The sequence below is a fragment of the Brevibacillus agri genome (genome assembly GCF_004117055.1).
GTDB lineage: Bacteria > Bacillota > Bacilli > Brevibacillales > Brevibacillaceae > Brevibacillus > Brevibacillus agri.
The window spans coordinates 2,211,217-2,441,902 of the sequence record NZ_CP026363.1 but is presented as its reverse complement, the minus strand read 5'-3'; the positions used below and the strand labels follow the sequence as shown (position 1 = coordinate 2,441,902).

218 protein-coding genes, 7 tRNA genes, 9 pseudogenes, 3 riboswitches and 1 other annotated feature (2 of these 238 running past the window's edge) are annotated in these 230,686 nt (G+C 53.5%); of the genes and pseudogenes, 56 read left to right on the top strand and 178 right to left on the bottom strand.

The window, feature by feature from the left end; translation table 11 throughout:
• The 20 genes from BA6348_RS12245 to BA6348_RS12150 form a co-directional block, all read right to left on the bottom strand.
• On the bottom strand, positions 1-735 hold the 5' portion of the coding sequence (locus BA6348_RS12245) for a dihydroorotase (protein ID WP_005833373.1). 546 nt of this gene lie to the left of the window's left edge; only the first 735 of its 1,281 coding nucleotides appear in the window; it begins with the start codon at positions 733-735; its stop codon lies beyond the left edge, outside the window.
• Positions 702-1,643, bottom strand: a complete 942-nt coding sequence (locus BA6348_RS12240) for an aspartate carbamoyltransferase catalytic subunit (RefSeq protein ID WP_007784290.1) — start codon at positions 1,641-1,643, stop codon at positions 702-704. The genes BA6348_RS12245 and BA6348_RS12240 overlap by 34 nt, the downstream gene beginning before the upstream one ends.
• Before the next feature lie 184 nt (positions 1,644-1,827).
• Complete coding sequence (locus tag BA6348_RS12235; protein ID WP_005833377.1) at positions 1,828-3,162, bottom strand: solute carrier family 23 protein; 1,335 nt, start codon at positions 3,160-3,162, stop codon at positions 1,828-1,830.
• Positions 3,163-3,343: 181 nt separating this feature from the next.
• The gene (gene pyrR, locus BA6348_RS12230) at positions 3,344-3,883 is read right to left on the bottom strand and encodes a bifunctional pyr operon transcriptional regulator/uracil phosphoribosyltransferase PyrR (RefSeq protein WP_005833379.1); all 540 of its coding nucleotides are present in this window, start codon (positions 3,881-3,883) and stop codon (positions 3,344-3,346) included.
• A gap of 210 nt (positions 3,884-4,093) precedes the next feature.
• Positions 4,094-5,398, bottom strand: a complete 1,305-nt coding sequence (locus BA6348_RS12225; RefSeq protein WP_242507498.1) for a DPP IV N-terminal domain-containing protein — start codon at positions 5,396-5,398, stop codon at positions 4,094-4,096.
• A gap of 182 nt (positions 5,399-5,580) precedes the next feature.
• Positions 5,581-5,943 (bottom strand): VOC family protein, encoded by a 363-nt coding sequence (locus tag BA6348_RS12220; RefSeq protein ID WP_122952803.1) that lies wholly within the window; start codon positions 5,941-5,943, stop codon positions 5,581-5,583.
• Between the two features lie 18 nt (positions 5,944-5,961).
• A complete protein-coding gene (locus BA6348_RS12215; protein WP_025844996.1) occupies positions 5,962-6,891 on the bottom strand; it encodes an RluA family pseudouridine synthase in 930 nt (309 codons plus the stop codon).
• 58 nt (positions 6,892-6,949) lie between these two features.
• Positions 6,950-7,402 (bottom strand): signal peptidase II, encoded by a 453-nt coding sequence (lspA, locus tag BA6348_RS12210; RefSeq protein ID WP_005833386.1) that lies wholly within the window; start codon positions 7,400-7,402, stop codon positions 6,950-6,952.
• A 74-nt stretch (positions 7,403-7,476) separates the two neighbouring features.
• The gene (locus BA6348_RS12205; RefSeq protein WP_005833387.1) at positions 7,477-8,118 is read right to left on the bottom strand and encodes a serine/threonine-protein kinase; all 642 of its coding nucleotides are present in this window, start codon (positions 8,116-8,118) and stop codon (positions 7,477-7,479) included.
• Between the two features lie 155 nt (positions 8,119-8,273).
• On the bottom strand, positions 8,274-9,704 hold the full coding sequence (locus BA6348_RS12200; protein ID WP_007784279.1) for a phosphoglucomutase/phosphomannomutase family protein: 1,431 nt from the start codon (positions 9,702-9,704) through the stop codon (positions 8,274-8,276).
• Between the two features lie 11 nt (positions 9,705-9,715).
• Positions 9,716-11,677 carry a glycoside hydrolase family 15 protein gene (locus BA6348_RS12195; protein WP_007784277.1) on the bottom strand — a complete coding sequence of 654 codons (1,962 nt, stop codon included), beginning with the start codon at positions 11,675-11,677 and terminating at the stop codon, positions 9,716-9,718.
• A 49-nt stretch (positions 11,678-11,726) separates the two neighbouring features.
• Entirely contained in the window at positions 11,727-14,102 is a 2,376-nt protein-coding gene (locus BA6348_RS12190) for a sugar phosphate nucleotidyltransferase (protein WP_026557374.1), read from the bottom strand.
• 49 nt (positions 14,103-14,151) lie between these two features.
• The gene (locus tag BA6348_RS12185; RefSeq protein ID WP_122952804.1) at positions 14,152-17,004 is read right to left on the bottom strand and encodes a 1,4-alpha-glucan branching protein domain-containing protein; all 2,853 of its coding nucleotides are present in this window, start codon (positions 17,002-17,004) and stop codon (positions 14,152-14,154) included.
• Between the two features lie 14 nt (positions 17,005-17,018).
• Positions 17,019-17,663 (bottom strand): DUF4912 domain-containing protein, encoded by a 645-nt coding sequence (locus BA6348_RS12180; RefSeq protein ID WP_005833397.1) that lies wholly within the window; start codon positions 17,661-17,663, stop codon positions 17,019-17,021.
• A gap of 405 nt (positions 17,664-18,068) precedes the next feature.
• Positions 18,069-18,848, bottom strand: a complete 780-nt coding sequence (locus tag BA6348_RS12175; RefSeq protein WP_007784270.1) for a DUF4247 domain-containing protein — start codon at positions 18,846-18,848, stop codon at positions 18,069-18,071.
• 12 nt (positions 18,849-18,860) lie between these two features.
• The gene (locus BA6348_RS12170) at positions 18,861-19,367 is read right to left on the bottom strand and encodes a DUF4178 domain-containing protein (RefSeq protein ID WP_005833401.1); all 507 of its coding nucleotides are present in this window, start codon (positions 19,365-19,367) and stop codon (positions 18,861-18,863) included.
• 27 nt (positions 19,368-19,394) lie between these two features.
• Positions 19,395-19,799 carry a DUF350 domain-containing protein gene (locus BA6348_RS12165; protein ID WP_005833403.1) on the bottom strand — a complete coding sequence of 135 codons (405 nt, stop codon included), beginning with the start codon at positions 19,797-19,799 and terminating at the stop codon, positions 19,395-19,397.
• 119 nt (positions 19,800-19,918) lie between these two features.
• Complete coding sequence (locus BA6348_RS12160; RefSeq protein WP_025845011.1) at positions 19,919-20,584, bottom strand: PspA/IM30 family protein; 666 nt, start codon at positions 20,582-20,584, stop codon at positions 19,919-19,921.
• Between the two features lie 115 nt (positions 20,585-20,699).
• On the bottom strand, positions 20,700-22,880 hold the full coding sequence (locus BA6348_RS12155; RefSeq protein WP_122952805.1) for a DNA topoisomerase III: 2,181 nt from the start codon (positions 22,878-22,880) through the stop codon (positions 20,700-20,702).
• A gap of 97 nt (positions 22,881-22,977) precedes the next feature.
• Positions 22,978-24,120, bottom strand: a complete 1,143-nt coding sequence (locus tag BA6348_RS12150) for a DUF2515 family protein (RefSeq protein WP_122952806.1) — start codon at positions 24,118-24,120, stop codon at positions 22,978-22,980.
• Between the two features lie 118 nt (positions 24,121-24,238).
• On the opposite strand from BA6348_RS12150, the pseudogene shc reads away from it, so the two are divergent.
• Positions 24,239-26,157, top strand: a pseudogene (gene shc, locus BA6348_RS12145) (squalene--hopene cyclase).
• Between the two features lie 9 nt (positions 26,158-26,166).
• Here shc and BA6348_RS12140 read toward each other — a convergent pair.
• Complete coding sequence (locus BA6348_RS12140; RefSeq protein ID WP_005833411.1) at positions 26,167-26,364, bottom strand: hypothetical protein; 198 nt, start codon at positions 26,362-26,364, stop codon at positions 26,167-26,169.
• A 161-nt stretch (positions 26,365-26,525) separates the two neighbouring features.
• Here BA6348_RS12140 and BA6348_RS12135 point away from each other — a divergent pair, with 161 nt between their 5' ends.
• Genes BA6348_RS12135 through BA6348_RS12110 form a run of 6 tightly spaced genes read left to right on the top strand, consistent with a single transcriptional unit; the run spans position 26,526 to position 28,468 of the window.
• Complete coding sequence (locus BA6348_RS12135; protein ID WP_005833413.1) at positions 26,526-26,786, top strand: spore germination protein; 261 nt, start codon at positions 26,526-26,528, stop codon at positions 26,784-26,786.
• Complete coding sequence (locus BA6348_RS12130; protein ID WP_122952807.1) at positions 26,783-27,007, top strand: spore germination protein GerPB; 225 nt, start codon at positions 26,783-26,785, stop codon at positions 27,005-27,007. The genes BA6348_RS12135 and BA6348_RS12130 overlap by 4 nt, the downstream gene beginning before the upstream one ends.
• 34 nt (positions 27,008-27,041) lie before the next feature.
• On the top strand, positions 27,042-27,656 hold the full coding sequence (gene gerPC, locus BA6348_RS12125) for a spore germination protein GerPC (protein WP_005833417.1): 615 nt from the start codon (positions 27,042-27,044) through the stop codon (positions 27,654-27,656).
• Position 27,657: 1 nt separating this feature from the next.
• Positions 27,658-27,843: a spore gernimation protein gene (locus tag BA6348_RS12120; protein WP_122952808.1), complete on the top strand. Its 186-nt coding sequence runs from the start codon at positions 27,658-27,660 to the stop codon at positions 27,841-27,843.
• Between the two features lie 14 nt (positions 27,844-27,857).
• Positions 27,858-28,250: a spore germination protein GerPE gene (locus BA6348_RS12115; RefSeq protein WP_122952809.1), complete on the top strand. Its 393-nt coding sequence runs from the start codon at positions 27,858-27,860 to the stop codon at positions 28,248-28,250.
• Between the two features lie 2 nt (positions 28,251-28,252).
• Entirely contained in the window at positions 28,253-28,468 is a 216-nt protein-coding gene (locus BA6348_RS12110) for a spore germination protein (RefSeq protein ID WP_005833423.1), read from the top strand.
• Between the two features lie 114 nt (positions 28,469-28,582).
• On the opposite strand, the gene BA6348_RS12105 is transcribed toward BA6348_RS12110, so the two are convergent.
• A complete protein-coding gene (locus tag BA6348_RS12105; protein ID WP_005833425.1) occupies positions 28,583-29,182 on the bottom strand; it encodes an Hsp20/alpha crystallin family protein in 600 nt (199 codons plus the stop codon).
• 88 nt (positions 29,183-29,270) lie between these two features.
• Complete coding sequence (locus BA6348_RS12100; protein WP_005833426.1) at positions 29,271-30,626, bottom strand: LCP family protein; 1,356 nt, start codon at positions 30,624-30,626, stop codon at positions 29,271-29,273.
• A 226-nt stretch (positions 30,627-30,852) separates the two neighbouring features.
• On the opposite strand from BA6348_RS12100, the gene BA6348_RS12095 reads away from it, so the two are divergent.
• Together BA6348_RS12095 and BA6348_RS12090 are read left to right on the top strand one after the other, a co-directional pair.
• Positions 30,853-31,776, top strand: coding sequence for an NAD(P)/FAD-dependent oxidoreductase (locus BA6348_RS12095; protein WP_005833428.1), 924 nt, complete (start codon positions 30,853-30,855; stop codon positions 31,774-31,776).
• 21 nt (positions 31,777-31,797) lie between these two features.
• Positions 31,798-32,283 carry an NUDIX domain-containing protein gene (locus tag BA6348_RS12090; protein ID WP_122952810.1) on the top strand — a complete coding sequence of 162 codons (486 nt, stop codon included), beginning with the start codon at positions 31,798-31,800 and terminating at the stop codon, positions 32,281-32,283.
• 99 nt (positions 32,284-32,382) lie between these two features.
• Here the strand turns inward: BA6348_RS12090 and BA6348_RS12085 are convergent, their stop codons facing one another.
• The 36 genes from BA6348_RS12085 to BA6348_RS11910 all read right to left on the bottom strand — a co-directional run bounded on the left by BA6348_RS12085 (position 32,383) and on the right by BA6348_RS11910 (position 72,272).
• Positions 32,383-33,771, bottom strand: coding sequence for an MFS transporter (locus tag BA6348_RS12085; protein WP_007784246.1), 1,389 nt, complete (start codon positions 33,769-33,771; stop codon positions 32,383-32,385).
• Positions 33,772-33,786: 15 nt separating this feature from the next.
• Positions 33,787-34,926, bottom strand: coding sequence for a mandelate racemase/muconate lactonizing enzyme family protein (locus BA6348_RS12080; protein WP_005833433.1), 1,140 nt, complete (start codon positions 34,924-34,926; stop codon positions 33,787-33,789).
• On the bottom strand, positions 34,913-35,674 hold the full coding sequence (locus BA6348_RS12075; RefSeq protein WP_007784242.1) for a TraR/DksA C4-type zinc finger protein: 762 nt from the start codon (positions 35,672-35,674) through the stop codon (positions 34,913-34,915). The genes BA6348_RS12080 and BA6348_RS12075 overlap by 14 nt, the downstream gene beginning before the upstream one ends.
• A 565-nt stretch (positions 35,675-36,239) precedes the next feature.
• The gene (locus BA6348_RS12070) at positions 36,240-37,322 is read right to left on the bottom strand and encodes a YncE family protein (RefSeq protein ID WP_122952811.1); all 1,083 of its coding nucleotides are present in this window, start codon (positions 37,320-37,322) and stop codon (positions 36,240-36,242) included.
• Between the two features lie 248 nt (positions 37,323-37,570).
• A complete protein-coding gene (ileS, locus tag BA6348_RS12065; RefSeq protein ID WP_122952812.1) occupies positions 37,571-40,357 on the bottom strand; it encodes an isoleucine--tRNA ligase in 2,787 nt (928 codons plus the stop codon).
• 47 nt (positions 40,358-40,404) lie between these two features.
• Positions 40,405-40,668, bottom strand: a binding site (T-box leader).
• Positions 40,669-40,739: 71 nt separating this feature from the next.
• Positions 40,740-41,225 (bottom strand): DivIVA domain-containing protein, encoded by a 486-nt coding sequence (locus BA6348_RS12060; RefSeq protein WP_007784235.1) that lies wholly within the window; start codon positions 41,223-41,225, stop codon positions 40,740-40,742.
• Positions 41,226-41,324: 99 nt separating this feature from the next.
• Positions 41,325-42,098: a YlmH family RNA-binding protein gene (locus tag BA6348_RS12055; RefSeq protein WP_007784233.1), complete on the bottom strand. Its 774-nt coding sequence runs from the start codon at positions 42,096-42,098 to the stop codon at positions 41,325-41,327.
• Between the two features lie 10 nt (positions 42,099-42,108).
• Entirely contained in the window at positions 42,109-42,372 is a 264-nt protein-coding gene (locus BA6348_RS12050; protein ID WP_005832947.1) for a YggT family protein, read from the bottom strand.
• Between the two features lie 29 nt (positions 42,373-42,401).
• On the bottom strand, positions 42,402-42,827 hold the full coding sequence (locus BA6348_RS12045) for a cell division protein SepF (protein WP_005832949.1): 426 nt from the start codon (positions 42,825-42,827) through the stop codon (positions 42,402-42,404).
• Between the two features lie 42 nt (positions 42,828-42,869).
• Positions 42,870-43,571 carry a YggS family pyridoxal phosphate-dependent enzyme gene (locus tag BA6348_RS12040; protein ID WP_122952813.1) on the bottom strand — a complete coding sequence of 234 codons (702 nt, stop codon included), beginning with the start codon at positions 43,569-43,571 and terminating at the stop codon, positions 42,870-42,872.
• Between the two features lie 6 nt (positions 43,572-43,577).
• Complete coding sequence (gene pgeF, locus BA6348_RS12035) at positions 43,578-44,414, bottom strand: peptidoglycan editing factor PgeF (RefSeq protein WP_122952814.1); 837 nt, start codon at positions 44,412-44,414, stop codon at positions 43,578-43,580.
• Positions 44,415-44,489: 75 nt separating this feature from the next.
• Positions 44,490-44,774: a YlmC/YmxH family sporulation protein gene (locus BA6348_RS12030; RefSeq protein ID WP_005832955.1), complete on the bottom strand. Its 285-nt coding sequence runs from the start codon at positions 44,772-44,774 to the stop codon at positions 44,490-44,492.
• A gap of 160 nt (positions 44,775-44,934) precedes the next feature.
• Positions 44,935-45,714 (bottom strand): RNA polymerase sporulation sigma factor SigG, encoded by a 780-nt coding sequence (gene sigG, locus BA6348_RS12025; RefSeq protein WP_005832957.1) that lies wholly within the window; start codon positions 45,712-45,714, stop codon positions 44,935-44,937.
• A gap of 147 nt (positions 45,715-45,861) precedes the next feature.
• Positions 45,862-46,584 (bottom strand): RNA polymerase sporulation sigma factor SigE, encoded by a 723-nt coding sequence (gene sigE, locus BA6348_RS12020; protein WP_005832959.1) that lies wholly within the window; start codon positions 46,582-46,584, stop codon positions 45,862-45,864.
• A gap of 2 nt (positions 46,585-46,586) precedes the next feature.
• A complete protein-coding gene (spoIIGA, locus tag BA6348_RS12015) occupies positions 46,587-47,549 on the bottom strand; it encodes a sigma-E processing peptidase SpoIIGA (protein ID WP_005832960.1) in 963 nt (320 codons plus the stop codon).
• Between the two features lie 261 nt (positions 47,550-47,810).
• Complete coding sequence (gene ftsZ, locus BA6348_RS12010) at positions 47,811-48,959, bottom strand: cell division protein FtsZ (protein WP_007784216.1); 1,149 nt, start codon at positions 48,957-48,959, stop codon at positions 47,811-47,813.
• Between the two features lie 148 nt (positions 48,960-49,107).
• The gene (gene ftsA, locus BA6348_RS12005; RefSeq protein WP_005832964.1) at positions 49,108-50,361 is read right to left on the bottom strand and encodes a cell division protein FtsA; all 1,254 of its coding nucleotides are present in this window, start codon (positions 50,359-50,361) and stop codon (positions 49,108-49,110) included.
• A 270-nt stretch (positions 50,362-50,631) separates the two neighbouring features.
• The gene (locus BA6348_RS12000) at positions 50,632-51,777 is read right to left on the bottom strand and encodes an IS4 family transposase (protein ID WP_005837477.1); all 1,146 of its coding nucleotides are present in this window, start codon (positions 51,775-51,777) and stop codon (positions 50,632-50,634) included.
• A 181-nt stretch (positions 51,778-51,958) separates the two neighbouring features.
• Positions 51,959-52,306 (bottom strand): small basic family protein, encoded by a 348-nt coding sequence (locus BA6348_RS11995; RefSeq protein WP_005832967.1) that lies wholly within the window; start codon positions 52,304-52,306, stop codon positions 51,959-51,961.
• 2 nt (positions 52,307-52,308) lie between these two features.
• On the bottom strand, positions 52,309-53,055 hold the full coding sequence (locus BA6348_RS11990; protein WP_005832969.1) for a DUF881 domain-containing protein: 747 nt from the start codon (positions 53,053-53,055) through the stop codon (positions 52,309-52,311).
• A gap of 24 nt (positions 53,056-53,079) precedes the next feature.
• Entirely contained in the window at positions 53,080-53,790 is a 711-nt protein-coding gene (locus BA6348_RS11985) for a DUF881 domain-containing protein (RefSeq protein ID WP_005832971.1), read from the bottom strand.
• Between the two features lie 21 nt (positions 53,791-53,811).
• Positions 53,812-54,609: a cell division protein FtsQ/DivIB gene (locus BA6348_RS11980; RefSeq protein WP_005832973.1), complete on the bottom strand. Its 798-nt coding sequence runs from the start codon at positions 54,607-54,609 to the stop codon at positions 53,812-53,814.
• A 144-nt stretch (positions 54,610-54,753) separates the two neighbouring features.
• Positions 54,754-56,010, bottom strand: a complete 1,257-nt coding sequence (gene murA / locus BA6348_RS11975; RefSeq protein ID WP_005832975.1) for a UDP-N-acetylglucosamine 1-carboxyvinyltransferase — start codon at positions 56,008-56,010, stop codon at positions 54,754-54,756.
• Positions 56,011-56,025: 15 nt separating this feature from the next.
• Positions 56,026-56,931, bottom strand: coding sequence for a UDP-N-acetylmuramate dehydrogenase (gene murB / locus BA6348_RS11970; RefSeq protein WP_005832977.1), 906 nt, complete (start codon positions 56,929-56,931; stop codon positions 56,026-56,028).
• A gap of 105 nt (positions 56,932-57,036) precedes the next feature.
• Entirely contained in the window at positions 57,037-58,140 is a 1,104-nt protein-coding gene (gene murG, locus BA6348_RS11965; RefSeq protein WP_005832979.1) for an undecaprenyldiphospho-muramoylpentapeptide beta-N-acetylglucosaminyltransferase, read from the bottom strand.
• Positions 58,141-58,194: 54 nt separating this feature from the next.
• Positions 58,195-59,292 (bottom strand): stage V sporulation protein E, encoded by a 1,098-nt coding sequence (gene spoVE / locus BA6348_RS11960; RefSeq protein ID WP_025845057.1) that lies wholly within the window; start codon positions 59,290-59,292, stop codon positions 58,195-58,197.
• A 66-nt stretch (positions 59,293-59,358) separates the two neighbouring features.
• Positions 59,359-60,723: a UDP-N-acetylmuramoyl-L-alanine--D-glutamate ligase gene (gene murD / locus BA6348_RS11955; protein ID WP_007784206.1), complete on the bottom strand. Its 1,365-nt coding sequence runs from the start codon at positions 60,721-60,723 to the stop codon at positions 59,359-59,361.
• Complete coding sequence (gene mraY, locus BA6348_RS11950) at positions 60,720-61,691, bottom strand: phospho-N-acetylmuramoyl-pentapeptide-transferase (RefSeq protein WP_005832983.1); 972 nt, start codon at positions 61,689-61,691, stop codon at positions 60,720-60,722. Before mraY ends, murD begins: the two co-directional genes overlap by 4 nt.
• 44 nt (positions 61,692-61,735) lie before the next feature.
• On the bottom strand, positions 61,736-63,214 hold the full coding sequence (locus BA6348_RS11945) for a UDP-N-acetylmuramoyl-L-alanyl-D-glutamate--2,6-diaminopimelate ligase (protein WP_026557385.1): 1,479 nt from the start codon (positions 63,212-63,214) through the stop codon (positions 61,736-61,738).
• Positions 63,215-63,359: 145 nt separating this feature from the next.
• A complete protein-coding gene (locus BA6348_RS11940; RefSeq protein WP_007784200.1) occupies positions 63,360-65,288 on the bottom strand; it encodes a stage V sporulation protein D in 1,929 nt (642 codons plus the stop codon).
• A gap of 66 nt (positions 65,289-65,354) precedes the next feature.
• Positions 65,355-67,808, bottom strand: coding sequence for a penicillin-binding protein (locus BA6348_RS11935; RefSeq protein ID WP_026557386.1), 2,454 nt, complete (start codon positions 67,806-67,808; stop codon positions 65,355-65,357).
• A 103-nt stretch (positions 67,809-67,911) separates the two neighbouring features.
• Entirely contained in the window at positions 67,912-68,325 is a 414-nt protein-coding gene (gene ftsL, locus BA6348_RS11930) for a cell division protein FtsL (protein ID WP_005832993.1), read from the bottom strand.
• Positions 68,326-68,362: 37 nt separating this feature from the next.
• Positions 68,363-69,307, bottom strand: coding sequence for a 16S rRNA (cytosine(1402)-N(4))-methyltransferase RsmH (rsmH, locus tag BA6348_RS11925; protein WP_026557387.1), 945 nt, complete (start codon positions 69,305-69,307; stop codon positions 68,363-68,365).
• Positions 69,308-69,324: 17 nt separating this feature from the next.
• On the bottom strand, positions 69,325-69,756 hold the full coding sequence (gene mraZ / locus BA6348_RS11920) for a division/cell wall cluster transcriptional repressor MraZ (protein ID WP_025845067.1): 432 nt from the start codon (positions 69,754-69,756) through the stop codon (positions 69,325-69,327).
• 151 nt (positions 69,757-69,907) lie between these two features.
• Entirely contained in the window at positions 69,908-71,167 is a 1,260-nt protein-coding gene (locus BA6348_RS11915; protein ID WP_007784192.1) for an adenosylhomocysteinase, read from the bottom strand.
• Between the two features lie 166 nt (positions 71,168-71,333).
• Positions 71,334-72,272: a LysR family transcriptional regulator gene (locus BA6348_RS11910; protein ID WP_122952915.1), complete on the bottom strand. Its 939-nt coding sequence runs from the start codon at positions 72,270-72,272 to the stop codon at positions 71,334-71,336.
• A gap of 127 nt (positions 72,273-72,399) precedes the next feature.
• On the opposite strand from BA6348_RS11910, the gene BA6348_RS11905 reads away from it, so the two are divergent.
• The 4 genes from BA6348_RS11905 to BA6348_RS11890 all read left to right on the top strand — a co-directional run bounded on the left by BA6348_RS11905 (position 72,400) and on the right by BA6348_RS11890 (position 76,468).
• Positions 72,400-73,677, top strand: a complete 1,278-nt coding sequence (locus BA6348_RS11905; RefSeq protein ID WP_122952916.1) for an APC family permease — start codon at positions 72,400-72,402, stop codon at positions 73,675-73,677.
• Positions 73,678-73,828: 151 nt separating this feature from the next.
• Positions 73,829-74,530, top strand: a complete 702-nt coding sequence (locus BA6348_RS11900) for a FadR/GntR family transcriptional regulator (protein WP_005833002.1) — start codon at positions 73,829-73,831, stop codon at positions 74,528-74,530.
• Entirely contained in the window at positions 74,527-75,738 is a 1,212-nt protein-coding gene (locus BA6348_RS11895) for a CynX/NimT family MFS transporter (RefSeq protein WP_122952917.1), read from the top strand. The genes BA6348_RS11900 and BA6348_RS11895 overlap by 4 nt, the downstream gene beginning before the upstream one ends.
• Positions 75,739-75,877: 139 nt before the next feature.
• Positions 75,878-76,468 (top strand): hypothetical protein, encoded by a 591-nt coding sequence (locus BA6348_RS11890; RefSeq protein WP_122952918.1) that lies wholly within the window; start codon positions 75,878-75,880, stop codon positions 76,466-76,468.
• Between the two features lie 61 nt (positions 76,469-76,529).
• Here BA6348_RS11890 and BA6348_RS11885 read toward each other — a convergent pair whose 3' ends face one another.
• The 10 genes from BA6348_RS11885 to BA6348_RS11840 all read right to left on the bottom strand — a co-directional run bounded on the left by BA6348_RS11885 (position 76,530) and on the right by BA6348_RS11840 (position 87,113).
• Entirely contained in the window at positions 76,530-77,591 is a 1,062-nt protein-coding gene (locus BA6348_RS11885; protein WP_026557390.1) for an S-layer homology domain-containing protein, read from the bottom strand.
• A 225-nt stretch (positions 77,592-77,816) separates the two neighbouring features.
• Entirely contained in the window at positions 77,817-79,436 is a 1,620-nt protein-coding gene (gene bshC / locus BA6348_RS11880) for a bacillithiol biosynthesis cysteine-adding enzyme BshC (RefSeq protein ID WP_005833010.1), read from the bottom strand.
• Between the two features lie 113 nt (positions 79,437-79,549).
• Complete coding sequence (locus tag BA6348_RS11875) at positions 79,550-80,107, bottom strand: helix-turn-helix domain-containing protein (protein ID WP_122952919.1); 558 nt, start codon at positions 80,105-80,107, stop codon at positions 79,550-79,552.
• A 52-nt stretch (positions 80,108-80,159) separates the two neighbouring features.
• Entirely contained in the window at positions 80,160-80,558 is a 399-nt protein-coding gene (locus tag BA6348_RS11870; RefSeq protein ID WP_005833013.1) for a DUF3397 family protein, read from the bottom strand.
• Entirely contained in the window at positions 80,559-81,521 is a 963-nt protein-coding gene (locus tag BA6348_RS11865) for a ketopantoate reductase family protein (protein WP_007784179.1), read from the bottom strand.
• A 704-nt stretch (positions 81,522-82,225) separates the two neighbouring features.
• The gene (locus BA6348_RS11860) at positions 82,226-83,764 is read right to left on the bottom strand and encodes an acyl-CoA carboxylase subunit beta (RefSeq protein WP_005832704.1); all 1,539 of its coding nucleotides are present in this window, start codon (positions 83,762-83,764) and stop codon (positions 82,226-82,228) included.
• A 16-nt stretch (positions 83,765-83,780) separates the two neighbouring features.
• Positions 83,781-84,554 (bottom strand): enoyl-CoA hydratase-related protein, encoded by a 774-nt coding sequence (locus BA6348_RS11855; protein ID WP_025845088.1) that lies wholly within the window; start codon positions 84,552-84,554, stop codon positions 83,781-83,783.
• A gap of 14 nt (positions 84,555-84,568) precedes the next feature.
• Positions 84,569-85,483: a hydroxymethylglutaryl-CoA lyase gene (locus tag BA6348_RS11850; RefSeq protein ID WP_005832709.1), complete on the bottom strand. Its 915-nt coding sequence runs from the start codon at positions 85,481-85,483 to the stop codon at positions 84,569-84,571.
• A 52-nt stretch (positions 85,484-85,535) separates the two neighbouring features.
• Complete coding sequence (locus BA6348_RS11845; protein ID WP_005832711.1) at positions 85,536-85,748, bottom strand: biotin/lipoyl-containing protein; 213 nt, start codon at positions 85,746-85,748, stop codon at positions 85,536-85,538.
• A gap of 18 nt (positions 85,749-85,766) precedes the next feature.
• A complete protein-coding gene (locus tag BA6348_RS11840; protein WP_005832712.1) occupies positions 85,767-87,113 on the bottom strand; it encodes an acetyl-CoA carboxylase biotin carboxylase subunit in 1,347 nt (448 codons plus the stop codon).
• Positions 87,114-87,387: 274 nt separating this feature from the next.
• Between BA6348_RS11840 and BA6348_RS11835 the strand changes: the two genes are divergently transcribed.
• Positions 87,388-87,855 (top strand): N-acetyltransferase, encoded by a 468-nt coding sequence (locus tag BA6348_RS11835; protein WP_005832713.1) that lies wholly within the window; start codon positions 87,388-87,390, stop codon positions 87,853-87,855.
• A 69-nt stretch (positions 87,856-87,924) separates the two neighbouring features.
• Here the strand turns inward: BA6348_RS11835 and BA6348_RS11830 are convergent, their stop codons facing one another.
• The 3 genes from BA6348_RS11830 to BA6348_RS11820 form a co-directional block, all read right to left on the bottom strand.
• The gene (locus BA6348_RS11830; RefSeq protein WP_005832715.1) at positions 87,925-88,569 is read right to left on the bottom strand and encodes an RsfA family transcriptional regulator; all 645 of its coding nucleotides are present in this window, start codon (positions 88,567-88,569) and stop codon (positions 87,925-87,927) included.
• A gap of 141 nt (positions 88,570-88,710) precedes the next feature.
• Complete coding sequence (locus tag BA6348_RS11825) at positions 88,711-89,469, bottom strand: enoyl-CoA hydratase/isomerase family protein (RefSeq protein WP_025845094.1); 759 nt, start codon at positions 89,467-89,469, stop codon at positions 88,711-88,713.
• 182 nt (positions 89,470-89,651) lie between these two features.
• Positions 89,652-90,029 (bottom strand): Spx/MgsR family RNA polymerase-binding regulatory protein, encoded by a 378-nt coding sequence (locus tag BA6348_RS11820; protein WP_005832718.1) that lies wholly within the window; start codon positions 90,027-90,029, stop codon positions 89,652-89,654.
• Between the two features lie 323 nt (positions 90,030-90,352).
• On the opposite strand from BA6348_RS11820, the gene BA6348_RS11815 reads away from it, so the two are divergent.
• On the top strand, positions 90,353-91,051 hold the full coding sequence (locus BA6348_RS11815) for a helix-turn-helix transcriptional regulator (RefSeq protein WP_007784168.1): 699 nt from the start codon (positions 90,353-90,355) through the stop codon (positions 91,049-91,051).
• 160 nt (positions 91,052-91,211) lie between these two features.
• Positions 91,212-91,478 carry a DUF2626 domain-containing protein gene (locus BA6348_RS11810; RefSeq protein ID WP_005832721.1) on the top strand — a complete coding sequence of 89 codons (267 nt, stop codon included), beginning with the start codon at positions 91,212-91,214 and terminating at the stop codon, positions 91,476-91,478.
• 32 nt (positions 91,479-91,510) lie between these two features.
• Here the strand turns inward: BA6348_RS11810 and BA6348_RS11805 are convergent, their stop codons facing one another.
• On the bottom strand, positions 91,511-92,647 hold the full coding sequence (locus BA6348_RS11805) for a class I SAM-dependent methyltransferase (RefSeq protein ID WP_005832723.1): 1,137 nt from the start codon (positions 92,645-92,647) through the stop codon (positions 91,511-91,513).
• A gap of 112 nt (positions 92,648-92,759) precedes the next feature.
• Here BA6348_RS11805 and BA6348_RS11800 point away from each other — a divergent pair, with 112 nt between their 5' ends.
• Positions 92,760-93,833 carry a hypothetical protein gene (locus BA6348_RS11800; RefSeq protein WP_007784163.1) on the top strand — a complete coding sequence of 358 codons (1,074 nt, stop codon included), beginning with the start codon at positions 92,760-92,762 and terminating at the stop codon, positions 93,831-93,833.
• A gap of 13 nt (positions 93,834-93,846) precedes the next feature.
• Here the strand turns inward: BA6348_RS11800 and BA6348_RS11795 are convergent, their stop codons facing one another.
• Both BA6348_RS11795 and BA6348_RS11790 read right to left on the bottom strand, forming a co-directional pair.
• Positions 93,847-95,136, bottom strand: a complete 1,290-nt coding sequence (locus BA6348_RS11795; RefSeq protein ID WP_122952920.1) for a CapA family protein — start codon at positions 95,134-95,136, stop codon at positions 93,847-93,849.
• Between the two features lie 94 nt (positions 95,137-95,230).
• Positions 95,231-95,878: an MBL fold metallo-hydrolase gene (locus BA6348_RS11790; RefSeq protein WP_005832728.1), complete on the bottom strand. Its 648-nt coding sequence runs from the start codon at positions 95,876-95,878 to the stop codon at positions 95,231-95,233.
• A 60-nt stretch (positions 95,879-95,938) separates the two neighbouring features.
• Between BA6348_RS11790 and BA6348_RS11785 the strand changes: the two genes are divergently transcribed.
• Positions 95,939-96,439, top strand: a complete 501-nt coding sequence (locus BA6348_RS11785; RefSeq protein ID WP_005832730.1) for a hypothetical protein — start codon at positions 95,939-95,941, stop codon at positions 96,437-96,439.
• A 137-nt stretch (positions 96,440-96,576) separates the two neighbouring features.
• Here the strand turns inward: BA6348_RS11785 and BA6348_RS11780 are convergent, their stop codons facing one another.
• Complete coding sequence (locus BA6348_RS11780; protein ID WP_005832732.1) at positions 96,577-97,113, bottom strand: hypothetical protein; 537 nt, start codon at positions 97,111-97,113, stop codon at positions 96,577-96,579.
• A gap of 76 nt (positions 97,114-97,189) precedes the next feature.
• A complete protein-coding gene (locus BA6348_RS11775; protein WP_005832734.1) occupies positions 97,190-97,636 on the bottom strand; it encodes a hypothetical protein in 447 nt (148 codons plus the stop codon).
• Positions 97,637-97,770: 134 nt separating this feature from the next.
• On the opposite strand from BA6348_RS11775, the gene BA6348_RS11770 reads away from it, so the two are divergent.
• Positions 97,771-98,250 (top strand): DinB family protein, encoded by a 480-nt coding sequence (locus BA6348_RS11770; protein WP_005832736.1) that lies wholly within the window; start codon positions 97,771-97,773, stop codon positions 98,248-98,250.
• 360 nt (positions 98,251-98,610) lie between these two features.
• On the opposite strand, the gene BA6348_RS11765 is transcribed toward BA6348_RS11770, so the two are convergent.
• A complete protein-coding gene (locus tag BA6348_RS11765; protein ID WP_007784152.1) occupies positions 98,611-99,945 on the bottom strand; it encodes a PhoH family protein in 1,335 nt (444 codons plus the stop codon).
• Between the two features lie 199 nt (positions 99,946-100,144).
• On the opposite strand from BA6348_RS11765, the gene BA6348_RS11760 reads away from it, so the two are divergent.
• The gene (locus tag BA6348_RS11760; RefSeq protein ID WP_005832742.1) at positions 100,145-100,765 is read left to right on the top strand and encodes a YhcN/YlaJ family sporulation lipoprotein; all 621 of its coding nucleotides are present in this window, start codon (positions 100,145-100,147) and stop codon (positions 100,763-100,765) included.
• A 92-nt stretch (positions 100,766-100,857) separates the two neighbouring features.
• Here BA6348_RS11760 and BA6348_RS11755 read toward each other — a convergent pair whose 3' ends face one another.
• The 3 genes from BA6348_RS11755 to BA6348_RS11745 all read right to left on the bottom strand — a co-directional run bounded on the left by BA6348_RS11755 (position 100,858) and on the right by BA6348_RS11745 (position 103,992).
• A complete protein-coding gene (locus BA6348_RS11755) occupies positions 100,858-102,066 on the bottom strand; it encodes a trans-sulfuration enzyme family protein (protein ID WP_025845106.1) in 1,209 nt (402 codons plus the stop codon).
• A complete protein-coding gene (locus tag BA6348_RS11750) occupies positions 102,063-103,226 on the bottom strand; it encodes an aminotransferase class I/II-fold pyridoxal phosphate-dependent enzyme (protein ID WP_122952921.1) in 1,164 nt (387 codons plus the stop codon). The genes BA6348_RS11755 and BA6348_RS11750 overlap by 4 nt, the downstream gene beginning before the upstream one ends.
• Positions 103,227-103,321: 95 nt before the next feature.
• Positions 103,322-103,447, bottom strand: a riboswitch (SAM riboswitch).
• An 89-nt stretch (positions 103,448-103,536) separates the two neighbouring features.
• Positions 103,537-103,992, bottom strand: coding sequence for a pyridoxamine 5'-phosphate oxidase family protein (locus tag BA6348_RS11745; protein ID WP_003843022.1), 456 nt, complete (start codon positions 103,990-103,992; stop codon positions 103,537-103,539).
• A 175-nt stretch (positions 103,993-104,167) separates the two neighbouring features.
• On the opposite strand from BA6348_RS11745, the gene BA6348_RS11740 reads away from it, so the two are divergent.
• Positions 104,168-104,476, top strand: a complete 309-nt coding sequence (locus BA6348_RS11740) for a DUF5665 domain-containing protein (protein WP_051353908.1) — start codon at positions 104,168-104,170, stop codon at positions 104,474-104,476.
• Between the two features lie 6 nt (positions 104,477-104,482).
• On the opposite strand, the gene BA6348_RS11735 is transcribed toward BA6348_RS11740, so the two are convergent.
• From BA6348_RS11735 to BA6348_RS11725, 3 genes are all read right to left on the bottom strand, one after another.
• On the bottom strand, positions 104,483-105,865 hold the full coding sequence (locus tag BA6348_RS11735; RefSeq protein ID WP_122952922.1) for a hypothetical protein: 1,383 nt from the start codon (positions 105,863-105,865) through the stop codon (positions 104,483-104,485).
• 243 nt (positions 105,866-106,108) lie between these two features.
• Positions 106,109-106,381 carry a hypothetical protein gene (locus BA6348_RS11730; RefSeq protein ID WP_122952923.1) on the bottom strand — a complete coding sequence of 91 codons (273 nt, stop codon included), beginning with the start codon at positions 106,379-106,381 and terminating at the stop codon, positions 106,109-106,111.
• A gap of 10 nt (positions 106,382-106,391) precedes the next feature.
• A complete protein-coding gene (locus tag BA6348_RS11725; protein WP_005832756.1) occupies positions 106,392-106,709 on the bottom strand; it encodes a YlaH-like family protein in 318 nt (105 codons plus the stop codon).
• 244 nt (positions 106,710-106,953) lie between these two features.
• Here BA6348_RS11725 and BA6348_RS11720 point away from each other — a divergent pair, with 244 nt between their 5' ends.
• Positions 106,954-107,427 (top strand): glutathione peroxidase, encoded by a 474-nt coding sequence (locus BA6348_RS11720; RefSeq protein WP_005832758.1) that lies wholly within the window; start codon positions 106,954-106,956, stop codon positions 107,425-107,427.
• An 87-nt stretch (positions 107,428-107,514) separates the two neighbouring features.
• On the opposite strand, the gene typA is transcribed toward BA6348_RS11720, so the two are convergent.
• Positions 107,515-109,356, bottom strand: coding sequence for a translational GTPase TypA (gene typA, locus BA6348_RS11715; RefSeq protein ID WP_005832760.1), 1,842 nt, complete (start codon positions 109,354-109,356; stop codon positions 107,515-107,517).
• A gap of 137 nt (positions 109,357-109,493) precedes the next feature.
• Between typA and BA6348_RS11710 the strand changes: the two genes are divergently transcribed.
• Complete coding sequence (locus BA6348_RS11710; RefSeq protein ID WP_005832762.1) at positions 109,494-110,108, top strand: YhcN/YlaJ family sporulation lipoprotein; 615 nt, start codon at positions 109,494-109,496, stop codon at positions 110,106-110,108.
• A gap of 77 nt (positions 110,109-110,185) precedes the next feature.
• Here BA6348_RS11710 and speD read toward each other — a convergent pair whose 3' ends face one another.
• The 4 genes from speD to BA6348_RS11685 form a co-directional block, all read right to left on the bottom strand.
• On the bottom strand, positions 110,186-110,590 hold the full coding sequence (gene speD, locus BA6348_RS11705) for an adenosylmethionine decarboxylase (RefSeq protein WP_005832764.1): 405 nt from the start codon (positions 110,588-110,590) through the stop codon (positions 110,186-110,188).
• A gap of 236 nt (positions 110,591-110,826) precedes the next feature.
• Entirely contained in the window at positions 110,827-111,423 is a 597-nt protein-coding gene (locus tag BA6348_RS11700; protein WP_005832766.1) for a hypothetical protein, read from the bottom strand.
• Between the two features lie 347 nt (positions 111,424-111,770).
• Positions 111,771-112,277, bottom strand: a complete 507-nt coding sequence (locus tag BA6348_RS11690) for a DUF4446 family protein (RefSeq protein WP_005832768.1) — start codon at positions 112,275-112,277, stop codon at positions 111,771-111,773.
• Between the two features lie 223 nt (positions 112,278-112,500).
• Entirely contained in the window at positions 112,501-113,100 is a 600-nt protein-coding gene (locus BA6348_RS11685; RefSeq protein ID WP_007784134.1) for a hypothetical protein, read from the bottom strand.
• A 224-nt stretch (positions 113,101-113,324) separates the two neighbouring features.
• Here BA6348_RS11685 and BA6348_RS11680 point away from each other — a divergent pair, with 224 nt between their 5' ends.
• Positions 113,325-113,951: a YktB family protein gene (locus tag BA6348_RS11680; protein ID WP_005832771.1), complete on the top strand. Its 627-nt coding sequence runs from the start codon at positions 113,325-113,327 to the stop codon at positions 113,949-113,951.
• 148 nt (positions 113,952-114,099) lie between these two features.
• Here the strand turns inward: BA6348_RS11680 and BA6348_RS11675 are convergent, their stop codons facing one another.
• Positions 114,100-115,062, bottom strand: coding sequence for an NAD(P)H-dependent flavin oxidoreductase (locus BA6348_RS11675; protein WP_005832773.1), 963 nt, complete (start codon positions 115,060-115,062; stop codon positions 114,100-114,102).
• A 160-nt stretch (positions 115,063-115,222) separates the two neighbouring features.
• Here BA6348_RS11675 and BA6348_RS11670 point away from each other — a divergent pair, with 160 nt between their 5' ends.
• Both BA6348_RS11670 and BA6348_RS11665 read left to right on the top strand, forming a co-directional pair.
• A complete protein-coding gene (locus tag BA6348_RS11670; RefSeq protein ID WP_122952924.1) occupies positions 115,223-116,695 on the top strand; it encodes an aminotransferase class I/II-fold pyridoxal phosphate-dependent enzyme in 1,473 nt (490 codons plus the stop codon).
• 130 nt (positions 116,696-116,825) lie between these two features.
• Complete coding sequence (locus BA6348_RS11665; RefSeq protein ID WP_122952925.1) at positions 116,826-118,862, top strand: dihydroorotate dehydrogenase; 2,037 nt, start codon at positions 116,826-116,828, stop codon at positions 118,860-118,862.
• Between the two features lie 26 nt (positions 118,863-118,888).
• Here the strand turns inward: BA6348_RS11665 and BA6348_RS11660 are convergent, their stop codons facing one another.
• The 5 genes from BA6348_RS11660 to BA6348_RS11640 form a co-directional block, all read right to left on the bottom strand.
• The gene (locus tag BA6348_RS11660) at positions 118,889-121,030 is read right to left on the bottom strand and encodes a hypothetical protein (protein WP_005832780.1); all 2,142 of its coding nucleotides are present in this window, start codon (positions 121,028-121,030) and stop codon (positions 118,889-118,891) included.
• 109 nt (positions 121,031-121,139) lie between these two features.
• Entirely contained in the window at positions 121,140-121,265 is a 126-nt protein-coding gene (locus tag BA6348_RS11655; RefSeq protein ID WP_005832781.1) for a GapA-binding peptide SR1P, read from the bottom strand.
• 137 nt (positions 121,266-121,402) lie between these two features.
• The gene (locus BA6348_RS11650) at positions 121,403-122,206 is read right to left on the bottom strand and encodes an alpha/beta hydrolase (protein ID WP_005832783.1); all 804 of its coding nucleotides are present in this window, start codon (positions 122,204-122,206) and stop codon (positions 121,403-121,405) included.
• A gap of 137 nt (positions 122,207-122,343) precedes the next feature.
• Complete coding sequence (locus BA6348_RS11645) at positions 122,344-122,643, bottom strand: DUF3055 domain-containing protein (protein ID WP_005832784.1); 300 nt, start codon at positions 122,641-122,643, stop codon at positions 122,344-122,346.
• Positions 122,644-122,747: 104 nt separating this feature from the next.
• Entirely contained in the window at positions 122,748-123,272 is a 525-nt protein-coding gene (locus BA6348_RS11640) for a MarR family winged helix-turn-helix transcriptional regulator (protein ID WP_025846343.1), read from the bottom strand.
• A 178-nt stretch (positions 123,273-123,450) separates the two neighbouring features.
• Between BA6348_RS11640 and BA6348_RS11635 the strand changes: the two genes are divergently transcribed.
• Complete coding sequence (locus BA6348_RS11635) at positions 123,451-123,879, top strand: DUF1885 family protein (protein ID WP_005832788.1); 429 nt, start codon at positions 123,451-123,453, stop codon at positions 123,877-123,879.
• A gap of 223 nt (positions 123,880-124,102) precedes the next feature.
• Positions 124,103-124,741, top strand: a complete 639-nt coding sequence (locus BA6348_RS11630; protein WP_005832790.1) for a glycoside hydrolase family 73 protein — start codon at positions 124,103-124,105, stop codon at positions 124,739-124,741.
• 151 nt (positions 124,742-124,892) lie between these two features.
• Here the strand turns inward: BA6348_RS11630 and BA6348_RS11625 are convergent, their stop codons facing one another.
• The 5 genes from BA6348_RS11625 to dapD form a co-directional block, all read right to left on the bottom strand.
• Positions 124,893-125,159: a DUF4912 domain-containing protein gene (locus tag BA6348_RS11625; RefSeq protein ID WP_005832791.1), complete on the bottom strand. Its 267-nt coding sequence runs from the start codon at positions 125,157-125,159 to the stop codon at positions 124,893-124,895.
• A gap of 209 nt (positions 125,160-125,368) precedes the next feature.
• Complete coding sequence (locus BA6348_RS11620) at positions 125,369-125,965, bottom strand: hypothetical protein (protein WP_005832793.1); 597 nt, start codon at positions 125,963-125,965, stop codon at positions 125,369-125,371.
• Positions 125,966-126,257: 292 nt separating this feature from the next.
• The gene (locus tag BA6348_RS11615) at positions 126,258-127,391 is read right to left on the bottom strand and encodes an N-acetyldiaminopimelate deacetylase (protein ID WP_005832795.1); all 1,134 of its coding nucleotides are present in this window, start codon (positions 127,389-127,391) and stop codon (positions 126,258-126,260) included.
• Between the two features lie 3 nt (positions 127,392-127,394).
• A complete protein-coding gene (locus tag BA6348_RS11610; RefSeq protein WP_007784118.1) occupies positions 127,395-128,609 on the bottom strand; it encodes an aspartate aminotransferase family protein in 1,215 nt (404 codons plus the stop codon).
• 14 nt (positions 128,610-128,623) lie between these two features.
• Positions 128,624-129,334, bottom strand: coding sequence for a 2,3,4,5-tetrahydropyridine-2,6-dicarboxylate N-acetyltransferase (gene dapD, locus BA6348_RS11605; protein WP_005832798.1), 711 nt, complete (start codon positions 129,332-129,334; stop codon positions 128,624-128,626).
• Between the two features lie 117 nt (positions 129,335-129,451).
• Positions 129,452-129,641: riboswitch (Lysine riboswitch) on the bottom strand.
• 155 nt (positions 129,642-129,796) lie between these two features.
• On the opposite strand from dapD, the gene BA6348_RS11600 reads away from it, so the two are divergent.
• Together BA6348_RS11600 and BA6348_RS11595 are read left to right on the top strand one after the other, a co-directional pair.
• The gene (locus BA6348_RS11600; RefSeq protein WP_005832801.1) at positions 129,797-130,240 is read left to right on the top strand and encodes a flavodoxin; all 444 of its coding nucleotides are present in this window, start codon (positions 129,797-129,799) and stop codon (positions 130,238-130,240) included.
• Positions 130,241-130,342: 102 nt separating this feature from the next.
• Positions 130,343-130,888, top strand: a complete 546-nt coding sequence (locus tag BA6348_RS11595; RefSeq protein WP_122952926.1) for a GNAT family N-acetyltransferase — start codon at positions 130,343-130,345, stop codon at positions 130,886-130,888.
• Here the strand turns inward: BA6348_RS11595 and BA6348_RS11590 are convergent, their stop codons facing one another.
• Genes BA6348_RS11590 through BA6348_RS11580 form a run of 3 tightly spaced genes read right to left on the bottom strand, consistent with a single transcriptional unit; the run spans position 130,889 to position 133,930 of the window.
• A complete protein-coding gene (locus tag BA6348_RS11590; RefSeq protein WP_007784115.1) occupies positions 130,889-131,707 on the bottom strand; it encodes an EcsC family protein in 819 nt (272 codons plus the stop codon). It lies immediately after the preceding gene.
• A 29-nt stretch (positions 131,708-131,736) separates the two neighbouring features.
• Positions 131,737-131,931 (bottom strand): hypothetical protein, encoded by a 195-nt coding sequence (locus tag BA6348_RS11585; protein WP_005832807.1) that lies wholly within the window; start codon positions 131,929-131,931, stop codon positions 131,737-131,739.
• Positions 131,932-131,989: 58 nt separating this feature from the next.
• A complete protein-coding gene (locus tag BA6348_RS11580) occupies positions 131,990-133,930 on the bottom strand; it encodes a hypothetical protein (RefSeq protein WP_242507484.1) in 1,941 nt (646 codons plus the stop codon).
• A 299-nt stretch (positions 133,931-134,229) separates the two neighbouring features.
• On the opposite strand from BA6348_RS11580, the gene BA6348_RS11575 reads away from it, so the two are divergent.
• A complete protein-coding gene (locus BA6348_RS11575; protein WP_007784112.1) occupies positions 134,230-135,030 on the top strand; it encodes a class I SAM-dependent methyltransferase in 801 nt (266 codons plus the stop codon).
• Positions 135,027-135,704, top strand: a complete 678-nt coding sequence (locus tag BA6348_RS11570) for a hypothetical protein (RefSeq protein WP_005832815.1) — start codon at positions 135,027-135,029, stop codon at positions 135,702-135,704. The genes BA6348_RS11575 and BA6348_RS11570 overlap by 4 nt, the downstream gene beginning before the upstream one ends.
• Before the next feature lie 84 nt (positions 135,705-135,788).
• Here BA6348_RS11570 and BA6348_RS11565 read toward each other — a convergent pair whose 3' ends face one another.
• From BA6348_RS11565 to BA6348_RS11555, 3 genes are read right to left on the bottom strand one after another with little or no spacing between them, the layout of a single operon-like run.
• Positions 135,789-137,309: an HlyD family secretion protein gene (locus BA6348_RS11565; protein WP_005832817.1), complete on the bottom strand. Its 1,521-nt coding sequence runs from the start codon at positions 137,307-137,309 to the stop codon at positions 135,789-135,791.
• 19 nt (positions 137,310-137,328) lie between these two features.
• Positions 137,329-138,780, bottom strand: a complete 1,452-nt coding sequence (locus BA6348_RS11560) for an ABC transporter permease (RefSeq protein ID WP_005832818.1) — start codon at positions 138,778-138,780, stop codon at positions 137,329-137,331.
• Positions 138,781-138,805: 25 nt separating this feature from the next.
• Positions 138,806-139,507 carry an ABC transporter ATP-binding protein gene (locus BA6348_RS11555; RefSeq protein WP_005832820.1) on the bottom strand — a complete coding sequence of 234 codons (702 nt, stop codon included), beginning with the start codon at positions 139,505-139,507 and terminating at the stop codon, positions 138,806-138,808.
• Positions 139,508-139,704: 197 nt separating this feature from the next.
• Between BA6348_RS11555 and BA6348_RS26675 the strand changes: the two genes are divergently transcribed.
• Positions 139,705-139,875, top strand: a complete 171-nt coding sequence (locus BA6348_RS26675) for a hypothetical protein (RefSeq protein ID WP_005832822.1) — start codon at positions 139,705-139,707, stop codon at positions 139,873-139,875.
• A gap of 170 nt (positions 139,876-140,045) precedes the next feature.
• Positions 140,046-140,858: a pyridoxine/pyridoxal/pyridoxamine kinase gene (pdxK, locus tag BA6348_RS11550; protein ID WP_005832824.1), complete on the top strand. Its 813-nt coding sequence runs from the start codon at positions 140,046-140,048 to the stop codon at positions 140,856-140,858.
• An 80-nt stretch (positions 140,859-140,938) separates the two neighbouring features.
• Here pdxK and rarD read toward each other — a convergent pair whose 3' ends face one another.
• Positions 140,939-141,847, bottom strand: a complete 909-nt coding sequence (gene rarD, locus BA6348_RS11545) for an EamA family transporter RarD (protein ID WP_005832826.1) — start codon at positions 141,845-141,847, stop codon at positions 140,939-140,941.
• A gap of 261 nt (positions 141,848-142,108) precedes the next feature.
• Between rarD and BA6348_RS11540 the strand changes: the two genes are divergently transcribed.
• The 3 genes from BA6348_RS11540 (at position 142,109) to BA6348_RS11530 (ending at position 143,979) form a co-directional block, all read left to right on the top strand.
• Complete coding sequence (locus BA6348_RS11540) at positions 142,109-143,017, top strand: EamA family transporter (protein WP_026557402.1); 909 nt, start codon at positions 142,109-142,111, stop codon at positions 143,015-143,017.
• Positions 143,018-143,149: 132 nt separating this feature from the next.
• Positions 143,150-143,614 (top strand): DinB family protein, encoded by a 465-nt coding sequence (locus BA6348_RS11535; RefSeq protein ID WP_005832830.1) that lies wholly within the window; start codon positions 143,150-143,152, stop codon positions 143,612-143,614.
• Positions 143,611-143,979 carry a glyoxalase superfamily protein gene (locus tag BA6348_RS11530; RefSeq protein WP_005832832.1) on the top strand — a complete coding sequence of 123 codons (369 nt, stop codon included), beginning with the start codon at positions 143,611-143,613 and terminating at the stop codon, positions 143,977-143,979. Before BA6348_RS11535 ends, BA6348_RS11530 begins: the two co-directional genes overlap by 4 nt.
• Before the next feature lie 284 nt (positions 143,980-144,263).
• Here BA6348_RS11530 and BA6348_RS11525 read toward each other — a convergent pair.
• The 3 genes from BA6348_RS11525 to BA6348_RS11515 form a co-directional block, all read right to left on the bottom strand.
• A tRNA-His gene (locus BA6348_RS11525) sits at positions 144,264-144,339 on the bottom strand.
• 20 nt (positions 144,340-144,359) lie between these two features.
• A tRNA-Met gene (locus tag BA6348_RS11520) sits at positions 144,360-144,433 on the bottom strand.
• Positions 144,434-144,441: 8 nt separating this feature from the next.
• Positions 144,442-144,515 (bottom strand) — tRNA-Gly (locus BA6348_RS11515).
• Between the two features lie 419 nt (positions 144,516-144,934).
• On the opposite strand from BA6348_RS11515, the gene BA6348_RS11510 reads away from it, so the two are divergent.
• The gene (locus tag BA6348_RS11510; protein ID WP_005832834.1) at positions 144,935-145,750 is read left to right on the top strand and encodes a hypothetical protein; all 816 of its coding nucleotides are present in this window, start codon (positions 144,935-144,937) and stop codon (positions 145,748-145,750) included.
• Between the two features lie 154 nt (positions 145,751-145,904).
• On the opposite strand, the pseudogene BA6348_RS11505 reads toward BA6348_RS11510, so the two are convergent.
• The 3 genes and pseudogenes from BA6348_RS11505 to BA6348_RS11495 all read right to left on the bottom strand — a co-directional run.
• A pseudogene (locus tag BA6348_RS11505) lies at positions 145,905-146,204 on the bottom strand (LysR family transcriptional regulator substrate-binding protein); the annotation flags it as partial.
• A 53-nt stretch (positions 146,205-146,257) separates the two neighbouring features.
• Positions 146,258-147,274 carry an ABC transporter substrate-binding protein gene (locus BA6348_RS11500; RefSeq protein ID WP_122952928.1) on the bottom strand — a complete coding sequence of 339 codons (1,017 nt, stop codon included), beginning with the start codon at positions 147,272-147,274 and terminating at the stop codon, positions 146,258-146,260.
• A gap of 123 nt (positions 147,275-147,397) precedes the next feature.
• Entirely contained in the window at positions 147,398-148,921 is a 1,524-nt protein-coding gene (locus tag BA6348_RS11495; RefSeq protein WP_242507483.1) for a helix-turn-helix domain-containing protein, read from the bottom strand.
• Between the two features lie 540 nt (positions 148,922-149,461).
• Here BA6348_RS11495 and BA6348_RS11490 point away from each other — a divergent pair.
• Positions 149,462-149,966: pseudogene (locus tag BA6348_RS11490) on the top strand (IS3 family transposase); the annotation flags it as partial.
• Positions 149,967-150,029: 63 nt separating this feature from the next.
• Here the strand turns inward: BA6348_RS11490 and BA6348_RS11485 are convergent.
• The 6 genes from BA6348_RS11485 to BA6348_RS11460 form a co-directional block, all read right to left on the bottom strand.
• Positions 150,030-151,889, bottom strand: coding sequence for a UvrD-helicase domain-containing protein (locus BA6348_RS11485; RefSeq protein ID WP_122952929.1), 1,860 nt, complete (start codon positions 151,887-151,889; stop codon positions 150,030-150,032).
• Complete coding sequence (locus BA6348_RS11480) at positions 151,882-153,966, bottom strand: ATP-dependent nuclease (protein WP_122952930.1); 2,085 nt, start codon at positions 153,964-153,966, stop codon at positions 151,882-151,884. Before BA6348_RS11480 ends, BA6348_RS11485 begins: the two co-directional genes overlap by 8 nt.
• Before the next feature lie 383 nt (positions 153,967-154,349).
• A tRNA-Leu gene (locus BA6348_RS11475) sits at positions 154,350-154,436 on the bottom strand.
• 11 nt (positions 154,437-154,447) lie between these two features.
• Positions 154,448-154,523 (bottom strand) — tRNA-Val (locus BA6348_RS11470).
• 101 nt (positions 154,524-154,624) lie between these two features.
• Positions 154,625-154,698, bottom strand: a tRNA-Glu gene (locus BA6348_RS11465).
• Between the two features lie 4 nt (positions 154,699-154,702).
• Positions 154,703-154,795 (bottom strand) — tRNA-Ser (locus tag BA6348_RS11460).
• A gap of 286 nt (positions 154,796-155,081) precedes the next feature.
• Here BA6348_RS11460 and BA6348_RS11455 point away from each other — a divergent pair.
• Positions 155,082-155,366 (top strand): phospholipase A2 family protein, encoded by a 285-nt coding sequence (locus BA6348_RS11455; RefSeq protein WP_007784666.1) that lies wholly within the window; start codon positions 155,082-155,084, stop codon positions 155,364-155,366.
• Positions 155,367-155,983: 617 nt separating this feature from the next.
• Here the strand turns inward: BA6348_RS11455 and thiM are convergent.
• The 3 genes from thiM to BA6348_RS11435 all read right to left on the bottom strand — a co-directional run bounded on the left by thiM (position 155,984) and on the right by BA6348_RS11435 (position 158,716).
• Positions 155,984-156,796: a hydroxyethylthiazole kinase gene (gene thiM, locus BA6348_RS11445; RefSeq protein ID WP_122952931.1), complete on the bottom strand. Its 813-nt coding sequence runs from the start codon at positions 156,794-156,796 to the stop codon at positions 155,984-155,986.
• Between the two features lies 1 nt (position 156,797).
• Positions 156,798-157,304, bottom strand: coding sequence for a hypothetical protein (locus BA6348_RS11440; RefSeq protein WP_237716657.1), 507 nt, complete (start codon positions 157,302-157,304; stop codon positions 156,798-156,800).
• A gap of 230 nt (positions 157,305-157,534) precedes the next feature.
• Entirely contained in the window at positions 157,535-158,716 is a 1,182-nt protein-coding gene (locus BA6348_RS11435; protein WP_007784671.1) for an RtcB family protein, read from the bottom strand.
• A 219-nt stretch (positions 158,717-158,935) separates the two neighbouring features.
• Between BA6348_RS11435 and BA6348_RS11430 the strand changes: the two genes are divergently transcribed.
• The 3 genes from BA6348_RS11430 to BA6348_RS11420 all read left to right on the top strand — a co-directional run bounded on the left by BA6348_RS11430 (position 158,936) and on the right by BA6348_RS11420 (position 162,259).
• Positions 158,936-160,243: a helix-turn-helix transcriptional regulator gene (locus BA6348_RS11430; protein WP_122952932.1), complete on the top strand. Its 1,308-nt coding sequence runs from the start codon at positions 158,936-158,938 to the stop codon at positions 160,241-160,243.
• A complete protein-coding gene (locus BA6348_RS11425) occupies positions 160,230-161,036 on the top strand; it encodes a WYL domain-containing protein (protein ID WP_122952933.1) in 807 nt (268 codons plus the stop codon). Before BA6348_RS11430 ends, BA6348_RS11425 begins: the two co-directional genes overlap by 14 nt.
• Before the next feature lie 101 nt (positions 161,037-161,137).
• Positions 161,138-162,259, top strand: a complete 1,122-nt coding sequence (locus tag BA6348_RS11420) for an N-acetylmuramoyl-L-alanine amidase family protein (protein WP_122952934.1) — start codon at positions 161,138-161,140, stop codon at positions 162,257-162,259.
• Here the strand turns inward: BA6348_RS11420 and BA6348_RS11415 are convergent.
• From BA6348_RS11415 to BA6348_RS11375, 8 genes are all read right to left on the bottom strand, one after another.
• On the bottom strand, positions 162,256-162,642 hold the full coding sequence (locus tag BA6348_RS11415) for a hypothetical protein (RefSeq protein WP_242507482.1): 387 nt from the start codon (positions 162,640-162,642) through the stop codon (positions 162,256-162,258). The genes BA6348_RS11420 and BA6348_RS11415 overlap by 4 nt on opposite strands.
• A gap of 242 nt (positions 162,643-162,884) precedes the next feature.
• Positions 162,885-163,544, bottom strand: a complete 660-nt coding sequence (locus BA6348_RS11410) for a YitT family protein (RefSeq protein ID WP_007784680.1) — start codon at positions 163,542-163,544, stop codon at positions 162,885-162,887.
• A 277-nt stretch (positions 163,545-163,821) separates the two neighbouring features.
• Positions 163,822-164,388 (bottom strand): bifunctional adenosylcobinamide kinase/adenosylcobinamide-phosphate guanylyltransferase, encoded by a 567-nt coding sequence (gene cobU, locus BA6348_RS11405; protein ID WP_122952935.1) that lies wholly within the window; start codon positions 164,386-164,388, stop codon positions 163,822-163,824.
• 13 nt (positions 164,389-164,401) lie between these two features.
• Positions 164,402-165,178: an ABC transporter ATP-binding protein gene (locus BA6348_RS11400; RefSeq protein WP_005829098.1), complete on the bottom strand. Its 777-nt coding sequence runs from the start codon at positions 165,176-165,178 to the stop codon at positions 164,402-164,404.
• 7 nt (positions 165,179-165,185) lie between these two features.
• Positions 165,186-166,223 (bottom strand): FecCD family ABC transporter permease, encoded by a 1,038-nt coding sequence (locus tag BA6348_RS11395; protein ID WP_122952936.1) that lies wholly within the window; start codon positions 166,221-166,223, stop codon positions 165,186-165,188.
• 2 nt (positions 166,224-166,225) lie between these two features.
• Positions 166,226-167,203 (bottom strand): ABC transporter substrate-binding protein, encoded by a 978-nt coding sequence (locus BA6348_RS11390; RefSeq protein ID WP_122952937.1) that lies wholly within the window; start codon positions 167,201-167,203, stop codon positions 166,226-166,228.
• Positions 167,204-167,353: 150 nt separating this feature from the next.
• Positions 167,354-167,502, bottom strand: a riboswitch (cobalamin riboswitch).
• A gap of 135 nt (positions 167,503-167,637) precedes the next feature.
• On the bottom strand, positions 167,638-168,585 hold the full coding sequence (locus BA6348_RS11385; protein ID WP_007784686.1) for an MBL fold metallo-hydrolase: 948 nt from the start codon (positions 168,583-168,585) through the stop codon (positions 167,638-167,640).
• Between the two features lie 408 nt (positions 168,586-168,993).
• Positions 168,994-170,280, bottom strand: a complete 1,287-nt coding sequence (locus BA6348_RS11375) for an IS110 family RNA-guided transposase (protein ID WP_174768841.1) — start codon at positions 170,278-170,280, stop codon at positions 168,994-168,996.
• 187 nt (positions 170,281-170,467) lie between these two features.
• Here BA6348_RS11375 and BA6348_RS11370 point away from each other — a divergent pair, with 187 nt between their 5' ends.
• The 4 genes from BA6348_RS11370 (at position 170,468) to BA6348_RS11355 (ending at position 173,829) form a co-directional block, all read left to right on the top strand.
• Positions 170,468-171,064, top strand: a complete 597-nt coding sequence (locus tag BA6348_RS11370) for a hypothetical protein (protein WP_242507481.1) — start codon at positions 170,468-170,470, stop codon at positions 171,062-171,064.
• Positions 171,065-171,287: 223 nt separating this feature from the next.
• Entirely contained in the window at positions 171,288-171,800 is a 513-nt protein-coding gene (locus tag BA6348_RS11365; protein WP_007780564.1) for a hypothetical protein, read from the top strand.
• Between the two features lie 105 nt (positions 171,801-171,905).
• A protein-coding gene (locus tag BA6348_RS11360; RefSeq protein WP_423734673.1) for an IS3 family transposase occupies positions 171,906-173,056 on the top strand; the annotation gives its coding sequence in 2 pieces (ribosomal slippage) (positions 171,906-172,164 and positions 172,164-173,056; 1,152 coding nt in all).
• A 149-nt stretch (positions 173,057-173,205) separates the two neighbouring features.
• Positions 173,206-173,829: a hypothetical protein gene (locus BA6348_RS11355; RefSeq protein ID WP_007781300.1), complete on the top strand. Its 624-nt coding sequence runs from the start codon at positions 173,206-173,208 to the stop codon at positions 173,827-173,829.
• A gap of 398 nt (positions 173,830-174,227) precedes the next feature.
• Here BA6348_RS11355 and BA6348_RS11350 read toward each other — a convergent pair whose 3' ends face one another.
• Both BA6348_RS11350 and BA6348_RS11345 read right to left on the bottom strand, forming a co-directional pair.
• A complete protein-coding gene (locus BA6348_RS11350) occupies positions 174,228-174,605 on the bottom strand; it encodes a molybdopterin-dependent oxidoreductase (protein ID WP_157179517.1) in 378 nt (125 codons plus the stop codon).
• A gap of 480 nt (positions 174,606-175,085) precedes the next feature.
• The gene (locus BA6348_RS11345) at positions 175,086-176,576 is read right to left on the bottom strand and encodes an IS5 family transposase (protein ID WP_122953404.1); all 1,491 of its coding nucleotides are present in this window, start codon (positions 176,574-176,576) and stop codon (positions 175,086-175,088) included.
• Between the two features lie 174 nt (positions 176,577-176,750).
• Between BA6348_RS11345 and BA6348_RS11340 the strand changes: the two genes are divergently transcribed.
• Positions 176,751-178,628 carry an exo-beta-N-acetylmuramidase NamZ domain-containing protein gene (locus BA6348_RS11340; RefSeq protein WP_122953462.1) on the top strand — a complete coding sequence of 626 codons (1,878 nt, stop codon included), beginning with the start codon at positions 176,751-176,753 and terminating at the stop codon, positions 178,626-178,628.
• A 53-nt stretch (positions 178,629-178,681) separates the two neighbouring features.
• Here the strand turns inward: BA6348_RS11340 and tnpC are convergent, their stop codons facing one another.
• The 7 genes from tnpC to BA6348_RS11300 all read right to left on the bottom strand — a co-directional run bounded on the left by tnpC (position 178,682) and on the right by BA6348_RS11300 (position 184,250).
• On the bottom strand, positions 178,682-180,262 hold the full coding sequence (gene tnpC / locus BA6348_RS11335; protein WP_007781077.1) for an IS66 family transposase: 1,581 nt from the start codon (positions 180,260-180,262) through the stop codon (positions 178,682-178,684).
• Between the two features lie 69 nt (positions 180,263-180,331).
• Positions 180,332-180,685 (bottom strand): IS66 family insertion sequence element accessory protein TnpB, encoded by a 354-nt coding sequence (gene tnpB, locus BA6348_RS11330; protein WP_025848874.1) that lies wholly within the window; start codon positions 180,683-180,685, stop codon positions 180,332-180,334.
• Positions 180,679-180,996, bottom strand: coding sequence for an IS66 family insertion sequence element accessory protein TnpA (tnpA, locus tag BA6348_RS11325; protein ID WP_007781084.1), 318 nt, complete (start codon positions 180,994-180,996; stop codon positions 180,679-180,681). The genes tnpB and tnpA overlap by 7 nt, the downstream gene beginning before the upstream one ends.
• Positions 180,997-181,404: 408 nt before the next feature.
• Positions 181,405-182,691 (bottom strand): IS110 family RNA-guided transposase, encoded by a 1,287-nt coding sequence (locus BA6348_RS11315; RefSeq protein ID WP_207212838.1) that lies wholly within the window; start codon positions 182,689-182,691, stop codon positions 181,405-181,407.
• Positions 182,692-182,884: 193 nt separating this feature from the next.
• Positions 182,885-183,016 (bottom strand): YbaK/EbsC family protein, encoded by a 132-nt coding sequence (locus BA6348_RS27685; protein WP_005829104.1) that lies wholly within the window; start codon positions 183,014-183,016, stop codon positions 182,885-182,887.
• Positions 182,994-183,263, bottom strand: coding sequence for a cupin domain-containing protein (locus tag BA6348_RS11305; protein WP_007784689.1), 270 nt, complete (start codon positions 183,261-183,263; stop codon positions 182,994-182,996). The genes BA6348_RS27685 and BA6348_RS11305 overlap by 23 nt, the downstream gene beginning before the upstream one ends.
• Positions 183,264-183,491: 228 nt before the next feature.
• Positions 183,492-184,250, bottom strand: a complete 759-nt coding sequence (locus tag BA6348_RS11300; protein ID WP_122953226.1) for a MerR family transcriptional regulator — start codon at positions 184,248-184,250, stop codon at positions 183,492-183,494.
• A 120-nt stretch (positions 184,251-184,370) separates the two neighbouring features.
• Between BA6348_RS11300 and BA6348_RS26670 the strand changes: the two genes are divergently transcribed.
• Complete coding sequence (locus tag BA6348_RS26670; protein ID WP_005829110.1) at positions 184,371-184,541, top strand: hypothetical protein; 171 nt, start codon at positions 184,371-184,373, stop codon at positions 184,539-184,541.
• A 158-nt stretch (positions 184,542-184,699) separates the two neighbouring features.
• Here BA6348_RS26670 and BA6348_RS11295 read toward each other — a convergent pair whose 3' ends face one another.
• The 5 genes from BA6348_RS11295 to BA6348_RS11275 form a co-directional block, all read right to left on the bottom strand.
• On the bottom strand, positions 184,700-185,632 hold the full coding sequence (locus BA6348_RS11295) for a manganese-dependent inorganic pyrophosphatase (RefSeq protein WP_005829112.1): 933 nt from the start codon (positions 185,630-185,632) through the stop codon (positions 184,700-184,702).
• A gap of 190 nt (positions 185,633-185,822) precedes the next feature.
• The gene (locus BA6348_RS11290) at positions 185,823-186,389 is read right to left on the bottom strand and encodes a PepSY domain-containing protein (RefSeq protein ID WP_005829114.1); all 567 of its coding nucleotides are present in this window, start codon (positions 186,387-186,389) and stop codon (positions 185,823-185,825) included.
• A 91-nt stretch (positions 186,390-186,480) separates the two neighbouring features.
• The gene (locus BA6348_RS11285) at positions 186,481-187,062 is read right to left on the bottom strand and encodes a PepSY domain-containing protein (protein ID WP_005829116.1); all 582 of its coding nucleotides are present in this window, start codon (positions 187,060-187,062) and stop codon (positions 186,481-186,483) included.
• A complete protein-coding gene (locus BA6348_RS11280; protein WP_005829117.1) occupies positions 187,059-188,432 on the bottom strand; it encodes a sensor histidine kinase in 1,374 nt (457 codons plus the stop codon). Before BA6348_RS11280 ends, BA6348_RS11285 begins: the two co-directional genes overlap by 4 nt.
• Before the next feature lie 6 nt (positions 188,433-188,438).
• Positions 188,439-189,131: a response regulator transcription factor gene (locus tag BA6348_RS11275; RefSeq protein WP_005829119.1), complete on the bottom strand. Its 693-nt coding sequence runs from the start codon at positions 189,129-189,131 to the stop codon at positions 188,439-188,441.
• Positions 189,132-189,434: 303 nt separating this feature from the next.
• Between BA6348_RS11275 and BA6348_RS11270 the strand changes: the two genes are divergently transcribed.
• Both BA6348_RS11270 and BA6348_RS11265 read left to right on the top strand, forming a co-directional pair.
• Positions 189,435-190,085 (top strand): TetR/AcrR family transcriptional regulator, encoded by a 651-nt coding sequence (locus tag BA6348_RS11270; RefSeq protein ID WP_005829121.1) that lies wholly within the window; start codon positions 189,435-189,437, stop codon positions 190,083-190,085.
• A gap of 567 nt (positions 190,086-190,652) precedes the next feature.
• Entirely contained in the window at positions 190,653-191,174 is a 522-nt protein-coding gene (locus tag BA6348_RS11265; RefSeq protein ID WP_122953227.1) for a GrpB family protein, read from the top strand.
• A gap of 38 nt (positions 191,175-191,212) precedes the next feature.
• Here the strand turns inward: BA6348_RS11265 and BA6348_RS11260 are convergent.
• Positions 191,213-191,389, bottom strand: a pseudogene (locus BA6348_RS11260) (acetamidase/formamidase family protein); the annotation flags it as partial.
• Positions 191,390-191,889: 500 nt separating this feature from the next.
• Here BA6348_RS11260 and BA6348_RS11255 point away from each other — a divergent pair.
• The gene (locus tag BA6348_RS11255; RefSeq protein ID WP_005829127.1) at positions 191,890-193,101 is read left to right on the top strand and encodes a sigma-54 interaction domain-containing protein; all 1,212 of its coding nucleotides are present in this window, start codon (positions 191,890-191,892) and stop codon (positions 193,099-193,101) included.
• Positions 193,102-193,160: 59 nt separating this feature from the next.
• On the opposite strand, the gene BA6348_RS11250 is transcribed toward BA6348_RS11255, so the two are convergent.
• From BA6348_RS11250 to BA6348_RS11225, 5 genes and pseudogenes are all read right to left on the bottom strand, one after another.
• On the bottom strand, positions 193,161-194,075 hold the full coding sequence (locus tag BA6348_RS11250; protein WP_122953229.1) for a phosphotransferase: 915 nt from the start codon (positions 194,073-194,075) through the stop codon (positions 193,161-193,163).
• Positions 194,076-194,789: 714 nt separating this feature from the next.
• Positions 194,790-196,319: pseudogene (locus BA6348_RS11240) on the bottom strand (endonuclease MutS2); the annotation flags it as partial.
• 477 nt (positions 196,320-196,796) lie between these two features.
• On the bottom strand, positions 196,797-197,240 hold the full coding sequence (locus BA6348_RS11235) for an HD domain-containing protein (RefSeq protein WP_122953230.1): 444 nt from the start codon (positions 197,238-197,240) through the stop codon (positions 196,797-196,799).
• Positions 197,241-197,360: 120 nt separating this feature from the next.
• Positions 197,361-197,672: a hypothetical protein gene (locus BA6348_RS11230; protein ID WP_242507479.1), complete on the bottom strand. Its 312-nt coding sequence runs from the start codon at positions 197,670-197,672 to the stop codon at positions 197,361-197,363.
• Between the two features lie 17 nt (positions 197,673-197,689).
• On the bottom strand, positions 197,690-198,289 hold the full coding sequence (locus BA6348_RS11225; RefSeq protein WP_005829137.1) for a putative glycolipid-binding domain-containing protein: 600 nt from the start codon (positions 198,287-198,289) through the stop codon (positions 197,690-197,692).
• A gap of 131 nt (positions 198,290-198,420) precedes the next feature.
• Between BA6348_RS11225 and BA6348_RS11220 the strand changes: the two genes are divergently transcribed.
• Positions 198,421-199,905: a flavin monoamine oxidase family protein gene (locus tag BA6348_RS11220; RefSeq protein WP_122953231.1), complete on the top strand. Its 1,485-nt coding sequence runs from the start codon at positions 198,421-198,423 to the stop codon at positions 199,903-199,905.
• Between the two features lie 42 nt (positions 199,906-199,947).
• Here BA6348_RS11220 and BA6348_RS11215 read toward each other — a convergent pair whose 3' ends face one another.
• From BA6348_RS11215 to BA6348_RS11190, 6 genes are all read right to left on the bottom strand, one after another.
• Positions 199,948-201,180, bottom strand: a complete 1,233-nt coding sequence (locus BA6348_RS11215; protein ID WP_005829141.1) for a restriction endonuclease subunit S — start codon at positions 201,178-201,180, stop codon at positions 199,948-199,950.
• Complete coding sequence (locus BA6348_RS11210; RefSeq protein WP_005829142.1) at positions 201,173-202,660, bottom strand: type I restriction-modification system subunit M; 1,488 nt, start codon at positions 202,658-202,660, stop codon at positions 201,173-201,175. Before BA6348_RS11210 ends, BA6348_RS11215 begins: the two co-directional genes overlap by 8 nt.
• A gap of 247 nt (positions 202,661-202,907) precedes the next feature.
• Positions 202,908-204,059 (bottom strand): SEC-C domain-containing protein, encoded by a 1,152-nt coding sequence (locus tag BA6348_RS11205; RefSeq protein ID WP_005829144.1) that lies wholly within the window; start codon positions 204,057-204,059, stop codon positions 202,908-202,910.
• A gap of 109 nt (positions 204,060-204,168) precedes the next feature.
• Complete coding sequence (locus BA6348_RS11200) at positions 204,169-204,480, bottom strand: hypothetical protein (protein WP_007784717.1); 312 nt, start codon at positions 204,478-204,480, stop codon at positions 204,169-204,171.
• A gap of 143 nt (positions 204,481-204,623) precedes the next feature.
• Positions 204,624-205,421 carry an HAD family hydrolase gene (locus tag BA6348_RS11195; RefSeq protein ID WP_007784720.1) on the bottom strand — a complete coding sequence of 266 codons (798 nt, stop codon included), beginning with the start codon at positions 205,419-205,421 and terminating at the stop codon, positions 204,624-204,626.
• 131 nt (positions 205,422-205,552) lie between these two features.
• Positions 205,553-206,056: an Lrp/AsnC family transcriptional regulator gene (locus BA6348_RS11190; RefSeq protein ID WP_005829150.1), complete on the bottom strand. Its 504-nt coding sequence runs from the start codon at positions 206,054-206,056 to the stop codon at positions 205,553-205,555.
• Positions 206,057-206,266: 210 nt separating this feature from the next.
• Here BA6348_RS11190 and BA6348_RS11185 point away from each other — a divergent pair, with 210 nt between their 5' ends.
• Positions 206,267-207,172, top strand: coding sequence for a DMT family transporter (locus tag BA6348_RS11185; RefSeq protein ID WP_035317401.1), 906 nt, complete (start codon positions 206,267-206,269; stop codon positions 207,170-207,172).
• 101 nt (positions 207,173-207,273) lie between these two features.
• On the opposite strand, the pseudogene BA6348_RS27830 reads toward BA6348_RS11185, so the two are convergent.
• The 9 genes and pseudogenes from BA6348_RS27830 to BA6348_RS11140 form a co-directional block, all read right to left on the bottom strand.
• A pseudogene (locus BA6348_RS27830) lies at positions 207,274-207,429 on the bottom strand (nuclear transport factor 2 family protein); the annotation flags it as partial.
• A gap of 62 nt (positions 207,430-207,491) precedes the next feature.
• The gene (locus tag BA6348_RS11175) at positions 207,492-207,908 is read right to left on the bottom strand and encodes a DinB family protein (protein ID WP_007784725.1); all 417 of its coding nucleotides are present in this window, start codon (positions 207,906-207,908) and stop codon (positions 207,492-207,494) included.
• A complete protein-coding gene (locus tag BA6348_RS11170; RefSeq protein ID WP_122953232.1) occupies positions 207,905-212,350 on the bottom strand; it encodes a coiled-coil domain-containing protein in 4,446 nt (1,481 codons plus the stop codon). Before BA6348_RS11170 ends, BA6348_RS11175 begins: the two co-directional genes overlap by 4 nt.
• Entirely contained in the window at positions 212,351-213,082 is a 732-nt protein-coding gene (locus BA6348_RS11165; protein WP_005829158.1) for a DUF6063 family protein, read from the bottom strand.
• Positions 213,075-214,577 carry a hypothetical protein gene (locus tag BA6348_RS11160; protein ID WP_005829160.1) on the bottom strand — a complete coding sequence of 501 codons (1,503 nt, stop codon included), beginning with the start codon at positions 214,575-214,577 and terminating at the stop codon, positions 213,075-213,077. The genes BA6348_RS11165 and BA6348_RS11160 overlap by 8 nt, the downstream gene beginning before the upstream one ends.
• The gene (locus BA6348_RS11155; protein ID WP_005829162.1) at positions 214,567-215,619 is read right to left on the bottom strand and encodes a Wadjet anti-phage system protein JetD domain-containing protein; all 1,053 of its coding nucleotides are present in this window, start codon (positions 215,617-215,619) and stop codon (positions 214,567-214,569) included. Before BA6348_RS11155 ends, BA6348_RS11160 begins: the two co-directional genes overlap by 11 nt.
• A 277-nt stretch (positions 215,620-215,896) precedes the next feature.
• A complete protein-coding gene (locus tag BA6348_RS11150) occupies positions 215,897-216,088 on the bottom strand; it encodes a hypothetical protein (protein WP_007784731.1) in 192 nt (63 codons plus the stop codon).
• Positions 216,089-216,216: 128 nt separating this feature from the next.
• Positions 216,217-216,555: a hypothetical protein gene (locus tag BA6348_RS11145; protein ID WP_005829166.1), complete on the bottom strand. Its 339-nt coding sequence runs from the start codon at positions 216,553-216,555 to the stop codon at positions 216,217-216,219.
• The gene (locus BA6348_RS11140; RefSeq protein WP_235694703.1) at positions 216,552-216,800 is read right to left on the bottom strand and encodes an SDR family NAD(P)-dependent oxidoreductase; all 249 of its coding nucleotides are present in this window, start codon (positions 216,798-216,800) and stop codon (positions 216,552-216,554) included. The genes BA6348_RS11145 and BA6348_RS11140 overlap by 4 nt, the downstream gene beginning before the upstream one ends.
• Positions 216,801-217,031: 231 nt before the next feature.
• Here BA6348_RS11140 and BA6348_RS11135 point away from each other — a divergent pair, with 231 nt between their 5' ends.
• Positions 217,032-217,235 (top strand): ABC transporter substrate-binding protein, encoded by a 204-nt coding sequence (locus tag BA6348_RS11135; RefSeq protein ID WP_242507478.1) that lies wholly within the window; start codon positions 217,032-217,034, stop codon positions 217,233-217,235.
• A 512-nt stretch (positions 217,236-217,747) separates the two neighbouring features.
• Here BA6348_RS11135 and cas2 read toward each other — a convergent pair.
• The 10 genes and pseudogenes from cas2 to BA6348_RS27330 all read right to left on the bottom strand — a co-directional run.
• A complete protein-coding gene (cas2, locus tag BA6348_RS11130; RefSeq protein ID WP_025846424.1) occupies positions 217,748-218,038 on the bottom strand; it encodes a CRISPR-associated endonuclease Cas2 in 291 nt (96 codons plus the stop codon).
• Positions 217,920-219,044 carry a type I-C CRISPR-associated endonuclease Cas1c gene (cas1c, locus tag BA6348_RS11125; RefSeq protein ID WP_005829172.1) on the bottom strand — a complete coding sequence of 375 codons (1,125 nt, stop codon included), beginning with the start codon at positions 219,042-219,044 and terminating at the stop codon, positions 217,920-217,922. Before cas1c ends, cas2 begins: the two co-directional genes overlap by 119 nt.
• Before the next feature lie 208 nt (positions 219,045-219,252).
• A pseudogene (locus BA6348_RS11120) lies at positions 219,253-219,345 on the bottom strand (helix-turn-helix transcriptional regulator); the annotation flags it as partial.
• Positions 219,346-219,358: 13 nt separating this feature from the next.
• On the bottom strand, positions 219,359-220,492 hold the full coding sequence (locus tag BA6348_RS11115; RefSeq protein ID WP_005829175.1) for a DUF6155 family protein: 1,134 nt from the start codon (positions 220,490-220,492) through the stop codon (positions 219,359-219,361).
• Between the two features lie 283 nt (positions 220,493-220,775).
• Positions 220,776-221,524, bottom strand: a pseudogene (locus BA6348_RS11105) (transposase); the annotation flags it as partial.
• Positions 221,525-221,973: 449 nt separating this feature from the next.
• Positions 221,974-223,695 carry a M56 family metallopeptidase gene (locus BA6348_RS11100; RefSeq protein ID WP_005829177.1) on the bottom strand — a complete coding sequence of 574 codons (1,722 nt, stop codon included), beginning with the start codon at positions 223,693-223,695 and terminating at the stop codon, positions 221,974-221,976.
• Positions 223,696-223,699: 4 nt separating this feature from the next.
• Positions 223,700-224,812, bottom strand: coding sequence for a LolA family protein (locus tag BA6348_RS11095; protein ID WP_122953024.1), 1,113 nt, complete (start codon positions 224,810-224,812; stop codon positions 223,700-223,702).
• A complete protein-coding gene (locus tag BA6348_RS11090; protein ID WP_122953025.1) occupies positions 224,809-226,281 on the bottom strand; it encodes a HAMP domain-containing sensor histidine kinase in 1,473 nt (490 codons plus the stop codon). Before BA6348_RS11090 ends, BA6348_RS11095 begins: the two co-directional genes overlap by 4 nt.
• Positions 226,278-226,979, bottom strand: coding sequence for a response regulator transcription factor (locus BA6348_RS11085; RefSeq protein ID WP_005829184.1), 702 nt, complete (start codon positions 226,977-226,979; stop codon positions 226,278-226,280). Before BA6348_RS11085 ends, BA6348_RS11090 begins: the two co-directional genes overlap by 4 nt.
• A gap of 217 nt (positions 226,980-227,196) precedes the next feature.
• Positions 227,197-227,598 (bottom strand): annotated as a pseudogene (locus BA6348_RS27330) (multidrug ABC transporter ATP-binding protein); the annotation flags it as partial.
• An 87-nt stretch (positions 227,599-227,685) separates the two neighbouring features.
• Here BA6348_RS27330 and BA6348_RS11080 point away from each other — a divergent pair.
• Positions 227,686-228,279 (top strand): site-specific integrase, encoded by a 594-nt coding sequence (locus BA6348_RS11080; RefSeq protein WP_242507477.1) that lies wholly within the window; start codon positions 227,686-227,688, stop codon positions 228,277-228,279.
• A gap of 332 nt (positions 228,280-228,611) precedes the next feature.
• Here the strand turns inward: BA6348_RS11080 and BA6348_RS11075 are convergent, their stop codons facing one another.
• The 3 genes in view from BA6348_RS11075 to BA6348_RS11065 are tightly spaced (at most 59 nt apart) and all read right to left on the bottom strand, a layout consistent with a single transcriptional unit that may run on beyond the window.
• Positions 228,612-229,745, bottom strand: coding sequence for an Ig-like domain-containing protein (locus BA6348_RS11075; protein WP_165328985.1), 1,134 nt, complete (start codon positions 229,743-229,745; stop codon positions 228,612-228,614).
• Positions 229,746-229,756: 11 nt separating this feature from the next.
• Complete coding sequence (locus BA6348_RS11070; RefSeq protein WP_122953028.1) at positions 229,757-230,107, bottom strand: hypothetical protein; 351 nt, start codon at positions 230,105-230,107, stop codon at positions 229,757-229,759.
• Between the two features lie 59 nt (positions 230,108-230,166).
• Positions 230,167-230,686, bottom strand: partial view of a copper amine oxidase N-terminal domain-containing protein gene (locus BA6348_RS11065; protein ID WP_122953029.1) — the 3' portion only. 512 nt of this gene lie beyond the right edge of the window; the window shows 520 of its 1,032 coding nt (coding positions 513-1,032); the start codon falls outside the window, past its right edge; its stop codon occupies positions 230,167-230,169.

Genomic DNA, 230,686 nt, shown 5'->3' with positions numbered 1-230,686 from the left:
TCCGTCGCGCACCAGGCGCACGGATTCTTTGGCACTGATGTGGCACACGTGGTAGTGCACACCTGTCTGCTCCGCCAGCAAAATGTCGCGTCCGACGTGGATGGACTCCGACTCGGAAGGAATGCCAGGCAGTCCGTGGCGCGCTGCGACCACGCCGTCGTGCAGGGCGGCTCCCGGGATCAGCAGATCATCGTCTTCGCAGTGAGCCACGATGGACAGCCCCAGCTCGGCTGCTTTTTTCATCGCTTTTTTCATCATCGCGGTCGACTGCACGCCGACACCGTCATCGGTCAGGGCAAAAATTCCCGCTTCTTTCAAGGCTGCGAAGTCCGTCAGCTCTTTGCCCAGTTGGCGCACGGTGATCGCGCCGTACGGAATCACGCGAGCCAGTCCTGCTTCGCGCGCTTTGTCCAAGATGTACGTCACCGTGTCCACGCTGTCGATGGACGGGCGCGTGTTCGGCATGCAGGAAATCGTGGTAAAGCCGCCGCGCACCGCCGCTTTTGCTCCTGTCTCAATCGTTTCTTTATGCTCGAAGCCTGGCTCGCGCAAGTGGACGTGGACGTCGATCAGTCCCGCGCTAATCATTCCGCCTTTGCAATCTACCCATTCATGGCCGTCGCGGGAGAGCTTTTCGCCCATCGCCGCGATCCGTCCATCTTCTACCAATATTTCTACCGGAGTGAGTTCCCCCGCCTGATTTAGTACGTTGCCGTTGCCAAGGATGATTCCCATTTTGTTTCGCTCCCTTTCAGCAGAGTTTCCAGCACAGCCATTCTAGCTGCGACTCCGTTGGTTACTTGTTTTTGAATCAAGGATGTTTCGCATTCTACCAGATCGGTGTGAATCTCAACTCCGCGATTGACCGGGGCCGGATGCATGATGACCGCGCCTGGCTTCATCATTTTGGCCCGCTCAAGCGTGAGGCCGAACGCCTTGTGATACTCTTCCTTGGAGATGTAGAGCGATTCGGTGTGGCGCTCCAGTTGCACGCGGAGCATCATGACGACGTCCGCTGTCTGAACCGCTTCCTCCATGCCGACGACTTTGACGCCTTGCGGAATTTGCGCTGGCATCATCGTCGGCGGGCCTGCGAGCAGCAGATTGATCCCGAGCTTCGGCATGGCGTGCAGGTGCGATCCCAGTACGCGGCTATGGCGCAAGTCCCCGATAATCGCTACCGTCAAGCCCTCCAGCATCCCAAACTGCTGCTTCATGGTCAGCAGGTCGAGCAGGCATTGGGTCGGATGCTCGTTTGTCCCGTCGCCCGCATTGACCAGCTTCAGGTCGACGCTTTGGGCGAGCTCTTGCAGCAGTCCTTCTTTTTTCGTGCGGATCACGGCTGCTTCCACGCCCATCGCTTCCAACGTGCGGATCGTGTCGTACACCGTCTCGCCTTTTACGGTTGAGGAGGTTTCCGGAATGAAGTTCAACACATGTGCGCCGAGTCTTTTTTGTGCCACCTCGAACGAAAAGCGGGTTCTGGTGCTGGCTTCAAAAAACAGATTCGCCACGAAGCGGCCGTGCAGAATGTCTGCCTGCTCGCCCGGTCTCTCGGCCCAGTAATGCGCGCGGTCCAGGAGCTGGACGATCTGTTGTTTGGACAAGTCTTTCAAGCCAATCAGGTGCGCTAGGTTGTTCATCGAAATCCCTCCGATTACTCTGTTTTTTCCTGTTTTATCGAAAGAAAAAAGCTTCTTGGCTCACGTTGCCTGTCGCAAGGCAAGCGAGACAAGAAGCCGATCCGGCGCCATTTCTGGGCAGCCAAAACGACGTTCTATGCCTTGCCAGCCTCTCGGGACTGGATTTAAAGGAATGAGGAACGTTTTAGGCAATTTGTTTTTCGTCTTCGCGGGACGCTTCCCCCATCGCCGACTCTTTGCCCGGCAGGATGAGGTGCAGGAAGATTCCCAGGAAGGTGGAGAAAGCGATATTGTCAATGGTCAGGTCGCTTAGCAACCCGACACCGGCAAAGCTGATTTTGTATCCGCCAATTCCCGTTACCAGGATGGCAGCCGCGACGATCATGTTGCGCTTGTTGGCAAAATCCACTTTGTTTTCTACGTACATCCGCAAGCCTTGCGCTGCGATAATCCCGAACAGGATGATCGAGACGCCGCCAAGCACCGGAGTCGGAATCGTCATCAAGAGAGCGCTGATCTTGCCGTTGAAGGCGAACAGGATGGCGAATACCGCAGCCAGGCCGATGACCACTCTGCTGTAAACGCGGGTGATCGCCAGAACCCCGATGTTTTCGCCGTATGTCGTCGCAGGCGGTCCGCCGATGAAAGCCGCCAGGGAAGTGGCGATCCCGTCCCCGAGCAGGCTGCGGTGCAGACCCGGATTTTTCATCAGGTCGCGATCCATGACCTTGCTTGTAACCAAGAGGTGGCCCAGATGCTCGGCCAGGGTTACGAACGCGACTGGCGCGATGACGAGCGCCGCGATCCAGGCAGAACCGTCACTGATGACACTCATCACTTCGCCCACCTTGAGCGGCGGAGCGGCAAACACTTTTGCTTGCACAACCTTTTGAAAATCAATCAGTTCAGGGTGACGAACGAGCGAGTACGCATAACCGACGATAATTCCGATCAGAATGGGGATCAGGCCAAGGAAACCGCGCAGCATCACCGCTGCCAGGATGGTCACCAGCATGGTCACCAGCGAAATTTCAATCGAAGTCAGCGACATTTGCGACTGGCCGTCTACCGTCACCTTCGTCGCCATGTCTACCGCTACGCCAGCCAGGCTCAGCCCGATGACGACGATGACCGAAGCGATGACGACCGGAGGCAGCACTTTGTCCAGCCATTTGACGCCTGCCTTTTGCACGATGCCTGCGACGATGATGTACACGATCCCTGACAGGAAGCAGCCGAGCAAGGCCGTTCCGACTCCGTGCGACGCCGTCACTGCGATAATCGGACCGATGAAGGCGAAGGACGAGCCGAGGTAGTTCGGAATTTTCCCTTTGGTGATCCAGAGGAACAAGAGCGTCCCGATCCCGCTTGTCAAAAGGGCGGTAGCGACATCCAGCCCGGTCAGGATCGGCACCAGAACGGTTGATCCGAACATCGCGAACAAGTGCTGAATGGACAGTGGCAGCAGTTTGGAAATATGTGGTGTTTCATCGACGTCGACATAGTTTTTTTGGCTCATGACTTTATCTTCCCCCTGTGTTTCTTTATTCTTCCCTCTCGTCGCTGTTGTTTTCGCTCTTTCGGCAAACAAAAAGCCTCTTTGTGCGGACACAAAGAGGCCAGCTTCACCATATGCGCATGGGAAGATTCCTGCCTCTTGTCGACCTCACGGGATCGCTTATTAAAGAGGATTCATTCAATTAGATGAGCTGACGGATGGACACGATATCCATCACGTCTACCTCCGACAGTTGCACATCGACGATTTCTGTGCGTGCCGTCGGCAAATTTTTTCCAACGAAGTCCGGGCGAATCGGCAGCTCGCGATGACCGCGGTCAACGAGTACCGCCAGTTGAATCATCCGCGGACGCCCGCTGTCGATCAACGCATCCAAAGCGGCGCGTACCGTCCGTCCGGTATAGAGGACGTCATCCACGAGAATGACGGTCTTTCCGGTGATCTGCTCCGGAAGCTGCGAACCTTGCAGCACCGCATCCTCCGACTTGTGCTGGAGATCATCGCGGTAAAACGTAATGTCCAGCTCTCCGACCGGTACTTTGACGTTTTCGATCATCTCGATTCTTTCGACCAGGCGCTTCGCGAGGTAAATCCCTCTGGTCTTGATGCCAACGATGATACAATCCTCGACACCCTTGTTTCGCTCGATAATTTCGTGAGCGATACGAGTAAGCGCGCGGCGGATGGCCGCTTCATCCATGATGACACTTTTGTTAATCATCTCGATCCCTCCTCGACGGGAACAGTGGCTTTACGAAAAAAGGCTCCTTGTCAGGAGACAAGAAGCCGTCGGACAAAGAGGCCAGCTCGCGCTATGCCTGCTTGTCATTCCGTGCCCTTGCCAGCCTCACTGGACTGGATTTAAAGGTTCCATTCGTCAATTAGGATTATGTCACGAAACAAGCCCGGTGTCAACGCAATGGAAAGAAATCTAACTATTCCAATAGACAGCGATCCATTCCGGCAAGTAGTTGGCGTAGTAGCCAATATCGCCTGTAATGCCTTTGACCAGCTCGCTTTCTTTTCCGTCTGCCTGATAGAATAGCGAACCGTGCTCGGCCCGATCGAGTCGCAGGAACAAAAGCTTGCTGCCGTCCGGTGACGGGGACGGATAATAATCAGCCGTTTGCTCCGCGCCTTTTGTCCAAGGCTGTTCCGCACCGTTCGCGTCCCTCGCCCAGATGCGCTGGCCGGGAACCATCACCTTTTTCGGATCAAACGCATAGTTTGTCGCTTTTCCTCTGGAAAAAAACAGCGTGTACGGCGGCTTTGCCGTCCAGACCGGATACGTATCCACGCTGTCAGCCGGGCTCGCCGAGACGACTTTGCCGTCGCGATTTGCCAGCTTCAGATGTTTGTTTTGCGTCGCCATCCGGTCCGTCCCGTCGATGAAGGCGAGCTGCTGGCTGTTCGCCGTCCAAGAGAGCCACTGCGGGTAAGCCAGACCTGTGCCCGGCTCGATCGGCTTTTTCGCTGGCTGCTTCAGGTTGAACAACTGGATTGGCACGCCGTCCGCAGACAGCGAAGCGGCGTTGTATCGCACGTAGTAGGCGACGAGCTGGCCGTCGGGCGATACGTTCATCCCTGTGGCTGCCAGGGCGTAAATGCCTTCTTCGACATTGGGCGGTTCCGCGAGCGGATAAGTAGCCAATGGCTGTCCGGCCAGATTTTGCAGGACGAACGTCATCGGACGGTTTTTCCCCGCCTCTGTGGAAGTCAAAATCGCTTCTCCGTCCGGCATCCAGGTGAAGTCGAAGAAAGCGGCAGGCGTCGCAGCTCCTGCGGCCACTTCTCCGTTGTCGCGGACTTCCTTGAGCACGAGCACGCCTCGAGGCTGCTCGCTGCTGCCTGCATTGACGATATAAGCCACCTGGTTTCTTTTCGGCGACCATTTCGGCACTCCCGTGACGGGCCTGTCGTCGAGCTGAACCGCTCCGCTGCCATCCGCGCGAACGAGCCACAAGTAGCCGGGGGCGGAATAACGGTCGGCTCCTTTGTATTTCACGAACAAAAGCCATTGGCCATCACCGGACCAGCCGACGATTTCCGCCAGTCCGTCTTTCGTAATCGGCTTTGGCGCTCCATTTTTGTCCTGTAGGTCCAGCAAAAACAACTGTTGGTTGCTCGTAAAAGCGATCTGCGCCGGAACGGTCACTTCCTTGTTGCTTCTGACCGGGAGCTGCCCCTGTTCGGCTGCCATGGACTGTCCACCCGCAAGCGCCAGCATGCCGAGCATCGCCGCCACAGAGACCGCTTTGCGCCATATTCGGTTGATGAGTATCCCCTCCCCGCCAAACTCGATTGAAAAAACGCCAGAAAAAAACGGCTGCCCTCTTCTAGCGTTTTCGAATCCCAAAGCCTTTATGCCTTTATGTACGATCACAAGCTCGCAGGTGCAAGCAGCAAAAAGCGATTGCCCTACAAATCCTCAAAAATCGCTTCCATGCCGTAGACGACTTCGACAGGCTCGCTGACAAACTTCACGCCGCGCTGACGCATCGTTTCATACGTCTGCCAAAAATCGTCCGTCTCCCACACCCACATCGGGTTTTTGCCGACGGCCGCGAGCATCTCCCGTGCGATCTCCTCCCGGTGCCAGTGGGTCGGATCATGCAGCACGATTTCCAGCTCCTGGCCGGGAAGGCCGACCGTCAGCCAGCGCGAGCCGTCGTCCATGCGCGTGTCCATCCGTTTTTCAAAGCCGAGCTTTTCCGTGTAAAATTGCAGAGCTTCCTCGCAATCGCGAACGTACAGCGTCACATGCGCCAGTCTTTTCAGCACTTGCCTTCCTCCCGTCTTTTACGCCTGTCTGAGAAAGTCTACGAGATCGCTCAAATCTTTCGGCATGGGCGCCTCGAACTCCAGCCGCTCCTGCGTGCGCGGATGAGTAAAGCCGAGCGTCTTCGCATGCAGAGCCTGTCCGTCGATCTCCAGCGTGTTTTTCGGTCCGTATTTCGGATCGCCCGCCAGCGGATAGCCGATGTATTTCATGTGGACGCGAATTTGGTGCGTTCGGCCCGTCTCCAGTTTCAACTCCACCAGCGTGTATTCCTTGAAGCGCTCCAGCACGATAAAATGCGTCACAGCAGGCTTGCTGTTTTCAAAGACGACCGCCATCTGCTGGCGATTTTTCGGGTCGCGTCCGATCGGCGCGTCGATCGTGCCCATCTCGTGCGGAATGACCCCGTGGACGATCGCGATGTATGTGCGCGTCACAGAGTGCTCCTTCAACTGTTCAGCCAGGCCGACATGCGCCTTGTCGTTTTTCGCTACCATGAGCAGCCCTGACGTGTCCTTGTCGATGCGATGCACGATTCCCGGGCGAAGGACGCCGTTAATGCCGGACAAATCTTTGCAGTGCGCCAAAAGTCCGTTGACGAGCGTACCGCTGTAATGCCCCGGAGCAGGGTGAACCACCAGTCCGCGCGGCTTGTTGACGACGACGACGTCGCTGTCCTCGTAAACGATCTCAAGCGGCATCGGCTCCGGCTTGATTGCCATTTCTTTTGGCGGCGGAACGCGCAGCGTAACCTCATCTTCTGCCTGCAGCTTGTAGTTGCTCTTGATCGGCTCCCCGTTTACCGTTACGCGACCTTCCTTGATCCACGCCTGTACCTGCGAGCGCGACCAGTCTTCATTTTGCAGCGTGATGAACTTGTCGATCCGCTCGTTTGCGTCCTCAGGCTCCACGTTCCAATCATAACGTTCGAATAATTGCGTGTCGTTCATGTTTGTCTCCTCACAAAGTTACTGTCCGTACCCCGTTTCGTATCACCCGAAACGGGCATTACCGTCCGCTTTTCCTGCCTTCCAGGAAGACATCCAACAGCAAAATGCCGACGCCGATCGTAATCGCCATGTCCGCGACGTTGAAAATCGGGAAGTTAATCAGGGTGAAATCCAAAAAGTCCACGACTTGTCCGGTCGTTGCGCGGTCGATAAAATTACCGATGGCCCCACCCAACACGAGGGACAATGCGAAAGAAGCGCGCGGCTGTTTTTTGCCGAGGCGGATCAGCGAATACACGATGCCGACGACGACGGCAACTGTAATGACAATAAAGAGCCAGCGCTGATTTTGCAAAATGCCGAACGCGGCCCCCATGTTGCGGTGCGAGGTGAGATGAAACACATCCGCGATCAACGGGATGGATTCTCCCCGCTCCATATGGTTCACTACAAGGTGCTTGGTCCACTGATCCAGTCCAATAATCACAGCCGCAATAAGAAAATACAACAATGGAACGTCCTCCTTCATCTGCTTCGACCAGCCATGAAAACACAATGTCAAATGCTCATTTTACCAGAGTGCGCTCACGTGAACAAGCGCCTCGCCTTTTTGTACAGCCGATACCCTTTGCGCACCCCGTTGAGCACCCACAACGGAATTTTCCAGCCACGGTCCTTCAAAAACGGAAGGTATATCTTGTAGTACGCCTTGCGCAAATCCCGCCATTTGCTGTCCGGAACGTTCTTGTAGTAGTCCGAGACGTCAATGAGGTACCCCCGCCCCTGGTCCATCAGCACGTTTTTGCCGTGGACGTCGTGCGGAAACAGCCCCTTTTCGCGCGCTTCCTTCAGTGCCCGCTCCACGTCCTCGATCACCTGAGGCGGGATGGGGATGCCAAAACGAGCGCAGTCAAACAAAGAAATGCCGTTGATTCGTTTAATGACCAGATAGCCTTCGCCATAGTCGTACATCATCGGGAACGAGCGCGTCTCCCCGAGCTTTTTGTACACCTCGATCTCCTGCTCCCAGCCTGGTCTGCCTGGGGCGTACAGCTTGATGACCACACGCGGATAATCGGGATGGGCAAAGACGGCGGCGTAGTTGCCGGTGCCGACCAACTCCCACGGATAGGGGATGTGCAGGGCGACGACAGGATCGTCAGGCGACTGGCTTTCTATCTTTACTTCTTTCAAAAAAGCTTGCAACACTTCTCGGTCAATGCGCATAGGTCCCCATCTTTCATTCCATACCGGCTTCTTTATGTTGATTCTAGCAAAATGAATTTTTTTTAAAAACCCCGTAAGCAAAAAAACTCCCAAGCGGCCGAAAACGCAAAAAGAAGAACGAGGCAGCTATGTGCCCGCTCTTCCTTGCTATTGGCTCATACATTGATTTCCGAAAACCAGTCCCGAATCGCTTCTTGCAGCTTGGAAAGCGAAGTCGCATTCGTCGCCTCGCAGTAGATGCGCACCAGCGGCTCCGTGCCCGAAGGACGGATGAGCACCCAGTGCCCTTCTTCCAAAAGCAGCTTGATCCCGTCCATCCGGTTGATCCCTTGCACCGCGTACGGACCGATCCGTTCCGGCGGCGTGGTCACCATCTGCGAAATCCACTTGTCTTTTTCCGCAAGCCGCATGTCGATGCGCGTATGGAACAGCTCGCCGAACTGATCGTACACATCGCGCAAAATCTGGTCGATCTCCTTGTTTTCATAGGCGACCAGCTCTGCGAGCAGCAGATTAATCAGCACCCCGTCTTTTTCCGGGATATGGCCGAGAATGCTCGCGCCTCCGCTCTCCTCGCCGCCGATCAGGACGTCTCCCTTGCGCATTTGTTCCCCGATGTATTTGAAGCCGACCGGCGTCTCCACCAGTTCCAGCCCGTAGCGCTCTGCCATATGGTCGAGCAAATGCGTGGTCGCTACCGTGCGCACGATGCGCCCGGTCAGCTTGCGGTTTTTCACCAGGTGATAGGTCAACAGGACGAGCACATCGTTTGGCGGAATGTATTGTCCAAACCGATCCACGACGCCGAAGCGGTCAGCGTCGCCGTCATTGGCAAGCCCGAGTGTCGCCTTGCGTTCCAGCACTTCTTTTTTCAGCAAGCCGAGATGCTTGTCATTTGGCTCAGGCAAATCCCCGCCGAAAGCCGCGTCCGGCGTCTCCCGGATGCCGATCGTCTTCACCCCGGCTTCTGCCAAAAGCGAGCTGACATACCCCTTGCCTGCCCCGTGCATCGCATCCACCACCACGTGCAGGGACGACCCGCGCAAAATGTCCATGTTGACGATGCGCCGCAGATGCGCCTCGTAATGGGGCCGCAGCACGATCACTTGCAGCAGCCTGTCGCGGGTCGCATCTGCCAAAGAAACCGTCGGCACCTCTTTGGCGGATGCGATCTCGCTGATCCAAGCTTCCAGCCGGGCGGTAATTTCCGGCGTCGCCGGACCTGCGTACTCGGGAATGTATTTGATGCCGTTGTACTCAGGCGGATTGTGGCTGGCGGTGACCATGATCGCTCCGCTGGCGGCAAAATGCTTGACCCCGAAAGCGACAGCAGGCGTAGGGGCCGCCTCATTGACCAGGTAAGAGCGTATCTGGTTCGCGGCCAGCACGCTGACGATTTCCTCGGCGAATCGCCGACCGAGAAAACGCGTGTCGTGCCCGACCAAAATCGGCTGCTCCTGTTGGCCGATTTCTTTTGTATAGCTGGCGATAGCTTGCGCGACTATGCGGACATTTTCCATCGTAAAGCCGTCCGCCACGATGTCGCGCCAGCCGTCCGTACCGAAACGGATTGCGGTCATCTCCATCTCTCCCCTCGTTAGCGCAACTCATTCACTTTTTCCAAATAACGCAGAACAGTAGCTACGAACGTAGCATGAGACCAGGTCAAAGGCGCAACCGATACGGGAGCACCCGAATACGGGTCAAGCTGCTCGGACAGCACGCCGCTTTGCAGCGAATGGCGCACGACCCACAGAAGCCTGTTTTTCGGCTCTTGCAATTCTTCGAGCGATTTTGCCTTGGCGATCTCCCAATCCGCCACCCATAGCGTGCAGATGATCCACGGGTTTCCCGGCACTCTGGCAATATCGTGCGACTTTTTGAAGTAGTAGTCGCCCTGGTAGCGGGCGAAGCCGCCTACTTCCGTGTCGACCCGCAGGCTCTTTTTCACAGCCTCCATCGTGCGCTGCACGCGCGGATCGTCCACCGGGAACACTTCGAGGGCAAACAGCGCGTACAGGCTGCTTTCCACCGTAAAGTCTTTTTCCACGCCTCCGTCCGGGCGCAAGTAAATGCCGCGCAAAAACCGGCCGATCCCCGGGTCGTACAAATGCTTTTCCATAGCGGCGCGAATGCTTTTCGCCCCGTCCTCGTAGCGCTTGTGGCGGCGGTCGTCGCCGAACAGTTGCGCAAACCGCGCCGCAGCCATCAAGCCCGCGTACACCGTGGCGCTCGTGAACGTGAAGATGCCGCGCCGCTCCTCCCACAAGTCATAGCTCGGCTTCGGCAGCTCCAGGGTCGGGTGAACGTATTCCAGCAAAAAGCGGGCAGCCGGGCGAACGAGTGTCGCATACAGCGCCTGGCAGTCTTCAATCTGCTTGCCGCTCTTGTACTGCTCCCAAAGGGCGTACAGCACCAAAGCCGTCTCATCCTCCTGAATCGGGAGCTGGACTTCGCCGTCTACGACGTACGGATGCCAACTGGAGCCGACAGAGCCGTCCGGGTTGTATTTGTGCTGCAAATAGCCGTCTTCGTTCAAGGCTTGCGCGCAAAACGTAAAAAACGGAGCGACCGTTCCCGTGTAGCCGGCCTTCGCCATGGCGCTTGCGATCAGCGCCCCGTCCCGCGGCCACATGTAGCTGTAGTGGTCGCGGTTAAACTGGAGGATGTCGGAGTCGTTCGCGGCGAGAATCGCTCCGTTCTGGTCGATCTGCGTCCGCACGAGAAGCAAGCTGGTCTTGTACAGATGGACGACCTCCGGGGGAAGGTCGGCGAAATCCCGCTCTTCCTTGTTCACCCAGCGCCGCCAGTACACGGCTACCCGGCCCAGCAGCCGATCCGGGTCGTTGTCCAGCACGTACTGGTTCAGCGTTCTCACGGCGTCGTACGAATCCCCGACGCACAGCCAGTAGTACATCGTTTTTTCCTCGTGCGGCTGCAGCAGCAAGCGAAACGAAATCGTGCTGTCCACAGAGCCTTGCGCGATCGGATTGCCGGCGAGCAGCCCATCTTCCGCGTCGCGCCACGTTCCTTCCGCATAGTTGAACCGCTTGATGCCGACGCTGAACTGGTCGATTCCGCCCTCCGGTGTTTTGCCGTTGGCCATCATGTACACGTTGCGTTTGTAGTGATAGACAGTGGAGAGAATCGGGTCGTACACGGCGGTGTCCCCGACCTCCGTCTCGTTCAGGCTGAAGTCGTGGTTGAAAAACAGCCGGATCTCCCGCGCCTCGTTGGCATGATTGCGGACGCACACTTTTTTCAAATAAATCGGATCGCGCTGGTGCACGCCATCTGCCATCTGCAAGGAGACGGCCAGATGCTCATGATGGGCATGAACATCTGTCACCAGCGACTCCCGGTCATAGCCAAGCTGCCGCTTCCAGCCATCCTCATCGAGCCAGGAGAACCGTCCCTGTACCCAGATTCCCAGCTTACTGAAATGTCCGCCGACATGATTCAGTTGGCCTACATACGGATAGTAAAGATCGCGCATGTGCAGCCTGTCGTCAAAATTAATCAAAAGTTTCCCGTTCCCGACGACGAGCGGTCTCGGCATGCCTTCACATCCTTCCTTCCCGTACTCAGGCTGTCGATTCTCTTTTTCCTCATTGATACTCCGCAATCCGTCTGGCGTAGGAGGAGGCGAGCGTTGCCGCCGTTTCTGCCGTCGCTCCTTGCGAAATGACCTTGACGTGCGAATCTTCCGAGTCAGGCAAAATCAGCACCCAGCCGTTCGTATCGTAAACCTTGATTCCGTCCATGAGTTCAAGCAGCTTGCCTTTGTTTTCCTCCAGCACTTTGCGCATCACTTTGCCTTTCGCTCCCCATGGGCAAAAGACCGTTTTGCGCTCCATATGGCACGCAGGCAGAAGCTCCAGCAGCACGCTGAGCGGCTTTTCCTCCTGGGCTAGGTAGGACAGAATGCTCATCAGGCTGTACACCGCGTCAAACAGCGGATGGAAACGCTCGTCGGACGCTACCTCCATCATCGCGCGCGGCGCTACTTTCGTCCGCACGACCTCGATTTGCAGCAGTTGGGCGAGGTGCTCCAGCTCGGCTGGCGCGCTGACTGGCAAGCCGATCCGCTTGTGGCGACCGCTGCAAGCCAAAAGCTGCAAGGCCAGCAGTTGCTCCGTCGACAGCTTCGCGCCTTCCTCGGTGAACAAGGCGAACGCTTCTCCGTTTTTGTCCAGGCGTATGCCGAGATCGGCTTTCTTTTTGCTGATGCCGTCCTGGATCGCTCCATACGTGACCGTCACGCCCAGATCGTGAAGCAGCGGGGCGAGAAAAGTCGGGAAAAACCGCGTTTCGCTGTCGATCAACAGGTGAAAACGCTGGCGCTGGATGGATGGCACATCAAGCTGCTCGGCCAAGGCGCGCAAGTAAGCTTCCTGGACCTGATGCTCGACGTGCAGCTCGCCCAAATGGTGCAGGTTGCGCACATACGTCTCCTGCCAGTAGGCATTTTCGATTTTCCGCTCCATGTCGCGCGAGATCGGCAACCCTTTCTGGTCGATGAACTGGAGGACGATCTCTTTTTCGTCTCCGTTTTCATTCATGAATACATGGATGCCGCCGATGCACGCGAGCGAGCGGACGCCGTAGCGGATGAGCGGGGAGTTGCCAACGCCGAGATCCACCGTGTCAATGCCCGAGGAGCACAAGCTCGTCATGATGCTGTGCTTGAGCAACTGGGCAAAAGGATGCGAGCACGCAGACAGCGCGATTTTGCTGCCGGGCTTTTGCAAATAGGCATATGCGGCAGCGAGCCGCGTCACGAACTCCGGCGTGATGTCTATATTGCCGATGCCTTTGATCCCGCTGTTTCCGAACAAATTTTTCGTCTGCTTCATGCCGTAGATGAGAGAAGTCGTCACGATCGCGCTTTCTCCCACTTCCTTGTCCGGCCAAATCTTGACGCCTGCCTTCACGACGGATTTCGCGCCGATCAGGCAATTGTCGCCGATGACCGCACCGTCTCCTGTCTGCACGCAATCGGCAATGCGGACATTGCGGCAGAGTGTGGTCCCGGTGATTTCCGTCTTTTTCCCGATGACGTTGTTCTCCCAGAAGATCGCTCGCGACAGCTTGCTTCCCGAGGAGACGACGGTGTTGTCTCCGAGCACGGTATAAGGCCCGACCTCCACTCCCGCCTGCAGGTGTACATTTTCACTTATATAAACCGGCCCCTCCAGCCGCACGGAAGAGTCGACACGGACGTGATTTTCCAGAAAAATGCGCGGGGCAATTTCCTGGGCTTTGATCTCCAGGTTGACACGGCCGTCCAGCAGGTCAAACTGTGCCTGGCGATATACTTCCAGAGAGCCGATATCCGACCAGTACCCGCTCGCTTCGTAGCCGTAGAGCGGTTTTTGCTCCTGTAAAAAGTACGGAAAAATTTCTTTGCTGAAATCGACTTCTTTTTTTTCTTCTATATAAGACAGCACTTCCGGCTCGCAGACGTACATCCCGGTGTTGACCGTATCGCTGAACACTTCCGCCCAGCTTGGCTTTTCCAGGAAACGGGTGATTCGCCCGCGTTCGTCCGTCATGACGACGCCGAACTCCAGCGGCGTCTCCACACGGGTGAGAATCAGCGTAGCCAGGGCGTCATTCTGCTCATGAAAGCGAATCGCCGCCGTCAGATCAATGTCTGTGAGCGTATCCCCGCTGATGACGAGAAACCGTTCATCGAGAAAATCGGCGCAGTTTTTCACGCTGCCCGCCGTTCCGAGCGGCGTCGTCTCTTCAAAGTACACGAGGGAAACACCGTAGCGCGAACCATCGCCAAACGTATCGCGGATGACATCAGGCAGATACTGGAGCGTGACTGCAATCTCTGTAATTCCGTGCTTTTTCAACAGATCGATCGTGTACTCCATGCACGGCCGGTTCAAGAGTGGCACCATTGGTTTTGGAGTATGGGACGTTAACGGACGTAGACGTGTACCTTTACCACCAGCCATAATTACTGCCTTCATCTTTTTTCCTTCCTCCTTCATCATCGTTGCGAGCATGCGCTGTTTGTGCTTATTTCTCCGATAGCGCCAGACGGTTTACGCCAAGCGATCGGTACTCCTCTATGGTCTGGGTCGCCAAAGCCGTCCAGTTGTAATGGTGCAAGACGTCGTTTTGCGCTGTTTGCGCCATCTGACGCCGTTTTTCCGGGTCCTGTAAAAGCCAGCGAAGCTGATCGGTGAGCGAATCCGGATTTCCCGCGTACATCGTCGCTCCGTTTTCTCCGTGCCGGACGATTTCGCGAAGCCCGCCCGTATCGGCCACCAAAACCGGCACTCCCAGCGCCATCGCTTCCAGAGCCACGATGCCAAATGGCTCATACAGACTGGGGAAAACCGCGAGATCAGCCAGCAAAAACAGTTGGTCACGCCGTGCGTCGTCGACAAAGCCGAGAAACTTCACGCGGTCCGCTATGCCCATCTCTTCTGCGCGCCGCTGCCACTGCCCTTGCATCGGCCCTTTGCCCGCAATGAGCAGCGTGGCGTGGCCGAACTCGTAGCGCAGTCTGGCCATCGCTTCGAGCAGAAGGTGGACTCCTTTTTCCTGCACCAGACGCCCGACAAAAAAGAGGACGGGCCCGTCGCCAATCGACAGCTCTTCGCGCAGCTTGCCTTTGTCGAATGCTGGCGGCGGAGCCAGATCGACACCGTTGTATATGACGCGCAGCTTCGACTCGGGGATGCCGAACAGCCGCCGCACTTCCTCTGCCATGTAGTGGCTGCAAACAATGACCCGATCCGAAGCGTGGGCAAGTGTTCGCTCGCTCTCGTGAATCCGCTCCTGAAACGGCGTGTGAATCCCTTGGTGCCGCCCGTGCTCCAGGGCGTGGATCGTGCTGATGAGCGGCAGCGAGTAGCGCTCCCTGATTTCCATGGCGGCCCAGCCGACCAGCCAGTCATGGGCGTGAATGATGTCAGGCCGCACGCCGCTATTCCACAAGCGTTCGGTGGCATCTGCCATCGCCAGGTTAAGCTGGAACACCCATGACAGAAAGTCTTCTTGCTCTGCGGGAATGTACGTCGGCAAACGGTGTACGTGGACACCATCCATGACTTCCTCCGCCACGCTCCAATCCGATGCCCGGGTCAGCACGTGCACCTCAAGGCCCTGGCGCACCAGATGCCGGGCGAGATCGTAGACGGCGCGGCCGAGCCCGCCCACCACGTGCGGCGGAAATTCCCAGGCCAGCATCAGGACGACTCCGGCCGGCTCCGGCCCTTTGCTTGCCGCTACTAGCTGACGCGATACGTTCACTCTATGCGTTTGTTTAGGCAAATAGTACGTCTCATCCATGTGGGGAAAAATCGGGAAAGCAGTCTCCATCTGGGCAATTTTCTCTATGTCCAGTCTGTTTTCGCGAAGCATCGCGAGCAACTCGCGCATGCCCGCCAGGTGATCGTGGGTCCGGCGCACCGCGTATTCGACGACGGTTTGCCCATCCAGGATGAACGCCCAGTCGCTGCTTTGTGCCAGCATCAGCTCTCTGGCCGCCTGGCGCAAGGCGCGGCTGGCAAGCTCGTCGTGCTCTGGCTCCTGCCCGCCGTTCTCGTAAAAAGCGGTCACGGCCTCAATCAAGTCGCGCTCCGCCTGATGCAGATGCCGATAAATCCAGCCGTTTTTTTCATTCAGCCACACTTCCCCGTAGCCGTTGCGTCCCCAGGTCGACATCGGCAAAAATCCGCGGTCTTGCTCGGGGTACTCCGCGAGGTACTCCGACGGGGTAATCAGCTTCACCGTTTGCGAATCGCACGCGGTCTTGCGCAGCAAATAGTCCAGAAACTGCGGCCCCTCGTACCACCAATGCCCGAACAGCTCGGCGTCGTACGTGGCGACGACCAGCGGCTTGCGGTCCATCCACGCTGCCGCCGCTTCGACCTGGCGCTCCCGGTGGTACAGGAAGTGGCCTGCATGCGAAGCGGCCTTTTCCCGCGCCCAGTCCGGCTGATACAACTGCTTTTCCCCATGGGGTCCCGTGATCCGGTGGTATTTCAACCCGGTATGTATGCGGATGCCGGCAGGGTGAATGTACGGCTCGATGTAGTCCATGTCCCTGTCGAAGCCAATATCCCGGTAATATTCCCGGTAATCGTAGTCGCCGGGATAGCCGTTGGAGGAGCTCCACACCTGGCTGGAAGCAACTTCATCCCTGGCGAATGCCACCACGTCATGGCCAGTGCCGAGCGGGGCGAGCACGCCTCTTCTCGGTTGGGGCGTTGCGTGCTCAATCGTGTGGGAGTCGACGAAAAAGTAGTGCAGCCCTACCTCTTTCAGCAGCCGATCCAGCCCTGGCGTATAGCCGCACTCCGGCAGCCAGATTCCGCGCGGGCGCCTGCCCAGGATTCGTTCGTGGGTGTCGATCCCTACCCGAAGCTGCGCCAAAATCGCTTCTTCGGTTTCTACAAAAGGCAGAAACGCGTGTGTCGCCGCGCATGTAATCAACTCCAGGCAGCCGCTGTCGGCGACCCGCTTGAAGCCTTCGACGAGCCGGTAATCCAGCTTGCTGCAAAACGAGGCGATCCCGCGAAACCGTTCCAGGTACATTTTGGCGATGCGCTGTTCTTGCGGGTTGTTCGCCGCACGCTTTACTTCTTTGCCTGCCAGCTCCACCGTTTTGGCGAGATGCGCGCGAAACCGCGTCACGATAAGCTCGTCGTCGAGCATCGACAGCAAGGTAGGAGACAAGGCAAGCGTCATGCGAAAAGCGATTTTGTCCGAGAGAAGCTTGTCGAGTACCATGAGCAGCGGGATGTAGCATTCCAGCATGGCTTCGTACATCCAGCGCTCTTCCAGGCGATCGTCCCGGTCCCCGTGCCGTACGTAAGGCATGTGGGCGTGCAGCACGAGGGAGAGATAACCGTTATGCACAGTGGACACCTCACTTATTTGGATGTTTTCGAATAGAGGGAATACGAGGAAAAGTTCTCAAACCAGGCAGGTGTTGAAGGATCGGGTGCAGGCTCCACCAACGGCTCTCCCCAGGCAGCTTTTGTATTTCGCGGAGTCACGACCACATCCGAGCGCAAAATCGGACAAAAGCGGCCATGCTCAAATAAACCGAAGTCCATGATATACGTCCGCCCTGGCAACACGTCGTACACGTACCAGGAGTGCGCATCCTCGTTCACCAGGATGTCTCTGACAGAATGGGCATTTTGGCCATCGAACAGGCGCTCCGTCACGTCGTACAAGCGCAATCCCTTTTGAATATGGCGAAAATCTGCCCGTAAGTACGATGCCACCATTCTCATTCGTGGCCAGGTGATTTCCCAGTAGACGAACAGTACGGTCGGACCTTGCGCCATTACTTTGACGATATCCCGCCCGTAAAAGGCCGGAAGCTGCCAATCCCCGTCTCGTAGGGATGGCCGCGAAGGCGTCTGTCGATTCTCCGACGACACACGCTCCACCTTCGCCCTGTCTTTTTGCAGACGATATTTTACCTGGCCTATGGTCAACCCGCATTCTTTGGCAATTTGTGCGATGGATTTGGATTGTGCACGCAATTCGAGAATTTTTTCCAGCATCGTGATGCGCTCCTTTCCGCCAAGTTTCCCTTCCGCTATCCACTTGCATGTCGTCTTTATATATTCACAATGTCATCATAGCGAAAGCTGTTAACAAAGGCTGTCGAATGTTGGACGCACATCCCTTCTTCTTTTGTCGATAAACAATCATGTTTTCGTCACTGCCAAACAAAAGTCGAGAAAGCAGCTTTGGAAATCGCTTTCACAAGTCGAAGGCTGCCTCGCTTTCTTTCCCCGGTTTTTCGTGTACTCTACATCTTACAAAGGCAACAGAGCTTCCATGCTTTGCTTTATGAAAAATTGATTACAAAACATTGTTGGAACAAGCGAATTTTTTTTAAGGCAGGGCTGCCGCTTGTTCAGGCACGCAAAAAAACCCGCCTTGTCAGCGGGTTGGTCTTGCGCTTATCTGCGTTTCGTAATTCTGCCGGAGCTTCCTACCTTCGTGCGCGGAGGCGACTTGCTTTTCGGCTTGGTAAAAACCGAGGATTTTTTCGAGGAAACGGACGAGTTGCTGTCGGACGAGCGAATAATTTTGCCTGTGCTCCCGCTAGACGACGTATCCTGCTTTTTGAACAGGTTGCCGTCCTGGCCGACTTTAGCGCTGCTCTTCTTCTTGCTGTCGCTGCGCTTTGTAATGCTGCCCGTGCCTTCCTTCGTGATCGGCGGCGCAGTCTTTTTCTCCGCCTCGGACGGCACGTGGTAGCTGCCTGTCGGCTTGTAAATGTCCTTGCTCGAATAACCGCGATAGCTGCCTTTCGAGCTTTTTTTATGTCCATCGAACAGGTCGTCGAGGACGCTGGCCAGGATGTAGCCCTGTAAAAAGGACGAATCGTAGTTTTCCCGGACGTACTCCTTCGTATCGACCTCAATCAGCGTGTCGGACGGCTTCGCCTGATCTTGCTGCAAATGGTACAGCTCGTCAGGGTAGATGAGGAACATGTGCTCTGCATCTTCTTTGGAAATCTCGTCCGGCTGCTTCTGTTCAGCAAGCTCCTTCGCTACCTCAGGCACCGTCTTGTTTTCAGCGCGGTAAATGCGCGACGTCTGCCCGTTATCTTTTGTGGAGACGGATTCGAGCGGATAGCTCTCGCCAATCGCGGGGCTGCCGCAGCCGGCCATTGACAGCAGAAGCACCGCCGGAATCAGCAAAAGCTTGATCCATTTCATCCAATCGTTCGGCATGCCCACCCCTCCTTACGTTCCGCGAAGTACCTGCACATCCGCTGGCAATACCGCCTCTCCTTCGTACAGCATGAATCTTCCATCCTGCCATTCGATCCGCAGCAGCTCGCGGCCATCGGATTGAAACTGCCAGATGTACTGCTCGCCGGACGTATGGAACGGCGCTTTGCCAACCACCTGGACTCTTCCGTTGTACTGCTCCTCCAGATGGTACGTCACATCGTCCATTTCAATCGTGGTCGGCACCTCGTCAACCGAATCGAGGCGGCCGTCGATGACGCTGTAAAGCTGAAAAATCGTTTTTTCGCGTTCTTCGATGTATAAGTAGCGGATGGTCGTTCCATCCTGCAAAGTCAGCATCGTCGCGTTGCGGCTCGCATTGGTCGACTTACCCGTGACCTGGTAGGTAACAAGCGAGACTTCCACCACGTCACCGGGTCCTACTGTCAGGATGCTCTTTTCCGGCGCAGGCGGCTCATGCTTGGCAAATAAGTTTTGAATGCGTTTGAACAAACTCATCTGGTCCTACTCCTTCCTTAGCCTTCCCTAGACCAATGCGCCGAGAATGAGCGCCCCTACCACGTGCAGCGATCCCGCCACCATGGCGTGTCCTACCATGCCTTGCTGGGTTCCGCGCTCCAGGTCAAGTCCGGTAAAGGTTTTCAACAACAGCTCGGCGATTTTCTCCAACAACAGCAAGATGATAAATGAGACCACAGATACCAACAGCGCGATCCACAGATCGTTCGAATTGAGAATTGACTGCGACAAAATATACCCTTGGGCAAACAGCTTCATCACAAAGCGGGTTGTGACAGCCACGTTGCCTTTTTTGATTTCGGCGATGTCCTTGTATTTTGTGAACAGCGTGTCAATCCACATCAACAAAAACAGCAGAATGCATCCAGCACCCGTCCAGACCAGCATCCCCAGTATTTGCTGCAAATCCACGTCGATCCCCCCGTAGCCCAAAAGAGTTGAGAAAGCTCGGCTTCGCCACCTGTTTTGGACGAAGCCTTTTCGTTGTCATTTCGATTTCCTCAAGGAAAAAGGGGCACCGCCCAAGCGGTTTACCCCTCGTATTTTTTCAACAGCGCGGCCAGCTCGTCTTCCACCTGCTGGTCTTTGGACAGTTTCGCGATTTCGTCGTCGAGCGAGCTTTGCTTTTTGTACAGCTCCCCGCTTGCTTCTGCCTCCGCTTCCATTTGCAGCGCTTTTTCTTCCATGCGCTTTAAGCCCGCCATCGCCGAGTTGCTGTCGAATCCGGCCATCGTCTGGTTGATCGTCTTCTGGGCTTTCGCCGCATTCACGCGGGCGACGAGCGTCTCGCGCTTGTTTTTCAGCTCGGTAATCTGTTTTTTCATTTCCGCCAGCTTGTCGCGCAGTCCGTCTGCCGCCAGCTTGTTTTTCTCGTAAGCTTCCTTGTATTCGGCCATTTTTTGTTCAGCCGCTTTCTTCTCTTCCAGTGCGCGGCGGGCCAAGTCGATATTTTTCGCTTGCGCAGCTACGTGTGCCTGCTCATCGCGCTTTTTCATCAGCGCTTCCTGCTCTTCATACAGCACCTTGAACTTTTTCTCCAGGGCGATCTGGGCAGCGACCGCTTTTTCTGCTTCATTCAGGTCGTCTTGCATATCGCGCAAATATTGATCGGTCATTTTGATCGGATCTTCTGCTTTTTCAATCAGGGCATACAGGTTGGACATGGTCAAATCGCGAAGCCGTTTAAAAATGGACATGGTTCGTTCCTCCTTCAGTACGTGCCGGGTAATTCGGCCCAGTTTCGCCGCACCCTTTATACATGTATCTACGTTACTTACGCAAGCAAGTTTCAAAATGATGCGGATTTCTTTTTCAAGAGCTTTTTTCTGCCAACGACGGCACGCTGATTTTCGCCTTTTTGTCCGCTTCGTCCCATTGCAAATAGGCGTCGAAGCGCTCTTTTCCTTTGGCAAAGCCTTTGATGAGATTCGTCTTGCCCGTCTCCATCAGCTTTTTCACGGCAGCGGGCGTGATCTTTTTGCCCATGATCGTCTTCGATACGGTCACGGTGCACTGCGACTTTTTGTAGTTGGCGCACCCGTAAAAATCGCCCTTGTCCACGAAATCCCCGCCGCATGCCCGGCAGGTCGCCACTTTGGAGCCGAGCGAAAACTTCGTCGCCTGCTTCGATTTGGGCAGCGCCTCGACGTCGTAGCCTTCCAGTTTCCACTCGCGCGACTGCTCGACGGCATCTTCGACGATTTTATGCGAGAGCTTGCGCACTTGTTCCATGAAAACTTGTGCGGAGGCTTCTCCCTGCCCGATCTCCTGGAGGCGCTGCTCCCATCTTGCCGTCATTTCCGGGGAGGCGAGAATTTTGTCGCCGATCACGTCAATGAGCAGCATGCCCTTTTGCGTCGCAAACACCTGGTTTTTGCGCACCTCGATGTACTTGCGCTCTTTGAGCATGTTGATGATCCCGGCGCGGGTCGCTTCCGTGCCCAGCCCTTCCGTTTTCATCAGCACCTTTTCCAGCTCCTGGTTGTCGAGATGCTTGCCCGCTGTCTTCATCAATGTAATCAACTGGCCTTCCGTGTAGCGCTTGGGCGGCTGGGTCTTGCTCTCCTTGGCCTCTACCTTGTGCACTTTGCCCGTCTCGCCTTTGGCGAGCGGCGGCAGCACCGCTTCCTTGTCGTCCTTTTCCTCGTCGAACAAAACATCGCGCCAGCCTGCGCGAATTTGCACCTTGCCTTTGCTGATGAACACGGCGCGGCCATCGACGAGCGTCGTCACCGTCGTGTAGTCGAACAGCGCGCTCTCCTGGTGCGCGGCGATCAGGCGTCTGGCGACCAGGTCGTATATTTTCCGCTCCTCGTCGCTCAGCCTGGAGACGGTCGGCACCTGCTCGGTGGGAATGATCGCATAGTGATCGGTCACCTTTTTTTGGTTCACGTACCGCTTGTCCTGGGCGATGGACGCTTTGGACAGCGGAAAGTGCGACTGGTACTCAGGCTGCTTGGACAGCTTCGCCAAAATGTCGGGAAACGTCTTCGCCTCTTCTTGCGTGACAAACGACGAATCGGAGCGCGGGTACGACAAAATCCCTTTCACGTACAGCTTTTGCGCGATTTCCAGCGTCTTTTGCGGCGAGTACTTGAACATTTTGTTCGCGGTAGCCTGCAGCGAGGAGAGGTTGAACAAGTACGGCGGCAAAAATTCTTTGCGCTCCGTCTCCACCTCGCTCACCTCTGCCGGCTTGTCCCGGCAAAAAGCGGCGATTCGCTCCGCGAGCTGCGGGTCGAGAATGCGCGATTCCCCGTCGTCCTTGTGCCAGACGCCTTCGTAGCGCTTCTTGCCGATCGCAAACGTCGCCTTGACCTCCCAGAACGGCTCGGGCTTGAAGGCGGCGATCTCCTTTTCCCGCTTGACGACCAGCGCGAGCGTCGGCGTCTGCACCCGGCCTGCGGAAAACACGTCGTTGATCCCTTTCTGCTTCAACAGCAGCGTGTAGACGCGGGAAGCATTCATCCCGACCAGCCAGTCTGCGCAAGAGCGGCTGTACGCCTCGTGGTACAGATTGCGCGTCTGCGTCTCGTCGAGCAAAGCGGCAAACCCTGCGGTAACGGCGCGCTCCGTCAGCGAAGAAATCCACAGCCGCTTCATCGGCTTCTTCACTTTGCACATTTCGACGATGGTGCGGACAATCAGCTCCCCTTCCCGCCCCGCGTCGCCCGCGTGAATAATTTCCGTGACGTCCGCGCGTTTCAGCAACTGTTTGATGATGCCAAACTGCTTTGCCTTTGACTTCATCACCTGATGCTGAAACGACTCGGGGATGAGCGGCAACGTGGCGATCGACCATTTTTTCCACGCCGGGTTGTACGCCTCTGGCGGCACCAGCTCACAGATGTGCCCGACCGCCCAGGTAAAAAAGGCACCCTTGGGAAAAAACCGATTGGGGTGCACTTCGAGGAAGCCTTGTTGTTTTCTATGGGGAAACGGACTGGCAAGCTTCATGGCCTGGTCCGGTTTTTCTGCTATGACAACTTTCATGCCTGCTCTTCTCCTACGTGTGTAATCTCTCTTCCTATTCTACTACATTCGGCAAGCGAAGCTGAAAAAATTGGCAACAGCTTATCAGGCGCCGCTGTTACGAGCCAAGCAGCTTCGCTTTTGCCAGCACCGCCCGCTCGATTTTTTCCGGCGCCTGGCAGTACGCGTCCTCTGCCCGGGAAAAAGTCGACTGGTCCCGTGACAAAACGAGCTTGTGCACGACGCCTTTTGTGGCCGGGTACCAATCCACTGCCGTCGGCGGCTCGTGCCGGACTGGCTTCCAGGCTTGCCGCAGGGCGGGGGAATACAACCGCCGGGCGCCCGGCAAAAGCTGGCAGCTCGCCAGTTTTTTCTGGTACGGCTTGCCGGGTGCCGTCTCGCGCAAATCGTGGAACAGATGCGGCCAAAAGTCTTTGCGGGAGCCGGTATGCGGCTTGTGGCTGGCCCACGCTATTGCGCCTTCCTTGATCTCGTTGTCGCAAAACAGCAGGCTGTACAGTCTTTTCCCCAGCTCGATGCGCTCTGCCAAGGAAGCAAAATGAAAAACAGGTTCGCCTGCAAGCCGCAATGCTCCGTCCTCCTGGCCCGCCGCCCGGTACGGAAACAGGATCAGATTGAGCCGCAGTACCTCCTGCAAAGCAAACGGCAGTGTCTTCACCACAGTAGTCTGATAGGCTTCGTCGCCCATCATGTGCGTCTGCAAATAATGCTGTTCGTTCACAATCAGGCCGATCGAAAGCAGCTTGCTGTCGCCTGTTTTCCAGAAATGGTTCCAGACAGCCTGCATGAACACAGAGACTTCCAACTCGGGAAGAAGGTGAAAAAGGTTGGTCTGTCGCTTCAGGCTCTCCTCATACAGTAATAATTGAGGGTACGCATCTTGAAAAATCAGCCAGTTGCCCCGCTCCAAAAACGCAAAATAGTCGTGCTGTACTTTTGCGGGAAGCAACTGCGGCAATAGCTCGCCGCGAAGATCGGTCATGCTCCAGCCGGCGTTGCGCGATACGAGGTGCGCCAAAAGGGACCAGTGAACTTCCGGATGCTTGTGAAAAAATGTCAAATAGGCGCTCGTTCGGTCCAGGTTGTCGGCGTTGCTCGCTGCTGTCTTGCGCCTGATTTCGGCGATCGTGTCCTGTTCTGTTGTGGCGAGGGAGTTGGCTGCCTGCCTCGCTTCTTTTGCTTTCGCTAGCTCGCGTGCGAGCGGCCATAGAGCCGGATTCGCATGCCATGACCATCCCATACAGATCCCTCCTGCCTGGCGAACGCATTTTTTGTACAGATAAGAATGGATAAAATTCTTATCCAGTATAAGGGCAACGAAGGCTGCGCCAACGGCTTGGCGCAGCCAAGTTTTCTACATGGAGGTGGTTTTCGTTGCGCGAAGTACGCGAAGAAATCAGCCAGATTCAGTCTGTTGTCCTGCACAGCCAACAGCAGGACGGCTCCTGGCGCTTCTGTCTGGAAAGCTCTCCGACGACAGACGCCCACATGATTATCTTATTGCGGACGCTCGGGATTGATGATGAGCGGCTCATTGACGGGCTGACTGCGCGGATCACCGCCCTTCAGCAAGAAAATGGCGCATGGAAGCTGTACCCGGACGAGGCCGAGGGAAATCTCTCGACGACTGTAGATTGCTACTATGCGCTGCTGCTCTCGCGTCGCTATGAAAAAAAGGAGCCGCGGATGGCTCGCGCTCGCGCGTTTATTCGCGGCAAAGGCGGCTTGAGCGAGGCGAACCTGCTGACGAAGTTTGCCGCTGCCTTGGCGGGGCAGTACAAGTGGCCCGCTCATTTTCTCGTGCCTGTAGAAATTGCGCTCTTGCCTCCTAGCTCTCCGATCAGCTTTTACGATTTTGTCGGGTACGCCCGTGTGCATCTGGCGCCGATGATGATTGTCGCTGACCGCAAATACGTCAACGTGACGGCGGATACCCCCGATCTGTCCGATTTGTATGTGAACCCTTCCATCGCTCCCGGCGTCTATCCCCATCGGCTGCTGGAGCGCTTCACGCGGGACGGACAAAGCTTTTTGTCCTCTATCCACGAGTACGTGTTGCGCTTGCCGTTTTTACCCGGCCTGCTGCACGAGCTATCCTTGCGCAGATTGGAGCAGTTTATCCTCGCGCGCGTGGAGGCAGACGGGACGCTGTACAACTACTCGACCTCGACGTTTTTCATGATTTTTGCCTTGCTCGCCCGCGGCTACTCTTTGCGTGATCCGCTGATCGCAAAAGCGATGTCAGGTTTGCGCGATTCGGTCTGCCAAACGGCGGAAGGCGCGCACTTGCAACTGGCGACCTCTGCCGTCTGGGACACGGCGCTGCTGTCGCACGCCTTGCAGCAAAGCGGCCTGCCCGCAAGCCACCCTGCCATCCAGCGGGCGAACCGCTATTTGCTCAAAAAAACAGCAACATACGTACGGAGACTGGAAAATTCGCAATCCGGGAGGGGTTCCTGGCGGCTGGGGCTTTTCGGACTACAATACGATGAATCCGGATATCGACGACACGACAGCGGCCTTGCGCGCTCTACGCAGCCAGTCCCGCCTGGATAAAGCAACCGCTGGCGCCTGGAAGCGCGGGCTGGATTGGCTGTTGTCCATGCAAAACGACGATGGCGGCTGGCCTGCCTTCGAAAAAAACACGGACTCCCCGCTCATTTCCAGCCTGCCGATCGAAGGCGCAGACACGGTCAGCACCGACCCGTCCTCGGCCGATTTGACCGGAAGAACATTGGAGTTTCTCGGCCGCTACGCCGGGTACAAAGAGAACGACGCGCCTGTCCAGAAGGCGGTTCGCTGGCTGCTCGCCCGCCAGGAAATAGACGGCTCCTGGTACGGCAGATGGGGCATCGCCTATTTGTACGGGACGTGGGCGGCGCTCACCGGGCTGATGGCAGTCGGCGTCTCCCCCGCTCATCCGGCGGTCCAGAAAGCGGTCGACTGGCTGACGCGACAGCAAAATGCCGACGGCGGCTGGGGCGAATCGTGCCACAGCGACGAGCAAAAAATGTACGCCCCCCTCGGCGCCAGCACGCCATCGCAAACGGCATGGGCGCTCGATGCCCTGATCGCCGTACATCCCCGGCCAACTCCGGCTATTGAGCGCGGCATCGACTATTTATCCAGGCAAAGCCAGGCGGCAGACTGGACCACCGCTTATCCGACGGGCGGCGGACGCCCCGGCGGCACTTATTTTGCCTATCACAGCTATCGCTGGATTTGGCCGCTGCTCGCCCTTAGCCACTACCAGAGCAAATACGCGTCCGCAAGCTAGACGAGGCGATCAGTCGCCTCGTCTCGTTGGTGTGGTCGGCCGGATCGGAACGTCTTTGCTGAAAATGAGCGAGTCGTCTGCCGTGTCAAAAACCGACGAGCAACTGATGACGTCCGCGTCCCCGATCAGCACGAGCGATGACTGCTGCACGCCGCCCATCTTGATTTCTCCCACGGCGATTTTTTTGTTGTTGACCTTCATGTTCATCGCGTTTCCCCTCCTTTTTCCATCCCTGCAAAACTCTTCTGCCTGTCGCTCATGTATCGTATGCCCACGCTGCCCGGTGCGAACCGCAAAAGCGCGAAAAACAGGTATGAACACCCAGTGCCGTCACACATACAATACAAAAAGGACTCTTCCGAGGGGATGTGTCGAAGCTGCCAGCTATTGTTGGAGTCATCAACGTAAACAGCATAAGCGGCGTCTTCAATGTCGGAGACGTCCGCAAAATCTCGCCTGTCAGCTACTCCAAAACTTTTGCTGGCGGCGGATCGTTCAACTCCGGAACGAATCTTTCGTTCAAGATTCCCCGCAGCGTCGTCTACGTCAATGAGACAGCGGGCAACGAGCTGCCGATCTTTGTAGAGGATACAAGCGATCCGGCGGCAAAGGGACGGGATTTTTCATGAACTTTTTCGTTCATCAAAACATCGTCATCCACAACTTGAAAATTGATGGCATCACCAACTCGTCGGTTTGCCAAATTGGCAGTGCAGGTATGATTAAACCGTTATCCCAAATGTACAACACAGGCGGATTCACAGAGCCGGCTCCCCCTGCGGGGCCATTGCCCGAGACTTCGTCAGAGGAGTTCATTCCGCTTGTGCCTTTGGTTTCGCCTTCCCGCTAACCGGCTTTACGTTTGATGAAGAAGGATGATCGTCATGTACATGGGTCCCGAAATGATGCAGTATTTGCAACAGTTACATGACTATATACAAACGCAGAACAAAAAAATGGAAAAAATGAAGCAAATGATAGAAGAACTGCAACAGGATGTCAAAGAGTTAAAGGAAAAGCAGGTTCCTTCCGTCATCAAAAACGAATACAAATTTGATCTGCTGAAAGTCGAACGGTTGGAAGGAACGCTCAACATCGGGCTTAATCCGAAGAGCAACGATTCCGGCATCGGCGATTTTTCCATTAACCAGAGCATGGATGTGCCAAACGGGGAGAAAAAGAACACGCCTTTGTTCGAACGAGTGCAAAAAGAAATTTACCGTTACCTGAAAGCGGACGCCTACCATGTGCTGGAACGAATCGAGGAAGAGTGCGGTTATCCGCTCAATGACGACTATCGCGATTTTATTTTGGAGGATATCAAGAAGCAGATCGACCAACGCATCCGTTATTATGTCAATCAGCTTCAGACCGATGAATGGGAGCCTGAACAGATCGACGTCTGGGCGGGAAAAATCGTCCAGAAGGTCAAGCGCGATATCGAAAAAACGTGTGAAGGCTTTGTCAAAAATCTCCCGCGCGAGGTGAACGAACCCTGATATGATCTACCAAGTGATAAACAGCGACATTTGCGTGCGCAGCGTTTCGATCGATGCCCTGTCGTCGTCCGCCTCCCTGTTTATCGGCGACACGACAACGGTCACGCTGCTCTCGTCCTACGAAACGCCACCCGAGTCGATGATTCTCGGAGCGATTCCGGTTGATACGGCGCTCACTCCACCTTGAGGAGGTTCCTATTGATGCACCGCAGAACGAGCCATGTCAAGAAGCTGAACAGCATTTCCATCGACTCCTCCTCTGTCTTGCAGATCGGGGACTCGAAGGAAGTCAACGCCCGCTCCAACATTTTGGCGGTCCAACGGGAAAAAGCGATTTTTTACCAGCACGAATTTGAATTTGCCGATTACGCTGTTTTTTCCGTGCCGTTACCCGCTCCTTGCCCTGCCGAGCCGATTTGCCTCGATACGTTTCACGACTGTCCCCGCATTCACGTCAAAAAGGTCGACGTACCGTTTACTGCGGCATCGTCGCTGATCCATATCGGCTCAACCGACTGCCTGACCTTGGAGACTCGCGTGAAAACCATCCGCCAACTGCTTCGCGACGAGCCCAAGCGCGAGAGGAGGAGCTAGCCGTGCCTTCCGTGGTCGGAGCGGTCAACATCAACAGCAACTCCGGGACTGTCAACTTCGGGGACACCTTGAACATCTCGCCCAAAACCGCATCCAAGACTTTCTCCGGTTCCGGTGGCGGCAATACGGGCAACGTCGTGAACACGATCAACGGCGCCAACGCAACCAATACGCTCGATCCGAGCATCGTCGATCAGCCGCTGGTTGGCAATATATGAACGGACAGTGTTAATGGCTTACATTAGCACTGTTTTTGTTTGGGCGCGGACATGCTCCCCCGTCCCTTGCAAGTTGCGGGAAAAGGAAAAGAGGAGGGCCGAAAAGTCCCTCCTCTACAGCTTCGCCTTGAATGTTGTTTTTCGTTCGCGGTAATCGGCATCGCGCTGCAAATAAATTTCCAGCAAGCCATCCTGGTACTGGGCTCTCATCCCTTTGGCGATCACCGGAGCAGGCAGTTCGATCTTGCGGTGAAACGAACCGTAGCTTCTCTCCGCCTGCACGCATGAGCCTTTGTAGTCCGGCTCCTTGACCAGCCCTTTGATTTCGAGCACTTTTTGTTCGACAAGCGAAAGCTCCAGGCTGTCGCGCGCAAAGCCCGGCAGCTCGCAGCATACGATCACGGACTGCTCCGCCAGGAACACATCCGTCGGCGGGTAGCCCTCGGTTTCTTCGACCTGCACCACCCGCAGCGGCCTATCCGTTGCTGGCTTTTTCCGGTTTTTTTGGATGGTCGGCACGACTTTCGCGGCCGTGCTCGGCGACTGGTTCGGCGATTTTTGGCTGAGCGCCGCAATGTTTTCCCAAAAATTCGCATCCATGATCTGGTTCATCTGGCGCAAGGCCCCCCACGGATGGTCTTTGTCCAGGTTCAGCTTTGCCAGGCTTTGCGATGCCTTTTGCAGTTGCTTCATCGTCTCCTGCCAATTTTTCAAAGAACATCGCCCCCTTCCCGAAAGCGGGCAGCGCTTCCGCTCCCTGGCAGTATATGTGCCCGGCTTTGCGGAGGGTGCAAAAAAATCGTTACGTTTGCCCACTGCCCCCGCCATCTGGCGCAGGAGCTGGCGGCGCGAGAATATCAGGCGGCGGCATGTCGCTCGGATACGACTCGCTGTCCTGGCCTGCTTCTCCACCCGGCACAGGTGTCGGCTCTGCTGGCGTCTCTGGCTTCGGCTGCGGTTTTGGCGCCGGAGTCGACGGCTTCTGCGGCTGCGGCTTCGCTACTTCCGATTGCGAAGAGGTCGACGGCTTCGTAGTTTGCGGTCTGGTCTCTGTTTTCATCTCGACTTTGGCTATTTCCGCTACCGCCGCATCGCTGAGCTTGTCGCTGGCTTCTGCCACTCCCAGCTCTTTCTGCAGCGTGCTGCGGACCGCCTGCATGTTCTCCTTCGGCCACAGAGAGTACGGAAAGCTCCAGATCGCGCCGTTTTCCAACGAGACGATATTGTCGGAAGAGATGCTGCCAAAGTCCATGGCCAGCCCTTTGATCTGGTCTTTGGACAGATCGGTTTTGATATGCTTGCCGACGGTCGCCATTACCTCCGTCAAGTGGGTAATTCCGTCCATCGAAACCATTTTGTCCGCGACAGCGCGAATGACCTGCTGCTGGCGGCGGTTGCGGTCGAAGTCGCTGGAGTTGTAGGCGCTGCCGCGTCTGTCGATCCGGTGTCTGACGAAGCCAAGCGCCTGCTCGCCGTTCAATACTTGCGTGCCTTTTTTCAAGCTGCGGTAGACGCCCTGCTTGGGCAGCTCGTACACCAGGTCGCGGTCCACGTCTACCTTGACGCCGCCGAGCTTGTCGACCACAGCGGTAAAACCTTCGAAGTCGAGCTGGACGTAGTGATTGACCGAGACACCGAGCATGTGCTCCAGCGTCTTTTTCAGCACCGTCATGCCATTTTCCGTGACAGGCTGTCCTTTGCTCTCCGCCAATTTCTTTTTCCCTTCGCCAATCGAAAAAACTTCGTTAATCTTGTGATAGCCTGGCTCGCCAGGAATTTGGACCCGCGTGTCACGGGGCAGCGACACCATCGTTACCTTTTTCGTGACAGGGTTAGCGACAGCGACGACCAGCACATCGGTGTTCAGCATCCCGATGTTGGCGCGCGTGTCCAATCCGACGATGACAAAGGAAATGGATTTCTGTTCCTCATACGGCTGCTCCACGACTGGCTGATCGGGAAGCTTGTACGGGTTTTTCGTCACGTCCTCCAATGTTTTGTCCACCTGGTTCAAGGCATACCCCGCCCCGACCGCAAGCAAACAGAGGAACAGGCACGCAGCCAGAAGCAGATACATCCGCTTGGATCGCTGTCCGCGTTTTTTTCGTTTCCGCGGCGTCTTCACAGGAGCCACTTGTTTTTCGTTCTTGGCCTGCACGCAGGTTCACTCCTTTTCCCATGGTGCCAACATTTCCGTTCAATTTTTCTATTATTCTGGAAAACCATGTCCCATTTTACCACATTTTGCTGTCAAATTGTAGGTGACGGTCAAGGCCACGCACCTGTTTTGTCGTTTTGGCGGTGAGTCCTTGCACTCCGGAAACGAAACAGGTAGTCTAAAACTATTGGGAAATCGGAAACAGAAAAGATCGGGGGACTGGAGAGTGGAACACGTACAGGTGCTGATCGCAGGCGGCGGCATCGCGGGTTTGTCTGCCGCTATTTGGTGCCAACGATTGGGGTTGTCTTGCTTGCTGGTGGAAAAATCGGATCGGCTCGGAGGGCAATTGCACCAGATTCACAATGAAATCTGGGATTTTCCTCCGCGGGTGTACCCTCGGGGCGCTTCGCTTCTCGACGAGTTGTACCAGCATCCTACCATCCAAAACCTGAATGTCCGGCTGGGAGAAGAGCTGTTAGCCATTGACCGCGATGCGCACATCGTGACGACCTCCAAGACTGCCTATCGCGTCGACTATCTGCTTATCGCTACGGGCGTTACCCCCAATGAGATCCCGGCCCTCAACGGCTGCAAGCGCGTCCTGCCCCCCGCTTTTTCCTCTACAGCGGAAGCTACATCGGTCGCAGGGCTGGCGCTTGCCGTCATCGGCGGAGGGGATCGCGCGCTGGAAAGCGCCGTCAATCTCGCCAGGCATGCGCGCCATGTCTACTTGCTGATCCGCAGCAACCATCTGCGCGCCCGCCCCGAGTGGCTGCGCAAAATCGCGGGGCTGCCCAATTTGTCTTTGCTGTGGGAGACGGAAGTAACAGGCTACCAGGACGAAGGAGAGCGGCTGTGCTTGACGCTGGCCTCGCGACGGCCTGAAAATCCGCCAACGCTGGCCGTCGACTGGATTTTGCCGCGCATCGGCGTCCATGGCAACTGCGCAGGGCTGGGCGGCCTTGCCACGTTTGGCGAAGGGTATTTGAAAACAGATGAATTTCAGCGCGCGGACGATTCGTGGATTTACGGCACGGGTGACGCCACCAATGGAGCCGCCTATGCCAGCCTGTCCCTCGCTGTCGGGCAAGCGATGAAAGCAGTCAAGCATATTTCCATGCAATATCGCTCATCTACCCCGTTCTGATCGTAGAAAGGAGAGCTGTTCTTGTACGCTTTTTCAGATGATTTCGGTTTGCCTGTGCAGTTGACCTTTGACCCCGACGAATATCGCCTTCATCCGGCAGGCCACGTGCTCATTCTCCCTTTTTATGACGGAAAGCTGCTGTTTACCCGCCACCGCAGCCGGGGCGTAGAGCTGCCCGGAGGAAAAATCGAGCCTGGCGAAAGCAGTCTCGCCGCTGCCGTCCGGGAAGTGTACGAAGAGACGGGAGCTGTGCTGGAAGGCATTGAGCGAATCGGCCAGTACACGCTTGCCGGCGGACAGCGAAAAGACATCTACATCGCAAAAGTGCTTACATACGCTGCGACGCCTTCTGGCTCTGACGTGACGGAAACAGTCCTCTTCGACACCATTCCGCGTGATATCAAAAGCGACGGGCAGTTCAGCCGCATTTTGCGCGACGATGTCTATCCTCGGACGCTGGAAAGAGCGTTGCTGCATCCGTTTGCTGCCCCATCTGTCCGCTCCTGACCATAAGCGCATAAGCTGTTCACACAAACAAACAGGCACGTCCCTGCTGCTGCTTCGATCCCCATTTTCCTGAGGGAGAGCTGCGCAGGGCTGCCTGTTTCAGTTTTTTTCCTTTTCTTTTTTCCCGGACAAGATACGTGCAAACAAGTCGTTCACATCGAAGCCGTACTTCTCGATCGCCCGCGCCCGCCGCTTTTCCTGCTGCGTCCCCGGCTCGATCCCGAGCACCTCTGACACTTGCCGCCACGCCTTCGTTTCGCGCTCTTTGGCAGCATCCTGCTCCTGGTTTTGCCCGCCTTGTTCGGCCTGCTTCGGCTTCAAGAAAAAAATGGCCAAAATCGCGAAGACAAGCGACAAGCCGGCAATCGAGAAAAACATGACCGTCCGGGAGATGCCGAGCAGCCAGGTGAAAATCGGCGGCCCGACAGCCACGCCGATAAAGCGGACGCCGCTGTACAAAGACGTAATCATGCCCCGCTCCGCTTTTTGCACCGCTCCTACAATCATCGAGTTCAGGCAAGGCAAAATCATGCCTGTACCGATGCTGCCGATGATGAGAATGCCGATCAGCGCATAGGCGCCTTTTACAAAGCTGGCGAGAACGTACGACGCCGCGAGCAGAAACATCCCGACGATCACAAACAGGCGCATCAGGCCTAGCTTCTTTTTGATAATCAGCCCTGTCACATAGGCAGCGATGCTCATGACGAGCAGCGGAATCGCCAAAAATCCGCCTTTGATGACGCCGTCGATCTTGTATTTTTCCTCCAGCAGATCAGACAGGTAGAACAGAACGCCAAACAGCGTGAACAGGCAGATGCTGCCGATAAAAAACGCGGGAACGAGCCATTTGCCGTGCTGCTTAAACACCTGTGCGATTCTGTGCAAATACTGCTTGACCGGAAGCGGCTGCCGCTCCTGCTTCTTTTCCTTGGTCAAAAACAGGAACAGCACAAGGACGACGCCGCAAATGATCGGGAAAGCGAGAAAGACCATGTACCAGGAAATGAGCGCAAGCAGCGCCCCGAAAATGGGACTGAGCACTTTGCCCATCCCGTTCGATGTCTCCATCAGGCCGAGCGCTTTGCTCTCTGACGCTCCCTCGAACAGATCGCCGACCAGCGCCATGGCAATCGGCGCTGTCCCGGCTGCGCCGATCCCTTGCAGGACGCGCCCGCCCATGATGAGCATGTACGGCTGATCGAGCCAGAGTGCCGCAAGCCCCGCCAACAGCCCGCCCGTCCCGTACAGGGCGAGCGAGATCAGGATGACGATTTTGCGGCCAAAACGGTCAGACAAGTATCCAGCCAGCGGAATCACGATTCCGGCGGCAATGGAAAAAGCCGTAATCAACAGACTGGTCTGGAGCGAAGTCAGCTCCATCTTGTTTTTCATCGTGGGCAGGACGGGAATGAGCATCGAGTTGCCAAGCACCATGACTAACGGAATCCCTGTCAGCCCAATCAGGTTTTTCGCATTTTGCGCCATACGAAACTCCTCGTCTCACGCATATGCGCTGCCATCCCAGCGCGTGGCGTTGATAATCTCCCAATTCGGCTCCATGCCGATCCCCACTCCGCTCGGGATGGCTACTTCACCGTTGACTGGGTACAGCGGAAAGAGGTGTGTGAACGGATTTTCCATGACATCCCACTCGACTGGCTCGATCTGTTCGCTGTCCATTTTGCTCCAGGCAGGCAAGCATGCTTGCGCGAACAGCGTGTACAGCCGAGCCAGCCCGCCATCAAACGAATGCGGCGACACGCGATAGCCAAATTCCCGCGCCATTTGCAGATGGGTCCGGTAGCTCTCGATCCCTTCTGTGTGCAGCAAATCCGGCTGTGCGATATCGAGCGCCCCCGCTTTGAATAGCGGCAAAAACTGCGCACAGCGGACCAGGTTTTCCCCGCCCGCAAGCGGAATGGGCAATGCGGCACGCAGCTTGGCGTATTCTTCCGTGCGCTCCATCGGCATCGGCTCTTCCAGCCACAGCCAGTTCGGATAGCGCTCGATTATGCGCGTCCACTGTCTGGTGGTCGCCAGATCGTAGCTTTGGTTGGCGTCAAGCGCCACCTGTACCTCCGGCGAGAGCATGTCCATCAACTGAACAATGTGCGCCTGATCTTCTCGAACGGAGCGGCCGCCGATTTTTACCTTGAACCTGGTGAATCCTGCTGCGAGAGCGGCTGCCACCTGGTTGAGCGAGTGCGTCATCCAGTCCTCGCGCTCCGCATACGACTGAAAGGATGCGTAGACGGGAATGGTCCGGTGGAGCGCCCCGCCCCATAGCTGGCAGACCGACATCCCCGCTGCCTTGGCGACGATCTCTGTCAACGCCATGCTGACCCCTGCTGCCGATCGCTGGTGCCATTTGTTGACGATCGCTGCGATCTGTGTCCGGCTGGACGCATGCTTGCCGAGCAAAAAAGGGACGATCCGCTCGCGAAACCCGCGGTCCAGGGTGGGCAGCCAATCGACAATTTCGCCCCAGCCATCGATCCCGGCTTGCGTGATGATGCGGATGAGGTACGTGCTGCGGTAGCGCTTGTACCCGTTGGCGTCCCCGTAGGCTTGCGTCAAGCGGTGCAACAGCGGATAAGTCTCGACGCGTTCGATCAGCAGACTGCGGTCATTCCACGCCATCGCGCCCCTCGCGCGGTTCGTTTTGCGACTCATACTCGTCGTAGGGGAGGAAGTTGCCTTTTCCTTCGCCTTTGTGCATGTAGTCTTCGTATGTTTCGCTGCGCATGAAGTGCACGCTGTCGGGACCATGGTAGCCGTCGATATCGGTGTAGCCGATTTCTTCTACGGCTTCGACGTACCCATCCGGCTCGTCGCTTTCGATGTACATTTCGCCATAGTCGGCTTTATCGCTGTCCTGGAAGGAGAACGGCGTGCTGGATGTGCCCCACGACTCGACGATCTGCCAGGCGTCTTCCCCGTCGAAGCCGTTTTGCCCTTCTTTTTCGTCGAGCGACGTGCGGCCAAACGGGGGCTGCAAAAACTCTTCCTCGATCGGCCGGGATTCGTTCACATGGGGCGCAGGCGCGTGTTCCTTGCACGTCTGCGCCTGGGGCAAGGCTTCGAGTCGCTCGGCAGGAATCGGCTCGCCACAGACGGTGCACAGCCCGTATGTCCCTTCTTCCATGCGGGTCAGCGCCTGTTCGATTTCTTTTAATGTCTCGCGGTCGAGGCTGTCGAGGGCGAGGTCTTTTTCCCGTTCAAACAGCTCGCTGCCGATGTCGGCCGGATGGTTATCGTACATGGAAAATTCCTGCAAGGAGGTCGTCATCGGCTCTCGCATGCCGTAATGATCCTGTACGCGGTCTTCGAGTTCTTTTTTCTGCGCAAGCAGCTTTTCCCTGAAGCTGGCCAGCATTTTTGGGTCCACGTCGGCCACCACCTTTGTTTGGTTTCCTCAACTGGTAGTATGGCTTTGCAGGCGGGAAATAACCGTTTGAAGTGATTGGGGAAGGGTATGGGTGTGGCTTGTTCGTTCGGTTCTCGTGCTCTGCAAGACCCTGGCTCCGTCAAGCTTACTTGTCAACCTCGGCTTGCGGATTGTTCGTTGCTGTTTTGTCAGGTATAGCAGCTTTTGGTGTTCGCTCGGTTTTCTTTTTTAAAAGCTTCTTAATCGTTGCTTCCCTGGAGGCGAGGAAAGAGGAGAAATCGCTGTAGCTTCTTGGGGCCCCTGCAGGAAGCTTTGCTGCCCGGCTCCGTGGAAAAAACGAAACCGCGTCCAAAGTGGTTGACTCAGGATGCTTCTCAGCGTGGACGCTTAAAAGCGTGTTTCGTTTTTTCCACTCCGCCTCGGTCGGGACCCCAAAGAGCTTTCGCGGATTTCTCCTCTTTCCTCGTCAGGGGCTTGTAGTTGTTCGGCGAGGCTTAAAAAATTTGCTTATGCAACGGAAAAACCGCGCAGCAAAAAACAGCCCTGTTAGTGAAGGGCCGTTTCATTATTCTTTCGGTATGGGATTGCTTGAGTCTGGAACAACCAGCACTTTTGTCGGCCACTCGCCAACGTCCACTTGCTGTATTTGCTTTCGCTCCTGCGTATCAATCACGCTTACCGTTCCCGGCACAAAATTCGCAACAAGAAGATGGGAGCCAGCCAGGGCAATGGAAGACGGGGTTTCCGAGCGAATCTTGGTTATCAGCTTCATTGTTTTCAAGTCGTAGACGGAAATCATCTCCCCGCTCATATCCAAATCCGTATAATGATTGATAAAAGCAAGATCGTCCTTCTGCACAATCTGCTGCGGGAACGACTCTTCCAGATCGATTTCCTGTAAAACGGAATCATTCTTTTTGTCCAACACTTTTATTTTACTTGTATAGGCTTCTGGCTGCTTTACCCATCTCGGCTTTGGCCCTTTGGCGAATCCCGCATAGACCGCGATATTTTTTTCCGGATACGAAATGACATTGGTAGGAGGAAGCTCTTGCGGTGTGTCTTTCGTTTCCAGTATTTCGTATTTTCCGGCTGTCCCTTTCCCCACGCGAACTTTTTTGGCATACGGGCCAAATTTGTTCGGTCCTCCCGCATTGACATGCATCGTGACTCCATTCGCTTCGGGGATGAAGGAACTGACAGCGCCGGGAACCGTAAACGTGTCAATCAGCGAAAAAGATTCCAAATCGACAAGCATAAACGGAAAGCCAGATTGTTGGACCGAAGAGGAAGCGATATAGGCTACCCGATCATGAATAAATATTTTCTGGGGAATGTAGGGCAAGGTTAGCGTTTGATACGAGAGATCATGGACGTTTATGGCATACAAGTTTTTCAACGCCGGCTCAATTCCACAGTCAATCGCGTACAAGGTCTGCCCATCCACCTGCCCATCAATCAGAAATTCGCCGATTTTCTTTTCCCCTACGACCTTGTAGTCTTTATTCAAGATGACGACATTGGCTTTCCCCCTATCTTTGATAACGGCCAAATGCGGTGTTTCCTTTTTTACAGGTACTTCATTCACCGTCTGACAAGCCGTTGACAAAAGGATGATTACCAGAAGAAACACCAAGTATTTTTTCATCCCCAAACCCTCCAATCATACGGAAAAACGGACCGAAACAAAGCTGCCTCGGTCCATTGACAGAAAAAATTACCAACTAAACCCATTTGTGGTTATTATGACATAGTCATTTACTTTATCGTAAATTAATATTTTGCAATTTTGTTAATAATTTGCACCAAAATCTTCGACCATAGTTCGACCATAGTTGGGACCGAAAAAACCTGCCATCCCTTTAGGAATGACAGGTCCTGAAAAAACATCTGAAATTACGATTCAGCTACATGCGCATAATGCTGCTCCACGATATCTGCGCAGCGCACGCAGATAGATGGATGCGCTTCGCGGGCGCCTACGTCCTGCTTCACGACGCGGCAGCGTTCGCATTTTTGGCCGTCAGCCGCGGAGACGACAACCGCGATGCCTTCGAGTTGGGCAGCTTCTGCCGGAGCGGCTTCGCCTTGGGCGTGCAGGTCGACATGAGCGACGATGAACAGGTCGGCCAGATCGTCCATGGCTGCCAATGCTTTTGCTGCTTCCTCTGTTTGCGGATAGAGCGCCAGCTTCGCGTCGACGGAGTTGCCGAACACTTTGTTGCGGCGCGCTTCTTCCATCGCTTTGAGCACCTCGTCGCGGACAGCGAGGAACGCGTCCCATTTGCTTTCCGCTTCGGCAGAGAAGCTCAGGTGCTGCTCGTCGCCTTCCGGCATGTCGGTCAACTGCACGCTTGGCTCGGTCACGCCCGGGATGAAGGACCATACCTCGTCGGCGGTATGCGGCAAAATCGGCGCTACCAGCTTCACCAGGCTGAGCAGGCAATCGTACATGACCGTTTGGGCAGCGCGGCGTTTTACGCTGTCAGGCGCTTCGACGTACAGACGGTCTTTGCAGATGTCCAGGTAGAAAGCAGACAGGTCGATCACGCAGAAGTTGTGCACCGCATGGAAAACGGTATGGAACTGGTATTCGTCATACGCCTTGCGGGAGCGCTTGACGACCTTCGCTGCTTTTGCCAAGACATAACGGTCCAGCTCGCCCAGTTGCTCATACGCTACGCGGTCTTTCGCCGGGTCAAATCCATCGAGGTTGCCCAGCAGGAAGCGGAACGTGTTGCGGATTTTGCGGTACACCTCGGCGATCTGGTTCAGGATCGCATCGGAAATGCGCACATCTGCCTGGTAGTCAACCGAAGCTACCCACAGGCGCAGGATGTCGGCGCCCAGCTTGTCGATGACTTGCTGCGGCACAACCACGTTGCCGAGCGACTTGGACATTTTGCGTCCTTCTCCGTCGAGAGCAAAGCCGTGGCTCAGTACCGCCTTGTACGGTGCCGTGCCATAGACGGCAACGCCTGTGGACAGCGAAGAGTTGAACCAGCCGCGATATTGGTCGGAGCCTTCCAGGTACATGTCAGCCGGCCATGCGATGCCGCGCTCGCGCAGAACCGCCTGGTGGGAAGAACCGGAGTCGAACCATACGTCCATGATGTCTGTTTCTTTGCGGAAATCTTTGCAGTCGCACTTGCTGCAAGCAAGCCCTTCCGGAATCAGCTCGTTTGCTTCGCGGGCAAACCAGACAGCGGAGCCTTCTTTGCGGAACAGCTCGGCAATGTGGTTGATCGTCGTGTCGTTGATGATCGGCTCATTGCACGATTTGCAATAAAAAATCGGAATCGGAACGCCCCAGACGCGCTGGCGGGAAATGCACCAGTCGCCGCGGTCGGCGATCATGTTCGCGAGACGGGTTTCTCCCCAATGCGGAATCCATTTCACGTTTTTGATCGCTTCGAGCATTTGCTCGCGAAAGCCGTCGATGGAAGCGAACCATTGCTCGGTCGCGCGGTAAATCACCGGCTTTTTCGTCCGCCAGTCGTGCGGGTAGGAGTGCGTGAAGAAGTTAAGCTTCAGGAGCGCTCCGTTTTCTTTCAGCTTCTCGGTGACCGCCTTGTTGGCATCTTCGTAGAAAAGACCTTCAAAACCAGGAGCTTCACTGGTCATTTTTCCTTCGTGGTCAACCGGGCAAAGCACGCCGAGATTGTATTTTTGTCCGACAGCGAAGTCGTCTTCCCCGTGTCCAGGAGCGGTATGCACGCAGCCTGTACCGGCATCCAGTGTCACGTGCTCGCCCAAAATCAGCGGCGATGGACGGTCGTAGATTGGATGCTTCGTCACTACGCCCTCCAGCTCCTGTCCTTTGAAGCTGGCGAGAACTTCTACGTTTTCCCAGCCGATTTCCTTGCTGGCTGCTTCGATCAGGCCGTTTGCCACGAGGAATTTGCGGCCATCGGTTTTGACGACGCTGTACTCCAGTTCAGGATGAAGCGAGATCGCCAGGTTTGCCGGGATCGTCCACGGTGTGGTCGTCCAGATGACAACGCCTGTTTCGGTATCCAGCTTGCCTTTGCCATCTACGACCTGGAAGCTTACGTAGATGGAAGGAGAACGCTTGTCTTTGTATTCGATTTCCGCATCAGCCAGTGCCGTCTCGGAAGACGGAGACCAGTAGACACAGCGAAGTCCTTTGTAAATGTAGCCTTTTTTCGCCATCTCGCCGAACACGCGAATTTGGTTGGCTTCGTACTCAGGCAAAAGCGTGACATACGGATTTTCCCAGTCGCCGCGAACACCCAGTCGCTTGAACTGATCGCGCTGCTTGTCGATGTAGGACCAGGCGTACTCTTCGCAGCGCTTGCGGAAGTCGTTGACCTCGATGTTGCGGCGATCCAGTCCTTGAGCGTTGACAATCGCCTGCTCAATCGGCAAGCCGTGCGTATCCCAGCCCGGGATGTACGGCGCGTAGAAACCTGCCATGGACTTGTAGCGAACGATGAAGTCCTTGAGAATTTTATTCAGCGCGTGCCCGATGTGGATGTCTCCGTTCGCATAAGGAGGGCCATCATGCAAAACGAACGAAGGGCGTCCTTCCGTGCGGGCCAGCACTTGTTGATAAATGTTTTGCTCTTCCCACTTCTCCTGGATTTGCGGCTCGCGTGTCGGCAAGTTGCCGCGCATCGGGAAATCGGTTTTCGGTAGCGATAAGGTTTTGCTGTAGTCCATAGCCTGCTTCACTCCTAAAAATAAATAAAAGCCTTCCTTCATCCCAAAAAAGGGACGAGAGAAGGCTCCCGTGGTACCACCCTGATTGAACAAACCCGTCGGCAAACATGCAGAGGGATTCGTTCCACTCGTTCATTCGTAACGGGAATGACGCGCTCACTTACTTGCCTGCCTCAACAACGTGCGGCCAAGCTTTCGGATTTTGAACTCCCGGGTGATTTTCAGCAGAGGCGACTGGTCGGGCTTTCACCTGTTCCCGACTCTCTTTGACAGTGCTGTTTCCGCGTACTCTTCCCGTTCATCGTCTTGTCGTGATATGGATTAATGTTTTCGAAAAAGTTGTTTTTCATTATAGTACCATCATCGGCACAACGTCAATGTTTTATTCAACAACTACCGCAGAATCCGCCTGCTCGATGTCGTCCCATGCTCCGTGCTCCAGCATTTCCAGTTGGGCCTCCAGCAGCGTGCGGAAGCGCATGCGGTAAACGGACGCGCGTTTTTTCAATTCTTCGATTTCAATCGCAATTTTGCGAGACTTCGCCAAGGCTTCGTTGACAATCCGGTCCGCGTTTTTCTCGGCTTCCTTCAAGATCAGTTGCGCTTCCTTGCGGGCATTGGACTTGACATCCTCCGCCGTCTCCTGAGCGACGAGAATCGACTTGCTCAAGTTTTCTTCCAGGCTCTTATAGTGGTCCACACGCTCATTGAGAATGGCGATCCGTTCTTCCATTTCCTTTTTCTCTTTAATCAGGAGTTCAAAGTCTTTGATGACCTGATCGAGAAATTCGTTCACTTCGTCAATGTTGTAGCCGCGAAAGCCTGTGCTGAATTCTTTATTGTGTATATCCAATGGCGTTAATGGCACATGAACCCCCCACTTTTCCCGATAATTCGTACTTATGTTTTCGACAGAATCGACATTGTTTCCTGCCTTATTTTACATTTTTTTGCGCCCTCGTTCATTTTATGTAACCAGTCCGACAATCATGCGCAGTCTTCCGCTGCGCGTCGGGCCGGCTATCTCCAAAATTTTAAACCGCCCGTATCCGGCGAGCGACACCATGTCGCCTTGCTGCAATTGGGTCGAAGGATCTTCCGTAACCTTCCAGTTGACCTTGACTTTGCCCGCGCGAATCGGCACCAGTGCCTTGGCCCGGGACATATTGTGCACTTCCCCGATTACCGCATCAATTCGCGGCGAAGGCACGGTGATCGTTTTTTCGGCAAAGCGGGTCGCAGGCGGGGTAAACGACTCCCACGCCACGCGTTCAAACTGCACCGAGGTCCGGTGAATCTGCGTCACCTGCGTGCAGACAAAATCCGCGACTTCCTCGGCCACAATCGCATAGCATGTCCCGACGTCCGTCAGCATGTCGCCGAACTTTTCCCGCTTCATCCCCGCATGCAGCAGCGCTCCCATCACATCGCGATGCTCCAGGGTGTGGAAGCGCTGGTCTGCCTTGATTGCCAACAGGGCAAGCCGGAAGTCCTCGGGCTCCACTTCGATGTACTCCGGATGAATGAGGACGCGCACCCGCTCGGCGCCTTCATAGCCGCCGCTCGCGGAAATTTTCACATCGCGCACTTGCGACGTAAGGCTTTTCATAATGTGCCATTGCCGTGGATCCACAAAATCAGTAAGGCGCATGGCCTGCTTACGCTCTACCAGCGTCAGCATTTCCAGCGCCCGTTCCACAAAGGGACGTTCTTCTTTTGCAAAATGATCGAATACGCTCATAGCACTCGTCCTACAGCAGTTTTTCCAGAATGCTGAACAAGCCATACTGGGCAAAGCGAAGGGCAATCAAAGCGACGATGGGCGAAATATCAATGAAACCGAGTGTGGGAATAAATCGGCGAAACGGAGCCAGATAAGGCTCTACCAGTCTCTCCAGCAGTTGGCCGATGCCAGTCGCCCGCATTTGCGGCACCCATGACATCAAAATGTAGGCAATAATCATGTACTGATACACTGTAAAAGCAAAATTTAAAATGGTAAACAAGTACGCCATTAGCTCACCCTTTTTATCGTGTTAGTCCGTTACTCTTCCATAACGCTGGAGATCGTTCCTTGAATATCTACATGGTCCGGGGTGCATACAAAAATCGTATCGCCCACCTTTTGAATGTCTCCATTCAGCGCGTAAACCGTCCCGCTCAAAAAGTCGATAATTCTTTTGGCCTGATCTTTTTCCACCCGATGCAGATTGACTACCACAGGTCTGCGATGACGAAGGTTGTCGGCAATGTCTTGCGCATCGCTATAATGACGGGGCTCACAGAGAATCAAACGGATTCCCTCCTTTTCCCGCGCTTGGAACGGCACTACGTTATTGGCCCGGCTGACAGGCTGCTGCTTTTTGTGGTGAGAATCGTATTCGTCGCGTTCCTCTTCTACCGTGGTTTCCTCGATGTATTCCTCGTTATCCAGCCCCAGAAACCCCATCAATTTGTTCATGACACCCATACGCTACCTCCTCTCCTGCTCGTTGTCGCGTCTGTTTCTTCCCTATTCCGGCTTGACCAAAACAGAGCCAAGACGAATATATGTAGCTCCCTCTTCAATTGCCACTTCAAAATCACTGGACATGCCCATGGACAATTCTTCTATGTGAGCATGCGGGAACGCGCATTCATTGATCCGCGCTTTCCACTCGCACAGTCCGCGAAATACAGGTCGCGCCTCCTCCTGATCTTCGACAACAGGCGCCATCGTCATTAATCCGACGATCTTTATATGTTTCATATTACTGGTTTCACGCAAAAAAGCCAATACATCGTTGGGACTAAGCCCAAATTTTGTCTCTTCCCCGGAAATATTGACCTGCAAAAAGCAGTTGACGACCTGGTCGATCGCCTTGGCTCGGCGATTCAGCTCCTGGGCGAGCGAGAGGCGGTCCAGCGAATGAATGTACGGGAAACGCCCGACGACTTCTTTTGCCTTGTTCGTTTGCAGATGCCCGATAAAATGCCAGATGCCTCTGTCTTTGTGCAACTCGTATTTCGGCAAGGCATCCTGCACCCGGTTTTCCCCGATATGCTCGATCCCGACATCCAGCAAATCACCGATGGCCTGCTCGTCGACGTATTTGGTCACAGCGATGATTTTCACTTCCTCGCGCCGACGGTTCGCCCTCTCGCAAGCCGCCTGAATGCGCGTCTCAATCGCCGCCAATCTTTCTTTCAACACTTCCTGCTCCTTGATTTTCACGATGCCCTATCTCCCTTCTGTTTCCTTCCAGCCGATATACGAAGCCATTCGTCCTGTCATTTTGCCCGGTCCGGCTTCTTTTCGATGCGAGAAAAACAAGTCTGTCCGGCAGCTTGTACACCAGTCCGTCACCAACATATTTGCCCGGGAAATCCCCGCTTCCCGCAAAATTTCCGTATTTAACTGCCGCAAATCGAGCATGTACTTCCCTTCTGTGGAGGCAGAGACTGCCGTCTTCCAGTTTTCCGCACTCGTCCGCACCTGCGTCATGATCCGTTCATCCACCTCGTAGCAGCAACCTCCGATGGATGGCCCAATCGCGACGCGGATGTCCCCCGGCTTCGCCTTATAGTGCGTTTGCAGCGCCTTCACCATTTCCTCGGCAATACGCCCGACCGTCCCTTTCCAGCCCGCGTGGGCAAGCCCGATCGCTCCTGATGCCGGGTCGAGAAAATAAAGCGGAACGCAATCAGCGTAAAACGACGTCAGCAAGACTCCCTTTTGCTGCGTGAACAGCCCGTCTGTTGCGGCAATGACGTCTCCGAGGCTCTCTTTTCCCGCACCTCCCGCCGTCACCTGACAGACGCGGTTGCCGTGCACCTGGTCGGCGCATGTCCACGCCTCAAACGGCATCCCGACCTGCTCGGCCAGCTTTTTTCGGTTCGCGATCACATGCGCCGGGTCGTCTCCCACGTGCAGTCCCATATTAAACGAGCCGTACGATTCCTCGCTTTCCCCGCCAAGGCGAACCGTAAAGCCCGCCACGAGCCCCGGGAAATGCGCTTGCCAGTCCGCCAGCGCCAAAATGGATTTTTCCCCTTCCAAGACAAACGGTTCTCTCATCCTGTCACCTTCCTCATATGGCTTATCATACCATAGCCGAAAAGAAAAGAAAGGCTAACTGCCGCCTTTCTCCCTTTACTCCCTGTATTCATCCCCGCCAGAGGTTCTGGCTTCTACCTTGAGTGCCTCCTCCATCCGGACCAGCACCACATCTTTCCCGATCTTCACAATATTGCGCCACGGAATGACGTAATCATTCCCGGAGGAAAAGAACCCGAGGAATTTGCCTGGCCCCGGCACGACAATCGCTTCCACGCGTCCGTGGCGCAGATCAATCTCCAAATCGGATATCGTCCCCAGCCGCTTCCCATCCAGGATGTTCACCACTTCTTTTGTCTGGAAGTCAGAGATTTTTACCATTCTCCTCACCCACTTTTCTCCGTTACTTTCAGTATATGAACCAGCGGGAGAATATGTCCTCCTCGGCCCGAAAAAACAAGAGCGGCTCTTTGCGGCGGAGCGCCTGCGGGAATAAAAAAACCCAACGGTACAAGACCGTCGGGACCTATGTCGTTTCTCATTACGATTGGACGTGCTTTTGCATATGGGCGATGGCTGCCTTCTCCAGCCGGGAAACTTGTGCCTGCGAAATTCCGATTTCCTCTGCTACTTCCATCTGGGTTTTTCCCTCGTAAAAGCGCATGGATAAAATCATTTTTTCCCGATCACCCAGACGTTGCATCCCTTCGCGGAGGGCGATTTCTTCGACCCATGTGACATCCTTGTTCTTTTCATCGCTGATTTGATCCATGACGTAGATGGGATCTCCCCCATCCTGATAGATCGGCTCAAAAAGCGAGACGGGGTCCTGAATCGCATCGAGCGCGAACACGACGTCCTCCTTGGCGACGTTCAATTCCTGAGAAATCTCGGTAATGGTGGGCTCTCGCGAATGCTTGTTGGTCAGGTTGTCTCGCACCTGAAGGGCTTTGTAGGCGATGTCCCGCAGCGAACGGGAAACGCGAATCGGGTTGTTGTCGCGCAGATAGCGCCTGATCTCCCCGATAATCATCGGGACGGCGTACGTAGAGAACTTCACGTTTTGCCCCAGATCAAAGTTGTCGATCGCTTTCATCAATCCGATGCAGCCTACTTGAAACAGATCGTCGACGAACTCTCCGCGATTGTTGAACCGCTGAATCACACTCAACACCAGACGCAGGTTGCCGTTGACCAGTTTCTCACGGGCAGCCAGCTCACCGCTTTGCAGGCGCTCAAACAAATCACGCATTTCTTTGTTTGTCAGCACCGGAAGCTTGGAAGTATCTACCCCGCATATCTCTACCTTATTGCGCGTCACGTCTTTCCCTCCTCGAAGCAAGAAAAAAGTCCCTAACCCGGTTGTCTTGAAAGGCCGCGTACTGACGCGTAGCCGCCAAGAAGGTGGCAAAAACCACCATCTGTTACGGTTTAGGAACAGTATCCCCTGAGGCTGGGAAAATATGCGCTAGACCATTTTGTTGAATTCTTTTCGCAACCGTTTTATAATTCGCTTTTCCAAACGGGAAATATACGACTGGGAGATTCCGAGCAGATCGGCCACGTCTTTTTGTGTCTTCTCCTCTTCGCCTGCCAGGCCGAAGCGCAGCTCCATGATGATGCGTTCCCGCTCGGACAGCTTATCCAGTGCTTTTTTCAACAGCTTGCGATCCACCTGGTCCTCGATATTTTTATAGATCGTGTCGTTTTCCGTGCCGAGCACATCCGACAACAGCAGCTCGTTGCCATCCCAGTCGATGTTGAGCGGCTCGTCAAAAGACACCTCGGAGCGAATTTTGTTGTTGCGGCGCAAATACATCAAAATCTCGTTCTCGATACAGCGGGAGGCGTATGTCGCCAGCTTGATGTTTTTCTCCGGGTCAAACGTGTTGACCGCTTTAATCAAGCCGATCGTCCCGATGCTGACCAAATCCTCAATGTTGATCCCCGTATTTTCGAACTTGCGGGCAATGTAGACGACCAGCCGCAGATTGCGCTCGATCAGCATACCGCGCACCGCAGGATCGCCCGATGGCAGGCGTCCCAGGAGCACTTCCTCTTCTTCTCGCGTCAACGGTGGAGGCAATGCTTCACTCCCGCCAATATAATAGACTTCTTCAGCGCGTACACCAATCCACAGCAGGAAACGGTACCAGGTCAACTGGAGTTGTAGGCGAAGTTTTACATACATGATTAGCCCTCCTGTTTGAGAATAAAGGTAGGTTCTTGCGTATATGCTTCCATCATGGCAGGATGCACGATCGCTTGGTACTTCCCGTCGGCTGAGAGCGGAATCGGGTTCAGCCCGATCAGCACTTTTTCGGTTTCATAACGAAGCCCTTCCTGTACAACCAACACATGATCTGGCTTGATCGCAAGCAAAAAATCCATTCCCCGCGACACGCTCCGATACGGGATCAGGCGCACGCGAGACTGCCATTCGATCGGCAGGTCATCCCAGGATCCGTCCAGCTTCTCCCACACTCCACCGTTTTCATCGGTTTGTCGGAGAAGCGACGGCGGAAGCAGATGAGCCAGCATGCGACTTTCGATAATCATGACCGGCAGACGCGTAATCGGCTCGTGGAGCTGATTGCCTGTGTCCACCAAACCGCGGCAAATGACTTTCTCCTTGGCTATGGTCACGACGACATCGACGAGAAACGTTTCGATCCTGCGCGGCTCCTGGATCGCCTTGTAGCTCTTTTTCCCGAGGAAAAAGACGAGCGTGAAGCCGACGGCAACAATCGCGAGCGTAGGCTTGAAGCCGACGCCAAACCCGTCATTGTGCGTCACAACCAATCCGTTGACGATTTCGTTTTGCGGGGCCAAAAAATATTGCAGACCGAATACCCCGCCTCCAAAGACAAAAGCGACAAAGTAAAAGATGATTAAGTTTTGCGCAAACGACAACAACCTCCTGTTACCAAATGCAATCCAGAGCATGAGAATGGAAAAGAGCAGTTTGACTGACCATTGATACATGGATGAAAACGCCGGGAAAAAGAAAAAGACCAGATACGAGCACCCGAACAAGGCGGCCGCGATCATTCTCCACCACACCACGCGCTCTTTGCGAAAATACGCCGTAAACCAGAGCAACAAGGTATCAATGGCGAGGTTGAGGAGTAGAATGATATCAAGATACACAACCACTTGCTCTCACCTCCGATCTGGTTTCGCCTTGGCGAAAATCCGAGAGCTGCAAGAGTTGCCAAGTGTGTTTTCGGCCAGTGCTGCGCTGCCTACGTACACTGGCTTCTATCAGTAAAAGCAGTATATATCAATGTGTATGTAAAGTCTGTCAATTCTTGACGGTGTTTTTTTGGATTTTTTGTCTAACACTTTCTGGTCTACGCACGCAAAAAAAGCCTCGTTCCCGCAAGTAAGGGAACAAGGCTTTTCGTTTTGGCGACACTATTTTTTGTTACGACGACGATTGCGCAAAAATGCCGGAATATCGAGGTTGTCGAGGTTGCTCATGGAGAAGAGGGACTTGTCATCCTCTTCTTCCTTCGCACGACCCGTATTCACGTTGGAAATCGGCGTCGGGCGGTTGCCGGCCGAGCTGATCGGCTGTTGCTGGCGACGAGGCGCTTCTGCCGCGCGCTGCGTTTGCTCGAAGCCGGTCGCAATCACCGTAACCACCAGTTCGTTTTTCAAGTCTTCGTTAATGACCGCACCGAAAATCATGTTGACATCCGGGTCTGCTGCGGAAGAAACGATGTCGGCTGCTTCATTTACTTCGTACAGGCTCAGATTCGTACCGCCTGTGATGTTCATCAGGACACCGCGTGCGCCGTCGATGGACGTCTCCAGAAGCGGGCTGGAAATAGCGCGGCGAGCCGCTTCTGCCGCACGGTTTTCCCCGCTGCCTACGCCGATCCCCATCAGGGCGGAGCCGCGCTCGGTCATGATCGTTTTCACGTCAGCGAAGTCGAGGTTGATAAGCCCCGGTACCGCGATCAGGTCGGAAATCCCTTGCACCCCTTGGCGCAGGATGTTGTCCGCTTCACGGAATGCTTCCAGCATCGGCGTATTTTTATCGACGATTTCCAGCAAACGGTCGTTTGGAATGACGATCAGCGTGTCTACTTTTTCCTTGAGCGCAGCAATTCCGGCTTCACCGTGCTGGGAACGCTTGCGGCCCTCGAAGGAAAACGGACGGGTTACAACGCCAACGGTGAGAGCGCCCAGTTCCTTGGCGATCTCTGCAACTACAGGAGCCGCCCCCGTACCCGTTCCTCCGCCCATTCCCGCTGTAACGAACACCATGTCCGCACCGCGCAGGGCATTTTCAATCATATCGCGGCTTTCTTCCGCTGCTTTTTTTCCGATTTCAGGATTCGCGCCTGCTCCGAGACCGCGCGTCAGTTTTTCGCCAATTTGCAGTTTGATGTCTGCACTGGACAATTGGAGCGCCTGGGCATCGGTGTTCAAGGTGATGAACTCTACCCCTTTCAAACCGCCTGCAATCATGCGGTTGACTGCGTTGCTTCCGCCGCCGCCGCATCCAATTACTTTAATTCGTGCAAAGGATTCCATGTCCATATCAAATTCCAGCATATTGCTAGTCCTCCCCAATTCAACATAAAAACTTCGTGGCCCAAGAAGCCGATTGACAAAACGAATGGGACATCCCGTTATTCTCTTCCATGTTTTTCGAAGAACGAAACGTTCCAATTTTCGCCATTGTGTTAACTACGGCAAGCGACTAAATAAACTCGCTAAACCAGTTTTTCACTTTTTCCATTAAACCGCCGCCTTCTTTCGGCTGCTTCACAACGGTTTGCTTCTGAGTGCCCTTGAATGAGGGGGTGACGCGTACGCTGCGGCGCTCCATCAACTGCAAGGCATATTGAATCAAACCTACCCCTGTGGTGTAGGCAGGATCCCGCACTCCGATGTAATCAGGAATTGCGATGCGAACAGGTGCGTCCAATTCTTCTTTTGCCAATTCCAGCATGCCAGGCATCGCTACGGTACCGCCTGTGAGAACGTAGCCACCTGCAATCTCGTCGCGGAAGCCCAGCTTGTAGACGGCCTCCTCGACCAGTTGGAATATTTCTGCAGCGCGCGGCTCAATGATATTGGCCAAATCCACTTGAGTAAACTGCTTTTCGACTTCACTGCCAATCCGGTTCACCTTGAACTTCACATCTTCAGAAGCTTCGTCGATCAATGCACACCCGTTTTTTATCTTCACGCGGTCTGCTACATCCGTATGTGTGCGCAATCCCAATGCAATGTCGCTCGTAATGTGGTCGCCACCGATGCCGATCACGGTGGTCGCTGCCAACTTCCCTTGCTCGAATACACCGATCGTGGTAGAACCCGCACCGATGTCGACAAGAACGACACCCATGTTTTTGTCATCTTTGGAAAGGGCGACAGTGCTAGCCGCAAGCGGTTGCAAGAAAATTCCAGCCACGCGCAAATTGGTCCGTTGAGCACAGCGAACAATGTTATGTACAACCGTTTTCAATCCGGTCACAATGGTACCTTCCATTTCCAGTCGGACGCCAATCATGCCCCGCGGGTCTTTTATACTACCTTGCCCGTCTACGATGTACTCCTTTGGAACTACCTCAATGATTTCACGGTCCGGTGGAATCGCTACGACCTTCGCTGCCTGAATGACGCGTTGGATATCTTCTTCTCGTATCTCACGGTCTTCGCTGGATACAGCGACAACCCCTTGGGTTTCATGCAACTCGATATGGTTTCCAGTGATCCCCACATACACTTCTTCGATTGAAACGCCAACCATGCGCTCGGCATGGTCAACCGCTTCCCGGATGGCATGCACGGTTTGGTCGATGTCAACAATCACACCTTTCTTGATGCCTTCAGAATGTGATTGTCCGACGCCGATGATGTTGATGGAACCGTTGTTGATTTCGCCGATCATGACGCGTACTTTGGATGTTCCAATGTCTAGGCTGACGATGAGTTCATTACTTACCAAACCTGTGACACCTCCCCTGCTACGTCTTTTGTCTTGCTAATAAAATGAGAACACCTGCATAAATTATTCCACACAGGACAACCATTCCCTTTTTTTCATATAGAATTTTTCACTAGCGTTGCATAAAAAATGCGTTCGTAATTTGTCAAAGTATTCTGAATGACATTTTCAGCTACACAACCAAAAACGGCAGCAACCAAGCAAAAGGTAGCCACTGTCCATTTGGTAGTTTTATACATTTATTACAATCGTGATAACAGCAACCAATACCTAATTCCTTTTCTGTCGCCCTCTGGATGTTCGTTTGGACTGGTAATTCATTCTACCTATCCATTGTTCGAACGTTTGCCAAAGAAACACTTTTAGCCATCTCCTGATCTGCAACAAGCTGTGCTGACTGTTTTGTTCCAGTTTGACAAGGAGCAACAGGCAGTAGGCAATGAGTGCGAGTAATACTTGGTTTCGTACCGCATTTTCACTCGTTCCATAGAAGTTCTTGATCTTTACATGCTGCTTTATCCACTTGAAAAACAGCTCAATTTGCCAACGCCAACGATAGATGTCGCTGAGTTCTTCTGCTTCCAGGTCGAACCGATTCGTAATGATTCGAATGAGATTTCCCTTCGAATCAAGCGTTTCAATGAGTCGCAGCACGTTATCTACCCGCTTTTGAGGCGTTCCAAGAAGGATCATGGAATCCGATAAAACGGAGCTTTCCAAGGGGATTTTGAATTCATAAAGATGACGGATTTCGGCGTTATCTTTTAGACGAGAAGCGAAAAAGATGCCTTTGTCCGTGTATTCATCAAATTTTTCATAATCCACATACCCTCGATCAAAGACGTACATCATACCGATCTCATCAATCAACGATTCCATTTGAGTGCGGTCATTGGACTTGGCACCCGTGATGGTTATTTTTTCAGGATACACATCCCCCTGGTCGGCAAAGACGAGACGAAGATGAAGTTTGATGCCAGCCTTGGTTTTACGGAAAGTTGCCCATTTGTACTTCTGCAAACACAGCCCAATCGTTGTAGAATCAATGATTTTCATGTCTTTTCGAAGGGAATACGTGTTGCCCGAGTGTCTCTGAATTTGCCCTACAAGGTCAACAAATATTTCTTCAAGCAAAGCTGGATCTACTCGATTGTTTTTGCGACTAAGCTGAGCGGGACTAATCGACGACAGTCCTAACTCTCGCTGGAATTTCTTTGATAAAACATCATCTGCAATGGCTCGGAGTCCTTCTCGTTGCTGAAGTTGAGCATGCAAAAACAGGAGTAGATATGCTTTGGTCGTTAACTTTTTCACGTACTTGTCCTGATCCGTTTCGTCTATCCGTTGTTGAAATTTCACAATATTAATGGGTGAAATGTATTTACCAAATGAAGAAAATAGGGTATTCTTGTCCATGGTCTATCCTTTGCGTTGGATTTGGACAGGAACTACCTGACCTTTCCAGTGTAAAGGATTTTTTTATGCCTGAGAACACTTGAACGCTGAAAGTTATGATGATTTTGAATGGTATGAAAAGATTAATGCAACGCTAGTGAGAATTTTTGTAAAAAAATGACCTTCTTCCCATTTGTTACGGCTATTCCTGCTGATTGATCCAACGGGATAGAACAATTCTCCTAATTACGGCCAGGTTATTGAAAAGACGCACCCCGAAAGCCACAATCGCCGCCAGGTAAAGATCAATCCCCAGGAAGCCGCCGATGAAGGCAAGGCCGGCTGCAAACAGCGTATTGAAAAAGAATCCGGACATGAAGATCCGAACGTTGAAGGTGCGCTCCAGAAACGAGCGGATTCCCCCAAAGATCGTGTCCAATCCAGCCAAGAGGGCGATGGAGAGATAGCTGCTATACTCCTGGGGCACGCGCCAATCCAGAAGGAAGCCGACAGCGAGACCGACAATCAGTCCGATAAGCGGGAGCCACATGGTTACGAATCTCCTTTTTCTTTTACAGGTTTCATAAATTGAATGACGCGTGTTTCTTTGTTTGCAGAAATCATCAGCTTGTCCCGTTTTTCGGCCAGCACCTTTTTATTCGCGAGCCGGAAGTTCTCTTCGACCCCTTCCAGCTTCAAGGCGGACAGCAGTACTTCGGGCTCCCCCAATGCTTTTATTTCATACGGAGGTTTAATCGTCCTCGTATCGATCTGAATGACATCCCCGACATTGCGAATCGCAGAGGTGGCAACCAACCTGTGCTCATTGATGGATACCGCCTGCGCTCCGTTCGCAAACAGGATATTGACCAGCCAACGCAAATCTTCATCGTCAATCGTGTATTCCCCTACAACAGGCACCTGCATGTGATCGTCCAGAATCGGCTCCTCGGGCATGGGGGCATCGACGACTTGCAGCACAATGCCTTCTCCTTCCACTTCCACCATTCCGGCCAACCGGCGGTTTCGTTCCAGCTCTTCTTTCATGACAGAAATGCTCTCGTCTTCACTTAGCGAGGTTTCGTATTGGTAGTACAACTGATTGTACTTGGAAATATCTGCAAGCAGGTTCTTGTGTTTCTCCAGTTCTTTTTGCAGCGTGGTCCGAAGTTCCGCGATGCTGCGCGACTCCTTATGTACGGGATGTAAGCTGCTGCGCAACTGTACAGCCAACATCACACCTATGATAGCACTAATAATGGCAAGAATAAACGTGATTTTACGGCTTTTTTGTAACATGGGGCAAACGCATCCTTTTCCCTTTTAGGAGTGTTTCGTTTTGGCGTCGCCGACGAAAGCCGGCAGTTGCAACTTGTCCTTTTTCGCCAGGTCGATTTGAACAAAATCTTGCAGGGAGTGCAGTACTCCCCCCGGCAAATTGAGAGCACTCTCCATCGTCTCCGGATTGCCGATTGCCGAAATCACAAAGGGAGCCGCTGACTTGATCCCGTTGACGATAATCGTCGGCCCGACACAGCGGATGGAAGAGTTGCTCACCAGCCGCTGGCCGTTGATGCTGATCGCCTCCGCTCCCGCTGCACGCAGCTCGTTGACGACCAGGCGGACGTCCTGCTCATGCACGATGAAGTTGGCGATGTCCGAGCTGCTGGCGGCCGTTTGGCTGTCTTGCATCGTGATGACGATTCCCGGCCCTTCTACGGCTACTACGCCAGAGAGCATCCGCGCGGCTTCCAGTTGGCTGAGCGTTTCGGCTGCTTCCGATTTTCGCTGCGCCATCGCTTCCTCGACTTTGCCCACCTGCCGCTGCAGATCGATCAGTTGTTTTTCCAGATGCCTGTTTTGTTCTTTTTCGGACAAAATCCGATCGTTCAATTGCGTTTCCTGCTGGAACAACTGATCGTTCAGCCGCTCTTTGCGCGTGAGCTTGGTAGTCTCAAACGAGGTCGCTACCAAAAAACCGGTACAGAAGGTCACAACAGTTAAATACAAATGAAACTTGCGGCGACGACTCATTGTCTGCTTCCCCTTTTTCCTTTACTGCGGCTTTTCTGTTTGCTGCTGGTTGTCCGTAAGCGGCACGCCATCGCTTCCCGCCGCGCCGTATGGAACAAACCACGGCTGCTCAAACATGGAGAGCACCCCTTTGGTACCTGCGGGCAGCTCAGCCACGATTGCCGGATACCAGTTCAACATTTTGTCGAGCTTGTAGACCACACTGCGCACTTCGTTTCCGTCGCGCATGTACAAGGTCACCCGCTGCTTATCGTACACCGTTGGCGTCAGAGTTATGTCCGAAATCTCTGCGAGCACGTTCGGCGTCAGTCTGGATAACGCTTTGGCGAGGTTCGGGAGGAGCTCAGGCGCTGTCCAGGAGCTGATTAACGGCCTGTCCACCACGCGATCGGCAAAATTCACCTGCTTCAATACTTTCCCGTTTTCGAGCAGCGGATAGCGGCTGCCGTCCTGGCCGTTCCAGAAAGCGACCCGCTTCAGCTCTGTCACGTGCAGGCGGATGACTCCCGGGAACGAGCGGCTGACCGTTACGCTTTTGATGCCTTCCAGCGGCTGCAGGTTGCTCTGCACGCTGCTCTCCCATACGTTGAGAAATTGCATGTCGCGCGCGAGGCCAGACTGCTGGACAATTTGCTCCGCTGGGTAAATGTCATTGCCGATCACTTGAATTTCCTGCACTTTGCTGTATGGTGATCGAATAAAAACGATGATAAGTACGGTAAGAAAAAACAGCACCAAGAGAAAAACTAGCTTGCGGTTTCCTTTTCTTCTGGGGCGTTGCTGCTTGACTTGCGGAATGCGTTCTTCAAATACCGCCATGGCCGAATCCTTCCTCATGCATTCTAGGCTCATCGCCCGCAAGATTACTCAAAACAAAAGAAAATAAAAGGTTTTTTTCCAAATAATTGCCACTTTACAAAACAGGGAAAGCGGCATAGCACTATGCCGCTTGTCTTCCCTCGATCATATCGACACCCTCGTAATATCGGCTCCCAGCCTGCGCAATTGCTCTTCCAGCCGATCGTACCCGCGATCGATATGATGGATCTGGTTCACCGTGGTAATGCCTTCTGCAGCAAGCCCTGCCAAGACCAAAGCAGCTCCTGCTCGCAGATCCGTCGCTTCCACACTCGTGGCGGTCAGCTTCCCTACGCCGCGAATGATGGCAGAGCCGAGATCTACGTATATAGAGGCGCCCATTCGCGCCAATTCATTCACATGTTTGAATCTTCCTTCGAAAATCGTTTCCTTGATGACGCTGGTTCCCCTCGCCTGTGACAGAAACACCATCAACTGCGCCTGCAGGTCTGTCGGAAACCCTGGGTACGGCGAGGTGATGATCCGGTCGTAGGCACGCGGACGGGAGTTGCTTTTGATTTCCATTATATCATGGCGGGTTTTGATTTCAACACCGCAGCTACGGGCAACCTCAATCAATGCTGTGAGCTGCTCAGGCAGCGTGTTCGTCAGTTCGACATGGCCCTGGGCAATTCCGACCGCCAGCACGTACGTACCCGTGACAATTCTGTCGGGAATGATCCGGTAGCTGACGGAACGAAGCCGCGGCACGCCGCTGATCTCGATCGTATCGGTGCCTGCGCCCCTGATCCGCGCGCCCATGGCGTTCAGAAAGTTTTGCAGGTCGATAATCTCCGGCTCTCGGGCCGCATTGCAGATGCGTGTCGTCCCTTTTGCCAAGACCGCCGCCATCATGATATTTTCCGTCGCACCCACGCTGGGGAAGGAAAGAAAGATATTGGTCCCGCGCAATTGCTTTGCCCGAAATGTAATGTAGCCTTCGGATTCTTCTATTTTAGCCCCGAGTGCCGTAAGACCGGACAAATGCAGGTCAATTCGGCGTTCACCAATGTCGCAGCCGCCGGGATGCGATATGGTGACTTCACCCAACCTGGCCAGAAGCGGCCCGGCGAGAAAAATAGAAGATCGCATCTGGCTCATTAAATCATCTGGTACATGCGGGACGGAGACAGACGTTGTATCCAGATCGACGCAACCGTCCACATGCTTCGTGTTGGCCCCCAGCGCCGTCAATATTTCCAACATGACCTTGATATCTTTCAAGTGGGGGACATCGTAGATATAGAATTGCCCTTCCGCAAGCACAGCAGCGGCAAGGATAGGAAGAGCAGCGTTCTTAGCTCCTTGGATCCGAAGCGAACCGGACAGAGGTCTTCCGCCTTCGATCGCAAAAGTCTCCAAACTTTCACCTCCGTGTTACCCCTCGCCCACCACCAGAACTTCCGGATGCAGATCAATTCCGTATGTCGCAAGAATTGTGCTCCGTACATGCTCGATTAAGGTGAGGACGTCGGTAGCCGTGGCTCCTCCGCAATTCACGATGAAATTGGAGTGTTTTTCCGAAACCTGAGCTCCGCCGATTCGATAGCCTTTCAGCCCTGCTGCCTCGATCAGACGTCCTGCGTGGTCGTTCGGCGGATTGCGGAACACACTGCCGGCGCACGGCATCTGCAACGGCTGTGTCTGGCGTCGCCGCTCCTTGTTGGCAGAAAGCGTAGCGGAAATTTGCTTGCGATCACCAGGGCGCAGCTTGAAACGGGCCTCCAGCACGATCCCTTTTTCTCTCTGCAAGAGTGAAGTCCGATAGCTAAAGCTCAGTTCCTCGTTACTCAACACCTTACATTCGCCGTTTGCAAAAAGGATTTCGGCTTCAATAAGAATACGTGAAAGATCAGATCCGTGTGCCCCTGCATTCATATAGACGGCTCCGCCTACCGTACCAGGAATCCCTCCTGCGAATTCCATCCCTGTCAATCCCATCTTGCCTGTCTCCACCGCCAGGCGGATCATGGAATATCCGGCACCCACACACACCTCTTCATCCCTGAACTCGCAGTGGCTCAAGCCCTCAGCCACTTTGAGCACGGCTCCGCGAATCCCTCCGTCCCTCACCAGAAGGTTGGAGCCGCGCCCGATAACACTCCAAGGAATTTCATGACGATGGATGATTTGCAAGGCTTTTAGCAAGGATTCTTTGTCCTTGGGCTGGATCAACAAATCAGCAGGACCCCCGATCCGCCAAGTCGTATGATTGGCGAGAGGTTCATTGGTCCACACTTTTTCGATTCCTGCTTGCTTCAGCTCATCTGCGATTTTTTTCATTTGTGAACCTCCTGATACGTTTGCTAGGTCGGACCTTTAAGTCTTCTCACGTGTTTGCTCCATACTATGCCATCGCCCAGAGCGGCGTGACAATCGCCCATCCGATCATTTTTTTCCGGAGACTTCCTGCAGCGTGCGAACGATCTCGGTCGCTGCCTGCGGCATTCCGAGCGACAGGGCGCTTTCCTTCATCTGCGCCCACCGCTCACGGCTTTGCAAAAGGCTCTCTACCTCGCCCAGCAGGCGCTCGCCGGTCAGTTCCTTTTCGACAATGACCCGCGCTGCCCCTGCCCGTTCCAGGCCGCGCGCATTTTTCTCCTGATGGTTGTTGGTCACGTACGGAGAAGGGATGAGGATCGACGGCACGCCGAGCGCCGTCACTTCGGCCAGCGTGGACGCGCCGGCACGTCCAACCAAAATATGCGTCGCCGCCAAAACGTCCGGCATGTTATGGACGAAAGGAAGCACGGAAAGGTTTTCGGGAAGCTTCCCTTTTGCGGCAAGTTGTTTGGAGATGTTCTCGAAATGAACGTCACCCGTTACATATACAAAATGAGTATCGGCATATTGGCCCAGTTGTGTGACGACAGCTAGCACCGCTTCATTGATCGCTCGTGCGCCGCGACTGCCGCCAAAGATCAGGACGATTCGCTTGCCAAAGTCTACCCCGAGAAAGCTTCTTCCCGCCTGCGCGTTGCCGTGCATCACTTCTGTCGCGCGCGGGTTGCCGGTAAAGACTGTTTTGCCCTTGGGAAAATAGGCGAGCGACTCCGCAAACGACACCGCCACCCGCGTAGCCGACTGCGACAAAAACTTGTTGGTCAAGCCCGGGACGACGTTTTGCTCGTGAATCAGCGTCGGAATGCCCAGACGGGACGCCGCGTACACGACCGGGCCGCACACGTATCCGCCAGTGCCGACGACGACATCCGGCCGGAAGTCGCGCAGCATTTTTTTCGCCTCGGACACCGCGCGAACGAATTTCCACAAAGTCTTGATGTTGTCCAGCGACAGCTTTCGCTTCAAGCCGCTGATCTCGACAGACTGGAACGGAATTTCCGTGCGCGGTACAAGCTGCGCCTCCAGCCCTTTTTTACTGCCGATATACAAAAAGGCAGCCTGCGGTGTTTGGCGAGAAACTTCTCTCGCCACCGCAAGCGCCGGATAAATATGTCCACCTGTGCCACCGCCTGTTAGGACGACGCGCATACAATCACACCCTTATTTTTATGCAGGGAAAAAAACTGGCTTCCTGCTGAAAATTCATGATCGGGAAAAGCGGGAAATGTTCAAGAGAACGCCGACCCCTGTAAGCATCAAGGTCAGGGATGATCCTCCGTAGCTTAGAAACGGCAGCGTAATCCCGGTAACCGGGAACATGCCCGTGACGACGCCGATGTTGATGACGACCTGAATAGCGATCATGCCGATGATCCCGAGCGCAAGGAGGCTTCCGAACAGGTCTGGCGCCGTAATCGCGGTGCGCATCCCTCTCCACAACAGCAGCAGGAACAAAAGCAGGATGAGCGTGCCGCCGATGAACCCCAACTCCTCCGCTACGATGGAAAAAATGAAGTCGTTGTACGGCTCCGGCAAGTACAGATGCTTCTGCCTGCTTTGTCCCAAACCGAGGCCGAGCAAGCCGCCTGGGCCAATCGCATACAGCGACTGGATGATTTGGTACCCGGTATTGAGCGGATCAGACCATGGATCGAGAAAAGACGTAATCCGCTTGATGCGGTAAGGGGCCGACAACACCAGCCCGATAAAGCCGACGACGCCAATCATCCCCAGACCGACGAAGTGGCTGATTCGCGCTCCCGAGGCAAAAATCATCACAACCGCCGTTCCCATCAGGACGGTGCCGGTTCCCAGGTCCGGCTGGAGCATGATGAGCCCGAAGCAGACCATCGGGATCGCCAGGGCAGGCATCAGCCCTTTTCGGAACAGGACGATCTGTTTTTGGTTGTCCGACAGCCAGCGCGCCAAAAACGCGACGACGCCGAGCTTGGCAAATTCGCCAGGCTGAATCCCGAAAGCCCCGAAGCCAAGCCAGCTTTTGGAGCCGTTCACTTCGATCCCGATCACGAGAACCAGTATCAACAAGCCGATACTCATGTAAAAGCCCGGCTTGGCCCATTGTTTCCACACCCAGTAGTCAATGTTCATCGTAATGTACATGGAGGTAATGCCGAGCAAAGCAAAAATGAGCTGCCGCTTGGCAAAGAAGTACGGGTCGGAAAAAGGCGGCTTCTGGGCGACGATCGCACTGGCGCTGTACACCATCACGATGCCAATTCCCAATAAAAAAAGTGTTGCAAAAATAATTACGAAGTCGGGGGCAGAGCGTACCTTGCTCATAGTGCCAGGTCATCCTTTCTCATGCCGTCCCGTATTGCGCTGTATTCATGAGGCTTTCGTGGGACGTTATGCTAGGCTTGTTTTAAGTCTATGCACGCCGTCCTTAAACATGCTCCCCCTGACCTCAAACGAAGGGAACATATCCCAGCTCGCACACGCCGGGCTGAGCAGTACTACGTCTCCTGATTGCGCCAACCGGGAAGCAGCAAGAACGGCTTTTTCCACAGTATCGACATGGATTCGCTCGTTAATCCCTGCTTCTTCCGCACGCGCAAGCAAAATCGGCGCTGTCTGCCCGAGCGCGACGACCGCTTTGACCCGTCCTTTCATGACAGGCAAAAGCTCCCGAAAATCGACGCCCCGGTCAAGGCCGCCGCAAATCCAGACAACAGGCTCCTGGCACGCCTGCAGCGCGCGGGAAGCCGCTTCCGGATTGGTCGCTTTGGAGTCGTTGTAATATTTGACCCCGGCAATGGAATCGACGTATTCCATGCGATGCTCCACGCCAGGAAAAGTAGACAGCACCTGCACGATGGCGCTTGTATTGGCACCAGCCAGCTTGGCGACGAGAATCGCAGCCAGGGCGTTGTCCAAATGCGGAACAGTCATATCCGCTACCGCGATGATGTCCTCCGACTGGCCCTGTCCATCTGTAAACCGGATCACGCCATCCTGGACAAAAGCGCCTCTCGGAACTTGCTGCGTCTTGCTGAAGTAGTAGACACGGGCAGGCAGCTCGCCGCATTTGGCGAGAATCTCCGGCTGGTCAAACGGCAGGATCGCGATATCATCTGCTGTTTGGTTGGCGAACATTTTCAGCTTCGCGTCCAGATACGCCTCCATCGTATGGTGGTAGTCGAGATGAGCAGGATACAGATTGAGCAAAACACCGATGTGCGGACGAAACTCCCTCGTCCCCATGAGCTGGAAGCTGCTCAGTTCGGCCACGAGCCACTGGTCCGGGCCCGCTTCTTCGGCGAGGCCGCACAAAACCGTGCCGATGTTGCCGCCAACGAGCACATCCAGGCCCGCTTCCTTGAGGATTTGTCCGACGAGCGTCGTCGTGGTTGTCTTTCCGTTGGAGCCTGTAATGCCGATGATCGGTGCCTTGGCAATCTGGGAGGCTAGCTCCACCTCCGTCACGACAGGAATTTCCAGTGCGAGCGCCTGCTGCACAGGCGGCGCTTCGTACGGAATCCCCGGATTTTTAACGACGAGCGCCACGCCCGGATGAATCAAATCATCCGGATGGTGGCCGCAAATGACGGTGATCCCGAGCGCCTCCAGTTCCTCGATGCCACCTGCTTCTTCGCGCAGCTTTTTATCGTTGACCACGACATGAGCGCCAAAGCGGTGCAGCAGTTTTGCCACTGCTACACCGCTTTTCGCCATTCCTAAAACGACTACGTGCTGGTTTTGATAACGAATCATCTGATTGTCACCACCTCAAGATATACGCCCAATCCGGCAAAAAACATCCCGACCAGCCAGAAGGTGACGACGACGCGCCACTCGGACCAGCCTGTCAATTCAAAATGATGATGGAGCGGACTCATGCGGAAAATCCGTTTGCCGCGCGTTTTGAAAGAAACGACCTGCAAAATGACGGACAGTGTCTCCACGACGAACACGCCGCCGATAATCGCCAAAAGCAACTCGGTTTTCGTCATGATCGCAATTCCCGCAAGCGCTCCCCCCAAACCGAGCGAGCCTGTGTCTCCCATGAACACGCGGGCCGGATGCGCGTTGAAGACGAGGAAGCCAAGAACGGCCCCGACGACGGCGGCGCTGAAAATCGCCGTGTCGTAGTCCTGCCCGAACCAGGCAATGATCGCGTACGCGCCAAAGGCGATGGCTCCTGTCCCTGCCAAAAGTCCGTCCAGGCCGTCTGTAATGTTCACGGCGTTGGTCGTGCCGACGAGCAAAAACAGCAGGAACGGGAAGTAGAAATAGCCGAGCTCCAGCTTCCACGGCGTTCCGGGCAGATGCAGCGACGTGTCGTGCCCCATCATGAGCAGCAAAACATACGCGCCGATTGCCAGCAAAATCTGACCGGCAAACTTCTCTTTGGCGGTCAAACCGAGGTTGCGTTTTTTTCTGATTTTGATAAAGTCGTCCAAAAACCCGATCAGACCGTAGCCGAGTGTCACCAGTAACAGGAAGTAAATTTCCATGTTGGCATTGGCAAACTTCAACACGGTAAAGATAAGTGCCAAAAGAATGATGGTACCCCCCATGGTAGGAGTCCCAGCCTTCTTGTAGTGCGATTGCGGTCCTTCCTCGCGAATGGCCTGCCCGAATTTCAGGCGGCGAAGGAAGGGAATAAACAGTGGGCCAATCAGTACGGCAATGAGAAACGCGGCGACGATCGTGACGATTAGGACGTTGTCAGCGAACATGCCCGAGCCTCCTTTCTTTCGATGCCAATGTGTCGCATCTGTCTCTATTCTTGGTTGTACCGGGCAATCGCTTCCCGTGCTACTTCACGGTCGTCGAAGGGCAGTACTTGATCTTTAATAATCTGGTACGTCTCATGACCTTTTCCGGCGATCAAAATGACGTCGTCAGCCTTTGCCAGCGAGATGGCATGATGAATCGCTTCGCGGCGGTCTGTCACCGCTGTGTAACGGGAAGCGTCCACGTCGCGCACGCCAGCCAGCATGTCGTCGATAATCGCTTGCGGCTCCTCGGAGCGAGGGTTATCTGATGTTAAGACGGTCATATCCGCATACTTCGTTGCGATCTTCGCCATAATCGGGCGCTTCGTGCGATCGCGATCTCCGCCGCAGCCGACGATGCAAAATACGTTGCCTTTGGCAAACTCTTTGACCGTCACCAAGGCGTTCTCCAGGCTGTCCGGCGTATGGGAGTAGTCGACCAGAACGGCGAACGGCTGTCCGGCATCGACCGACTCGAATCGCCCGTTCACACCGAGGACCGCCTCCAGGCTGGCCTTGATGTCTTCGAGGCTCACGCCTTCTGCCAGTGTAACCGCGATAGCGGCCAATGCGTTGTACACATTGAATTTGCCCATCAGCTTCAGGTTGAGGCGAATGGTGCCTGCAAAGGTTTCCGCTGTAAACGACGTTCCCTTGCTCGTGATTTCGATGTCCTTCGCGCGCACGTCCGCCGGCTGGTCGATCCCGTACGTAAGGACGCGCGCAGGGGTCACCGTCGCATACAGCTTCGACGCCTCGTCGTCTGCGTTCAGCACGGCTGTCTTCAGGCGGTTCGGGTCGTAGTGGTTCCCGAGCTGGGAAAACAGCAGCGACTTGGCATAGCGGTAGTTTTCCATCGTTTTATGGTAGTCGAGATGGTCCTGCGTCAAATTGGTGAAGACTGCGGTATGTATGTCGCAGCCGCGCACGCGTCCCTGCTCCAGCGCGTGGGAGGACACCTCGATAATCGCGTAGTCTGTATGGACATCGCACATGCGACGGAAGCTTCTTTGCAGGTCCACGGCATCGGGCGTCGTGTTTTTCACTTCTTCCGTGACATCCCCGATCCGCATGTGGATCGTGCCGATCAAGCCTGTTTGCTTGCGCTGGTCGCGCAGGATCTTGTCGATCAGATGAGTGGTGGTCGTCTTCCCGTTTGTTCCGGTAACCCCAATCACCTTTAACTCTCTTGTGGGAGATCCGAAAATGCGATCAGCCAGCATAGCCATTGCCCGCCGGGTGTCCGGCACCCTGACAATAGTCGCTGGCACGTCCAGATCTTGTTCGGATAGCACGGCGACGGCGCCATTTTTCACCGCCTGGGCCGCAAACGCATGACCGTCCACGGTGTACCCTGTCAGACACACAAACAAGTAGCCGGGCTTCACCTGGCGCGAGTCTGCTGTCAAACCCGTAATCTCCATACTGTCATCCCCCGAAACCTTCACTGGCAACAAAGGCATGAGCAGATCCCGTAGAAACATGAAACAGGCACCCCATTCTCCAACTAGTATAGACAGAAATTTGCCCTTTTTTACGAAAGGAAACCGATCCATTTCTGTGACGAACAAAGGCAGAGCGACTGTAGACAAGCCTACTTCCCTCCGCCTTCGAAATCTCATTTTATAGCTAATTGGTCAATTTGTCACCAAGATGTATGCGAATTTTTCCGCCCTGGTCAATTTTCACGCCAGGCGCAGGCGACTGCTGAATGACATAGGTCCCTTTTCCGGAAACGACCAGCGGAAGCGTCTCATACGTCTGCACGACGTCCTTCATCGTCTGCCCGACCATGTTCGGAACCTCGATCGGCTCGCGCTCGCCCAATGCCTTGTTGATCTCCTTGGCGATGCCGTCCTTGCGCTTGGGCACATTCATATACTGCAGGGAAGATTCGATAATGCTCTTGACGCTCGGCGCGGCAATCAGTCCGCCAAAAGCCAGCGCCTTCGGATTATCGACCGCGAAGTAGACGACGATTTGCGGATCGTCCGCAGGGGCGAAGCCGATAAACGACACGATGTACTCCCCGTCCACGTAGCGGCCGTTTCTGACCTTTTGCGCGGTTCCCGTTTTTCCGCCGACCCGGTAGCCTTCAATATAGGCCTTGTTTCCTGTTCCTTGGGCCACGACGCTCTCCAGCGCATACCGCACCTTGGCAGAGGTTTCCGCTGAAATCACCTGGCGCACCTCGGTCGGAAGCGTCCGCGCTACAATATCGTGTGTGACGCTATCCCGCCATTCCTTGGCGACAAACGGCTTCATCAGCTTCCCGCCGTTGATCGCAGCCGAGACTGCGGCCATTTGCTGGATCGGCGTGACCGATACCCCTTGGCCAAACGAAGTCGTGCCAAGCTCGACAGGTCCGACGCGACTGAGATTGAACAACAGCCCGTTCTCTTCCCCGATCAGGTCGATGCCTGTTTTTTGCCCGAAGCCAAATTTTTTGATGTATTCAAACAGCCGCTCTTTTTGCAGGCGCTGCCCCATCGTTACAAAGCCGGGGTTGCACGAGTTTTCCACGACTTCCAGCATCGTCTCCTGTCCGTGCCCTTGCCGCTTCCAGCAGCGCAGCCGCTTGCCTGCCACGGTAATGAAGCCGGGATCGTAGAAGCTTTCCTCCAAAGAGACGACGCCTTCGTTCAAAGCGGCAGCGAGCGTGACGATTTTGAAGGTCGAACCTGGCTCATACGTTTTCCAGATCGGCAAATTGCGGTTGTACACTTCTGTCGGATAGTTTTGATACTCGTCCGGCTGGAAGGTCGGACGACTGCCCATCCCCAAAATTTCTCCGGTCTTCGGGTTCATTGCGATGGCGAGAACATCGTCCGGCTGATAAGCGACGACGGCCTGGTCCAGCTCCCGCTCGATAAACGACTGGATGGCGCTGTCGATCGTCAAATACATGTCCATCCCGCTCACCGGAGGGACGTAATCTTCGGAGCCTCCAGGCATGACGCGCCCTTTGGCATCGGACGGAAAAGAAATGTGCCCCTCGGTTCCTTTCAGAAACGGGTCGTAAATTTTTTCCAGTCCGGTCAAGCCCTGATTGTCAATTCCGGTAAAGCCGAGAATGTGCGCGGCCATGCTCCCGTTCGGATAAAAGCGTTTGGAGTCTCCGGCCAAATAAATCCCCGGCAGGTTCAACTCCTGGATTTTCCGCGCTTTTTCGATCGGCAGCTTTTTTCCGCCTGGAATCTTGTCGTTGCTCATCTGTTTTTTGGTGATGGCCTGATAAACGTCTTCTTCTTTTTGCTCCAAAATGATCGCGAGCTGCCGGGCCGTCTCCTTCGGGTCCTTGATTTGCGCGGGGACGGCGACTACCGTTGGCACCGTCATGTTTGACACCAACTCGTTGCCGTTCCGATCCAAAATCCGGCCGCGATTCGGCTTGAAGTCGATTTCCCGGTTCAACAGTTGGTCAGCCATCTGGGCAAGCTTCGGTCCTTCGATCAATTGCACATACCCGAGCCGGGTGATGAGCGCCGTGTACAGGACAATGCCGATGACCAGCGATATGAAAATGCGACGGCGTACAGTAGCATTGGATACCCGCAAAGCGAGTCCCCCCTCGGAAATAGGTTGTCTCTTCCTTACCTTATTCCTTGGGGGGACGGGATAGAACTATGGGGTTGCGCTTGTTTGGCTGGCATCTGTGCCGGCAGGAGGGGCTCCCTGGTTCGACTCTGCCCCGCCCTGCTGGCCTGTCGATTGTCCAGCAGGCTGTTCCATTTGTTCAGCCGGATCGGTCGCTGCACCTGTTCCGGCCGGAGGCGCCGTTCCTGACGGCGGAGCGGTTCCGGATGTCGCCGCTCCGTCCTGAGCTGGAGACGGCGCTGGCGGCTGCGATTCGGACTGCAGCGTGATCTGCAGCTTTTCCTTGCCGTTTAACGCTGTGCCCGGCGCAATGCTCTGCTGTACGACAAAGCCCGTGCCCGTAGCGTGGACATCAATGTCGAGCAGCGAGGCAAATTCCATGACTTCCCTGAGCGACTTCCCTTTGAAGTCAGGCATTTTCGCGCCCGTCAAGCGGTCCGATACCAAAATGATTTGCTTCCCAGGCACTACCTGTTCGTAGGCGGCAGGGTACTGCTCCACGATCTTGGTCCCGGTTCCGAGTACTGTCACGGTCAAATTGTCCTGCTTGGCTCGCAGTTGCGCCGCTGTCGTGGACATGCCCACGAACTTCGGCAGCGTCTGGCTTGCAGCAGACTGAGCCGCCTGTACCTGCTCCTGTGCGGTCGTAGCGGTCGACTTGCCTTTCCCGCTGTCGGCTGCTGCGCGGGGCAGTTCTGGCTGCTGCTGCAAGTATTGCAGGCTGCGCTCCATGATCGACTTGAACGTCGGCGCGATCATCATTTTGCCCCAGTACGCGTACCATTCTTTCGTATCGGGATCGTCAATTACGACGTAGACGAGCAGGCGCGGATTGTCTTTCGGCGCAAAGCCGATAAACGAAGCGATATAGTGCCCGTCCATGATCTTGCCTGTGTTCGGGTCGTACTTTTGCGCGGTACCGGTTTTCCCGGCGACGTGGTAGCCGTCGATGGCGTACAGCTTCCCTGTTCCGTGCTCGCCGGTCACGACCGTTTCCAAAATGTCGCGGGTCTTCTTCGCCGTCGCCTCCGAGACGACCCTTCTCACGACTTCGCGCTCGCTGCGCTTCACGACCGCTCCTGTATGCGGATCGCGCATTTCCTTGACGATATGCGGCTTCAACAGCTCGCCGCCGTTGGCGATGGCCCCTACCGCCATCACTTGCTGGATCGCCGTAACCGTCACCCCTTGTCCGAAGGTCGTCGCTGCCCAGTCGCGAGGAGACTGCGGTTTTTCCAAGTTAATCAGGGTTCCTTCTTTTTCGTAGGGCAACTCGATTTCAGTCAGGGAGCCCATCCCGAACTTTTTGAAGTACGCCCTGAGCTTCTCCAGCTTCAGACGCTCGTAGCCGAGCTTCGCGAACATCACGTTACTGGAGCGTTGCACCCCTTCCAGAAACGAAATTCTGCCCCAGCCCACCCCGTTGTTATGGTCGCGAATCGGAACTTGTCCCTTGATCGTGTACTTCCCGGAGTCATACGTCTCATTCGGGTTGAACAAGCCTTCCTCAATCGCGGCGGCCAGCGTAATGATCTTGAACGTGGAGCCAGGCTCGAACATGGAGGTGATCGCGTGGTTCGTATAGTTCGAAATCCCGTTATAGTACGTATTGGGATTAAATTGCGAACGATTGCCCATCGCCAAAACTTCGCCCGTCTGCGGATCGGATACGATGACCGTCATCCCTTTTGGCTTGTACTGCCGATCCACCACATCCAGCGCTTGTTCGACGTAATCCTGAATTTGCCTGTCGATGGTCAGATAGACATCGTAGCCGTCTTTTGCCGGGATGTATTCGCCTTCTCCATCCGGTAGCTGGTAGCCAGCTCCGTCTCTTTTATACTGCATCTGCCCTTCTTCTCCGGCCAGCTCCTTGTTGAGCTGCAGTTCGATCCCCATCTTCGGCTCATCGTACAGATCGAGATACCCGATCACGTGCGAGGCAAAGCTGTTGTTCGGGTAGACGCGTCTTGTCGTCTCATTCAGAAAAATCCCCGGAAGCTGATTTTCTTCCACCTGCTTACCGCTTGGCAGCTTCGGATATTGCAACTCCAAAATCCGCTTTTTCTGCTCTTCGCTGATTTTCCTTCCGTAGCGGCCCAGCTCCACCACCTTGTTCGGCTTGGTCAGCATCTTCACCAATTCAGGCACCGGAGCGTTGAGAATGGGGGCCAGACTGTTTGCTGTGTAGTAAGGGTCCTTGACGACGTCCTGATCTTTTTCATCCCGCCCTTTCAGCCTGGCGTTCACGGTGTATGCCTTGCCTTGGAAGGCGAGAATTTCGCCGTTTCGGTCTTTGATGGCACCGCGCGTCGGCTGCAGGGTCCGATTCCGGTCCCATTGCTCCTGTGCCTGTCCCATGATTCGAGCTGCGTCTACCGTTTGAATCCAGTAGATCCGAATGCTCAAGCCTGAAAAGATCAAAATCAGGCATAACGCACAAATGAGGATGCGCCAATTCACGAGTCGTTTCGTTTCCATTTCCACTCACTCCATCACGTCAATGATCGCCTGCCTGAATCGGCACGGACAGTCAAGCGTAAGAAAAAAATGTTACCGCACAATTGACGCAGTAACATTGATTTTAAGGCTGGTTTGGCTGTTGTTGTTGAAGCGAACTCGCCTTTACTTTCCCCTGACCAATCGTATGTACGGCATTCGCGTTGTACACCATGCCTTGTCGCTCTGCTTCTCTCTGGATGCGATCGCGATTGCTGAGCTGCTCGATCTGAAGCTTCAGAGTGGCGTTTTTCTCGGCTACCAGACGGTTTTCTTTTTTCGTGCTCTGGATTTCGTAATTCATCTGGGAGATTTGCGAGTACCTGACTCCGACCATCCCCAGGCCGATCACTGTCAACGAGATAAACAAGAGATAGAGCAATTTTTCGCCTGTCGGAATGGTTGGTTTGATTCGGATCGTTCGTTTTGTTGTCTTGGTGACGGAGCGCGACTGCTTCTCCAGCTCCATTGCCAGATTCCCTTGGTAGTAGTAGCTCAACGCTTTCTCACCCCTTTTTCCTCGTTGCTGTCTCCCTCTACACCTTCTCGGCTACCCGCAGCTTCGCAGAACGCGCGCGTGGATTGGCCGCAAGCTCCTCTTCGGACGGCAAAATCGGCTTGCGCGTGATGACTTTGACAATCGCTTCGTTCCCGCACGTGCAGATCGGAAACGACGGCGGGCATGTGCAGCCCTTGGAATAATCTTGATACACCTGCTTGCAAATCCGGTCTTCCAGCGAATGGAACGTGATGACGCTCACGCGGCCACCCGGATTCAAAATATCAATGGCATCGGCGACAGCTTCTTTGAATGCATCCAGTTCATCGTTGACGGCAATGCGGATCGCCTGAAACGTCCGCTTCGCAGGATGTCCTCCTGTGCGCCGCGCTGCTGCCGGGATTCCTTCCTTAATCAGCTCGACCAGCTCGCCTGTTGTACGAATCGGCTGCTTTTTGCGCTGCTGTACAATTTGCCGGGCAATCCGCCGGGAAAATTTCTCTTCTCCGTACAGCCAGATGATCTTGGCAATCTCCTCTTCGTCCCACTCGTTGACGATGTCGTAGGCCGAAAGCGGCGCTTGCTGATCCATTCTCATGTCGAGCGGCGCGTCCGCATTGTAGCTGAAACCGCGTTCGCCTTCGTCGAGCTGCGGGGAAGACACCCCCAGATCAAACAAAACTCCATCTACACCTGTAAGCCCCAAATCTTTGACAATCTCTTTCAGATGGCGAAAATTGCTTTTGACCAGTGTTACCTTGTCCATATAGGGAGCCAGTCTTTCCCGGGCGTTGTCGTGCGCCCAGTCATCCTGATCGATCGCAATCAGGCGGCCGCCCTCGGTCAAACGGGACGCGATCAGGCTGCTATGTCCCGCTCCACCGAGCGTGCAGTCCACATAAATGCCCCCGGGCCGGATGTTCAGGCCGTCTACAGCTTCGTCCCTCAGTACGGTTACGTGATGAAACGACAATGTCGTCACTCCTGTTCTTCTCGCTGCTACAAATTAAAATCAACCAGTTTCTCAGCAATTTCTCCAAAAGAACCTTCCGACTGGGCGAAATAATCTTCCCAACGTTCTTTGCTCCACACCTCTACGCGGTTGGATACGCCAATGATGACACATTCCTTTTGCATACCGGCATGCTCGCGCAGATTGGGCGGTATGTTTACCCTTCCCTGCTTGTCCCACTCACATTCGGTTGCGCCGGAAAAGAAAAACCGTGTAAACGCGCGTGCATCCGCTTTTGTAAAGGGAAGAGTCTTCAGTTTTTCCTCAAGCTGCTTCCACTCTTCCATCGGATAGGCGAACAAGCATTGATCGAGTCCGCGGGTAATGACAAAGGAAGCTCCCAGTCCTTCACGGAATTTGGCAGGGATCGTCAGGCGGCCTTTTTCATCGATGCTGTGCTGGTATTCCCCCATGAACACGCCCTAGTCCCCCACTTTCCTGTCCTTTGGCTCCACTTTCCCCCACTTTTCCCCACTTTGTCGCCTACTTGCTATTATAAAAAAAAATCCTGCATTTGTAAGCAGGATTTTTTCGTTGAATTTTTTGCCGGGAAAGGACGGTTTTCGCGAACTATTCGACCCAGCTATCGAGATATGCTTTTTGCTCGTCGGTCAATTTGTCGATGCCGATGTTCAATGCTTCCAATTTGTATTGGGCAACCATTGCATCCAGCTCGTAAGGTACGTTCAGCACTTTTTTGCCGATGTTTTTGTACTGTTCGTTGACATACGCCAGCGAAACAGCTTGCAGGGCAAAGGTCATGTCCATGATCTCTGCCGGGTGGCCGTCGCCTGCTGCCAGGTTTACGAGGCGTCCTTCTGCAAGAAGGTACAGTTTTCGACCGTCTGCCATGACAAATTCTTCAATATCTTTGCGCACGATTCGCTTGGATGTCGACAGGGCGCCAAGCTCCACTTTGTTTACTTCGACATCGAAGTGGCCTGCGTTGGACAGGATCGCGCCGTCTTTCATCACTTCAAAATGCTCTTTGCGGATCACGTCGCGGTTTCCGGTCACGGTCACGAAGTAGTCGCCGTGCTTCGCCGCTTCGCTCATCGGCATTACTTCGAAGCCGTCCATGTACGCTTCTACCGCTTTGATCGCGTCGATTTCGGTCACGATGACTTTCGCGCCAAGACCTTTCGCGCGCATCGCCACACCTTTTCCGCACCAGCCATAGCCGGCTACGACAACGGTTTTCCCTGCTACGACCAGGTTGGTTGTGCGGTTGATGCCATCCCATACGGATTGGCCTGTACCGTAACGGTTGTCAAACAAATATTTGCAGAAAGCGTCGTTCACCGCTACCATCGGGAACTCCAGCTTGCCTTCTTTTTCCAATGCTTTCAAGCGCAGAATCCCTGTTGTCGTTTCCTCTGCGCCACCGCGTACTTGCGACAAGAGATCGCGGCGCTCGCTGTGCAGGATGGTCACCAGGTCGCCACCGTCGTCGATAATCAGGTCAGGGCGCGTCTCCAGCGTTTTAATCAGGTGCTCCTTGTACTCGGCTGGATCTGGATTGTACTTCGCAAAAACGCGGATGCCGTCTTCCACCAGCGCCGCGCAAATGTCGTCCTGAGTGGAGAGCGGGTTGGAGCCTGTAATCGTTACTTCAGCGCCACCGGCTTGCACGACTTTTGCCAGGTACGCGGTTTTTGCTTCCAGGTGCAAGGAGATCGCCACTTTCAGTCCTGCAAATGGCTGCTCTTTTTCAAAACGCTCGCGGATGCGGTTGAGAACGGGCATGTGCTCTTTTACCCAGTCAATTTTCAAATGGCCGCTGTGTGCAAGCGACATGTCTTTTACAATGCTTTCAGAAACGGTGTTCATGTATGGGTAGACCTCCTTTTATCTCATAAACACAACCCTGTCTATCATATCATACGCAAGTACAACCATCATCTCTTTTTCCTGTTCCCGCCAATTTTTCGGCACACGGCTGCAGGTGTCGCCCCGCGAACGGCTGCGCTGCTGAAAGCGAGCCTCGCCGCTGCTGTCAGATCGCATCCGCCTTCGCTGCCGAAATGGCGTTTTTTGCTGCGCCCTGCTGCTGTCCTGCATTTGTCGTCAGCAGCTCCAAAAACCGCAGCAGCGCCTGTGGCATCCATTTTTTCTTATGATAGACCAGTTGGCGGTAGACGCGGACTTCCGGATGGGAAAAAGGCAGGATGGTGAGCGTACCGTTTTTCGCTTCTTCGGCGACGGCGATGTAAGGAACGAGCGCAATCCCTAAATCATATGCGACGCATTGCTTGATCGCTTCCAGACTGCCGAACTCGGACGACGATGCGATCGTCGCTCCGGCGTCGCGCAGGACAGACTCCATGATCGAGCGGTAGCTGCATCCGGCTTCGGTAAAAATCCAGTTTGCTCCGGCGAAATCGCGCGCTTCGAGCTGTTCCAGCCGGGCCAGCGGATGGTTGGGCGCGGCGATGACCACCAGCTTTTCTTCGCCGAGATTGGTGTTCACCAAATCGGGATGATCCTGTAGCCAGTCGAGCACGAAGGCGAAGTCGTAGTGCCCCTCCTTGACGCCCTGACGCAGTTCGTGACAAATTCCCGGCTTCAACAAAATGCGCACGCGCGGGTGCTCCGTGCGAAATGCTTGCAAAAAAGGCGGGAGGAAAAAAGCGGCGAGCGATTCCACCGTGCCAATGCGCAAGGTGCCAGCCAACTGCGCCTGCTCGGACAGGTTGGCCCTCGCTTCGTCCAGCACCGCCAGCAGTTGCTCGCTGTAGGCGAGAAGGGCTTCTCCGGCGTGGGTCAGTCTGATTTTTCGCCCCCACCGCTCAAACAGCGTGACGCCAAAATCCGCCTCCAGGTTTTGAATCTGCGTCGTCACGCTGGATTGCGCATAGCCCAGCACCTCTGCCGCGCGGGTAAAGCTCTGGCATTTGGCTACCTCGCGAAAGGTCAGCAAGTAGCGCGTATCCAAATTCCTCTCCCTCCTTTTTCATCGAAAAAACCGATTTTGATTATCTAATATTATAGATAACTCCGATGATTATGTCTATGCTACACTACCTCTACAAACAACCGAACGATAAAGAGAGGGAACATTCATGGAAAAAGCAACTGTGCAAACAGCGGGCTTCGCCAAAACGCTGCGGCTGCCGCAAATCGTCGCCTTGTACATCGGGGCCGTCATCGGGTCCGGCGTGCTGCTCATCCCGGGGCTGGCGGCAGAAAAGGCAGGCCCCGCCTCGATCCTCGCCTGGCTGGTCATGTCGATTCTCGTCTTGCCGATGGCACTCACGATGGGACTGCTGTCCGCCCGCTACCCAAGTTCCGGCGGCGTCTCCACCTTTGTCCGCACGGCCTACGGCGACCGCTTCGGCAACATCGTCGGCTGGTTTTTTCTATTATCTGTGCCCATCGGCGCCCCGATCCTCAGCGTGACCGGAGCCAACTATCTCGCGGTGCTGCTCGGCTGGGGCGACACGCAAATTTACGCGGCGGCTGCGCTCATTTTGACCGCGGTGCTCATCATGAACGTGTTAGGGATGCACGTTGCCGCTCGCGTGCAAACGATCGTCGTCGCGCTCATTATCTCGATTTTGATCGTGGCCGTCGTCGCTGCGCTGCCGCACGCTTCCGCCGCTCACTTCACTCCGTTTGCCCCCAACGGCTGGCTTAGCGTCGTGCAAGCGGCAGGGCTGTTATTTTGGTGCTTTATCGGCTGGGAGGCGGTCACGCACTTGTCCGAGGAGTTCGTCGATCCGGCGAAAAATGCCATCCGCGGCGTATTGTGGAGCGCGGGCATCGTCGCCCTCCTGTACTTTGCCGTCGCGTTCATGACGGTCGCCACTCACAGCTATGGCGCAGGCATCTCGGCGGCAGCGCTGTCCGTCATGGTTCAACTGTCACTCGGGCCTGTCGGCGGCTGGATCGTGGCTGTGACTGCCTTGTTTATTTGCATCGCCACCACCAACGCCTACATCGGCGCGGCGGCGCGGATCGCCTATGCGCTGGCGCAGGAAAAGATCGCGCCCCGCTGGTTTGGGCTGCTGCACGCGAAATACCGGACGCCGATCGGCGGGCTGTTGTTCCTCTCGCTCTGCTTTGGCGTGGTGCTGACGGTCCTGTATGCAGGAGTGATTGACCTGGCCCGGCTGATCGAGCTGCCCACCGCCACGTTTTTTGCCACCTACATCGGCGGGTGTCTCGCCGGAATCCGGCTGCTGCGCAACCATCGTCTCGGACGGCTGGCTTCCTGGACGTCGCTCGTCTTCACTGTCGCGCTTTATCCATTTCTGGGCTGGTCCGCGCTCTATCCGCTCGTGATCGCCGCCTTGCTGCTACTCTGGCAAAAGCGCATGGAAAAACGCATGACCGCGTAGCATCAAGACAGGTCGTTTCTTCTTCCCGGGAAACGCACCTGTCTTTTTTTGCGCTTGCAAACAGTTTCCTCGCTCATGAATCTTGCCCGTCGTCTTTCCCCATGCTAAAATGGCGACATTCCCAATCGTCGGATGTTTGGAGGTTTATCCTATGACATTGCAAAAACCTGTCCGCTCTTCGCTCGTGAAACAGATTGCGGAACAACTGGTGCAGCGGATCGAATCAGGCGCGTGGAAGGTCGGAGAACGCATCCCGCCTGAGCCGGAGCTGGTGGAGCAGCTCGGCATCAGCCGCAACACGCTGCGCGAGGCGGTGCAGGCGCTGATCCACACAGGCATGCTGGAAGCGCGCCAAGGCGATGGCACTTACGTCCGCTCGTCCAGCGAGTTCGGCGCAGCGATGCAGCGACGGCTGCGGCGCTCGACCTTGCTGGAAATTTTGGAGGTGCGGTACGGACTGGAGCGCGAAATCGCCCGGCTGGCTGCCATGCGCAGGACGGATGCCGATTTGCTGCAAATCCGGCAAAAGCTCGACGCTTCCCTCTCGCTCAGGCACGATCCGCAAGCGTACATCACCGCTGACGTGGCGTTTCATATCGCGGTCGCCCACGCGACACACAACAGCGTCATGATCGACCTGTACGAGCAGATGACCGAATCCTTGCGCCTGTCTGTCAGCGGCACGCTGGATTTCCACGACCTGTTGGACCAGCAGGCAATCACACATACGGCTCTCGTCCAAGCGATTGCCGAACAAAGTCCTGACGCGGCGGAAGAAGCGGCAAGCAACCTGATTCAAGCCAGCAAAACAGCTCTCACGGAGCTGATCGAGAAAGGAGGGATGGACGCATGAGCCCTGCCACCCTGACAGCAGCGAAAAGCAAAGCGCAGCCTGTCACTCCCAAACCGTTTCTCATCATCGCCGGAATTATTTTGATTACATTTGCCATGCGCTCTCCGCTGACGGCTGTTGGCCCTCTGGTCGGCTCCATCCAAGGCGACCTCGGCCTGTCCAATGGAATGTCCGGACTGCTGACTACCGTTCCTTTGCTCGCCTTCGCGCTGCTCTCGCCGCTGGCACCGGGCATCGGGCACCGCTTTGGCACGGAGCGCACGCTCTTTGCCGGACTGCTCGTCGTCCTCATCGGGCTGATTCTGCGCTCCTCCGGCTTCGTCTTCACGCTGTTCGCCGGAACCGCCCTGATCGGAGCAGGCATCGCCATCTGCAACGTGCTGCTGCCCGGCCTGGTCAAGCAGCGCTTCCCGCAAAAAGCCGGGTTGATGACCAGCGTGTACACGACCACGATGTCGATGTGTGCCGCGCTCGCTTCCGGCATCAGCATCCCGCTCGCCAGCACAGGCGGCTGGGGTTGGCAAGGCTCGCTCTTCTCCTGGGCGCTCCCGGTCCTGTTCGCCATCGCCGTCTGGCTGCCGCAGCTTCGCGCTGACGGAAGCCAGCCAGGAAAAAGCACGGGCGAAAAAAGCAAACAAGGGCTGTGGAGCTCGCTGCTCGCCTGGCAGGTCACGCTGTTCATGGGCTTGCAGTCGTTTCTGTTTTACTGCACGATCGCCTGGCTGCCTACGCTCTTGCAGCAGCACGGCATCAGCCAAACCAGCGCCGGATGGATGCTGTCGCTCGTGCAGGCGGTCAGCCTGCCTGCGAGCTTTTTCACCCCTGTGCTCGCTTCCCGCTTGACGAATCAGCGTTTGCTCGCGGCTGTAGTCGGCCTCTTCTCCCTCGTCGGCTTCGGCGGGCTTTTGCTCGGCACAAGCGAGCTTCTGCTCTACCTCTGCCTGTTGCTGCTCGGCCTCTCGCAAGGCGCCTGCATCAGTCTCGCCCTCACCTTTATCGTCATTCGGGCCAAAGACGTGCGCCAGGCCGCCCGGCTATCCGGCATGGACCAGTCTGTCGGCTACTTGCTCGCTGCGGTCGGCCCGATTTTTGTCGGCTTTCTCTACGATTTGCAGCACTCCTGGACCGTGCCGCTCAGCCTGCTCTGCCTCGTCAGCGTGTTGGTCGTCACAAGCGGCATCGGGGCCGGGCGCAATCAAACCGTTTGAGCGTCACGTCAAAAAGCGTGCGGACCGTCACTGGTACCCGCACGCTTTTTTCTTTTGGAGGCAGAAGCGCCTTCCCGCGCTTGTTATATGGTAAAATATAGAAAAAAGAGCGGCACAGGCCAAGGAAAGGTGGCGAATCATGAGACGCTTGTGGTTGTTCAGCTTGACGCTCCTGCTGTTTTTGCCAGGATGCGAGGAACCGGAAGTGGAAGTCACGCTGCCGAAAGAGGTGGAAAAGCGCATGGAGGAGCAGCTTCACGTCGACATTGTCGTTCCGCCTGCGGAAAAGCTCGCGGTCAAATACGCCGAAATCCGCTACCCGCCGATCGTAAACCAGCAGCAGATCGCCGGCCCCTCTGTCGCCGTCATTGTGTACACCGATGAAAAAGGCGAGCTTCTGCCACTGACTGACGAGCAGCGCGCCGTGATGCGAAACAGGCAGCAACGCGAACTGTTTTACGGTGAATACGCTGGCAGGCCGGTCATCATCATGGAAATCCACACGATGAAAAATTTCCTCGCCGACGCGCAATCACAGCTCATCGAAGGAATGGCGGTCGAGTACGGGCAAAAGGAAACCGACTCAGGGACGTACGCCTTTTACAGCTTCAATTACGATGACACCGCTTATACGACCACCTTTTTGCTCCAAAACGGGATGACCACAGAAGCTGCCGTCGACTTCAACCGCAAGCTGATCCGCCTGCTTAAAGGCCAGGGGGAGTCGTAGCGCGTTTTCCTCAAAATCGCAAAAAGCTGGATGCAAAGCACCCAGCTTTTTTTGTTGCCCGCTATTCGTCTTTGCCAATCAGCCGGAACGTCTTGCCGTCCGCAGACGAGAGGTAAAAAGTTTTGTCGACGCTGCCGCCCAGTTCGCCCGCGTAGTATTGGACGGTCAGTCTGTACTTGTTCGTGCCGATTTTGGCGAAGTACAAAAGTTCATTGAATTGCGGAAAACGCACGAAGTCGTAAATTTCGTATTTCATGAACGAGAAATGCTCGCGCAAAAAAGACTCGCTGACATTCAGCTTGTTTTGCTTCACATACGCGACGAGGTCGTCGTAGCGCCTGATCTTTTTCTGGTCCATCACATCGCGGACAAACGCCGCTACGGCATCGGTCATCGCCTTTTTCTCGCTCTCGCTCACCTGGCCCGGGAACAGCTCTTCCATTTTGCTGTCCAGTCGGGTCAGCATCGCGACGGCCTGCGCTCTGCTGATCGTTTCTTGCGGGCGGAACGTGCCGTCCGGATAGCCGGAGAGAAGCCCCATTTTGTACGCCGGATAGACGGTCATGACCTCATGCTCGTTTTTGGGAGACAGGTCGGAGAAAAACCGCGCCGTCGTTCCCCGGTATTTTTCGCCCTCGGACTGATGGCCGAGCGCTGCCAACAGAAGGCGCGCCGCCTCCAGCCGCGTCATCCCATCTGTCGGTTTGCCTGTCGTCATGATGCCTGCTGCCGCCAGGTGGCGATACGTTTGCTCCGACCAGCGGCCCGAAGCTTTCGCTACATACGTCTCTTTGACAAAAGCGTCCGGCTCGTGTCCTTTGTAGGACGGGAGCACGCGCTCTATCAACGAAAGAAACTGCTCCTGTGTCACTGTTTTCTCCGGTTGAAACGTCCCGTCCGGGAAGCCTTGAATCAACCCGGCTTTGGCTGCCTGCTCAATCTCCTTGGCCGCCCAGTGTCCTTTTGTGTCGAGGAAGGAGACGGAAGCGGTGACGGCCTTTTCCTCCCTGGCCTGGGCCTGGGCCTGATTCGACTCGCCAAGTGCTGTGCCTGCCCAGGCCATCGACAGGACAAGCGCCCATACAGTGGCTTTTTTCCCGAATAGTCGCGACTTGTTCTCCATCCCGAGTACCACCTTTCTTCACAGGAATTCCGTTATTCGTAGGACGCAAACTTTGTCGGAAAAGTTTCGGCATACGCCGTAGAAATTGTTTCCATTTTCCAAACACGCAAGAAAAATCAGCGAAGCCAAGCGATTCGCAGCGCCTTCGTTGCACGAAAAAAAGCCGACTGGCCGTCTAGGACGATCAGCCGACTTTTTGTTTTCATCCGTTTTGTTTTTTGCCTGTTACACGAAAAAGAGTTGATGAGTGCCGTCGTGAGCAAACGGAGCCTCGACCAGACGGTCAACCAGTTCCAGCCCGTACTTGTTCGCGAAGGGGAAAAAACAGAGCTTGCGTTCCTGCAAGCCGCCCTCGGGCAAAAGCGTCGTCTCGATCCGCTTGATCCGGTTATAGGCGACATCTTCTTTTTGCTGCAAGGAGCGAATCAAACGTTCCTCCAAAAAGGACACCTGCTCAAGCAACAGCGCACTGTTCTTTTCCGCCAGGCCGCGCATTCCCGGGTCCAGACGCAGCACCTCTTCCACGAGCGGACGGTACATGGCCTGGATTGATTCGCGCGCACTGGCAAATTGCTCATGCAGCGGATGCGGCCCTTGCTTTTTCTCCCACTCGGCTTTCCAGCCCGCAAAGTCGGTCAGCACCTGTTCGACCGTAAGCTCCAGACTCTCCAGCAGACGGAGGTGAGCGCCTTCCACGAGGGTGATGGACATGCGCGGCAAAACAATCGGCATCTGCATCCCGAACAGCTCGAAAACTTCGCGATAGTACGCCCAATAGGCGATCTCGCCTGGCCCCCCGATGAAAGCCACAGTCGGAAACAAATGCTCCTGCATCAGACCGCGCGTGACGACATTGGCGCTGAATCGCTCAGGCTGCTCCTGGACCAGCCGCAGCAATTCCTCGCGACTGTACGACTGCCGTCTGTTGACAAAGCGATCCAGATGCCGGGACAATAGCAGCCGGTCTTCCCCTTCGTAGATGAACAGGTTGGCCTGTTGCTCGTCAACTTCAAGCTGCAACGGATACCCGGCCGCTGCGATCCGGTCTTTTGCCTTCACGAGCAGGCGGGCCATCTGCTCGTTTTGTTCGATCACCTGCTGAAACACGGGGCGTTCCAGCTCCCGTACGAACGGCAGCGATGACTCGACGAGGATCAGCCCATGCTTTCCGAACAGTTGGGCCATCAGCCGGGCAAACCACTCCGCCACCGTAGCCGAGCTTTTGGCTGTTTGCGTCAGCAATTCCCGCACGTTTTTCGTTTCGGCTGTCTCAGTTTGTTCCTGGAAAAAAGCATCCAGGAACTGCATACACACCTCTTCTTCCAAAGCCAGCTTGCTTGCCGACATGCGCCCTTTTTTTCGCAGCTTCAGCCGTTCCTTGTGCAGACGGGTATCGCTATCCGCCGCCCAGTACACATGATCGATTTCATCAATGTCATGGTCTTCTCCGGCGATCCAAAAGACGGGGACGACGTTTGTTTGCAGTTCGGCCGACAGCTTTCGCGCTGCCTGAATCAAATGAACCGCTTTGTTGATCGTGTACAGCGGGCCTGTGAGGACTCCTGCCTGCTGGCCGCCGATGACGACATATGTATCCGGCTGCTTCAGTAATTCGATGTTTTTCAGCGCTTCGGGGTGAGTGCCTATTGCTTCATTAAAGTTATGTAAGCCTTCCGCCAGTTGCTTCCGCTCGAAGGTTTGCGTGGAGAGCCACTTCAACCGTTCCCGGTATGACTGATCTTGGTAGGGATTGTGCGCGAATAAGGACAAAGCAGATTCGTTCTGCTGCTGGTACTCTCGTGCCAGCCGATTTGCCAATGGAAGCGCAACACGTTCAACATTCATGCTAGCTCACCTTTCTTAGGGCGATGGTCACTGCAAATTATACCACGCTAGCCATCCACAAAAAACAAGACAACCCGCCAAAATGGGTTGTCAAAGTGTAGCGCTGTTTTTTCTTAAAATTGAGGCGGTGTGACAGACCAGATCAGAACGGCTTCCACGTCGCCGCTGTTGTCAATCGTGTGCGATTTGCTGCTGTCAAACGAGATGCTGTCGCCTGTCTCCAGCACGTGCTCTTCATCGTTGAACCTCGCTGTCACGCTTCCGGCGATCACCGTGAAGCATTCCTCGCCTTCGGTCTGGACGAATTTGTCCGCGACCATTTCTCCTGGCATCAGCCGGACCTCCAGCATGCCCAGCTTGGCGCTCCCTCCCATTGAGAGCAACGAATACGTGCCTGTCGATTCGGGAAAAACCAGTTGTCTGCGCTTTTGCAGACGTGTCACGTGTACTTGCTTTTGATCGATGTCCTCGAAGAAATGAATGATCGGGGATTCCAGCGCCTTTGTGATTTTCCACAGCGAATCCAGCGATGGCTGGGAAATTCCCCGCTCCACCTGACTGAGCAGCCCTTTGCTCAGCCCCGTTTTTCCTGCCATGATCTCCAAGGTAAATCCACGTTCTTTTCGAATCATCCGAATCTTATGTCCGATGCTCTCGATGGGAAGTCGCATAGTTCCAACCTTCTTTCTTATCGGAATAAATACGATATGTATAGCCAGTGCGTTACACCACATCCATCGTCTTGATTATGCCCGTCGTAAACAGCACTATATAGACAAGTCCAAACCAGAGAAACGACAACCGCCAAGCGGAAAATCCTACCTTTTTCAAGGAGAGCTTCCCTTTCAACTTCACCTGGAACCAGCCTAGCAGCACAATCGTCACCAGGAAAAAGCAGCTAACCCACCACCAGGCTGACATCGCTTCTGGCCAGATGAGCTCGTACGCGGAAACAGCGGAACGAATCACCAAAAAATTCGTGATATTCACCGCCCAACGACCTGCCAATCTCTTGTTCCGCTTCACCATGTACACAATCAAATAGACAAGCGGAAATCCTAAGAATGGCACTACGGTCAGCGTCCCCCAAAAATAGGACCAGAAAGTTGTCCACATGGCCATCTACTGTCGCCTCCCCTCCTTCCCTATTCCCATGCCAGATTTTAGAAGAATGACGCGAAGCAAGGTCTCGTGCAACGGAGTAGGAATCCCGGACTTTTTTCCTAGTTCGACAAGATAACCGTTGATTGATTGTACTTCCGTAGACCTATTTTTCATCACATCTTGCAGCATAGAGGAAAGATTACGGGAAGTACTTCGGCAAATAACGACAATTTCCTGCCAGTCTTTTTCCCCAATTTTTTGTCCGGCGAAAGCAGCTACCTGCGCGGCTTCATCAAACAAATCGCGCATCAGCGCTTGTGTATGCGAACTGTCGAGGAGTGCCCCGTTCGGGATTTCAAACAATGCCGTAAGCGGATTTATCAAGGCATTGGCGAGCAGCTTTCTCCACGCATGCGGTTCAATCGCTTTTTCGTAGATCGCCGTAATCCCCGCAGCCGATGCCCATTCGACAAAGGAAGCGATCACGGGATCTCTGCTGTTTCTCTCCTGCCATGGTCCGACACGCAAAGTGCCTGTCCCGGTATGCTCCACTTCCGTCGCGGAATGCCTTCTGGCTCCTTCTGTGTGAATGGCGAAAAAGCATTGCGCGTCCGCAAGCACTTCTGCGAGCATTTCCTGGTGCCCCATCCCGTTTTGCAGCGCGACGACGCGCGCGGCAGGATTCAAGTCGGTCAGCGCCGGAAGCAACGGAGGCAAATCAGGCTGCTTGACGGCGAGCAGGTACAGGTTCCCTGCAGGCAAGCCAGCTTCAATGGGGCGGGCAGGTACCATCACCTTTGTTTTTGTGCCGTCCAGACGCTGGAGCGAAAGTCCTTGTTCCATGAGTTGATTCGCCTGAAGTGAACTGCGCGTAACGACGGTCACGGACAGTCCAGCGAGCGCAAGCCTTGCTGCGTACAGCAAACCAACGGAACCACCGCCAACTACGACCACTTGCAAATCGCTAGTTACTGGCTGCATTTGTTCACCTACATTAATCAATACTTATTTTATAAGAATAGCAGAGTTTAGGAGATTGTTCAATTGATTGGAACAAAAAAGATCGCAATTATCGAAAAATTCTCTGTTGATTCTTTCGTTTACATGGCCGGATGAGGTGAAAACTTTGGGTGTAGTACGTGCTGTGTTTTAAAAGCGGCCTTCATCGGCACTTTTGGTGCGGCGAGGAAAGAGACGAAATCGCTGTAGCTTCTTGGGCTCCCTGCTGGGGGGCTGGACTGCCTGGCTGCGGGGAAAAAGCGAAACCGCGTCCAAAAGTGGTTGATTCAGGGAGCTTCTCAGAGTTGGACGCTAAAAGCGTGTTTCGCTTTTTCCCCGCAGCCTCGGTTGGGAGCCCAAAGAGCTTTCGCGGATTTCGTCTCTTTCCTCGTCAGGGGCCAAGGGGGATGTCGGAGGGGAAAAAGAAAGGGCAAGGTAAAAAGATTGGACAAGAATTAAAGAAGGAGTGCGGGCATTCGTGTAGACCTTTCTGGGAGCTATCATTCTACCTGCTCGACCATTCGCAATGCTTTTTGAATCTGCTTCCTTGCCTTGGGCAGCCTGACTTCCTGATTTACAATACAAAAATCAACATCGAACGAAAGAAACAGCTCGCAGAGGAATTTACCTTTTCGCCAGCCAAAAAAGACTGCCGCCCAAAGGCGACAGTCTCCAGCCATTCCCTCCTACACCGGATAAACCGGATGCTTCCGGTCGGAGAACACTTGCCGTTTGTCCTTGTAAATCTCGTAGCGCGCAATCAGGTCCTGGCGCAAGCTGCTCGGCGGAACGATCGCGTCGACGATCAGGTTCGAGGCCAACAGGTACAGATCGATGTCCTCCTGGTACTCCTTGCGCTTTTCCTGAATGAACGCCTGGCGCTCGGCCGGGTCTTCGATGGCCTGAATTTTGTTGCTGTAAACGGCGTTCACCGCTGCTTCCGGGCCCATTACCGCGATTTGCGCGCCGGGCAGGGCGATACACGCATCCGGCTCGAACGCCGAGCTGGCCATCGCGTACAGTCCTGCTCCGTACGCCTTGCGCACGATGACGGAAATTTTCGGTACGGTCGCCTCGGCCATCGCCGAAATCATTTTCGCCCCGTGGCGGATGATGCCCGCGCGCTCCACCGCTGTGCCGATCATAAAGCCCGGAACATCGGCCAGGAACAGGAGCGGGATGCCGAACGCGTCGCACAGCGTAATAAACCGCGCCGCCTTGTCGGCCGAATCGACGAACAGGACGCCGCCCTTCACCCGCGGCTGGTTGGCGATAATCCCGATCGGCTTGCCGTCCAGACGGGCAAGACCTGTAATCAGCTCCTGGGCAAACAGCTTTTTAATCTCGAAAAACGAATCCGCATCGACCAACGATTGAATGAGATCGTGCATGTTAAAGGGCGCGTTTTGATTTTCCGGGACAATGCTGGAGATGTCCTTGGCCGTTTCGATAGGGCCTTTAGCCGCTGCCAGCGGAGGCTGTTGCGTGTAGTTGGCCGGAAAGAAGCTCAAGTAGGTGCGCGCCGACCGAATCGCTTCCTCTTCATTGGCAGCCAGCACGTCGCCGCAGCCGCTCACCGAGCAATGCATCCGGGCGCCGCCCAGCTCTTCCAGGCTCACCTTTTCCCCGATCACCATTTCGGCCATGCGCGGGGAGCCAAGGTACATGCTCGCGTTTTTGTCGACCATGATGACGATGTCGCAAAATGCCGGGATGTACGCTCCGCCTGCAGCGGACGGGCCGAACAGGATGCACACTTGCGGAATTTTTCCAGACAGCTTCACCTGGTTGTAAAAAATCCGGCCCGCTCCCCGTCTGCCAGGGAACATTTCCAGTTGATCCGTAATCCGCGCCCCGGCCGAGTCGACGAGATAAATCAGCGGCACGCGCATTTTTTCGGCCGTTTCCTGAATGCGGATGATCTTTTCCACCGTCCGCGAACCCCAGGAGCCAGCCTTGACCGTAGAGTCATTGGCCATGACGCACACTGTCTGGCCGTTTACTTTTCCGATGGCGGTCACGACGCCGTCTGCCGGCAAATCTCCCGCCATGACATTGGCGAACAGCCCGTCCTCGACCATAAATTCATCGTCGAACAACAGCTTCAGCCGATCGCGGACAAACAGCTTGTTTTGCTCCTTGAGCTTTTCGTGGTACTTGGCATCGCCACCTTGCTGGATTTGCGCGATCTTTTCCTGCAACGTCTCTTCCAAATGTTTGCTCATCGGCTACTCCCCCTCGTCACTCTCCGCGATAGTTCGGTTTTCGTTTTTCGGCAAAGGCTGCCAGCCCCTCCAGGCGATCTTTGGTCGGAACGAGCAACTGGTAGGCGTTGCTCTCGATCAACAGCCCTGCTCCCAGCTCGACCTCGCCCCCGCAGTCAATCGCGAACTTCGCCTGTGCGAGCGCCAGCGGAGCGTTGTTCGCAATCTGGGCAGCCATCTCCAGCGCTGCGCCCATCAGTTGCTCCGCAGGCACGACGCGGTTGACCAGCCCGATCGACAGCGCCTCGTCCGGCTGGACGCGCCGCGCAGTAAAAATCAGCTCTTTGGCAATGCCCTTGCCCACCAGCCGCGGCAGGCGTTGCGTCCCGCCCGCTCCCGGAATAATCCCGAGCGACGTCTCCGTCAAGCCTATTTGCGCCTGATCGCTCATGATCCGCAGATCGCAGGCGAGCGCCAACTCTGTGCCCCCGCCCAGCGCCAATCCGTTGATGGCGGCAATGACCGGCTTCGGCAGCTTTTCCAGCTCGCTGAACGTGTCGCGAATCGTTCGGATGTAGTGCTCGACCTGTTCAGGCGACATGCCGCGCCGCTCCTTCAAATCCGCGCCCGAGCAAAACGCCTTGTCTCCCGCTCCTGTCACGACCACGACGCGCGTGCTGCGATCGCCCGCCAACTCTGCGACAAGCTGTCTCAGCTCGGTCAATGTCGCGAGGTTCAGGCAGTTGAAAACGTCCGGCCTGTCAATCGTCACGACACCGACCATGCCCTCTTTTTGGTAAGAAATCGTCATGTAGCCCTTCCTCTCTACGTATGCTCCTCCAACTGGCGTTTTGCCAGGTTTGCTTTCAGCACTTTCGACGACAGCTCCCGGCCAAGCTGCTCCTGGATGTAGGCGCCTGCTTCCGTCAGTCGGTTCAGGTCGACTCCGGTTTCATAGCCCATGCCGTGCAGCATGTAAACCAGATCTTCCGTCGAGATGTTGCCTGCCGCGCCGGGAGCGTACGGACAACCGCCCAGGCCGCCAATCGAGCTGTCAAACGTGCGGATGCCTTCTTCGAGCGCCGCCACCACATTCGCCAGACCCGTTCCGCGCGTGTCGTGAAAATGCCCGGCCAAGCGCTCGGTCGTAACATCTTTCACAAGTTCCGCAAAAATCTCGTGTACCTGCTTCGGCGTCGCCACCCCGATCGTGTCCCCGAGCGAAACCTCGTACACGCCCATCTCCAGCAGCGCATCGGTGACTCTGCGGCTGTTGTCAACAGGAACGTCGCCTTCGTACGGACAACCGAAAACGGTGGAGACGTACCCGCGCACGCGCATCCCGAGAGCGAGCGCCTCCTTCGCCACTTCCGCCAGCACGGGAAAAGTTTCCGCGATGCTCTTGTTAATGTTTTTGCGGTTGTGGCTCTCCGAGGCGGACATGAACAGGGCGATTTCATCGAGACCGCACTGACGCGCCCGCTCCAGACCGCGCACATTGGGCACAAGGGCGCTGATCTGCACACCTTTTTTTTCGACAGGCAAAATCCCTCGCAACACTTCTTCCGCGTCAGCCAACTGCGGAATCCAGCGCGGGTTGACAAAGGAGCTTGCCTCGATCCTCTCCAGTCCCGCATCCAGCAGCTTGTGGATCAAGGCGATTTTCGCCTCTGCGGGCACGATGGCACTCTCATTTTGCAGCCCGTCTCGGGGGCCAACCTCTACAATTTGCACCTTCACGCTCATCCCGCCTCCTTTCCTAGCGACCGCTCAGTTTGAAAGGAAAAAAATACTACTCGAGAACGACGATAACGTCGCCATCGTTGACAAAGTCCCCGACGTTCGCTTTGACTTCCACGACTTTGCCTGCTTCCAGCGATTGCACCGGCACTTCCATTTTCATCGATTCCAGCACGATGACGTCCTGGCCGTCGCTAATTGTGTCGCCTGGCTGCACCAGGACGGAAATGACTGTTCCTGCCATGTTTGCGGTTACTTGCTTCATGAATGACCCTCTCCTTGTTTAGTGATTGGATTTGGCTTGGCGCTCGGTGATAAACCAGGTGGTGTAATCTCCGGCCTGGAAATGCTCGTCTGCCAATACTTCCTGTAAAAACGGAATGTTCGTTTTAATACCAGTAATCAGAAAATGGTTCAGCGCTTCCTGCGCCCTTTGCACCGCTTCTGCGCGGGTCTGCCCGGAAATAATCACCTTGGCGATCATCGGATCGTAAAAAGGCGTGACCTGTGTGCCCGACTCCACTCCGTCGTCGATCCGCACATGTTCCATGACAGGCGACTGATACAGGCTGATCGTGCCTGGCGATGGCAAAAACGTCACCGGGTCCTCCGCGTAGACGCGCAGTTCGATCGCGTGGCGCTTTGCCTGCACTTCGTCCTGGCTGATCGGCAGCGGATGTCCGTCCGCGATGGCAAGCTGCATGGCTACCAGATCGTAGCCGGTCATTTCTTCCGTCACGGCATGCTCCACCTGCAAACGCGTGTTCATTTCCAAAAAGTAAAAGGTTTTGTTTTCATCTACAATAAATTCGACCGTGCCCAGACCCGTGTAGCCGACGGCCTTCGCTGCCTTTACGGCTGCTTCGCACAGCTTCGCGCGCGTGGCTGGGTCGAGGAATGGCGACGGGCTTTCCTCCAGCACCTTTTGATGGCGCCGCTGGATCGAGCATTCGCGCTCCAGCAAATGAATGACGTTGCCGTCGTTGTCCGCGGCAATCTGCACCTCAATGTGACGCGGGCGCTCCACGTACTTTTCCACGTACATCGCATCGTTGCCGAAATAAGCTTTTGCGCGGCCCTTGGCCGACTGATAGGCCTGGAGCAACTGCGACTCCTCCCGGCATATTTGCATCCCGATCCCACCGCCGCCTGCACTGGCCTTCAGCATGACCGGATATCCGATTTCGGCCGCTTTGGCTGCTGCCTCTTCCACGGTCGCAAGCGATTCCTCGCAGCCTGGTACGACAGGCACGCCTGCCTCCTGCATGATTTTGCGGGCGGTCAGCTTGTCGCCCATTTGCCCGATGACTTTTGGCGAAGGGCCGATGAAGATGAGTCCTTCCGCTAAAACGCGGCTCGCGAACGCTTCGTTTTCCGAAAGCAGTCCGTAACCGGGGTGAATGGCATCGGCATTCGTGCTCTTGGCAGCCGCGATAATTGCCTCCACGTTCAAATAGCTGTGCGGCACTGGTGGCGGGCCGATATGGACGGCCTCATCTGCTTCGCGGACAAACGGCAGGTCGCGGTCGGCATCCGAATAGACCGCTACGGTCGCGACTCCTTGTTCGCGGCAGGTGCGAATGATCCTTCTGGCAATTTCACCACGGTTTGCGATCAATACCTTGCGCATGGCAACGCTCCCCTCTTTGACAAACCGGCTTCAATCGAAAGCGTTTCCAAATCGTTTGCTCGGTTTGTTTCATGTGCTGCTTACTTCTATTTTGCCATGAGAATGAACATAGTTCTAGCAAGAAATTTTAATTTTTTCCAAGGAAGCGCGATCACTTCCTGTCAATTCCTAGACGAATCAAAGAAAACGCTTCGGAAAATCCAATCCTTGTGTATAATAGAGGAGAGTGGCCGAAGCTGGCCAAGGCAAAGAGCTGTGAGAGGAGTGGCTAACCATGTTTGAAGTAAGACGTTTACAGATCAACTACAAGACACTGGAGGAATTCCAAAAGTTTCGCGAATTTGGCCTGGAGGAGCTTTCGATGAAGGAAGACCTGGAGGCGAACATCGTGGAGAACGATTCGGAATCTCCTTTTTATGGTATTTATGACAACGATCTTCTGGTAGCACGCATGAGCCTCTATAAAATCGACGGGAAATACGATCGTTATTTCCAGCCAGCCCAAGATTACTACGAGCTGTGGAAGCTTGAAGTTCTGCCTGACTACCGCGGCAAAGATTACGGGACAGCTCTGGTTAACCACGCAAAAAGCTTTGGCGCTCCTATCAAAACCAATTCCCGCTGTCGTGCGGACGAATTTTGGCTGAAAATGGGCTTTACCCCTGTCAAGTACAATCCGATGCGCGACCGTGGCGAAAACCCTTACGTCTGGTTGCCGGAAAACGTGGAGCTGCAAGACTAGCTCTTCGTCCGGACGAGAAAAAAGAAGCGGACTGAACACCGCTTCTTTTTTCTGTCGAAAGCCCTGCATTTATTTTTCCACTCGCTCCAGATTGCCGTTTTCATCCATTTTGAAAATGGCTTTGGCGGATTCTTCTTCCTGCAAAAAGGCAAGCTTGCGAGCCCGGTCCATGATCTGGACGAGGGCGCGGTAGTCGTCGTTTACGCCCTGCACCTGCTCCAGTTCTTTTTTGGCGCGCTCGTGCGCTTCTTTCAATTCTTTTAACTCCAAATCTTTTCCTTCCAACTCTTGTTCCAATTGTCGCAAGCGACGGGCCATTTCTTTCTGGTTGACGAGCATGCGAATCACGGATTCGATCTGCTCCTCCTCCACTACCTCCAGCTTGGCAGCCTGCGTCTCCGAAGCAGCAGGCGCCGCCTGCCTTGGCGGCAACAAAACCGCATCCGTCTCGGCCGCTGCGGCCGGCGCTTGTATCCGACCCATTTTTTTCAGTTGCTGTCTTTGGCTCTTGGCAATCGAGATTGCTGCATCGTAACGTTTGCGCACGCAACTATTCCAGCGAAAACCGCACGCTGCCGCAGTCCTACCCAACCTTTGACCCACTTCTTCAAATGCGGCAAGCTGTGTGCCGCCTTCGCGTATGTGGCGCAAGGTGACTTCCGCCAACACGAGATCGTCATCTTCGGTCCATGCGTCTTGTCTGGAAGCTACCATATGAGTCCCTCCCGTTACCTTTAAAAAGGATGATGTAGTTCATCCTATGCTTTTCCCTACTCTTGTAGAATCGCTTTCTACTAGAAAAAGTATGTCCAAGCAAATAAATGTTTAAACGAGAAGAACCCGAATAGGCGAGAACTACTGCTTGGTGAGGAACTTTTGCACGACGGACACGTGTTCGGGACTGCCCCAGAGCTGTGCGCACTGATCGACTTCCCGCCTGATGCGCTCCTCGCGCACGAGCCCTTCCCGCTTCCAGCGGACGAGTTGCATGTACGCCTCGATCCCGACAAGCGGCTGCGCCGCGATTTTTTGCGCAAAGGCGTAAACGGCGTCCGCAAGCTGCTCGTGCGGATAGACTTCGTCGACGAAGCCGTAAGCCTTGGCCTGCTGTGCAGAAAGCCTTTCCCCGGCGAGCAAAAGAGCCAGTGCCTTTGACTCAGGGAGCAGGTCCAAAAGCCGGCTGCCTCCGCCCCAGCCAGTCGTAATATGCATGCTGATCTGGACGAAGCCAAACAGCGCCTGCTCGCTGGCGAAGCGGAAATGGCACGCCCCGGCAAATTCGCAACCGCCGCCTACCGCCGCACCGTTCACCATCGCGATGACCGGTTTCGTGCATCGGTCGATAGAAGACAGCAGATCCGCCACTTTGCTGAGCAGCGGATGCGCTTGCGCACGCCCTCGCGCCGCAATGAACTGGTTCAGGTCGCCGCCGGATACAAAGCTTTTGCCTGTGCCCGTGATGACGAGCACCTTCACCTGCGGATCGGCCTGGCAATCGGCCAGCACCTCGTGCAGCTCGTCGACCAGCTCCATGCTGATGGCGTTATGTACGTGCGGACGGTTCAGCGTAATCGTGGCAATCCCTGCTTCTTTTCGGATCAGTAACGTATCCATGAACAGTCTCCATCCTTTTCTTCGAATGTATTTGCTTTATTGTACCGTGTCGCCCGCGAAAATCATATCAGCGCGAGAAAACTTGGCTTTGCCGGTCTTTTGGCGAAGCCTTGGCTGCTCTTGTGCCGCTAGAACTTTTTAACGACGAAAAAAAAGAGAAGGCCTACGCCTTCCCTCTCCGGTTACGACAACAAGTTTTTCATGGCGGATGAATTGAAGCCGACGATCAGATTCTCGCCATCGGTGAGAATCGGACGCTTCAGGAGCTGCGGCTCTTCGCTCAGCATCTCCAGCAGCTCTTTTACAGACATGTCGTTGATGTCCACATCCAAGTTTTTGAAGCGCTGGCTTCTGGTCGACAAAATTTCGTCGAGTCCGTTTGTCGTCATTTTAATGATGTCGAGCAGCTCTTCGGCTGTCGGTGGATTTTTGAACAGGTGACGCTCTTCGTAGTTGACGCCATTCTCTGCCAGCCAAGCTTTGGCTTTGCGACAGGATGTGCAGCTCGGATACGTGAAAAACGTCAATTTTTGTGTTCGTGTACGCTCAGCAACTGCCATCGGTTACCCCTCCGTCTCATCTATACAAATTCATTTGCGTATGTTCTTGGTGCTGCTGTCTGCTTTCGTTAATTGCTTAGAGCTATTAACTTGCAAAAAGTAAGCTAATAAAAATTCTTTCTTTAGTTTGGATTATAAATCTACAATAAACACTATGTCAATAGTAGTTAATCTAAAAACTAGGCAGGAAATCGGGGGATGTGCTGTTGTAGCACACTGCCACCTTAACAAGCCACACAAAATCGGATACACTTATGAGGATGTGAAATTTTTTCAAACAAATGTTGAACAAGGCTTGTCACGTTGAGAAAGGGGTATCCGGCATGGACCAAGATGCGCAGAAGTTAACCAGTGCTTTGGCAGACCCCACCCGTTTTTCCATTTACCAGTTTGTCGCGTACAGCAAAGAGCCCATCACGGTTCAGGACGTCGCAGACCACTTTGCCATTCACCCGAATGTAGCGCGCCTGCACCTGACCAAGCTGGAGGACGTGAATCTGCTCACGGCCGTCTCGGACAAAAGCGGCAAAGGAGGACGTCCCAGTCGATTGTATTCACTGTCTGAACAGGTGGTGAGCCTGCAGTTCCCACCGCGCGACTATCAGTTGCTGGCCGATATCGCGATCGAAAGTCTGCTGTCGCTCGGTGAGGCGGGCGAAGCCGCTCTTATCCATATGGGGCATCGCATTGGTACAGAGATGGCGAAACGGGCGATTGTCCAAAGCGGATTGAATTTGCAAACGGCTACGTTGGAAGAAAAATTGCACCTGATCCATCGCCTCGTCGTGGCTCAGGGATTGAGACCGGACATTGAAAAGCTGGAAGACGGCAAGCTTCGTTTTCGCGTAAACAACTGCACGTTTTCCGACACCGCCAAGAAATATCCGAGCGCTGTCTGCCAGATGCACAACGCTCTTTTGATGGGAATATTCGAAACGTACTTAGGGAACATTGAATTACGTGAGGATGACTCCATGATTCGGGGCTGCAAATCGTGCAACTATACGGTCATCCAGTTCTGAGCAAGCGAAAACGTCCTCCCTTGGGCGCGCCCGTCTTTTTTTTGTTCGGCGCGTCAAAAAACCGTCATAGCTTTATCGTTTACACGTCTTCGCCTGTCCTATATAATGGGGAAGGAATCTTGTAAATCTTACCGATCTAGGCAAAAAGGGGGGACAACAAATGGATCGTATGTATCGCGTTCTCGGTTTTTGGACCATTGTAATCGCGCTGATGGCGTTCTGGGGCGGTCTGTACCCGATGTCGCTCATCTTCTTCGGTCTTACTGCATTCTTTGTAGCGTTGAGCTACATGAGCCTGACTGAACGAGTGTATATCAACATTTTCTTCGGCTTCATGTTCCTGTCTTTTGTAGGGTTCACGTACTACACCTTCTTCGTGATGCCTGTAGGCGGACAAGAACACGCTTTCATGCAACTGATGATGTAAGAAAAAAAGATGCTCAATCGCGAGCATCTTTTTTATTGGCGGAAAAACGCAGGCAAGGCAGCGGCATTCGGCTCCATGCCTTTTTGCTGTACCATGACCCGGAAGCGGCCGCCCAATCCGGCTGGGTCGATCAGTTGCAAAATCGCCCGGTTGCGCTTCATCGCCTTGCTTGTAAACGGGTCCGTATCCTGGTGCGCAACCGCTTTGTGCAGCAGCCCGCATTGCAGCAAAAACTTGTCCTGGCGCATGTAGCAAACCTCCTGCAAGCCTGCTGCTTCTCCATAGCGGCTCCAGGCGGAAAAGTTGACGTGCGCGGTAATATCCTGCTCCCCGACGTGGATGTACGGATTGTCGTGGGCCTGGTGGCGGTAGTAGCACATCAGCGTCCCTTTTTTTCGGCTCGGGTGGTACAGCTCTTCCTGGCGATCGCCGTAATCAATCGTCACGACAAAGCCTTTTGCCAAGAGGCGCCCTACTTCTTGCGCCGCCTGTTTCAGCCCCAGGTTCACCTCGATCCGCATGCCTGCCGGAATCGGCAGAGCCGCGTCTATTTCAGCCAGAGCAGCGAGCAATGGCGCGGTCGGCTCCCGCAGCACCTCGCAAAATTGCCCCTCTTTGCAAGTCACCGCTACTTCCTGCCAGCCTGTCTTCGTCCGCTCGGCCACGTGAACGGGAAAGGCATCGAGCCATTCGTTGGACAGGACGACGCCTTCTACTGCTTCTCCGCAAGCGGCATCCGCAAGCGAAGCGTGCCACACCTTTTCCACCTCATGCTCGCGCAGCGCTTCCTCCTGTCTTCTCCGGTGATAAGGGCTTGCTTCGATGAGAACGACTTTCAACCGTTTGTACACGTCCGGCGCACTCTCGCGTATTCGTCCCAGCATGCTGCTGCACAAGGAGCCGGTACCTCCGCCGATTTCGACGAGCACGGGCTGCTTTATCCCCGCTGCGCGCCACAGCTCGCTCACCGCATCCGCCAATGTTTCTCCAAACACCGCGTGTACCGTCGCGCTGGTAAAAAAATCGCCATCTTTGCCTACCTTGGGCAAGTCCGACATATAATAGCCATAGGCGTCGTGATAGAGAGCCAGCTCCATAAAGCGCGAAAACGAAATGGCGCGTCCCTCCTGGCTTTCGATTTCGTGGCGAATCTGTGCGATGATATCCATTCGTCTCTTCTCCTGCTATCCAAATTCAACCTGATAAGGCTATAATACGAAAAAGAAGTCATACAATGTGGAAAGGTAAGCGACTTCCATCATGAAAGCAAAAGGTGAAAACATGCGCAAATTTCTGCTCGTCTTGTTCCTGCTTGTATGTCCGCTGACGGCGTTCGCCCAGGAAGAAACGGCGCTTCCTCTGGAACAGCTCATCCTGCAGCAGCATTTCACTCAGAAAGAGCTGGAGCGAACCCTCACCTTGCTCAAGGATGAAGAGTCTCGGACATACCGGGATATCGCTCAAATCGACCTCGACCTGCAGCGTCAAAAGCTCGTGATCGAAGCGATGCAGCGCCATGCCGGCGAGGTGGCACGGGCTTACTACATGGGTGAACGAGTCAATCTTCTCACTCTTTTACTTAATGCTGAAAATTTCAATCAATTTTTATTGATGTTCGAATTTTATCAGCTACTGTACGAGCACGACATGAATCGGCTCCAGGCGTACCATGCCGAGCGCACAAAGCTTGCTGTCATGCAGACAGACAAGCAAGACCGGCTGGCTCTGCTCCAGGATCTGCGCAAAAAATACGAGCAGCAACTGGCCGAGATGCTCGCCATCCAGGCGGAAAAAGAGAAAAACGTGCAGAAGCTGGACGACCCGACGGCCGTAGAAGCGTTGATGGACCATTTGATTGATGATTGGGAAAAGCGCGGCTTGCCCGCCTTCCAGACGTTTTTCGGCATGCTGGCCAAGGTGATGGTGCAAGTGCCTGAGCTGGCTACGCCCGATCGCATCCAGTCGGACGGCTTTTTCAACCATACGCTGACGATCAAGCAGAGCGATTTCAACCAGTTTTTGATGCAAAAGGACGAGTTGTTCAAGCAGTCGCGCTTCTCTTTTGAAGACAACAAACTGATTGTCGAAGGCACCTACGACCATATGGAGCTTCGTCTGGTGGGCAGCTACGAGCTCGTCTCGCCCACCCAGTTGAAATTCCACATCAGCGAGCTTTACTTCGACGGCTTCGCGTTGCCGCAAGCGACCGTGGACGAGATGGAAAAAGCGTACGATCTCGGCTTTTATCCCGAGCTGATCTCGCCCAACATCCAGGTGCAGGGCATCAGCCTGCAAAACGAAGAACTGAAGCTGCAACTGAAGCTGAACTTGCCGTTCGGCTTCGGAAAGAAATAAGGCCAGCTATCCATTAGCTGGCTTTTTTTCCGGAGACAGCCGTATTCACGTGAACCGACATCTCCTTTTGCAAACGGGTCATGTACTGGATCGCTTCTTTGGTGAGGGTCGGATATTTTTCCCCGCGCATAAGCCCTGCCAGCGTTTCATTCACGGGATAAATCACGTAATTGCGCTTGTTGTTTTTGCGGAAAAAATGAACGTAGGTCGGAAGCAGCTCCGCCTGTTCAATACTCGCTTTTCCGGACTCGTCCTTGTGCAAGGTGAGCTTGAGAATCGCGCCCACGTCCTTGTAATCCCAGCGCTGGGCCGAGACGAAGTTGCCAAGCGAATACGCAATCAGTCCTGTGTGCTCTGTACCGTCCTCCCGCGTGACCGTCTTCCACTCGTACGGCTGCACGACATGAGGGTGAGCGCCCAAAATCAGATCGGCCCCGTACGTCAGGCACAGCTCGGCTGTCCGAATTTGCTCCGCATTGGGCAGCCGCTGGTACTCGACGCCGAAGTGCAGCGCCACGGCGACCAGGTCCGCTCCGTTTTCCTTCGCCCGGGCAATGTCTTGCTTCATCAGCTCAGGCGCGATCAGGTTCACGAGGTACGGCTTCTTTGGCGGAACGGGAATGCCGTTCGTCCCGTACGTATAGGACAGCAGGGCGAGCGTAAAGCCGTCCTTGGTCAAGAGAAGCGGCTCGTTGCGTTCCTCGGCGCTGGCAAACGTCCCCGTGTGCAAAATTCCTGCCTGATCCAAGTATTTGATCGTCTGCAGTACCCCCTGCTCCTTGCGATCCATCGAGTGATTGTTCGCAGTCGTTACTGCGGTAAAACCTACTTCCTTCAACGTTTGCGCCAAAGATTCCGGGGAATTGAACATCGGGTATCCCGAATAGCGGGCCTGGCTGCCGCTCATCGTCGTTTCCAGGTTGCCGATCACCCAGTCCGCCTCTTGAAACAGTGGCGTGACATAAGGGAAAAACTTGTTGAAGTCATAGGTTTTGGTCGCAGGGTTCCAGACGGCATCCATTTGCTCCTGGTGAACCATGATGTCCCCGACAGCGAGCAGCGAGATTCGCTGTTCCGGAAAACGCGAAGGCGCCTGTTCCGGGGGAGGGGCGGGCGGATTTGCTTCCGTGTCGGCGGCAGGCTCGTCTTGTGGCGGCTGCGGCGTGGCGGGCTCAGATGGGGTCACATGCTGGACAGGAGCCTTGGAAGCTTCGTGATCCGGGGCTGCCGGCGGGACGCACCCGACCAGGCTCATACAGCCGACCGCTGTGATGATGACCCACTTGCTCCATGCTTGCTTCATCGCAATAGCTCCTTTTGGCGTTAAGATAACCCCTTCTTTTTCGCCGCCATCCGACAAAATCCTCTTCGCATCTCCAGAAAGAGTCGAGCAGTCTTTACCGTAGCATGCCCGTTACAAACGGATTGTACGTTTTTTCGTAGTCAATCGTCGTCTTCGGGCCGTGCCCCGGGTAGACGATCGTGTCGTCATCCAGCTCAAACAGCTTGTCTTGGATGCTAATCATCAGCGTCTCGTAATCGCCCCCGGGCAAATCGGTCCGGCCAATGCTCTGCGCAAACAGTACATCACCGCCAAAGCAATGCTTGCCGATCACAAACGAACAGCTTCCTGGCGAATGTCCCGGCGTGTGCAGCACCTGGATGTCAAATCCGGCGAGCTGCAGCATCTGCCCGTCAGCCAGTTCGTGCTCGGCGCGATCGCACACGATCGGCTCAGGCAGCCCCCAGCGGCTGGAACCGTTGAGATCGGGATTGGTCAGCCACTCCTGTTCCAGCGGATGGATGTACACGGGCGCTTTTGTCAGCGCGCGCACCTGGTTCAGTCCGCCGATATGGTCGAGGTGGGCGTGTGTCAAAAGGATCGCCACGACGTTTTTGCCGGAAATCGCCTGCAAAAGCCGCGCTGGCTCCATGCCGGGGTCAATGACAATCGTCTCTTCTGTATCCGTGTTGGTCAGGACGTAGGCGTTTGTTTGAAAGCCTCCCAAGGCAAAAGATTGGATGGCAAGCTGTTGGTCGCTCATAGGAACCTCCCTGTTTTTTTGGTACGATAAGAAAAAAGCCTAGAGAAAAGGATGAAGCGCATGCGCCATATGTACGGAATCGAGCTTGCGATCCCAGACGGGAAATTGCCTGGCTTCTATGCTCAAGTCATACATAAAATCGGGGACCATGTCAATGTCTTTGATCGGGACAAACTGCTTTTTATCGTCGAAAACGAGGCGGAAAAAGACAAGCTGGAGGCGATTTTGCAAAAGTCGCAGATGCTGGGCGACGGCTTCTCGCTGCTATTGCTTCCTCCCGAAGCGATGGTCGGGCACTTGGACGATATCGGTTTCGTCTCGCCGAATGACCATATGTTTGTGTATGCAGACCAGGTTGCGCTGTTTACGGTAGACAAAGCGTCTGGCACCCCTGCTGATCGCTGGGCTGCGGCTGAGCAGTGGAAGGAGCACGTCAGCGGCACGATCCCGCAAGCGGAGGAAGAAGAGACGATCTACCTGCTCGACAGCAGCCTGACCGAGCTTGTTGAAGGGATCGCCAAAGCCTATCAGGTGCAAGTACAGTGGCTGCACAAAACGTAGCCGAGCCGATGCGCTGACTGCGGCCTTCGCCCAAAAAGAAAGTGAGCTCTCCGCTTTGGGAGAACTCACTTTCTTTCTGTCGGCTTGCCAGGGCCGCTCCCTGCGCCAGCCAAGCGACTTCCTTCCTTGCTTGCTCGCTACTTGCTGTCAAACCGGAACCAGACCACCTGGTTGTCTTCAAGGCCGAAGTTGGCCGTGTACTTGCTGCCTTCGTACACGACTTCCTTTTCCCCGCTGCCTTCGCCGTACAGCTTTTTCAACTGCTCCCCGCTGTCGTACATGGCAAGCCCTCGATACGTTTTGAACCGTGCAGCATCTTCTTTTGCCACTCCGCCGAGCATGATCGAGCTCAATTCGCCTTTTCTGACCTTGACGAGCAGTTGCGTGCGATCGAGCAAAAGCATGCCCATGACGGCCTCGCCTTCGCCTTTTGCCATTCTGTCCACCGTGTAGCTTTCCCGAGACACCATGTCCATAAAATCGGCTTTGCTCGGCTTGATGATGTCCATCGCTTCCTTGATGTTTTGGCCCAAGTAAATTCCGCCCACGCCGTATTCCCGCTGGTTTTCCGGATCGAATACGCCGGACGGCTCCGACTGCCCCGAACAGGCTGTCAGCATGAAGATGAATAGCGCCAACCATGCCAATATTCCGAATGAATTTCGCTTTGCCATCGTGCCCACCTACTTTAGCGGTATGTGCTTTTGCTATCTTACCGCACGCGGCAGTCACTGTTCAAGCTGTGGCCGGTCATTCCCGCGGGCCGCTCACCTTCTGCCGCGGGCGATTCGGCGGGTTGCTGTTATTGACCGACTGCTTGAATCCCTCCAAAATTTTCAGGACCGAAGCAAAAAACGGGGAACCGAACACGGCGATAATGCCCCACAGCCATGTTCCTACCTGCCATGGATTTTCCACGTAAGCCGAATCCGCTCCGGTCAAAATCAGCGCCGGGTCCAGGCCGAGCATGCCAAAAATCGCGCCGGCGGCCAACACCGAGATGAGCAGGTTGAAAAAGCGTTTGTAGTGCATCAGACGCGCCGCCTCATTTTGGTCCTCCCAGCAGTCTTCCTTCGGCTCGTAGTCAGTGGACAAAAACGGAATGATCGATTTGAACGCTTCTGTCACACCTGCCGCTGCGCTGGAAACAGCGGTTACATAAACAAAAAAGGCAATGGATGAGTCCAACGTGACCATGTGCGCTCCCTCCTTGATATATATATATGAAGGGAGGAGGACAACTTGCAAAAAATTGTCCGGGCTTGTTTTCCTCGCTACGGATTTACGGTAACATGGAGACGAATGGAAATTGACGAAAGGTGGTTTTCGCCATGCAGGATTATTCATTCGTTTGGAATCAATACGATTTGATTCGCGGCCTGTTTTTGGAGGACGTGACCAAGACGACTGAGGAGGAGGCTGACATCGTTCCGGAAGGATTTAAAAACAACATCCGCTGGAATATCGGCCATATTTTGCTCACGCAAGATTATTTGCTGCTTGGACCAGCCAAAATGAACTGTCCTCCGTCCTACGCGGCTATGTTTAGCCCAGGGACAAAACCGGCAGACTGGCAGGGAAACATCCCTTCCCTGGAAACGTTGGCTGCCCAGTTGAAGGAGCAGCATGCTCGCATCAAGGAGCAATTCCAATCCCGGCTGAACGAGTCGCTCCCGAAGCCGTTTGAACTGGGAGACAAGGGTGTTATGCACACGTATGGCGAAATCATGGTCTTCACCCTGTTCCACGAAGGCATGCACATCGGCATGATCTCTTCCTTGCGCAAGGCGATTGCCGCAGCCAAAGCCTAGCCCTTATCATTTGCCTGCAAAACGCGGAGCCGTCCACACGGCTGTCCGCGTTTTTTTATGGACGTGGAACGCACGTTGATTTGCGCCAAAAAGCGAAACCGCTCCCAAATAGGGAGCGGTCCTTTGTCGAGCCCGATTGCTTATGGGGTTTAACCGGTTATTCTCTTTGGCACTTCAACCTCCATGAAAGAGATAGGTTACCCAAGGAATCGGCTTATTTCCATACGACTTTCGTCGACTGCTTGTTCATGGTTATCCACGGATCTTCGCCTCCTGCAAGGCATTTCGCCGTTTCTTACATGAATCGTCGGGCTCGACAACTATAGTATGGTCAGCCAGTCGGTTTTCATACACGATTTTTTACAACAAATCGGCAGCCAACTGGGCAAGCACGCTGCGCTCGCCTTTTTCCAGGCGAATGTGCCCGGCCAGCTTCTGATCCTTGAACACCTCGACCACGTACGTCAGTCCGTTGTTGCTTTCGTCCAGGTACGGATGGTCGATCTGTTCCGGATCGCCCATCAGGACGATTTTCGAGCCGTCCCCTACCCGCGTCAGGATCGTTTTCACCTCGTGCTTCGTCAAGTTTTGCGCCTCGTCAATAATGATGAACTGCCCGGGAATGGAACGACCGCGAATATACGTCAACGCCTCGACTTGCAGACTGCCCATCCCCGCCAAAATTTTATCGAGATCGCCTGGTCGCTTCGTGTTGAACAAATATTCCAGATTATCATAAATCGGTTGCATCCACGGCCGCAGTTTTTCTTCTTTCTCGCCGGGCAAATAACCGATGTCTTTTCCTAAAGGAACGATAGGTCGTGCCACTAACAGTTTTTTGTACTTTTGCTGGTCTTCGATCTGCAGCAGCCCCGCTGCCAGCGCCAGCAACGTCTTTCCTGTCCCCGCTTTGCCCGTCATGGTCACCAGCGGGATATCATCTCGCAGCAAGAGATCGGTTGCCATCCGTTGCTGCACGTTTCGGGCCCGGATGCCCCAAATCGGATCGTCGTCTGAAACAAGCATTTCCAGCGTTTTTCCATCGGGGTCCACTTTTCCGATGGCAGAAATGGACGGGTTGCATTCGTCCTTCAGTACGAGAAACTGATGCGGATAAAAGCGGTAGCGAGGGAAACAGGAGGCCAAGTGCAGTTTTCTCGTCGCGTAGTACGTCTTGATGATCTCCGAGGCGACCAGCATTTTTTGATAACCCGTGTAGATGCTGGAAAATTCCCCCACTACGCGATCGGAGAGAAAATCTTCTGCCGAAATGTTCAAGGCATCTGCCTTCACACGCATGAGCGCATCCTTGCTAACCAATATGACGGGTCTGGGCTGTGGGGATTGGTTCTCCTCCTCCTGCAGATTAAGTGCGACCGCCAAAATGCGGTTGTCATTGGTCATTTCCGTAAATTGCTTTTGCAGTTGATGAAGCGAGGAATGGTTCAGCTCCACCCGAAATAGCCCGCCTGTCTCCAGGGTAATGCCTTTGTGCAAATGACCCAGCTCACGAAAACTGTCAAAGAGCCGCGATACGTACCGAGCGTTGCGGCCAATTTCATCCATGTACCGCTTTTTGGAATCGATTTCTTCCAACACCACAGCGGGTATGACAATTTCGTTGTCAGCGAAAGAGAACATCGCCCGTGGATCTTGCAGGAGTACGTTGGTGTCCAGTACGTAGATTTTCTTCAAAATCTCGCCTCCTATTACCCTTCTTATATACGGTATGCAATTTTTGGAGGGATGCTCAATTGTGGCGACGTGATGTACTACAGTCTATGTTCGGTCGGACAGAGATAGACGGCCCTTTGGCAGAATGAAATGGGGCTGCAAGGACAAAATACAGGTAACCTGCCCTCCGCTTTCAGGAGGCATTACGGGGAAAGGGAGAATGCGTATGAAACGGATGATTATCGGCTGCCTGGGCGCCAGCCTGCTTTTGTCTGGATGCATGTCGAACAACAAGCCGCCAGCCAATCAGGCTGCCCCACAGCCCAACCAGCAAGTGCCTCATACCCAGCGCGTCCAGCAAACGGCCCCGGAACCAGCTTACAACCAATCTTCGCAAGCGACGGCCGACCGGCTTGTGCAACTGGCTACCCGTGTGAAAAAGGTCAACGGTGCGACTGCGGTCGTCATCGGCAAGATCGCTGTCGTCGGGATTGATGTGGATGCCCATCTCGATCGGCCCGAGGTCGGCGTCATCAAGTACACCGTTGCCGAAGCGATGAAAGAAGACCCGCAGGGCGCAAACGCAATCGTGACAGCCGATCCGGACATCGTCCAGCGCCTGAAGGAAATGGCTGCGGACATTCGCCGGGGCCACCCGATCTCGGGCTTCGCCGAGGAGTTGGCTGACATCGTCGGCCGCATCATTCCACAGTTGCCGCGCGACGTAAGGCAGCGGGAGGAAACGCCCTCGCAGGAAAATGAACAGCGCATCAACAAAGACGGCCGCGCGACACCGCAAGGAAACGACAAGATCAACGTAAACCGCACAGGCGCACCATAAAAAAAACTCTCTCGAAGCCATTTCAAGGATGAGCGAACGCGTTTTCGTGGAAGATTCCGATTCAGTAAAAAAGAGGCATTCGCCTCGGGAAATTACGCCCGGGAGAATGCCTCTTTTTGTTGCGGCTGGACGGATTGTTGTGACTGAACCGAACTCAGCGGCGGCAATGCGTCCAGTACCTGCTTCAAGTCCGCGAGCAAGTCGTCCACGTCCTCCAACCCTGCGGACAACCGGATCAAGCCATCGGTAATGCCGCGCGCTTCCCGCTCCGCTGCGGGCATCGCCGCATGCGACATCATCACCGGATACGACAAGATCGTCTCGACAGCCCCCAGGCTCACTGCCACAATCGGCAGCTTCACCCGGTCAAACAACGCCTTGGCTCGCTCACGGCTCCCTACATCGAACGACAGAACCGCACCGTGGCCGCTTGCTTGCTGTTGCTGGACGAGATGCCCCGGATGGTCAGCCAAGCCCGTGTAGTAAACGCGGCTCACGCCAGGGTGCGTGGACAGCCACTCCGCGAGAATCCCTGCCGACTTTGTGCTGACATCCAGACGTGCCTTGAGCGTTTTCAGCCCGCGCATGACGAGCCAGCAATCCTGTACCCCAAGAATCGCGCCCATGCCGTTCTGGATCAGGTACAGTTGCTCGCCGAGCGCGGCGTCGCGCGTCACTGCCAGCCCGGCAACCACGTCGCTGTGGCCGCCGATAAACTTGGTCGCGCTGTGGATGACGACGTCCGCCCCCAGCTCCAGCGGCCGCTGATAGTACGGCGTCAAAAACGTATTGTCGACAATGACGAGCAGCCCGTGCTCCTTCGCAACGGCTGACACCGCCGCGATGTCGGTCACTTTCAGCGTCGGATTGGACGGCGTTTCCAGATACACTCCCTTGGTCGCCGGAGTAATCGCCTCCCGCACGGCCTCTGTCTGGGTCGCATCGACAAACGTAACGGAAATGCCCATTCTCGACAGCACGCGGGTCAAAAAGCGGAAGGTGCCGCCGTACACGTCCTCCGCGACTACGATATGGTCGCCAGCCGAAAACAGCATGAACACGCTGGAGATCGCCGCCATGCCGGACGAGAAAGCAAAGCCGCGCGCGCCGCCTTCGAGAGCGGCAATCGCTTCCTCCAGCGCGTGTCTGGTCGGATTGCCGGAACGGGCGTAGTCATACGTGCCTGGCTGGTCGAGATCAAACTGGTGAAACGTGGAAGCCTGGTAAATCGGAACCGACGACGCCCCTGTGAACGGATCGATGCAAGTAGAGCCATGCAAAACCTTCGTTGCGAAATTCATCGCGCAGCCCCCCCAACGACAAGACTTGCGTCCAAAGCCTGAAACAGATCAGCGATCAAGTCTTCCGGATGCTCAATCCCGACCGACAGCCTCAGCAATCGGTCACAAACGCCGACATACTCCCGTACTTCCAGCGGAATGTCAGCGTGGGTCTGTGTCGCCGGATACGTACACAACGACTCGACGCCGCCAAGGCTTTCCGCAAAAGAAACGATGCGCAGATTTTGCAAAAACAAGCCCACCTGCTCCGCAGACCGTACCCGGAATGAAACCATACCGCTATAACCGCTTGCCTGGCTCGCCTGGATGGCATGCCCGGGGTGTTCTTGCAGCCCTGGGTAAAACACTTCGGCGACAGCCGGATGCTCCTGCAGCTTTTTTGCAACCGCGAGCGCGTTTGTCTGATGTCTTTCCATGCGCAGCGCCAATGTCTTCATTCCGCGTACCAACAGCCAGCTATCTTGTGGACCCAATACCGCTCCGATGGAATTATGCAAAAACCGGATTTTTTCCGACAACTCCTCGCCTTTTGTCACGATCAGTCCGGCCAGTACATCGTTGTGGCCACCCAAGTACTTCGTCGCACTGTGCAACACGATATCTGCGCCAAGCTCCAGCGGGCGTTGACAATAAGGGGTCATGAACGTGTTGTCGACTATCGTCAAAAGTCCATGCTGCTTTGCCAGCCCGGCGATTTGGCGAAGATCGGTAATCTGCATGAGCGGATTCGTCGGCGTCTCGACGAAGATCGCCTTTGTCTCGGCTCGCAGCGCGTTATGCACCGCTTCCAGGTCGCGCAAGTCTACGTACGTAAAAGACAGGCCGTAGCGGGAAAGCACCTGCTCAAACAAGCGATACGTCCCTCCGTACAAATCGAGCGACACAATGAGATGATCTCCCTGGGAAAACAGCCCCATGACCGTATGAACCGCCGCCATTCCCGATGCGCAGGCAAAGCCCGCATCGCCCGATTCTGCCTCGGCGATGGCTTCTTCCAAAACCGTGCGGGTCGGATTGGCCGTGCGTGTATAGTCAAAGCCTGTGCTCTGCCCCAATGCCGGGTGGCGATATGCGGTGGCATAGTAGACAGGAAAGCTGACCGCCCCTGTTTTTTCATCTCTGCCTACGCCTGCTTGAATCAATTTTGTTTCCAGTCTCATACGTAACTCTCTCCCTCCAATGATGTACGAGGGGCATGAAAAAAGCCCCCTTTCCTCTGAAAGAAGGCTTTGTTTACGTCACCGTAAGCAAGACCTTCTCATCTTTCAGAGTTAAAAAACTCTGCAGGAATTAGCACCATTATCTCCCCGCATGAACGAACATGCAGGTGATTGGTTGCCGGGCATCATCGGGCCAGTCCCTCCGCCTCTCTGGATAAGAAGTTTTGCTATTCAATTTGAATGACCTAATACTAAAGGATACGGCGGTTTTTTGTCAACAGGATTTTCCACTGTTGTGCGGCCGTCTTGACTAGGCGTTTTTCAGCGCAGTCATGACCTGGTTGTCCAGCTTCGCAGCCGCGTTTTTGTCGTACGTCTTTTCGTATTGCGGTTCTACGGAAATGCGCGAGCCGTAAAACATGACGTCTCGGACGGAGTCAATCGCGATCTCCACCAGCGCCAGCTTCAGCGGAACGCCCTCCAGCCGCTCGGCTTTCACTGCGGCGCGTCCGTTGATCGCAAAAGAGGAGCCTGCCCCGATCAGATGCAGGACGACCTGCGGCTCTTTGGCAATATTGGCGAGTATGCGCGAGCGGTTATCCACGGCAAAGCGGATGAGTCCGCTGTTCACCGCCAATGTCCAGGACAAGGAGCTGAGCGATGGCGCTCCTGTCTCGTGATCGACGGTGCCGAGCGTCACAAATCGCTCTTTTTGCAGGAGCGCGAACAGTTCTTCCGACAAGGTTTGGGATACGGTTTCAGCCATTCGGATGCCTCCTCGTAAACGGTAGTACGTCTATTGTACCCCTCGCATCTGCCATTAGGCAAACGTTTCCTCCCCGCCTTGATTCTGCCTGTTTTTTTCCCTACACTGGTAAAAAACAAAGCCGTACCGGATAAGGAGGTTGGAAAAAGTGGCACCTACGCCTACAGACCGGCTTATGCACAAAATCGACCAGGTCCTCCACGAGCTGCAGGAAGTGCGGAAAATGAACGAGCGCATGGACAAAATCGCCATGTTTTTGGAGGATATCCGGCTCGCAGACGTGATCCAAAACTACACAGCCCCGCGCAAGCTGCTCTGGATCAATTTCCTCGCAGGGCTTGCCCGGGGTCTTGGCTTGACGATTGGAACAGCGATCGTGCTGGCGCTGCTCGGCTCGCTTTTGACGCAGTTTCTCTCGATCCCTATCCTCGGCGATTACATCCGCGAGCTGGTCGAGTATGTTCAGACTTACAAGCAGCCGTAAACGAGACTACTTGCCGCTTCTTTTGCCGCGGTCGTCGTCGTCGTCGCGGTCATCGTCGCGGTCATCTTTGTCGCCATCTTTCCATTTGCCGTCGTAGTTTTTCCAATAGCCGTATGCTTTTCCGTTTGGATAGTGGTGCTTGTCTTTATCCTTGTCGTCCTTATCGTCATCCTTCTTCGGCACGGCGGTAATTTTCGTGCTCAGCGCGATGTCCGCCTGCTTTACCAGCTTGTCTTTCGCGTACAGTTCCAGATGGACGGTTTTCGCAGCAAACGAGCGGTTTTTGTAGGTAAAGGTCACGGTGTATTCGCCCTTGTCGTTTGGCTTGATCTCCTTTTTCTTGCCGTCCGGGGTGACGACGACAAGCTTTGCTTTTTGCTTCTCGTCCCAGCCCTTGACGGTGCCTTTCAGTTGAACGGACTTTTTCTTCAAATCGTGCACTGCCGTTCCGGCAATGGCATAGGCCGCGCCAGGGTCTTTGTCCGGTGGGTTGACGACATCGACTTTGATCGTGTCGGAGTCGACTTTTTTCCCGTCTTCATATATTTCGACCAGCGCTTCGTCGCTTGCGGCTTTCGCCTTCACGTCCTTGACCGTCACGCTGAAGCTGTCCACCCCGTCCCACAGCTTCTTCAAGCTCGTCTCCTGTTTCACGCCGTTGTAGGAGACGACGACCTTGTCCGCTCCGTGCTTGACGACACCTTTTACCTGCCATTCGGCTTTTTTGGCGTCGTACACGGAAAAGGCGTGGATCAGCCTGCTTTTTTCCTCGTCAGCCTGCGGGATGAGCTTAACTTTTTCACTGTCCGCCAACAGACTGCCGGCATACGCCTGTACGGTGACGTATTGGACGGAATCTGTTTCCGGCGCGGCAAAGCTGACGGTAAACGAATGCTCGCTCGTCGGCACTGCCTCGATAAAGTCGCCGTTCGGCTTGGTCACGACTACTTTCGTCACTTCCGGCGTCACGATGCCTTTGATGTACACCTTGCCGTTTTCGGTCTGCGCGCTCACGCTGACCAGTTCCTCGTCCGCCTCTGTGCGGCGAACTTCCAGCCAGATGTCGCCGTAATAGTCGCGATAAATGCGCTCCCACTCCGACTTGTTCGTTTCCATGTATGTTTGCAGCTTCGTATTCAGATGGATCGGATCTACAATCAGGTACAAATGGTCTGCCTGGTTTTTCAGCAGCATATTCAGCGTAGCCGGGTCGTTTTTCGCAAGCTCTTTCAGGTTGTAGCGGGTAACCTGCTTGCCTTCGTCGCTCATCACTACCTTGGTCGCCGGCGTGCTGCTGGAGCTGGCATCTGCAAAAATCGGCGTCAGGCAGCCGATGAGTCCCGCCGCCGTAACGACCGCCAATACGGGCTTGGTCATGATCTTTTTCACTGGTGTCTCCCCCTCTATTTTTGCCAATCATCCCCTGTCTTCTGTGGGCAACCATACAGACGTAGCGTTTTTTTCAAAAGTTGCACCGCAGCCGAAAACACGTCTAAATACCCACAGCGGCTCCAGACAGCAAAAAAGCGCGCCGGGACACTCTGAACGCCTGATAATGCCCCCGTGCGCACGACAAAAAAGACTCTTCCGCCGCCGAACAGGTCGGAGCCGGAAAGAGTCTTTTCCCTTTTTTTAACTATTGTATTTAGGCTCGTTTTCAATCGCGACCAGCAAGAACTCGACCGTTTCAGCCGGATATTTGCGCTCGAACGTCGCCGCTTCCTCCTTTGCCGTCAGCACGTACCAGCCGCCTTCCTGCCGATAGGCAAGCTCGCTAAGCGCGTGGTCCTCCTGCAACATCTGCAAGAAAAACGCCGCCGTCTCCTGCGCCGACTGATCGTCCGGCCGCGCGTCTGCTACCACTTGAATCTGCAACCAGTTAAAGAGTGCATCATCACGTTTCACGAGGGCAACCTCACTTTCGCTCCGGTTTGATTCTCAGCTTGACGACGACCAGAATGACAATCGCGACCAGCATCGCGCTCTTCACAGGAAGCTGGACGTCCAAAATCGCAAAGATCAGCGCCCCGACGAACAGGAGAAGGTATAAAAGCAACGTTTTCAAGATCGGCATGCGAATTACCGTCGCAAACCCCAGGTAGTAAACGATAATTAATTGCACAAACAAAATCCAAGCCCGATTATGGTCCGCCCACAGGCGGAAGCTGTCGTAGGCGCTCAGTTGATCCGGGTTTGCCGGTACGTAGGTTGAAGCAAGGTGTATCCAGTCCATCACAAATCTCTCCTGTAACGCAAAAGGCCGTGTCCTCTCACCGCGACGGGAAAGACCCGCTCTTTTGCATAATCTTTTCCTTTTTCCAACGTTTTTTCGTATGTATCCTTTTTACTTTATCAGGTGATGGATTTCCTGTCAAAAACGGACTGCTCCTGCACTTGGCGCACGACAATGCTAGCCTGCCTTTTCGCGGACATGCTATGATGAGAGGGTCGCAAACTTAGAAAAAGGTGGGAAAAACATGAGCCTGTACGATATTTCCGTCAAGACGATTTCCGGCGAAGAACAGACGCTGGCCGAGTACAAAGGACGCGTTTTGCTGATCGTCAATACCGCCAGCCAGTGCGGACTAACCCCGCAGTACAAAGGCTTGCAGGAGCTGTACACGCGCTATGCGGACAAAGGATTCGCCGTTCTCGGCTTTCCGTGCAACCAGTTTGCCGCTCAAGAGCCTGGCAGCGAGGAAGAGATCGCGGCATTTTGTGATCGCCACTACGGCGTAACGTTCCCGCTGTTTGCCAAAATCGATGTGAACGGTCCAACTGCCCATCCTTTGTACCAGCACCTGAAAGCCAACGCTCCCGAAGGCCAGGGTGAAGAGATCGAATGGAACTTCGCCAAGTTTCTCGTAGACAAGGAAGGCCGTATCGTCAAGCGCATCGGTGCCCGCGTGCAGCCGGAAGACGTGGCCGCTGACATCGAACGCTTGCTGTAAAAAACGGCTTCCCTGCCAAACCAAAAGCCGCTTTGCCCATCATCGGGGACAAAGCGGCTTTTATTGTACCGCGATTGCGCCGCGAGCTTACGCTTGCGGTTGTGCTTCCCAGCGCTTTTGCTTTTCGTAGCGCTCGCGATCCGATTTGTTCAAATACTTTTTGCGCAAACGGACGGATTGTGGCGTAACTTCGCACAGCTCGTCGTCGTTCAAATACTCCAGAGCCTCTTCCAGCGTCAGCAGGCGAGGGGTCTTCATTTTCACCGTCTCGTCCTTCGTTGCGGAGCGGACGTTGGTCGCGTGCTTCTCTTTGCACACGTTGACGGTCAAGTCGTTGTCGCGGTTGTGTTCGCCCACGATCATGCCTTCATAGACTTCCGTACCCGGCGTGATGAACATGATGCCGCGATCCTCGACAGACATCAGGCCGTACGTGGTTGCGGTTCCGGTCTCGTGGGAAATGAGCACGCCTGCGTGACGTCCACCCACAGCGCCCTGGACAAGCGGACGATAGCTGTCAAAGGAATGGTTGAGGATGCCGTAGCCGCGTGTGATCGTCAAAAACTCCGTGCGGTAGCCGATCAGTCCGCGGGACGGAATGATGAACTCCAGACGGACCTGGCCGAAGCCGTTGTTGACCATGTTGACCATCTCGGCCTTGCGTTGGCCCAGCGTCTCCATGACAGCCCCGGTGTATTCTTCCGGCACGTCGATCACGAGAAACTCAGCCGGCTCCATTTTTTGTCCGTCGATCATTCGCACGATGACTTCCGGCTTGGACACGCCCAGCTCGAAGCCTTCGCGGCGCATGTTTTCCACAAGGATGGACAGATGCAATTCCCCGCGTCCAGATACAATGAACGCATCTGGAGAATCTGTTTCTTCCACACGAAGAGATACATCTGTCTCCAGCTCGGCCATCAGGCGATCGCGCAGCTTGCGGGAAGTAACGTGTTTCCCTTCGCGGCCTGCAAACGGGCTGTTGTTCACCAAAAACGTCATTTGCAATGTCGGCTCGTCGATTTTCAACAGAGGCAGCGCATCCGGGTGGTCGACGTGGCAAACGGTTTCGCCTACGTTGATATCGTCAATCCCTGCGATCGCGACGATGTCCCCTGCTCTCGCCGTTTTTTGTTCCACGCGCTGCAAGCCGGAGAAGCCGAACAGCTTTTGAATCCGCGCTTTTTTCACTTCGCCGTTGCGCGTGGTGACCGATACCATTTCATTTACATTCATGGTTCCGCGATAAATGCGGCCAATCCCGATACGACCCAAAAAGTCGTTATAATCCAGCATGGTTACTTGCATTTGGAGTGGTGCGTTTTCATCGGCATCAGGTGCGGGCATGTGCTCAACAATGGTGTCGAAAAGTGGACGAAGGTCGCCTTCCAGTTTATCCGGCTCCATTCCGGCGATACCTTGCAGGCCGGAAGCGTAGACGATCGGGAATTCCAGTTGATCTTCCGTCGCATCGAGATCGATAAACAGGTCGTACACTTCGTTGATGACTTCTTGAGGACGTGCATTGTCGCGGTCTACCTTGTTCACGACAACGATCGGGGTAACTTTTGCTTCGAGCGCTTTTTTCAATACGAAACGGGTTTGTGGCATACAGCCTTCAAATGCGTCAACAATCAAAAGGACGCCGTCCACCATGCTCATGATCCGCTCTACCTCGCCACCGAAGTCGGCGTGGCCTGGCGTATCCAAAATGTTGATGGTGAACTCTTTGTATTTCACGGACGTTGTTTTCGCCAGGATCGTAATCCCGCGTTCCCGCTCCAGGTCGTTGGAGTCCATCATTCTCTCCTCTACCTGCTGGTTGCTGCGGAATGTGCCCGATTGGATCAAAAGCTTGTCGACCAACGTTGTTTTTCCATGGTCAACGTGGGCAATAATGGCAATGTTGCGTATGTCAAGACGCTTCATGTGAACCTCCTCTGTTATGCATACCTTCCATATTAACAGGTCGCGAAACACGGCACAATGGGCATTTTTTTACTCGGAAACACTTCCTGATTAGCATGCGCCACAATCGACATACTAAAGACAGGAGGTGGTCTGCCATGAGGAAAAACGAGCCAAGCTATTTCACAGGTTTGTTCTTGATCGCAGCAACGCTTGTCGGGTGCGCGTCTTCCAACGCAGGGCCTGACACGGGCGCACAGACGCAAAGCAGTTCGCATCCAGCGACACCGATGACTCGCTCAAGCATCGGACACGATTTTAACGCCTATACGCAAGGAATCAACGCCCAGAACTACCTCAAAGGGTACACCTCAAACGGCTTCAATCAAGACCTGGCAGAGCAGCTTACAAAAGCGGCCGATGATGTCCCGGGCGTCGATCGCGCTACTGTCGTCGTAAGCGGCCAGGACGCCGTGATCGGCATTCGCGTGCGCGACAACCTTGGCGAGCCGCAGGCAAAAGTGATCGAGCAGCAAGTCCACTCTGCTTGTCGGGCTGTGTCGCCTACCTTGCAAATGCAAGTCTCGTCCGACCAAGCCGTCTTTGACCGCGTGCGTGCGATCAACGCGCAAATTTACGAGGAAGCGACGAACCGCAGCAACCAGGTTTTGCACGAGGGCACCTCGGTAGAACAAAAAATAACGAACACCTCGACCGAATTTACCAGACTTCTGCACGACATGCGCACGACGATCCAGCAGCCGTTGCGGTGATGGATCGACAGCGCATGCTCTCACGTAAAAGAGGTGCGGACATGTCTCCCGCACCTCTTGAATACTCTTCCGTTTTGTTACTTACTCACAACTTCAGCCACTTTGATTTCTGGCTCAACCACTTGCAGTTCACCTGTTCCGCGAACGAGTTTCTTCGCGTAGGTTTTCTCCGGCTTCAGCACGGATACCAAGTAGTCGATGGCAACTTGCGGATCGACTGTCTCGCCACAAGTGTAGCAATCCAGAGCGGCAAAACCGCGCTCAGGATAAGTATGAATGGACAGGTGGCTTTCCGAGAGAAGAACCAGCACGGTAGCACCCTGAGGAGAGAACTGCTTCGCTTGCACGCTCAGCACCGTAGCTCCGCATGCCTCAGCAGCTTCAATCATTTCCTTTTTCAAAAATTCTGCGTCGTTCAACAAGTCAAACTGAACTCCCCATGTGTCAACAGCAACGTGTCTTCCGAAAGTCGAGTATTCCATCTTTCGGTTCCCCCTTCCTAGCAAGTGTAATGTTAAACATCGCTAGGACCTGCGTCATTCACTAACGGGGGCGGTTTCCCTCTTGTTATCCACCCTTTGAAGTGAATCCTGGTTCCTAATCCTGTTTCCAACGAAAACAACAATACCATGTATTTGCCTACTTTGACAATACCCTTTTTCGAGAAAGTCCATGAAAAAAACGGGCACCACTCGGCACCCGTTTTGTCTTACGTTTTTTATACTTCTAGTTCAAACAGACGCTGCGACAACATCACTAAACGCGTATCGATTGCTGGAAGTTTCTCCGGAGCAGCTCCCTTTGCCCAATTACGCAAATCCAGCCAGCGGTCCGTTTCCTGACGCAAGGACTCAATCTCCCTTTCGCTGCCCTCTTGCTGGAACAACGCTTCCAGCTCGTTGGCAATGTTCAGAGAGGTATCTTCAAAGATGGACGTCTCCTCGTCCCCCGACAGCTCCTGGATGCTGACCACCGATCCTTGATCGTAGTGGTACACCATCGTGAAGCCTTCGTAAATTCTGTGGACGATTCCATAGCCCCGAAACGTTTTCATCGCTTTTCTCATCGCATTCGCCAACTGCCGATCCCGAATGAGATAGGAGCTGTCGCAAGAGTAGCGATTGCCGACACGGCAAAAGCTCAGTTGAATTTCGCCGTTATGGTCAGACAAGATTACGTCGCGGTCGCCGTTGTCGCATACTTTGACATCGACTGAAATGTGTTCATTGGTGAAGAGCGAGACGAATTGGTTCAACTCCTCTTCATTCACCGTAAAATAGGCCTTGGCGTAGTTGGTTGCTAAACGCTGTGCCATAAATATCTCCTCAATTCTTTTGGTTTCCGTGGGCCAGTTACGACCAAACTGTGTCCAAATGTAGAGGAGATACGCTAAGTGTCAACGAAGGAACGCTGTAGAACCTGGCCTTGCCCCGCGAATCGAAAGTCGATTTGGGTAATGAAGGCGGATCACCTACTTTTTGTTTTTCCGAAAAAAAGCCATCCTTGACACCTTTATTATACAACAGAAGCCCTCAAAAGTCTTGATGAAAAAGCAGATGAATTTACGCAAAAATACCGAATATCCGCAATATGACGCAGAGAGACGCAATGATCTCCCTGATTCATTCATATGCTTGCGGTTTCAAAAGAATTCGCCGCGAGTCAGAGGCCGGAATTTGCCGTCATTGCCTTTTTGATGGCAGCCTGTTCTTCTTCGGACAAGTGGTAGGCGGATGCTCCCGCTTCAATCGGCTTGGCGTACACGCGCGACTCTTCCCGCCCGAAAATACTGGTAATCACCACACCGTTTTCGGCGTCATCTAAAATCGCCAAGGAAAAGCTCAGATCGCTGCCGACATCCCCGAAGGCGTTGTAGCGAATGATGGCTACCCTGCCACACTGGGCTGCTATACGCTGTGATAGACGATTGAGCGTAAACTGCTGATCGCCTTGCAGTTTTTTGACTTCATCTACCTGATCCAGCAGCCTGTGCAAGCCTTCCTCCAGGTTGGCTCCTCCGGTACCTGTCATCAGCCTGTTGATCGACTTGCGCATGCGGCTGATGCGAACCGATTGCAGGATGACGACGAGGAGCAAAATCAGCGTCAGCGCGATGATCGCCAGAAGCAAAATCGCGACATTGGGTATTTGGGATAGGAATGGTTCCAAAACATTTTCTTCCTTTCTGGTACATGCGTTGCAATAAGCAGTCAAAGCCTTCTCTATTGTACCTCCGCTTCGCCGCCCGTTCAAATAAAGACTTTGGCAAACCGGGAAATGCGAAAATTTGCGCAACCAAAAAAAGCGACACCCTCATTTTGTGAGATGTCGCTTTTTCATTCCGTATGCCTATGTGTCAAGCTCATCGTCCTATGGTTATCCTCCAGTCTACCTACGCTTCCAAAAGCAGCATTTCTCGACGAAGCTGTTTTAATACTTCCATAGATTTTTTGATTTGGGCCTGATCTTCTGCCTTTATCGCGTCAAACAACGTCGCCAGTTCATAATCGAGCTCCAGACGCAAAACCGGAATACGCTCCTCTGAGTCACGCCGTTTCAAAGCGGCAATCACTTGGTCCATCGTCACATTGCAGAATTTTTCGTAGATCATTTTTTTCTCAGCTCCTTTTATTTCCACTATTCTGACGACTTCTCCGTACTGGACGTGCTTCATCAAGATGCAGTCATCCAACCTGACCTTGATGATGGCGTGCCCCTTTGCTCGTTCCACGAAGTGGTACAATACCAGCGCCACCCGCGAGTCATGTACAGGAACGCCTGCCACTTGCAGCTTGTAAGACCCGTTTAATCGCTGCATGGTCCAGTCGGAAAGGCCGTCCGTGGTGTTCACGAGGAGGTGAAACTGCTCGGGAGATTCCTTCCACGTGACGCTCACCCCCGCTTCCACCAGGGCCTGCACCATCGCGTGCAATGTCTTGCGATCAAACCAAACCGCCAGATTGTCATACTCCAGCTCCATGCCGAGATTCATCCTGGCTCCTCCCGTTGACAGAATACTCAGATTTCGTTTCGGCTGTAAGGGAGTGAGTGGTATATCATATTATTCACGCTTCGGTTTTGCTATTCATATCCCGGCAAGTATTTTTTTCCTGCGTGGTATGATATCATATGGAGGATTCCAAGCTCCCTTGACAAGGACGTTCGCCCTTTTCTTTATACGTGGCGTTCGATCATGATAAATGAGGTGTTTGTTCCATGACTGCGTTTTCCGGCTTTCGCCAAGAAGATTTTGACGTTTTTGCCGTTGATGGACTCGACCAGCGGATGGACGCAATCAAGACCGTGATTCGCCCCAAGCTTGAAGCGCTTGGCCACCATTTTGCGCCCATTTTGTCGGCCGCAACCGGCGATGAGATGTTTTACCACGTAGCCAAGCATGCCCGCCGCACCGTAAACCCGCCAGCAGATACGTGGGTCGCCTGGGCCAATGACAAACGCGGGTACAAAAAGCATCCGCATTTTCAAATCGGCCTGTGGCAAACGCATCTGTTCGTCTGGTATGCCGTCATTTACGAAGCTCCGGCCAAGGCCCAGATCAGTCAATCATTCAGCGAGCATCTCGACGAAATCATGACGCTGGTGCCCGATTATTTCCACTGGTCGCCCGATCACACCGCGCCCGACAGCACTTCCCAGGCGGAGCTGGGCAAAGCCGGTGTGAAAAAGCTGGTGGACAGGCTGGCGCAAGTGAAAAAAGCGGAGCTGCTCTGCGGCTTGACCATTGATCGTCACGATCCGGTGCTTGCTGATCCGCAGGCGCTTTTGGGACAACTCGAAAACACGTTTGCCGTTCTCAGCAAGCTGTACACAATCGGTCGTTAAGCTTTCCTAATCGCCTCCCTGGCATTTGCTAAAGATATATGCAAAAGAACAGGTCCGCTTTCTTTTGAAAAGCGCTTGCCTGTTCTTTTGTTTTTTGGCATACCGTCACCGTGCGGGGCATCCTAGAGGAAAAGGAAGCGCCTCTCTTTTAGCCGCGAATGGCATTCAGCCGCTGAACGCCGCTTTCCGCCTCCCGGAACATCCGCTCGAACAGTTCCTGAACGGAAGGGATGTCCGAAATCAGGCCGATGACCTGGCCTGCCCAGCCAAAGCCGTGCTCACGGTCGCCTTCGTAGATGAAGGTGCGATTATTTTCGCCGCTGATGAAGCTTTTCAGCTCTTCATAGCCGGCGCCTTCTTTTTCCATTTGCAAAATGCGGTCAGAGCCTGGCGTGCGCACAACCCTCGCCGGCGCTCCCAGCGTTCTTTTGATGACAGCCGTATCTTGTTCGGTTCCTTTCAGCAAAGCTTCCTTGTACGCTTCGTGGGCGTGGACGCACTCCTTGGTCGCGATGAACCGGGTGCCCATCTCCACGCCTTCCGCGCCGAGCGCGAGCGCAGCGAGGATTCCGCGTCCATCGCCAATCCCGCCGCTGGCCAGCACCGGAATGCGGACGGAGTCCACAACGCGCGGAATGAGCACAAACGTCCCGATGTCGTCCCGGCCCAGATGGCCTCCGCCTTCCTGGCCGACAGCCATGACGGCGTCTGCCCCGATCGCCTCCGCTTTTTGCGCTTGCCGCACGGACGCGACCAGCACCAGCTTTTTGATCGGATGGCCGTCGAGTCGGCGCAGGAGCGGCTCAGGATTGCCTCCGGTCACAGAGATGGCGGCTACTTTCTCTTCGATGGCGACCTCCAATGCTTCTTCATACGGCCGATTGTATTGCCCAATCGCGAAATTGACGCCAAACGGCTTGTCTGTCAGCTCGCGCACCTTGCGAATTTCTTCGCGCAGCGCTTCTGCCGACGAAAGCGACATCGCCGTGACTTGTCCGAGTCCGCCTGCGTTTGACACAGCGGCGGCCAGTTCTGCGTATGCTAGATAGGCCAATCCGCCCTGCACCACCGGATATTTGATTTGCAACAGCTCGGTTACTTTTGTTTTCATCTCCATCCCCCCCGTTTTTGTTAAGCTTCTCGGCAAGCGGGGAAAACTCCTGCTGCCACACGCGAATATGAATAAAAATTCGCTTGCTTTCCCCCCCTATTTTGCTATACTCAATTTGTTTTTCCCCTTTATTCTTGATTCGTAAAGTGAGGCGATCGTAGTGAGACAAATGAAAACTCCTTTGTTCAGCGGGTTGTTGGAGCACGCCAACCGGAACCCGATTCAATTTCACATTCCGGGCCATAAGAAAGGTATGGGCATGCATCCGGCATTTCGCGAGTTCATCGGGGAGAATGCTCTCTCGATAGACCTCATTAACATTGCGCCACTGGATGACTTGCACCATCCGAAGGCGATGATTAAAGAAGCGCAGGAATTGGCAGCCGAAGCGTTCGGCGCTGACCATACATTTTTCTCCGTCCAAGGAACAAGCGGCGCGATTATGGCGATGATTATGGCGACGTGCAGCCCTGGCGACAAAATCATCGTGCCGAGAAACGTGCATAAATCTGTCATGTCGGCGATTATTTTCGCCGGAGCGGTACCGATTTTCATTCATCCGGCGATGGACGAGCGTCTGGGCATCTCCCACGGGATTACAGTGAAATCCGTGCAAAAAGCATTGGAAGCCCACCCTGACGCTGCGGCTCTGCTCGTCATCAACCCTACTTACTTCGGCATTGCCGGAGACTTGCGCGAGATCGTGCGAACCGCGCACAATTACGAAATTCCGGTCCTGGTGGACGAGGCGCATGGCGTGCACATTCACTTCCATGAGGACTTGCCGATTTCCGCCATGCAGGCCGGAGCTGACATGGCAGCGACGAGCGTACACAAGCTGGGCGGCTCGCTGACCCAGACATCCATCCTGAACGTGCGCGAGGGCCTCGTAGATGTAGATCGCGTCAAAACAGTGCTGAGCATGCTCACGACGACGTCGACCTCTTACATTTTCCTGGCTTCGCTCGATATGGCCCGCCAACATCTGGCGCTCAACGGCAAGATGCTGGCCGACCAGGCGATGAAGCTGGCGAACAAGGCCCGCGACCTCATCAACGACATCCCGCGCATTTACTGCGTAGGCAAAGAAATACTCGGAAAGCCGGCGACTTTTGCCATGGACCCGACCAAGCTTTTGATCCACGTCCGCGATCTGGGCATTACCGGCTGGGAAGTGGAAAACTGGCTGCGCGACAAGTACAACATCGAAGTGGAAATGAGCGACCTGTACAACATTCTCTGTTTTGTCACGGCAGGGGACACCGAAGAATCCATTCACGCGCTCGTCAACGCGCTGCGCGAGCTGTCCGTGGAGTTTGCCCACGTGCAGGCAGAAGAAAAGCCGACCATTTCCTTGCCGAACATTCCGGTGCTGTCCACGACGCCGCGCGATGCTTTTTATGCAGAGACGGAAACCATCCCGCTCGTGGAAGCCGCAGGCCGCGTCACTACGGAGTTCATCATGGTGTATCCGCCAGGGATTCCGATTTTCCTGCCAGGCGAGGTCATCACTGAGGAGAACATCGCGTACATCCAGGAAAACATCCGCGTCGGACTGCCCGTCCAAGGTCCAGAGGATGAGTCGTTAAAAACGATCAAAGTCATCAAAAGACAAACCGCGATTTCGGGGTAAGCCCCTCATTGCGCGCAAAGCCGTTGCCTCTTTTTCGAAGGCAACGGCTTCTTTCATGATTTGGGCATGTATTGCCTGAACCTTTTGAGCTAAGATAGAAATGGGAAAAATCAGGAAGGTGATGATGCGAATGCCAGACTGGTCGTACCAGACGTTGTTTAAACCGCTGCTTTTTCTCATGCCGCCAAAGCGCGCAGGCAGCTTCACGCTCGCTGCCATCGGCACATTGGCGAAGCTGCCCGGTGGCACTTCCGTTATCGAGCTGATGGGGCACATGCAGCCGCCTGCCGCTTTGTCCAAAACGGTCAGGGGTTTGCGTTTTCCGACTCCAGTCGGCCTGGGAGCAGGGCTTGATCCCGCAGCAAAAGCGCTTGGAGCGCTATCCCGCTTTGGCTTTGGCTACATCGAGCTGGGGCCGGTTACGCTTGCGCCGCTGTCTGATCCAGGTATTACTTTGCGCAAGACGACGAATCTCTCCGTTACATACAGCGCCCCGTTCGAAAATCCCGGGGTCGCCGCTCTCGAAAACTGCTTGCGCCGCTCCCCCTCTGTAGCGATTCCGCTCGGCGCCAGATTGGGATTTCGCCCAGGCGCTGCACTAAAGGAAGCGACCGCTGAAAGAGAGCAACTGATTTTGCGCCTGCAGCCGTACTGCTCGTTTTTTTCGCTGGACTACCGCGCCAGCCAAAGACATGAGCCGTGGAGCGCTGCCCAGTGGCAGGAGCATTTGACCTGTCTGCGGCAGGCGACCGAGCGCCCGCTCCTGTTCGCGCTCCCGCCCGGAATAGCGGAAAAAGAGTGGCTTTCGCTGCTGCAAATCGCCCGTAACGCAGGACTGGATGGGATCATGGTTGCGGGGGGCGTGAAAAGCGCTCCACACGATTCAAGCGACTCGCCAGCGCCCCTGTACCAGACAGGCAAGCCATCCCGCGAAGCCGCCTTGCGATCGGTTGCGCTGACGAGGCAAACTTGGCCAGACTGCCTGCTGATCGGCTCCGGCGGCATCATCGAGCCTGCTGACGCTTTGGCCTTTTTGGAAGCTGGCGCCGACTTTGTGCAACTGCACAGCGGCCTTGTGTACGCCGGTCCGGGCTTGCCCAAACGAATCAATGAAGCGATTTTGCAGTCCGGCGCTGCGCGTCAGGCTGTCGAGCCAGCGAATAAGAGCGAGCGCACGGAAGCAGCAGCGGAAGTCGCAGCGGCACAACTGCCTCCTGCTCCTGCAGCGAGACAGGCACGTGCCATCCGCTGGTTACCCGCCTGGGTGTGGGGGCTTCTGCTCGGGCTCGGGATGATCGTCGGCGGAGCATTGGCCTGGCTGGTCGCTGTATCCACTGTCATCCTCCCGTACGACGAGCGTTTTTTGCAAATGTCTGCGGAGCAATTGTCACAGATCAGCCCCCAGTTGCTTTCCTTTATGTCGCATGACCGGATCAGCCTGGCGGGAACGATGATCTCGATCGGAATCATTTACGCGCAGCTTTCCTTTCACGGCTTGCGCCACGACATTCACTGGACGCGCGCTGTGCTGCTCGCCTCCGGAGCCGTCGGATTTTCCAGTTTTTTTCTGTTTATTGGCTACGGCTATTTTGACTACATGCATGCCGTACTCGCGCTCCTTCTGCTGCCCATGTTTCTGCTTGCTTTGCGCACACCAGCGAAAAGACACTTGCCTGCGCTCCCTCCCGAGCGGCACAACGACCGCACGTGGAAAATGGCTTTGTGGGGACAGCTTTTGTTTGTCGTCATCGGCTTTGCTTTGACCGGAGCTGGGCTGATTATTTCCTTGATCGGGATCACTGGCGTCTTCGTCCCGTCCGATCTGGTCTTTCTCTGCGTGTCCGCCGAGATGCTGCAAGCGTTTAACGAACGGCTGATTCCGCTGATCGCCCACGACCGGGCCGGCTTCGGCGGCGCTCTCGTCTCCGACGGCCTCGCCGTGCTGCTCATCAGCCTCTGGGGCTTTCGCCGCGGAGAAGCGTGGGTATGGTGGACGCTGTTTCTCGCGGGCATCCCCGGCTTCGCTGCTGGCATCGGGATTCACTTCGCGGTCGGGTACGTCGATTTTGTGCATTTGCTTCCTGCCTACGTAGCGGTCTTGTTCTTTTTGGCTGGGCTGGTGTTGGCGAAGCCTTATTTGACGGGAACAGTAAAAACAGGCGATTAGGACTGTGCCTAATCGCCTGTTCTCGTTTACTTATAGAATCGAATGTCGATCGTGGTGAGGCCAGCTTGGTTAAACAAATCAACCATACGTTTGCTATCGTTGAAAGCCTCTATCAGCGGCATTGTTATTTCATCCTCTGTCCCTTGGAAGAAGACAAACACAATTTTGGTAAAATCGGTACTGTTCATTTTCTCCGCCAGCGTGCCGTCGAGCATCAAGTCAACCAATTTGTACTCTCTGTAATCGCCCGGCTCAGGGTCCGGTTTTGGATCTGTACCTGGCTCCTCTACGGCATCGTCATCCCGTGGGCTTGCAAATGCCATCGTGTAGACGACAGGTTTGCCATCGCGCTCGTCGATCCAGACGATGCGATTGCCGCCGATTCTTGGGCTGGAAATCTCAGCATTGTCGTCCCACTCCACATCGCTGTAAGAGCGGTCTTCTACATCGTACAGCTCATAATAAAAATCTTTTTCTTTGGAAGACAAGCGGTTATCTTCAAAAAGAATCATATTGCGGGAAGCTTGCGGATTTTTTTGGTCGCGTTCAGAGTAGCGGATCAGCAGTTCTGTCCGTTGACGATCGATTCTGTAGTAGTACAAATCCCAACCGTTTTTCGCGCCTCCGCTATTTTCGCTCCAGACCACAAAATCGTCTCCGATTTGCGCGGATTGTACTTCCACGTTTTTGCGGATTACCGTCTCGTCTCTTTCCTCGATGTCGTACAAGTAAATGTCTGCCTTTTTCGAGCCTGTTTCTTCCACCCAGGCAGCGTAATTGCCGTAAATATCTACACTTAACGGCTCGGTTCTCAGGCTGGCAATTTCTTCTTCCTTGCCCGTTGCCAGGTCGGTGATGATAAGGTCGGCGCGGCGATCCACATTGACCCACAACAGCTTGCTGCCGTCGACCTCATACAGTTTTTCACTCGGCTGCTGGTCGTCATCTTCGTTCGTAATCTGCTTTTCCGTGCCTTTGCGAATATCGTACGCGACGAGTGCATCTTCCCGCTGATCGTACCAGACTACGTACTTGCCGCTCACAACCGGACGAATCGGGTCTGCGCTGCTTTTGCTGATGACCTTGCTCGTCCCTTTTTCCGTATCGAACAGGACGACGGAGTTTGCCTTTTTCGACTCTGTCACGTACACTACGTAACGGTCAGAGCCATCCGGTTGGCTCGGCTCCCCGGAAGTTGCGCCCAGCCCGATGTCAGCTCTTTCGTCCAGATCATAAATGTGGAGGCGCAGCTTTTTGTCGTTGTCTCTCTTTGCGTACATGACGTAATCTTCAAAAATGCGCGGACGCACCGACTCGAACACGCTGCTCGCGATTTCTTTGCCGGAAGATTTGCTCGCGTCCCGATATGCCAGATCGTCATCGTCCAGGTAGACGATCGTGTCTTTGTAAATATGTACGCCCGACTTGGAGGTCGAAGTATCCGTCAACTGCTTGTTTCTTCCCGTGCCGATGGTGTACACGTAAACCTGCTGTCCGTTTACGTAGGCGATTTTGTCACTGAAAAGGCTCGGCTCAATCTGGTGTGCCTTGCCCCCTGCTGCCAATTCTTCCTTTTGCTTGTCGATGTCGTAGTAGTAGATGTCCGGGTTGCCATCGCGGGAGTCTTCCCACGCTACGTAGCTGTCGCTGACGGTCGGATCGCTGGCTTTGCCGCTCGTGGAAACGCGCGTTGTGTCGCCTGTCGCGATGTCGTACATGTAAATGTCTGTTCCCGCATCGCTTTTATCGGACCAAACGACCTTTTTCCCCGAGATCTCCAGATCGGCTGCAGCGGCTTTTCCGCTGGTCAAGCGAATTTCCTCGTCTTTGGCAATGTCGTACAAATACACGTCTGCTCCGCCGTGGCGAGAGTCGATCCAGACCGCGTATTTTCCGTCGACCCGCGGGTTTTTCTTGTCGGAGTTTTTGTCGCCGATCTTCGTCTCGGCCTGCTTGCTCAAATTGTACAAGGTGAGCTTTTGTTCCCCCGCAATCTTCCAGATCGCATATTCCTTGGAAATGTCAAAGCCGTCTTTGGAAACTTCCGGCTGACTTACGTCTATTTTGATTTCCTGTCCGATACTGTTCGCAAACGCTGGAGTCCCGGTCCACAGGGAGGTGACCAGCAATGCGGCGGCCAGCAAACCCTGCATGGGCTTACGTTTCATGAAACAATTCCTCCTTTTGCAACGATTTTCACACTTCTCCATTATCCTCCAAGATGAAAAGGTTGTCAAAAAAAACAGGCCTTTGTAGAAAGGCCTGCACGGTTTTTCGCTATTCTTTTTCCTGTCTTTGCTCCGGTCTGCACTCGCAATGGCATACTCCATAAAGCGTTTTCACTGAGTTGCTTTCAAAATGCTCGATGATGGTCCCGCAAGTCTGACATACGATAGTTCCCATCTGTGTCCCCTCCGCATTTGTGATTCCAAATGAAATGTGATGTCACATATTCTTCAATTCAACATGCTTTTATATTAATATGCCACACCATTTGGAGTCAATACGGTAATTGCACACAACTTTTGTCGATTAGTATGTCACATTTTGTTTTGGGCGATCTCTTTCATCCATCTGTCCATGTGGCTGAGCACGTCCTCGCGTTCCGGCTCGTTCAGCACCTCGTGGCGCAAGCCCGGAAAGCGGCGAAACGTCTTCTGCCCCTGGATGCCCTCTGTAAAGCGCCCCACAGCGTCTGCATCCACCAGCGAGTCGTCGCCCGCCTGCAGCACCAGCACAGGCACCGTAAGCCGTTCCCGCTCCTCCCAGGCCGCCTGCATCGCTTTGTGCAGTTCCAAAAACCAGCGCACGCTGACTTTCGGATAATTGAGCGGATCGTTTTTGTAGGCGGCTTGCACGGCCTCATCCCGTGAAACCATGTCAGGCGTAATCCCGTTTGCAATCGCAAGCGTCGGCCAAAAACGGTCCAGCAGTCTCGCTGCCTGCGCCTTCCAGGCGGGCACCTCCAGCTTTAGCTGTAAGCACGGGGAGGTCAAAACCAGTCCCGCCAGCTCGTGTGCCGCTTTTTCCCGCTGCACGAAGCGCGTAGCGATCAGTCCGCCCAGACTGTGGCCCAGCAAAAAAACGGGCCGTTTGCCTGCGCTGTCTTCCAGGGCGGCCACGGTCCACTCCCGCACCCGCTGCACATAATCGTCAAACGAATCAACATGCCCCCTGATCCCCGGGGAGCGTCCCCAGCCAGGCAAGTCTTCCGCGTAGACGTCCCATCCTTGTTGATTCAAAAACGCCGCGACATGCTCGTATCTGCCATGGTGCTCTCCCGTGCCGTGCACGAGCACGACCGCTCCTTTTGGCTCGCTTGCCGACCATTTATGTACGCTCATCTACGTCCCTCCTCTTCCCTATCCCGATTTTATGCTGTCGCAGCCCGCTTCGTAAACAGGGCGCTCCGTGCTGCCGGCTGTCTGGCAGCTTCGGGAACCAGTAAAAAACGAGCAGAAGATAAACTTCTGCTCGCCCGCTAATACTGATTTTCTTCAAATGGGATGGGAGGCAAGTATTCTTGGAAAAATTCAGCGAGTGCCTTGGCTTCACTTTCCGAGTCCAGTCGGAAAATCCTTTGCAGGTACCCTGGATTTACCGCATCATCTGAACTGAGAAGGGTAGATTGCCCCGTCTGCATACAGATCACCAACGGCTTTCCATAAAACTTGTGCGTGAATACAATGCCGAAGTCGTGTCTCGTTCCTTCGGAGATAAACCCGAGAAAACGGACATTGGCGTTTTCCGAAACGTCGTATAAGTGGTCGTAGTGCTCCATCAGCAATCCCTCCTCGTCTTGATTTTCACTCCGACAACATTTTCAAAAATATTCGGAGTATTTAACATTATACGCGAAAATCCGCTTTTTGCCACCCATTTCGCCTAACTAATCAAATGAGTGGGGTTCATGACCCGCTCCTCGCCCTCCTGAATCCACCTTACCTTCTCCGCTCCGTGCAGCGATTGAGCCACAAAGGAGAGGCATTCGAAGAACAGTTCGACTACTGCTGTACTGTATCGTTCCTCCATTTTCTCCAGCGCATACGTCAATCTGAAAATAGATGGCACATTTCTTCGGCTTGCCTCCAGAACTTCCTTGCCTCGCTGGGTCGGGTACACGTGTACGACGCGTCCGTCCAGCTCAGACTTTTCAATCGTCACCATTCCTTTCTCCATCAACTTTTTGATGTGGATGACGATCGACGACGGGTGCCAGAAAGTCCAGTCGGCAATTTGCGTGACGCGCACCCCCTCATAACAGTAAATGATCCAGAGAATGTTTAATTGCACGGAGGAATCCAGTTCGGCTTCCTTCGCTGCTCGCTCCCAGTCTTCCTTGTTCACTACGTCAATGGCGCGCATCGTGTTCAATGCTTCAAATACGTGTCTAATCGAGGCCTCCTGCATGGGTTTACTCCTCCATGATCCTTTATCGTTCACTTATCGACTATATAAATAGTATTTATATTTTACACTTTTCAGAAAAGACGCGCAATTGTTTTCCTTTCCCAACTGTCTCATTGCCAAAGTGTGGAAGCAATGCTACACTAAACGCAGATATTCCGGGTACTAGGAGGGTGCAATCGTGAAACTTCAATCGGCCTACATCTATTTCGTTAATGGCTCAACTGCCCAATCCGCAAGTATTGACGACGTAAAAGCCAAGTTTACGCGATATATGGACATGACCTCGAAAACAGGGGAGCAGCTCGGCTGGTCCTACGCAGAGGCCGCTTTTCCATATACCATAGAAGAACGTCCGGAAGGCAAGGACTCGTGGTTCCTCCTGAAAGGAAAAGACCCAAGCATGTACAAGTCCATCGTCGTAGGGGTCGGCAGCAAAGAGGAAAACGGCACCGAGAAGCACTACATCCAGATTGCCCTGCCCGAATCAGCGACGCACGGCGACAAGAACAAAGCAAACGAATACTGTCGTTACTTGGCCCGCGATTACAAGGCGGAGCTCCATCTGTTCAACAAGCGCATCCAGTACTTTCAGCCGCGCAAACCATAAGAACGCAAGCAGCCGATGTTGTCGGCTGTTTTTTTGTGGCCGCTTGGCAAAATGCGCGCTGTCGCTTACTGGCTGCCTCCGCGTTCGGCTTTCTTCCGCAAGTGGGCTTTTTCGCTGGCTCCGGCATAAGAATGGTACGGATGGCCCTTTTTGTGTCCCGAATCGGGGGCGACACAAAAAAGCGGCAAAAACCAGCATGCTCACCATGAAGAGAGGTGCCCGCATGGAACCGAAAGCATTCATCGAGCTGGTGGCAGGCTCCGCCAGGCAAACTTTTCTCAATTACCATATCTTCCCTTCGATCACCATTGCGCAAGCCATCCTGGAATCGGGATGGGGGCAAAAAGTCCCGCAAGACCCAGTTACAGGCCGCTCCTCGTACAATTTGTTCGGGATCAAAGGCACAGGCCCGGCCGGTTCCGTCACCATCACAAGCAAGGAGGTGGAGAATGGGCAGACCGTGTCCCGCCAGTCTACGTTCAAAGCGTACTACAGCTATCAGCAATCGATTGACGATCACGCCCAGTTTCTGCTCAAGCCTACCTACAAAAACGTGCTGACGGCATCCACACCGCAGGAGGCTGCCCAGGCTCTGTCAAAAGCCGGCTATGCCACAGACCCGCAATACGCCGACAAGCTGATCCGCCTGATCCAGACGTACAACCTGACGGCCTACGATCAGTTCGCGCCAGAGGAGCCGTCACCGTATCCGCCCTGGAAGCTTGATCTGGGCAAACGCGTGCTTCGCGAGGGGCTTATCACCTCGCCAGAGTGGCTCAGCAAGCTGGACGAACCGATGCCTGTATGGGCCGTCCTCGCTGTCGCCCTGCGCCTGCTCGACAAACAACGCGAAGCACCATAACGTTATCGTATGCGAAAACAAAAGCCCCGTTCCAGCACAGGCGAACCTGGGCTAAGCGGGGCTCTTTCCTTATGAAAAAAAACAGGTACTGCATCATAGAGAGCTTCGCGCGAGCTTTCGCCCGGAAGCCAGATCAAATGAGCACGATGATTCAAATCATTTGAGATCTTGACAGCGAATAGAACCTTCCGTCCACCATCCGAATGCCCAGGTCTACGCAATATTCCAATCCTTGCGTCACTCCGTACAAAATCCATTCGGAAGAACGATGGTTGATATCAAAATCAGTGTAAAGGTCTGTGCCATCATTGCGGATCTCTTTGCGGTCAGTCACGTCAAAAAGGCGCAGGACAAACGGCAGCTCGGCAAAAGGTATCGCAAATTTCTTCTCCACTTCCTGCTCGAACTCCTTCGTCATACTCCACTCCGCCTGAATCGAATGCTCATCTTTCCAGGCGATGTGGATACTCGGGCCTTCTACATCCGTGGACGATCGCGGGGGATTTGTCTCCATTTGCTCCCATCGTTCCTTTCTTTCATGTACTTGCTTTCAACATGTATATTGGTTTTTTCAGTCTATTATACCATGTGACCTAGCCAAGTGGGAACGTATCAGGAGCATTTAATTTATCGTCCTACCGTAAACGTGTTTTCGCCTACGACTACGTAGGAATTAAACTTCTCGGACTTCATCTGCACCTGGACCTTGTAATTTCCATACGCCTCCAGCTTTGTCGATACAAACGGCTCGGAGAAGTAGAAGCTGTTCGCATTTTGCGTGGAGTACTTCCACTCTTTGCCTTTGCTCACTTCCTTGCCGTCCGGTCCAATCAGGACGAGCTGCATCCGCAAGTCTTTGGCGACAGGCGCTTCGTCTACCTCAACGAATACGTTGAAAGTGCGCGGTACGTTTTTGTCGCTGTAGCCTTTGACCGGGTTGCTGAAGACGATATTTTTATTGCGCGTCTGCTGAATTCCTTCAATGACGATGATGTTTACGTTAGGCTTGACTACCTGCAGCTTGCCCGTGCGCGAATCGTAATCAACAAACCCGCCAAGCTTGTTGACCAAGGCCTCAACCGAATCGGCCTTGGAAGCAGGCATATCGCTTGAAATCGTTTCCGTGCCTAAAAAAACGCGCAACGCACCTTCTCCCAAAGCGGCGGTACTCCCAACTCCCGCTACAGTCAGCGCCAACAAGGCCGATAACCATGCTTTTTTCATGTCATAATCCTCCTGTATGTGTGCGCGGCAGCGCTTGATTTTCCGGAATTGCTTCTCCCTATTTTATACGTGGAAGACAGCAAATAGTTGTGGTCCGAAGACAAGTTTTTTCAACAGTATCCACAGAATCCACAGGCGCGGGACATCCAGGAAGAAAGACTTATACACAATCTCGAAAAGAAAATACGCAGGACTCTTGACAAAAAACATCCCCAATCTCTCACCAAACCTTTTTTCGCATACAAAAAAGAGCGGCCAGCTTCGCCGCTCTTTTTTTGCTGCCTGTCTCGCGCTAATTTTGTTCCGACAGCCACGTAAAATATCGGGAGACCAAGCGGATCCCGACTTCGATCGCGTCCTCGCTCGGCTCGATTTTGGAATGGTGCAGCCCGTACGGAGTATGGACGCCCAGCCAGAACAAAAAGCCCGGAATCTCCTGCAGGAAGTAGCCAAAATCTTCTCCGGTCATCGCTTCCTTGCAGGCAATCAGCGTCACGTCTTCGCCCTGCTCGCGCACCCAGTCCATAAAGGCCGTCGTCAGCTTTTCCTCGTTGTACACTTGGCAATACCCTACTCCGTAGTCGATGGACGCCGTACAGTCGAAGCCCGCCTCGATGCCTTTGACAAGCGCTTCAATCCGCGCTTTGACCAGCGCCATGGACTCGGTCGAGAACGTGCGAATCGTCCCTTCCAGCCGCGCCTTTTCCGCAATGATGTTTTGCTTGGTGCCGCCCTCAAGCTTGCCGATGGTCACGACAGCGGAATCGAGCGGATCGACGTTGCGCGCCACAATCGTCTGGAGCTGTGTGATGAGATGGCTGCCTGCGACCACCATGTCGTTTGCTTTGTGCGGAAAAGCTGCGTGCCCGCCTTTTCCGACCAAATCAATGTACAGCTCGGACGTGTTGGCAAACAAAATGCCCGGCTTGGTGGCAATGTAGCCGACGGGATACTCCGGCGCGATGTGCAGCGCAAAAATGCAATCCGGCCGCCAGGAAGCAAACTCCTCGCTCTCCATCATCGGCTGAGCGCCGCCTGGGCCCTCTTCTGCGGGCTGAAACAGGAACAGCAGGTCATCTGCAATCGGCTGCTCCACAAAATGCGTCACAAGCCCGAGCGCGATAGCCATGTGCATGTCGTGTCCGCACGCGTGCATGTAGCCTTCGTGCAGCGAGCGAAACGGATACGACGTCTCTTCTGCAATCGGCAAGCCGTCCATGTCCGTGCGCCAGGCGATCGTGCGCTTAGGATTCGTCCCCGCGATCCGGACCAAAATCCCGGTGCGCCACGTCTTGATCTGCATGCGCTCCTGCGGGAGACGCTCCAAGTAATCGAGCAAATACTTTTGCGTCTTCACCTCGGCAAAGCCCGGCTCCGGAATTTGGTGCAGGTCGCGCCGAATCTGGGTAAACAGCGATGTCGCCATCGTTTACGCCTCCCCTTTGGCCCCGTGCCGCACAGCGAGTTCCGCTGCAAAGCTGTCCAGGAAAAGGTCGACGTCTTCTTTGGTCAAGGTGAGCGGCGGCAGCAGACGCACGATTGTCTTTTGCGTCACGTCCACGAGAATGCCGCGATCAAGCAATGCCTGCTGCAAACGGCTGACCTCTTCCGGTGCGGCGCTGAGCGGGATGCCGACCATCATGCCTTTGCCGCGGAGCGCCTGCAACTGTTCCGGGAGACGCGCGCGCAGCGATTCGAGGCCCGCCCACAAGTACGCGATCACTTCGTCCACGCTTGCCGCAAAAGCAGGATCGAGCAGCTCATCCAGCACCACGTTGCCGAGAGCCGCCGAAAGCGGCGACGGCGCAAAGGTCGTCCCGTGGTCGCCCGGCTTGAACTGGTTCATCAGCTTCGTTCCGGCAATCACGCCACCGAGCGGAAGCCCTCCGCCTACGCCTTTGGCAAACAAGATCAAATCCGGCGTCACGCCTGCGTGCTGGTAGGCAAACAGCTTACCAGTGCGTCCCATGCCTGTCTGGATTTCGTCCATGGCAAACAGCATGCCTTCCTCCTGGCAAATCGCCGCCACTTCGCGCAAAAACGGCTCCGACAGCGGCACGACCCCTCCAGAGCCGAGCACAGGCTCCATCAGGACAGCGGCCGGCTTCGCGTCGCGGCAAATCGCCCGCAAGCCGTCCGCATCCTCAGGGTCTAGCTCGTACACCGGAAAGTCCGGCTGCGGAAAATCCTGATACACATGGGCCTGTCTGGTCAGCCGCACCGCGCCCAATGTTCTGCCGTGAAAGCTGTTGCGGAGCACGACAATCCCTTCGCGCCCGGCCCCTTCTGCCTTCGTCCATTTGTGGATCATTTTGATCGCGGCTTCGGTCGCTTCCGCACCGGAATTTGTGAAAAACACTTTTCCCGGGATCGTCTGCTCCACCAGCCGCTGGGCCAACCGGATTGCCGGCTGGTTCAAAAATACGTTGGAAATGTGCAGGAAGCGCTCGCCCTGTTCGCGCAGCGCCTGGACGATCCGCGGATGGGAGTGGCCGAGCACATTGACGGCCAGCCCCGTAAACAAATCCAAATACTTTTTGCCCGCTGTGTCGTACAGGTAGTTGCCTTCCCCTTTTTCGATCGCGATCGGCAAGCGTTTGTAGGAAGAGACGATGTATTGTTCATCAAGCGTACGCCAGTCCATGTGAGCTCTCTCCCCTACAGTTGACGTAGCTCCTGCTTGATCTCCGTCTTGGAGCGAGTTTTGTCGTCGATCTGTTTAATCACGCGCGCTGGTGTACCAGCCACCACAACGTATGGCGGCACGTCTTCAATGACGACCGCGCCCGCTGCCACAACCGCGCCTTTTCCTACGCGCACGCCTTCCAGAACCACGGCGTTGGCACCGATTACGACGTCATCTTCCACTACGACTGGCTGCGCGGAAGGCGGCTCGATGACGCCTGCGATGACAGAACCAGCGCCGATATGGCAGTTTTTCCCGATCGTTCCGCGGCCGCCGACGACGACGTTCATGTCGATCATCGTGCCTTCGCCAATCACAGCACCGATGTTGATCGTAGCGCCCATCATGATGACTGCGTTGTTGCCGATCGTCACCTGGTCGCGGATAATCGCGCCTGGCTCGATGCGCGCCTGGATTCCTTTTGTGTCGAGCAACGGAATCGCCGAATTGCGGCGGTCGCTTTCTACTACGTAGTCTTCGATTTTGTCCGCGTTCGCAGCCAGAACCGGCTCGATTTCTTTCCATTCGCCAAACACAACGCCAGTCGTGCCTGTAATGAACGTCTTGGAGCTGGCACCGAAGTCAATGCCCTCCAGATTGCCTTTCACGTATAGTTTCACTGGTGTTTTCTTCTCGCTTTTTTGAATAAACGCGATAATTTCATTGGCATCCATCATGTTCACTGGTACATCCTCCTTTTAATAAAAAGCGTGCCTGTCAACGAGAGCGAACCTCTCCCCTGACTAAAAAAAGCAATGAGTGCATTCGCTATCTCATTGCTTTCCATACTGCCCAAGCAAATCGTAAATAGCGCTCCACAAACAGGCGATTGCCTTTTGTGACAGGATGCTCATTGTTCACGAATCACCCCAGCCGCTGCTATCCGAGGGGAACAGCAACAGCTTCGGCGCTTTAGCCTTTCCCTCTCTTCCCGCCCCCTGGCAGATTACGAAAAGATGTACTCATCTTCGGCGCACCTCTATTTAGACTTCCAATATTATAATTTCATTTTACTCTACCAAAATCAATCACTTGTGGCAACAGCTTTATGGAAAGAAAAATAACTGTTGACAACGAGAATCATTTTCATTATTTTATTTGTGTGAGAATGATTTTCATTATCTTATTTGGAGGGTTTACTTCTTATGAGCCGCATTTTGATGGTGTACGCAAGCATGACAGGAAACACGCAGGAAGTTGCTGAAGCAATTGCCGAAGGGATTCGTTCCACCGGAAAAGACCTGGAGATAAAAGAAGTCATGGATGCCACTGCCAAGGAACTGGAAGACTACGATGCCATTTTGCTCGGTGCCTATACATGGGGCGACGGCGATCTGCCAGACGAGTGCCTGGACTTTTACGAAGAGATGGACGATATTGATTTGAGCGGCAAAAAAGTCGCGGCTTTCGGTTCCTGCGACTCCGCTTACGAGCATGTGGGCGCTGCTGTAGATATTTTGCTGAAAAAAGCGAGCGAGCGCGGAGCGGAAACTCCACTCGAAGGTCTGAAAATCGAGCTGTCTCCTAACGCAAAAGAAGTAGAGATTTGCAAACAGTTTGGCGTTTCCTTCTCCGAGCTGCTCGGCTAAGACTAGCGCCGGAAAAGAAGTTGTCCAAAAAAATCCTTTTCAAGCAAGCGCTGTCATGATAAAATGTCGATCCATCTTTTCTCAAGAAGGAGGATTGATATCATGACGTTACATACGCATACGGTCTACTTGCGACCACTGCAAGCAAATGACGCAGCCGAGCTTCTGAAGCTTCGGCTGCGTAATCATGCCTTCCTGCAACCGTTCGAGCCGCTCCGCTCCGCCGCCTTCCTGACGCTGAGCGGTCAAGAGTCGCAAATTGCGCAAGCGGAGCAAGACTTTGCAGCAGGGACCGCCTTCGCCTTTGGCGTGTTTTTGCGCGACACGGACGAAATGATCGGCCGCGTCGCTCTGTCAAACGTCGTGCGCGGCGCCTGGCAAAACGCGACCATCGGCTACTTCATGGATGAAGCCTGCAACGGCAAAGGCTACACCACTGCGGCCGTACGGCTTGCGCTCACGTACGCCTTCCAGGAAGCCGGGCTGCACCGGGTACAGGCCGCTGTCATGCCCCGCAATACTCCCTCCATCCGCGTGTTGGAGAAAAACGGCTTTCGCCACGAAGGGTTGTCCTTGCGCTATTTGCAAATCAACGGCGTGTGGGAAGATCACCTCCTATTTGCGATCACGGCAGAGGACTGGAGCTAATCATTCCTCTTTGTTTTGCTCCACGCGCAATCGCTCCAGGATTCGCCGCTTGCGGTACAGCATTCGCCCCGCTTCGGCGACATCCTGGACGGTTGAGCGATTCAAGTACGCCCCGAACAGGATGCCTGCAATCGGCACCATCTGAAACAGCTTTTTCCAGCCAAAATTTTCCGTGTACGTCACCACGACTTCCCGCCAGCCCTGCAATTGTGCCATGACGTCTTTTTGCGCAGCAGGCTCGTCAAAGCGCGACAGCTCAGCCAGTATCGCCTTTTTGCCGACGATATCGGAAGAAGCGAACTGCAGGCATTTGACCACGAACAGCCGCTCCCGCTTGTCCTCCGGGCGATAGCCGTAGCATAGCGCCATTTCTTGCAGCACTTTCAGCGACGTGCCGAGCAGCAACGGAATATCAAGCGCCAGCGTAAAAATGCCGCCGATGCCTGTCGTTGCGCCCTGTACCGTGGCAAAGGTCGCGCGCGATTCTTTCAGCTCGCGGGCAATCTCATCCATGAGGACGAGCGGTGCCCCTGCGACTTCTGCGGTCTGCGGAATGCCCGCGCCATCCCTTTCCAAGCGGGGAGCGAACTTGCTGTAAATCGCCGTATCCTGAACGAGATACGTTCCCCCTGTTTCCAGAAACGCGGCCATCTCGTCCACGGCTGTCCCCAGCTTTTCCCGGACGAAATTCGGCGTCATTTTATCGAGAAAAACGAACGGAAGCCTGCCGAGCTTTTCCCAGAACCACAAATCGTTCTGGTCGCGCTCCCATGCCTCCACCTCTTCCAATGCCTGCTGCAAAACCTGTCTCGACTCCATCTGCCGCAATCCCTCCCGGATCATTGCTTCTATGTTTCTTTGCCGCGCTTCCATTGGCATTGGTTGCGAAGCAGCGATTTGATATGCGCCCGCAGCTCCTCTGCCTGGGAAAAACGCGCAAATTCCTCACTGTCTGTTACGATTCCCAGCTTCAAATGTTTCACTTGTCCGTTTTCGACGCAAAAGCCGAACGCTTGCAGAATCGCAATCTGTTCATCCGTCATCTTGCTTGCCCCCCACCTTTGCAAAAACCCCCTTGCCACATGCAAGGGGGTCATCTGTTTATTTGACCTCTACGGTTAAGGTCATCGTTTGATTTCGTTCCGATTCACCCAGCTCTTTGTCGTATTTCTTGTATTTTTGCACGACCGAGCAAGTTTTATTGCGGAATGTGTTCGTTACTTTAACTGTGTAGACGCCAGGCTTGTTCTCGTTGTCTGCGATGATCGCTTTCAAATCGAGCGATTCATCGCCCTCGTCCACGTATTCCTCGTCCGTGTTCGGCTTCAGGCTTGCAATCTCTTTTCCTTCATAGAACACCTGAATCGCGTTTGCCGAGGAAATGGTTGCTCCGATGTACTCCTGGCGGGTGCCGATTGGCGTTTCGCCGTACGTCCAGACGAGATTCGGCATGTAGTAGGTGATCATGTCCTTGCCGCTTCCGTCTTTCAGCTTTTTGTTCCCGATCCGCTTCGCATACGTAGACGTCAGCCGAAGCTCGCTCAAGCTGTCCAGTTCCGCCGCCGAGCTGACTCTGACGGTTTGCCCATCGCGATATTCGTTGCCGCGACTGTTTTTCAAAAGAATCGGCCCTGGTGAGGGTGCCAGTCCTGCTTCATTTTTGGCGCAAACAGGGGCGGACGGGATCGGACGGGTGTCCTCTACGACCTGAATGTAGCCGCACCACGACTGACGCGGTTCGCGCTTGCTGTAATAGTTGACCTTGTAGCGGCCCGGCTTAAAGCTGGACAGCAGCAAAGCGGTATGGTCCCAGTTCAGCTTGGATTCATCCACGACGACGTTATCGACTGCCCAAAAGCCCGGCCCCTCGTCATCCGAAGCTTCACTGCCCTGCTCCACGTGCTCGGCAGCCGTCGCCAGCCAGATGACGTGCACCGGATTTTGGTAGAGCTTCACGGTAACATCGGACGAGTACAAGTTTTCCCGCTCTACCATCAACGAAGACTGCGCATTTTGCTGCATCAGCACATCCATCGTCGCTGTAGCGCTGGCAGAATCGCAGGAGTTCGGCGCACCGGGCACCTGAATTTTCACTTCCGTTGTCGAGCCTCCCCACAGATCGTCGGTGTTGGCGGCCTGATTCGGCTCAAAGGTGACGGACATGGTCATTCCCGCCATCATTTCCGGAATCACGACCTCGAAGTGCTGGGAGTCGGTCAAAGTTTGGCCTGTTCCGTTCACCGACCAGCGACCGGCAACCGGCGAATACAGTTGCACGACGCCTGGCGCCGCCGGAGCAGTCACTTGCTGTCCTTGGGCGAGCTTTTGGCCGTTCGCATCCGTTCCCATGTACAGCTCTGCCATTCCGATCCGAATGTGCGTCATCCAGGCGCTCAGGCTGCTGTCATCAGGCGTAAACACCAGATCGTAATTGCCAGTCGGCAGCGTGCCTGTCGCGAAGATTTTGGCCGGCACGGATCGGAGCTCCGCATTTGTCGTTTTGTTAATCAGCTTCCACGTTCCCGGAACCGTACTGGCAAAGCTGGTCGAGCCCATCATGCCAAAAATCGCGGTCTGGCTACCCGATGGAATCGCTGCGCCTTCCGGCTTCTCCCCTTCGAAGATGCTCGGGTAGTTTTGCGCCTCTACTTGAAAGCGCACGTGCACGGTGCTTTTTTGCCCCTTGGCATCGGTTACAACGAACGTGAGGATGTGCGGTCCGGGAGGCAATTTGGCGGCAGGAATCGAGAAGCGGGGCACCTGCCAGCGGAACGTGCTTTGCGAGGACTGCTGCTCGACCTGGTATTCCGGCAGCTCCACTCCATCGAGCAACACTTCGCTTCGATTGAGATTCGTGCCGCTCCCATATGTCGTTTGCACAAGATCGATATCAAGAGCGGTTTCAGGCGGGAGGATAAACTCGTCGTTTTTCACCCAGTTCCATCCGCCGGAGTCCTGGCCTGCTACCTGATAGTCGTTGAAGATAATCATATTGTGAACAGGCTGCGAAACGGGCTTGGATACTTGGCTGTTTTTTTTCATCGATGCTGTAGCCCCTGCTCCCATGGCTGGCGGAGCCGATACGCCCGACAAGAAAGTGCCGGTTGCCAGACACACAAGAAGTGCTTTTACAACCCATTTTTTCACGAAATGTCCTCTACCTTTCTTTCATTGCTCGTGTTGCCACTCGTCTTTCTTCGACAAAAAGAGCGCAATCTCCTGTGTAGCTTGAAAATATTTCGTCGGGATTCGATATAGGCAATTCCTATTTAGTTCATAACTTTTATAGGATTGATTTATACCACGCAAGCTGGTAAAACAAGAACAAAGGGGTGAGCCAGGTGAGTACTACGAATCAATGGAACGCGAAGCTGTACGACGACAAGATGAATTTTGTTTCTGCTTATGGCAAAGGAGTTGTAGAGTGGCTGTCGCCGCTGCCGGGAGAGCGCATTCTCGATCTCGGCTGCGGAACAGGGGATTTGAGCGCACAGTTGGCGCAAGCAGGCGCAAACGTAACGGGCATTGACTTTTCGGCCAGCATGATTGCAGCAGCCAGACAAAAATACCCGCAAGTCGCCTTTTTCGTCGCGGACGCCCACGCTTACCAATCCGCGGAAACGTATGACGCTGTCTTTTCCAACGCTGCGCTGCACTGGATGAAAAAGCCGCGCGAGGTGATTCGCACTGTCTGGCATGCGCTCGCGCCCGGCGGACGGTTCGTTGCCGAGTTCGGCGGAAAAGGCAATTGTGAGCACGTCGTCCAGGCGCTGCGCATCGCCTTGAGCCGTCGGAATCTTTCGGCAGACGAACGCTCTCCGTGGTATTTTCCCGCTGTCGGCGAGTACACGACGCTGCTTGAGGAGCAAGGCTTTCGCGTAACGCTCGCTTCGCATTTCGACAGGCCGACGACGCTGCCTGACGGGGATCGGGGGCTTCGACATTGGCTCGATTCCTTTTGCAGCCCCTTTTTCACCGGGCTGTCCGCGCAGGAGATCGAAGCCGTCTGCGAGGAAGTGACAGAGCTGGTCCGTCCGACGCTGTTTCAAGACGGCAACTGGGTCGTGGACTACAAGCGCATCCGCATCATCGCCTACAAGGAAGCTACGAACGCATCACCAAACGCCGGAGAGCGCCCGTGAAGAAAATAGCTTGCCTGCACGCCCATCCGAGCAATATCGCGCTCTTGTCCGCTGCCTTCGCTATGTACGATGTCGAGCTGGTTCACTTCGTCGATGCCGATCTGCTTTTGCCAGGCGACGGCCCTGCCGCCTCGGCTACAGAACAGGCTTACGCCAGGCTTCGCCAACAGTTGAAAGGGATGGACGACGGTTCCGTTGACGCCATCGTCATCACTTGCACCCAGTACGCCTCCTATCTCACAGCCGAAGCTGAAGCGGCATGTGCCGCGCCTGTCTTCACGATCGACGGCCCCTTCATCCAGGAGTTGTCCCGCACGACCGAAAGGCACTTGCTCGTATTCAGCAATCCCGCGACCGTCGAACCGACGATGAGCCGGATACGGAAGCAGGCGCAGACCGCAAGAGCCGTTCCGGCAATCGAGCTGCTCGTAGTCGAGGACGCTTTTACCCTGCTCATGGAAAACAGACAGGAAGCCTATTTGGCCAAACTCACAGCAGCGTTGCACGACCTCGATCAGACGCTGCACGGCGTTCCGCTGTCCGTAGCCCAACTTTCCATGGCTCCGGCAGCCGAGCGGTTTGCCCGCGAGACAGGCAGGTTTGTCGCCCATCCGTTGCACAGCTTGACATCGCAACTCGTCCAAACGCTTGCCTTGTCCGAAAAGCACGCGTAAAAAGCCAACAGCCCTCACGCTTCGTCCCGGGACGGATACGCAGGGCTGTTGGCTTTATCTGGCTGGGAGTCTACGCTGCAAAGTTTACATGCCTTCCGGATTCGTCAGCAAAACTTCGTCTCCCTCATTCAATCCTTTTACCACTTCAATAAAGTCGGTTCCTTCCACGCCAATCTCAATTTCTTTTGGCGTCGGCTCGCCACTGGCCGGGTCTTTTACCATCACCGTGCCAAGCCCTGCTTCCAACACTTCCACGGCGTTCAAAGGCAGTCGTTTCACGTTTTCCTTTTGCTCCACGTAAATATCGCAATCCCCTGTCATGCCGTGCTTCATATCAGCCGTGTCGCTCAGTTCGACCTTGACCGCGAAGCGAACCGACTTGTCCTCTTTTGTCCCCTCTTTCGGCAGCTCGGTGACTTTGCCTTTGAACGGCTTGTTGCCGAATGCCGTCAAGTACACATCGACGCTTTGCCCAAGCTTGATCGCTGGAATGTCCATCTCGTCCACAGCCGCGACGAAGTAGACAGAGCTCGTGTCCATGATGACCGCAACCGGCTCGGAGCCAGGCGCTTCCCCTTCCTTGACGTTCAGCTTCGTAATGACCCCGCTGATCGGCGCTTCCACTTGCTTTTTCGCGATTTCCCGCTTTTTCTGTTCCATATTCAAAAGCGCTTCTTTCAAGGAAAGCTCCTTGTCCTTCATTTCCAACTCGGATTCGGTCAGGTCCATTTTGAACAAAAGCTGCCCTGCCTTGATCTCGTCGTCTTTCTCCACTTCTACTTTGCCAATCTTGCCGTGCGTCCCTGCCACGATCTCCATCTCATCCGGCAATTCAAACGGCGTCGCTTTTTGGCTGGCGAACAGCAAGCCTTTTGGATCGGTGTACTGCACCTCGCCCAGATCGCCCACGTAGAGGGCACCCGGTTTTTTAACCAAGACGTCGACATCGTGAACGCCGCCGACTCCTTTTTCCTTTTGACCGATATGGTCTACCTTCGTCACGACTCCGTCCACGTAGTAAAGCGACGAGCTGATAAACACTTTCACCTGCTGCCCTACGCGGAAATGCTCGGCTTCGTATGCGGTGAACTTCCCTGTAATTTTCAAATAGTCGGTATTGGTCAGCTTCGCCACGACGGTGTCGGGGGTAACTGTTTCGCCTTCCTTCACGAGCACTTCCTTGACTTTCCCCGTTTTGTCGGCCACAATCTTGTCTTTTTTGTTCTTCAGCTCGTTCAGCTCTTTTTGCGCACGGATGATCGCCAACTCCTGCTTTTGCAATTCCAGTTGGGCGTCCACGCTGTCTACCGTAAACAACACGTCGCCTTTTTTCACGGCTTGTCCTTCCTTGACAAACAGCTTCTGCACCTTGCCGCTGATCTCCGGTCTGACTTCCTCACGCGCCTTTGCTTCGATGGTACCGGAAGAGAAAATCGTCTTCTTTACTTCCCCCACATCTACTGTAGCCGTCGGGAAGGAAGGCGGTTCGGCAGGCGGTTCCTCTGCAGCCGTGTTTTTCGACTGGTAGTACGCATAGCCACCGTAGCCGCCCCCTCCCAAAACGACCACAATCGCTGCTAGTATGATCCATTTTTTCTTGTTCATCTTTCGTTCCCCACATTTCTTATTCTGATCGAATCGCTTGAAGTGCACTTAGACGGGAAGCCCGAATCGCCGGGAAAATGCCCGCGAGCAGCCCGATGATAAAGGAGAAGCCGATGGCAAACAACGCCAGCCAGGCCGGAATCACTGCCAATTTGCTCTGTTCGCCTTCCGGTCCGCCGCCATACCCCATGTTCAAACTGTCCATAATGCCGCCGGATGCGCCGAAGTAGTTCACTAGCTCTACCGCGCCCCAGGCCATGCCAAGCCCGGCCAGGCCGCCGATCAGTCCAATGAAGCCTGACTCCATCAAAAACAGCCAGCGAATGTTAAATACGGTTGCTCCGATTACTTTCATAATGCCAATTTCTTTTGTTCGCTCCAAAATGGACATAATCATCGTATTGACGATTCCGATTGTGGCAACGAGCAAGGAGATCGCTGCAATGCCGCCCAGCACCATCTGGATCACGAAGAAAAACTGGTTGATCGTCTCCAGTTCGCGCGCTGGCGACCACACTTCATAGCCTTTTTCCTTCAACGCCTTGACGACGCTCTCTACCTGCTCCCGCGATTCTACCTTGACGGTCATCTGGTCAAATTCAAACGTGTCTTTTGTCGCCTGCTCCCGCGTACGGCGCGACGAGCCTTCGCTGCCTTCGTCGCTGCGTCCGCGGTTCACCCAATCGTTCAGCTCTTTCACGACGCCAAGCGGGACGTAGACCGCTGTGGAGTAGCGAAAGTTTTCCGATTTTTGAAGCTGGCCGACGACGCGCACCCGCAATTCTTTTTTCTCGAATTTCGGTTCGTCGTCGATGCGGTATTCCCGCGTCAAAATGAGTGTTGCCGCTTTGTCGACGATGTTGAAGGCTGCCGACTCTCCGCCGCCGCCCATATCGGGAGGCATTGCGGACATGCCCGACTGTCTGCCGTTGTCGGCGTTGCGCCTGCGCGCCTCCCGCTTTTCTTTTTCCACATCGCGCATTGCCCGCGGAACGTCAAAAGCGACGACGACCTCCTGGGGAGAACCTGTCAAATACGTCCCTTTTTCTACATCGTTCTTGCGGTAGGCGGCCGACTCATTCACGTCGACCCCGACCAGCTCGACGTAGCCTTCGCGCCTGCCTACCTTCAGCTTCGCCTGCTCATTCAGCCGCTTGACAGGCATGACGGCTGCGATGCCCGGTATTTTTTTCAGCTCCTGAACAGCTTCCATATTCAGCCGCTTGCGTTGATCGTCCGGGATCATCTCGCCCTTTTCCTGGTCGTAGTACATCGGTTCGACGTCCATCTCTGTCAAGTTCCCGAAGTTTTCCAGGCTTTTCACTGCGTTTTCCTTCAGCCCCAAGCTCAGCGCCATCATCGCGACGATGGCAGCCGTGCCGATCATGACACCGACCGATGTCAGGGCGGTCCGCAGCTTCATCCGCCACAAGTTTCTCCAGACGATGCGAAACGAATCCATTACCTTCACAATATGTTCACCTCATACCCCTCGCCTACGCTGGCCTTGTCCTTTTTTGTACAACCCGGCCGTCCTGCAAATAAATGACGCGGTCGGACTGCTCTGCTACTTCCTGTTCATGGGTAACGATGATGAACGTAGTCCCATTTTCCCTGTTCATTTCTCTCATGAGATGGAGAATTTCCTGTTCGGTCTTCGAGTCCAGGTTCCCCGTCGGTTCGTCAGCCAAAATGATGCCTGGCTGGTTGACGAGCGCCCGCGCAATACTGACGCGCTGCTGCTGCCCACCGCTAAGCTCGTTCGGCCGGTGGTCGATCCGTCCTTCCAGTCCGACCCGATGCAAAATCTCTTTTGCTTTCGCCCTCCGCTTCTTGACGCTTTCGCCCGCGAAGATCAACGGCAGCTCCACGTTTTCCAGCGCCGTCAAGTTAGGCAAAAGGTTGTACGACTGGAAAATGAAGCCCATGTGCTTGCGGCGAAACAGGCACAATTCATTTTCGTTAAACTTGGAGATTTCCTCGCCGCTCACCATCACGCTGCCTTCCTCCGGCTTGGTCAGACCAGCGAGCAAATTCAGCAGCGTCGACTTCCCTGAACCGGACGAACCGCACAAGGCGACAAACTCGCCCCGGTTGACGTGCAGGTTGATATCAAACAGCACCGGAACCTTGATCTTCCCCGTTCCGTAGCTGTGATTGACTCCGGTTACTGTCAGCTCTCCCGTTGTGTTGGCCATCTTTACAGCACCTCATTCGTTCTTTTCTCATACTAAAGACGTAAAAAGTCGAAAAACGTAACGGACTTGACAAAAACTATTTCGCCTTCACACAAATGCAACAGCTTTTTCAAAATCATGTAACAAACGCGTAACCAACTGCTGCCAAATACGTACTACAATATGAGTGTGAAGAAAACACGAAAGGGCGATGACCGATGACAATCTATCGCTTTTTATTTGAAACCGCAACTCGCAGATGGGTAGAAATCATCAAGGCACCGAGCATGTTCGAAGCAGCCAAACAGGCCAAACAGCTCGCGACCAAACGCTCCCGCTCCCTGTCTACGCCGATCAGCTTTTCTTTTCATCACGCTGCCTCCCGCTAACATGGTCTACATAATGAAAACCGTTTCTCATCCCGGGAAGCGGTTTTTTATTTATGGGGATATTATTGACACCGCTGTTTTTTTCCTCTTAATATAGAGGGAGACATTACAGTGCATGACAGTAAAGCTCTGCATTCACTTCGCTGCTGCACAAGAGGGAGATAATCAAAATGACAATGAAAAAAGCGCTTACCATTGCAGGCTCCGATACCAGCGGCGGTGCTGGACAACAGGCAGACCTCAAAACGTTTCAGGAGCTTGGCGTCTTCGGAATGACAGCCCTTACTGTTATCGTGGCCCAAGACCCGCACAATGACTGGTTCCATGAAGTGTTCCCGATCGATGTGGCTATTCTGGAAAAGCAGATCGAAACGGTGCTCGCCGGAATCGGCGTCGATGCAGTCAAAACCGGGATGCTTGGCACCACCGAGCTGGTTGACCTCGCTGCCCGCAAAATAGAGCAATACCAATTGAAAAATGTCGTCGTAGACCCGGTGATGATCTGTAAAGGCGCTGAAGCGCTCCATCCGGAAATCGCCATCAGCCTGCGTGAAGTGCTGCTCCCGCGTGCGACGGTTGCCACGCCAAACTTGTTCGAAGCGGGCATCCTCAGCGAAATGGGCGCGCTGACAAGCGTAGAAGACATGAAAGAAGCGGCAAAACGCATTCATGACTTCGGCACTTCTTACGTCGTGGTAAAAGGCGGCACCAAGCTGCAAAGCGGCAATGCTGTCGACGTTTTCTACGACGGGCAAAACATCGAAGTGCTCGAATCCGAGCGCTTTGACACTACATTCACGCACGGAGCAGGCTGCACCTTCTCTGCTGCGATCTGCGCTGAGCTGGCAAAAGGCAATTCCGTGCGCGGAGCCGTCGAAGTCGCGAAGGAATTTATTACAGAAGCGATTCGCCACTCCTTTGCCCTCAACCAATACGTCGGCCCAACCAACCACGGCGCATACCGCCGCAAGCACCAAGGCTAAGGCCAGCGGTTCGCAAACAAAAACTCCTGACCCGCCGAGAGCATCGTCCCGGAATCGGTCAGGAGTTTTTTTCTCTAATCTCACGCTTGCTTTTTGATCGCCACTTCCGGCTTGAGCGGAACCGTCGCCGGCTTTTTGCGCATCGAGCTTACGGTAAAGATGACGAGCGCCGACCAGATGCACGAAAAGCTGATGAGATGCGTCGTCGTAAACGGCTCTCCGAACAAAAACACAGCGGTAAGCAGCGTAATCGTCGGCGAGACGTACTGGATGAAGCCGACGATCGAGAGCGGCAAGCGCTTCGCGGCTTGCGCAAACCAGTACAACGGCATCGCCGTCGCGACTCCGGCCAGCGCCAGCAACAACATCTGCCACCATGCCAAAGTCGTCACGGTCTCTGTCCCGTTTGCCTGGAGCATAATCAGATAGCCGAGCGCGATTGGCGCGACGAACAGCGTCTCCCACGCAAGCCCGATCATCGCCTCCATCTTCACCACCTTTTTCGCCAGGCCGTAAAACGCAAACGTGAGCGCCAGCGAGAGGGCAATCCACGGAAACTCGCCGTATTGCACGGTGATGAACAGGACGCCGCAGGCAGCCAGAATCAGCGCTACCCACTGTCCGGCATGCATTTTTTCTTTTAAAAAGATCACGCCGAGCAGCACCGTAAACAGCGGATTCATATAGTAGCCAAGGCTCGTTTGCATGACCTGGTTGTTGTTTACCGCCCAAATGTAGATCAGCCAGTTCGCACTGATGAGCAGGGAGCAGATGGCAAGCGCCGCGGCTATTTTGCCTCCGGATACCGATCCCCACATCGCGCGCCAGCGTTTCGTTACCTGAATAATGATTGCGACAAAAAGAACAGACCAGACGATGCGATGCGCCAAAATCTCCCATGCGCCCATCGACTGGAACAGCTTCCAGTACAGCGGGAGCATCCCCCATGCAAAATACGCGGCAAACGCGTAAAGTATCCCCTGTTTCATTTTTCTTCCTCCACTGATTTTGCCATGTGCCCATCCTATAGAGTAGTGTAACGGAATTGTCGCCAATCGGCTATGTATTCATCACCAATATAAGCGCTCGAGACACTTTCATTCGCTACCATGGCAGCGATGTAACAAGACATCTGATTACCTCAGTAACACAATGAAGTGAGATCAAATTTTTCATTGTACCATTTTTAACGCTGGTGTACAATAGGCATTATTCAACCGAGTTTAGTCATAAGAAAGGAATTTTTACCTATGACATACTGGCGTTCTGTTTTGTTAGTCTTGCTCGGCGCATGCAGCTACGGGGTGCTGTCCCTGTTCATGAAGCACGCGTTCGCCCTTGGCTTCACTCCTTTTGAAATGAGCGGGAGCCAACTGATTTTCGGCGGCTTGATTATGTCGATTGCGGCCTTGTTCTTCTCGCGGGAACGGTTTCATTGGAAATATTTGCTGATTTTGGCGCCAGTCAGCCTGATGATGGCTTCCACCAGTATTTTTTACCATCAGGCTGTCAGTCGCGTGTCTGCTTCGCTCGCCATCGTGCTGTTGTTCCAGTTCACCTGGATCGGTGTCCTGCTCGAATCGCTCGTCGACCGCAAATGGCCGACAGCAGAAAAATGGGTATCGCTGCTCATGCTCGGCGGCGGGACGGTGCTGGCCAGCGGTCTTAGCGAAGGCGGGCTGCAAAACGTCAGCATCACGGGTCTGGTCTGCGGCCTGTTGTCGGGGGCAACGTTCGCGCTGGTCATTTTCTTCAGCGGGCGCGTCCTTCCGGGCATGAATCCTTATTTGCGCAGCGCGATTACGATCAGCATGGCAGCCGTGATGCTCTCCATCGTCTACCCGCCTACTTTTTTGCTCAATGGACGGCTGATGGACGGACTGCTTCCGCTCGGCTTGCTCGTTGCCGTATTCGGCTCGGTCATCCCGATTTTTTGCCTGGCGGTAGGCGTCCCCCGCATCGGCAACGGCCTCGCCACGATCTTGAGTGCCGTCGAGTTGCCAACCGTCGTGCTTTTGTCCTGCTTTGTCCTCCAAGAAAACGTGACGCTTTCCCAATGGGGCGGCGTTCTGATGATCCTCGCGGCCATCTGCGTGCCGCAAATCAAATGGCGCAGGCTTTTCGCGCCCGCCCATGTCTTGGAGAAAAAAGGCATGTAATTGAATCAAGCGTGTCGGTCCACCGGGGACCCGGCACGCTTTTTTTTCTGTGCCTTTCCCTTCTCGCGGATAGGAGAAAGCGGCGATGGCATGGAATGGTAAGAAGAAGCGAAATCAGGAGGGAACAGAGGTATGGAAAAACGGCATATTGTCCTCTTTCAGCAGTTGGAAGATTATCGAAAGGAAGTGCTGGAGGCGGTAAACGGCTTGTCAGAGGAAGAAGCGCTCATCGTCCCGGCGGGCTTTTCCAACAATATTTTGTGGAACTTGGGACACATCTATCTGGATCAATACTTATGGCTGCAGCACTTGACGAAAGAGGAGGCTCCGATTCCGCCCGGCTTCCGCGAATGGTTCGGCTACGGGACCAAACCGGCAGACTGGCAATCTCCTCCCCCTCCCCTGCAAACCATCCTCGCCTTGCTGGAAGAACAGCCTCAGCAAATTCGCTCCGCCTATGGGGAGCGGCTGGAGGAACCATTTCCTGCCACCGAATCTGGCATGCACACCATCGCCCAGGTGCTGGTGCGGACGATTTTTCACGAAGGGCTGCATTTGTCCACGATTACTGCATTAAGGAGGTTTGTGAACAGATGACTCTTGCCGTCACGCCTGTCTTCCGCATTTTTGACGAAGCAAAAGCGAAGGAGTTTTACGTCGATTTTCTCGGATTTCAGGTCGATTGGGAGCATCGCTACGAGGACCATTTTCCGCTGTACATGCAAGTCTCGTCGCCCGAGTGCGTGCTGCACTTAACCGAACATCACGGAGACGCCTGTCCGGGCGCGGCTGTCCGCGTGCAGGTCGAGGACATCGAGCTGCTGCACCAGACGCTTACCGGCAAGTCGTACAAATACGCCCGGCCCGGTCTGGAAAAAACGCCATGGGGAACGCGCGAGGTGTGCGTGACAGACCCGTTTGGCAACCGGATTCACTTTTTTCAGCCGCATCCTTTTCCGTAAGCAGGCAAAAACAAGCTCCCGCTGGCAGCTTCTTGGCCGCGTAAGGAACTGTGTCGCCCCGCCGCGAACCTTTCTCGTGCGCGCGCTTGTATGCTTTTTTCGCACCGCCTGCATGTTTCGCCGCATGAAGGCGGGGCGGTCGATCGCATGTGTGCCTATGCTCGGACCACTGCCATGCTGCACCGCAACATGTAGCGAGCGAGAAACTCGTCCTGAAAATGCGCATACAAAAAGCCCAGCCAGATCCGTGCAGGAATCTCGCTGGGCTTTTGCTGTTTCTACTATGGGGCGATCGATGGGACTCGAACCCACGAATGCCGGAGCCACAATCCGGTGCGTTAACCCCTTCGCCACGACCGCCATGTGTGGAATCAATCAGGTAGCGGCGGAGGGAGTCGAACCCCCGACCTTTCGGGTATGAACCGAACGCTCTGACCATCTGAGCTACACCGCCAAACGCTATGGAGCGGGTGATGGGAATCGAACCCACGCGACCAGCTTGGAAGGCTGGAGTTCTACCATTGAACTACACCCGCAAAACAAATGCTGTCCCCTTTTGCGCAAGCTGTCGCTTGCCAGGTTCGCATTGCTGAAAAGTGGTTTTCGGACCTCTTTTACAAGCGTAATTGTAACATATGTGAAAAAAAAGTCAAGGATATGGAAAGTGACGCCATATAAAGCCGTTGTGTATAGGCTCGGGTCGACAAGCACAAACTTGTCCGTCCGCGACGGCGCGGGCTGTCCTTTGTATATTATATAGAAGAAAAACATCCTGCTTCCTCCGAGCCGTTCGCGGAAATTCGCCCTAGTTCATGATAGGCAGGCTGTTTTTTGCGGCCTTCTCCGTTCAAAAAAACTTTAACCATTGTCCGCAATTCCTATACACAAATGGAAAAATATAGCCGATGGTAACAGGAGAAGCAGCATTACCGCTGATTGGAAAAGAGGAACCCATGTGAAAATTTCCATGTCGCACGCCCTGCACCCCCAAAGCCCCCTTCGCTTAAGCAACGGGGCTGAAAATCAGGCAGTAGCGGACAGGCAGCAAAAAAAACAAGCCGATTCCGTCACTGTCAGTTCCCAGGCTCGCAGCCTTTTTGCGAAAAACAACCAGTCGAAAAAAAATGACCTGATGCAATCGTTGCAGCCCCAACGGGAAAAGCTGCAAGAGAGCAAAAGCAAATTATATGAGTCAGCATTGAAATCGGGCGGGCAAGCCCAGGGCATCCAGGAGCAGATCAAGGCGCTCGATGAGCAAATTCGCGCTCTGGATGAACAAATCAGCCAAATCAAGCTGGATGAAATGCAGAAGACGTTCGTCCAGGATGCAGACAGCAAACAGCCGACTCCTGAAAAACCCGCTGACGCTGGCAACCAGACTGCCGAAGAACCTGCCTTGCAGCATTTCATGGCGTTGTCCGGTAACTTGGAGCAGCTCGAACAGCTTTCTGCCCAGAAACATAAAATCGCCCGCGGCATCCGGGTGTTGAATCAGGAGATCAAGCTGGACGAAAGCCGGGCTTTGTCAGGCCAAACGGCAACAGCCAAACGCGAGCAAGTGGCCGCACTGGAACAGACGATGGGCAGGCTCGATGAGCAGATGGGAGAAAAGTTTAAGGCGCTGGCAGCACAGCTCATCGAGCAGACGAATTTTGCCGAAGCCGAATCTTTCAGCACCGCTGCCCCTCCCCGCAATGCAGATGAATCGAGCAGCGGCGAGTCTTCGGCAGAAAACGCCCAGTCCGCACCTGACCTGGAACTCGCCCCGTAACGCGAGACAGAACAACCCACCTTTACGAGTGGAGCGACCACGCCGCGCCAGATGTTGCGGCCCGCTCGTAAAGGTGGGTTTTCGTATTCTTTCTTGTGTGGCAAACAGCAGCAGACTGGCTCTGACCTGGCTGTCGTGGCCGCCCGTCTGCCTGTCATTTTCCACGCTCCAAGCGGAAAGCATCCGGTTTGCAAAAGGACAGCAGCGCATTGCTCGTGACGTCCGCAAAGTATTCCTCCACGATCTCGCGAAACTCCCGGGCAGCGCGGGAAATGTACCGGCTCTTGTGCCAGAGCAAAGCGATCTCGCGCGCCAAATTGCAGCCCTCTACCCGCAAATAGTGGACCTGCTCGTGCAAGCTCCTTCCCGTGCAAGGGATAAAGGCGATGCCGATTCCCGCCTCTACGAGCGCAACCAGCCGGGCAGGTTCATCGCCTTCGTACACGTAAGCTGGCTCGAGGGCTGATTTCAGCATGTATCCAGATGGCAGGAGGAAATATTCCGCTGTCAAAACTGATGCTTGCCCTCGACCAGCATGTCGGCAATCAGATCGACTTGTGCTTTTACGGCAATCGTGTCGTACGGCCAAAAATAGTCGGTATCCATCTGGTAAACGCGGCCGTTTTTGACTGCGTCCAGCGTGTTCCAGATCGGATTGCTCGGATCAAGTCCCGCCTGCTTGCCCGACTCCACAAAAAGGTAGTCGCCGGAAAATTCGTTGACCTGCTCTAACGAGATGGTCACATGCTCTTTGCCCTCGTCTACGCTTTTTTGCACCAGCGGCGGTCGCTTCAGCCCAAGATGCTTGTACATGGCTTCGGCTCCCCGCCAAAGGCCGTCGGCGTACACCACCAGTTGCTTGTCGAAGCCGCCCATGATCGCAGCCGTCGCGTTTTCGCCGACGACTCCCTTGATACGCTGCTTTGCTTTCTCTACCGTTTCGTTGAAAGAGGCAATCCAGGCTTCCGCTTCTTTTTCCTTGCCGAGAATCTCCCCGAACGTGCGGATTTGCTCGCGCGAGTCTTTGAATGTCGTATGGACGAAAACGAGTGTGGGCGCGATTTTGCTCAACTGCTCATAGAGCTTGGGGTCGTCGCTCAACGTGACGATCAGGTCGGGATTCAGGGCCAAAATTTTCTCCACACTGCTGGCGTCAATCGTGCCGATGTCTTCGATGCCCGCTGTCTGTGCCTTGATATGCGGGGAGTCGATATCCCAGAACGGTGCCCCGACAGGCTTGATCCCGAGTGCCAGGAAGGTAGCCAAATATCCTTGGGCGACAATGCGCTTTGGCTCGGCCGGAATTTCAATTTCTCCGTTGACCGTCTTTACTTTACGGGTAGACGGCTTGGCCTCTCCGCTCGTCGCAGCCGTTGCCGCTGTTTGCCCCTCTACTGCGTTTTCCTGCGAGGCCCCGCTGCCCCCTCCGGCTCCACCGCAAGCCGCAAGCAATACCGCCATCGCCAATAGTAAGGCGCTCAGCATGCCAGGCGCTCTGTGTGCTCCAACCTTGTTTCTTTTCATCCTGTACAGCTCCTTCTTGCTAAAAATGGGAAACGACCTTATCAATAAAATCCGTACCCATCATAGCAAGCTTTTCCATACACCGTCTATTTCATAAAGTTGCCGTTTTTTCTGGACAAATGTTCACTCTGCGCCGCCGCGGAGCAAGCAATTTGTCTGGATGTGCAACTGGCGCTCTAGCGCCAAGCCGTCACTGCTCCAAAATTCGTTCAGCTCCAGCGCATACACCTGTCCGGGAGCCTTTTCGAAGGCTGGCAAGCTCAGGCCATGCACACCCGCCCCATGGTCATCGCGGGCATCAATGACAAACATATGGTCTGCGGCGTATTCGGGCAGCCTGTCTGCTGCAATCCAGAGATGCCGTCCAGGCACGAGCACGTCCCTGTGCACGCTCTCCGGCGGACGGAAGCCAAGGGCGTCGTACAGGTTGTACGCCCCTCTCGCCGTTTTGTTCCAGATGAAGACGCCATCGTGGCGCAGCTCGTAGACGGCGGCCGTGTCCCCTCTGTCGATCAGCTTTTGCAGTTGTTTTCTCGCAGTTTCGACCTGTGCCTGATAGCGCTCGATCCATCGCTCCGCTTCCCGCTCTCTGCCAATCAGCTTGCCGACCAGCCGAAGCTCCGCGAGCGGGTCCAGCTTGTCCCATTCCAGCGCCAGCACCGGGGCGATGTTTTGCAGTCGCTTCATCCTGCCAGGCGTGTAATAAAAGTAGGTCGGAGCCAGGACGAGATCCGCTTTCAGGTTGGCGAGCTGCTCGTCGTCGTATGCGCCGTTGACCGTCGGAACATTTTGCAGTTCCTCTTTTAACAGCAGCGCTCCGCGCACAAGCTCATCGTCAGTGGCGACAGGCGTGACACCGAGCGCAAGCAAATCGCCCACGAATTGAAAGGCGGCGATTCGCTTCGGAATCGGCCGACTGCGGAACTCGCCTGGGGACATGCCGGTCAGTTGCTTGAATTTTCGGCTCAAATACTCGCCGTTTGCATAGCCGACCTTCGCGGCAATTTCGTTGACCGTCATGGCCGACGTCAGCAAATGCTCTTTGGCGCGGTCGATCCGCACGCGATTCAAATATTCGGAATAGCCCCACCCCAGCTTTTTCGCAAACAAGGTCGAAAAATAGCTTGTATGAAATCCGGCCAGCCGCGCCAGCTCGGGGCGGGTAATAGGGCTTCGGTAGTTTTCCTCGATATAGGTTACCGCTTTCTGGATCGACGGCTCCCAATCCAGTTCAGGCGTAATTTCGTACTGAAGGGCAAGCTCCATCATCTCTTTGAACAAGCGCTGGTGCTGCTTTTGCTCTGCCGTCTGGCCGTGGGCGGACGCTTGCTGGCACGCGTGCGAAAGCTCGTTCAGCAGCACATTTGCCCGATACGGCAGTCGATTCGTGACCCAGCCGCTCGCAGGCAAACAACTGCGGTCGTTGCGGTAGACGAGCTGCTCATCGTCGTGCTCCGCCAGCCGATAGCTCTCGAAGGACAGGCGGCAAACAGGCGGGCTCTCGTTTTTGTCGGCGCAGATCGTCACCGAGTGGCCCGGACGCAAAAGCACGATTTGTTCCGGGCCCAGCCAAACCGTCCGCTTGCCGTCCTGCATGCGCATTCGCCCTGACAGCGGGGCGAGCATCGTCGGGGACGAGAACGCCACTTCCAGGGACGGCTTCCCTTTTTCCCCACGCCAGGAGACTGCACTCTTTTAACACGTGAAGAACCGAGTCCATGCATGCCAACCTCTTTCCTGCGTTTTCTTTCTTTTCGTTATACCATATCTTGTCCGCGCGACCTGTTGGGGGCCACGTTTTTTGGAGAGAGTATACAGCAGGGGGAACAAGATTGAGGATGAGGAATTTCAAACCCGTCAAGAGCCTTGGAAAACCAAGGTTTTGGCGATCTTTTGTTCAAATTTAAGCATACCAGAAATGGGTTACGGACATTACAGCGCTTAAATTATTTGGTGAAAAGTTGTACTTAGGGCTTGCTGAACAATGCATAAACGCGAGGAATCGTGAAATAATCAAAGAAAACTGCGGAAAATCTGGATTTATAACCAAGTGCAAGGTTTTTGCAGGAATTCTTTGAAAAACCTTGCACCAGTAAGAATTTCGTTCAATCAAGAGGCACACGAAACGTTCAAAATGGATCGGAAAAACAGTATTTTATACTACTGATATGCCATTCAGACTCTGACTTTGCTGTTTTGGAACCAAATCTGCATATTATTCATGATTTCTTGTATATTTCTCATTCGTTCAGCAAGCCCTACTTATCACCGATGTTAGATTTATTCACTGGGGAAATTATTGTGTATTCTCTCGCATCACGTCCCGTCTATTCTCTTGTCTCTACAATGCTTGAAAGAGAATTTGAACATTTGGATGAAAGGGATACCCTACTCATTCATTCCGATCAGGGCTGGCATTACCAAATGCGCCAGTATCGACAAGCGTTAGCGGAACGTGGGATTACACAAAGCATGTCTAATAAGGGGAATTGTTATGACAATGCCGTTATGGAGTACTTCTTTGGCATTTTAAAATCTGAATTCCTATATACGCAAGAATTTGAGAGTATGGAACAATTCAAAGAAGAGTTAAAAAAATACATCCAAGTAATTCAATCACAAAAAGATTAAAGCCAAATTAAAAGGCATGAGCCCGGTACAATACCGGACTCATGTACTAGAAGCATCTTAACTAAATTGTGTCTAACTTTTTGGGGTCACTTCAAGTAATTGGTTCTCTTTTTTACTTTTTCACCTATTCACTATTGTCAACAATTAGTTCACCGACTTTTAGAACTTTCCATCCATGTCGCTGTGCAATCAGAATGTCCTCTTGACTTATGTGCTCCTCATTAATTGCTATACCTGCAAAGTGCGTAGGCCTACTTAAGGCAACATATGCTAATTTAAGTGTATCCTTAATTTTTATAACTTTTGTTAGATCTTCGTCATGACTTCCTAGCAAAAAAGGCATGATATCAACTAAATCAGAATAATCTGCCCTAATAGTTGACTCTAATAACAAAGTAGATAAATGCGTTTCTCCTTTAACACCGTGTATGGTATTTAAATGAATTAACACATCCTGATGTTTAAAACTATTACTGTCTACAATTTCAGTTTGAGTCTCAACCGTAAACATTTTAATTATAAAGTTATTAATACTTTCGACATCAGCCTTGGTATCTTCATCTTCTAAAGCTAATTGAAAATCTTCTGTTAAGATTTTTCTATATAACAAATGAAATAACTCAAGTTCTGAACTGTATTCATGGCATAAATAAACTTGTCTAATAATCCTAGAAAAGATGCTTCTTAAATCATTATGTGCTGAAGGGAATTCGTTATTAAGCAAATCATTCAATCTATTTGAAGCATACTTCAAGCGATTGGTGGGATTTTTCTTTCTTAATGTTTTTGACATCACTTTATATAATTGATTTAAACAATCAGCAAAATTTGATTTCCTCTGACCGTCACTTTTTGCTCTTTGATATCCTTGGTGATAATGTCCAACAGCTTCATGGTGTTGAGCAATTGCATAAACCTTCTTATCGCTTAATGGTAACCCATATAACTTCAGCAGCCGCGCATATGCTTCCAACACCTCTGCCTGATTATCATATAGAAGTATATGAGGTTCTAAAGAGGGAACAAGCTCGCTTCCTTTTAGATGAGCATATCTTTCAATACAGGTAGTCCTTAATATTTTAGCGATATTTTCTCCAAATCTATTACTCGTAGCTATTTCTATACGTTCTTCTACTGGAGGCTCCCAAGCGTCAGGCTCGCCAAAATACAAATTATATAGAGCTTGATATGGATCGCCGTAACGCTGTATCACTGTTTCTTTATTCCCTTCAAGTAACTTTGTTATAAGTTGATATTGATCAATACTTGTATCTTGTGTTTCATCCATAAAAAAATATTTAAATCTCGCTTGAAATGCTTGGCTTAATTTCGTTTTATTATTTTCGATATACCACTTAGAGAGTGCTATTGTATCACTATGTCTTAAATAGCCTGAAAGAAACATTTCCTTAAAGGTTTCCCGAAGCTCGCTGTGATACTTCTTATCTTCAAATCCTATTAACGAAATCTCCCCATTATTATTAATTGATAATTTTGTTCCTTCAACAGCAGAAGTAGGTGCCTCAAATGACCACCAAGCTGGTTTATGTTTTTCAAAAAAGCTAGAAAAGTAACCTTTGTACTCTTCGTTTTCAATGAAAAAAAAGCGCTCTCGATTAAAAAGGGTAGAATAAGCTTTTAGAGCAAAGAAGTAATTAAAAAATTCATGGATCGTTCCAATAAAATGCGGGTATGAAACGTCATTAATACCTAATTGTTTTAACTTAACTAAAATTTCTTCAACACCGACATTTGTATATGTAATTACACATATACCATAATCTAAGCCAGCTTCCTTTATTTTCTTCATCAAAATTGCAATTTTTGCAATTAAGACAGTAGTTTTCCCGCTTCCTGGACACGCTACAACATCACCGGATTGACCGTATGCTATAATACTTCTTTGTTCTTGTGAGAACCATTTAGTTTGTCCTAGAAGAGCTGTTTCTACATTTTTAATATCTTCGACAGTAATTTCAATCATTGCTTGGTCCTCCAGTTACATGGTAAATAGCCTCCCGCAAATACTTAAGATATTCATCTTGAATTACTCTTTCCCTAGCACTTTCATTTTCATGAAGCAATAAGGCTAGCTGTTGTGCTACAGACGCTTTTGATACTTTTTTCTCAAGTAAAGGCTTATATATTTCATACGCTGCTGCTTCTCTAAAGCTAAGACCTTCAATCTTTTGCTTTATATCTACTAATTTCTTCAAATTAGCTACGCTACTAGGATTTTTATATTTAACGTTATGGATTGCATCCAATAATTCGTTTCTAAGAGAGCTCATAGCTATCTCGTATTCTAAAGTCCAATTAGCCGCAACGAAAACTTGAATATTTTCATTATTACCATACTCCGTTCTTAATGAAAGCGCTCTACTTTCTCTAAGGGAATCAATAGTCTCTTGTGACAAATCTTCTTTAGTTAAATCAGCAATTTCATTTATATCGCCGTTCGACAACTCAGTAGAATACATTTCCAAAGTTGCGGTTAAAGCCTTCTTGGTACTAAAAGATTGAAGAACGAGGGAAATAATATCTTCTTTTTCTACATTCATTTTTCCAGCAATAAAAGGCAAATGTTCATCTCTAATAACGTAAATTGCTTTAATGGTGTTTTCGTCAGAATCATGATAATACGGCATTGGCTTTATATCCACATCAGTAATAACAGCAACTGGAACCTTTAATTGAGGAAAATCATTCAACCATTTTTCTGATCGAGAATAAATGTTCACATATCGGTTAAACGCAGTATTTCCTATATTTACAATGGACACTCCATATTTATGTAATGGTCGTCCAATTAGTTCAGCAATTGCAGGCACTAATAAATTTTCTGCATCACCCTCGACAAAGATGACGCCCTTTGCGAAAAACAAATTAGCTTTAGTCGAGTCTAGAAACCGCTCAAGAAATTTATAATCTTCCAACTCAAGTTTCGTATTTTCTCCATTCATTGGATATGCCGTTCCATCGTGTACTAATATTATATGTTCGAGCTTTGTAGATGCTGCTAATGTTGTACTATGGGTAGTTAAAATAAATTGCCCCCCTGTCGCGCCCTCTGACCTATTTTTCTGTAAATATTTAATTAATCTTAATTGCGCTTGAGGATGAAGATGGGCTTCAATTTCCTCGATTAAAGTAATATTGGGTCCAATAGAAAGTGCATCATCATGAAGTAAAAGCTCAGCAGCTATAAATAAAAGATTCAGACTACCTAATCCTGATGGAACATCCTCAAGCAGTAGACTTAATTTCTTTAGAATTTCATTTAGTTTAACTGGGGTTATTTTGAACTTAGATTCATGTTTCTCTTCACCATTCATTGGTTCATGGAAAAAACTATCCAGATAAGCTGTTAATTCAGATTTTATCGTTTTATCTTCACCATCTGAGTAGGGCAGATCAAAGAACTCTTCGACTTTATCATTAGCCTCTTGAAACGCAATCTCTAAGGGGTGCCTCTCTAACGAATTATTCTTCCGAAAAGCTCGATGATTTTTTAAAATTTGAGCAAGTCTAGATCTTACACCTGGTTTAAGTTCATTTTCAGCATCTCTAAGTGGCTTGAGATATGTTGATTTAAGTAGCTCTCGTGCAAGTCCCTCAAGTTTACTAGAAGCATTTTCTGGACCAGCTTTAACTGTTCTTTCTATTCTTTCACTGAAAAGTAAATCATTCTTCACTTTTTTTGCTGTCATTCTGACTTGTAGTTCATATTTTCCATCTTTATCAAAAGTAAGCCATTCCAAGAATATTCCCGCTTCTTTCTCCGATAATCCTGAAAAAATACATTCGATCTTGATCTCCTGAGCCGTATTCCCGTCTTTATCAACATGAAAGTCACTTTCAGATATACGAAATGAATCTTCACTTGAGGTTCCTAATGTCATTTTGATGGCATCAACTATTGCCGTTTTTCCCGAATCATTTTCCCCTATAAGTAAGTTAAAACTTTCATTAAACGGAACAACCAGTCCTGGTAATTTACTATCCTGCACAGATACGCCGTATTTTCTAAAGTTCCAAATATTTAGCTGTCGCAAAAACATAGTGCGACCCCCTCTTCTATTCGACCTAAAATTAGACGTTAGCACTACATATCACTTCATAATTCTACATCTATATACCCACTCCCTTCAAAACTTATGGTGAATTCTGTAAAAAATTGCAATAGCAGCGCGGGGATAGCCTCCCACACGCTGCCTTTTTTCAAACCAGCATTATTTTATCGGTAAACTGTCTCAAAATGAGCTAGAGCTCACTTATTAGACGGCACCTTTTTGTTTATGCTCTGATATCGAGGAGTGATGATGTGAAAAGGACTGCATCTTAATCAGCTCAAACCATGAGCAACAAACTACAAATCCCAAGAATACAAAAAGCTCTTGAAGCGTCGCAAGGACAAATTCAAGAGCTCGTTCATTTTTTAAATTGGTGCGGTCGAGAGGACTTGAACCTCCACGGTGTTGCCACCACTAGAACCTGAATCTAGCGCGTCTGCCAATTCCGCCACGACCGCAAATATGAAAATGGTGGAGGCTGACGGGATCGAACCGCCGACCCTCTGCTTGTAAGGCAGATGCTCTCCCGGCTGAGCTAAGCCTCCACTCTTCCCCGACAAAAGTCGGGTTCCAACCAGTTGTTGGGGCCCCGCAAAGTACTCGGCGTTGTTACAACGCATCCACTTCGCTTTGTGGGGGAACTAGGTGACCCGTAGGGGATTCGAACCCCTGTATGACAGCGTGAAAGGCTGCTGTGTTAAACCGCTTCACCAACGGGCCATGATGGCGGATGGAGTGGGATTTGAACCCACGAGACGGGTCGACCCCGCCTACACGATTTCCAATCGTGCTCCTTCGGCCGCTCGGACATCCATCCAAATTTTCCGCTTGCCCTGTTCGCATATCGCTCGGGCAAGAACTAATCTATCATATCTAGCAGCCGATTTCAAGGAGTATTTTAAAAGTTTTTCTGCGTGCAAATCTGTGAAAACGAAGCGGCTCCCCGCTGGCGTTCTCGTCCTGGCAGCGACCGCCATGACACCACCCTCTCTCCGCTCTGCCTCGCAAGTTTTTGCGTCAATTTTCGTGGAAATTGCCTAAAGCAACTTCCCCGCTTTTCCAATATGCTACCAATAATCATTGACGATGCGGAGTGATGGCTGGTGGGCAGAAGAAGACGGCGGGCAGGTCGGATTCCTTGTTTGTACGGAAACTGGTGCGGCCCGGGCTGTTCGGGGCCGGGCGCCCCGATTGACGATATCGACCGCTGCTGCAAAAAGCACGACCGCTGCTATCAAAAGCGCGGCTATTTTTCCTGTAGCTGCGACCAGGAGCTTTTGCGCTGCTTGCAAAACAAAATCGACATGAACACGGAAAAGGGCAGGGTGGCCGCGATGATTTCCGCCTATTTTTCCCGCTCCAAATGCATTCCGGACGACTTGAAATAGGCTGTTTTGCGAATTGTCACGATTGTCATTCTTCATACAAAAAATGGTAACACCTTGGACATGAATCTGCCATAACTCCCGTGTTTTTCCTTTGGCTTTTTTTGGTACTCTAGTGAATGTCCAAGGAGGGTACAAGGCCGTGGAAGTGCATATACGAACCGATGCCAGTGCAGCACTGACGTTAAAGAAAGAAATTATTTGTCATGGAATTTCCTGCTTTTATGTCCGCCCGTTTGAAAATGATCAAGTAGAATTTGTATTCCTCGCGCTCTCGGAGCACCAGAAGAAGCTGTTATCCTATACGCTGCGAAACTACAGCTACGCCCTAACTTACCTATCCTAATCCTAGCCATATAGCCACGATCATTTTCGTCCCCTGGGCAACCAGGGGATTTTTTACGGTACAAAAAAGCCATGCAAACCGCGCATGGCAAAGCGAAGCAACGGAGTGGCGGCTTGCGAGTAGCGGGCCGCTCTGTACAAAAGCCTGCTAGTTCCGCTTTCTTCTTAAATACGAAGAAATTTTAACTGGAACAGGAGGAATCCCCTCTCCCCCAACAACGACAGGCTGCCGCAAATCGCACGGACAGATGCCTGCACGCCTACACGCTTTTCGCCTACAGCCCCACCTGCTCGATAACCCCCAGGCGGTGCACATCGTCGGCGGTCACGGCGGACAGGGCATTCAAAAACTGAATCTGGAAGCTGCCCGGCCCTTCGTCGGCCGTCTTTTGCGCGGCGAGCTGGGCGGCGACACCGTATGTGACGAGCGCGGCGGCTCCGGCTAACAGCGTGTCTTTTTCCACAGCGGCAAATGCGCCCATCACGGAAGTCAGCAAGCAGCCCGTGCCTGTCACTTTGGTCAAGATCGGATGGCCGTTATGGATTGCGTACACCCGGCTGCCGTCGGCAATGACGTCGACCTTTCCGGTAATCGCCACGACCGTTTTCAGCTTTTGCGCCGCCGCTTTTGCCAGCGTTGCGACGTCTCCGCCCGCCTCGCCTGCGTCCACGCCTTTGATCTCCCACGCCTCTCCGATGACGTTGGCAATCTCTGCCGCGTTTCCGCGAATGAGGGTCACGTCCAGCTCGCGCACGATTTTTTGCGCGGTTTCCGTGCGGTACGGGGTTGCGCCTGCGCCTACCGGGTCAAACAGCACCGGGACCTGGTGGCGGTTGGCCGAGCTTCCGGCGATCAGCATCGCTTCTACTTCGCGTTCGTTCAACGTTCCCATGTTCAGGACGAGTGCCCCTGCGATTTTCGCCATATCAGCGACTTCCTGCTCGGCGTAGGCCATGACAGGTGACGCGCCGAGGGCGAGCAAGCCGTTGGCCGTGAAGTTGGTCACGACGACGTTTGTGATGTTGTGCACCAGCGGATTGCGCTTTCGTACTGTTTCCAGCAGTTTGCCGATGGACTCAAGCTTCATCCTAGCGATCCCTCTCTTTCGTATCTGCAGACTGGGGAATCATCTTGAACACTTCCACAATCTCCCCCAGCTCCGGATGATCCTGTCTTACTCCTATGATGATATAGGATTGCTCGAGCGCAGGCAATTCGGGCATGGTGGCAGAAAGCCTCCACGCTGTTTTCTCACGGTCCGTCACGGTCGCCAGGAAGGAAACGCGTCCGGCCCTTCTTTGCAAAACTTCCACTTCCACAAGCGTGCCGTAAATCTTCAAGCGGTCATCCGGGTGGGCAATCCGGTTTTCCTCTACCCATTTTTCCTTTAATTCCTCAACTTTTAGCGACTTCCAGCGGTCGAGAAACTCCCAATCCTTCGAGTGCGGAAAAATATGCTTCGTCTGCTCCAGGAACGTGTTGTACTCTCCGTGAAGCTGATCGATGTATTCGTCCACTTCCTCCGAGATGACGCGGATGTGCTCCTCCCCGCACGTGCGAATGTGATGAGCCAGGAACTTAAAGGACTCGATCATGTCAAAGTTCCCCCACCCCCAAGGTTGTTCGCCGAAAACTCCCCCCCGGGTCCGGCACTTTTGGCAGGTGAAGTAGTAGTATGTAGCCATAGCTGTTCCCCTATCTCCCCTATTTGGTCTCTTTTCTCATATCGGTTGGGGAAGCGGTGCAATTTATGTTACATTCGAACCTATTTTGCCAAAAGGAAAGCAAAAGATGGCTCCCGCCCGGCAGCGGAAACCATCTCGGCTCATACTCCTTTGATCGCGACGAGCGGCTTGCACTTGGCTACGACTGTCGCCAGCTTTGCCCCCACGACGGAATCAATAATCTGATCCACGTCTTTGTACGCCTTCGGATTTTGGAAGTGGCCAGCCGGAAGCGCTTTGGTCGCCCCTTTGCGATGGACGAGCATCGGCGTGTTGCGGTGATATTCCTGCAAGGCGTAATTGTGCATCAAATCGTACAGGACCGGCGTGGAAAAGTCTTTTCCCAGCACGTCCCGGAAAGCCCGCTCGACCGCATAGCCGATCAGATGGCGGTTCACCACCGCGTAATTCAAGGCCGAGTACATCAGGTTCAAATATCGCTTGCCTTCCTCTGTATCAATCGGGGCGTAGACCAGGCTCGGCTCCGGATTTTCAATCCCCCACTTGAACATCGCTTCCTTGAAGCTTTTCGTGTAATCCCGTCCGAGCATGGCGCCCCAGGCGCGGGAGCCGGAGTGAATCATGATGACGACCTGCCCGTCGAACAAGCCCCATTCCTGTGCGATCTCCCGGTTGTCCTCCGCGATTTCGAGCGACTGGATTTCGATAAAATGATTCCCGCCGCCGAGCGTGCCGAGCTGTCCCCACGCTCTTTGCCACGACTTGGCCGGGATGTGCGCAAGCGCCGCGTGATCGAAGGCAAATGTATGCTTTTCCACATGAGTCAAGGAGCGGCTCACCCCGCCCGGCTCGCCCGCCGGCTCCGCCAAATACGCGGCAGGCAGGCCGTTCAGGCCATGCTTCACCACTTCTTCGAGGGAAATATCGGTGTAGCTCGTTTGCCCGCGCTCCGTCGTCGGCACGTACGTTTCAATCGCCTGAATCAGCTCGCGCTTCAATTGCTTGTCTTTCAGCTCATCCCGATGCAGCGGCGTCAGGTGCACGCGCATGCCGCAGCCGATATCCGAGCCGACAATCGAGGGCGACACAAACCCGTCATGCATATTCCAGACGGCCGTCGTCCCGATGCACGTCCCGATTCCGACATGGGCATCCGGCGTATAGGAAAAGTACACATTGCGAGGGATGCGCAAGTTATGTTCCGCCATCTCGAACACGCGCTGCCCAAATGTGGCAAACACTTCGTCATTGGCAAACACGTGAACGGAGCCAGCGCCAAGCTGCACTTCCCGATGGCAATTCCCGTGATCGATCGTTTTCATTTTCGTTGTTGCTCCTCTCCTTGCCGAGCCGCGCCAGCAGACAACGCGACGGCTTTCTCTTGCTGCTATCTTCGCTGATTTTTCCATGGCTGAACATGGCAAAAGTATTACGACCCGCTATTTTTGGCAAAATCGTCGCCACGTCTTGACTTGTGCTCCCCCGCTTTCGTAATATGAGGACTAATTTGGAAATTACCGCACAGATAAGGATGAATGCGGATGGCAAAAGAAGGCTTTGACAAAGAATTGCAGTTGCTGCGCCTGATGTTTTTGACCGCAGGGGCGTACAACCGCCAGCAGTTGGCGGAGCGGCTGGGCATTTCCGTCCATACGCTGGACAAAACCGTGAAAAAGCTCAGGGAGATTCAGTCCACCCTCTACCAGCACGTGACAGATAGCGAGAAAAAAGGCTACTACGCGCAGCTTCGCTACACCTACTTTGCTGTGACAGACAATTTTTTGATGTTCCTCTACCACGCCAAATCGCTCAAGGAATCGGAGGTAGAGCGGCTGTCCCGCATCCTCGAGCAGCTCAGCCAGCAGCCGCGCTCGATCAAGGAGCTGCTGGACGCGTTTCTCGCGACTCCGACGGGCGAAGTGCCGGACGAAAAAACGTTGCGCCAGGACTTGAAATACTTGGAAGAGCTGGCCGTCATCAAAAAGAGCGGCGACGCGCGGCCTTATGTTTATCATTTTGACCAGGAGCTGTGGAATTCGCTCGCCGATGACGAGCTGTTGGACCTGCATGACTTTATCGACGTCATGGCCAACACCCAGCTCCCCGCTGTGCCCGGCTACCTTTTGCGCCATAAAGTCAAGCGCTGCCTGGACACCCGGCTCGAGCGCGAGGACTGGGCCGTCTTTTTGTACAAGTACCACTTTGTGTCCCGCATCCTCGACGAGCATCAGGCGCTGCTGCTCGCCACTGCGATCGCCGAGCAAAGAATGGTGGAATTTTGCTACTTCACGCCCAAACGGCGCAAATTTTACGATTCGCAAAACACGAACCCCGCCTTCCTGCGCGACTCCTCGGGCAAGCCGCAGAATGTATATCCGCTGCGGGTCGTGTTTGACCATCAGTACGGACGCTGGTATTTGCTCGCCCAGGAAAGCGAAAAAAGACCGCTGCGAAAGTACCGGGTGGAAGGGATCACCCAGCTTGCTCTCGGCCGACAGGCTGCGCCGGACGTTTTTTCGCGCATGCAGGCGCGCGTAGACGAGCGCATTCAACACAGTTGGCTGATTGATACGGGGGAGCCTGTGACGATCCGGCTGAAATTTTTCCAGCCCAAAGGGACGCCGCACTCGTTCATCAAGGAACGGGTCGAGGCCCAGGGCCAGTGGGGCGTGATTACGGAAGAGACGAGGGAAAGCTTCCTCTACGAAATTACGGTCAACAGCACGCTGGAGATCACGCCGTGGATTCGCAGCTTCGGTTCCAGTTGCGAGGTGCTGGAGCCGCTCTTTTTGCGCAGGCAATTTCAAAAGGAATGGAAGGAGCTGCTCGCTTACTATGAATCTGTTTGACAAAATCCACAACTATCAGCTCGTCACCCGGCTGGACGAGGCTGGCTTGTACCCGGTGACGTCGCACGAAAAGGCGTGGCTCGCCATGATGCTCAAGCACCCGGCGGCGCAAAGCTTTTTCGAAGCCGGGACGCTGTCCAAGCTGCAACAACTGACAGCCGCCTACGCGCCGGCTGACGAACGCGAGCTGTTCATCGAAAAAGCCGGAGCGCGAACCCGGAACGTCTGGCATCCGCTCGTCCGCAAGCTGCGCCAGATCATTCTCGGCAAAAACCACATCCTGATCCACGCGGGCACCCGAAACGGCCGGGCCTACCGCAACCAGCGCGGCGTCCCGTACAAGCTGGAGTTCTCGCTCGCCAAAAAAGACTGGTATCTCATCTGGCTGACCTTCGATTCCGAGCATCTGCTCACAACGCCGCTGTCGCTCATCCGTTCCGCGAAGGAAATCTACGTCGAGGACGCGTGGTACGACAGTTTCTTGCCCGTGATCGAAAACATGCTCGCGGCGCGCCGACAAACGGCGAAAATTCAGGTCGTGCGCCGCTACAACCCGGAGCTGCAGCGCATTTTGTACGCCTTTTCCTGCTTCGACAAAGAAGTCGCCTACGACCCGGACACGCAGGAGTACACGATTACGCTCCGTTTTTTGCAAGACGAGCAGGAGTTTATTTTGTCGCGCCTCCGCTTTCTCGGTTTGCGGGTAAAAGTAGTGGAAAGCGACCAGCTCAAACGGCGCATGGCCGAGTCGGCGGCAAACGCTTTGGCCCGCTACGCGCCTCCCCTTCACTAATTTCCTAAGAAAAATCAGGAAAAAATGCACTACTGGACGATTTCGTTTCCCTTTATCATTGTCCAAAGAGAGACAGACAATCGAGACCAGAGGTACACATCATGAAACTAACCGCAAAAACAGCGTCACTCCTGGGAGCGGGCCTGCTGACGGCGCTTTTGGCATGGCCCGCGCTCATGGAGCCGACGCAAGCAACAGCAAATTCTTCCCAGGCAAAAGTCGTCGCGACTTCCCTGAACGTTCGCAGCGAACCGTCCCTCCAGTCGTCCGTCGTCGCCACGCTGAAATACGGCACTACTGTGGCTGTCGTTTCGGAAGATTCCCATGGCTGGGTCAAGATCAAATACCAGCAGGCGAGCGGCTGGGTAGCCGGCTATTATTTGCAAAAAGGCAAAGCAGGCACTGCTGCCTCGCCAGCTCCTGCTCCCGTTCCTGCTGCGTCGGCAAGCAAAAAGACCGGGACCGTAGCGGCGGATGCCCTGCGCATGCGCAAAGGCCCTGGGCTGGAGCACGACATCCTTCATGTGCTCGCCATGGGCACACAGGTTGAGATACTCAAAAAGCAGGCCGACTGGCTGCAAACCAGAACCGCCGATGGAAAAACAGGCTGGGTATCGTCCATGTACATCCGCGAGGGGACAAGCAACCGCGTCGTAAGCAGCAGCAACAAGTCAGGCGGATTGCGGGGAAAAGTGATTGTCATTGATCCGGGGCACGGAGGAAGCGACGTGGGGACGCTCGGAACCAAATGGAGTACCGAAGAAAAGACGCTGAATCGGCAAACTTCGCTGCTGGTGGCGAGCAAGCTGCGCCAGCGAGGGGCACAGGTGACTTTGACCCGGACGAGCGATGCACAAAAGCCTTCTCTCGCCCAGCGGGTAGCCATTAGCGAAGCGAAGGCGGCGGACGCCTTTGTCAGTATTCACTACAACTCCTCCACGAAGCCGAACAGCGGGACCTTGACGTTTTTTTACGCGCAAAACAAAGATTACGACCTCGCGCGAAGCATCGAGACTCGTCTGGCAGGCGGGATCGGCTTGAAGAGCAACGGCATTTCTTTCGGCGACTACCACGTTTTGCGCGAAAACGACAGGCCGTCTGTGCTTGTTGAGCTTGGCTTTTTGTCGAATCCGAAAGACGAGCAGCTCGTTCGCACTGCCGCTTACCAGGAAAAAGCAGCGCAAGCGATCGTGGACGGACTTGCCGACTACTTCGGCGGCTAGTGGTACGGCTGGATGCTGTAGGAGAACAGCTTGCGCTCGAACTTGCCTTTGGTGCCAATAAGCTGGTACCACGTTTCTCCGATCAACAGGTCCGTCGCGAAATCTTTTTCCAGCAGATGGGTGATCCGGTTCATGACCGCCTGCTCCTGATCGCTGGCTGTTTTGCAGGACAGCGCCAGCACAAAGTAGGACTGGTCCTCCTCCATCTCCAAAATTTGCAGGTAAGCATCGCCGCCATGCTTGAGGTTAAAGGCGTCGACGACTCGCGCCAGGCCCTGTCGCGGCTGGACTTTGAACTTGGCGGCTTCCTTCCAGTTTGCAATCAGCGAATCATACAAGGAAAATGTGAGAACGAAGTGGCGGGTTGTAGTCGCTCGGATCAAACGCTTTCGGCCCCGCCTTTTGTTTTTTTTCCGGGATGACCACGAACGCTTTGTAGTTGCCAAAAAAACGATCGCTCATGCAGACCCCGTCCTTTCCGTCAGACAGCTTTACGTATGGGTTAGTATCCACTACTTCCCCGTGTCGTTATGTACAGGAACAGGGAAAAGGCCAAGTCGACTGGTAAACCGACCTGGCCTTTTTCGCGCTTTTGTATAGGCATGTTTTTCAACTGGATTTCTCATCATTGGTGTGTCATCGAGACGTTGCCATGTCCGTGCGCCTCTTCCTCCACAGCGATTCCTGCACCGCCGGCATTCACCGTCCAGGTAATCACTTGGCTGGAGATGACGACGGCCAAAATGGTGTAGAGCATCTCTTTCATCGGTACATACCAGAACGACAGGCCCAACACCATGGCGTCCAGCAACAGAAAAATCGTACCGATCGACAATCCTGTGTACTTGCTGAGCAACAGGGACAAAATATCGTCGCCGCCTGTCGCAGCTCCGTAGCGCAGAACCAGCCCGGTGCCGAGTCCGGTCAATACCCCGGACAACACAGAAGCGAGCGGCATCACTCTGCTCATATCCATCACAATCGGGGAAAACTGTTCGAACAGTTCATAAAACCCGGTAAACGCCAGTGAGGCAAAGATCGTGTCCCAGATGAACTGACGCCCTCGCACTAACCAGGCAACCAGAAACAGCGGGATGTCCAAGAGTAAAATCATCATCGCTGGCGACAGGTCAAAGGCGTATTTGGCCAGTAACCCCAGGCCGACGAAGCCGCCCTCAGACAAGTGGTTCTGAAAGTTGATGTGATAATACGCAAAAGCAAGCAAACATGCTCCAAACAAAATCATACCGTAACGTCGAGTAAATTGCAGCGCTCTCCTCATCATCGATTCCTCGCATTTTTGTCGGTTTTGGCACAGACGACCAACCGACTACGGAGGAACATCGCAAGTATAAGTCGCTACTCATACAAAGGGCCTCGCTTTCGTAGTAGGCTAGTCGTCCAAGTGACGGTCGACTACTACGAAGCTAGATGTAGGAGAGGTCATACCGTTTCCAGATCGTCCTATGGGGACGCATGGTATCCTGATCCTTTCCATTGCTTTTCTTATAGTATAGCACAAAAAAGGGAAAAAGACGACGCGAAACCGTCTTTTCCCCTGCCTAAAAGCGAAACGCCCTGCTTTTGAGTTCCAGCGGAATGCCTGCTGTGAGCAGAAACACCTGGTCGGCCACCGTCGCCAGCCGCTGATTCATCAAGCCTGCCAGATCGCGGAACATGCGCCCTAACGGATACTCCGGCACCAGTCCGGCCCCGACTTCATTTGTGACAAACAAAATCGTCCCGGGAAAGTCCTCTACAGCCGCAATCAGCTCGTCTGCCTGCGCAAGCGTGCGCGCGAACGCCTCGTCCTGCTCGTGGCGAATCAGCCAGTTGGACAGCCAGACGATCAGGCAATCGACCACGACGACCGCCTGTTTTTGCGCCAGCTCGTCCCGTTGCCCAAGCGAGCGGATCACGTCTGCGAGGGCGTAAGGCTCCTCGATCGTCTCCCAGCAAAACGCGCTCGTTCGCCTGCGCTCGCGATGCCTGGCTACGCGCTCCTGCAGCTCCTCGTCAAAAGCTTGCGCGGTGGCGATATAGACGCCCGATTGCCCCAGATGGGCCGCGTATTTTTCCGCGAAGGTGCTCTTGCCGCTGCGAGCGCCGCCTGTCACGAGTACGATCATCTGTATTCCCCCATTACGACCCGGATTGCAGCATGATTTGCGGCAAACGGTGGACAGGATGCTCCATGACGATCGGCCGCGTCCCGTACACCGCCTCGATCCGGTCGCTTTGCAGCATGTCTGTTGGCGTGCCTACGCCGATCTGCTCGCCTTTGTGCAGCATCAGGATGCGATCGCAATAGAGCGAAGCGAGATTCAGGTCGTGGAGCACCGCGACCACGGTCACCTGCGTCGTCTTTTGCCACTTGCGCACAATGTCCATCAGTTGAATCTGGTAGCCGATATCGAGATAAGTCGTCGGTTCGTCCAGAAGCAGCACCTGCGGCTTTTGCACGAGCGCCTTGCCCAAGGCGACGCGCTGCTTTTCCCCTCCGCTCAGTTGATCCAGCGTGCGATCGGCAAGCGGTGTCAGGCCCAAAAGCTGCATGATCTCGTCGATGAGCGGCCCGACGTCTGTCTGTTCCTCGCCCAGCCAGTTTTGGTACGGGTAGCGCCCCATTTCCAGCACCTCGCGAACGCGAAAGCCGACCGGAGGCAGCCCCTCCTGTTCGAGTACGGCGAGAACCCGCGCCAGCTCCTTGCGCGTATAGCGGCCAACCGGTTTGCCCGCGAGCGTGATTTCTCCCGCATCAGCGGCAATCACACCGGAGAGCATTTTCAAAAGCGTTGATTTTCCGCTCCCATTCGGGCCGATGATGCCAAAAAACTCGCCCTGCTGGACTGTAAACCCGATCTCGCGCAGGACGGACACATCCTGGTAAGACTTTTGCAGCCCGCGCACTTCGATCATGACGCGACTACCTCCTTCCGATCCGTTTGTTTTGCTTCAGCAAATAGGCGAAAAACGGCGCTCCCAAAAACGCAGTCACGACCCCGAGCGGGATTTCTGTCGGCACGAGCAGCATTCGCGCCAGCGTATCCGCCCACAGCACGTACACACCGCCGCAGATGGTCGCCATCGGCAGCAAAATGCGGTAGTCAGGCCCGACCATCATCCGCACCAGATGCGGCACGACCAGCCCGACAAACCCGATGACGCCCGCAATCGAAACCGCCGCTGCAGTCAGGAGCGTAGAGACGAGCAAAATGATGAGCTTCGTCTTGTCGACGTTGACTCCGAGATGCGCCGCCTGCCGCTCCCCGAGCGCAAACAGGTTCAACGAGCGGGCATAGCCAAGCAGCACGAGCACGCCGATCAGCAAATACGGGACCAGGACGTACGTGAAGGCCCAGCCGCGAAACGACAGGCTTCCCATCAGCCAGAAAACGATCTCGTTCACCGTCTGATCCGACAGCGACACCATGAAGGACACGAGCGAGCCGAGAAACGCCTGAATGACGACGCCAGACAAAATAAGCGTCTCCGTCTGCAGCTTGCCTTGCGTCTTGGCGAGGGCAAGCACAATCCACAAGCTGACAAGCCCCGTCAAAAAGGCGACGACAGGCGTGCTCCACTCTCCAAGAACAGCAAACTGCAAGCCGAACAGGATCAGAAAAGCCGCCCCGACGGCCGAACCGGACGCTACGCCCATCGTGAACGGGTCCGCAAGCGGGTTGCGCAGCACGCCTTGAAAGCCCGCGCCCGCAAGCGACAGGCAAGCTCCGATCAAAATGGCCAGTACGACGCGCGGAAAACGCACCTTCATCACGATCTGCTCGGACGACTCCGGCCATGTCGCCGGAATCCACTCCGACATGCCGGGAAGCTGGTGCAAGAGGATGAGCCATACTTGCGAAAGAGAGAGCGACGCCGCCCCCATCGAAATGCTGACCACCACGGATACGAGCAGCACAAGGCTGCTCGCTCCTCCCCATATAAGCCATTGCTTTTTCATTTTTATTTCACCAGGTCAGGATAAATCGCTTTAGCTACCTCGATCAAACCTTGTGTAATGCGCGGGCCTGGGCGCGCCAGCAGGTTTTGGTCCATTCCGAACACTTGCTTCTCGCGGATCGCCTTCATCGTATCCCAGCCGTTGCGGTTTGCGATGATCTCTTCCAGCTTCGTGCCCGTCTTGTCATCCGTAATGCCTTTGGCGTACAAAATGACGTCGGGATCGCTTTTCAAAATCTTTTCCTCGCTGATTGGGTTCCAGCCCTCTGTGTCGGCCGCAATGTTCGTCCCGCCTGCCAGCGTCACCAGCTCGTCGAGGAACTCCCCTTTGCCCACGGTCCAGCCTGGCGCAAACTCCAGGTACACTTTTTTCTTGTTTTCCGGCTTCACCGCTTTGACGGCTTCCTGTACGCGGGCGATATCCTGCTTCATCGCGGCGACGACTTTTTCCGCCTGCTCCTGTCGGTTGGTGATAACCCCCATCGTCAAAATGTTGTTCAGGATGTCATCCACTTTTTTCGGATGCGTGACGTACACTGGCATGCCGAGCGATTTCAGCTTGTCGGCAACCGGCTTTTCCATCGAAATTCCGCCGATGACCAGATCGGGCGACTGGGCGAGAATCGCTTCTTCGCTCGGCTTGACGACTCCGCCCACTTTTGGCTTCGTGCTCGCTTCTGCCGGATAGTCGTCGAAGTCGGAGACACCGACAATCCGCTCGTTCAAGCCGAGCGCGAACAAGATTTCCGTCTCTGCCGGGGAAGTCGAGACGATTCGTTGCGGCTCTTTTGCCACGGTCACTTCTTTTCCGGTCGCGTCTGTGACGGTAAGCGGGTAGACGGTCTGCTTGGCAGCCGCGTCCTGTGGTGCTGTCTGCGGTGCTTCTGCCTGCGGAGCAGGTGCCGTCTGGGTGTTGCCGCCGCAGCCGACGAGACTTGCAGCAAGCACCAGCGGGATGAGCAGTTTCCATGCGCGTTTCATATGTATGACTTCCTTTCTGTGCGACTGGTTGATTCTTAGCAAACAAAAACCCTTCGCTTCCAACCGGAACCAAAGGGTCGACATGTCAGGCTCATCCATGCTCACGCAAAAAAACGTCCTGAACGGGCCGAACCTTTCCGCGAAGGCGCAGGCACATCAGGCAAACAGGCAGGTCTCCTGGCTTGGCAGCTATTGCGACAGCCGCTTTACAGTGGCGGGACCGCGCCGGACTTGCACCGGCTTCCCTTTTCACCTCGTCCTTTGGCAAGGACCAAGGCACCTGTTTGCGCGTATTCAATTGCAATGGCCTACAACTGCTAAGACTCATCCATCATGATAGCATTCCTTTGCCAAAAAAAGAATGCTTTTTCGCTGCTGCCACGGCTACGTAAGCCCATGCTGCCCGTCTCGTACCCGCTGTCTGGCGTCTCCCGCTATTTCCTGCGCTTTTGCAAATAGTCGACAATTCCCATCGCACATACTTGCAAATCGAGCCGCAGCACGTCCAGCACCTCATGCCCGTCGCCGATCCCGAACGATTGCAGATGCGCCAGTACACGCCCGAACAGCCGCTCCGCCAGTTCGCCATCGCCGAGTCCAGCGGCTACGACCGCCTCCCCTTCCGCCACAAAGACAGGAAGCCACTCGCGCACCTGCCGATAGACGTCGGCAACATCGTCAGTCATGCCGAAATGCCCGAAATAGATTCGCGCAAGACCGCGCTGTTCAAAGCGTTCCACGGAGCGCAGCATCGCCTGCGGGTCAAACTGGTTCGGCGAGGTGGACGGCAGGACGAAGTGAATCCCGTCCCGTTGAAGCTGCGGATAGAAGACACCCGCTGTATCTCCCGTGAACATGCCGCGGCTGACCGGGTCGTAAATGCTGAAATGATGGTTGGCATGTCCCGGCGTGTCCCAAAATTCCAGGACACAGTTGGCGCCAATTTGCAGCGTCTCCTGGTCGGCGCGCACGATGATCCGCTCTTCGGGAACGGCGACAATCGGATCGAACAGGCGGTCAAAATCGTCGTGATACACCGCTCTGGCGCCCGCGATCAACCGACTCGGGTCCACCAGATGGCGCGCTCCTTTTGGATGCACCACGATTTTTGCCTGCGGGCACTCGCGCAAAAAAAGTCCCGCTCCCCCCGCGTGATCGAGGTGAATGTGCGTCACGATGATGTACTTCACTTGCTCCGGGGAAAATCCGAGCCTGCGCAGCCCTTCCCGTATGTACGGGACAGAAGGACTCGGCCCTGTCTCGACCAGGGTCAACTCGTCCTCGGCGATGACGTACGTTCCCGTCCGCTGCGCCCAGCCCATATCAAACCCGTCGATCAGATGGATGCGATGCCCCAGGAAAATCGGTTCTGTAGCTTTCATGTATACCCTCCCACTATAAAGTAATGTTTTCTCCTGTTTTCTCGCTCATTCTCTGTTTTTTAACTTTGACATCTTAAAGCTCTTGTCGGAAGATTGAAGGAGATACAAATATTTCTGTAAGGGCTGTGGCGGGAATAGAGCCTGCAATCACCAGTTTCCAGACTGTGGATAAAAAGGTATGATCGCACAGTGGATCTCCACATCCGCCCTCGGGGTTTACCCTCCCATGTCACGCTGGGTCTATGCCCTTACATTCCTTCGTTCTACCTCTCAAGGGGTGGAGGCCGATTCTAGCTCCTCGACTGGGTCGTTGCCCTTATGGATTATAATTCTTCGGCTTCTCCGGTGCTTCCGTTGTCATGGTTGTACACATGTGAATAAGCGAGATGACAGGTTTGTTGATAAGCTTTATGCAGCACTTTGTTGTAGCTGGGCTTGTCGAATCGGCCCCAATACTTCGTTTGCGTTATACTCTTTCTGCTTTGTCCCCAGTGCATAGAGGACGCGAACCAGTTTTCCACATAAGGCGATAATCGATTGCTTCTTCTTGAGCGGATTTTGACTACGCGTTGTATAATACTCGTGGAGCGCTTTAAACTCTTTGTTTTTGGCTACCATCGGCAGCATGCAGCGGAACAAGATGCCTCTTAGGCGAGAGCGCCCCCGCTTGCTGATTCCGGTCTTTCCCTTACGTTTTCCAGAGCTGTTCTCCGTCAGATTCAGCCCAGCCAGACGGATGATCTGCTGTCCATGGTCGTAGTTGTTCAGATCGCCAACCTCCGCCAAGAAGCCGGCGACGGTCAGAATGCCAATCCCTGGGATGCTCAGCATTTGCTTCGTTCCGGGGATCTTCTCCAGAATCTGCAGGACTTCCGTCATAATGCTTTCTTCTTGCTTGCAGTACAGATCGTACTGCTGCAGCAAGGCGGCAAGCTCGATTCGGGCAGCTGTCAGCCCCTCGGTAAGCCCGATAGAGACCGTAGCGGCAGCATAGAGCTGCTCCGCTCTCTTGATGCCCACCCCACGCTTGATTTCCGTCTTCCAATGTGTGAGAACGCCTCTGGCGCCTATCGAGACAATCTCCTCTGGAGTGGGAAACTGGCGCATGGTCATCAGTGATGCCTTGCCTTCCCAGTCCTTAAACACTTGTGGATACTCCGGAAAGTAGCGGTCAAACCAGTTTGTAATCCGAGCTTTCACTTGATTCAAGCTCACCATGACCTTCTCCCGAAAATTCATCAGAATGCGTAGCTCTGCATATTCCTTGGTCGGCAAATTGGGCTCTGAATATTTCCCGCTCCGAATCAGGTCGGCAATGACCTTCGCATCCTTGTAGTCGCTCTTGGTCTGCGAGTTGTCCTCAAGTTCTTTGCTCTTGTTCACATGGTGCGGATTCACGACGACGCCCCTGATGTCTTGCTCCTTCAAAAATGCCGCTAACGGGAACCAGTAGTGTCCGGTAGGCTCGATGCCAAATACGATGTCGGTTTTCTCATGTATCCGGCCAAGCTCCTTCATCCACGCAGCCAGTTTCGTTAGCCCCTCCTGATCGTTGTGGAACACACATTCTTTCCCAAGCTCAATGCCTCGGAAATCCACGGCTCGAGCTACATGAATCTTTTTGGCGATGTCCGCGCCAACAACCAGTGTTTTTTCGGTAATTCGTGTAATCCGTTGATTCTGTTTCTGTTTCAGCTTATACTTCATGTAGAGCGTCCTCCTTTTCATTAGGGCAGTGTGAATGTGACCATTCCAAGACCCAGCATACAGGAGGCGCTTTTTTCTTTCAAAGCTCAAATTTCTTCATTACAGGAATGGCTCCTCGTTTGAAAAAGAAGAGATCCATCGTAAGGCTGAGGAACTGAAAGAATCTAAGAATCTAATGATTGAGGAATGTCAGTTTGAGATCAGTGATTTAAAAAAGCAGCTACAAGCTGCTGCCGAGGAAGTAGATCGATTCAAACAAATGAAAGAAGAAGCTGAGCGTCTTGTACGACAGATGGAAGAATCTAGCGAGAATAACAAGCTGTTGATCCAGGAGTACAAAGAGAAAAACGATACGTTAACCGGTCTTGTAAACGATTTTCGTCAGGGATACGAGGAAAGTAAATCTTATAAGGATCAAGTTGACCGGTTAACACATCAAATCGCCAAACTCCAAGAGGAACTGAATAAGGAAAAAGAAAATCTTCAAAGTATGGAAGAAATCCGGAAAGAAGTACTTCGTCAAGCACAGGAACGTCATCAAGCTGAACTTGAACGCATCGTCGAAAAGAAAGACGTTGAAAAAGAGCGTGAGCTATTACATCTCCGTACGGAGTTCCAGGACAGGCTTCAAAAAGCAAATGAAGAATCTACAACTAAAATTCAAGCTCTTTATGAACGGATCGAGCAGATCAGAAAGGAACATGAGGAAGATTTAAAAAAGCAGGAAAAAGAATATGAGCATCAGATTGAGGAATTGAAAAAGAAAAAGTAACGAATAAGCCGGTTTTCCTTAGCGTACAGGATTCCGGCGTTTTATCTATCAAACAGGGCTTAGCGTACAAAATCCGCACTTTGTTGGCGGTACCCCTTTTATAGAAAATTAGTTCCTTTTTACCAAATTATCATATATTTCATATCATTCTATTTACATAGGTAAATCAGATGGTAGAATGGTATTTGTAAATATTTCCATAAATTCAAACGGAGGGGATATTGTGAAAAAAAGATTTGCTGTTTGTGCGTTCGCTACTATGCTGGCCACGATGAGTATCTTTACTCCAGCTTTTGCTGAATCAAATTCGAAACAGTCTGACCAACAAAGCCAGGAAAGAGTGGGAGTAAAAGTTTCCTCAGATCCTACTACAATATCTCAGTTGGCTGCTGCGGCTGGTGTAACAGCAGGCCCTTTTATTCTCCGTCAAGGTGGAGGATGGCCTGGGTATTACAATCATAACATCTCAATGGGTGAAGCCGGGACAATTTCCGTTCGGTTGGTTCAGCAAGGAATACATACTGGAGAACAAGCTTCGACTCGATGGACACTAGAAAATTCAAGTGGGACAGTGCTTGCAACAACAGATGTGAAAGGTGATAAGAATCCATACACTATTACATTCACGAATGTTAAACTAGGTGACTATAACCTAGTATGGGAAACTCTAAATAGCTACGATACACAAGGAAATTACTATATTTATGCTCCGTCAGGTACTGAGGTAAGCAAGTAAATATTAAAAGCCCATTCCACATGGTATTATCCCCTCATGGTAGACAGTGAAAAAAGACCTCATGGTATGATGAGATCAACACTGTTGACCGGAGGGGATTTTCTTATGCCGCTACGTAAAGGGCAAAAACAGCAGCAATATGACGAAGCAACGAAGAGCGAAGCAGTACGTTTGCGGGTTGAGGAGCATTGGAGCTACCCAATGATAATGGAGAAATTAGGCATTAAAAGTAAGACGCAGATTCGGGAGTGGGTACAGAAACGGCAAAACGGTGAAACGTTTGAAGACTATAGAGGGCGATGGATCAAGAAGTATTTCAGCAGTCTAGAGGAAGAGAACAACTACTTGAAAGCGCAGGTCGAATACCTAAAAAAGCTCAATCCAAATCTACACGGGGAGGGAAGTTGGATAAGCAAACCCGGTTTAGGACGATCGAAGAAATGAGTCGCAAGTACGCTGTGGTCATGCTATGCGAAATAGCGGAGGTCTCCCGGGCGGGCTACTACAAGTGGAAGGCGACGGAGAAGGTTCGTAAGGTACGTGTGGAGCAGGATGCCGACCTAAAGGAACATATACTGGCAATTCACCGCATTCGCCCATACTTTGGGTATAAACGAATGCGCACGGCTCTACGCAAAGAGGGACTACAAGTAAATACGAAGAAAGTTCGCCGACTGATGCGAGAATTGGGCATCCGCTCAGTGATCCGCAAAAAGCGTCCATTTGCCGGCCGCAAGCCCTCCATCGTGTTCAACAATGTCCTTAATCGCCAGTTCGCTGCGGACGAGGCTAGAAAGAAATATGTAACCGATATTACCTATATTCGAGTCGTCGATGACTTCATTTATCTGTCCGTGGTCCTGGATCTGTATAATAACGAAACGGTTGCTTGGGAAGTGTCGGAGAGAAACGATCTTGATCTTGTGCTGTCTACGGTGAAGCAACTGGGTAATGGAGATGCGATCCTGCACTCCGACCAAGGATTCCAGTACACTACCAAGACATACGCAAATCTGTTGCAAGAACAAGGGCTAACCGGAAGCCATTCCAGACGGGGGAACTGCTTCGACAACGCTTGTGTTGAATCGTTTTTTTCACACCTGAAGACGGAAAAGTTGTATCTGGAGAAACCAAGAGATATAGCTCACGCTCGCAAACTGATCGCTGAATACATCGAATTCTACAATACAGAACGGTTCCAGAAAAAACTCGGCGACCTCTCCCCAGTCCAATACCGGGAATCGATCGCCGCTTAAGATAGCGTCTTTTTTTAGTGTCTACTTGACGGGGCTATGACCAACAGGAATGGGCTTTTTTATGACCTTCCTTCGCGAAATCTTTCCTACATATGTCTCGAGTAAATATGGAATAATAACACGAACTTCACAGAAAGGAAGGATTAGAAATGAAGCTATTAGGAACCCTGTCTGCTACTGTACTTTTATTGACTAACGCAACCTCCGTTTTATCCGCTCAAGAATTACCCCAAATATCTACCCAACTACACTCTATTCATCAGTCTCTCCTCCATAAAATTACTTCAGAACTAACAGATAGCCATATCCCTAAAAATGGATTACAGCGATTGTCAGGAAAAGTAAGCGATGTAGTAATACATAGCAAGATCAGTGATTATAAACGTGAATACGTATTATTTAGTTACAAACTGAATGATAAGCCACGTTATGGGATTCAAGTTTATGAGGACGGTTCCGATGGAGATTGGACCTATTCTACACGCTCATCCATGTTTGAAAATCCTGAAAGTCCTGTCCAGGTCCTATTTAATCATGTTGAGAAAAACCCATTTCCAATTGCGGGGATCGTTAACCATCCTTCAATAAAAAAAATCAAGGTGAACTTTAAAGTCGGTCAATCTCATTTACTATCCGTCAATAATGGATACTTCTTCGAAATAATTCATCGCGATCTTTCAGATGTATCGTCTGTTGAAGGATTGGATTCTTCTAACCAAGTAGTTTCAGTAGCTTGGGATATAAATAAACCCTCTACCAAAACAAATGATTGATGAATTAAGTTAGTCATCCCCTACTGGAGGGCTTACTTTTTTATCAATCATATCGATGTTTCCTGTGACGTTTCAATTTTGACTTCTATTCAGGAATAGCTTTCATACAATACTTTGGTAGGAGAATACATTGGTAAGTATCTCCGTACTACACTAATAAACATTCCATTGTCCTGGGATCGAGGTCAGCTTGTACCGTCAAACCTTTGGAGTGGATAAATTGGCAATAACACTTAGCAAAAAATCCGTACTTTGTTGGCGGTATCCCTACAAGAACATAAATAGCGAGTTTGTGCGCGTCTATATCGAGTTTGGTAAAAAGTAATAATATGCCGGTATCCTTAGCGTACAGGAAACCGGCGTTTTTTCCGTCAATCAGGGCTTAGCGTATATTTTCGTTAAAATGTTGGCGGGACCCCTAGTACATGTTTAAGCGGAATTCCCGTCCATGCAGCATGGCTGATCGCTCCTAACTCCCACTGTTCTCCTCTCGCATTGGGGGTGAACAAACCACGTTTGTTACCCGCGCACTCCACCGTTACAGGCAAGGTAATGTGGGGAAAATGTTTTAGCGCAGAATAGAGTAGTCGTGCCGGTGTTGCTACACTCCCCTCGATTGATAAATGCCATTCTCTGATATCGAAGACAGGATACGAAAAATGATTACGCTGGAAAAAAAGGTGGTCTGGAGTAATCCAGTCATTGAGAGCGATCATAGGGAATTCCTGGTTTTCGGGTGTTATCGATCGAAGCAACAAATGAATGTTGGGATTCAAATGCTTCCCCCCTCGCATTGTTTTCAATAGGTATATATGGAGAACAGACTTGTTCTAGTCCGTACCGGGAGTTTTCCATATGATCCGCAATTTTGATTGGCAATTACAGGAATAACCCTCTTTGTGAAGCACTGTGCAAGTTTGGGACAGGAATATTGCCTAAACGGGAAAAGGTCTGGTATTAAAAGTCTTCCGATTTATACTCCTTGCAACTATCCTTTTCCACGACGGGATAGTTTTTTATATGAAAAGGCTAACTTTCTTAGCTATCTTATTAATTAACTCGACAAGCTGCTGTAAGGCATATCGATTAATTTTTTGCATAAGCGCATTCCATTTAGAGCATACAGGAAAGCGTTGGAATCCAGACAAATGCTACTTTTCTACCCCTACATTGGACCTGATTTCAAATTTCTACAAAAGACCAACCATCTTGCTACAAAAAACCGTTACAATAGGGCTTGCTGAACGGGTCGCAATTTACGGCATCACGGGTAAGCGGAATGAGAGGGTCGACCAGAGCCATTGCAAAAAAGGCAAAAAGAGAACCCGGAGTCTCTTTTCGAGGTTCATGACTAGCAGTTGCAGCCCGATCACGGTCTCGCTCGTCGTCTGAAGACGCGCTCGAATACGGCCAAGCCCGTAGCTACGCTTGCCTTCACCGAACTTGCCTTCCACCGCGTTGCGCGCGGCTGCATCCGCCTTGGCGAGTCTCTTCTGCTCCTGCTGATCGGCGGACGGACGCCCCAGTAGCGGGCCGCTCAGCCGGATTCCCTTCTCCTTGCAGAAGCGAAGGTTCTCGCGCGTGCGGTAAATCTGGTCGGCCAGCACCGCTTTCGGATAATAGCCGAACCTGGCGCGGTAGCGTTCCACTGCGGCCTGCAGCGTCTGGCCTTCGTTGTAGCTGTCCCAGGACAGATGCTCTCGGAATGCGTAGCCGTTCACCAAACTGATCGCCAGCTTCGCACCGAACTCGACGTTCGCGCGGGCTTTGCCGCGCACGATCGGCCTTACGTGCGGCTGCGCGATACTGACGATCCGATCGGGTACGCTATGCGTTCGCTTTTCGTACATCGCTTGTTGCTGGCGATAGAGCTCCTGAATGACCAGCAGTTCCTTGTACATGCGGCCAGGCAGCCGCGTCAGGTTGCTCGTCGTCTCAGCAAGTTCGGCGATGATACGCAGATCGCGGGAGACGAACCGCAACTGTTTGCCGATGGCCTTGCGCATGGTGCGCGGCTTCACGCGCCGCTGCTTGGCTACCGCCAGATAGGCTTTGCGGGCACGCTCCCGGTAGGTTCTTGGCTTGCGAGTCTTTCCGCGCTGCGGCTCATGCAGGACGTCGATGATCTTCTCCAGCTTTTCTCTGGCCTGATTCAGCAGCGACAGATCCGTCGGGTAGGCGATATCCGCCGGTGCGCAGGTGGCGTCCAGCAGCAGTTCGCCCTCGTTCGTCAGTTCCATCTGCCGAAGCTGGGGTTCTGTCGACTCGTCGGATACTGCGGCAGCTCCGCTGCCGGGTTCATCATCGTCGTGGTCCGAGGCGTCCAATTCGTTTGCCTTGCGTGCTTCTTCCAGCGCGATCCATTCATTCACTTCCTCCAGAATCTCGCCGCCCAGCCGCTTGCGAAAGTGGGTCATGAGCGAATGATGAAACGGACGGCGGTACTGGTATTCCGGCAAGCCGAGGAAGTACTGCAGATACGGGTTCTCCAGAATCTGCCGAAGCGTCTCGCGGTCGTCGGTGCCCAGCCGTTCCTGGATAATGAGAGCGCCAAGTGCGACGCGGATCGATACGGCCTTTTGACCCTTGAGGCTCTTCTTGAAGTTCTTGGCGTACTTCTCTTCGAGCTTCCACCACGGAATCATCTGGGCGAGTAGCACCCAACGGTTATCTTCGGCGAGTTTTCCGCCGAATGGCAGGAAGAAGTCGCCTGGCAGGATCATCTGGCTTTCGGTTCGCTGATACAATTCGGACGCCTCCAAGTGCAAGGTTTTTCACGGGTTAGCCTTCGTTTTCCTTGCACCTAAATTCGACAAAAGAGGCGCCAAACCCTTGTTACTGTTGAATTTTTGATTTGTTCAGCAAGCCCTACAATAGACATGCAACGACGATATTTTCACCCCCGAAAGAGGCCGAGAGACATGAAAAAATTGCTTCCTTTTTTTATCCTATCATTGATTCTAACGTTGTTTCCTCCAGGCGGGAGTTCCGCCAATACCTCTGCCATTCAATTGGGAAGTGATGTACTCTTCAATCAGTTCCATCAAGCAATAGAAGGCAAAAAAGTGGGACTCGTCACCAATCAGACAGGTGTAAACAGCAAGGGAATTAGTACGATTGATTTATTGAGACGCGACCACTCCTTAACCTTGTCAGCCTTATTCGCCCCCGAGTACGGTTTGGACGGAAAGGGCGAGTCAAAAGACCAAGTGAAAACTTACACGCATCCTGTCTATGGGATCCCGGTTTACAGTATTTCCGGGGTGAACCGGATGCCTACCAAGGAAATGCTCGCTACCATTGATGTAATTCTCGTCGATCTGCAGGATAACGGCTCCCGGACCTCCACTTACATATCCACCCTGCAGTATTGCCTCACAGCAGCAAAGCAGCAAGGCAAACCAGTAATCGTGCTTGATCGTCCTAATCCTGTCGGTGGCACGATCGTGGATGGACCCGTCTTGGAAAGCCCGTACCGTTCGATCATTGGGGTAGATACCCTACCGCTTGCACATGGCATGACGATTGGCGAGCTGGCGCTGTTTTTCAACCGGAACATCGGTGTGGACTTGACTATTGTTCCGATGCAAGGCTATACCCGCAGCATGGTTTTTCAGGAGACCGGACTTCGCTGGATTCAAAGCTCGCCACAGCTTCCCGATCTGGCTGCCGTGTTCGGCTACATGGCCACTGGTTTGGGAGAAGGTATCAACCTCAATCAGGCAGACGGCTTCACCTGGATTGGTGGAATTGGAATCCCTTCCGACCAGTACGCAGATTTGTTAAACGCAACTAAACTGCCTGGAGTGACCTTTTTGCCTGAAAGCAAAGAGACATCAGGTGGAGTCAGACTGCATATCACCGACCCACGCCGATTTAATCCGGCAAAAACCGGGATCTATGCATTGGCCTATGCCAGACAACTTATCCACTTCCCAGTGCCGAAAAGCGACAGAACCGTAGAATTGTTCGATCAGGTGATGGGCACGAACAAGATCGGCCAATATCTGGAGCAAGGAAAGAGTCCACAAGAAATAGAGGCTATATATAAACAAGCGCTAGCCCAATTCCGCGAGCTTCGCAAGGCATATCTGATTTATGGCGAGCAGCCATTTCAACCAACTCAGCTGATCCATAGTAAGCAGACTCTATCTGTGAAGCCTAATACTGCACCACCTGCTGCTTCACCGGCCAGGGCACAGCCAGGCACGAGTGTGACGAACTCTCAGCCGAAACCGCAGTATCAGTCCGTCCAACCGCGTCCTGCTACCAAGGCAATCACGCCGGGAACGAGCAAAGTCGCCTATCTGACCTTTGATGACGGGCCATCTCCAGTAACCCCACAGGTACTGGACACGCTAAAACGGTTCAAGGTGAAGGCTACCTTCTTTATCGTTGGCAGAAATGTTCCCGGCCATGAAGCAATTTTGAAGCGGATTGTTTCAGAAGGTCACGCAATTGGTGGCCATACGTACTCCCACGACTACCGCGTTATTTACAAAAGCGTCCAAGGTTTTTTCACGGATTTTGACAAAGGCAACCAGTTGATCGAAAAAGCAACAGGCATCAAGCTGACATTCTTCCGCTTTCCAGGGGGAATCACCAATACGGTCAGCCTGAAGTATCAAGATCCAACACTCTACACCAAAGAGAAACCGGTCATGCGCGCAATCAAAGAAGAAGCTGCAAGACGTGGTACCATCTTTATTGATTGGAATGTAACCAATGAGGATGCACGAAGCAACCACTATACAGCTGAGGAAGCACTCGCGAACGTGAAGAATCAAGTTAAAAAGTAAGCGTCAAATAGCCCACACCTTGTCGCCAAGATGTGGGCTGATCTATGCTGGAATCAGGATTGGAACACGCGGCAGGTCAGTGGTAGCGAAGGCGACCAAGGGAGTAAACTGTCCAACGCTTCTGGATTTTTCGGATCGGGAAGCTGCGGGAGTTGCTCGAACAAGAACATCAAGTACTTGAAGGGGTTCAACCCATTCTCTTTGGCCGTTTCAATCACACTATAGATGATCGCACTGGCCTTTGCACCGCGTGGCGTATTGGCGAACAGCCAGTTCTTTCTTCCGATTACAAAAGGCTTGATGGAGCGCTCACTGCGGTTGTTATCAATCTCCAGTCGCCCGTCGCTCAAGAACGCCGTCAGCTTGTCCCATTGATTCAAGCTGTAAGCAATCGCTTGTCCAAGCAGGCTTTTCGGCAAGGTACGGGATCGCTGCTGGCGCAGCCATGCCAAATAGGCATCCAGAACGGGGCGACTGCGCTCCATTCGGATGGCATAGCGTTCTTCCGGGGCGGCATCTTTGCATTCTCGCTCAATGGTAAAGAGCTGATTGCAGAACTGGAGTCCCTGCCAGGCAGCTGTTTCGGTTTTGTCTTGCGAAGCAGGCAGTGCCTTCAGCGCTTCATCAAACTTGCGGCGCGCATGTGCCCAGCATCCGATCAGTTTCACACCGGACACCTTGTGGTATCCAGGATACCCGTCCACGTGCAGGTAGCCGTTGAATCCCGCCAGAAACTTTCGGGGATGTTCACCGCCGCGCGTTGGCTGGTAATCGTACAGAACGATGGGCGGTCCCGTACGACCGGTTCGGTACAACCACAGATAGGACTGTGTCTGCGCTGTCTTGCCCGGCTCGCACAGCACCTGCAATGTCGTTTCGTCGGCATGCGCGATGTCTTGGTTCAGCAGATGCTCGTGCATACGGTTTGTCAGTAGCGAAAGCCACTGCTCTGCGCCGAAGATCATCCAGTTGGCAAGCGTCTGCCGCGAGAGGGTGAGACCTAGACGGGCAAACTGTTGCTCCTGTCGGTACAGCGGCTGGCTGTCCACATACTTCTGGCTCATCACATGCGCGAGGATCGAAGGGGAAGCCAAACTTCCCGGATAAACCGGCTTTGGCATGGGAGCCGTTACGATGGGCGTGTGTATCTCCTCACGTTCGCAACGACGGCACGCATACACCTGACGCACATGGCGCAGCACTTTCACTTCCGCCGGAATGACCGTGATTTCGTTTCGTGTCTCCGTGCTCATCGCATGGAGCGCACCACCGCAGCACGCGCAAACTTGTGCAGCCTCGGGCAACTCATACAGGATCGTTTCCACAGGAAACGAATCCAGCTTGGCCTCGCGGCTACCTGTAGCCTTCTTGCGGCTGTAAGTCACTGTCTCGATATCTGGTTCCTGTGAGACAGGGGTCGCCAACACTTCCGCTTCGTTAAACAGCTGTAGTTCCAGTTGATCCGGATGCGTCTTCTCGCTGGAAGCGCCGAAGCGCTTCTGCTGGGCAAGACGGAACTGTTCTTCGTACCACTTGAGTTTGGCAGTTAGCTCCGCATTTTGCTGCTGCAGTTTGGCAAGCTGTGCCTCATATTCTTCGGTTGTAAGGGCAGGGAAATCCACTCGATTTTTCATTCTTTTTCTTTTCGGCAAAGAGCTTCATATTCCCTGCCAAAAAGTGTGTCGAAACCACAAACAGTTGCGTTAGATGACCGTACAGGCAGTGACTGGTGGATGCGCTTGCCTCTGGCTCAGGGAAAGTCCATCCAGCAACCAGCGCAGCTCACGGCTGGAGACCGTTACCGGCTCTCCATTGCCGGTTGGCCACTGGAACGTCCCGCGTTCAAGACGGCGGTAGAAGAGCCAGAAGCCGTTATGCTCCCAGTACAGGATCTTGAGCTTGTTGCGGTCACGATTGCAGAACACGAACAGGCACGGGGAGAAGGGATCAAGCCTGAATCCTTCTTGCACGAGCGCCGCCAGACCGTCAATGGATTTTCGCAGATCGGTGAAGCCGCATGCCAGATAGACCCGATCAATCTGGATGGAGTTCAGCATAAGGCCTGGAGCGTCCGAACCACGTCGGACAGGAGTACGGGGTTGTAGCCGGGGCGGATTTCAATCACGGCCGCACCCACTTTGACCAGTAACAGAGATTCTGTGTTCTCCTGCGGTTGGTGCACGTTAACTGGGACCCACTGCGGGGGACGAACAGAGGATTCTTTTGAATCCCGAAATTTCCGCAGCCAATACCATAGCTGTCTGGTGGTAACTTCATTTTCAGCGCACCATTTCTCAGCGGTAAGGCCACTGGCGCGATAATCGTTGATTCGTGCCTCCCACTGTTCACGGAGATCCGTTTGCTTCATCTACATCCTCCCACTATAAAGTAATGTTTTCTCCTGTTTTCTCGCTCATTCTCTGTTTTTTAACTTTGACATCTTAAAGCTCTTGTCGGAAGATTGAAGGAGATACAAATATTTCTGTAAGGGCTGTGGCGGGAATAGAGCCTGCAATCACCAGTTTCCAGACTGTGGATAAAAAGGTATGATCGCACAGTGGATCTCCACATCCGCCCTCGGGGTTTACCCTCCCATGTCACGCTGGGTCTATGCCCTTACATTCCTTCGTTCTACCTCTCAAGGGGTGGAGGCCGATTCTAGCTCCTCGACTGGGTCGTTGCCCTTATGGATTATAATTCTTCGGCTTCTCCGGTGCTTCCGTTGTCATGGTTGTACACATGTGAATAAGCGAGATGACAGGTTTGTTGATAAGCTTTATGCAGCACTTTGTTGTAGCTGGGCTTGTCGAATCGGCCCCAATACTTCGTTTGCGTTATACTCTTTCTGCTTTGTCCCCAGTGCATAGAGGACGCGAACCAGTTTTCCACATAAGGCGATAATCGATTGCTTCTTCTTGAGCGGATTTTGACTACGCGTTGTATAATACTCGTGGAGCGCTTTAAACTCTTTGTTTTTGGCTACCATCGGCAGCATGCAGCGGAACAAGATGCCTCTTAGGCGAGAGCGCCCCCGCTTGCTGATTCCGGTCTTTCCCTTACGTTTTCCAGAGCTGTTCTCCGTCAGATTCAGCCCAGCCAGACGGATGATCTGCTGTCCATGGTCGTAGTTGTTCAGATCGCCAACCTCCGCCAAGAAGCCGGCGACGGTCAGAATGCCAATCCCTGGGATGCTCAGCATTTGCTTCGTTCCGGGGATCTTCTCCAGAATCTGCAGGACTTCCGTCATAATGCTTTCTTCTTGCTTGCAGTACAGATCGTACTGCTGCAGCAAGGCGGCAAGCTCGATTCGGGCAGCTGTCAGCCCCTCGGTAAGCCCGATAGAGACCGTAGCGGCAGCATAGAGCTGCTCCGCTCTCTTGATGCCCACCCCACGCTTGATTTCCGTCTTCCAATGTGTGAGAACGCCTCTGGCGCCTATCGAGACAATCTCCTCTGGAGTGGGAAACTGGCGCATGGTCATCAGTGATGCCTTGCCTTCCCAGTCCTTAAACACTTGTGGATACTCCGGAAAGTAGCGGTCAAACCAGTTTGTAATCCGAGCTTTCACTTGATTCAAGCTCACCATGACCTTCTCCCGAAAATTCATCAGAATGCGTAGCTCTGCATATTCCTTGGTCGGCAAATTGGGCTCTGAATATTTCCCGCTCCGAATCAGGTCGGCAATGACCTTCGCATCCTTGTAGTCGCTCTTGGTCTGCGAGTTGTCCTCAAGTTCTTTGCTCTTGTTCACATGGTGCGGATTCACGACGACGACCCTGATGTCTTGCTCCTTCAAAAATGCCGCTAACGGGAACCAGTAGTGTTCGGTAGGCTCGATGCCAAATACGATGTCGGTTTTCTCATGTATCCGGCCAAGCTCCTTCATCCACGCAGCCAGTTTCGTTAGCCCCTCCTGATCGTTGTGGAACACACATTCTTTCCCAAGCTCAATGCCTCGGAAATCCACGGCTCGAGCTACATGAATCTTTTTGGCGATGTCCGCGCCAACAACCAGTGTTTTTTCGGTAATTCGTGTAATCCGTTGATTCTGTTTCTGTTTCAGCTTATACTTCATGTAGAGCGTCCTCCTTTTCATTAGGGCAGTGTGAATGTGACCATTCCAAGACCCAGCATACAGGAGGCGCTTTTTTCTTTCAAAGCTCAAATTTCTTCATTACAGGAATGGCTCCTCGTTGTTTTAGGAATATTTCCACTTTATCATCTATTCTACAACGAGGCGATAGACCCCTTTGCCGCTAGCGGCACGAAGCGATACAGGCGACCTGTCCGTTCGTCATTTGCACCAGTTGCTCGGGAGTCAGTCGAAACACCGCTTTCGGATGCCCTGCCGCCGCCCAAATGACTTCATAGCGGCTGTTCGCCGTCATTGCTGTACGCGTGGGGGACGTTGCCCGTGAAGCGAATCGCGTCCCCTTCGCCGAGGCGAAACGTCTCTTCCTTGATTTTCAAGGCAAACCGTCCGGCGCTGACGCTTATATACTCGTAAACACCGTCATTGTGCGGCATGGAGAGATAGCTCGCGCCCGGGTCCAGCTCGAACAGATTATATAACGCAACAAACAGAAAAGAAAAGCGGTTGGGCGGCTCCCTGCTGCTCGCCCGCTGTCTGTTCACGGTAACACGCGTTCAGCGCGAAATAACTCGACCTCGATGGACGGATGGCTCACTCCCTTGGGCCAAAAGTTTTCATCAGCGAAAAAATTCCGGTTCCAGCCAAGGGGCGTGAGCCAGGCCAGCTTGGGCATGAAACAGGCATGAAAAAACACCGCCCCAATCGGATCGAAGCTTTCCGATCTGATTCAGGGCGGTGCGCGGTTTGTTTTTCTCGACGCTATCGGCTGTCTACGCTTGCGTATAAATCACGACCGCATCGCGGAGAAACGCCGCCAGTCCCGGCTGGGTTTTATCGTAGTAGGCGGTGAAGCGCGGGTCGTCCACATACATTTGCGCCACCCCGGCGTGCGCTTCCTTGCTGTAACTGTCCCAGTAAAACGTCAGCCACTGGCGATGCAGGTCGGCCGCTTTCTGCGCAAGCTCACTGCCCGGATCTCCCGTGGCAAACGCCTCTTCCAGCGTCTTGTGCAACTCTGCGTTCAACTGCTCAAGCCGGTTGTACTCTTCCTCGGTCATTTCCTTGAATTTCCGGTTGGAACGGTCCACCTGCTCGTCGCCGTATTTGGCGCGAATTTCTTGCCCGTACTGCTTCTCGTTGTCATCAATCAGTTGCTGCTTGAAGCCTTCGAATTTTTGTTTGTCCGTCATCGTTTTCGTCCCCTCTCTTTGCGCTAAGGTTAGATCGACATTGGCGATCAGCCGATCGAGCTGAGCCCGTTTGTCCAGCAGCTTCGCGCGGTGCTCCCGCAGTGCCTGGACGGCGTCGAAGGTCGGCGAGCTGACAATTTCCTTGATCTCCTCCAAGCTCACACCCAACTCGCGGTAGAACAAGATTTGCTGCAAGCGATCCACTTCTGCCTGCCCGTAAATACGATACCCGGATGAATTGATTCTCGCCGGCTTGAGAAGGCCAATCTCATCGTAGTATCGGAGCGTCCGGGTACTGACGCCCGCCAGGAGACCCAGCTTTTGCACCGTATATTCCATCTTCCATCCCTCCTGACAAATTCATCGTACACATTTACGCACCGTCAAAGTCAACCGTAGTTCTGTCAGGAAAAATATGTTAACCTATTGGTAAGCCACTGGAAAAAGGGGGACTTTCGAATGCTCTATACCCTCGTTGTTATTTTGGCTGTTCTCGGCGCCGCCTACTTTTTGACAGGCTCGATCAGCCTGCGGGCAAGAGACAAACACGCAATCCGGCATTACGACGATGACGCCTATGCGCAGCAGACGATGAACCATCTGAGTCATCACAACCACAATCCGTTTTGAGCGCCATGAGAAAACCAAAGGCTGTGCCGATGACTTGGCGCAGCCTTGGTTGCCCTTATCCTGGATGAGAATCTGATCCGTTTTTATTTGATAGGAAAAAAGGCTGCCCACATTTCGCGGGCAGCCTTTGTGTTTTTTGGTATTTCGGTAGCGTATTTTTAGAGAGCCTGGAATGTATCTGTCAATACAGGCACGATCTGCTTCTTGCGGGAAACGACTCCTTTGAGAACGGCTTTGTTGTCAACCAGCGTGACGTTGTACGCCTTTTCTACCGCTTGTGTAGCCGTACCGAGCGCCAGCGCCACAGAGTCGTTGTTCAGGATGTCGGTTACGACGAACACGAACAGGTCCAGACCTTTGTCCGCGATGATGGCGGAAATAGCCGCTTCCAGTTCGCCTTGGCGAGCCAGCACGTCATTGACGTCTACTGCGTTGACTTGGGCGATTTCCACTTTCGCGTTGCCCATTTGAAATTCTTTGGCATCGAGGGAGAGCAGTTGGGCGATGGTTTTGTCGCTCAAATCTGCGCCTGCCTTGAGCATTTCCAGTCCGTACGCTTGCAGGTCCACACCTGCGATTTCCGCCAGTTCATGGGCAGCGGCTACGTCTTGCTCTGTGCAGGTCGGGGATTTCAGCAGCAGCGTGTCGGAAATGATCGCGGACAGCATCAGACCCGCGATGTCTTTTGGAATCTCCACGCCGTTTTCTTTGTACATTTTTTTCAAGATGGTCGTGGTGCAGCCGACAGGCTCCGCGCGGAAGTACAGCGGATTGCTTGTCTCGAAGTTCGCGATGCGATGATGGTCAATTACCTCGACTACTTGCACCTGCTCGATGTCGTTTGCGCTCTGTTGACGCTCGTTGTGGTCCACGAGGATTACTTCGTTGACTTCGTTCGCCACGGTTTCCACGAGGCGAGGCTCTTTTACCTGGAAGTAGTTCAGGACGAACGCCGTCTCGCTGCTGATGACACCGAGGCGAACCGGCTCTACGTTTGCGCCGAGCTTCGTTTTCAGATCAGCGTAGACGAGCGCCGAGCAAATGGAATCCGTATCTGGATTTTTATGACCGAAGATTAGCTTTTTTTCCATCATCCATACTCCTTAGTCGTATATTGGCGTCAAAATTATACCACAATCTAGCGGGTAATCCCAAGTAACATTATAGGTTCTACGCTGATGAATGGGAATACGGAATTGCCAGAAAATGAAAAAACCGGCCTTATCGTCTGGACAAAGGCCGGTTTGCGGTTTGCTGCGGACTGTGCTCGCGCGTTACAACTTAGTCGTCCCACTCCATGCTCAAAATCTCGCCAGTCGTAGCCGATATGTCCATCTCGGCTTCCTGTCTGTTGCCTGTGCGGACCTCTACCTCGTAGATGTAGTAGCCGTCGTCTTCGTCCAGCTTGATTTTTTTGATGCTTCCGTTTACTTTGGACAACGCGATTTTTTTCGCTTCCTCCACAGTGATCTTCACCGTTTTCTGCTTGCGCACCGGATCGTTCTCGCGCCAAACCTCGCCCGTTACCGCGTCGACGTAGACGTCGATCTCACGGTAGTTGTGGAAAATCTCCGCCTTGTACACAAGCGTTTTTCCCGCGCGGTCCAGCTTCCATTCCTTGATGACGCCAGGCTGGACGCCCAGGGCCAGTTTTTGCGCCTGCTCAGACGTGATGCGGATTTGCTTTTCCCAACCGAACGGAACGTCGTCATCCACGTGCAAATAGTTGAAGCTGGTCGGCTGCTGGTTCGGCTGAGGATTGTGCTGGTATGTCTTCGCCATGGCTGACGCGCCAAGGCTCCCCACGACGATTGCACCTGCTGCTATCATAATGACGTTTCTCTTCATGTTTCTCTCTCCTTTTTTTCTACTGACCTCATCGTACAAGAGGCAGATGAGCAGAAAGCGAGAGAAAGATTAAAATTTGATGAGAAAGCCTTTAGTCCTCCCACATGATCGACAGCACTTGTCCGGTGAGCGGGTCGACGGCGACCTTCACTTCCCGGTTTTCGGCGGTGACGACCTCTACCTCGTAGACGGCCATCCCATCCTTCTGCTCCACCTCGATGCCGTCAAACGTCCCGGCTACTTGTTGCAAAGCGATTTCTCGCGCCCGGTCGAGGGAAATGCCGCTTTTGGCAATCTCGCTAGTTGGCGCTGGCGAAGCCGGGCGGCTGCCGCCTTCCTCCGCTGTCTGCGGCGCTGTTTCTGCGGAAGCAGGCTGCGGCCTGGGCTTTGCCGACAGCAGCGTAATGTGGGTGACTTGTCCGGTGAGCGCATCCGCTTGCACGCGATACGTTCCGGTTTGATTTTCCACTGTCCCCGCGTAGACCTCCCTGCCGTCCTCTGTCGTCAGCTCAAAAGCTGTCTTCGCCTTGCCGTATCTGGCTTCCAGCGACTTCGTGATTTCTTCGCTCGTGCGTTTCTTGTCCTGCTCGCCTGCCGCAAGCTGCGACACGCCGAACACGGCTCCCGCCACCAGCGCCAGTCCGATCATCCCGATCGCATGGTTTCGCTTCATTCGCTCTCCCCCGCTTTCTTTTGGGTCGCACTCGGCAATGTCACGGTAAACGCGCTGCCTACCCCGACCTCACTGCGCACATCCAGCCTGCCGCCGTGCACGTCGACAATCCGCTTGGCGATCGACAGGCCGAGCCCTGTGCCGCCTGTATCGCGTGCGCGCGCTTTGTCCACCCGGTAAAAACGGTCGAAAATGTGGGCAAGGTCTTCCGGCGGGATGCCCACCCCTTGATCGATCACAGACAGCGTCACCGTGTCCGCCTGCTCGGCAATCTCTACCCGGATCGCCTCCGTGCTGTAGGTCAGCGCATTGTCGAGCAAAATGACCAGCAACTGCTTGAGCCGCTGCTCGTCGGCGAGCACGTGAATCCCCGGCGTTTGCGCCTCGACGCGAATCTCCTGCTCGTAGGTGCGCCGCATCCATTTGCTCGTCTCCTCGCACAGCTTTTCCACATCTACCGCCTGCACGTCCAGATTCGACTCCTCGTCCGGGTTCGCCAGCATCAGCATTTGCCGGGTCAGCTTTTTCATCCGCACAGCTTCCGAGTAGATAGCCTCGACGGATTCTTCCAACAGCTCCGGCTTGTTCATGCCCCATCTTTTCAGCATCGTCGCATAGCCTTCGATCACGGTGAGCGGCGTCTTCAACTCGTGGGACGCGTCCAGCACAAATTGCTGCTGCTTGACAAAATGTTGCTGCAAAATATCCATCATTTTGTTGAACGTGTTTCCCATCTGGTACAGCTCGTCGTTTGATCTGGCCGGCAGCTCCAGCTTTTTGAACTGGCCTTTGCGCTGGATTTCTTCCATCGTGCGAATGAGCGAGTTGATCGGTCCGACGATGAGGTTGCCGAGCATTTTGCCCGCCCAAAACGAAGGCAAGAGCACGACAAGTGAAGCGATCAAGAGCACGACGAGCAGCACCTGCATCGTCTCCTGCACCTGCGGCAAGGCCGTCGTCACCTCCATCGACATGACGCTGCCGTCTCCCGCGATCAGCGGCATCTGCCCGATGGCGTAGAGCACGCCGTCTTTTTCCTCGATCCGGTACGTTTCTTGCGGGCTGAACGCAGGCGGCCACTTGCCGTAGGCCAGCTCCTTCGTCGCCGTCACCACTGCGCGGGACTCGGCGTTTACGATGCGGATCATGTCGATCGGGGACAAATACGCCTGCAACAGCTCGGCCGGCTCGGCCTGACTGCCCGCTTCATGCAGCCGCTGTGCGATGTTTTCGGTCTGGAGTTGCAGTCTTTCCAATTCCAGGTCGGTCGTTTGTTTGTAAAACAGCCAGTAAATCGACGTGTTGATGAGACATAAAGTCAGCACGAGCCACACCGTCGAGAACAGATGGATTTTGCTGCGAATCGTCATCGTTTTTTACTCCTTCAGCGCGTAGCCGATTCCGCGCACCGTCTGGATCAGCGGCGGATGGGCAGGATCGTCCAGCTTTTTGCGCAAATACCGGATGTACACGTCGACGACGTTGGTGTCGCCGTAGTAGTCATAGCCCCATACCTCCGTCAAAATTTGCTCCCTGTCCAGCACCTGATTGACGTGCCTGGCCAGGTAGACGAGCAGGTCGAACTCCCGCGGCGTCAGCTCCACCACCGTTTCCCCGCGCATGACGATCCGCTTTTTTTCATCGATAAAAAGATCGCCGACCTTGAGCGGCGCCTCTTCTTCTTCCTTTTTCCTGACGCCCGCCGCCACACGCAGGCAGGCGCGGATTCTCGCCAACAACTCCTCGATGGCAAACGGCTTCGTAATGTAGTCGTTGGCTCCCAAGTCGAGGCCGCTCACTTTGTCGGGAAGCGAATCCCGGGCGGTGACCAGAATCACCGGAGTGACGCTGTCCGATGCGCGAATGCGCCTGAGCACCTCCATCCCGCTGAGCTGCGGAATCATCACGTCCAGCAAGACCAAATCCCACGGCTCGCTTTTGAACCACTCCAGTCCGGTTGCCCCGTCCTCGGCCGTCTTCACTTCATAGCCTTCGTACTCCAGCTCCAGCTTCAGGAGACGGGCGATTTTTTTCTCGTCTTCGATCAGTAATATTTTGGCCTGGTTCATGTTGACGCCTTCCTCTCTGCCGATACCCAATGACACATCGCGCAAAATGTGGTCTGATACCGTAGATTAAACCATAAAAGTTTGCTCGGGTGCGCATTTTTTTCCAGCGGTCCGGGCGCTTTTTACGAAAAGGCGCGCTGCTTGAACCCCGATGCGGCCGCCTCTTCGTTTCCCCGATTCGGTCCGTTGAAACAGGCGGGCAACGGGTGAAGTTTTCTTTTTGACTGACTACCATTTAATTACGGTGACAGGTTTGACTGATAACTTGTCGGATGCTTTAATGAACAGGAGGTGATATGACCGATGCCAAGAATTTCGAAAGATCCTCTCGTCCGCCGCAATGAAATTCTCGACACTGCCGAAGCCTTGTTCAACCGGGTTGGCTATGAAAAAACATCCACGATCGACATTGCCAAAACGATGCAGGTCGCGCAGGGGACGCTGTACTATTACTTTGAATCCAAGGACGCTCTCGCCAGCGCCCTGATCGCGCGGCAACTGGAGCAAATCCGGGAGCACTATGCGCGGATTGCCCGCGCCCCACACCTTACCGCCTACGAAAAAATCGCCTGGGTGTTCGTCTACGAGCTGGACGCTCCGACCGGGCATGTGGAAAACTTCAAATATTTGCAGCATGACAACAACGCCGTACTCCGGCAAAAACTGTACATCCAAACCATTTGCAAGTTCACGCCGATCTTGACGGAAATCATCGTCCAGGGCAACCGTGAACAGCGGTTTCGCGTCGCCAATCCGGCGCTTGCTGCCGAGTTTTTTCTCAGCACCTTGCACCATTGGGCGGACTCGGCCCTGTTCAAATGGACGCCCGAAGAACGCCGCCTGCGTCTGCAGGCGATCCAGCCGATTTTTGAAAACTTGTTTGGGGTCGCGCCAGGCTCGTTTGCGCTGGAAGCACTTCGCGCCGCCGCGCGCGGCATTGCGCTGGACAACTGACAATCACGCGCGCGATTGCCGCCGAGCGCTGGCTACGTACGCGATGAGCGAGCGACCTGCTCAGGTAAAACGGCCCCAGCCTGCCCGAAAACCGTCCAAAATGCCGAAATGGCAGCTTTGCATCCCGGCCCAGGCAAGCCTTACAATATAACCAGAGCAGCGATCATTTGCCACGATCGCCAAGATCAGGAAAGAGAGTGTGAAACACGTGTAACCGTATCGTTTCTGCCATTTTTCTGTTGGAAAACACCGTGAAAATGAGAAGGAGAAACGATTTTCGTTGGAATCACCCATTTGGAAAGCTATCTTTTTTTGAACGTATCTGGTTGTAACCATGCAAGCCGTCGTCAGCTCGATGATTACGCTGGAAGTGACAAACCCGGCGCGCGTGCAAGTCGCTGGACCGCCGAGCCAAGTTTTCGGTTCGGCTCCTAGCGAAGGGTCGCCGAACCGAAAATCATAACTAGAAAAGAACCAAAACGCGCCCGGACATTGCTCGCCTTGCCAAATGTCCGGGCCTTTTCACGCCAAAAAGCGATCCCTCTCACGTACAGGAAGGAGTCTGTCATGCGAAAAGTCGAAGTCCACCCCTACGATCCGCGCTGGCAAGCCTTGTTTGCCGCGGAAGCCGAGCTGCTGCGCCAAGTATTCCAGGACAACCTCATACAGATTCATCACATCGGCAGTACAGCCGTGCCCGGGCTGAAAGCAAAGCCGATCATCGACCTGTTGCCAGTCGTGCGCGATATCGGGCGCGTCGATGAGACAAACGAACAGATGCGCTCGCTAGGCTACTTGCCAAAAGGCGAGTTCGGCTTGCCCGGCAGACGGTATTTTGCCAAAGGCGGCGACGAGCGCACCCATCACGTCCACGTTTACGAGCAAGACCATCCGGCGATTCGACGCCATCTGGCGTTTCGCGATTACTTGCGCGCCCATCCTGACTGTGCCCGGCTGTACGGGGAGCTGAAGGAGCAGTTGGCAGAGCGCTTCCCGTACGACGCTGCCAGCTATGTCGCAGGCAAGCATGAGCTGGCCTGGTCTCTGGAGCAAAAGGCGCTGGCCTGGAAAGCGCGTGGCGCCAACTAAGCGCCCACGAAAAAAACGCCGGGCGTCTATGGGATGACCGGATCGTCGTTGTTCTTGATTTGTCCATCCGTCCAATCCTTGCACTCTATGCGGAATACCGCCCCCGGATTGACCGATACCGTAGCGGGAATGTCAGGATGCCATCGGTTGTGGCCGGGTGTATCCTGTTCCTCCATCGGTTTGTTCAGGTCGACGCGAAATAATACTTCTGGCATGCTGCATCCTCCTTTTTTTGCTGAAGAATGAGTGTCGCTCCCTCTCCTTGGAAGCAACGTGCATGCCAACAGACGGAAAATTCACAAAATTCACCCATCGCGCTTCTTTTGCCTATATTTTCCTGTATAATAGGGAAGAGAAGCCTGTCGCAAAACGGGTCAGCTACTGGCTTTCTTTTCTCGTTGTCTCCCCTGTCCTGCTTGTATTGCCTCATTGGTTAACGGAAAAATTGTTTGCGTGTTTCACTTTCGAACACTTGTCCTGCGATCGGACAACGAAAACAAACCATTTACCAAGAAGGGATGCGAGTACCATTCTCGAAGCCGACGTGCCACTCTCGTTTATCGGGGCTTCATCCGTTATCGAGCGTTCGCAACATCGCGCTGCCTCTCAACCTCTCGCTGTCGCCAAGCCTCCTGCCGATTCTTTGAATCTATCGCAACCTGCCACGCCTCCTTCGCGCCCTCTCTCGCAGACCGAGGCAGATTGGCGCAGGCTCTTGCTTTTTTGGGCCGAAAAAAGTCACGAGCACCTCATCGCCCTCGACGAGTCCCGGACAGTCGTGTTTGCCACCCGGCTTGCTGGCGAACGATTCGGCATCCGCGCCGGGATGACGCTGGACGAACATTGGCAAGATGCGCTGCGAAAAGACTGGACCTTTGAGGAACAGACAACAGAAGGAGCTGCCCCTATGTGGATTTATCTTCTTCGCCGACGCCCTGCTTCCTCGCCCGCCCAGCAACAACCGACACTTTTCCCAGCCATCGCCACGAAAAGCCCGCTGTACCAAAAACAGTTGCAGACGGCGCGAATCGCCGCCCACTCGCTCTCCCATACGCTGCTCCTGGGCGAAACAGGCTCCGGCAAAGAAGTGCTGGCCAGAGCCATTCACGACGCCAGCCCGCGCAAAAACGGGCCGTTTGTCGCAGTCAATATCGCTTCGCTCCCCAAAGATTTGATTGCGAGCGAGCTGTTTGGCTACGCAGACGGCGCTTTTACCGGGGCCAAAAAAGGAGGGCAGCCCGGCAAATTTGAAGCCGCCAGCCACGGTACGCTGTTCCTCGATGAGATCGGGGAAATGACGCTGGAGCTGCAAGTCTTGCTGCTGCGTGTGCTGGAGGAACGGAAAATTACGCGGCTTGGCTCGCACACCGAAAAAGAGCTGGACGTGCGGATCATCGCCGCCACAAACCGCTTTCTGGAGGACGATGTGCAAAACGGCCTGTTTCGCGCGGACCTTTACTACCGCTTGAATGTGCTGCAAATTCGCATCCCGCCGCTGCGCGAGCGAAAGGAAGACATCGCCTCTTTGGCAGAGCAGTTTCTCCACCAGTTGCACGAGCAATACGAGGGCGGCCCCACGCAACTGCGCGAAACAGCCATGACCGCCCTGCATCGCCATTCCTGGCCGGGAAATGTGCGCGAGTTGCGCAATGTGCTGGAGCGCGCCTTTTTGCATGCCTTCCCCGACCCGCAAATTTCGGTTCAGCATCTCCCGCCTGATTGGACATGGCTCGGGCAGAACGAAGCGGACGCGCAGGCAGACCATTCGCCTCTGTTGCGCACGTTGGAGCGGGAAACGATCCAGCAAGCGATCCGCGAAGCCCCTTCCATCAGCGCCGCCGCGAAAAAGCTCGGCATCGCCCGCAGCACGCTGTACCGCAAGATGAGCGAGCTTGCCATTGGGCCGTGCAGCGAAAGCCATGTGTGACGCTTCGGCTTCGCCTCGCCTATGCTTGTAGACAGCTCGCCCGACGGCCCGCTACGAATTTAATTTGCCAAGGCGCGCCTGATGACCGCGCTCGCTTCCGCTGCTACGCGGTCGTCGCCCGTGTCTTTTGCCTGCATGTAAATCAGCATCGGGATGTAGACGGCAATCAGACGCGCCAACAGCTTCGTCTCTTCATCGACTTCGCCGTATGCGCGGAAAAAGCCATCCCTTGCCTGTGGCGGCAAAAAGCTGTAGGCAATGCTCAGATCGCAGCCGGGATGACCGATGTTCATGTCTCCCCAGTCGATAATGCCCGCGATTTTTCCATCGGGAGCCACCAGCATGTTTTTAAAGTGCAGGTCGCCGTGCATCAACACTTCCTTCGGCTGAATCTGCTCCACGCCAAGCCCCTGCAAATAATCCGCAATCAGCGCGCGATCGGCTTCCGCAAAAGGAATGTCCGTGTCAGCCAGAAACTGCTGCATTTTTTCTTTCCGTCCCCGAATATCCAGCAATCCGCGCTGGTCAGTGGGCGCACCGTTTTCTTTGGCCACCTGGACGGGGAATGCGTGCAAGTTTTTCAAAAAGCGGGCAAGCACGAGCGCAGACGCCGTGCGCTGCTCCTCTGGCAACCCAAGCGGAAAATTCCCGGCGATGTACGTATAGCCGAGAAACGGCAATGGATACGCTGCGCTGCCCTCCCCGTAAAAAAGCGGTTTTGCATACGGGAGCGTAAGAAACGGGCCAAGCTTGGGCAAAAGCCTGCCTTCCAGCTCGATCAGCTCCACAGCGATTTTTCTGCGCGGGAAGCGAAAAACGTATTCCTCGCCAACTACATAGACGGTATTGTCCCATCCGTCCCCGAGACGCCTTACCTGTTTCGAGGACAATGCGGGAAACTGGCTGTAGATCAAGGCTTGAGCCAGCTCCTCCGTCACTTGCCATTCCGCATCCCATGGATTTGTACGACTCATTGCTGTTCACCTTCTTTCTTTTTTCTGTTGGTAGTGGTTTGTGGCACAGGGCTCTTGAATATCGCAAACGGCCTCGGCGTACAGCTCGTATTGCTCCATTCGCTGCCGGGCGGATATGTGCGGGTCACTTTCTGCTTTTTGGCTGATTGCCTTTTTTCCGACCGCTTTTTACGGGTAACGTCAGCATGAGCAAAAACCGGGCGAAGTTCATGGCCCCCTTTGCCCTTGCCACTTGTGCGCTCGCCGCCTCGTTTCCCAATCGCCTGCCTGCATCTTACCACTTTATCTGAAAACGTGATGTAAGTTTTCACCATAAGTAAAAGAACGGACCTGTCTATATTCCTTTTTCCGCCTGTCCCTCTTCATTGAGCTGTATTCTCCCTTCCTTTTACTCACCGAATGAAAGCCGGGTGGAAGTGGAATCAAATCGGATGAAAAAGGCGGAAAAAGCAAAGGGAGCAAAACCAGCATGCTGGCTAGCCCACGCCATGCCCTCTCAAGCCGCTGCCAAACGCGCAGCTTGCTCCCCTTGCCATTTATTCAAATGCCTGTACCGCTCGAAAAACGGCTGGCTGTGTGTGCCCTTATCCCTCCTGCTTCGTTTCGATGGATACCCCTTCTACGTGCTTGCCCCTCAGCTTCTCGCATCGTGACTGCTTGCTTCTCGCTGACTTGCTCCGCTGCCACAGCCCCCTGCTCGCCCCTTCGCGCACCAGCAAAGCCGCTTTGCGTAATCTCCCGCGAGCGCTTAATCATCTCCGGCGGAATCCCCAGCTTCGTGGCGATCACGAACGCGTAGCTCTGGCCCGCTTCGCCGATGCGCAAGCGATAGAGCGGCTGCAGCGTCTCTTCGTCAAACTCCATGCGCGCGTTTTGGAAACCGTCTGTCGCGGCGGCAAAATTTTTGATTTCGTTAAAATGCGTCGTCGCGATCACCGTCGCGCCTCTTCGGTGCAGCTCCTCCAAAATCGCAATCGACAAGCCCACCCCTTCGCCCGGATCGGTGCCGGACGCCATTTCATCGATCAGCACGAGGGTCGAGCTGTCCGTGACCCGCAAGATTTCGATCACATGATGAATATGGGCGGAAAAAGTGCTCAGCGCGTGCTCGATGCTCTGCCCATCGCCGATATCTACCGCGATATTGCGGAAAACAGCGAAGCGACTGCCCTCTCTCACAGGCACCAGCAAGCCGGACTGCACCATCGCGGTCAACAGGCCGACCGTCTTGAGCGCCAACGTCTTCCCGCCCGTATTCGGACCGGTAATGACCAGCGACTTGTAGCTTTTTCCAATCTGAAAATCCAACGGAACCATCTGCCGGCCCAGCAGCGGATGCCGCGCTTCTTTCACGTCGATCAGTCCGTCCTCGTTCAGTTCCACGTTGACTGCGCCCAATGCCAGCGCGTACTTGGCCTTGGCAAACAAAAAATCGTACATGCCGACCGTCTCCACATTTACATGCAGCTCTTGCGAAAATTCCTCCGCGACAGCGGACAGTTGCATCAGCACCTTGGTCACCTCGCGCGCTTCCTCGGCCTTGAGCGCCGCCAGCTCGAACTGTACCGCGCCAAGCTCTGCCGGCTCCATGTAGACAGTTTGGCCGCTCGCGGATTCGTCCACGACACTGCCCGCCACTTGCCTGCGATGCTCTTTTTTGATCGGCAGGACGTATTTGCCGTTGCGCTTGCTTATGACGTTCTCCTGCATGATCGAGCGGTATTTGTTCGTGAGCGAATCGAGCTGCCGCTTCAGCCGCTCTTCAAACACGACGATGCGCTTGCGGACCTTGAGCAAATCTTTGCTGGCCGTATCCACGACCTGCCCGTGCCGGATGCACTGCTCGATCTCCGCCTGCAAGCGGCCCAGCGTGTACATCGTCAGCGCGTACGAGCTGACACGCGGCGCTATTGGCGCTTTGCTCGCCATGTATTTCGAGAGCTGGGCGCAGCTTGCGAGAAACTGGTGCAGGTGCGAAAAATCGGCTTCCGTAAACACATACCCGGTCCCGAGCAGCGACATCATTTGCTCGATTCCTGCAAGCGAAGGAATCGGGACGCTCGCGCCATGCGCAAGCAATGCTTTTGCTTCCGCTGTTTCGTCGAGCTTTTTGCGCAGAACTTTGGCCGAGTCGAGCGGCTGCATGTGCGCGACGTGCTTTTTCCCCACGTACGACACCGCGTACTCCATGAGCGCAGCTTTGATCTTGTCGTATTCGAGGCGTTGCAATGCTTTCTCGTTCAAGGTGAATCGCTCCTTTTTTCGCATCTTTTTTCGCATCTTTTTTTGCTCATCAACAAAAAAAGGACGAAGAATGAACAAACGTCATTCTCCGCCCTTTTTGTGGGTGACCCCAAACCAAGCGCGCGCAAACAGCCTCTCTTCCAAACGGCAATCCGCTCACGAAAAAGTGGCTGGGCTGCCGTCAAAAGGACGCAAAAAAACCGCGCTGAAAACAGCACGGATTTGGGCGCAATGATTGGGGGAAAAACCCCTGGAGCATTGGATGATATCCGCTGTTCTTAACAAATTCCAAGGCCGGAAAGTAACCATCACAAATAAACTTTGCCAAACGTGCAAAATTTTCGTGAACTTGCTCCTAGCCTTTTGTATGGAATTGCGTTAGTTAAGAACAACCGCCGACATCAACATCTCTCCCCTGATAAGGTTACTCCCACTATAGCTCACCAAAACAGCCGCCGTCAAGAAAAGCTGCCGCCGCTAGCCGTTCCCCTCGTATTGCCCTTGCGAAGTCAGCAGCAGGGCAGCTTTCTCGTAGCGCTTGCGTCTTTCGTAATCTTGTTCAGTCGGTTCCAAAATCCGCGACAAGTCCATGTTGTCCTCGATTTCGCCCAGCTTCACCTGCCTGGCGATCGCATCCTGCTTCGCCCGGCGGATGAAGTCCTCGTAGGCTTCGCCTTCGCGCCGGGTCAGAGCAATCACTGCGGCAATGACCGGTTCGGAAAAGCCTGCCGCCTGCAAATCCGCCACCGTGACAGCGGTGTCTTCCAGCACGTCATGCAGCACAGCCGCGATTTTCGTCTCGTCCGTTGGCATGTTCAGCATCACACGCAACGGATGGAGGATGTACGGATTCCCGCCTTTGTCTGTTTGCCCCGCGTGCGCCTGTGCCGCGAGTGCAATTGCCTTTTCCAATGTGCTCAACCCGTCTCCTTCGCTTCATTCGTTCTCGGCTTCCTTGGCATGCGGCGTGTCCCGCTTTTTCCTCTGCCTTCTGAGGGCGAGCAAGCACGCATAGTAAAGCAACGAAGCCGTCATCCCCAGTCAGTAAAAAGAAGAAATCCCCTTGAACAACTCTCCTGTTACGAGCCAGAGTAACAAGGCGGTCGCCGCGATTCCGGCTACGGCGTAGAGCAAAGCCTCCAGCAGCACGACCACTCTGCTCCTTTTTCTACTGCGCAAAGGCCGCAGGAGCCAGTCGATCGCGACAGATTGCGGCAGCCCCAATACAAAGACGGTCGGGAATGTGAACATAGCCGTCGGCAGAACCATGAAGCGATCTTGGAAATAGAAGATCGCCGCGCCAAACGTAAACAAAAAGCTGGCCAAAAGCCCCGCCAGAAAACGCTCCGCCATGACAAAACGGCCCCTTTCTACTTGCCTGCTTCCACTTCGATACCGCTTGCGGCCAGCGGCCTCTCGCGAACAAAAAGCTCGGGATACAAAAGGACAAGACCGTTTGCATCCACTGTGATGTTTTGCACAAAAGCGCCCGCGCGATATTCGAACACCGCAGTATCGGCGTCAGACGCAAGCAGCGTGTACTGCTGCCGCACCCGCCGCCAGGTCAGCTCGTAGGCAGAAAAATAGGCGACGTCGATCTCCTGCGGCACGTTCGGAGTAAACGCCAGTCTTCTGATCGGCAGCGTGTTCGTGAACGGCGTACACGAAAGATCAATATCGACGCAGCCTGCCAGCTCGGCAATCGGCTGTCCCGCCTCGTCCGTCCACTGTCCGTTTCCGTCGGACAAAAGACAGAGCGCTTTTTGCCCTCCCCAATGCCGAATTGAAACTTTTCTCGTGGCCCAACTACGATCGAGCACGATTTCATACTGGATTCTCGCGAGCTTGTCCGGTTCGCTCTCCCCGATCACGAAGCTGTCGACTGTCAACTGCTCCTCGCTTTCGCTGATGGCAAGATGCTCATACCCCGCTCCCGTGCTTGGTTTCCAGATTACGTATGTTGGCAGCATGACTCGACCCCCGATCATTTGTTCCCCTACCATTCCAGTCTACCATGACTTGGATGAAAATGGAATCTGGCAAACACCATTGCGCCATGCGAGAATACCTTATTTTTACAAGTGCACAAAGGAGAAACGAAATGGAGATCACTTCATCCTCCCTGACTGAATCGCAAATGCTGACCATCATCCGCGACGGGCTGCCACCGACGAACCAGCCCAAAAAGATCATCATTGTCGGCGCTGGCATGGCTGGACTGGTCGCCGGGTCGCTGTTGAAGCGAGCCGGGCACCGCGTCACGATTGTGGAAGCGTCGGAACGCCTCGGCGGCAGAGTGCTCACGCTGCGCGCGCCTTTTACAGACGGCCACTACCTGGAAGCCGGCGCCATGCGCATCCCCAGCACCCACCAGCTCACGATGGCCTACATCGCCAAGTTCGGGCTGCCTCTCAACAAGTTCATCAACAGCACGCCGAACGATCTCCTTTACGTAAACGGAATCAAAAAACGGCGCTGGCTGTACGAGCAACAGCCAGACATGCTGCGCTTCCCCGTCGCGCCACACGAAAAAGGCAAGTCGGCTGACGCCCTTGCCCTCATGGCCATCGGGTCGCTCCTCGATTTCATCCGGCAAAATCCGGAGCAACACTGGCCGCTTGTCATCCAGGAATACGATAAATATTCGATGGAGCTATTTTTGCGCCACAATCCGCTCGGTGCGTCCCTGTCAGCGGCGGCGGTCGACAAAATCAAGGTCATGAGCGGCTTTGAAGGCTTTCCCGAGCTGTCTTTTCTGGAAATTTTGCGCGACTTCATCCTTTTCTCGCCCGCTACTCTCTTCTATGAAATAAGCAGAGGGTTTGACCAGCTTCCCCAGTCGTTCGCGCCGGAATTGCAGGAAAACGTTTTGTTCCATCACAAGATGACCAAGATCAGCCAGCGCGGGCCAAAAATCGCCATATCGGGAATCAACCTCGCCTCTTCCCGCTCGTTTCAACTGAAAGGAGATGTCGCGATCGTTACCGTTCCCTTTTCCGTCCTGCAATTTGTCGATGTCGAGCCGACGAGCCTGTTTTCGTTTGGAAAATGGAAGGCGATTCACCAGCTCCACTACGTCTCCGCGACCAAAATCGGCTTGCAGTTTTCGCGCAGATTTTGGGAAGAAGAAGGGCTGTACGGCGGACAGACGATCTGCGACCTGCCTTTGCGCTTTGCCTATTATCCGAGCCACGGGTTTCAGCAGCCTGGCGGGACCATCCTGGCGAGCTACACGTGGGAAGACGACGCGCTGCCGTGGATCAGCATGTCCCACGACGAGCAAATCAGGCAGGTGCTGCGCCAGTTGGCTATCCTCTTCGACGCGCAAGTGTACAGGACGTTTGTGACAGGCGTGGTCCACAATTGGGCGACACAGCCTTTTGCCGCAGGAGGTTTTGCCTTGTTCAAACCGCTGCAGGAGACGGAGCTGTCCGCGTTTTTGACCGCGCAGGAAGGCCCTGTGCCTTTGGCCGGGGAGCACACTTCTCCCCAGTACCACGGCTGGATTCAAGGCGCGATTGAGTCTGGTGTACGCGCGGCGGTTCAAGGACACAGCACGCCTCGGCCCCGTGCGTCAAACGCGTGATGGCACCGAAGCCGGGCGGCTCTTCCCCGCCGCTTCGTCCGGCTACACGCGCACGCTGCCTGTCAACAGCATCTGCATCAGCGCTTTTTTGACCGCCCGCAACTGCTGCAGCCTCGCTTCCTCGATGTTGCGCTTGGAGAGGACGCTTTTGATCCCGGCCACGATTTTTTGCTGTTCCTCCAGAGGGGGGAGGGGGACGAGCATCGTCTCCACGCGCTTCAAGCCCAGCTTCGGCACTCCTGTCACGCCTTTTAGCACTGCAATCTGCCGCTGGCAAAATTCCGAGCCAAGGGCAAACATCAAATAGTCGAGATCAACCTGGTCGCTCGTCGGCGTAATTTTCGCCGCGTTTTCCGTCAACAGCGCACCGTCGAGCGCGTCCGGGACTCTGCCCGCCACGCCTAAATAAATGCCTGCGATCGACAAGTAAATATCGCGTCTGGAGATGGTGTAGCGCTTGATTTTGCTGTAAATCTCTTCGGTTGCGTACTTGAGCTGCTCCATCCGCACCGTATGCTCGCCAAAGTCGGATACCCGTATATACGGATAAGGAGTAACGGTGTCTGTCAGGCTGCTGCCTTTTGGCACTCGTTTTCCGCCCTTGACCTTGGCGATCTCCTTGAGCCTGACCAGCGACCAGCCTTCTGGAATCGTGCCCATTTTCGTCTGGACAAACGCCGTGTGGCCGATTCCTTGCGTAAAAAGTTGCTGCGTCAACCCTTTTTTTACAACCTGCACCTGGGCGATAATCGCGTCGGTCTTCTCGATGACGGCATCGACGGAGGCGAGAATGGCCGCTATTTTTTGCTGCTCCGGCAGGGGCGGGTAGCAGATCGGGATGGACTCCAGTTGTTTCGAGCTGATGTTGAGCTGGGCCACGCCCGCCGCCATGGTCAGCACCTGGTCGCGAAACCGTTTGGAGGTCACCACGAATTTCAAATACTCTCTGCACACGAGCGCGTCATCCTTGACTTGCAATCTCCCGACGCGCTGGTTGAGCAGCGCGGGCAGATCGTCTGCGTGCACTTCGGCGAAATTTTCAATACTGCCAGACATCCCGAGCAACAGATCGCCTGGCTGGAGCACGAACGACTTGAACTTCTCAAGAGCGGTTTTATCGAGGCATTTCGCCTGCGACAAGTCCAGGCGGCCGTTTTTCATGTTGCTCATCCGCACGACAGGAACCCCTTTGTCCACAAACGCGGTCGAGGAAAACGGATAGCCGCCTTGCACGCGCACGGCCCATCCGAGCGGCCCTTTTTTCCATTCAGGCATCGTACCCCAACTCCTTCAGGAAACGGAGCATTTTCCCCTCTACCTCGCCACGCTCTGCCTCCAGCGCGCGCAGCTTGGCCAGAGCTGCCCCTACGTCGATCTGCGCTTCCTGCTCGGACAAGTCGATGTAGCGGGCCATGTTCAGGTTGTAGTCGTTGGCCTGGATTTCGCTGTGCTCGACTACCCGGCAGTATTGGTCGACCGCTTCCCACTTTTCATAGGCGGACACGATGTCCTGCACATCGGAGTCGCGCAGGAAATTTTGGTTTTTCCCTTCCTGATAGCCGCTTGCGCCATTCAGGAAAAACACTTTCCGCTTTTTCGCCGCCTCTTTGTTGCGGTTCAAAATCAGGATGCAAGCGGGAATCCCCGTGCCGTAAAAAAGGTTGGGCGGCAAGCCAATCACTGCTTCTATCAAGTCTTCTTCCAGCAGCCCCCTGCGGATGGCCGCCTCCGCCCCGCTGCGAAACAGCACCCCGTTTGGCACGACCACCCCGGCCTTGCCGTTTGGCGCAAGCGTCGCCACCATGTGCTGCACAAAAGCGAAATCGCCCTTGTCTTTTGGCGGCAGTCCGAAGCGAAACCGGGCGAGCGTGTCCGTCCTTGCTTCTTCCAGCCCCCAGTTGCTCAGGCTAAACGGCGGGTTGGCAATGACGCGGTCGTACAAAATGAGCTCGCCATCTTCGAGCAGCTTCGGCTCGCGGATCGTATCGCCTTTTTCGATCCGGTGGTCCCAAAGGCCGTGCAACAGCAAATTCATCTTGCAAATCGCCCACGTCTTCAAATTGCGCTCTTGTCCGTGCAGCGTAATGCGCTGCGGATTGCCGCCTGTTGCCTTGATGTAGTCCACCGCCTGAATTAGCATCCCCCCGGAGCCTGCCGTCGGGTCGCACACGCGCATGCCTTCCTCCGGCTTGATGAGCCTCACGATCAATTCCACCACTTTGCTCGGCGTGTAAAATTCTCCGCCCTTTTTCCCTGCATCAGCGGCAAACTGCTTGAGCAAATATTCGTAGGCTCGTCCCAAAATATCCGGCTCCGACAAGTTGCCATTGCCGAGGTCAATCGCGGAAAAATGCCGGATCAACTGCTGCAAAAGCTTGTCCGGCAGCCTTTCCGTATCGCTGAAGTCGATTGTCGCCAGAACGCCGCGCAGCACGGGATTTTCCGCTTCGAGCGCGGCAAACGCCTCGTTGATCGCGGCTCCAATCCCTTCTGTCAGCGCCTGCAGTCTGTGCCAGCGCGAGTTTTCCGGGACGACAAACAGGTGAGCGTCCCGAGTGTGTTTGTCGCCATCGCCGACGCCATCTCCGCGCTCCGGGGGATGCTGCTCGGCTTCGCTGAAAACATCGTGCAGCCGCTTGAGAAACAACAAGCCGAAAATGTAGTTTTTATAGTCAGCGGAGTCAATGCTCCCGCGCAAAATATTGGCACATTCCCACAAATGGGATTCTAGCTGCGGCAGCGTGATCTTGAACATGATGACCTCCTTTTGTTCCGCCGTTCTGGCATTCGCTTTTGGCCTGTTCCTCCCGCGAAAAGCATGGTCAGTCCAGGTCAAAAGTTCATCGTCTGTACCGATTTTTTGTCTATTATAGCAGGCAAGGCGAGGGGCGCGGCACCACTGAGCCGAACAGAAAAACCACTATTCGCAAATAGTGGCTACTGACAATTTTTTTGGTGCAAAACGTCTCCGTGGCTGGCGGGTAGCAGCACTCTGGCCCGGCCTAGCCTTGAGCCCGCTGCTCGGCATACGCCGATTTTGCCTGCGAGATGTACGCGAGCAAGTTCGAGTCGAGCGCCAGCGCTCTTACTGCCGCAAATTCCTCATGCGTAATGAACTCCCCGTGTGCAGCCCGATTGCGCAGCCCGTGCAACGCTTTCAGCTTGTCCCCCAAAAGCTCGATGCCGTCGCTTACGATCGGAACGTGCTCGTTTTGCAAGTATTCACACAGCTCTCGCCACATCCGTTTTTTCGGAGCGGTCGCCCCTTCGTGAAAAGAGATGACATCCCGCAGCTCCTGCTCCAGCAAGCCGAAATAGTTCATCGCCAGTCCCGTGTACGAGATTTTGTCGGCTGACTTGCGCGGTGTCGACGATTCCTGGACGAGAGCCGTCGCCAACGTTTTCAACGACTCCTCGCGCAATCCGGTGAGCGTGTGGGCGTAGGATTCATATTCGTTCTCAATCTCGTCGAGCGAGTGCCAGTCAAAGTAAATCATGACCTCACTCTCTTCCTGATCCAGCCCGAACGCCATGTCGTCACTGAACTGCAATTCCCAATCGACCAGTTGGTTGCCCGTATCGACAAACAGCTTGACGCTCCACAAATCGGCCTGTTCCTCGATGCCCCGTGCAACCGCCTGATAGCAGCACTCCATGATGACTTTCATCGCTCCGTAATCGGCCGTATCGTGTTCGCCCATAAACGCATACTCTGCCAAAATGCTCTGCGCTGCATTGCGGACCAGAATGCGCTCCGCTCTGGTCAAGGCAGGTACGGCCTTTACCTGGTTCCGCGCCGCTGGAGGCAGCCCTTTCATTTCCAGTATCTCTCTGACTGCCTCAAAATAATGGCGCTCGCCTTCATCCACCAGCTTCAACAGATCGGTTGCCAGAAAGCGGATCATGTCATCGCGCTTGTGCTCCCGTCTCAAATACGTTCCCATCTGGTCCATGACAGCCAACGCAAATTCGCGCATTCCTTGCAAAGCGTTGTGCGAGGTAGTTGCGGGCTGGAAGTATTCGTTTTGCACTTGTACTTCGGCAAGGGAAGGATTTTGGGACAGTGCCAACCATTTTGCTTCCTCTTTAGGCAAACAGCATATTTTGTATTTTTTGCCCGAACCGCACGGACACGGCTCGTTTCTGCCGAACATAGACACTGACCATTCCCCCACGTCTGGTTTTCGTCAAATGTTGATCTGACTTTAGCTTATTTTCCCAATCTTCACCAGTTTGTAAACATCATATTTCGCGTGGGGGCAGTCACACCGCAAGCAGCACATATCCCCCCGCCAAAAACCAGAGGACATTGCCGATCTCCATGATCCCGACTGTTTTTACAGGCAGCTTTACCCCTTTGGCGGCAATCGCCATTTTGACGACTCCCGGCAAAAAGATGACGCTGACAAGCGCGGGGACATGCGGCAAAAAGGGCAGGCAAAGCAAGAGCAAATGATTGCTTCGGTTTTGATAGACAAGCTTCTTCAATTTTTCCATATATTGTCCCAGGACAACGTGTTCCCGGGAAAACAACTGACTAAGCTGCCGTTCTCCATCTGTTTGATGACGCTTCACACGGGTCCCTCCTCCCGCCTCTCTCTTTCAGGCATCGCAGTGACGTGACCGTGCAGGCTGCGAATAACCTTCCACTTGGAAGTATAAGACGCTAGGAAAAAAGCCCGCCGAAACGTCCGGCGGGCTTGTCCTTTGTCTGTCTGCTAGTTTTCCCATGTATCAATCACGGTTTGAATCTCGCGCAAGCTCGTAATCTCATGCGCCGGAACAATCTCGCCCTCCAGCTTCGCGCCGTGCCGGTTGATCCACATGTTGCGCATGCCGACCGCGTTGGAGCCCTGGATGTCGGTCGTCAGCTTGTCCCCGATCATGACGCCTTCCTCCGCCGTGATGCCCAAAAGGCTCATGGCGTGCTCGAAAATCTCCGCCGCCGGCTTGCCTCGGCCGAAATCTCCCGAGATCACGATATGGTCGAAGTAAGCCGCAAGCTCCGGCACCCCTGCCAGCTTTTGTTTTTGCAGATCAGGCGAGCCGTTTGTGAGCAGCAGCAGTTTGTATTTGGCTTTGAGCTGATCGAGCACCTCGAACGTTTCTTCATAGACGAGCGGACGGCTTTTCCGCTCCGCGACGAACATCTCTCCCAGCTTTTGCCCAAGCTCCGCGTCCTCAATGCCAAGAGAGCGCAAGCCGCGCGTCCACGCTTCCTTCCGGTACGTAGGAACGAACGCTTGCAACTGGCGAAACTCCTCCTGCTTTCCTTCCGCAAATTGCGCCCACAGTCCTTCAAACGGATTAATTCCGATCATTTTCGTAAAGGGGAATGCTTCGAAGGCTTCATACATCGCCCGAGCTTCCTTGCGGACCGCAGCTTCCAGTTGCTCCGCATCCACCTCGTAATGCTTGGCGGCTTCTCTACAGGTCGCCTGAAACGCCTCTTTGACACTGCGCTCATCCCACAATAACGTATCGTCCAAATCAAATAAAATCGCCTTGATTGCCATCAGTCTGATTCCCCTTTTTCTCCTCGTAATCTGTCTCTTGTTCTATGATTACGGAAATCTTCTGTTTTATCAACAGACTTCTGCGAAAAGAAAGCCGGATTCTCGGTCGGCATGATATCGGAAAAATCCCGTTAGCGACTGTCGGACGGCGCCTGCTCTGCCTCTGTGATCGGCAAAACCGTCGAATATTTCACTTCTCGCAGGGACAGGTTCGTTTGCAGCCGGGAAATGCCGAGCTGGTTCAGCCGGCGAATAAAGCTGTTCAGCCCCTTCCGATCCTTGATCGCGACTTTCAGCAAGTAATCGTATTCGCCCGTCAGGCAGTGGCCCTCCAGCACTTCCGGCATGGCGCGCAAGGCGTTTTCCAGCGTCTCCAACTGTTCTGCCTGGTGAATGTTCGTGCTGATAAAAATAAAGCACAACAAATCAAAGCCGAGCTTTTCCTGGTCGAGAATCGCCACCTGCCGATTGATATAGCCTTCCGCCTCCAGACGCTTTACCCGTGTGTGCGTCGCAGGCGGCGACAAATTCACGCGCCGCGCCAGCTCGGCATTGCTGATCGTCGCGTCCTTTTGCAGCAGATCCAGAATGTGCAGATCGACCCGATCCAGCACTTTACTGACAAAAGCTTCCATTTGATTTTCCCCTCTTTTGATTATTCGAACAGCGGCACGTTTTTTTCGCGAAAAACAGATGAAATTTTGTCGAAGTCCACTTTATGAAGCTTTTATTTCGAATTTTTTCTATTATACAGAATCTTATTTTGCAAGTCTAACGAAAATGTTATGTTCATTAACAAGATGATTATCCATTCTTCCGTTATCGCGAAAAAGGGGCTATCTGCTATGCCAAAAGCTTATGTCTTGCTGCTGCTCACCAGTCTTTTGTGGGGAGGAAACTTTGTCCTGGGCAAGTCGCTCGTGGGGCACGCGTCTCCGCTTACCTTGACCAGCCTGCGCTGGCTGATCGCGGTTCTGTGCCTGCTGCCGATGGTCTGGTGGAAGGAACGAAAGCTGTTGCCGGCCAAAGACTCGATCCTGCCTTTGGTGCTGATGGGCATTACGGGCGTCGTCCTCTTCAACTTGTTCCAGTTTCTCGCGCTGGAGACGACGACCGCGACGAATGTCGGGCTGATTTCGACGTTGAACATGCTGTCGATCTCGCTGTTTTCCTTTGTCTTTTTAAAAGAGCAGATCAACCTGTTCCAGATCGGCTGCATGGTGTTTTTGCTCGCGGGCGTGCTGCTTGTGTTGTCAAAAGGCAACGCGGACTACCTGCTCACCTTGCAGTTCAACACGGGCGATTTGTGGATGCTCGCTGCCGTTGGCGTGTGGGGACTGTATTCCATTTGCAGCAAATGGGCCATGACCAAGACGAGTCCGATGATGTCCATCCTCTATTCGGCTGTTTTCGGGCTGGCGATCCTGCTGCCTTTTAACCTGGCTGACTTTACCGTATCCAACCTGAATGCGTCCTTCGTCGGCTCCCTATTGTACACCGGCGTGATTTCCACCGTCGTGTGCATGGTGCTGTGGAACATCGGGGTGCAAAAGCTGGGCGCCACTACATCAGGCATTTTCCTCAACTTCAATCCGATCTTCACGTCGCTTTTGGCCTTTCTATTCCTCGGGGAACAACTGACGTGGATGCAAGGAGTGGGCGGTATTATGGTGATTGCCGGATGTTTTTTGTTCTCCTCCGGGAAAACAAAAGGCAGCGCGACAAAGCCGTCCGCTGCCGGAGAGGCGTGAACGCGAGAAAGCCGTCCCTGGCAGGAACAGTCCCCCGCTTGCCATGTGTGAGCAAGCGGGGGATCGTCCGGGTACAACCGAAAAACAGGCAGCCGGCTCCCCTCGAACCGCTCTCGGCCCTCCTGCTTCTGATTCCACCCATCCAACGGGAGCGGAACGAAGAAATGAAAGTCATCCGTCACCTTGTCAAGGAAATCACCTGTATATCCTGTTTCCAGCGCACATCTAAAGGCGTCAAACGCTTCACGGGTTTTCATCCTGACCACCCTCCTTTTATGATGTGACCCTGCTTCGTTTTTTGCATCCGAGTGCAAGATCTTCACTGGATGAGCTTGCGCTGGCTGGAAATCGTCCCAAGATGGATTCCTTCGTGAACCAGGGCAAAGTTGAACAGCTCGCCTGCGGTATCGAATTGGAAAGGCCCCATGACATACGGCGCTTTCAATGGTGCATCCAGCCTCTCAGGCGTCAGCTCGGATAGGCGGGAAAGCTGCAACGTTAGCAAGGAGAGCAATTCTTCCTTGCTCGGGGGCTCTGTCGTCCACGAAGACGGTTTTGTACCGGAGGCAAACAGCCCTTCATACTGATCCGGAATCAAGGACGGAGTATCAAAACAGAGCGTGGAGTACCGATCCATCCAATAGATCATGTGACCGACATTCCAGCGGATGGTGTTGTCGAAGCCCTTCGGCTGTACATCGAGCTGTTCCTCGGCAGCGACTTGCCAATCTCTCACGTAAATAAAGTAAGCTGTTCATGCTCACTCAGCCGCAGTAATGAATACGGATCATAATCACGGAAATAAGCGTGTTTGATCTCCCGCTCCTTCGTCATAATCAAAGCGTCGCCACTAGCAGAAGCGCGCAAACGGCAACTGTAAACAACAGGAAAATAATCGCGAATGAATTTTCCCTCCGCATGAGCGGTCAGGGCAATGAGCTGGAAGCCTAATTCGTTGGCAATGAAGAAAACAGGGTCCAGCACGTGTTCACTGGATGCTTTCCCGAACGGATTGTCCACGATGACTGTCCGATAACGCTTGCCCGTTTGCTGGATACGCTGGCGCTTTTCCGCCAGGTAGTTGAGGATGCCCAAAAAGAGCGTCATGTTCTTGCTCCACTTTTCTCCGCCAGACCACTTGTTTGACTCTTCCCAGGACGAGAGCGCCCCGCTCACTTGTCCGTCTTTGCTGACCTTCCGACACTTTACACGAATGCTGTCATTGCCCATGACGATGCCGAGAAGCGATTTGGACTGCAGGGAGGCGTAGATAAACTTCTTCATTTTTCCTGCGTCTTCTTTCCCTTCCACATCCTTAAACTCGTCCCCGTCCAGCCGATTCAACATCCAGTCAACGTGCTGACGGAGTAGCTGTTTTCCGATCTCCTCTTTCCACTCCGGAACGTGGAAGCTGTATACTTCCTTCCTGCCGCTCTCTACCTGGACACTCGTTTTTTTCGGGATCGTCTTCAGTTCGACGGCAATTCGCTGCAAGTGGGTGTGCACGATCGTGATGAAATCTTGCAGTTCTTTGTCCCGCCCTTGCAAGTTATCCTCCAATACCCGGATACTAGTGGCGATCGTCCTGGTCAAGGTGTCTGCCCATTCCTGTACCTCGGAAAATTCCTGCTTGTTCTGAATTCCGGCCATGGCTGTGTACCGCAATTTGTTATTCCGAATCTGCCTTTCGCAAAATTGCTTGAATCGGTCCTTTTCAGCCATGACCTTCCTCCATTCCTGCTGTTCAGTCTCCTGTTTCTGGGAGAGCACCCGGATTCGTTTTCGCGCCACGGCCAAGCGCTGGTAAGGGAAAGCGAGCAACTCTTCTTCCCGTACCGGGACATCGGTAACGGCGGCTTCGGCAAAACGGTAAACCTCGTTCTTGGCCTCCAGCTCCCGGATCGTGTCCTCCAGTTCTTTGACTGTTTGGCGGAAGCCCTGCTCCTGCGTCAGCAAATACTCTTGTTTTGCTGCCGTATCCGCTTCCTCCTGGTTCAGCCTTTTCAGCGCGTCGTTGAGATCGCCTTCAAACCTTTCCAGCGGCTCATCTCCAAATCGCTCTCCGTACTTCTCCATCAATGTCACAAGGCGGCCGTTTTGCTCAGACAAACGATTGCTCCGCTCTTCCGTCACAATACGCTGGGCCGCGACCCCTTTTTTCAATTCTGCGACCTTCCTGACTATACGTTCGTACTGGACGTCTCCATCCACCGGATAGACGACCGGATGTTCCAGCGGCTGATCCAGCTTCGCCAGCACCAGATTCATTCCGCGCTGATTCGCTTCGATCTCCTTCGCCAGACGCTCGGCCTCCCTCTCTAATTCTGCCCGGCTCGCTTGCCGCTCCCGCAACCTATCTGTCAATTGCTCTCGCTCGGCACGCAACCTTTCGAAGGAGAACCGGGGAGTGGCCGGCGGGAACTCTCTCACCTGTTCATAGAGCCATTCCCCGCGAAGATGTGCCAGGGCCGTGGTCTTCTCTTCCCGCTCTTCCTGCAGTTCTTGCTCTTGCGCCTCCAGCGTTTTCAACGCCCTGTCCAGGGCCTGCAAGTTTTGCTTCAGCAGTTCCGCCTCGCGCACGAGCTCATCCTCTTGTCTTTTTGCCTCCTCCCATACTTTTTTCTGCAGCATATACTGGTTCGCCTCTTGCAAACGATAGCCCAAAGTCTGCTCCAGTCCTTTTTCTTCGGACAGCTTCTCCGTATAATGCTTCCTTTCTTGTTCGATCTTCTTGATTTGTTCCGTATGATTCGCGATGTCCTTCTGGCATCGTTCTTTTTGCGCCTGGCATTCGTCCCGCTGCCGCGTCCAGTCTGCGTACCGTGCCTGCGGATAGTCTGCGTAAAAACAGAGCAGCTCGCTTTTCAACTGGTACAGCTTCTGGTACTCGGTTTCCTTGTCTTTGCGCGCTTGAATAACTGCAGCCGCTTTTTCTTGCAACTCCCGCTTCCACTTCTCAAACCGTTCGTGATCCAGATTGTCCTGCCAATGGCTCGGGACGATTTGGCGGTAAGAGAATGCATACTCTTCGCCTGCTTCCAGCCATTTGCGCGCTTCCTGCAAGGAAAGGAGGATGACAGGACTGCGGAGCTGGTCGGCATGCTTTTGCAGCCTCGCTGCCAGTTGTTCGATTTCCTGTTCGGTAGTAATCAAGGCTGCTGCCCAATAAGGGAAGCGGGCAGTGAGAGCTTCCAGAGCGATCTCTCCACGTTGCAGCACCTCTTGGAGAAACTGCGGTCCAGTCTCCAAATAGTGAAACGACTCACTCCATCTGACGACGAGCGCGGCCAATTCGGGATCGGCCGCATACACGCCGCTTTCAGCGTATTCATCGCTCAGCCTTGTCACTTGTCGCTCCCGCGAAAATGCCTCTTCTTTTTCCTTCTCCAAAATCGCGACCTTGTCCATTACCGTTTGGGTTACGCTCTCCTGTCTGGTGTAGAGCGAATCCAGGTAGGACAGCTTGGGGATGTGCTCGATCAAGCTTGTCAGGACGCTTTTTTGCTGCTTCTCGGCTTCCGTACACCGCAATATCCATTGGTTCGCTTGCTCTTGCCAGGCCATAAGCTCCTTGCGAGTTTCCTCCAGCCTGCTTTCCAGCTTGGCCTGCTGCTCCTCGCACTCTTTGATGTGCTGTTGGTAAAGGCTTTGGTTCTCCTGATTTTTCCTCAGCTCTTCCTGCCAGACAGGAATGAATTCTTCGACCGTTTCGCGAAGTGGATTGCTCAAAATATTTCCGGCAATTCTCTGCTGCTCTTTGGACGCACCTTCCATCCGCTCTCGCAAGGCCGCTTGCTTGTTCTTATTTGCCTCGAGACGTTCCCGCTCTTGTTCGCTTTCGTTTCGTTTGGCCTTTTTTTGCTGGAGCACACTGTCCAGTTGGCTGCGGATCATGCTCTCCTGCTGTTTCCATTCTTTTTCCGCCTGGTCGTAGTACCCGCGAATTTCTCTGTTCGTGCGCCCAAGCGCTTCTTTGATCTGGGAAACGTCCTGTTCTTCATCCAGCCTCGCAATCTGGGATTCGGCCAATGTCAGCTTTTCTTCGGCCACTTGCTTTTGCGACTGGTATTTGGCATATTCCAGGGTGTACTGGTGGCGTTCCGCCCTTTCGGCTTCCAGCGTCATTTTTTCAAGCTTGCGCGATTCCTCGCGCCATTCGGCACCGTATTGCTTCACGACTGCTTCCTGGGCTGCAATATCCCGGGATGCCTTTTTCCAGTTTAAAGTATGCTTTTTTCTCTGCAATTCGGAAAGTTGCCCTGCGATTTTCTCGGCTTCCGCTGTTACCAGCAAGAGTTCGTTCCGGGCGTGCTGAAACAGTGCCTTCGTCCATTCCTTTTCCCGTTCCAGCAACTCTCTCGATTCCTGATACGTGGCAAACACTTGTTTATACTGCTGCACGGACCTTTCCAGCAGTTGACACTCCTGGATTTGCATGCGGAGCTGCTTGCTTTGCTTGAACTGCTCTCGCTGTTTTTCAAAAATTTCCGCAAAAGCCTGACCATTGTTGCCGCTGATTGCCTCTTCCACCGTAGGGATCAACAACTGCGACACCAATTGGTCCGTCGTCTTGCAGTCGTCAAAAAAAATCTCCACGCCGCCTTCCGCACCGTTTATCGTCGCTACTTTACGCCATTCGGCGGGAATCAACTGAAAGTGTTCTTCCAGATAGGCATGATACTCCCTGATCGTCGCAAACGTACGCGCGTTCATATGCCGAGAACTCATCTGCGTGTAGTATTCCTGCATTTCTCCTTTATCTGCCGGTCGCTTTTTCCCAAACGCCCCTTCTCTGGAAAAAGGAAGCTCATCGATCGCATGCGGATTCCCCTCTTCATATTCATACACATAGCGCAGCGAATCGAGGTCGTTGTTGTGCAAAAACAAGCTGACAGCGGTCAAAGCGTAACGGCGAGGAGAGTCGTTGATAATCCATTCAATAGCAATATGAGCAGGAGTGCCTGCCAGCGATAACGTCTCCCTGATTTTGCGTCCCGCCAGCTCTTGATGCGGCAGCACGGTTTGCAGGGCCGTCTGGATGAAGACGGTTTTCCCTCCGCCATTTTCAAGCAAAATCGCGCCGTTATGCCCGTCAAACACGAACAGCTCATCATTATAGCGCTTGCTTCCTCCCTCATAGATCACATTGGTAAAGCGAATTTTGGAAATGACAGGCATTTACGCTCCCTCCTTCTGCTTCTCCTGCCCGGAAATGAAGTCCAGAATTCCCCGATTGTAATCCACGTCCATGTAGTAGCGCTGAATAATCGTCTTGGCTTTTTCCGTGAGCGTCAGCTCCTGGTTCCCTAGATCCGCGATCAGACCTTGTTCTCGCAAAAAATTTTGGACGATAGACAAAAAGCCCAGGCGGCTGTTCGTCCGTCCATCCTGCTGCCTGGAAGACTCACGTAAGTCATCAATGGCCTCCCATTTCTCCACCAGCAGACTCCAGTTATATTCATACTCGGCGTCAAGTGCTTGCAAGCGCTCCGGACCATGTTCCTTCAACGTCTGGATACGGGCGTCGATGCTTTCCAACCAGCTTCCCAAGGTGATAAAATCTCTCGTCATTTCCGTTGAGTGGTAGCTGTCGTAAAACTCGCCAAACAGAATGAGGATAGCTACGTACATCATGTACAAATCAATGTTCTTGGCTTTGGCGGGCAAGTATTCTTTTTTCAGCGAAGCATTTTTCAAATGGAACGGAGAGCTTACCGCGAGCGGAACCATGTACAGCTTGTCCCCCGCAGGAATGACGGCACAATCCACTTCGCGTGCGAACTGCTCCACCAGCCCTCTGATTACGTCATTGCCCACATACATTCTCATGCTTTCCGTATCTGCCTGTCCGTCCCGGCTAAGTTGAGAATAGATGCGAAAGGCCGTCAGAACCTGCTCGTTGTCATACATGGGAACTCTCCTTTCTGCATACCTTCATATCTTGTATTTCAAATCGCTTCGTAAGCTGCAAGCGTTCCTCTAGCTCAATCACCTCGATGCGCTGTCCAGGCTGCAGCAGGGCGAGCACTTCCCCCAGCAAGTGATGGTCTTCCTCTTCGTGCGCCTTTTGCAACGGGGAACGCTGATGTACGAGCAACCAGAAATCATAAAAGGACCGATGCTGCAGCCAATGTTCATGCCCATTTTCCCGCATATGCCGGGCAACCTGCGAAATCGTAGCCTCTCCTTGTTCATCGAGAACAGTGAGGACATAGCGCATGATTTTTCCAAAGTTTTGCTGCTGGACGATCGTCTGCTCCTGTTCCGCTTCATCGGTTACCTCTTCAAAATCGCCCTGACCTTCTTCCTCGAGTTCGCCCCCTACCCGCTGTTTTTCAAACACAGCCAGCGGCGACCAGCCTGTATGTTGCTCCAGGGAAAGAAACGGCGCAAGCAATGTTCTCGTCGCGGTCAGAGGCAGAGGGGAAGCGATCAGGCGAGCGACGATTTCCTGGTCAAAATTGAAAGATTGCAAAGCCACATGGTATAGCGTCTCCTGTGCCGCCTGGAGAGCTGTCGTTTTCAGCACGATGCTGTCTTTCAACAGTTCCGTATGGGCAAAGTGCACCTCTCCTAGTTCCCGATCAATGCGTAAAATATATTCATACGCCCGGTGTTCTTTTTCTCCTTTGCGCTCATACAGAAGCCGCTCTTTCGTTTCATCGACAAACCCTTGCAGTTCGTGAAACTCTTCATGTTCTCTCGCAAGACGCAGATGGATGTCTTCAATGACTTGCTTGTAGCGCACATACGTCTCTTCCGAAATAATGTTGCGCTGCACTTCATGCTTCATCCGCACCATGCGTTCCTGCAAAGCTTCCACATCGATCCGCATCTCGCTGATTTGCCGCAGCGCTCCTCCGAACTCACCTTTTTCCAACTGTTTTCTCAATAGCAATTGATTAATCGACAAATGAAACTCCCGGAAAAACTCCTTTGTGGCAAAAACCAGCTCTAGCCCGTCTTCATCGAGGGAATAATACTGCTTGTTGGCCGCTATATCTCCCCGCTCTGCTTTCAAAATCGAAAACTCCACCTTGTCCATCTGCCGTGTCTCCCAGTTATAAAAGCTCCGGTGGTTGCGTTTGCCACTGGCGGGCCGGAACGTCTCAATAATCGTTCGGGCGATCTTTTCAAATCCCTCATCCTCGAGGTCGATCTCCTCCTGGTTCATCTGCATGAGAAAGGCGGCAAGCTCTTGCACCCCGGTCTTTTTGTTGCGGATTAACATATTTTCAAAAAAGAACAGCAGAGCTAACAACCCCAGTCCAAACATATCGATAGGCCGCTCTTGCCGATCTTTTTCCCGCTTGGCATCCAGCTTGTGCAAAGGATCAAACAACGCAAGACGCTGGATGCGCTCCTTGTAGTCCTCCAGCACACTTTCCAGCCTTTCATGCTCCACTCCCTTTCTCCTCCCTTCTCTCTGCTGCCGAATCAAGCAGCCTGTTTCGCAGCGCTTCTGCCGGGATCGCTTCTTGCGGCACATACTCTTTGTTTTTCAACAAGGCCGAAACCTGCGTTCTTTCTTCTTCCGAAAAGAACGAGATGAACTGTTCAATCGCGTTTCCGTTCACCCGCTGCCCTCCTTTTCCGGTGGATGCTTGCTGTCGCAACAATGCCCGATACAGTTCAACTGCCGGCACGGCCCCGCATTTTTGAGAAAGCGCGTGCCAGATCGCCAAACCTTCATGATCGAGGTCGCCAAAATATTCGAACTGATGACGCGCATCCCGCCCCACTCCCAACTGCTCTGAAAGGCCGTCAATTCCGGAAACAACCTTCCAACCGGCTCCATAAATCAAAGTCGCATAGGGAAGCGAAGACAGGATGGGCAATATCGCATAGTAAGTGGTTTTATTCTCGACGATCAAGTGCCGATAGATACCCTGTTGTTCTCCTACCTGTTGCAGATGGACCGCAAACATAAGCGGATCGGGCATAGCTGTAACCTTCAACTGCTCCCACACGCCGATCGCCTCCAGCAGCTTGCGCCCTCCTTTCTCATCGATCCACTTTTCGTCCCCGACCAAGTGAAAGGAACGCTCAGGTGCCGTCGCTTCGCTCTGCGGAAATCCCCGTTGCGTGAGGTAGTCATGCACTTGCTGGATGTACGGCAAATCTTTGCTCCATCTGGATTCAGCAAGCCGAAAATAGACGTCCAGCCTGATACTCGGATGAAAGCACAACTGTGCTTGTTTTATTGCTTGCTTGATCGGCTGAGAAAGGACGGATTTCTGGATGCGGTAAGCCATAGGGAGTGGCGGATTTTTGGCGTTCGTCCCGGAACTTCGAACGGGGATGAGGATCTGGTTGTCGAGCAATGTTTGCATGGCTCGGTGAAATTGCGGGTACGTTGTCTGCGGATCAGCCCATGTTTCAAACTGGCCGAGGGATATTTTTGTGCTTTTATAGGACTTTAGATGCTTGATAAATGTATCGTACATAGAATGAAATCACCCTTTTTATATTATAGGGCAAGGGAACAAGGAGAGGCAGGATTTTTTTTGGGGGGGGTGTTTTTCTTTTGCTTCTAGGGGAAAAGAGCGTTTGAGTGAGGGAAAAGTCTTTTTACAGCGGTGAGGTTCATACACAAAACTTTTTACGCTCTCTCGCAGAACTGCTCGAACATAATCGTTTTTTCCGTTCAGCCTAATTTTTAGCGATAAAAGCCGTGATCTCTCCCGCCTCTTTGCCCGAATCCGACCTGTCCATCGATTCCTTTTACCCGCTCGGGCCAAAAAGGCCAAGTGCAATGCAAGCAAATCCAATCGCGGCAATGATGTTCATGCGCTTAAAAATGCGTTTGGCTTCATCCTTCTTCTGCTGGGCATCCTTTCGCATCCCTACGAACGCCATCACAATCGCAATGAAAACGGCAATGAACCCAATTGGCAATAACAGTACAAAAAACACGCTGTTTCCTCATTTCCTTATCGTTTACGGCGTCTTCTCATATCGCTGCCTGTGCCATTGTACCATGAACCTCCAAGGAGAGCCATTTTCAAAACCCTCCGATAGAATGGTGGTATCGAATCCACAGCCTACCTGCCGAACCGATTTTTCGCTTGGCAATCTTCTGGTGTTTCACGGTGAATAGTAATCAAGCGCCAGTGGGCTTCCGTCAAAGTTTCCGGAAATTGTTGCAGTGACAACCGTTTCCCCATTTTTTCTACGGCATTTGCCACATCTGTTTGAATCAGCAAGTTCTTATTTATGTCAACAATATGCAATTCGATAACCGAGGAGCCGTGGACGTGACAGGCCAATCCTTCATCATAGAGTATGGCATCTTCTGTAAAGCACTTGGCAAGCAGATTGCTATCATAAGAGTTGGATGCCTGAAAGTACGTTTCAATCGCTTCTGGTAATTGTCCATTCATTTTTGGGATACCCCTTCTTTTTGGCAAAGAATGTAGATGGTTCGAACAACTCCTTCGTCAATTGTATGCTCTACCCCGATAACGATCACTCCATGGCCTTGTTTAAGCATTGACGGCAATAATCCCCGATCTAGCCGGACAGCCGCGAACAAATTCGTCTCGAATACCAACTGCCAATCCGCATCGCTTTGCGCGAGCGCTCCGCCGATTGGAGCAGGAGAGGCGCCAACGTTGTTTACCCAAATATCAACGCCCCCAAACCGTTCAAGAATCTCGTTTACAATTTGGGTTGTTCCGACATTCTCTCTGTAAAAAATTGCTGCGTTATCTCGATATTGGACACGCGTGAAATTTTGAAAATGCTATACTCAGAGGTTAGGGAACGGTCTTGAGATGAGGAAGCCTTTGCGGGAGCATTGCGGACAGTATAGTTGAAGTCGCCGGCTCAAGGCCGATCCAATAAAGAATGGCGGTGAATGATGATGGGCGAATTTCTATGCAGAACGGGTCCGGGACCTCGTGAGGAGCACGCCGTCTGGTCGGACTGGCCGTCACTGGTCACCAGGTTCGGTGAATTTTTGCAACAGGAAGAGATGACGAAGCGCTATAGTGCGGAGCACCAGAGCGCCAGGGAAAAGCTGGCTGCCCTAGATGGAACGATGGCCTGCGGGTGTAGTTGAAATCGTCGAGGAACCAAGACCACGATCGGGGTGTGTCAATATGGCTCGTGAAGCAAAGGCCAGCGCAGCTATCTGCCGCTGAACGACTTCCTGACGCATTTGTTCCAACAGCTCCCGCAGCTTTCAGATCCGCAAAAACCCAGAAGCGGGCACGGGGTCGACATTCATTGGTTAGCACCGGGATAGACGGTAGTCGAACCCTATCTACCCCAGCCTATTGAAGTTCCTGTGATCGCCAACTCCTGACCAGGAAGGCATTCTTCTTGTTTTTCGTATACTTGGCTCTTCATGAGATGTTTCCATTCACGCCTGCCTGCGACAGGCGACTGTACTACCTAGAAAGCCTTGTCCCGACTGGGGATTTCACGCGATTTCCGCGAACCTCGTTTGTACGGTCGTATAATACGCAGCGACGTATGCCCAAACTCCCCCAAATCCCAGCAACAGCAGGCATTTGCGAACCTCCCTGAAAATCGCTGTGAGCCTTGGGTTCGCAAATGCAAAATCCACTGCTAAATCATCAAAAACCCTTCCGGATCATACCCTTGTTTGGCACCGACGTGTTCGACCTTCCCCTTCCAATTAGCACCCAGCCGATAGAAGCGCAAGCTGTCTGTCTCCGGCTCTATCATCCTTTTCAGTTTGATATGCAATTCCTTCAGTTGCTGCGGATCAAGCAAACATTCAAACACCGAATTCTGCACTCGCTGGCCGTAATTTTCGCATGTTTTGGCAACCTGCCTCAACCGTCTTTGCCCGTCGGCAGAGGTTGTATTTACATCGTAAGTAATCAACACCATCATCCCACATCACCCTACTTCCAAAAAATGGCGGATAATCATCCAGATCGCCGCGCATGTATCTCGCCAACAGCATCGCTTGCGCGTAAGGAAGAAGTCCGACGGCTATCTTCTCCTCAAAAAATGGATGATAAATCTCGTCCCGCTTGCGCTGCTGCCACTCCGTCAAAACAAGCTTTCTGGCCTCATCGTTCAAAATAAACGCCCCAGACTCCTTCTCTACAAAGTCATCCTTGGTCACCTGTTTCCGGTTAATGAGCGTCAGCGCCGTTCTATCCGCCATATAGACCCGAAACTCCTCCATCAAGTCCAGCGCCAGACCGTTCCGCCCCGGGCGATCCCGATGCAAATATCCGGCTTGTGGATCAAGGCCGACCGTCTCCAGTGCATGCGTAACATCATTCGCGAGCAGCGTGTACAGAAAAGACAGGAGCGCATTCACGCGGTCCCGAGGAGGCCGTTTCACTCTGCCCCTAAACGCGAAGTCCTCTTTATTTGCCAAAATTTGCTCCGGCAACACTGAAAAGTAATGCCGCGCCGCCAGTCCTTCGATTCCCCTCAGTTCATCCAGCGACTTTGCCTTGACGACTTCCCGCATTTGTCGATCCAGCCACGTCACAACGGATTGACATTGCTCCGCTTGAATCCGTTCTGCGTAATCACGCAGCGTACGCTTAACGGATACTCTTGCATTGACAAGCTTGGAATAAACGAACCGTTTTGCCAGCAGCAGCGACTGCTCCTCCCTGTCACACCAGCGGTACTGCGTGCGCCGCAGATGAATATTGCCGGATACCTCTCCCGTCACCCGTGCCTTGAACCGGCCTGTGGGCGTCAGAAACACCAGTGAAATTCCGTTGTCCACACATAAGTTCATCGCTTCCGGACTGACGCCGACGTAACCGAAAATAACAATCGACTCTAACTGAATGCGCGGCACCTGCAATTCTTTGGCACCATCAGCGCGATGCCAGTCAACCATGCATCGCATGGCAAACGAGCCTATCATGCCCTCCCCTCCATGTAAAGCCGCCCACGTAACCATCTGCCTGTTAAAAACCCATTTACACAAAAAAATTTACATTCCCTCAATGTCTAGCACGGGTTATGGTGATGAATCAATATTATGTATGGCATCTCTTCCCCCCGCTCCCCCCAAAATAAAAAAACCCTCCCTTCCGACCATGGGAAGAAAAGGGAGGCTGGGTGGACTGGGTTCAAATCTCTAGTTCACCAAGTCGAACGAGTTCGACTACTGCCTGAGATCGACCTTTGACACCTAATTTTTGCATGACATTCGTGATGTGGTTTGAAGCACACAATCTATAACCATCTAATTGCCTCATGAATATACTGCATATTTTCGTGGAACCCCCAACCGATTCCTTCCGTTTTTTCAACGACAGCGGCGATTCTTTCCTCAAACTCCTCAAACAAATCGTATCCGTCGTCCGCGTTTATCCTGTCGATGACCGATGCAAACATCTTCAGAATACTTTCGTAAAATCGTGAATCTATATCGCCATAAGCATTGGTAAATTCCACACCCATTTCAACGTAAAAGAGCATTAATTCCAACGTATGGTTTGGGCTTTGGGTGATCTTTTCAAACTCATCAATTGCCTTTTTTGCATCTGCCAGCCTCAGTTTTGCGAATCCTCGGTCTGGAAAGAACTCATCTTTCACCTTTTTCTGATATACGGGAAGCAATGCCTCTATGGCTTCCTCCCCAATCAACTTTACGGTTAGAAATAGCTCGGCTTGTTTGCTCGATTTAAAGGTATCAACAAGCAATTCAATAAGTTCTTGCTGCGAAAGGGATTGCAGTTGTTTTTTCAGCTTTGCCGTCGTTAGCTTAATGGGTTTCTTCGATTCTTCAACTTTTATAAATTCTTTTGGATTTAGTTGCTTTTTCTTTTGCAGAAGCTGTTCATTTACTCCTTCAAGGTCAAAATGCTCGGGATCAAACCCCTTTTTCAACCAGGCAATCGTATCTTCATATTCAGGATGTGACTTCGTTGCTAAAATCTCCAAAATCCTTTGATACCCCAAGACACCGCCGCAATCCTCTGGCGGACAATGACGTTCACCTTCGAGACATACAGGATACTGCTTCTCAGGCTGGACAGGCAAGATTTTCTCAAGTATTAAATCATGTTGCCAATCATCGCCAAAGTCGTAGACATATAGCACCTGCTGCCCTTCTTTGGTGATATGGTCAACGATTTTTTCCCTTCGTGCATTCAGCTCTGGTGTGTTTCCTGGTGGAAATGTCGGATCTGGACGGGTAATCGTGAAAGACCCAAAATCAAACAGATAGAGATGATACTCTTCCCATCCCATGACAATCTGTAGCGTCTTATGCAATTGGTGAAAAGTGATTAAGCCATTCACTTGGAATCTTCTCCAGATTGTCGGGTATATATCTTTTAATGCCACTTTAAATTGATAGATCATTCGTTCTACTCCTTAGTAAAAAATAAGACGCTTTATGTTTTAACCCTATTATAGTTGATAGAAATCGTCAACAGACAACAGACAACAAACAAATCAATTTTCACACTAACAGATAGTTATTGAATGAAAATTCAGTCATTAACGAAAAGGTTTGTACTTAGGGTTTGCTGAACGGTTTTCAAACTACAAAAATGTTTCCAAAACCAGGAATTCTATACGAAAGAAGGCGGTTTAACCAGAAGGCAAAAAGATCCCGCAGCCTGCGCTCGAGGTTCATCACCAGGAGTTGCTTGCCGATCGCTCGACGAATCACCTTGCCGTTTGCACGACGTTGTTTGGCCACGGCCAGGTACTCCTTTCGCGCTTTATCCCGATAAGTCCGTGGTTTGCGGGCACGACCAATCTGTGGAGCATGTAACGTGTCGATGATCTCCTCCAGTTTCTCACGCGCCTCATTCAGCAAGTTCAAATCGGTTGGGTACGCCACATCCGCCGGGGCACATGTGGCATCCAGCAACAAGACACCCTGGTTCGGATCTTCCTCGGATGTTGAGTGACGCTTGGTCGTACGTTTACCTTTGGATTTTCTACCGGATTTCGGTTCATCGTCACGGTCGGAATCTGGTGTCGATTTGGCGGCCTCGACCGCGATGATCTCGTTGATTTCGCGGAGAACTTGCGAAAATGCGTCATGAGCGACGGATGGAACGGTGGATGATCCTGATAGCCTTCCAGCCCGATGAAGTATTGCAGATACGGGTTTTCGACAATCTGCTGGACCGTTTCCCGGTCCGACAGTTGCAAACGTTCCTGAATGATGAGTGCCCCGAGGGCGACACGGATGGAAACGGCCTTTTGTCCACGAAACGATTTGCGGAAGGACTTGGCATACTTTTTCTCTGCATGTGCCCACGGTACCAACCGAGCCAACTTGACCCAGCGATTTTCTTTACTCAACTTGCCGCCAAACGGCAAGAAAAAATCATCGGGGAGAAGCAGTTGATTTTCACGATGAGAGAGAAATTCGTACATTCAGATCCGCTCCATGTGCAAGGAATTTGAAGGAAAATCGCCGATTTCCTTGCACATGATTTCGATGAAAACGAGGCAAAACCCTTGTGGCTACAGTATTTTTTATCTGTTCAGCAGCCCCTAATCAGGGCAGTGAATGTGACCATTCCGAGACCCAGCATACAGGAGGCGCTTTTTCTTTTCAAACCGCAAATTAATTCATTACAGGAATAGCTCCTTTTTCAGGATGGTTTTTAGTTGGACAGGCTGCCCAAACCAAAAAAAAGGCGCACCACAACTAAACCCAAACCATTTTCGAAAAATGGATGAGTCCATTTGTCGCAACGCCCCAAATTAACGCAAGCGAATGGATACGGTCGCCCAATTCGCCTCCCGGCTATCATTCATGCGGATAAGTCACCCCGCCGTCGATATCGGATCATGGGTGCCGGCGGGGAATCGCCGACCGGTTAGCTGGGCAGCGATTCCTTGAATCGGTCCTTCAGCCAGCGCCTTCTCGCTTCGCGCCAATTTCCGCTGCGAGCGAGACTGTTGATCCGCCAATACAACGGCGGGTGGGCCATGAATTGAAATTCGAGAAATCTCCAGAGCCACGAATCCCGTTCCAGACTCGAAGCGCGGCCCGTCGACGAACGGCCGTCGGCCATGCGGTGCGCCATGGATTTCTCGAGATCGCGATCCAGGGCGGCCGCCAATTCCGTCAATCCTTGCCCCATCTGCGCAGTTCCCCCGGAAAGCCAGGTTGCGCCGGTAAAATCCGCTCTCACTTCCGTCCACTGAGCGATAAAGGAAAGATACATGGGGAAAACGAACGCGAAAACGTAAACCAACAGAAACATCGCAATTTTGAAATTTTCCGCGAGCCACTTCAGTTGATCGAAAAACAGATACGCCATGCCGGCCAGCAAGCCGATAAAAAGAAACCGCGCCAGCTGATTCGTCAACACATCGCGCTTGCGGATATGGGCCGCTTCGTGGGCCAATATCGCTTCGACGGACGGGGACGGCAATTGCAATGTAGCTGTCGTCAGCATAATCGCGCCGCGTCCGATATTCATCCCGACGGCAAAGCCGTTATAATCCGGCGAATCGACGGAAAACAGGCGGGTATGGGGAATGCCGGCTTTTCTGAAAATCGTTTGCGCCCGCTCAAAAATTTCCCCTTCCGTGATCGGTTCGGCATCCGTCGCAGCGATTAACACCCGATCCGAAACGTAAAAATTCAAACCCCACCATAACAAGACGAACAGGCCGACAGCCCATGCCGGCGCTTTAAGCCAAAGCAATATCGCCAAAAGTCCGGTATATGCGGAAACGCCTTTAACGGTTGAGGCATAATAACCTTTCCAAAACAACCGTTTCAGCACGGCAGGGTGCCACAAAGGCAGCACCTTTTTCTCTTTCCCGCCGGTTCTGTCCGAAGCGGAAGCGAAAGGAGCAAGGAGCCGGTGCCAATGAACGGCGTTATCCGGCGACAAGTAAATCGTTTCCCCGGGAAACGAAAGCTTCAGCACTTGTCCGAACGAACGGGTATAATCCTGATGTGAAGACATGAACGTAAAAAACGGATGCAGCCTGAGCAGGTCGGGAGACGACCAGACGCTTGCCTCTTTCAATTCCCGGAGCGGAAAATCCCTCGGCTGAAACCGGGACAGCACGACAAGATGTTCCTCCTCCGGAAGCCAATACAGGCGGACGGAATAAAAATTCGCCGCCCGTTCTATCGTCTGTATCGATACGGAAATCATCATAAAGACGATAAACACCTTCAATGCCGCATAGGTTTCAGGCGCCAGCCCAAAAAACAGCACCGCCCCCAGACTGACCAAGCCGGTCAACGCGACATCCGCCGCCAATCGCCTCGCATCTTTGCGCTGAACGATTTCGACCGCCCGGACTTCCTGCAGTTTTTGCCGGAGCGCCATTCGCATCTCCCGTTTATTTCGATCAATCAACTCCGAAAAAGCGGCATATGCATGGGCGCCGATGGCCGTCAGCAGTATCGCCTGTCCAACCGGCAAGCGGACGAACAACCCGGTCAGCGCCGCTGCCGCCAACAAAATTTTCGCAGCGGTTGCGGCTTTTTTCGGCAGCCAGACCGAAACGACGTTCATGATGACGGCCAGCGCAACGACCGATATCATGACCAGATTATTGGGCAAAATGTTCATCCCTTCACCCCCTTTGAACAGGAATCATCGTATCCGCCAGCGCTTTGAACTCATCCAGCGACAAATTAGGATCGATAAACAGGACAGAGTAGCTCAGCCTCTGTTCCTGCCAAACGAGCGAACGGAAATCATTCATTTCCATCCATACCCCTGCTTGGCCGCGAATCTTGACAGGTTTCTCGCCGGGAAGGGCCGCGGATTGCTCTTCCCCTTCGGAATCTTCCTGAGACGGAAATACGGACATCGTGAAATAAGGAACCCCGTCCTTCCGGTAATCCAGATTCACCTCATTTCGTTTCAGCACGCCTTGCAATTCCGTCAATTCGATGCGGGAAATGGCGAGTCCGTCCTTTTCGGGAATATGGAGAAACGTTTTTCCAATGCTCTCAACCGCTTCCTCCATGGTGATTTCGCGGGTTGAATTCATTTCGTTCAAATCTTGAATTTCAACGTCTTCGGGAAGTTCAAGCGCAAACGTATCGGCCGGAATATCCGGATTCAGCTCCACTTTGGTGTATGTTGTTTCCGTTCGAATGTTGCCGGATGTCGAAACCGATTTTAAAACCATCCAATTTTCCTTGTCGATCCACAGTTCCTGATCCCCTAACAACGTGGTGCTGTCTTTCGCCTTGGCCATGACCCGGTACGTTGTTCGGTCGGCAATTTCTTCTTCCCCGCGGGCGGAAATCTCATGGGTTTGCTGAATCATTTGCAGCAGTTGCTCGACTTGCTTTTTCGGCGACGTTTGTCCGATTTGGAGCAGTTCCGGATCATCGCTGACCATCGCCTGCTTGAGCTCAGGCTGATAGATGATCAGCCGGGCGCCGTCATGGATGGTAACCGTCTTCGCGCTTCCGTCCTGAGCCTCCGCCTCGGTCCGCCTTTTGCCGTCCTTGCTCACCCATTCTTTCATGAGGATCAGCTCCGGCTCTTTTCCTGTCCCATCGGTAGTTTTCATTTCAACTTCGACGTAATGCGCGCTAGGTTCATGCGATCGATCCAGCGCATGTTGAAGAACTTGTTCCGGTAAAAAGTCCGGGTTGGACGAACAGCCGAAAAGTCCGACCATCATCAGCCCGATCAAGCCCAAACATCCTTTTCTCTTTATCTTTGTCATGTCCGTTCACCTTCTTCGTTCATTAAGGGCAGGCGGCAGATTACGCAGGTTCCGATATTCTCCTTGGAGTAAATCGCAACGTCGCCGCCATGCTTCTCCAAAATTCGCCTCGTAATGCTAAGTCCAAGGCCGGCCCCGCGGGCAGCTTGTTTTCCTCGAGCCGGATCTGCCTGATAAAGCGGATCAAACACGTGCGGAAGCTTGTCTGGCGCAATGCCCTCTCCTTCATTTTGAACGATAAAAAATACGCTGTCCGGCGTATCCAACCGGGCCTCTTCTTTCACGAAATTGAACAGCCACTCCATGGGGAGGCGATCCGACGAAGCGGCCGCAAGCCAGATCCGCATTCCCGTTTTCGTATGCCGCAGCGCATTGCTCATCAGATTGTTCGCGACGCGGATCATTTGATTCGGGTTCACCCGGACATTTCCACTCACATCGCTGCGAACGAGGAGCTGGATATGTTTTTCTTTGCACAACAGCTCATAATCGGAAACCAGCATGTCGAAAAATTCACCGCCGTCCACTTCCACCAGTTCGATCTCATAGGTAGGCGACTGCAGCAAGGTATGCATCAATAAATCGTCCAGCATCTGTTTCATGTGGTTGGCTTTCTCGACGATAATTCCGCGGTACTCTTCCCGCTCGCTCGCGGACAACTCCTGCTCCGAAGCCAGCGACTCGGCATAAGCGCAAATCGACATCAGCGGCGTTTTCAAGTCATGGGAAATGGCCGCAATCATGAATTCTTTTTCCCGCTGCTCTTGCGCGAGCTTTTTTCTTGCAGCCTCGATTTGCCTGCGCATTTTGTGAAAGTGTCCGGTTAATTGTCCGATCTCGTCTTTCCCCTCGGGCAATTCCTGGACGGTTTCCCCTTTGGCGAAAGCGGTCATTTGCTGCATCAAATGAGTCAATCTGCTGTTTAACTTGCGATTGACCCCCCTCACGACGGCCAAGTAGATCAGCGTAAACAAGCCTATAAAAACGCCGATCAAGAGCCAACCGCGCTGCGATACGCCCGAAACCCATTCGTCGCGGCTCAATTGGATGTCGAAAAACCCGACCAGTTCGGGGCCTGAAAAAACTGGCTGCTTGTAGCCGTATGCGCGGTAGCCTTGTTGCAGGGAATACAGATTTTCGTACAATTGTTTCCTGCCAAGTGAAAATTGCGGCGAAACGCGCAAACGATCCGAAGTGTAAAGCACAACGCCGTCGCGATTATAGAGAACGATCGAAACCTGCGGTTGAATCAGCTTTTCAACTTGCGCACGTTCCGCGTTTATTTCATACCATTTCGGGTCGTCCAAAACGGAGATCAAGTATTGCAAATGAGCCTGTTTTTGCACGTATTCTTCCACATTCAAATCTTTATGATAGGCCTGAACCCAGACGAACAGGACATACGCGGCGGTCAAAGGGAGAATCATGACGATAAAATAGGACAGCAACAGCCACGTTTTGATTTTCATAGCGGTTCACCGATAAACCGGTAGCCTTTTCCCCACACGGTCTGGATAAACCGCGGATTTTTCACCGGGTCGGCAAGCTTTTCCCGAAGCGATTTAATGTGGACCGTGACGGTATGCAATCCTGCCGCGTCCGCTTGCTGCCAAACGTGCTGGTACAATTCTCTTTTGGAAAAGACCGTTTCGGGATGCTGCGCCAGCACGCTCAGCAAATCGAATTCTTTGGCCGTCAAAGCAATTTCGAAGCCGTCCAGTTCAGCCTTCTGCCGATCCCAATACAAGGTCAGGCCGCCCATGTATTCGGTTTCGTTCTCCGGCACCGGTTGCCCTTTGTAACGCCGCCACCGGCGAAGCAGCGACTCCACGCGGGCTTTAAGTTCCGCCAGGCTAAACGGTTTCGTCAAATAGTCGTCTGCGCCGAGATGAAGGCCCTTCACCTTGACTTCGTCTTCTTTGCGTGCGCTGATGATCAGGATCGGGACGTCGCTTTTCCAGCGAATATTTTTGCAAAGGTCAAAGCCGTCCATCTCCGGCAGCATCAGATCGACGAGCACAAGATCGTAAGATTGCTTTAAAAAATCTTCCCACCCTTCCAGACCGCTAGTCGACCACGTCACATGATAGTTTTCCCTCCTTAACGTATCGCGAACAACGCGGGCGATTTCCGGATCGTCTTCTACCAGCAGCAGGCTGCCCTTCATGAATGCTCCCTCCTGTGTCCCAATGTAACATATCAGGTTTTGATCATCGCAAATTATATACTTTCTTTATAATTAATCCGTATGTCCAAAATTTCCCTAACCGCGTAAAATGTATACAAGCGGCCTCCGTTTGATGTCGTGCGCGTTTTTAACACCATTATTTTTAATCCACCGCCGCCTTTTTCAGCAAGTTATGGGCAAGCATCCGGCGGGAGGACTACTTTTCATTTTCAGGGCTTATACAATTGCGACTGTAGACGCCGCCTAGCGCCAGTTGCTCCTCATGCTCCCCCTGTTCAGCGATTCCCCCTACGTCACCACTACGATCCAGTCAGCGTCCTTGATCATCGCCAAACGATGGGCAATGACCAGCATGATGTGACCCGCCGCGAGTTCGGCCAGCTACTGTTGGATCGACCACTCCGTCTTGATATTGAGCGTCGAGGTCGCTTCGTCCAGAATCAGAACCTGCGAGTTCTTCAAGAACATGCAGGCACGCCAGCCACTAGTTCTTCTCGCCGGACAGCTTCATCCCTCTCTCTCCGATTACCGTGTCCATGCCCTGCTCCTGCTCGCGGATGAACCCATCAAACCGGGCTCGTCTGGCCGCCTCCCATACAAAGCGGGGATCAACCTGGTCCTTTGCTATCACGTTAGGAACTGATCCAGAGACTGGCAAGCGTAAGCAGATCAGGCGAATCACTTCTTGTCTGTCGCTGAAAAGGACAAGTATTACATCGCTTTTGTACTCGCCATTTATACAGGGATGCGTCGCGGAGAGATCCTTGGTTTACGTTGGAAGGACATTGACTTTGACCAAGCGAAAATCAGCGTGCAGCAGACGCTTTACCGCCCGTCCAACCAGGGAATTATCTTTCAGGAGCCCAAAACAAAAAGCGCGAAGCGACGGATTGCTATTCCGCAATTTGTGCTCCAGGAGTTGAAGCGGCATAAAGCTCGACAGAACAAATTACGTTTCGAGTACGGTGAGGGCTATCAGGACCACGATCTGGTTGTCTGTTACGATGACGGGCGCCCACAAGACCCGCGAAACCTGCTCAGGCATTACGAGCGGATCACCAAGAAAAGCGGCCTGCCTCCCATCCGCTTCCACGATCTGCGCCATACGCATGCAACCATGTTGCTGCAGATGGGGGAGCATCCCAAGGTCGTATCAGAACGCCTGGGCCACAGCCGTGTGGGGATCACAATGGACGTGTACAGTCATGTCATGCCGGACATGCAAAAAGATGCGGCTGACAACTTCGAAAAAATGATGAAGCAGAAACGCTCAAAATGACTTTAGTCGAATAAAGGTTGTCAAAATGTTGTCAAGCGACAACGTGGAGGCACTATGTTGTCAGGGTGGATGGTCGAAGACATAAGAAAAACCCTTGATTACCAAGGGTTTCAGCATTCATTATATGGTGATCCGGACTGGGTTCGAACCAGCGACCCCCACCCTGTCAAGTAAACTGGAACGAAATGTTGTCCTTTTACTGACTGGGATTGTATTTGATATATCAAACCACTTACTTCCAGTATCAATTATCATAAATATATAGTAGTCGGGAAAAGAAGTCAAGTGGTCGCCTTAAAATATCTCCGATAATACACAAAGTTTGTTTAAATCTAAATCAAGCTCTTAACCAGTATCTGCTTTTCAGACGTCAAACTCCCATCATTCAGCGTGCAAATCAACTTGAAGTAACCTGTTTTATTATTGCTGTTCGCTTTCAACGTGCAACTTTTATTCGACTGATTTGTTATCGTTACGAGATCAGTTGTTCCTCCAGTTGTATTGGTAATACTCCACGTTGCCGGTTGCATTGAAACTTGTTGACCGTTGTTGGTCAATACGGCATTCCATGTTTTAGTTTGAGTCACTCTCATATCAGGATCACCAACGATTGTTAAAACGTAATTGTCTTGCTGAACTGCTTCAACAGTGAGTGTGATAGTATCCTTAACATCTGATTTTTCAGCCAATGCAGCCGTAATGGTTACAGTTCCAGGATTAACCGCAGTAACCAATCCACTGGTGTCAACTGTAGCAATATTAGTATCGCTTGAACTAAATGTAATTGCCATGCCCGAAACAGATTGACCATTAAGTGTGACAGACACATTCAACTGTAATGTATTTTCTTGTTGAATGGTTGTTTCGGTGTTAGTTATATCTACCACATAAACATATTTCCTTGCATCAGCAATTTCATTCTCCACATCGTCAACTGCTGAGTTAAACTGATCCTGTTTACACCACAATCTGAGTAACCCTTTATGAGTTCTGTCAATAGCTTCTACTTTCCACGCTCTGCCCATTTTAATGAATCGCTGCCCAGCTTCAATTTCCAATGTTTCTTGATTTTCTTGGAGAGTGACAAGAATCTTACTTGCTGGCAAGGTCATATATTGGCCAGTTTCCACGTCAAACACGCGCCCATCAACAATGGCAGGAAACTCTTTTACAATGCCAAAATTAATCTTAATCGGATAATCACAGACACGCATAAACGCCCTGTAACGTCCATTACGCTGTCCATTTACTTCGGAGATAATCAACCAATCCTCATTGTTGTAATGGACAATATCGCCACGTTCAATTGGCGTAAGGGTACTTATCTTTTTATCATCAACATCGGTTGAAAGTGTCGTATTTGAAATGACCACTTTTACAGATTGGTTATTGATTTGTACATTCTGACCAATAGTGTCAAGGATGTATTGGAAGTCATCTGGATTGGACTGAAATAGGTTAATCATGTACATCCCCCTTACTGATTAAAGAGCATAAAAAAAGAGCCATTTTGATTAGCTGCTTTATCTTCGTCAATTTTCATCTTGCGGATTTTGTTTTCTAGTTGGTCGATTCGTGCCATTAGGTTTTCATGGAATTGGGAAACTGTCTGGTCATCTGACGTGTAATTTTTCATTAAGTGCGGTTGGTTGCCAATGCTTTCTAAAATGGACAATGCCGTTTCGTATATCTTTCTCGTTTGTGCCTTGTCAGTTGCATTGTATGTATCAGTGGCATTTAAGCTATTTTCGGCTAGATAAACATTGATTTCATCAGGTGTAAGAGTAATACCTTTGATTTCCATTTCCAATCTTGCTTTATTGTCCACGTTTGGTTCCTCCTTTAGAAATGTAAACACTCCTAGCCGTTGACTAGGAGTATTGATCATTATTCTGATGTTTGAATTGACGTTAATATGCCATTCTTAAAGTACAAATACTTTGTTCCTTGAGATTTTAGATCATAAACCCATTGTTCTTCTGTTCCCCAAGCATATTTAGAGACATTTTTTCTTGTTGGAAGTCCCCATGATAGCCAAACCATATCTTCATTCATTCCAACAAATACAGAATTCTTTTTAATGTGATCCCATACCTTATTTGACCATTTGTACGTTGTATACGGATTGGATAGTAAAAATCCAAAATGTACACTGTATTCATCATATGCTGTCAGATAATAAATCATGTCACCTGATTTAAGTTTCAAGGTAAAAAAAGTATCTTCTTTGATTTCTAATATCCACATGGGTGCAAATTTTTCAACATCTACATATTTACCATCTGCATCTTTCATGAGAGTGGTTCTAGTCCATATTGTTCTGCCCATGTAATCTTTTATCGCATTCTTAAACTGCTTTAATTTTTCGCTCTCTTGATTATTTACGACATTATTACCGTTGTTAGTC

Excerpts from the sequence above, each read along its gene's own strand:
- BA6348_RS11885 (WP_026557390.1), bottom strand. The coding sequence starts at position 77,591 with ATGGAGAACAAGTCGCGACTATTCGGGAAAAAAGCCACTGTATGGGCG.
- gerPC (WP_005833417.1), top strand. The coding sequence starts at position 27,042 with ATGTACATGGGTCCCGAAATGATGCAGTATTTGCAACAGTTACATGAC.
- BA6348_RS11725 (WP_005832756.1), bottom strand. The coding sequence starts at position 106,709 with ATGGACTGGATACACCTTGCTTCAACCTACGTACCGGCAAACCCGGAT.
- BA6348_RS12190 (WP_026557374.1), bottom strand. The coding sequence starts at position 14,102 with ATGAAGGCAGTAATTATGGCTGGTGGTAAAGGTACACGTCTACGTCCG.
- BA6348_RS11430 (WP_122952932.1), top strand. The coding sequence starts at position 158,936 with ATGGCAAAAGAAGGCTTTGACAAAGAATTGCAGTTGCTGCGCCTGATG.
- BA6348_RS11395 (WP_122952936.1), bottom strand. The coding sequence starts at position 166,223 with ATGAAAAAGCAATGGCTTATATGGGGAGGAGCGAGCAGCCTTGTGCTG.
- BA6348_RS12120 (WP_122952808.1), top strand. The coding sequence starts at position 27,658 with ATGATCTACCAAGTGATAAACAGCGACATTTGCGTGCGCAGCGTTTCG.
- BA6348_RS12205 (WP_005833387.1), bottom strand. The coding sequence starts at position 8,118 with ATGCGCATTGACCGAGAAGTGTTGCAAGCTTTTTTGAAAGAAGTAAAG.
- BA6348_RS11390 (WP_122952937.1), bottom strand. The coding sequence starts at position 167,203 with ATGAAACGCGCATGGAAACTGCTCATCCCGCTGGTGCTTGCTGCAAGT.
- BA6348_RS11845 (WP_005832711.1), bottom strand. The coding sequence starts at position 85,748 with ATGAAGCAAGTAACCGCAAACATGGCAGGAACAGTCATTTCCGTCCTG.
- BA6348_RS11085 (WP_005829184.1), bottom strand. The coding sequence starts at position 226,979 with ATGAAGGGCAGCCTGCTGCTGGTAGAAGACGATCCGGAAATCGCCCGC.
- BA6348_RS11170 (WP_122953232.1), bottom strand. The coding sequence starts at position 212,350 with ATGCCTGTCATTTCCAAAATTCGCTTTACCAATGTGATCTATGAGGGA.
- BA6348_RS12180 (WP_005833397.1), bottom strand. The coding sequence starts at position 17,663 with ATGCTGGAAAAAATTCTCGAATTGCGTGCACAATCCAAATCCATCGCA.
- BA6348_RS11830 (WP_005832715.1), bottom strand. The coding sequence starts at position 88,569 with ATGGTAGCTTCCAGACAAGACGCATGGACCGAAGATGACGATCTCGTG.
- BA6348_RS11540 (WP_026557402.1), top strand. The coding sequence starts at position 142,109 with ATGACATACTGGCGTTCTGTTTTGTTAGTCTTGCTCGGCGCATGCAGC.
- BA6348_RS11795 (WP_122952920.1), bottom strand. The coding sequence starts at position 95,136 with ATGAAGCAAGCATGGAGCAAGTGGGTCATCATCACAGCGGTCGGCTGT.
- BA6348_RS11420 (WP_122952934.1), top strand. The coding sequence starts at position 161,138 with ATGAAACTAACCGCAAAAACAGCGTCACTCCTGGGAGCGGGCCTGCTG.
- BA6348_RS11285 (WP_005829116.1), bottom strand. The coding sequence starts at position 187,062 with ATGAAGCGAAACCATGCGATCGGGATGATCGGACTGGCGCTGGTGGCG.
- BA6348_RS12175 (WP_007784270.1), bottom strand. The coding sequence starts at position 18,848 with ATGCCGAACGATTGGATGAAATGGATCAAGCTTTTGCTGATTCCGGCG.
- BA6348_RS11185 (WP_035317401.1), top strand. The coding sequence starts at position 206,267 with ATGCCAAAAGCTTATGTCTTGCTGCTGCTCACCAGTCTTTTGTGGGGA.
- BA6348_RS11135 (WP_242507478.1), top strand. The coding sequence starts at position 217,032 with ATGATGATGGGCGAATTTCTATGCAGAACGGGTCCGGGACCTCGTGAG.
- BA6348_RS11675 (WP_005832773.1), bottom strand. The coding sequence starts at position 115,062 with ATGAAAACAAAAGTAACCGAGCTGTTGCAAATCAAATATCCGGTGGTG.
- BA6348_RS11625 (WP_005832791.1), bottom strand. The coding sequence starts at position 125,159 with ATGACGAAGGAGTTCGAGCAGGAAGTGGAGAAGAAATTTGCGATACCT.
- BA6348_RS11600 (WP_005832801.1), top strand. The coding sequence starts at position 129,797 with ATGAGCCGCATTTTGATGGTGTACGCAAGCATGACAGGAAACACGCAG.
- BA6348_RS11685 (WP_007784134.1), bottom strand. The coding sequence starts at position 113,100 with ATGAATCTCGGCATGGAGCTGGAGTATGACAATCTGGCGGTTTGGTTT.
- BA6348_RS11865 (WP_007784179.1), bottom strand. The coding sequence starts at position 81,521 with ATGCAGCCAGTAACTAGCGATTTGCAAGTGGTCGTAGTTGGCGGTGGT.
- BA6348_RS11265 (WP_122953227.1), top strand. The coding sequence starts at position 190,653 with ATGCGAAAAGTCGAAGTCCACCCCTACGATCCGCGCTGGCAAGCCTTG.
- BA6348_RS12030 (WP_005832955.1), bottom strand. The coding sequence starts at position 44,774 with ATGGTAAAAATCTCTGACTTCCAGACAAAAGAAGTGGTGAACATCCTG.
- BA6348_RS11700 (WP_005832766.1), bottom strand. The coding sequence starts at position 111,423 with ATGGCACAGCGTTTAGCAACCAACTACGCCAAGGCCTATTTTACGGTG.
- pyrR (WP_005833379.1), bottom strand. The coding sequence starts at position 3,883 with ATGATTAACAAAAGTGTCATCATGGATGAAGCGGCCATCCGCCGCGCG.
- BA6348_RS11810 (WP_005832721.1), top strand. The coding sequence starts at position 91,212 with ATGGATCGTATGTATCGCGTTCTCGGTTTTTGGACCATTGTAATCGCG.
- speD (WP_005832764.1), bottom strand. The coding sequence starts at position 110,590 with ATGGAATACTCGACTTTCGGAAGACACGTTGCTGTTGACACATGGGGA.
- BA6348_RS11720 (WP_005832758.1), top strand. The coding sequence starts at position 106,954 with ATGAGCCTGTACGATATTTCCGTCAAGACGATTTCCGGCGAAGAACAG.
- thiM (WP_122952931.1), bottom strand. The coding sequence starts at position 156,796 with ATGAAGCTTGAGTCCATCGGCAAACTGCTGGAAACAGTACGAAAGCGC.
- BA6348_RS11900 (WP_005833002.1), top strand. The coding sequence starts at position 73,829 with ATGACATTGCAAAAACCTGTCCGCTCTTCGCTCGTGAAACAGATTGCG.
- BA6348_RS11815 (WP_007784168.1), top strand. The coding sequence starts at position 90,353 with ATGGACCAAGATGCGCAGAAGTTAACCAGTGCTTTGGCAGACCCCACC.
- BA6348_RS11740 (WP_051353908.1), top strand. The coding sequence starts at position 104,168 with ATGCACAAAATCGACCAGGTCCTCCACGAGCTGCAGGAAGTGCGGAAA.
- BA6348_RS11385 (WP_007784686.1), bottom strand. The coding sequence starts at position 168,585 with ATGAAAGCTACAGAACCGATTTTCCTGGGGCATCGCATCCATCTGATC.
- BA6348_RS11610 (WP_007784118.1), bottom strand. The coding sequence starts at position 128,609 with ATGGACTGGCGTACGCTTGATGAACAATACATCGTCTCTTCCTACAAA.
- BA6348_RS11745 (WP_003843022.1), bottom strand. The coding sequence starts at position 103,992 with ATGGCTGAAACCGTATCCCAAACCTTGTCGGAAGAACTGTTCGCGCTC.
- BA6348_RS11800 (WP_007784163.1), top strand. The coding sequence starts at position 92,760 with ATGCGCAAATTTCTGCTCGTCTTGTTCCTGCTTGTATGTCCGCTGACG.
- BA6348_RS12195 (WP_007784277.1), bottom strand. The coding sequence starts at position 11,677 with ATGCCGAGACCGCTCGTCGTCGGGAACGGGAAACTTTTGATTAATTTT.
- BA6348_RS11205 (WP_005829144.1), bottom strand. The coding sequence starts at position 204,059 with ATGTTCGGCAGAAACGAGCCGTGTCCGTGCGGTTCGGGCAAAAAATAC.
- BA6348_RS11100 (WP_005829177.1), bottom strand. The coding sequence starts at position 223,695 with ATGAACATTTTGCCCAATAATCTGGTCATGATATCGGTCGTTGCGCTG.
- BA6348_RS11275 (WP_005829119.1), bottom strand. The coding sequence starts at position 189,131 with ATGAACCAGGCCAAAATATTACTGATCGAAGACGAGAAAAAAATCGCC.
- BA6348_RS11580 (WP_242507484.1), bottom strand. The coding sequence starts at position 133,930 with ATGAAAAAAAACAGCCAAGTATCCAAGCCCGTTTCGCAGCCTGTTCAC.
- spoVE (WP_025845057.1), bottom strand. The coding sequence starts at position 59,292 with ATGAGCAAGGTACGCTCTGCCCCCGACTTCGTAATTATTTTTGCAACA.
- sigE (WP_005832959.1), bottom strand. The coding sequence starts at position 46,584 with ATGTATGTAAAACTTCGCCTACAACTCCAGTTGACCTGGTACCGTTTC.
- BA6348_RS11535 (WP_005832830.1), top strand. The coding sequence starts at position 143,150 with ATGGAAAAACGGCATATTGTCCTCTTTCAGCAGTTGGAAGATTATCGA.
- BA6348_RS12170 (WP_005833401.1), bottom strand. The coding sequence starts at position 19,367 with ATGAGTTTGTTCAAACGCATTCAAAACTTATTTGCCAAGCATGAGCCG.
- BA6348_RS11590 (WP_007784115.1), bottom strand. The coding sequence starts at position 131,707 with ATGGAGTCGAGACAGGTTTTGCAGCAGGCATTGGAAGAGGTGGAGGCA.
- BA6348_RS12050 (WP_005832947.1), bottom strand. The coding sequence starts at position 42,372 with ATGGCGTACTTGTTTACCATTTTAAATTTTGCTTTTACAGTGTATCAG.
- BA6348_RS11780 (WP_005832732.1), bottom strand. The coding sequence starts at position 97,113 with ATGGCAAAGCGAAATTCATTCGGAATATTGGCATGGTTGGCGCTATTC.
- bshC (WP_005833010.1), bottom strand. The coding sequence starts at position 79,436 with ATGAATGTTGAACGTGTTGCGCTTCCATTGGCAAATCGGCTGGCACGA.
- BA6348_RS11165 (WP_005829158.1), bottom strand. The coding sequence starts at position 213,082 with ATGTATGACAACGAGCAGGTTCTGACGGCCTTTCGCATCTATTCTCAA.
- BA6348_RS11210 (WP_005829142.1), bottom strand. The coding sequence starts at position 202,660 with ATGTTCAAGATCACGCTGCCGCAGCTAGAATCCCATTTGTGGGAATGT.
- BA6348_RS11775 (WP_005832734.1), bottom strand. The coding sequence starts at position 97,636 with ATGGTCACGTTGGACTCATCCATTGCCTTTTTTGTTTATGTAACCGCT.
- BA6348_RS11585 (WP_005832807.1), bottom strand. The coding sequence starts at position 131,931 with ATGACGGATGAACAGATTGCGATTCTGCAAGCGTTCGGCTTTTGCGTC.
- BA6348_RS11665 (WP_122952925.1), top strand. The coding sequence starts at position 116,826 with ATGCCAGACTGGTCGTACCAGACGTTGTTTAAACCGCTGCTTTTTCTC.
- BA6348_RS11355 (WP_007781300.1), top strand. The coding sequence starts at position 173,206 with ATGAAGCTATTAGGAACCCTGTCTGCTACTGTACTTTTATTGACTAAC.
- mraY (WP_005832983.1), bottom strand. The coding sequence starts at position 61,691 with ATGTTCGCTGACAACGTCCTAATCGTCACGATCGTCGCCGCGTTTCTC.
- BA6348_RS11090 (WP_122953025.1), bottom strand. The coding sequence starts at position 226,281 with ATGAAAATCAAAACGTGGCTGTTGCTGTCCTATTTTATCGTCATGATT.
- BA6348_RS11595 (WP_122952926.1), top strand. The coding sequence starts at position 130,343 with ATGACGTTACATACGCATACGGTCTACTTGCGACCACTGCAAGCAAAT.
- BA6348_RS11660 (WP_005832780.1), bottom strand. The coding sequence starts at position 121,030 with ATGAAACGTAAGCCCATGCAGGGTTTGCTGGCCGCCGCATTGCTGGTC.
- BA6348_RS11640 (WP_025846343.1), bottom strand. The coding sequence starts at position 123,272 with ATGCAGGAGGCCTCGATTAGACACGTATTTGAAGCATTGAACACGATG.
- BA6348_RS11840 (WP_005832712.1), bottom strand. The coding sequence starts at position 87,113 with ATGCGCAAGGTATTGATCGCAAACCGTGGTGAAATTGCCAGAAGGATC.
- BA6348_RS11500 (WP_122952928.1), bottom strand. The coding sequence starts at position 147,274 with ATGAAAAGAAACAAGGTTGGAGCACACAGAGCGCCTGGCATGCTGAGC.
- BA6348_RS11875 (WP_122952919.1), bottom strand. The coding sequence starts at position 80,107 with ATGCGACTTCCCATCGAGAGCATCGGACATAAGATTCGGATGATTCGA.
- BA6348_RS11770 (WP_005832736.1), top strand. The coding sequence starts at position 97,771 with ATGCAGGATTATTCATTCGTTTGGAATCAATACGATTTGATTCGCGGC.
- BA6348_RS11710 (WP_005832762.1), top strand. The coding sequence starts at position 109,494 with ATGAGGAAAAACGAGCCAAGCTATTTCACAGGTTTGTTCTTGATCGCA.
- BA6348_RS12200 (WP_007784279.1), bottom strand. The coding sequence starts at position 9,704 with ATGGAGATGACCGCAATCCGTTTCGGTACGGACGGCTGGCGCGACATC.
- BA6348_RS12000 (WP_005837477.1), bottom strand. The coding sequence starts at position 51,777 with ATGGACAAGAATACCCTATTTTCTTCATTTGGTAAATACATTTCACCC.
- BA6348_RS12140 (WP_005833411.1), bottom strand. The coding sequence starts at position 26,364 with ATGAACATGAAGGTCAACAACAAAAAAATCGCCGTGGGAGAAATCAAG.
- BA6348_RS11945 (WP_026557385.1), bottom strand. The coding sequence starts at position 63,214 with ATGTTTCTACGGGATCTGCTCATGCCTTTGTTGCCAGTGAAGGTTTCG.
- BA6348_RS11530 (WP_005832832.1), top strand. The coding sequence starts at position 143,611 with ATGACTCTTGCCGTCACGCCTGTCTTCCGCATTTTTGACGAAGCAAAA.
- BA6348_RS11805 (WP_005832723.1), bottom strand. The coding sequence starts at position 92,647 with ATGGATATCATCGCACAGATTCGCCACGAAATCGAAAGCCAGGAGGGA.
- BA6348_RS12150 (WP_122952806.1), bottom strand. The coding sequence starts at position 24,120 with ATGGGATGGTCATGGCATGCGAATCCGGCTCTATGGCCGCTCGCACGC.
- BA6348_RS11935 (WP_026557386.1), bottom strand. The coding sequence starts at position 67,808 with ATGGAAACGAAACGACTCGTGAATTGGCGCATCCTCATTTGTGCGTTA.
- BA6348_RS11225 (WP_005829137.1), bottom strand. The coding sequence starts at position 198,289 with ATGCTGCCAACATACGTAATCTGGAAACCAAGCACGGGAGCGGGGTAT.
- BA6348_RS11215 (WP_005829141.1), bottom strand. The coding sequence starts at position 201,180 with ATGCCTGAATGGAAAAAAGGGCCGCTCGGATGGGCCGTGCGCGTGCAA.
- BA6348_RS11870 (WP_005833013.1), bottom strand. The coding sequence starts at position 80,558 with ATGGCCATGTGGACAACTTTCTGGTCCTATTTTTGGGGGACGCTGACC.
- BA6348_RS11075 (WP_165328985.1), bottom strand. The coding sequence starts at position 229,745 with ATGATTAACCTATTTCAGTCCAATCCAGATGACTTCCAATACATCCTT.
- BA6348_RS26670 (WP_005829110.1), top strand. The coding sequence starts at position 184,371 with ATGCTCTATACCCTCGTTGTTATTTTGGCTGTTCTCGGCGCCGCCTAC.
- BA6348_RS12235 (WP_005833377.1), bottom strand. The coding sequence starts at position 3,162 with ATGAGCCAAAAAAACTATGTCGACGTCGATGAAACACCACATATTTCC.
- BA6348_RS12215 (WP_025844996.1), bottom strand. The coding sequence starts at position 6,891 with ATGAACGACACGCAATTATTCGAACGTTATGATTGGAACGTGGAGCCT.
- BA6348_RS11295 (WP_005829112.1), bottom strand. The coding sequence starts at position 185,632 with ATGGAAAAAAAGCTAATCTTCGGTCATAAAAATCCAGATACGGATTCC.
- BA6348_RS11755 (WP_025845106.1), bottom strand. The coding sequence starts at position 102,066 with ATGAATTTCGCAACGAAGGTTTTGCATGGCTCTACTTGCATCGATCCG.
- BA6348_RS11230 (WP_242507479.1), bottom strand. The coding sequence starts at position 197,672 with ATGGCGGAGCGTTTTCTGGCGGGGCTTTTGGCCAGCTTTTTGTTTACG.
- tnpC (WP_007781077.1), bottom strand. The coding sequence starts at position 180,262 with ATGAAAAATCGAGTGGATTTCCCTGCCCTTACAACCGAAGAATATGAG.
- ftsZ (WP_007784216.1), bottom strand. The coding sequence starts at position 48,959 with ATGCTGGAATTTGATATGGACATGGAATCCTTTGCACGAATTAAAGTA.
- pdxK (WP_005832824.1), top strand. The coding sequence starts at position 140,046 with ATGACAATGAAAAAAGCGCTTACCATTGCAGGCTCCGATACCAGCGGC.
- BA6348_RS11785 (WP_005832730.1), top strand. The coding sequence starts at position 95,939 with ATGCGCCATATGTACGGAATCGAGCTTGCGATCCCAGACGGGAAATTG.
- BA6348_RS11435 (WP_007784671.1), bottom strand. The coding sequence starts at position 158,716 with ATGAAAACGATCGATCACGGGAATTGCCATCGGGAAGTGCAGCTTGGC.
- BA6348_RS11905 (WP_122952916.1), top strand. The coding sequence starts at position 72,400 with ATGGAAAAAGCAACTGTGCAAACAGCGGGCTTCGCCAAAACGCTGCGG.
- BA6348_RS11425 (WP_122952933.1), top strand. The coding sequence starts at position 160,230 with ATGAATCTGTTTGACAAAATCCACAACTATCAGCTCGTCACCCGGCTG.
- BA6348_RS11915 (WP_007784192.1), bottom strand. The coding sequence starts at position 71,167 with ATGAACACCGTTTCTGAAAGCATTGTAAAAGACATGTCGCTTGCACAC.
- BA6348_RS12055 (WP_007784233.1), bottom strand. The coding sequence starts at position 42,098 with ATGAGCGTATTCGATCATTTTGCAAAAGAAGAACGTCCCTTTGTGGAA.
- BA6348_RS12080 (WP_005833433.1), bottom strand. The coding sequence starts at position 34,926 with ATGGCGTGGAATGACCGCAGTCTGCTGATCGAACGCGTCGAGACTTAT.
- BA6348_RS11790 (WP_005832728.1), bottom strand. The coding sequence starts at position 95,878 with ATGAGCGACCAACAGCTTGCCATCCAATCTTTTGCCTTGGGAGGCTTT.
- rarD (WP_005832826.1), bottom strand. The coding sequence starts at position 141,847 with ATGAAACAGGGGATACTTTACGCGTTTGCCGCGTATTTTGCATGGGGG.
- BA6348_RS11820 (WP_005832718.1), bottom strand. The coding sequence starts at position 90,029 with ATGGCAGTTGCTGAGCGTACACGAACACAAAAATTGACGTTTTTCACG.
- BA6348_RS12070 (WP_122952811.1), bottom strand. The coding sequence starts at position 37,322 with ATGAAAAAATACTTGGTGTTTCTTCTGGTAATCATCCTTTTGTCAACG.
- BA6348_RS11990 (WP_005832969.1), bottom strand. The coding sequence starts at position 53,055 with ATGTTACAAAAAAGCCGTAAAATCACGTTTATTCTTGCCATTATTAGT.
- typA (WP_005832760.1), bottom strand. The coding sequence starts at position 109,356 with ATGAAGCGTCTTGACATACGCAACATTGCCATTATTGCCCACGTTGAC.
- BA6348_RS11655 (WP_005832781.1), bottom strand. The coding sequence starts at position 121,265 with ATGGGAACTATCGTATGTCAGACTTGCGGGACCATCATCGAGCATTTT.
- BA6348_RS11995 (WP_005832967.1), bottom strand. The coding sequence starts at position 52,306 with ATGTGGCTCCCGCTTATCGGACTGATTGTCGGTCTCGCTGTCGGCTTC.
- BA6348_RS12045 (WP_005832949.1), bottom strand. The coding sequence starts at position 42,827 with ATGGGTGTCATGAACAAATTGATGGGGTTTCTGGGGCTGGATAACGAG.
- BA6348_RS11370 (WP_242507481.1), top strand. The coding sequence starts at position 170,468 with ATGATTGAGGAATGTCAGTTTGAGATCAGTGATTTAAAAAAGCAGCTA.
- cobU (WP_122952935.1), bottom strand. The coding sequence starts at position 164,388 with ATGATCGTACTCGTGACAGGCGGCGCTCGCAGCGGCAAGAGCACCTTC.
- BA6348_RS11340 (WP_122953462.1), top strand. The coding sequence starts at position 176,751 with ATGAAAAAATTGCTTCCTTTTTTTATCCTATCATTGATTCTAACGTTG.
- BA6348_RS11250 (WP_122953229.1), bottom strand. The coding sequence starts at position 194,075 with ATGAGTCGTACAAATCCATGGGATGCGGAATGGCAAGTGACGGAGGAG.
- BA6348_RS11645 (WP_005832784.1), bottom strand. The coding sequence starts at position 122,643 with ATGGAGCACTACGACCACTTATACGACGTTTCGGAAAACGCCAATGTC.
- BA6348_RS11095 (WP_122953024.1), bottom strand. The coding sequence starts at position 224,812 with ATGACAAAGATAAAGAGAAAAGGATGTTTGGGCTTGATCGGGCTGATG.
- BA6348_RS12225 (WP_242507498.1), bottom strand. The coding sequence starts at position 5,398 with ATGCTCGGCATGCTGGCGCTTGCGGGTGGACAGTCCATGGCAGCCGAA.
- BA6348_RS11290 (WP_005829114.1), bottom strand. The coding sequence starts at position 186,389 with ATGAAGAGAAACGTCATTATGATAGCAGCAGGTGCAATCGTCGTGGGG.
- BA6348_RS11115 (WP_005829175.1), bottom strand. The coding sequence starts at position 220,492 with ATGATCTATCAATTTAAAGTGGCATTAAAAGATATATACCCGACAATC.
- BA6348_RS11195 (WP_007784720.1), bottom strand. The coding sequence starts at position 205,421 with ATGGCAATCAAGGCGATTTTATTTGATTTGGACGATACGTTATTGTGG.
- BA6348_RS11155 (WP_005829162.1), bottom strand. The coding sequence starts at position 215,619 with ATGTACGATACATTTATCAAGCATCTAAAGTCCTATAAAAGCACAAAA.
- BA6348_RS11860 (WP_005832704.1), bottom strand. The coding sequence starts at position 83,764 with ATGAGCAAACATTTGGAAGAGACGTTGCAGGAAAAGATCGCGCAAATC.
- BA6348_RS11650 (WP_005832783.1), bottom strand. The coding sequence starts at position 122,206 with ATGAGCGTACATAAATGGTCGGCAAGCGAGCCAAAAGGAGCGGTCGTG.
- BA6348_RS12115 (WP_122952809.1), top strand. The coding sequence starts at position 27,858 with ATGCACCGCAGAACGAGCCATGTCAAGAAGCTGAACAGCATTTCCATC.
- BA6348_RS11620 (WP_005832793.1), bottom strand. The coding sequence starts at position 125,965 with ATGAAAAAAGCATGGTTATCGGCCTTGTTGGCGCTGACTGTAGCGGGA.
- BA6348_RS11980 (WP_005832973.1), bottom strand. The coding sequence starts at position 54,609 with ATGGCGGTATTTGAAGAACGCATTCCGCAAGTCAAGCAGCAACGCCCC.
- BA6348_RS11145 (WP_005829166.1), bottom strand. The coding sequence starts at position 216,555 with ATGAATGGACAATTACCAGAAGCGATTGAAACGTACTTTCAGGCATCC.
- tnpA (WP_007781084.1), bottom strand. The coding sequence starts at position 180,996 with ATGAAGCAAACGGATCTCCGTGAACAGTGGGAGGCACGAATCAACGAT.
- BA6348_RS11300 (WP_122953226.1), bottom strand. The coding sequence starts at position 184,250 with ATGGAATATACGGTGCAAAAGCTGGGTCTCCTGGCGGGCGTCAGTACC.
- BA6348_RS11190 (WP_005829150.1), bottom strand. The coding sequence starts at position 206,056 with ATGGAAGCTTTTGTCAGTAAAGTGCTGGATCGGGTCGATCTGCACATT.
- BA6348_RS11835 (WP_005832713.1), top strand. The coding sequence starts at position 87,388 with ATGTTTGAAGTAAGACGTTTACAGATCAACTACAAGACACTGGAGGAA.
- BA6348_RS11855 (WP_025845088.1), bottom strand. The coding sequence starts at position 84,554 with ATGACGATTTCTTACCAAAAAGAGGGCATGGTCGGTGTCGTGACGATT.
- tnpB (WP_025848874.1), bottom strand. The coding sequence starts at position 180,685 with ATGCTGAACTCCATCCAGATTGATCGGGTCTATCTGGCATGCGGCTTC.
- BA6348_RS11630 (WP_005832790.1), top strand. The coding sequence starts at position 124,103 with ATGGAACCGAAAGCATTCATCGAGCTGGTGGCAGGCTCCGCCAGGCAA.
- BA6348_RS27685 (WP_005829104.1), bottom strand. The coding sequence starts at position 183,016 with ATGACGGCGAACAGCCGCTATGAAGTCATTTGGGCGGCGGCAGGGCAT.
- BA6348_RS11555 (WP_005832820.1), bottom strand. The coding sequence starts at position 139,507 with ATGGCCAACACAACGGGAGAGCTGACAGTAACCGGAGTCAATCACAGC.
- BA6348_RS11750 (WP_122952921.1), bottom strand. The coding sequence starts at position 103,226 with ATGAGACTGGAAACAAAATTGATTCAAGCAGGCGTAGGCAGAGATGAA.
- BA6348_RS26675 (WP_005832822.1), top strand. The coding sequence starts at position 139,705 with ATGACAATCTATCGCTTTTTATTTGAAACCGCAACTCGCAGATGGGTA.
- BA6348_RS11280 (WP_005829117.1), bottom strand. The coding sequence starts at position 188,432 with ATGACGATTCGCAGCAAAATCCATCTGTTCTCGACGGTGTGGCTCGTG.
- BA6348_RS11890 (WP_122952918.1), top strand. The coding sequence starts at position 75,878 with ATGAGACGCTTGTGGTTGTTCAGCTTGACGCTCCTGCTGTTTTTGCCA.
- BA6348_RS12130 (WP_122952807.1), top strand. The coding sequence starts at position 26,783 with ATGAACTTTTTCGTTCATCAAAACATCGTCATCCACAACTTGAAAATT.
- BA6348_RS12160 (WP_025845011.1), bottom strand. The coding sequence starts at position 20,584 with ATGTCCATTTTTAAACGGCTTCGCGATTTGACCATGTCCAACCTGTAT.
- murG (WP_005832979.1), bottom strand. The coding sequence starts at position 58,140 with ATGCGCGTCGTCCTAACAGGCGGTGGCACAGGTGGACATATTTATCCG.
- BA6348_RS12155 (WP_122952805.1), bottom strand. The coding sequence starts at position 22,880 with ATGAAAGTTGTCATAGCAGAAAAACCGGACCAGGCCATGAAGCTTGCC.
- pgeF (WP_122952814.1), bottom strand. The coding sequence starts at position 44,414 with ATGAGAGAACCGTTTGTCTTGGAAGGGGAAAAATCCATTTTGGCGCTG.
- BA6348_RS11410 (WP_007784680.1), bottom strand. The coding sequence starts at position 163,544 with ATGATGAGGAGAGCGCTGCAATTTACTCGACGTTACGGTATGATTTTG.
- BA6348_RS11615 (WP_005832795.1), bottom strand. The coding sequence starts at position 127,391 with ATGGCGACATCGCTGTTTACCCAGATTCGGCGCGACCTGCACCAAATT.
- cas2 (WP_025846424.1), bottom strand. The coding sequence starts at position 218,038 with ATGATGGTGTTGATTACTTACGATGTAAATACAACCTCTGCCGACGGG.
- ileS (WP_122952812.1), bottom strand. The coding sequence starts at position 40,357 with ATGGACTACAGCAAAACCTTATCGCTACCGAAAACCGATTTCCCGATG.
- murB (WP_005832977.1), bottom strand. The coding sequence starts at position 56,931 with ATGAAAAAAATCGCAGATGAGCTGAAGCAAGCAGGAATCGAAAAAGTG.
- BA6348_RS11895 (WP_122952917.1), top strand. The coding sequence starts at position 74,527 with ATGAGCCCTGCCACCCTGACAGCAGCGAAAAGCAAAGCGCAGCCTGTC.
- BA6348_RS12085 (WP_007784246.1), bottom strand. The coding sequence starts at position 33,771 with ATGGCGCAAAATGCGAAAAACCTGATTGGGCTGACAGGGATTCCGTTA.
- murD (WP_007784206.1), bottom strand. The coding sequence starts at position 60,723 with ATGATTCGTTATCAAAACCAGCACGTAGTCGTTTTAGGAATGGCGAAA.
- BA6348_RS12240 (WP_007784290.1), bottom strand. The coding sequence starts at position 1,643 with ATGAACAACCTAGCGCACCTGATTGGCTTGAAAGACTTGTCCAAACAA.
- BA6348_RS11680 (WP_005832771.1), top strand. The coding sequence starts at position 113,325 with ATGACTGCGTTTTCCGGCTTTCGCCAAGAAGATTTTGACGTTTTTGCC.
- BA6348_RS11400 (WP_005829098.1), bottom strand. The coding sequence starts at position 165,178 with ATGATCGAAGTGCGCGGGCTGCAAAAGTCTTACCAGGATGTGTCCGTC.
- BA6348_RS11220 (WP_122953231.1), top strand. The coding sequence starts at position 198,421 with ATGGAGATCACTTCATCCTCCCTGACTGAATCGCAAATGCTGACCATC.
- BA6348_RS11985 (WP_005832971.1), bottom strand. The coding sequence starts at position 53,790 with ATGAGTCGTCGCCGCAAGTTTCATTTGTATTTAACTGTTGTGACCTTC.
- BA6348_RS11565 (WP_005832817.1), bottom strand. The coding sequence starts at position 137,309 with ATGAACAAGAAAAAATGGATCATACTAGCAGCGATTGTGGTCGTTTTG.
- BA6348_RS11440 (WP_237716657.1), bottom strand. The coding sequence starts at position 157,304 with ATGATCGAGTCCTTTAAGTTCCTGGCTCATCACATTCGCACGTGCGGG.
- BA6348_RS11825 (WP_025845094.1), bottom strand. The coding sequence starts at position 89,469 with ATGGATACGTTACTGATCCGAAAAGAAGCAGGGATTGCCACGATTACG.
- BA6348_RS11480 (WP_122952930.1), bottom strand. The coding sequence starts at position 153,966 with ATGTTTTTGCGACAGCTAAATATTTGGAACTTTAGAAAATACGGCGTA.
- cas1c (WP_005829172.1), bottom strand. The coding sequence starts at position 219,044 with ATGATAGGCTCGTTTGCCATGCGATGCATGGTTGACTGGCATCGCGCT.
- BA6348_RS11485 (WP_122952929.1), bottom strand. The coding sequence starts at position 151,889 with ATGATTGAAATTACTGTCGAAGATATTAAAAATGTAGAAACAGCTCTT.
- BA6348_RS11760 (WP_005832742.1), top strand. The coding sequence starts at position 100,145 with ATGCGTATGAAACGGATGATTATCGGCTGCCTGGGCGCCAGCCTGCTT.
- BA6348_RS11270 (WP_005829121.1), top strand. The coding sequence starts at position 189,435 with ATGCCAAGAATTTCGAAAGATCCTCTCGTCCGCCGCAATGAAATTCTC.